Raw genomic sequence first — 184,152 nt, 5'->3', positions numbered from 1 at the left:
CTCTTTTGCCATTTTTTCAACTCCGAAAAGTAGTGGTCAACAACCAAGACAGAGGGCGCACAACTTGCATTGCGCGCCCCAAAACTGGTGCCCTTGGCGGGAATCGGACCCGCGACCTCTCCCTTACCAAGGGAGTGCTCTACCACTGAGCCACAAGGGCGAAAATCTTCAATAACCTCAATCGGATGATTGGAGCGGGAAACGGGAATCGAACCCGTGTCATTAGCTTGGAAGGCTAAGGTTCTACCATTGAACTACTCCCGCATCGAATGCCCTGCACGAGTGGATGCAAAGCCAATGCCTGGAAACCTTTTCCAAATGCTCAAAATCACCTGACTCAAGTCAGTTCGCTGGTGGAGGAGACTGGATTCGAACCAGTGTAGGCGTAAGCCAACAGATTTACAGTCTGCCCCCTTTAGCCACTCGGGCACCCCTCCGGAGCGAGCCTCAAATTATGCCACCTTTTCCGTGAATGTCGCAAGTCATGCGAAAAAGTTTTTACCAATCGATCGTTTTTAGGCCGCGCTGCATCAAAAAATCATTGGCCAGCGCGAAGTGACGACAGCCCAGGAAGGGCATCGGGGGCCGCATGGCCGACAAGGGTGAGGGATGGTTCGACTGTAAAACCAAGTGACGCGCATCGCCACTGACCGCATCGATCAGGCTTTTTTTGGCTTGGGCATGCGCGCCCCACAGCATGAACACCACGGGCTGCGCACTTTGCGCTACCGCCCGGATCAGCGCATCGGTCAAAACCTCCCAGCCCCAGCCGGCGTGGCTGGCCGCCTGCCCTTCTTCCACCGTCAAACACGCATTGAGGAGCAAAACGCCTTGCCGGGCCCAACGCACCAAGGAGCCTTGCTCAGGCACCGGCAAACCCAGGCTGTGGTGCAGTTCTTTGAAGATGTTGCGCAAACTGGGCGGCACGCGAACGCCATCGGGCACAGAAAAAGACAGGCCTTCGGCTTGTCCAGGCCCGTGGTAAGGGTCTTGACCCAGAATCACCACACGCACCTGACTGAGCGGCGTCAAGGTCAAAGCCCTCAATGGCTCCGGGGGGTACACCACAGCCCCCGAGGCCAATCTTTCGCTCAAGCGGGCCGACAAGCTTTGCCCCGCTGCCGAAGCCAGGAAATCCTGAACCAAGGCGGCCCATGCAGGGTCCAGCCCCGTCAGGTCTGGCGGCCAACGGTTCAAGCGCCTGGCAACAGGTGGCGCGTCAAAGAGCAGGCCCTGCTGCGTCACGCGATTCAGCCAAACAATTGGGCCAGCGCCTCGCCGGGCTCGGCGGCGCGCATGAAGGCCTCACCCACCAGGAAGGCATGGACATTCGCATCGCGCATGCGCTGCACATCCGCCGCATTCAAGATACCGCTTTCTGTCACCAGCAAGCGGTCTGCCGGCACGTCGGGCAGCATGTCCAAGGTGGTCTGCAAGCTCACTTCAAAAGTGCGCAAGTTCCGGTTGTTGATGCCCACCAAACGGGTCTTGAGCTTCAGGGCGCGCTCCAGCTCTGGGCGGTCATGCACTTCCACCAACACCGCCATGTCCAAGCCACGCGCCATCGCTTCCAGGTCGGCCATTTGCGCATCGTCCAGGCACGCAGCGATCAACAAGATCGCATCGGCCCCCATGGCACGCGCCTCATAGACCTGATAGGCGTCCACCATGAAATCCTTGCGCAGCACAGGCAGGTCGCAACTGGCCCGGGCTTGCTTGAGGTAGTCCACGCTGCCCTGGAAAAACTGTTTGTCGGTCAGCACCGACAAACACGCGGCACCATGCTCGGCATAGCTTTGCGCGATGTCTGCTGGAATGAAGTCAGCACGCAGCACGCCTTTGGAAGGGCTGGCTTTTTTGATCTCGGCGATCACGGCCGCTTGGCCTGCTGCCATCTTGGCGCGCATCGCGCCTTCGAAGTCACGGGTCAGCACACGGCTTTCCGCATCCGCGCGCATGGCGGCCAAGGATTTTTTGCCCAAGGCGGCGGCGACCTCTTCGCGTTTGACTGCGACGATTTTGTTGAGGATGTCACTCATGCTGATTTTCCCGATCGGACGCATCTGCGCCAGTTTTCAAAATACGAACAAAAACGCGGTGCATCACCACGCCGGCGATGGCGAACAAGGCCGATACACCCAAGGCGATCCAGGCGCCCTCATCTCGCCACATCAGGCGGCCTGACTGAAGGCCACAAACTGCGCCAGCTTGGCTTTGGCAGCACCGGACTCGATGGCCACTCGCGCACGTTCCACACCTTCGGCAATGCTGGCCGCCACATTGGCCGCATACAAAGCCGCACCGGCATTGAGGGTCACGATGTCACGCGCCGCGCCGGGCTGGTTGTCCAGAACGCCGCGCAACACGGCCAAAGACTGCTCCGGTGTATCGACCCGCAGCGCCCGGTTGCTGGCCATCGGCAAGCCAAAGTCTTCCGGGTGGAGTTCGTATTCGGTGATCTGGCCGTTCTTGAGTTCCCCGACCAAAGTGGAGGCCCCCAAACTGATCTCGTCCATGCCATCGCGGCCATACACCACCAACGCATGCTCGGCACCCAAACGCTGCAACGCCCGCACCTGAATGCCCACCAAATCAGAATGGAACACACCCATCAAAATGTTCGGCGCGCCGGCCGGGTTGGTCAGCGGCCCCAGGATGTTGAAGATGGTGCGAATGCCCAGCTCTTTGCGCACCGGCGCCACATTCTTCATGGCCGGGTGGTGGTTGGGCGCGAACATGAAGCCAATGCCCACCTCTTCAATCGAGCGGGCGATCTGCTCTGGCGTGAGGTTGAGGTTGGCCCCCAAGGCCTCGACCACATCGGCACTGCCCGATTTGCTGCTGACGCTGCGCCCGCCATGCTTGGCCGTTTTGGCCCCGGCCGCAGCGGCCACGAACATGGCGCACGTCGAGATGTTGAAGGTGTGCGCGCCATCGCCGCCTGTGCCGACGATGTCCACCAGGTTCGAGGGGTTGGCCACCTTCACCTTGGTGGAAAACTCACGCATCACCTGGGCCGCAGCCGTGATCTCGCCAATCGTTTCCTTCTTCACACGCAGACCGGTGATGAGGGCCGCCGTCATGACCGGCGACAACTCGCCATTCATGATCATGCGCATGATCTTGAGCATTTCATCGTGAAAAATTTCACGGTGCTCGATGGTGCGCTGGAGCGCTTCTTGAGGGGTGATGGGCATGGGCTTGTCCTGGCTGGAATGGCGTGATCGCGTAAGGCTCAGTCGCGCACGAGGAAGTTCTTCAACATGGCATGACCATGCTCGGTGAGGATCGATTCGGGGTGAAACTGCACGCCCTCGATGTCGAGTTGGGTGTGTCGCACGCCCATGATTTCGCCGTCATCGGTCCAGGCCGTGACTTTGAGGTCAGCGGGGCAAGACGCCCGCTCGATCGCGAGAGAGTGGTAACGGTTGACGGTGAATTTCTCAGGCAAGCCTGCAAACACCCCCTCTTGCGTGGTGGTGATGACGCTGGTCTTGCCATGCATCAACTCTTGCGCCCGCACGATCTTGCCGCCAAAGGCCGCGCCAATGCTCTGGTGCCCCAAGCACACGCCCAGAATCGGCAGCTTGCCCGCGAAATGCTGGATCGCCGCCACCGAGACGCCCGCCTCGGCAGGTGAGCAGGGCCCGGGCGAGATCACCAAACGGTCGGGCTTTCTTGCGGCGATGCCTTCGAGTGTGATTTCGTCGTTGCGAAAGACTTCGACCTCTGCGCCGAGTTCACCGAAATACTGAACAATGTTGAAGGTGAACGAGTCGTAGTTGTCCACCATGAGCAATTTGATTTTGTTTGTCATGGCGTTCACTCCAAACCTTCTTCGACCAACTCGCTCGCGCGCAGCAAGGCGCGCGCCTTGTGCTCGGTTTCGCGCCATTCCATCTCGGGTACCGAGTCGGCCACCACACCCGCAGCCGCCTGCACATACAGGGTCTGGTCCTTGATCACGGCAGTGCGGATCGCAATGGCCACATCCATATCGCCTGCATAGCTGATGTAGCCGCAGGCGCCGCCATACAGGCCGCGCTTGACGGGCTCCAGCTGGTCAATCAGTTCCATGGCATGCACCTTGGGCGCGCCCGTCAGGGTGCCCGCCGGGAAGGTGGCCTTGAGCACGTCCATATTGGTCATGCCCTCGTTCAAAATGCCTTCGACGTTGCTCACGATGTGCATCACATGGCTGTAACGCTCCACCACAAAGGCCTCGGTCACCTTGACCGAACCGATCTGTGCAATGCGACCGATGTCGTTGCGTGCCAGATCGATCAGCATCACGTGCTCGGCGCGCTCCTTCGGATCGTTGATTAACTCTTGCTCGGCGGCCTTGTCTTTTTCGGGGGTCGCACCCCGCGGGCGGGTCCCGGCCAGTGGCCGGATGATGACTTTGGCACCCTCTTCGGTTTGTTCCTGACGCACCAAAATCTCGGGGCTGGCGCCCACCACATGGAAATCGCCCAGGTTGTAGAAATACATGTACGGGCTCGGGTTGAGCGAGCGCAGCGCGCGGTACAGCGAGAGTGGGCTCTCGGTGTAGCGTTTCTTGATGCGTTGCCCAACCTGCACCTGCATGAAGTCACCTGCCGCGATCAACTCCTTGGCTTTTTCAACAGCAGCGATGTAATCGGCCTTGGCAAAGTCACGCTCAGCCGGATAAGACTGGCTGGCCTTGACCACTGGAGCGCTGACCGAGTACTTGAGCTGTTCTTTCAGGTCGCGCAAGCGTTTCTTGGCACCGGCATAGGCCTCAGGCTGAGCCGGGTCGGCATAGACAATCAGGTAGAGCTTGCCCGACAGGTTGTCGATCACCGCCAGCTCTTCGCATTGCAGCAGCATGATGTCGGGCGTGCCCAGCGTGTCGGGTGGGCATGATTTTTCGAGCTTCTTCTCAATGTAGCGCACCGCGTCATAACCGAAGTAGCCCGCCAAACCGCCGCAAAAACGCGGCAGTCCTGGGCGCAAAGCCACTTTGAACCGCGTTTGGTATTGCTCAATGAAGTCCAGCGGGTTGCCCTTGGCGGTCTCAATGACCACACCATCGCGCACGACTTCGGTTTGGGCATCGGCCCCAAAGCCACTGGCGCGCACCAGTGTGCGGGCAGGCAAGCCGATGAAGCTGTAGCGACCAAAGCGCTCTCCACCCACCACCGACTCCAGCAAGAAGCTGTACTTGCCGTTGTCCTTGGTGTGGGCCAGCTTCAGGTAAAGCGAGAGAGGGGTTTCCAGGTCCGCAAAGGCTTCCAGCATGAGAGGAATGCGGTTGTAGCCTTGGCTGGCCAGGCTTTTGAATTCAAGTTCGGTGATCACGGGCAAGAGCCTCCAACAGCTCGGCAACCTCAACGGAGGTGCATTCATTCATCCAAATGCCCAGCCAGTGCCGGGCGCGGGTGGCGGCACGGGCCGCACGGTTCAGGCGATGTCAGGCTGGCTGACGCCAGGGCCAGGCTCCCCGGCCTTCCACTGGGGAATGGCTCGGCAGGCAGGCTGCGCAGGAGTGGCTGAGGATGATGAACATGATGGACCTAGTGTAGCAAAGCCTGTTGGAAGTTTTCCTGACTTCTGTCATCGCCCAGCTTGCAGCCATGTCGGCAATTGGGCCAGCGAGTCCAGCCAGGCTGCCGCAGGGGTTTCCTGAATGGGGCGCCCATGGTTGTAGCCATAGGTCACCAACACCACCGGACAAGCCGCCGCATGGGCGGCCTGGGCATCGTTGCTGGAGTCGCCGACCATCAAGGTATTGCCCACGGCAGTGCCCAATGCTGCACAGGTCTTGAGGATGGGCAAAGGGTCTGGCTTCTTGCGCTCAAAGCTGTCGCCACCAAAGACATGGTCGAAAAAGCCTGCCAGGCCCTTGGCCTGGAGCAACGGCTGGGCAAAAGAAAGAGGTTTGTTGGTCAGGCAAGCCAGGCGGATGCCAGCGCCTTGCAAGGTCTGCAAGCCCTCGACAACGCCAGGGTAAACGTCCGAGTGCTGACCATTGCAACGCAGGTAGTGGTGTTGGTAACGCAGCCAGGCCGGCTCGTACAGCGTGTCTGCCGTCACGCAAGGGCTCACATTGGCCTCATGCTGTGCCAGCTGATGGGCCAGCACCGAACGGATCAGGTGCTCCGAACCTTTGCCCACCGTCCGCTCCACCAAGGCACGCGTGATCGGCGGCAAGTCCAAGTCGGCCATGGTGCGATTCAGGGCGATTTCAAAATCACCCAATGTGTCGACCATGGTGCCATCCAGATCCACGATGGCCGCTTGAATCACCAAGCCCATCAGCCCAGCGCTTGGCGCATTTGGTCAACCACTGCCTTGTAATCGGGCTTGCCGAAAATGGCACTGCCCGCCACAAAGGTATCCGCCCCCGCATCGGCCACGCGGCGGATGTTGTCGGCCTTGATGCCGCCATCCACTTCGAGACGAATGTCTTTGCCGCTGGCATCGATCAGCTTGCGGGCGTGCTCAATCTTGCGCAAGGACGAATCAATGAAGCCCTGCCCGCCAAAGCCGGGGTTGACGCTCATGATCAAGATCAGATCGATCTCGTCAATGGTCCACTCCAGCACATCCAGGGGCTCTGCGGGGTTGAACACCAAGCCGGCCTTCACGCCCTTGCTCTTGATGGCCTGGATGCTGCGGTGCACATGGGCACTGGCATCGGGGTGGAAGCTGATCAGATCCGCACCGGCGTCAGCAAACGATGCGGCCAGTGCATCCACAGGCGAGATCATCAGATGCACATCAATGGGCACAGCCACGCCCGATGCGGTTTTGGCATGGGGCTTCAAAGCCTGGCAGATCATGGGGCCGAAAGTCAGGTTCGGCACGTAATGGTTGTCCATCACATCGAAGTGGATCCAGTCGGCGCCGGCGTCGATGACGCTCTTGACTTCTTCGCCAAGGCGGGCGAAATCAGCCGAGAGGATGGAAGGGGCAATTCGGTATGTCGTCGTCATGCTTGAATTGTCGCAGTTAACATGGCCCCATGTCTGCCTACGCCATCCAAATTGACGTTCTGCCCCAATACGTGGCCGAGCAAAGCGATCCACTTCACAAGGTGTTTGCCTTCGCCTACACAATCACGGTGACCAATACGGGCACCTCGCCCGCGCAGTTGATTGCACGCCACTGGATCATCCAAGACGATCAAGGACACAGCGAAGAAGTCAAAGGTTTGGGGGTGGTCGGCCAGCAGCCACTGCTTGCGCCCGGCGAATCGTTTCAATACACCAGCGGCTGCCGCCTGCGCACCGCCAGTGGCACCATGCATGGCAGCTACTTTTTTGTGGCCGCAGATGGCCACCGTTTCGATGCACCCATCGACACCTTTGTGCTCGATGCCTCTGGCTCTGGTGTTTCCGGGCGCACCTTGCATTGAGGGTGCCAGCTTGCGGTTAAGCTCGGGCCATGGGTGAATTTGACCTGATTGAACGTTTTTTCAAGCGACCTGCGCGGCAAGCCGACGTGGGCATTGGCGATGACTGCGCCATTTGGACGCCACAGCCCGGCCATCAACTGGCCATCTCCGCCGACATGCTGGTGGAAGGGCGGCATTTTTTGTCTACGGTGGACCCGGTTCGGCTGGGCCACAAATCGCTGGCCGTTAACCTGAGTGATTTGGCCGCTTGCGGCGCCACGCCCCGTGTTTTCCTGCTGTCTTTGGCGCTGCCCCGTGCCGATGAAGAATGGTTGGCGGGCTTCTCCAAAGGCCTCTTCCAGCTGTCCGATGCGCACGGCTGCGAACTGATCGGTGGCGACACCACACAAGGCCCGCTCAACATCGCGATCACCGTCATGGGCGAAGTCCCCTTCGCGCAGGCTGTGCTGAGGTCCGGTGCACGCGCAGGAGATGATCTGTATGTCAGCGGCCACTTGGGCGATGCCCGCCTCGCCTTGGAAGCTTTTCGCGGCCACATCAGCTTGCCCCAATCCGTGTTCGATGCGGCGCGGCTTCGCATGGAAGTGCCTGAGCCACGCGTTGCGCTGGGCCAGTCCTTGCGCGGCGTGGCCACCGCCATGGCCGACATCAGCGATGGGCTGCTGGGCGATCTCGGACACATCCTCAAGGCCAGCCATGTTGGCGCAGAGATTGATCTGATGGCCACAGCAGATCTCATGGCCGCATCTGCTCATTGGACCTGCCCTGCGGACTTGGCTTCACACTGCGTGTTGTCTGGTGGGGATGACTATGAGTTGGTCTTCACCGCACCTGCAGAGGCCCGTTCATTGGTGCTTGCCGCGGCTGCGCATGCCCACACGCGTGTGACCCGCATCGGTCAGATCACCCCTGCACCCGGGCTTGTTCTGCACGATGCCCATGGCCTGCCCGTACAGCACCACCACCGCTCGTTTGACCATTTCGCCTGAAGATGAACGATTCACCGCAGCCCTCTCACGCGCCCGTGCGGCCCAATGCAAGATTCATGCTGTCACACCCTGCGCATGCCGTGGCCCTGGGCCTGGGCTCCGGCCTTGCCCCCAAGGCGCCCGGCACTGTTGGCAGTCTGTGGGGCTGGGCGTCCTGGTTGGTGATTCAAAACGACCTGTCGGCCTCTGCCCAAGGGCTTTTGATCGTGTGCGCAGTCTTGCTCGGCTGGTGGGCCTGCACCGTCACCGCCAGAAACATGGGCGTTTCAGATCCCGGCTCGATCGTTTGGGATGAAATCATCGCCATGTGGCTGATTTTCTGGCTCATCATGCCCACCGGATTTGTTGGACAAGTTTGCGCCTTTGCCTTGTTCCGCTTTTTTGATGCGGTCAAGCCCGGACCCGTGGCTTGGGCGGATCAACTTTTCAAGGGCTTCGGTTGGCGAGGCGGGTGGGGGATTATTTTTGACGACCTCGTTGCCGCCGGCTGCACATTGCTCGTGATCGCTCTGTGGAGTTGGTTGTGGTGAATCACATGACCACCACTTTGGCTGAGCGGCTGCTGCTCAAACAGTGGATGTTGGCCACCGCCGAAAGTTGCACCGGCGGCATGATTGCCGCCCACTGCACAGACTTGTCAGGCTCCAGCGCCTGGTTTGAACGGGGCTTTGTGACTTATTCCAACGAAGCAAAGACGGAGCTCTTGGGTGTTCCGTCTGACTTGATTTTGAAGGACGGTGCAGTCAGCGAATCGGTGGCGCGGGCCATGGCACTTGGGGCCTGCTACCGCTCCAACGCCAGAGTCAGCGTGGCGGTGACTGGCATCGCCGGGCCCGCCGGTGGCTCTGCTGATAAACCCGTAGGAACAGTGTGGCTCGCTTGGTGTGTCGATGGCATTGCCCAAGCTGAAAAGCGGCTGTTTTCAGGTGATCGCGGGCACATCAGACGGGCCACCGTCCAAGCAGCCATAGAAGGCTTGCTCAGTCGACTGCCTTAACAAGATACCGCAACAAAAAAGCCCTCCGAAGAGGGCTTTTTTGAAAATCAGCTTGCGCCGAAATTTGGTTGCGGGGGCCGGATTTGAACCAACGACCTTTGGGTTATGAGCCCAACGAGCTACCAGACTGCTCCACCCCGCGGTAAGAGGTTAATTATACCTTATTCTGCAGCTTGTTCTGCAGAAGATTCAGCGCGATCGACCAATTCGACCAAAGCCATCGGTGCGTTGTCGCCCACACGGAAACCCATTTTCAGGATACGTGTGTAGCCACCAGGGCGCGAAGCCGAACGAGGGCCCAACACATTGAACAATTTGGTGACGCTGTCGCGATCACGCAAACGGTTGAATGCCAAGCGACGGTTCGACAAGTTGTCAACTTTGGCCAAAGTGATCATGGGCTCGATCACACGGCGCAATTCTTTGGCCTTTGGCACAGTGGTTTTGATGACTTCGTGCTCAATGAGCGAGTTCATCATGTTCTGCAGCATCGCAAGGCGGTGCGAGCTGGTGCGGTTGAGTTTACGAAGTCCGTGTCCGTGACGCATGGTGCTTACCTTTCTTTATTAAACAAGCAGCCGTATCAGGTACTGCCCGTGCACACCCCGGAATTTTTCCGGGAATTGGAGATTATCGCTTTTCCAGACCAGCGGGTGGCCAAGCTTCGAGCTTCATGCCCAAAGTCAGACCGCGGGAAGCCAAAACTTCCTTGATTTCGTTGAGTGACTTGCGACCCAGGTTAGGGGTCTTGAGCAATTCATTCTCGGTGCGCTGGATCAGGTCGCCGATGTAGTAAATGTTTTCCGCTTTGAGGCAGTTGGCCGAACGAACAGTGAGTTCGAGCTCGTCCACAGGGCGCAGCAAGATCGGATCGAAACTGCCAGCACCACCGCGAGCGGCAGGCGCATCGAAAGCAGACAATTCACTGCCTTCGAGCTGTGCGAACACAGCCAGTTGTTCAACCAAAATCTTGGCCGAAGCACGCACAGCGTCTTCAGCAGTGATGGCGCCGTTGGTTTCGATTTCGATGACCAACTTGTCCAGATCGGTACGCTGCTCAACGCGAGCGCTTTCGACGGTGTAGCTCACGCGCTTGACGGGCGAGAACGAAGCGTCGAGAACGATGCGGCCCAAAGCCTTGGTTGGCTCATCGGCAAAACGGCGCATGGAACCTGGCACATAGCCACGGCCCTTTTCGACCTTGATCTGCATGTCCAGCTTGCCGCCTTGCGACAGGTTGGCGATGACATGCTCAGGGTTGATGATTTCAACGTCGTGAGGTGTCTGGATGTCAGCAGCAGTGACAGCGCCTTCGCCGTCTTTGCGCAAACTCAGGGTCACTTCATCACGGTTGTGCAACTTGAACACGACACCTTTGAGGTTCAACAAGATGTTGACCACATCTTCTTGAACGCCGTCGATGGACGAGTACTCATGCACCACGCCGGCAATGGTCACTTCGGTCGCCGAATAGCCGACCATGGAGGACAGCAAAACGCGACGCAGGGCATTGCCCAGCGTGTGACCGTAGCCACGCTCGAAAGGCTCCAACGTGACTTTGGCACGGTTGGCCGCCAATTGTTCGACTTGGATGGCTTTGGGTTTCAACAGATTGGTTTGCATTCAGACTTCCTCTCAATACCCCCGGTCCGTTACACCGGTAAGGCTGATGAAGCACCCGGCCCACAATGCCTTGTGCGCCGGGAACGATTGAAACGACGTATTAACGAGAATACAGTTCGACGATCAACGATTCGTTGATGTCAGCGCCGAATTCGTCGCGGTCAGGAACCTTCTTGAAGGTGCCTTCTGCCTTGTCGGCATTGACTTCGACCCAAGCAGGCATGCCCACTTGTGCGGCCAACTGCAGTGCTTCAACCACACGGTTTTGCTTCTTGGACTTCTCGCGCACAGCGATCACGTCACCGGCCTTGACCAGGTAAGAAGGGATGTTCACGGACTGACCGTTCACGGTGATCGCCTTGTGCGACACCATCTGACGTGCTTCAGCGCGTGTAGAGCCAAAGCCCATGCGGTACACCACGTTGTCCAGACGGCACTCGAGCAAAGCCAGCAAGTTGGAGCCGGTGTTGCCTTTGCGGCGATCGGCTTCAGCGAAGTAGCGACGGAATTGCTTCTCCAGCACGCCGTACATGCGCTTGACTTTTTGCTTTTCACGCAATTGCAGACCGTAGTCCGAAGTGCGCTGACCCGAAGTGCGACCGTGCTGGCCGGGCTTGGTGTCGAATTTGGACTTGTCAGCGATCGAGCGACGTGCGCTCTTCAGGAACAAGTCAGTGCCTTCGCGGCGGGAAAGTTTGGCCTTGGGGCCGAGGTAACGTGCCACTTGATTTTCCTTTTAGACAACTGCCGCATCAGAAATGCGGGAGCCAGGCGATGCAAGCAAGGCCTGGCGGTGGGCTTGGTTTGAAATTAGATACGACGACGCTTTTGAGGGCGGCAGCCGTTGTGCGGGACTGGCGTCACGTCCGAGATGGAAGTGATGCGGATACCCAATGCACCCAAGGCACGAACGGAAGACTCGCGACCAGGACCTGGGCCCTTGATTTCGACGTCGAGGTTCTTGATACCTTGTTCTTGTGCTGCACGGCCAGCCACTTCAGAAGCAACCTGAGCTGCAAAAGGTGTCGATTTACGCGAACCCTTGAAACCCTGGCCACCCGAAGAAGCCCAAGACAAGGCGTTGCCTTGGCGATCGGTGATCGTGATGATGGTGTTGTTGAACGAAGCGTGAACGTGTGCAATGCCGTCAGCAATGTTCTTGCGGACTTTTTTACGGACGCGTTGTGCTGCGCTGTTTGATTGTGCTTTAGCCATAGTGGTCTCTCAATCCTGCTTATTTCTTCAGAGCCGCTGCGCCTTTGCGCGGACCCTTGCGAGTACGTGCATTGGTACGTGTACGCTGGCCGCGCATGGGCAAACCGCGACGGTGGCGGAAACCACGGTAGCAACCGATGTCCATCAAGCGCTTGATGTTCATGGTGGTCTCACGGCGCAGGTCACCTTCGATGGTGAATGCTGCGATGTGATCGCGAATTTTTTCCAGGTCGCCGTCCGTCAGATCTTTGATCTTCTTGGAGTAAGCGATGCCACAGGCTTCGCAAATTTGTCGTGCGCGGGTGCGTCCGATACCGAAGATGGCGGTCAAGCCAATTTCAGCATGTTTGTGCGGCGGAATGTTGATGCCAGCGATACGTGCCATTTTCGTCCTCTAAAACTTGTTCAATCAGCCTTGACGCTGCTTGTGACGTGGATCTGTACAGATCACACGAACAACGCCTTTACGGCGAATGATCTTGCAGTTGCGGCAAATTTTTTTTACCGAAGCAGAAACTCTCATGGTTCTCTCCTAAAACTCTTTGTTCGGCCCGACCTTTCAGTCAGGCTTAAATGGTGGTCCCACCTTGCAGCAGGAATTCGTACGCAAGCCGGTCAGGACTTGAAACTCGCTTTCTTCAAAAGCGATTCGTACTGTTGAGACATCAAATAATTCTGTACCTGGGCCATGAAATCCATCGTGACCACCACAATGATCAGCAGGGATGTGCCGCCAAAGTAAAACGGAACATTGTATTTCAGAATCAGGAACTCAGGCAGCAGACAGACAAAGGTGATGTAAGCAGCACCGGCCAAAGTCAGGCGCAACAAAATCTTGTCGATGTAGCGAGCAGTTTGATCACCCGGGCGAATGCCTGGAATGAACGCACCACTTTTCTTCAGGTTATCTGCAGTTTCACGGCTGTTGAATACCAAAGCGGTGTAGAAAAAGCAGAAGAAGATGATGGCGGCCGCATACAACATGACATAGATCGGCTGACCTGGCGTCAAGGTACTGGCAACGTCTTTGAAAAAACGAACCACTGCACTGTTTGTCTCGCCTGAACTGAACCAGTTGATCACTGTTGCAGGCAACAAAATGATCGACGAGGCAAAGATCGGAGGAATGACGCCAGCCATGTTCAACTTGAGCGGCAGGTGCGACGATTGACCGCCATACACTTTATTGCCTACCTGACGGCGTGCGTAATTCACCAAAATCTTGCGCTGACCACGCTCAACAAACACCACGAAGTAAGTCACCAAGACCACGACCGCAATGATCATCATCGACACCAGAGGGTTCATTGCACCGGTACGCACCAATTCAAACAAACCACCCAGTGCGCTGGGCAAGCCAGCTGCAATACCTGCAAAAATCAGAATCGAAATACCATTGCCTAAGCCACGTTCAGTGATTTGCTCACCCAGCCACATCAGGAACATCGTGCCAGCAGTCAAACTGACCACAGCTGTCATGCGAAAGCCCATGCCTGGGTTGATCACAAGCCCTGCAGATGCTTCCAGCGCAATGGCGATACCCAAAGATTGGAAAACGGCCAAGCCGAGTGCACCAAAACGTGTGTATTGCGTGATCTTGCGACGACCTGCCTCGCCCTCTTTCTTCATCTGCTCAAAAGCAGGAAGAACGTAGGTCAACAACTGCATCACGATGGAAGCAGAGATGTAAGGCATGATGCCCAAGGCGAACACGGTGAACCGAGACAAAGCCCCACCCGAGAACATGTTGAACAAGCTCAGGATGCCACCTTGTTGACCGTTGAACAACTGCTTGAGCTGTTCAGGATCAATGCCCGGAACTGGAATGTGTGCGCCTGCGCGGTAGACGACCAACGCGAGCAACAAGAAGACCAGTCGGCGACGCAGGTCTCCGAACTTGCCTGTCTTGGCGATCTGATTAGCGTTGGTTGCCACGATGCGTCTCGACCATCAACATTCAGGCCACGGAGCCACCAGCAGCTTCAATCGCTGCCTTGGCACCTGCTGTCGCACCGATACCCGTCAACTTGACGGCTGCGGTGAGTTCACCAGTTTTGATCACTTTGACCACCTTGGCCAGCTCAGGCACGAGGCCAGCCTGCTTCAGGGTCAACAGATCCACTTCCGCCAAACCGAGCTCGCTCAGTGTGGTCAAGGTGATTTCTGCGTTGTATTTCAACAAGTGCGATTTGAAACCGCGCTTGGGCAGACGGCGCTGGAGAGGCATTTGACCGCCTTCGAAGCCCACTTTGTGGTAACCGCCAGAGCGGGATTTTTGACCCTTGTGACCACGGCCGGCGGTTTTACCCAGACCCGAACCGATACCACGGCCAACACGACGTGCGGCGTGCTTGGAGCCCTCTGCGGGCTTGATGCTATTGAGTTCCATCATCGGCCTCTTAGAGAACTTTGACCAGGTAGCTGATCTTGTTGATCATGCCGCGCACTGCGGGCGTGTCCTGCAATTCGCTGACGCTGTTGAGTTTGCGCAGACCCAAGCCACGAACGGTGTCGCGGTGGGATTGCTTGGTACCAATAGGGCTACGCACCAATTGGACTTTCACGGTAGTTTGGGTAGACATGTTCGATCTCCAGTTCAGACGAACAACTCTTCAACCGACTTGCCACGCTTGGCAGCCACGTTAGAGGCTGTTGTGCAATTGGCCAGGGCGTCCAGAGTGGCGCGAACCATGTTGTAGGGGTTCGAAGAACCATGGCTCTTGGCCACGATGTCGGTGATGCCGACCACTTCAAACACAGCACGCATAGGACCGCCAGCGATGATGCCGGTACCCTTGGGTGCTGGCGCCATCATGACGCGCGCTGCGCCGTGGTGACCCGTCACTGCGTGGTGAATCGTGCCGTTCTTCAAAGCAACTTTGTTCAGGTTGCGGCGGGCTTCTTCCATTGCCTTTTGCACAGCCACTGGCACTTCTTTCGATTTGCCTTTGCCCATGCCGACTTTGCCGTCGCCATCACCCACCACTGTCAACGCTGCGAAACCCAGGATACGGCCACCCTTGACCACCTTGGTGACGCGGTTGACCGCGATCATCTTCTCGCGCAGACCGTCTTCTGGACCGTCAGCTTGCGGTTTTGCTGTAAATTTAGCCATTTGTAATTCCGATCCGTTTAGAACTGCAGACCTGCTTCACGGGCTGCCTCGGCCAAAGCCTTGACACGACCGTGGTAAGCGAAACCTGCGCGGTCGAAGGCGACCTTCTCAACGCCAGCAGCTTTTGCTTTTTCAGCAATGCGCTTGCCAATGACGGCGGCGGCGGCGGCATTGCCACCTTTGCCCGCTGCACCCAGGGCCGTACGCACTTCGGCTTCGGCTGTGGAGGCGCTGGCCAACACTTTGGTGCCGCAGCCAGAGATAACGCTGGCGTAAATGTGCAGGTTGGTGCGGTTCACGGTCAAACGGGCCACGCCTTGCTGTGCAATGCGGATGCGTGTTTGACGTGCACGACGGAGACGCTGCTCTTTCTTGGTCATCATGATGCAGCTCCTTATTTCTTCTTAGTCTCTTTGATCGTGATCTTCTCATCCGAATAACGGATGCCTTTGCCTTTGTAAGGCTCGGGAGGACGAACAGCACGGATCTCAGCAGCAATTTGGCCAACACGTTGACGGTCAGCACCCTTGATCACGATTTCAGTCGCGGTCGGGGTGGCCACCGTGATGCCCGCAGGCATGTCGATGTTGACGGGATGGGAGTAACCCACGGCCAGGTTCAGTTTGGCACCAGAGGCTGCCGCTTTGTAACCCACGCCGACCAGGTTCAGCTTCTTCTCGAAGCCCTTGGTCACGCCTGTCACCATGTTGTTCACCAGCTGACGCATGGTGCCGCTCATGGCATTGGCTTCGCGTGAATCATTGGCGGGGGCAAAACTCAGCTTGCCGCCTTCGTTGTTCACTGTGACCAGCATGTTGGCAGAGATGGCCAATTGACCACCCGTACCTTTCACACTGATTTGTGTTGCATTGATGGACACATCCACACCAGCGGGGATGGTCACAGGCATTTTTCCTACTCGGGACATTCAGTCTCTCCTGCCTTTAAGCGACGTAGCACAGCACTTCGCCGCCGACACCGGCTGCGCGCGCTTTGCGGTCGGTCATCACACCTTTGGGCGTGGTGACGATGGCGACGCCCAGGCCGTTTTGGACCTGAGGAATTGCATCGCTGCCTTTGTACACGCGCAGGCCAGGACGGCTCACACGCTCAATGCGCTCGATCACAGGGCGACCGGCGTAGTACTTCAGGGCGATTTCGAGGGTGGCTTTGCCGCCTTCGGTTTTGATTTGGAAGCCGTCAATGTAGCCTTCATCTTTCAGCACTTGGGCAATGGCCACCTTCACTTTGGAAGAAGGAACCAACACCATGGCTTTGGAAACCATTTGTGCGTTGCGGATGCGGGTCAACAGATCGGCAATAGGATCACTCATGCTCATGTTGTATCTCTCCTGCCGATTACCAGCTGGCCTTGGTCACGCCCGGAATGTTGCCTTGGAAGGCAAGTTCACGGATCTTGGCGCGGCCCAGACCAAATTGACGGAATGTGCCACGTGGGCGACCGGTGATTTCGCAACGGTTGCGCTGGCGCGTGGGGTTGGCGTTGCGTGGGAGCTTTTGCAGACCCAGACGGGCAACTGCACGCTCTTCATCGCTGCGCTTGGCATCATTGGCGATGGCTTTCAGTTCCGCGTATTTTTTCGCGTACTTGGCCGCCAGTTTTTCACGCTTGAGCTCACGCTCGATCAAAGCTACTTTAGCCACGTGACACCTCAGTTCTTGAAGGGGAAGCGGAAAGCCGTCAAAAGTGCTTTGCACTCTTCGTCGGACTTGGCCGTTGTGGTGATGCTGATGTTGAGACCGCGCAAGGCATCGACCTTGTCGTACTCAATTTCAGGGAAAATGATCTGTTCTTTGACGCCGATGTTGTAGTTACCACGACCGTCAAATGCGCGACCAGAGATACCACGGAAGTCACGAACGCGTGGCAAAGCCACGGTCACGAAACGGTCCAGGAATTCATACATCTGAACGCCACGCAGAGTCACCATGCAACCGATAGGTTGTTGTTCACGGATCTTGAAACCGGCGATCGCTTTCTTGGCCTTGGTCACCACAGGCTTTTGGCCTGCAATCTTGGTCAAGTCGCTCACAGCGTGGTCCATGACTTTTTTGTCAGCCACAGCCTCAGACACACCCATGTTCAGAGTGATCTTGGTGATGCGAGGAACCTGCATGGGTGACGTGTAGCCAAATTTGGCCGTCAGTTCAGCAGCGATTTTCTCGCGGAAGATTTGTTGCAAACGTGCCATGCTCATGCCACCTTGATTTCTTCGCCGCTGGACTTGTAAACGCGAACGCGTTTGCCGTCAGCTTGCAGCTTGATGCCCACGCGATCAGCCTTGCCCGTTGCGGCGTTGAAAATCGCCACATTGGATTGGTGAATCGGCATGGCCTTTTCGATGATGCCGCCAGTTGTGCCCTTCATGGGGTTTGGCTTTGCGTGCTTTTTGACGAGGTTCACACCTTCAATCACGAGGTGCGAATCGCTGGCGCGCAGTGACACGGTGCCACGTTTGCCTTTGTCACGACCTGTGATGACGATGATTTCGTCGCCTTTGCGAATCTTGTTCATGGCGCGTCCTTACAGTACTTCAGGAGCCAAGGACACGATCTTCATGAACTTCTCGGTACGCAGTTCACGCGTCACGGGGCCGAAGATGCGGGTGCCGATAGGCTCCAACTTTGCGTTCAGCAACACTGCAGCGTTGCCATCAAACTTAACGAGCGAGCCATCGCCACGGCGGATGCCCTTGGCTGTACGAACCACCACTGCACTGTAAACCTCGCCTTTTTTGACGCGACCACGTGGAGCGGCTTCTTTGATGCTCACCTTGATGATGTCGCCAACACTTGCATAGCGACGCTTGGACCCGCCGAGCACCTTGATGCACAGCACGGACTTAGCGCCGGTGTTGTCGGCCACATCCAACCGAGTTTCTGTCTGGATCATTTCTTTATTCCCAACTTGTATCCCTCACTCAGCAGCCAAAGCCACCAAACAGGAATCAGTCTTGGACCCGTCATCCACACCGCAAACCACTCGCAGCACTTCAGATTGGGCAGATACTTACGCTTTTTGCAAAGCGAAGCCCACGATTCTGTCAGAAAAAAATCGGGGCGTCAACAACTTTCACAAAGAATTTTGGATTGAACCTCATTTAAGTGACTCATTGCGCCTGGAAAGAGCCCTACTTTATTGAATTGAGCGCCATGAATCACTCAAACCGCCCATTTTCTGGCGCGGTTCACCGCCTGACGCCATCGCGCCTGACGCTCACTGCGCTGCGAGGCCGTCCATTGCGGTTCAAACCGCCGCTCTTCTTGCCACTGCGCAGAAATTTCGTCGGCACCCGACCAAAAACCAGTGGCCAGTCCTGCCAAATAAGCAGCGCCCAAAGCCGTGGTTTCACTGACCTGGCTGCGCACCACCGACACACCCAGCACATCGGCCTGTATTTGCATCAACAAATTGTTCCTGCAAGCGCCACCATCTACCCGCAACTCCTGCAGCTGCAAGCCGCTGTCGGCACTCATGGCTTGAAATACATCGGCGGTCTGCAAGGCAATGGCCTCCAGCGCTGCGCGAGCAATGTGGGCACGGGTTGTGCCCCGCGTCATGCCCAACAAGGTGCCGCGCGCCTGGCCATCCCAATCAGGGGCACCCAAACCTGCAAAAGCAGGCACCAGGAAGACATCCCCCGTGTCCGCCACACTGGCCGCCAAGGCCTCGACCTCGGGCGCACTTTGGATCAGTTGCAAGCCATCGCGCAACCACTGCACCGTTGCGCCCGCCATGAACACCGATCCTTCCAGCGCATACGCTCTGGCATGTTCAGACGAAGCGGGCCCCTGCCAAGCCACCGTGCTGAGCAAGCGATGCCGGCTGACCACGGGCTTGCTGCCCGTGTTCATCAGCATGAAGCAGCCGGTGCCATAGGTGTTCTTGGCCATGCCCGGCGCAAAACAAGCTTGGCCAAACAATGCGGCCTGCTGATCGCCTGCCCACCCCGCAATCGGCACACTCACGCCCAGCAAAGCGGCCTCGGTTTCGGCCACCACGCCGCACGAGGGCAACACTTGAGGCAAGACCTCTTTCGGGATGCGGAGCATGACCAGCAACTCAGGATCCCAGGCGCCTTGTTTCAAATTGAACAACAAGGTCCGCGAAGCATTGCTGGGGTCCGTGGCATGGACGCGCCCCCCCGTGAGCTTCCACACCAACCAGCTGTCCACGGTGCCAAAAGCCAGCTCACCACGCTCAGCCCTTACCCGGGCGCCCGGCACATGGTCCAGCAGCCAGGCCAGCTTGGTGCCGGAAAAATACGCATCCAGCACCAAACCCGTCTTGCGGGCGATTTTGTCGGCCAGCCCGGCTGCACGCAGGGCCTCGCAATGCGCGACGGTTCGTCGGTCCTGCCAAACAATGGCGGGCGCGATGGGCTCTCCTGTCTTGCGGTCCCACAAGACGGTGGTTTCGCGCTGATTGGTCAAGCCAATCGCGCGCAACTGGCGCGCCGAGAGGCCTGCGCGCGCGAGCACCTCCTGCATCACGGCCAGCTGGGTTTGCCAGATCTCATGGGCATCGTGCTCCACCCAGCCGGGCTGCGGGAAATGCTGCGCAAACTCGCGCTGCGCGATCGCCACGGGCTGGCCAGCCCGGTCAAACACCACCGCGCGTGAGCTGGTGGTTCCTTGGTCAATTGAAAGGATGTAGTCCATGCCCGCAAGGCTAACGCAAACGCCTTGGCACAAACAGCGACAATTCCCGCATTGCGTTTTCCAAGCAAACACCCTAGGGACACACCGACATGAGCACACCTTCACAACACATCGCATTCATCGGCGGCGGCAACATGGCCAGCGCCATCATCGGCGGCCTGATCCGCCAGGGCATGAAGCCAGCGCAAATCACCGTGGTGGAGCCCTTTGCAGAGACCGCCGCCAATCTGCTCAAGGACTTTGGCATCAGCGCACTGCCCTCGGCCAGCCCGGCACTGGCGCAGGCCGACCTGGTGGTCTGGGCGGTCAAACCGCAGATGTTCAGCGAAGCCGCAGCACCCGTCATGCCCCACACCGGCAATGCCTTGCACCTGTCGGTGGCCGCCGGCATCCGCACCGACAGTATCAGCCGCTGGGTGGGCACCGAGCGCGTGGTGCGTTGCATGCCCAACACGCCAGCACTGGTCGGCCAAGGCATGACCGCGCTGTACCCTTGCCCCAGCGTCTCTGCCGCAGACAAGGCACTGGTCGAGCAGGTGATCGGCACCACTGGGCAATACCTGTGGGTCGCGCAAGAGTCGCAACTGGACGCCGTGACGGCCCTGTCGGGCTCAGGCCCGGCTTACGTGTTTTATTTCCTCGAAGCCATGACCGAAGCCGGTGTCGGCATGGGCCTGTCGGCCGAACAGGCCTACCAACTGGCTGTGGCCACGTTCTCGGGGGCGTCCTCTTTGGCGGCGGCATCGACCGAGTCGCCCGAAGTGCTGCGCCAGCGCGTCACATCCAAAGGCGGCACCACCTATGCGGCCCTGACCGCCATGGAGGCGGCAGGCATCAAACCCGCCTTTGTGAAAGCCATGCAAGCGGCCGAGCTGCGCGCCCGCGAGCTGGGCGACGAGTTCGGCAAAACCTGATCAAAGGTCGCGTAGAACCACGCCCACAAACACGCTGAAGCCCAGCCAGTGGTTCAGCCGAAAGGCCTGGAAACAGCCCTCGCGGCTGCGCTGGCGGATCAACAGGTAGTGCCAAACCACCTGAGCTGCTGACACGGCCCAAGCCAGCCAGAAGCCCACGCCTTGCTGCGGGGCATTGAGCAGCCATGCCCAGATCAACAGGTACGCCACATAAAAACCCATGATGGCGGGCACATCCTGGTCGCCCAAGGTGATGGCCGAGGTCTTCATGCCAATCTTCAAATCATCGTCCCGGTCCACCATGGCGTATTCGGTGTCGTAGGCCAGCACCCAAAACAGGTTGCCCAACAACAAAGCCCAGGCCAGCAGCGGCACCTGGCCCTGCACCGCAGCGAAAGCCATCGGAATGCCAAAACTGAACGCCACACCCAGCACCGCCTGCGGCATCGATACATAGCGCTTGGCATAGGGATACAGCAAGGTCACCGCCAAAGCGGCAAACGACCACTGGATGGTCGCTGCGTTGGTGGTCAGGACCAGCCCAAACGCGCACAACGCCAGCGCAGCGCCCACCAGCAAAGCTTCCTTTGTGCCGATGCGCCCACTCGTCACCGGGCGGTTGGCGGTGCGCTTGACGTGCTTGTCGAAGTCACGGTCGGCCACATCGTTGATGCAACACCCTGCGCTGCGCATGAGGATGGTGCCCAGGGTGAAGACCGCGATCAGGTGCCAACCCGGAAAGCCGCCCGCAGCCACCCACAAAGCCGCCAGCGAAGGCCAGAGCAACAGCAACCAGCCCGCAGGCCGGTTCCAGCGGATCAAATCGAGGTACAGCTTGAGTTTGTCGGTCATGGGGGAAATTATCTGTGTGAATGCCTTCAGACGGGGACTCACGCCTGGACGCCGCGCCCTTCTGAAACTCGGCAGACTCACACCACCAAAGGCGCTTCCTGCATCTGCTCGATCTGCTCTTGCAGCATGAGCACCTGGCCGCGCCAATAGTCGGGCGTGCCAAACCACGGGAAGTTGACCGGGAAAATCGGGTCTTCCCAACGCCTGGCCAACCAAGCGCTGTAATGGATCAAGCGCAAGGTGCGCAGGGGCTCGATCAGGTGCAGCTCCGCCCGGTCCAGGTCGCGCACCTGTTCGTAGCCCTCGACCAGCGCTGACAACTGTTCGGTGCGTTGGCGGCGGTCGCCCGACAAAAGCATCCACAGGTCCTGCACCGCCGGGCCCATGCGGGCATCGTCCAGATCCACAAAGTGCGGGCCGCCGCCAGGCATGTCGGTGGGCGTCCACAAGATGTTGCCAGGATGGCAATCGCCGTGCAGGCGCAACAGGCGGCGATCTGCCGCACCTTGCGCCATCTTGGTCTGGATGATGTCCACGGCCTGCGCCAGTGTGGTCTGCCATTCACGCTCTACCTCGAGCGGAATCATCTGATGGGTTTTCAGCCATTCGGCCGGCTCCAGCGCAAAGGTCTGCACGTCCAGCGTGGGCCGGTGCGCAAATGGCTGCGCTGCCCCCACGGTGTGGATGCGGGCCAGAAAACGGCCAATCCATTCCAGCACTTCAAAGTCGTCCAGCTCGGGCCTGCGCCCGCCGCGCAAAGGGCTGACTGAAAAATCAAAACCCGCGCTGTGGTGCAAGGTCTGACCACCCAAGGTCAAAGGCGCGACCACCGGCACCTCGCCCGCCACCAGCTCGGCCGCAAAGTCATGCTCTTCCTGAATCTGTTCGCGGCTCCAGCGTCCCGGGCGGTAGAACTTGAGCACCACCGCCTGGTGGCCTTGTTCGGGCTCGTCCAAGTGCACGCGGTAAACGCGGTTTTCGTAAGAGCTGAGCGCCAGCAAACGCCCGTCGGGCCACAAGCCGAGTTCAGACAGGGCGTCCATCACCCGGTCAGGGGTCAATTCGGCATAAGGGTGTTGCACAGCGGTCGTATCGGTCATGCGTCGATTGTGGCCCACAGGCAGCGCCTGTCCCTGGGCCACCACACCGAACGCTGACATGCGTCACAAGCGCTGCTCGCCAAATGGATGAAAATCAAGGCATGCGATCACATCCCCGGCGGTTCAGCCGCATCATTCATCAAGGCCTGATTTACTCACTGCTCTTGGCGGTGGCCATTTTGGGGCTGGGGGGTGTGGGCTTTTGGGTGATTGACCCCCACATCCACACCCTGTCTGATGGTCTGTGGCTGGCCTTCACCACAGCAGCCACGGTGGGTTTTGGCGATGTGGTGCCCTCCACCCATGCATCGCGTGCTTTCTCGGTGATTGTGGTGCTCTTGGGTCTGGCAGTGCTGTCGCTGGTCACCGCCTCCCTGTCGGCCATCTTTGTCGAAAAAGAAGTTGAAGACGAAGAGCGGCAAATTGAAAAAGACCTGATGCACGAAATCCGTCACCTTCGCCACGAGGTGGCGGATCTGCGACGCGATATTCAAGCGCTCTCGTCAAGCGACCCGCCCAGCGCTCACTGACCGGTAAAACGGGCCGGTCTTTTTTCAACAAACGAGCGCACGCCTTCTGCGGCGTCGTCGCTGTTGGATAGCGTTCTTTGCACCGACAGAAAATCGTGCATCGCCACCAGCGGGCCGTGCTCCACCGCCTTGAGCACGTTTTGCCGCGTGGCCACCACCGCCAGCGGCGCTTGCGCGGCGATCTGCCCGGCGATGCGCATGACCTCAGGCAAAAGGTCCGCCGCTGGCACCACCTTTTGCACAAAGTTCAGGCGCAGGGCTTCGGCGCTGTCGAACACATCGGCTGTGAGCAAATGCAAGAGCGCATTGCCCATGCCCGCCCGCTCGGCCATGCGCAGCGTGGCACCGCCCGTGGCCATGATGCCGCGCTGCACCTCCAGCTGCGAGAAGCGGCAGTCATCGGCCGCGACCACGATGTCGGCCGCCAACATCAGCTCGATGCCCAGCGTGTAGGTGATGCCCTGCACCGCCACCACCATGGGTTTGACGCGGCGGCGATAGCCCTCCATGCCCAGATTCAGCGGGTCCACCAGGCCCAGCGGCACCGACTTTTCACCACGCTTCATCAGCGGTGCAATGGTCGGCAAATCCAGCCCGGCAGTGAAATGGTCCCCCGCCGCGCACAGCACGCCCACGCGCAGCGCAGGGTCGTCGTCGAGCCGGGTGTAGGCCTCGCCCAACTCGCGGAACATCTTGGGCGTGAAGCCGTTGCGCTTGGCAGGGCGGTTGATGCAAATCTGAAGGACTGCACCGTGGACGGTGCAATCGATCTGGCCTTCGGGGTGGGGGGTGAGGTTCATGAATCAGATGCTAGAGCGTGGTGTCCCGCATGCCTTTCACCCGGGTGACAGGCTTGGGCGGCCACCACGTCTTCGCGCTCATGCCGTCCGCGATGGCGAATCCCTCATTTCGCCATCGCGGGCAAAAATTGGCGACACAGGAGCTCTTCAAGCGCCGCAGCTGGACTGCCGCGTCGCAGGCTCCTCGCAGTGACGGCCTGAGACGGCCTGAGACGGCCTGAGACGGCCTGAGACGGCATCCGGCGGCTGTCGCCGTCAGGCGCGGCCCGGAATCTCGGCCAGCAATTGCTCGACATGTGCCTTGGCTTTTTCAAGCGAGGCCATGCTGCCGGTCAGGTACATGCGGCCACTGGCACCGATCATGCTGCACTCGACCAGGGTCAGGTCGGGCGCGACTTTTTCGGCTTCGTTGGCCATGTGGGCACCAAACAGGGCCGGGGCCACTTCCATCAGCAGCATGTGGTCGCCGGGCAGCACCATGCTGGCTTGGCGCGTGCGGTTCATCAGCACGGCGTGCTGATCGGTCACGTTTTCCAGAATGTCGCTGTACAGCAGATGCGGGCGCAGTTGGTCTTCGGCCTTGGCCCCCATCCAGTCCAGGATGACCTGGCCTGCGCGCTGCAGGGCGGCGCTGTCGTTGCTGTGCAACTCCAACACGCCAAACTGCCGCTCGACGGCCAGGATGCCCGGCTCCAGCGTGGGCTCGGCTTTCAGGGCCAAGTCGATCACGCGCTGGATGGACAGCCCGGGGGCGATCTCCACCAGCAGCGCGTGGGTGCCTTGCATCGCCACGTAGCCGCGTGCGCCCAAAGGCGAACTCATCCACGAGGAGAACTGGGGCTGCAGGTCGGTGAGCGTCAGGTAAACCCGAAGCTCAGCGGCCGGCTTGGTGGGCGCTGCGGCTTTTTTGCTTGTGGCCATGCGGCCTCCTTATCTGGGGCAGCTGTCGATCACTTGCCGTCGAAGGCTTTGGACACGTCAGCGTGTGGACGCGGGATGACGTGGCAAGACACCACTTCACCGATCGCGCCTGCGGCTTCAGCACCGGCTTCTGTGGCGGCCTTGACGGCACCCACGTCGCCCGAAACGATGATGGCGACGAGACCGCCACCGACTTCTTTTTTGCCAACGATGTTGACGTTGGCGGCTTTGACCATGGCGTCAGCGGCAGCGAAAGCAGCAACATAACCTTTGGTTTCGATCATTCCGATGGCTTGTGACATGAGAGTCTCCTTGAGGGGTTAAAAAAGAAAGGGTTGAAGAAAAGGGTGAGGGGGAAAAGGTTCAACGCATCGGCGTTGGGGTGTCGTAGTTGTCGAGCGAGGCGATGATGAGCGCATCGGCCACCACACGCGGGTGGGCCGGGGCGAACCACCAGGCCGCAGGTGCGCCGATGGTGATCATCACGCGCTCGCCAATGCCGCAACCCATGGGGTCAAAGCAGACCACCACGTCTTTGGGGTAGTCCAGCTGCACCTCCAGCAATGCGCCGGGTGGCAACTCGGGCAAGCGTTTGCTGGCCACGATGCGGCCGATCACGGTTCCTGTTTTCATGGGGTAGTTCCTCGGTCAATGGTGATGCCGCGCTTGCGCAGGGCTTCTTTGCCCAAGGGGGTCATGACCGCCTTGGGATGCAGCCGAACGGTTTTCACGCTCGGCGGCAGGGTTTTGAGCAGCTTCTCGCCGATCACGCCCTTGAGTTCGGGCAAGTCCACTTGGTGATCGTGCAACTCGCAGGTGTCGCCCTTGCACTCGCAGGCCTTGCCGGCCTTGCACGAGGAACAGCAGGCGGCCGGGTCGGTGGCGGTGGTAGCCGCCATGGCCGACGTGGTTGGGGTAGCGGCAGCGGCTTGCGGGGCAGGCGCAGCAGCGGCCACCGCCTTGACGGCCGCTTCGTCCACGCGCATGTCAAAACGCAGCAGGCCCGATTGCGCGGCCTGCAGCAAAGCCGGGCTGGCGGCCAGGCGCTTGAACAAGTCGGTCAGCGCTTGTGCGTGGGCGGCCGTGCCCACACGCAAGGGCACCACCACACCCTGCGATGCAGTCGCTGGTGCAGTCGCTGGCGCAGCGGCCGGAGCTGCTGGTTTGGGCGCACCAATCTGCTTCCAATAAGCGTCTTTGCGGGCGATCAGGCCATCGCGGATTTGGTACACATCGGTGCCGTCCAGGGTGACCGATTGACCACCGGGCAAGGGCACGCCCACCTTGTAGTTTTGCACCACGGTTTGGCCCAGCACGTTCATGTGCGAGTCCGAGAACTTGGGGCCTGTGGGGCTGGCAAAGCGTTCTTTCAAAAACGCCGAGCATGCGGCGCGGCCATTCAGCACACGCGAGTCGGGCAAGGTCCAGACCACATCGGGGGCAAAGCAGGCCACGATCGCCTCGGCATTCGCAGCGGCGTAACCGGCTTCAAAGCGCTGCATCAAGGCGGCCACCGATGTGTCTGCACCCGTGGCTTTGGCACCCAGGGCCGTGCGCACCTGCGCCCGAATTTGTGCGCGCAAAGCGTCTGCGCTCATGCAGCACCTCCGGCGTCGCGAATCACCGCCTCGGCCACAGCGGCTGCGGCCCGCACGTCCGAGGCATTGCCCGACAGGTACAAGCGACCGGCCGGGCCCATGAAGCGACAGTCGATCAGCTTCACGTTGGCGGCTTTTTCGGCCTCGTTGGCCACCAGCAGCGCATACGAAGATGTGGTCATCTCCATGATGTAGAGCGACTCGCCGGGCAAAAGCATGCTGCCGGACTTGCTGCGGTTGATCAAAAACGCGTGGTAACCGTCGACCCGGTCAATGACCTTGGAGGCCAAAATTTCGGGCTTGAGCACGCTCTTCTCGCTCACGCCCATGGCTTCGAGCACCGCAGCACCGGCCGACTTGACCGACGAAGAAGACTGACCGTGGAACTCCAGATAGCCAAACTGACGCTCGACCACCAGGTTGCCGGGTTTGACGTCGTCGTGCTTGAGGGCGATGTCGGTCAGCCACTCGATGTCCATGCCGGGGGCCACTTCGATGAGCATGGCCGCGTCGTTGTGGCGCGGCAGGAAACCACGGGCGGTGGAACCCAGCAAACACATCAGTTGTGGCTGCAAGCGGTCCAGAAAAATATAGCTGCGCAAAGTGGACATGAAGGGCTTTCAGCGAAGGTGTTCGAGTTCTTCCTGCACGATGCGCAGGACCATGGCCTGGAGTTCAGGCGTGAGGGTGGACAGTTGAGACGGTGAGGCACCGGCCGAAGCAGCCGCAGAGGCCGCGCCCGAAGCCATGGCCCCGGCCCAGCCACCGGGCAGCGGAAAGGCCACGCGTTTCCAGTTGACCAGCAACTCGGGGCCGACGTTGCAGTCCACCGAGCTTTTGCCCGCGTAACCCGTGCCGATGGTGAAGGTGTAGGGCAAGCCGGTGTTGGCACCGGTGGTGTCGTGCACCGTGGAGCCGTTGACGACCACGCGGTAATAGTCAAGGGCCGCGCCCCAGACCACGGCCTGCTCGGCGCTGGCCGAATGGATGCCCGAGGTGTGGCCCGCGCCGCTGTGCTGCAGCATGAGGCGCGCCACGCCAATGGCTTGGTCGATGTCCTGCACCACCACGCAACCCAAAATCGGCGAGAGTTTTTCTTTCAGCAGCACATGGCCGGCTTGCGGCTGGGCGATGGGGCAGACCAACGCCAGGCAATCCACCGGCACCTGCACGCCTGCAGCTTGTGCAATTTCGTGCGCTGGGCGGCCGACCACCTTGCCGTTGAACTTGCCACCGGGAAAGGCGTGGTTTTGAATCTTCTGCGCCTCGTCTTCGGTGCACACATGCGCACCCTGGCGGGCCAGCGCTTGCTGCATCTGCACGGCGATGCTGGCGTGCAGCATCAGCACCGAAGGGGCCGAGCAAGGGCTGCCGTGGTCAAAGTTCTTGGCGGCCACAATGGTCTGCGCAGCCGCTTCGATGTCGGCGCTGGCGTCCACATAAATCGGCACATTGCCCGAGCCCACGCCAATGGCGGGGTTGCCCGAGCCGTAGGCGGCGCGCACCATGGGCGTGCCACCGGTAGCCAAAATCACGTCGGTGCGGCTGTCGCGCATCAGGGCACCCGTGGCTTCCACCGTGGGGCGCGTCAAAATTTGCACCGCGTGGGCAGGGCCGCCTGCGGCCTCAATGGCGGCTTGCAACTCGTTGGTCACGGCGGTGCAGCAGCCCAGCGCCACCGGGTGCGGCGAGATGACCAGCGCGTTGCGCGTCATCAGGCACATGATGGTTTTGAAGAGGATGGTGGCCACCGGCGAGGTGGAGTTGGACAAGCCCACCACCACCCCCGCAGGGCGACCGATCTCGACGATGCGCAGCGCATCGTTGCGGCGCACACCACCCAGCGCCACATTGTCCCAAGCGGTCGGCGTCAGCGTGCAGGCGATCTGGTTCTTGGCGATCTTGTCGGCGACTTTGCCGATGCGGCTTTCGCGCACGGCCCACTCGGCATAAAACTCGGCACGCGGCAGCAAAGCGGCGGCCACCTGCTTGGCCACTTGCTTGGCCTGCTCGGGGGTCCAGCGGGCCAGCTCAGCAGCCGCTTGCCGGGCACGGCCCAGCAAGTCGCGGGCCTCCTGCAAGGCAGCCAGGTCGTGGTCGGCCAGATCGATGGGGTTCATTGAACTCATGTAAGGGTGCGTCCCAGTTTCAACGTCGCTGAGCCGCGTTGGCCACCGCGTTCAGGTCCACGCTTTCGAGTGCGCTGAAGATGGCTTCCACCGCTTGCTGTTCACGCGGGCTGGCCGCTTGCATGCGGGTGGTGTCCAGCAGCTGGCGCATCACCGAAGGCTGACCGCCTGCCGCAGCACCGGCACCGGGGTTCAAGGTGGGCACAAAGCTGCCGCAAGTCATGCGCTGGCCTGCGCGGTAGTGCGGCGCGTAGTCGAACACGGCGTAGTGCTGCGTGGCGCAGTTGTCCCACATGGCCACCGAGTCTTTTTCCCAGCGAAAGCGCACCATGAATTCGGGCTTTTTCACCCATTCGTAGAGCATGTTGAGCACCGCCTCGGACAGGTCCATGTGCATGCCCAGCAGGCGCTTGGTCCAGATCGAGTTGACGAACAAAATCTTGCGGCCGTTGTAGGGGTGCGTGATCACGGCCGGGTGCGTCACCGTGGGCGTGTTCTCGATCATCTTGCACTCTTGCTGGCTGGCCTGCACCATCATGCCGCTCTTGGCCGAGGCCCGTTGCGCCAGGCGTTCGTTGGCATTGATGCGGCGAAAGTGCCAAGGCAAATCGTGATCGGCCTGCAGGCCCTCCAGCATTTGTTGCATGCCGGGGTTGAGCGCGTCATACGCAGCACCCGCGTGCATCCACATCGTGTCGCCGCCCGACGGGGGCAAGTCGGTGATGCGCAAGATCGAGACCATGTTGGGCTTCTTGCGGAAGGTCACGTCGGTGTGCCAGCGGTCGGTCTCGGGGGCTTCGTGGCCTTGGTTGGAGATCAGCTGGATTTGCGGATGGCCTTCGATGTGCGGAAAGAACTCGTGCTGCTCCATCTCACCGAAATTTGCACCCAGGCGGATGTAGGCCTCGGGCTTCAAGGCCTGCTTGCGGAAGAACACCACGCCGTATTGCCACAGCGCTTGCTTGATTTCTTCGTAAACGTCTTCCGAGCGGGTGTTATTCAGGTCAACGCCGCTGATCATGCCGCCGATGGTGGGCGTCATGGGGTCGACTTGGATGTGACGGAATTTCATTTTTTGTTCTCCTTGATGTGTCAAAACAGCCCGGCTCATTGCCAGTGCAGCAAACGTTTTTCGAGCCAGGTCATGGTGCGCACCACGGCAACGCCCAGCAGGGCCAGCACCAGCAGCAGCGCCATCACGCCATTGACTTCAAAGGTGGAGCCCAGGTAGGCCAGCGACTGGCCCAGGCCTTTTTCGGACGCGATGATCTCGGCACCGATCACGCCCAACATGGCGTAGATCAGACCCAGGCGCAGACCCGAGAAGATCACCGGCACAGCGCCTGGCAAGGTGACTTGGAAGAAAGTGGTCACGGCGCTGGCCCCCAGGGTTTTGCACAGCGTGACGTGGTCCTGGCTCACGCCGCGAATGCCGGCCACCGTGCTCGACAACACGATGAAAAACGTCAGGCTGCAACCCACGGCGATCTTGGAGCCCAGGCCCAAGCCAAACCACAAGATGAACAGCGGGGCCAAGGCGATGCGGGGCATCACGTTCATGGCGTTGAGGTAGGGGTCGAGGAATTTCTCGACCTTGGGGAAGGCCACAAACAGCAGGCCCACGGCCATGGCCGCCGAGCTGCCCAGGGCAAACGAAATCAGCGTGCCCGCCATGGTCCAGCCCAGGTCGGTCCAGAGCTTGCCGGTGGCGATGTTGTTCCAGAGAAATTGGATGACGCCGCTGGGCTGACCGACAAAGGTCGGGTCGAGCCAGCGGTTGACGGTGAGCCACTCGCCCAGCGCCAACAAGACGGCGATGAACACGATGTGGGCACCGCCCCAGCGCAGTGTGTCAGCCTTCATGTTTGCTCCAGCCAGATTCGAGGTGCGACCACAGCTGCGCATACAGCTCGTGGAAATGGGGGTCTTTTTGCAGCTCGCGAATGGAGCGCGGGCGGGGCAGATCGATGGTGATGTCGGCCACGATGCGACCGGGGCGCGAAGTCATGACGACCACACGGTCGGACACGGCCACCGCTTCGGACAGGTCGTGCGTGACGAACAACACCGACTGCTTGTGTTGCTGGCACAGGCGCAGCAACAGGTCTTCGAGTTGCAATTTGGTTTGCGCATCCAGCGCGCCAAAAGGCTCGTCCATCAACAAGAGCGGCGAGCCCATGGCAAAGGTGCGCGCCAGGGCCACGCGCTGGCGCATGCCGTGCGACAAGGCCTTGGGCAAGGCATTCTCAAAACCGGCCAGACCCACTTCTTGCAACATGGCTTGGGCACGTTCTTGCGCCTGGACACGCGGCACGCCGCGCACTTCCATGCCAAACATGGCGTTGCCCAAAGCGGTTTTCCAGGGCATCAGGCTGTCGCGGGCCAGCATGTAGCCGACTTGCGGGTTGCCCTGACGCGGCGCTTGGCCACCCACTTGCAAGCTGCCCTTGCCGGTGTGCGGCACCAGCCCGGCGGCCAGGTTCAGCAACGTGGTTTTGCCACAGCCGCTGGGGCCCACCAGGGAGACAAACTCGCCTTGCCGAACGTGCAGCGAGACATCGGACAACACCTGGTTGGTGCCGTCAAAGCTCAGGTGCACGCCATCGGCAGCGATGGCCAGGGACGTTGCGCTCAATTCAGGTGCTCCGCTCATGCAATCAGGGGGTCAGGTCGTGCAGCGATCAGCGCAGTTGCAAGATCTTGCTGGTGTCAAAGTTCTTGTCGATCTGCTTGGTGTTGAACAAGTAGTCGGCCGCGTGCTGCAAGGCTTTGGGGTCCAGTGAGAATTTGGAACCCCCAATCGAGTTGCGCAACGAGGCTTCGACCGCTGCTGCACCCGCAGGGCCATCGATCTTGAAGGTGTCGTTGATGACCTTGAGCACGGCCGCAAAGTTGGCGGGGTTCTGAATGAAGGCTTCGGACTCGCGCATGGCTTTGGCAAAAGCGTCCAGCGTGGCGCTGTTCTTTTGCGCAAAGTCACCCCGCACCGTCATCGGGCCAGAGGCACCGTTGAGCTGCGTGATCTCTTTGGGGCCTTCGCCTTTGCGGGGGTCCACAATCACGCGGCACACTTTCATGGCGGCGCAAAAACCGTCCATGGGGGCAAACAGCATCACGGCGTCAATTTGCTTGTTGGCAATGGCAGGCAAGGCGGTGTTGGGCGCGCCCACGGGCACGATGGTCACATCAGCGCCCGACAGGCCCGCGCCCTTGAGGAGGTCGAGCAACTGGAATTCAGCGCCGGAGCCGCGGGCCGTCACACCAATCTTCTTGCCCTTGAGGTCGGCCATCACGGCGGGGTAGCCTTTGGCGGCGTTGGGCGTCTCGGTGTGGGCACCAGCCATCAAAAAGAAGATGTTGTCGCGTGCGGCGTTGCCGATGATCTTGAGGTCAGCCCCTTTGTTGGCGGCCTGAATCACCACTTCCGAAGGGCCAAACGCGACGTCAATGTCGCCAGCCATCAGGGTCTGGATGCCCAAAGGACCCGCGGGGATGGTTTTGAGTTCGCACTTGAGACCGTTCTTTTCGCAATAGCCGTTGGCTGCAGCCACACGAACAATCATGTTGCCCAGACCCGGATAGTCCTGGATGCGCAGGGTCTGGGTTTGCGCCATGGCGTTGGCGCTCAGGGTCAGAGCGATGGCACCGAGTGTGGTGCGCAGAAATGCAGGGGCAGAAAATTTCATGTCGTCTCCGTTGTTGGGTCTGTGACTTGATCACCGTCAAGCTCGGCAGGGCCTATTTGATGGTGCAGGGCAACGGCAAATTGTTTCTGAGGTGACAATTTAGGGGAAAGCACTCAAAGAACAAGCCCTAACTCGACGGAAGACAACATGCCGCAGCTCCCTACGCCAAGCTACAAACACACACGCAAGGCCTTGCGCGCGCCGGTCTACAAATCGCTGGATGCGGATGTGTTCACCAAGGTGTGGGCCGAGAACTCTGCCCTCACGGCGCGCTCGGCCAAAGCGCTGCACAGCGTGGGCGTGCTGCGCCACTGGCAAGAAGGTCAGGTGGTGTTGTGCAGAGGTCAGGCCACATCGACCGCCTTGCTGCTGGTCAAAGGGCGCTTGCGTGTGAGCGTGACCACACCCGAAGGCGAAGAGCAATTGCTGCGCTGGATGCTGCCCGGCGAAATTTCAGGATTGAGTTCGGTGTTTGCCGAAACCACCTACCCCGCTGACTTGGTGGCTGTGGGCACCACCCAGGTGCTGCACATCGAACGGCCCCGTTTGATTGACTTGATCAACCGAGATCCGGCCGTGGCCGTGGACCTGCTGCGCATCTTGGGCTTGCGCATCAACCAACTCTTCGACACCCTGGCCGACCAAGGCATGCACAGCCTGGAGCAACGCGTGTGGGCCACTCTGGAGCGCATCGCCAAATTCAACAGCGTTGCCGTACCCGATGGCGTGATGCTGCGCGTGAGCCAGTCTGATCTGGCGCAAGCGGCGATGGCTTCGCGCCAAAGGGTCAACCAGCAGCTTCGGCAGTTCCAGGACCAAGGTCTGATTCGCCTGGGCTACCGAAACATCGTGCTGTTGCGCACCCCCAGCCGCGAAGACTGAGCTGCCGTGCAAGCCGCAAGGCTTACACGGTCACCTGATCAGTAGGTGTAAACGCCCTGACCGGTCTTGCGGCCCAAACGGCCTGCAGCGACCATTTCTTTGAGCAGCGGGCATGGGCGGTACTTGCTGTCGCCGAACTCCTTGAGGTAGACCTCCATCACGGCCAGGCACACGTCCAGACCGATCATGTCGGCCAGCGCCAGCGGGCCAATCGGTTGGTTGCAGCCGAGCTTCATGCCGGCATCGATGTCTTCGGCTGTGGCCAGCCCTTCGGACAGCACAAACAGCGCTTCGTTGATCATGGGCACCAAGATGCGATTGACGACAAAGCCGGGGGCGTTCTTGACGGTGATCGGGGTCTTGCCCAAAGCGGTGGCCAGGGCGTGCACGGCGTCGTGCGTGGCGTCGCTGGTCTGCAGGCCACGGATGATTTCCACCAGCGCCATCATGGGCACGGGGTTGAAGAAGTGCATGCCGATGAAGCGGTCAGCGCGCTGCGTGGCGGCGGCCAGTTGGGTGATCGAGATCGACGAGGTGTTGGATGCGATGATGACCTCGGCCGGCAGCATGCCGTCGAGTTGCTTCAAGATCTTGACCTTGAGGTCCTGGTTTTCGGTGGCGGCCTCGATGACCAGCTGCGTGGCCTTGAGGTCTTCATAAGAAGTGCTGCCCTTGATCAGCGCCAAAGCCTTGGCCTTGTCGGCTTCGCTGATTTTTTCTTTCTTGACCAGACGGTCCAGGCTGCCCGAGACGGTGGCAATGCCTTTGGCCACGGCCGCTTCAGAGATATCAACCATCACCACCGGGATGCCCGACACCGCGCACGCCTGTGCGATGCCATTGCCCATGGTGCCTGCGCCAATGATGCCTACGGTCTGGATGCTCATGCTCAATCCTTGAAAGTGTGTGATGGAAATAAAAGAACGATCTTAGCGGGTGGATGGGGGCGAATTGCTGACACATGCCCCCACTGTGAAGGATGAGGTTCAGCTCCTGAAGCGCTTGCGCGTCAACGCCAACGCGATCCAGAACGACACCACCGCAAACACGGCCAGCACCAGCACGTTGCGCATTGGATGCTCTGGCCAGCGGTCCATGAAGAGGGGCCGCACCAAATCAACGGCCACCGACAGCGGCAGCCAGTCGGCGATCACGCGCACAAACGCGGGCAGTTGTTCACGCGGAAAGAAGATGCCCGAGAGGAACATCATGGGCGTGAGGAACAGGGTGAAGTAGTAGGTGAAAAAGTCGTAGCCCTTGGCCAGTGCGTTGAAGATCAGCGCCATGCAGCTGAAGGTGATGCCCACGCCCAGCAGCACGGGCCAGGCGACCAAGAGCTTCCAGCTGTGGCTGATGCCCAAGGCCATCATCACACCCAGAATGGCCGTGACGGTGAACAGCGCTTTGAAGGCGGCCCACAGCATTTCGGCCAGCACCACATCGTCCAGCCGCACCGGGGCGTTCATGATACCGTCCCAGGTTTTTTGCACATGCATGCGCGAGAACGCCGAGTACAGTGCCTCAAAGGTCGCTGCGTTCATGGCACTCATGCAGATGCTGCCGCTGGCCAAGAACAGGATGTAGGGCACCTTCTCGCCGCCCAACTCAATCTGCCCGACGAGCGAACCCAAGCCGTAGCCAAAGGCCACCAGCCACATGAGGGGCTCGGCGATGTTGCCCACCAAACTGGGGATGGCCAGCTTTTTCCAGACCAGCCAGTTGCGCTGGAACACAGGCCACCAGCGCATGGACAGGCGGGGCGCGGCCCAGATGTTGTTTTGAATTTGACTCATGATCAACCTTCCTCGCGGATCTGGCGTCCGGTCAACTTCAGGAACAGGTCTTCCAGGTTGGAAGGGCGGTGCAAGGTGCGCAGCGCGGGCCAGGCCTCTAGCGCGTGCATCAACGCGCGGCTGTCTTGGGTGTAGAAGAAAACCGTTTCGCCGCTGACCTCGACACGCCCAGCCAGTGCCTTCAAGCTGGCTTCTTGCGCCAGCGCCACCGCGCCTTGGCCAAACACCTCAACCACTTCAGGCTCCAGGTGCTCGGCGATCAAATCGCGGGGTTTGCCTTCGGCGATCTTGCGGCCTTGGTCCAGCACCAGCAGGCGCGAGCACAGGCGCTCGGCTTCGTCCATGAAATGGGTGGTGAGCAAGATGGACTTGCCCTCTTGCAGCAGCACCTGCAGCCGCTCCCACATCAGGTGGCGCGCCTGTGGGTCCAGCCCCGTGGTGGGCTCGTCCAGCATCAAGAGTTGCGGGTGGTTGATGAGGGCGCGGGACAAGCTCAGGCGCCGCTTCATGCCCCCCGACAACTCGCCCGGCTTGGCTTTGGCTTTATGGCTCAGTGCACCAAACTCCAGAAGTTGGGGAATGCGCTCGCGGATCACGGCATCGGGCAATCCGAAGTAGCGGCCAAACACCAGCAGGTTTTCTTCTGCTGTGAAGTCCGGGTCCAGCGTGTCCATCTGCGCGACCACGCCCAAGCGGGCCTTGATGTCCAGCGCGTCACGCGGCATTTGCAAACCGTCGAAATAACGGATGGAGCCGCCATCGGGTTGCGACAAACCCAGGCACATGCGCAAGGTGGTGGTTTTGCCCGCACCGTTGGGGCCGATCACGCCCAGGCATTCGCCGGGTTCGATGTGGAAAGACAGGTCGTTGACCACCGTGGCATCGCCGTAGCGCTTGACTAGGTGATCGACCGAAAGCAAAGGGGTGTTCATGGCTGGATTGTGCCTGTGCCGAGAGCGTCGGGCTGCCCGATAAAATCAGTGCCTTCTTCTGAACCGCCCCCGGCGGCCACCACATGTCCCCTTCCATTTCTGACCGTCTGGCGGTTTTGCCGCAGTACCTGATTCCCAAACAAGCCCTGACCACCTTTGCGGGTTGGGTGGCGGGCAGCCAGTGGGGCGGTGTGACCACCGGCATCATCGATCGCTTTGTGCGTCGCTACAACGTCAATATGGCTGAAGCGGCCAACCCGGACACGGCCAGCTACAAGAGCTTCAACGAGTTTTTCACCCGCCCGCTCAAGGCCAGCGCACGGCCACTGGCCGATGCGGCTTATGTGAGCCCGGTGGACGGGGCCATCAGCCAGTGCGGCCCCATTTCTGGCGATCAGGTGTTTCAGGCCAAGGGCCACAGCTACAGCACACGCGCTTTGGTGGGCGGCGACGCGGCGCTGGCGGCACAGTTTCAGGACGGTGAATTTGCCACGCTCTACCTGAGTCCGCGCGACTACCACCGCATCCACATGCCTTGCGCGGGACGCCTGACGCGCATGATTTACGTGCCGGGGGATCTGTTCTCGGTCAACCCGACCACGGCACGCGGTGTGCCCGGCCTGTTTGCGCGCAACGAGCGGGTGGTCTGCGTGTTTGAAGGCGAGCACGGCCCCTTTGTGATGGTGCTGGTGGGCGCGACGATTGTGGGCAGCATGGCCACCGTGTGGCACGGCGTGGTCAACCCACCGCGCCCCGGCCAAGTGCGCGAATGGGCCTACGAGATGGGCAACATCAGCTTGGCACAGGGCGAAGAGATGGGCCGCTTTTTGCTCGGCTCCACCGTGGTGATGCTGTTCCCCCAAGGCGTGATTCAATTCAACGCCGACTGGACACCCACGCGGCCCATTTGCATGGGCGAGGGGATGGGAACGTTGAAATAATTGGAATCTGACCCCAATTGATTTGACCCCAATTGATTCACGTCACCCCGCACGCGATGCGGGGTCCATGCAGCTCAAGCACATGCATACCGGACCCAGTCCGGCATGGCACAGATCAGATCTCGATCTTCGAGCCCAGCTCGACCACCGCGTTGGTGGGCAGGTTCAGGAACTCGGCCGCTGCACTGGCGTTGTGGTGCATCTGGGCAAAGAGCTTTTCCCGCCAAGTGGCCATGCCGCCGCCAATCGTCGGGATCACGATGTCGCGTGACAGGAAGTAGCTGGTCATCATCGGATCGAGTTTGTAGCCATCGTCTTCAATGGTGGCCAGTGCCGATGGCAAGTCGGGGTTGTCCTTGAAGCCGTAGTTGACGATGACCTGCCAGCAGTCATGCCCCAAGGGCGTCACGTCCAGACGCTGACTCGCGTCCACGCGCGGCACCTCGTGGCTGCGCACGGTGACAAACAGATTGCGCTCGTGCAAAACCTTGTTGTGCTTGAGGTTGTGCAACAAGGCATTGGGCACGGCCCCTGTCTCGGCCGTCAGGAAGACGGCCGTGCCCTCCACCCGCGTGGGCGCAGAGATGAAAACCGCTTCCAGAAAATCCGTCAACTGCAGGGCATCTGTGCGCAAGGACTCGTTGAGCAGGCGTCGCCCATCGTGCCAGGTCAGCATGAGGGTGAACACGGCTGCGCCGATCATGAGCGGGAACCAGCCGCCGTCAAACAACTTGAGCAGGTTGGAGGCCCAGAACGCCAGATCGACCACAAAGAAGAAACCGGTGGCCCCAATGCACAGCGCCAGCGGCAGCTTCCAGGCGTAACGGATCACAAAGAAGGTGAGCACCGTGGTGATCAGCATGTCGGTGCACACCGCAATGCCATAAGCGGCGGCCAAGTTGCTCGACGACTTGAACATGACCACCGCCATCACGATGGCCACAAACAAACCCCAGTTCACAAAGGGCATGTAGATCTGACCAGTGTCGGTCTCACTGGTGTGCAGCACTTGCAGGCGCGGCAGGTAGCCCAGCTGGATCACCTGTTTGGTCACGCTGAAGGCCCCCGAAATCAGGGCCTGCGAAGCGATCACGGTGGCCATGGTGGCCAGGCCCACCAAGGGCAGCAAGGCCCAGTCGGGCGCCATCATGAAAAACGGATTTTTGACCGCTTCAGGCTCAGACAACAAGAGCGCGCCTTGGCCAAAATAGTTCAGCACCAAGCAAGGCATGACCACGCTGAACCAAGCCAGACGAATGGGCTTTTTGCCAAAGTGCCCCATGTCCGCATACAGCGCTTCACCGCCTGTGACGCACAACACGACCGCGCCCAAAATGATGAAGGTGGTGCCCGGCTCGTTCCACATGAAGCTCAATGCGTAATGCGGGCTGATGGCGAACAGGATTTCAGGGCGTTGAACGATGTGCGACACCCCCAGCACAGCGATGGCGGCAAACCAGACCAAGGTGATCGGGCCAAAGAACTTGCCGATGCCCGCCGTGCCGCGCTTTTGCACCCAAAACAAGCCAAACAAAATCACCAAGGTGAGCGGAATGACCGATTTCTTGAAGGTGGGCGAAATGACTTCAAGACCCTCGACGGCCGACAGCACCGAAATCGCGGGGGTGATGACGCCATCGCCATAAAAGAGGCAGGTGCCAAAGATGCCGACCACCAGCAAAACTTTGCGCAGTTGGGGTTTGTCTTTGACCGATTGCGAAGCGAGCGCCAACATGGCCACCAAACCACCTTCGCCGTGGTTGTCGGCACGCAACACCAGCACCACGTACTTGACCGACACGATGGTGGTCAAGGTCCAGAAGAAGATGGAAAGGATGCCGTAAACGTTCTCGGGCGTGAAAGGCACGTGGCCGGAGCCAAAGACCTCTTTCATGGCGTACAGCACGCTGGTGCCGATGTCGCCGTAAACCACGCCAATGGCGCCCAAGGTCAGGGCGGCGAGTGAGGATTTTGTAGAAGACACAAAAAATGGCCTGACCATGGGTCAGGCTTTGAAACTTGAAGTTCGCTATTTTGCGCCCGTTCAAGCGGGCATGTCACCGACTTTGGCGACAATTTGTTGCAGTGCAGCAACTTCAGTCGTACACCTCGGCCTCGGGGTCGGTGGCTTCCAGCTCGTAGCTGGCGGCCAACATGGCCAGGCGGCCAATCACGCCGTACATGTAAAAGCGGTTGGGCACGCTGGCACCGGGTTTGATGCCCGGCTGGGGCAGGTGCGGGGTGTCGGCAAAGGCCAAAGGCACAAAGCTGGCACCCGGTGCGTTCAGGTTCTCGTCCACACCGCGCTCGGCATGCACGCGGTAAAACCCGCCCACCACATAGCGGTCCATCATGTAGACGACAGGCTCGGCCACCGCGTCGTTGATGCGCTCGTTGGTCAGCACGCCTTCCTGGATGATCACGTCGTTGACGGTCTGGCCGTCCTTGATGACGTTCATCTTGTTGCGGGTCTTGCGGTTCAGCGCGTCGAGATCGGACACATCGCGCACGGTCATGATGCCCATGCCATAGGTGCCGTTGTCGGCCTTGACGACCACAAAGGGCTTTTCGTTGATGCCGTATTCCTTGTATTTGCGCTTGATCTTGGTCAGCAGCGCATCCACATTGCTGCGCAGGCACTCCATGCCCTTGCCTTCGGCAAAGTTGACATCGCCGCACTGGCTGAACATGGGGTTGATCAGCCAAGGGTCAATGCCCAGCAGCTTGCCGAAACGCTTGGCCACTTCTTCGTAGCTCTGAAAGTGCTTGGTCTTGCGGCGCACGCTCCAGCCGGCGTGCAAAGGCGGCAGCAAAAATTGCTCGTGCAGCTCTTCCAGAATGCCTGGGGCACCGGCCGACAGGTCGTTGTTGAGCAAAATGGTGCAGGGGTCGAAGTCTTTCAAGCCCAGGCGGTGCTTGCTGCGCACCACGGGCTCCAGCGTCACACTTTCGCCGTTGGGCAGCTCGATGGTGGTCGGCTCCTTGATGTCGGGGTTGATCGAGCCGATGCGCACGTTCAGGCCCGCCATGTGGAAAATGCGCTGCAACTGCAGTACGTTCGTCAAATAGAACGTGTTGCGGGTGTGGTTTTCCGGAATGATCAGCAGGTTTTTGGCCTCGGGGCAGATCTTCTCGATGGCTGCCTGCGCCGCTTGCACCGCCAAAGGCAACATCTCGGGCGTCAGGTTGTTCCAGCCGCCGGGGTAGAGGTTGGTGTCCACCGGGGCCAGCTTGAAGCCTGCATTGCGGATGTCGACCGAGGTGTAAAACGGCGGGGTGTGCTCCATCCACTCCAGACGGAACCAGCGCTCAATCGCCGGCATCGAGTCGAGGATGCGCTGCTCGAGCTCGTTGATGGGGCCATTGAGGGCTGTGACGAGATGGGGAACCATGGGTTGGCCTTCGGTAAACGGGAACTGAGAAATGATATGGGGCCGGAAGATGCCAACACAAGCACCTACCGGACATGGCCGCAAAATCTGCGTGCGCTCAGGTACGGACTTCGCCCTCGCCCAGCACCACGTATTTGAGCGAGGTCAGGCCTTCGATGCCCACCGGGCCACGCGCGTGGAATTTATCGGTGCTGATGCCGATCTCGGCACCCAGCCCGTACTCAAAACCGTCTGCAAAGCGGGTGCTGGCGTTGACCATGACGCTGGACGAGTCGACCTCGCGCAAAAAACGCTGGGCGTGCATGTGGTCACGCGTCAGGATGGCTTCGGTGTGGTGGCTGCTGTAGTGGTTGATGTGGGCAATCGCCTCGTCCAGCCCATCCACCACCTTGACGCTGATGATGGGTGACAGGTACTCCTCGAACCAGTCCTGCTCCGTGGCGTCTTGCAGCTTGGCCCCGCTGACCTGGCTCAAAATGGCCTTGGCCTTGGGGCAGCAGCGCATTTCCACGCCCTTGGCCGCATAAATGGCGCCAATCTTGGGCAGGAATTCGGCCGCCACGCCACGCGCCACCAACAAACTCTCACTGGCATTGCAGGGGCTGTACTTCTGCGTTTTGGCGTTGTCGGCCACCCGGACCGCCATGTCGATGTCGCACGGGTCGTCCACATAGGTGTGGCAATTGCCGTCCAGGTGCTTGATGACCGGCACCTTGGCCTCGGCGCTGATGCGTTCGATCAAGCCCTTGCCCCCGCGGGGGATGACCACGTCCACAAACTGCGGCATGGTGATCAGCTGGCCTACAGCGGCGCGGTCGGTGGTCTGCACCAATTGCACCGCATCGACCGGCAAACCGCTGTCGGTCAGCGCTTGCTGCACCAGCTTGGCCAAGGCCTTGTTGGAGTCGATCGCCTCGGAGCCACCGCGCAAGATGCAGGCATTGCCGCTTTTGATCGACAAGCTGGCCGCCTCAATGGTCACATTGGGGCGGCTCTCGAAAATCATGCCGAACACGCCAATGGGCACCCGCATCTGGCCCACGCGGATGCCGCTGGGTTGCTGCTTCATGCCCAAAATTTCGCCGATCACATCGGGCATGGCGGCCAATTGCTCGCAGCCTTGGGCACAGGTTTCCAGCACTTTGGGCGTGAGCTTGAGGCGGTCCACCATGGGCTCGGACAGGCCGTTGGCTTGGGCGCGGGCCAAATCCTTGGCATTGTCCAGTTGCAGGGCTTCGGTGTTTTCGCGCAGCAAAGCGGCCAATCGGCGCAGGGCCTGGTTCTTGACGGCGGCAGAGGCCTTGGCCATCAAGGCCGAGGCTTTTTTGGCCTGTTGCCCGAGGGTTTGGACGTGTTCAACGGTGTTCATGGGGCCCATTTTCGCAGATGCCAAGGGGATGGCGCAGCGCTGGAATCAACGCACCATGCACATGCGCGAAAACCGCATGGCCAAGCGCCCCAAGGCTTGCCAGGGGTCGGTCGGCCAATCGGGCACCTTCAGGCCTTTGACGATGCCGTCCACCTGGTGGGCCGATTGCAGCAAGCCGTTCAGGCGGGCTTCGGACAAGCGGGGCAAGACGCGCTCAAACAAACGCTCACGCGGGCCCCAGACACGCTGCTCCCGCAGGGCCATGGGCAAGGGCTTGCCTGCAGCCATGGCGTCTTTGACGCGCTTGAGGGCCCGGATGTCTTCGGCCAGGGTGTAGTGCACCAGCACAGCGGCTTCGCCCTCGGCCTGCAGGCCGTCCAGCATGCGCTGCACACGCGAGACCTGCCCGGACAAGACCGACTCGGACAGCTTGAACACGTCGTAACGCGCGACATTGAGCACCGCCGCTTCGACTTGGTCCTGGCTGAGTTCGCCCGCGGGGTGGAGCAAACCGAGTTTCTGGATCTCTTGGTGCGCTGCCAGCAAGTTGCCTTCCACGCGGTCGGCAAAAAACTGCAAGGTGCGCTGCCCTTCTTCGCCTGCGGCCACGCTTTGGCCCTGACGCTGCAAGCGCTGGGCGATCCACTGCGGCAAAGCGTTGCGGTCCACCGGGTCGATCTGAAGGGTCACGCCCGCGCCTTCCAACGCACCAAACCAGGCCCCTTTGCGGGTGGCCGCATCCAGTCGGGGCAACAAGAACAAGGTCAGCGTGCTGTCGTTGCCCTGCGCCGATTCGGCCAACTGCTGGATGGCCGGACTGCCCTCTTTGCCGGGCTTGCCCGAGGGGATGCGCACTTCCACAATTTGTTTGTCGGCAAACAGGCTCATGGAGCCGCCTGCGGCCAGCACTTCGCTCCAGTCAAAGTGTGCACCCGCCACGGTGTGCACCGTGCGTTCGGTGTAGCCCTGCGCTCGGGCCGCCGCTCGAATGGCATCGGCCGCCTCCTGGATGAGCAAGGCTTCGTCACCGTGCAAGGTGTAGAGGCTGCGCAAGCCTTTTTGCAGGTGCGCGCTCAGCTGAGGAAGGGCCAGTTGCATCGCTCAGGCGTCAGGGTTTGGCCGGCGCTGCAGGCATGATTTTTCGGGGCTTGACAAGTGACAAGCGGCGCATGATCTGCTGCACGATGTCCGTTTGCATGTCACGGTACATCATGCCCATCTCGATTTCCTTGGACAAGGCCGCCGTTTCTGTGAAGCTCAAATCGCGCTGTTGGTAGAGCTCCACCGGCTCGATCCACTCCTCGCCTTGCGGCGTGCGCAGCCGGAAGCTCACACGCAAGCGCAACTGCATCTCGCGCACCTGACCGGAGGCATTCATGCCCACCACCACCTGCTGGCGAACTTCGCTCAGGATGTCGAGGATGGCATCGGTGTCCGGCATTTTCTTGGGGTCGGTCACCAGGTCAATGCGGCCCGAGCCCAGCAAGTTGCGGCGCAGCTCCACGCCCAGCGGTGAGCTTTCCGAGAAGTTGCCGTACAGGGTCTTGAACGGGAAATCCTGCGTCTGGCGCAGCGCAAAGCCACAAGCCGTCAGGGCCACCGCCGGAGCGATGGCCAAAGCAGTCAAGATGCGGCGGCGCGAAGCGTTCATGCGGACTCTCAGACGACGATGTTGACCAAACGGCCCGGCACCACGATGACCTTCTTGGGCGCAGCGCCAGCGGCCTGCTTGACAAAGGCCTCGTTGGCCAAGGCAGCGGCCTCAATCTGCGCTTTGTCGGCTGACGCAGGCACCAGGATGGACCCGCGCAGCTTGCCGTTGATTTGCAGCATCAGCTCGATCTGGTCGCGCTCCAAAGCCGACTCGTCCACGGTGGGCCAAGGCGCATCGAGCAACTCGCCTGCAGCTTGGGCAAAACCCAGTTGCTGCCAAACTTCGTCGGTGATGTGCGGGCAGGCGGGGTAAAGCATGCGCATCAAGAGGGAGACGCCTTCGCACAGGGCGGCGGTATCGCCTGCACTGCCATCGGGCTTGAAATCTTCCAACGCGTTGAGCAGCTTCATGCAGCCGGACACCACGGTGTTGTACTGCATGCGCTCGTAGTCGTAACCGACTTGCTTGAGCACCAGGTGCATCTCGCGGCGCAAGGCTTTGGCCGCATCGCCCAAGGCGGCTTGGCTCAGGTCTTGGCTTGTGGCCGAACGCAGCAATTCGTGGTGCTTGAAAGCGAAGTTCCACACTCGGCGCAAGAAGCGGTAGCTGCCTTCCACGGCAGAGTCGTTCCACTCCAGCGTCACCTCAGGCGGTGCGGTGAACATGGTGTACAGGCGCGCCGTGTCGGCACCGTAGCGCTCGATCAGGTCTTGCGGGTCCACGCCGTTGTTCTTGGACTTGGACATGGTGCCCACGCCCTCATAGTCGATGGCGGTGCCCACGGGCAAGCGGCCATCGCCGCTGTCGGCTTCGTTCTTGAGCTTGGCGCCGATCACCTTGCCGGTCTCGTCGAGCACATGCTCCACGTCGTGCGGCCAGAAGTAGTCCTTGCCGCCCTTGGCGGTGCGGCGCGAATAGATGTGGTTGAGCACCATGCCCTGCGTGAGCAGCTTGCTGAAGGGCTCATCGACCTTGACCAGGCCCAAATCGCGCATGACCTTGGTCCAGAAGCGGGCGTAGAGCAAATGCAGGATGGCGTGCTCGATGCCGCCGATGTATTGGTCCATGCCGCTGCCGCCAGTGGCGTTGTTCTGGTCCCGCATCCAATAGTCCGCACCCTCTGCCACCATCTTCTCGGTGTTGGTCGGGTCGCAGTAGCGCATGAAGTACCAGGACGAATCCACAAAGGTGTCCATGGTGTCGGTCTCGCGGCGTGCGGACTTGCCGCACACGGGGCATGTCACGCCCGCGTGGAAGCCTTCGTGCTTGTGCAGCGGGTTGCCCGAGCCGTCCGGGATGCAGTCTTGCGGCAGCACCACGGGCAGGTCTTTTTCGGGCACGGGCACCGCGCCGTGCTCGTCGCAATGGATGATCGGGATCGGCGTGCCCCAGTAGCGCTGGCGGCTCACGCCCCAGTCGCGCAAACGCCAGGTGGTTTTCTTCTCGCCCAGGCCTTTGGCGGCGAGCAGTTCGGCCACTTGGGTCACGGCGGCTTTTTGGGTCAAACCATCGAGTTCACCCGAATTGATGCACACGCAAGTTTGCTTGTCACCGTACCAGTCCTGCCAGACGGTGGCGTCGAAGGCTTGGTCTTTGACGGATACGACCTGCTGGATTGGCAATGCGTATTTGAGTGCAAACGCGAAGTCACGCTCGTCGTGCGCGGGCACGCCCATGACGGCACCGTCGCCGTAACTCATGAGCACGTAGTTGCCCACCCACACTTCAACTTGCGCACCGGTCAATGGGTGCGTGACGAACAGGCCCGTGGGCATGCCCTTTTTCTCTTGAGTGGCCAGCTCGGCTTCGGTGGTGCCACCGGTTTTGCACTCTTCCAGGAACGCCGCCAAAGCAGCGTTGGACGAAGCAGCATGCAGTGCCAACGGGTGTTCAGCCGCCACGGCACAAAAGGTCACGCCCATGATGGTGTCGGCGCGGGTGGTGAAGACGTACATCTTGCCGTCGCCAATCAAAGCGCCGTCAGCGCCAGCGATGCTGTGCGGGAACGCAAAGCGCACGCCCTCAGATTTGCCGATCCAGTTTTCCTGCATCAGGCGCACTTTGTCGGGCCAGCCGTTCAGCGTGGCCTTGTCGTTGCCGATCTGCACATGGTCCAGCAGCTCTTGCGCATACTGGGTGATGTTCAGGTAATAGCCCGGGATCTCGCGCTTTTCGACCGGAGCGCCGGTGCGCCAGCCTTTGCCGTCGATGACCTGCTCGTTGGCCAGCACGGTCTGGTCCACCGGGTCCCAGTTGACGACTTGGGTCTTGCGGTAGGCGATGCCTTTTTCGAGCATCTTGAGGAACAACCACTGGTTCCACTTGTAATAAGTAGGGTCGCAGGTGGCAACTTCGCGAGACCAGTCGATGGCCAAGCCCATCGCCTGCATCTGCTTTTTCATGTACGCGATGTTCTCGTACGTCCATTTGGCCGGGGGCACGCCGTTTTTGAGGGCGGCGTTTTCAGCGGGCAGGCCAAAAGCGTCCCATCCCATGGGCATCAAGACGTTGAAGCCCTTCATGCGCAGGCTGCGCGTGAGCATGTCGTTGATGGTGTAGTTGCGCACGTGGCCCATGTGCAGCTTGCCGCTGGGGTAAGGCAGCATGGAGCAGGCGTAGAACTTCTTTTTGCTGGCGTCTTCGGTGACGCGGTAGGCATCGCGGGCCGTCCAGCGGGACTGCGCTGCGGGTTCGACTTCGAGGTGGTTGTACTTGTCTTGCATAGGGGTCGATTGTAGGCTGGCGCGGGTGCTGATCTTGGTGAGTTGACCGGCGTTGGGGCCCGCAGGACGGGTGGCCCGGGCGCCTCAGACGCAGGCTCAACATCGTTGCCCGGGCCACCCGTCCTGCGGGCTGGCGAGTGACCGCTGGTCATCCGACCTTGCGCCGGAACTGTGTGGTGGCTCAGCGCTTGGGGGCAGAGGGGGTCTGGGCGACGAAGCCGATGCGGGACAGGCCCGCTTTTTGGGCCAGGCCCATGGTTTCGACCACGCGGCCGTAGGGCACGGACTCGTCGGCACGCAGTTCCAGCTCGGTGTCGGGGTTGCGTTTGGCAGCATCGGCCAGGCGCAGGCGCAAAGCTTCGGGCGTGATGGGCTTGTCGTTCAGGTACACCGTGCCTTGGGCGTCCACCACCAAGGAGACCGCTTGGGGGGATGCACCGGCCTCGCCGCCCTCAGACTGGGGCAAGTCCAGGCGGATGGCGCTGGTCATCAGGGGGGCTGTGAGGATGAAGATCACCAGCAAGACCAGCATCACGTCCACCATGGGCGTGACGTTGATCTCGCTCATGGGCGCATCGGCTTTGGAGGACGCCAGGCGACCGAAGGCCATGGTTCAGTCCTGCGGATCGGCCAGCAAGCCGCGCACATCGTGGGCAAAGCCTTCGAGTTCGGCTTCGATCAATGCGATCCGGCGCCCCAGCAGGTTGTAGCCCAGCACGGCTGGAATGGCCACGGCCAGACCGGCGGCGGTCATGACCAGGGCTTCGCCCACGGGGCCTGCGACCTTGTCGATGGTCAGTTGCCCGGCCTCGGCCATGCCGGTCAGGGCATTGAAAATGCCCCAGACGGTGCCGAGCAAGCCCACAAAGGGCGAGATCGAACCAGCCGTGGCCAGCAGCAATTGGCCCCACTGCAAACGGCGCACCACCTGCTGCAAGGCGTCGCGCAAGACGCGGGTCAACTGGTTCTGGCGGTCACCGGACGAGGCCAAGGTGCCGCCCACAGGCAACAAAGTCGCTTCCAGCAAGGGCGCGACACAGGCATCGCGGTCAAACTGGGCCACGCCGTGTCGGGCAGCGTCAAATCCAGGGGCTTGCCAGAATGCGGCCACACTGCGGCGCACATCGAGTTGAACACGGGCCAGCAAACGCCATTTCCAGAGAATCACCACCCAGCTGCTGACCGACAAGGCCAACAGCAAGACCGCCAGCACACGGCTGACAAGATCGCTGTGGAGCAAAAAGTCGCTCAAACTCATGGTGACCGCTCAGGCTCAGCGCAAATTCAACACATCGAACATGTCGAACAAACCGCGCTGCTGGCCGGCCAGGTAGCGCACTGCACGCAGGCTGCCTTGTGCATAAGTCGAGCGGCTGGAGGACTTGTGGGTCACTTCGATGCGCTCACCAATGCCGGCAAACAAGACGGTGTGGTCGCCCACGATGTCGCCGCCGCGGATGGTCGAAAAACCGATGGTCGAGGGATCGCGTTCGCCGGTGTGCCCGTAACGTTCGTACACGGCGCACTCTTTCAAATCGCGGCCAATGGCGTCGGCGATCACTTCGCCCATCTTGAGCGCGGTGCCCGAGGGCGCATCCACCTTGTGGCGGTGATGGGCTTCGATGATTTCGATGTCGTAGCCGGTGGACAGGGCTTGCGCCGCCATTTGCAGCAATTTCAAAGTCACGTTCACGCCCACGCTCATGTTGGGGGCCATGACGATGGCGATGTCTTTGGCGATCTCGGCGATCTCGGCTTTTTGTTCTTCGGTGAAACCGGTCGTGCCGATCACGGCTTTGACGCCCAGCTCACGGCAAACCTTCAGATGGGCCAAAGTGCCTTCGGGACGGGTGAAGTCGATCAGGAAGCCCGAATCCTTCAAACCGGCTTTCACATCCGACTGCACCGAAACGCCGCTGGCCTTGCCCAAAAAGGCGGAGGCGTCATGGCCCAGTGCGGGACTGGAAGCGATGTCCAAAGCGCCGGACAAGCGGCAATCATCGGTAGCCAAAATGGCTTCAATCAGCATGTTTCCCATGCGGCCAGTGGCGCCGGCCACGGCAATGGGCAAAGTGTTCGAGGAGGTCATGGGGTTTTCAGGGCTGGTGAAAGGGGCACGGGGCACCTTTCTGGTTCAACGGACCGCAGGCTCCAGTGGAGGGTAGCTGCTGGGCAAAGGGGCCAAGGCCGGCCGAGGTGCTTCGGCCTCCTGCGGCTTGTTCGCAGTGAAACGTTTCAAGTCTTCCTCTGTGGCTTCCAGCTTCGGGGTCTGCCCTGTCGCACGCGGGCGCACCAAGCGGCCTGCAAACTCGGACTCGCTGGGCAAGAGGTCACTTTCGATTTGATCGAGCACATCCCCCTTGAAAACCACGGTCAGGCGGAAATTCTGGGCAGACACCCCTTGGCGCTTGATGCTGAAGACATAGTCCCACCGATCGGCATGGAACAAGCTGGAGACCAGGGGCGTGCCCAAGATGTCACGCACCTGCGCTTTGACCATGCCCGGACGAAGCGCTTGACGCTGCTCCTTGGAGACAAAGTTGCCCTGCACCACTTCAGGAACGTACGGCTTGAAAGTGTCCTGGTGGACACTGCCGCAGCCCGCCAGGCCAGCGCTCAAAACGAGGCCAACAAGCCAGGCGCTCGGGAAGCGGGAAATCAGGGAAGCTGTCATGTTTGAAGAGGGCCGATATGATCGGGGCATTGTAGCGGCTGTAAGAAATTTTGTTCCGTCTGCCTTACCTCTTAGCAAACCCCATGAGCCAAATCGACGAACTCAAAAACAACGGCCTTAAAGCCACCTTGCCCCGACTGAAAATCCTAGAGGTTTTTCAAAGCGGCGCGCAACGGCACATGACGGCCGAAGACGTTTTTCGTCACCTGCTGCTTGACAACACCGACATCGGTCTGGCCACGGTTTACCGGGTGTTGACCCAGTTCGAGCAAGCGGGGATTTTGAGCCGCAACCATTTTGAAAGCGGCAAAGCGGTTTACGAGCTCAATGAAGGCCAACACCACGACCATGTGGTGTGCCTGGACTGCGGTCGGGTGGAAGAGTTCTACGACCCTGAAATCGAGTCTCGGCAACAGGCCGTTGCACAGGCCAAGGGCTTTGTGATTGCAGACCATGCCCTGAGCTTGTACGCCCACTGCACGCGCACCCCCTGCCCTCACCGCCAGCGCTGAGCCGCGAAGCGGCCCTTATTCCATGGCGCGGCGCTGGCGCTCGATGAAGTCCTGGTAGGTGTCGATGCCCCGCATCTGCAAGATGGTGTTGCGCACAGCAGCCTCCACCAACACCGAGATGTTGCGCCCGGCCACCACCTGGATCACCACCTTGCGCACCGGGATGCCCAGCACGTCTTGCGTGAGCGGCTCCGAGGGCATGCGTTCGTAATCGCGGTCAAAAGTTTCACGGCGCACCAAGTGCACGATCAACTTCAGGCGCATTTTGCGGCGCACCGCTGTCTCGCCAAAAATGGCCCGGATATCGAGCAAGCCAATACCGCGCACTTCCAGCAGGTTCTGTAACAAATCGGGGCAACGCCCCTCGATGGTGGTCTGGTTGATGCGGTACAGGTCCACGGCATCGTCGGCCACCAGACCGTTGCCACGCGAAATCAGCTCCAGACCCAATTCACTCTTGCCCAAGCCCGATTCGCCGGTGATCAGCACACCCATGCCCAGGATGTCCATGAAGACACCGTGCATGGTGGTGCGGTCGGCAAAGTGTTTGGACAGGTAGGCCCGCAACACGTCGATCACGAAAGCCGAAGATTGCTCGGTGGCAAACATCGGGATTTGTGCCCGCTCGCACATGGACAGCAAGGCGTCCGGGGCAACCTGGCCATCGGCCAGCACCAGCACGGGCGGCTCCAAGGTCACGATGCGCGCGATACGACGGGCGCAGTCGTCTGGCGTGGAATTGGTCAGATAGGCCACTTCGCGTGGCCCCAAAATCTGAACCCGGTAGGGATGGATGTAGTTGAGGTAACCGACCAGATCGGCGCCTGAGCGGGCTTCACGCACAGCCACTTCATCGAAGCGGCGCTCAGAAGCTCCCAGCCCGGCCACCCACTGCCACTTGAGTTTGCCGCGGTGGTCCTCAAACAGGACGTCGGCACTGATGACGGAAGGCTTCATCGGAACTACTCAAGACGGGTCTGTGCTCAGACCGTTTGGGCGGACTGCCACTGGGCAATCAGTTGGTGGAGTCCATCTTGCGTGGCACTGCTCTTGATGTTTTCACGCAATTGGCTGTCACTCAGCAACTCCGCAATTTCGGACAAGATTTCCAGATGCTTCTGGGTCGCAGCTTCCGGCACCAGCAAGAAAATCAACAAATTGACCGGCTGCTCGTCAGGCGCATCAAAACCGATGGGCTGCGCCAACTGAAAGACGGCGGCCATTGGGGCTTTGAGGCCCTTGATGCGACCGTGCGGTATGGCCACACCGTGGCCCAAACCGGTCGAGCCCAAACGCTCGCGGGCAAACAGGCTGTCGGTCACCAGTGCACGCGACAAGCCATGCAGGTTCTCAAAGAGAAGACCCGCTTCTTCGAACGCACGCTTCTTGCTGGTGGCTTCCACCTCAACAAGAACTTGGGCAACAGGCAATATGGATGAGAGACGATTCATGTTCGAGGCGGATTATGCACCTGTCGCCGCCCAACCGCTTTGCAGCCGGTGTCGCGTCTGCAAACCATGACGTGGCATGCACAGCGTGCCATTGGCTCCAAAAATGAAAAAGGGCCGCAGATAGCGGCCCTGGTACACCGGGTCATCAACCCCCTCACATCATGCGTTTAGGCGCACTGTGGTGGTGGTCCGTGATGCGGTCCTTGTGCTTGACCACCTGACGGTCCAATTTGTCGACCAAGTCGTCCACAGCAGCATACAAGTCCTCGTGCGCGCTCTCGGCGAACATGTCGTTTCCTTTGACATGGATGTTGCATTCAGCACGTTGGCGTTTTTCCTTTTCCTTCTGCTTTTCCACGGTCAGCAGCACTTTCACATCGACCACCTGATCGAAATGTCGGGTAATGCGGTCCAGTTTGCCTGTCACATACTCGCGCAAGGCAGGGGTAACTTCCAGATGGTGTCCGCTGATTGTCAAATTCATAAGCTTGGCCTCCATAGATCCCGTGTAGGAAAAGCCCCTCCGAAAGGGGGGGCAACAAACCACTTTTTCAAGTGGTTCACCTCCACTATGCGCCCGCCTTTTGGGAAAAGCAATGCGCCCTATGGAATGCACTGAGGGGGCTGGGAAATTGAGCCCAAAGGGCCATTTCGATGTTATCGTGCTGGATGAGTTGATGTGGCTCAGCTGCGATTCACACCTGTGGTGCCCCATGCAAGCGCACCCGCCCAGCCAGCCAGACCGACACCAAGCTGGCCGCCACACCGATCACCCCTGCCACCCAGTAATTCGTCAATTGCCCATGGGCATCACGGCCAATGATGGCCCCTCCCACCATGGCTGCCAGCCCCATGGCTGCAGACTGCACGGCCGAATTGAGGGTCATGAAAGTACCGCGCAAACGCGGCTCCACCGCCGATGAAATCAGGGCCATGCCAGGAATCATGCGACCACTCATCATGGTGAAAAATGCCGTCGAGATCAGCAGCAAGCCCGCCAAAGGCAAGCCTGCCGACAAAGTGGTGGCCATCAAAGGCAGCGCGACAGCCACCGCCAGGCGCTTGAACATTTTGACTTTGCCTACACGGTCAGTCAGCCGACCAAACAAGCGCGCCGTCAGCAAGGTGGCCGTGCCGCCGAGCAAATACACCCAAGGGACCTGCTCGGGCAACATGCCCGCATTCGACTGCAAATAGATGGTGATGTAAGGGATGACCGTGAAGCCCGCAAACATCATCGCGGCCGACAAGGCAAAAGCTTTCAGATGGTTGGCCTCGATCAAGACTTGGCCAATGCTGCGCCAGACGCTGGCGCGATCGGGATGATGCAAATGGGCATCCAACTGCGGCAGGGTTTGCCAAGCGCCAACCACCAACAAGCCCACCATGGCGGCAATGGCCATGAAGGGCGCGTGCCAGCTCAAGTGCGCAGCCAAAAACAGGCCCAGCGGCACGCCCGCCACGGTGGAGACGGAAAACGAGGTCATGACCACCCCCATGGCCCTGCCGCGCCGCTCGAACGGAATCACATCGGCCACGATGGTCTGCGACAAAGCCGACAAGACACCACCAAACACACCGGCAGCCACTCGGGCGACCATCAACCAGCCATAGGTCGGCGCCAACCCGCACGCCAGCGTTGCCAAACCAAAGAGGGTGTACATGGTCAGCAGCAAGCGCTTGCGGCTGAACCGGTCCACATAGGTGGCCGCCAGCAAACCCGATGCACCGGCCGACAAGGTGTAGGCCGAGACCAGCACGCCGAATTCAGCGTTGCTGATGTCAAACAAGCGGGTGAACTGAGGCCCCAAGGGCATCATGATCATGAAGTCGAGAATATGGGTGAATTGGATGCCTGCAAGCGTCAGCAGCAGCCAGCGTTCTCTTCGAGGGGACAAGGAAGCGGTCATGAAGGAGTCAGAGTGAATCCATTGAATCTAACACCCCGGCCTCGGCCGCTTATTTCACAGCGCGGATTCACAGCAGTGACACACAAACGCTCAGGGCCAATGCGATAATCCTCCCATTCATTTTTTTGGAGTCACTGTCGTGGACGCTACCCCGAGTCGGTAGCTTTCGGACGCCTTGAGCATTGCGCCCATCGTTCGAAAGCTGCATCCCCCTTCGCCGCCCCTTTGAACTTTTGGCAACTGGCCTTTTTTTGGATTCGCCATGCTCAACATCTTCACCCTTGCCAACGGCCGTCTCTTTCAAGAAGAGATCGAGTCACTGGAAGAACTCTCTCGCTTTCAACCCATTTGGGTTGACCTGGAATCGCCCACGGTCGACGAAAAGCGCTGGATCAAACAGTATTACGGCCTGTCCATCCCTGAAGACGCGATGGACGAGGACATCGAGGAATCCGCCCGCTTCTACGAAGAAGACAATGGCGAGTTGCACATCCGCTCAGACTTTTTGATCGCCGACGAGGACGAGCCACGCACCGTGCGTTGCGCCTTCATCCTGAACCAGCACAATGCCGACCTGAAGAGCCGTGGCGTGCTGTTTTCAATCCACGACGAAGACGTACCGGTGTTTCGCTTGCTGCGCCTGCGTGCGCGCCGCGCACCGGGCCTGCTGGAAGATGCCAAGGAAGTGCTGCTCAAGCTGTTTGATGCCGACGCCGAATACTCCGCCGACACGCTGGAAGGCATTTACGACAAGCTCGAAACCGCTGGCAAGAAAGTTTTGTCAGGCGATGTGACCGACGCCATGGCCGGTGAAGTGCTGGGCGCCATTGCCCGCCAAGAAGACTTGAATGGACGCATCCGCCGCAACGTGATGGACACACGCCGCGCCGTGAGCTTCATGATGCGCTCCAAGATGCTCAACGCCGAGCAGTTTGAAGAGGCCCGCCAAATTCTGCGCGACATCGACTCACTGGACTCACACACGGCCTTTTTGTTCGACAAGATCAACTTCTTGATGGACGCCACCGTGGGTTTCATCAACATCAACCAGAACAAGATCATCAAGATTTTCTCGGTGGCCAGCGTCGCCTTGCTTCCCCCCACACTGATTGCCAGCCTGTACGGCATGAACTTTCAGTACATGCCCGAGCTGTCACAAAAGTGGGGCTACCCGTATGCACTGGCCTTGATGGCCGCCAGCGCCGTGGTGCCCATGTGGTACTTCCGTCGCCGGGGCTGGTTGAAGTAAGTCGCTTTCGGCGTGGGCGTTTGTTGCAGCGGACTGGGGCCAGGCGTCCTCAGACGCAGGCTCAACATCGTCGCCCAGCCCACCGAAAGAAACTTTGGGCAAATCTTGCCACTTTGAACAAGCACCCCAATTCAAGGCTTTACGGCATTACCGGTGCATCAACCACTGCGACAAAATGGCCAAGCTGTAGCGACTGGCCACGTCACGGATGAAACGGCTGAAATCGATGTGCGCATCGTCGTCTGCGCGGTCTGAAATGGTACGGACCGCTGAAAACGGCACCCCATAGTCCAGACACACCTGCGCCACTGCGGCCCCCTCCATCTCAACGGCCAAGGCATCCGACAAGCTTTGCTGCAAGGCTTGACGCTCAGCTGTGGTGGACACAAAGCGGTCACCGCTGACGATCAATCCCCGGTGCACACGTGGCGCGAGCAAATGGAAATCTGCAATGGCCTGTGGACCCAGATGCTGAGCCGGATCTGACAGCACCTGTCTTGCTGCGGCCGCCAAGCCCTGCGACAAAGCTGTATCGGTGTCAAAGCGCGCCCGACCATACAAAGGCACCTCGTGCTTGGGGAACAAGGGTGAAGCATCCATGTCGTGTTGCACAAAGCCACTGGCCACGACCACATCACCCACTTGTGCCTCAGCGGACAATCCGCCGGCGGCACCGGTGAACACCAGCGCATCAATCTTGAAGCGCTCCAGCAAGACCGTCGCCGTGGTGGCAGCCGCCACTTTGCCAATCCGTGACAACACCGCCACCACATCGTGACCCTGCCAGTGGCCCACCCAGAAATCGCGGCCTGCCACGCGCACGCATTGCTCATCAGGCATGACCGCCAACACAGCAGCCAACTCCTCGTGCATGGCGCTCATGATGCCGATCACTGCCATGGGTTCTCCATTGTCAAAATTCAAATCGCATGAAAAAAGCGGCCCATCTTGAGCCGCTTTCCAGTGTACCGGTGCTGACGCACCGCCCATTCAAGTTGACGGGCTGCGCAGCTCGCGGCGCAATATCTTGCCCACGGGTGTTTTGGGCAACTCGTCGCGGAACTCAACGATGCGAGGCTGCTTGTAGGCGGTCATGTTGGCTCGGCAATAAGCCAGAACCTGCGCCTCGGTCAACGAGGGGTCTTTGCGGACCACCACCAACTTGACAGCTTCGCCGGTTTTTTCGTCGGCCACACCAATGGCCGCGCACTCCAAAACGCCAGGGCAAGCCGATGCGACTTCCTCCACCTCGTTGGGATAAACGTTGAAGCCACTGACCAAAATCATGTCTTTTTTGCGGTCCACGATTTTGAAAAACCCCCGAGCATCCACGATGCCCACATCGCCCGATTTGAAATACCCATCGGCCATCATCACCTTGGCCGTCTCATCGGGCCGCTGCCAATAACCCGCCATGACTTGCGGGCCTTTGATCGCGATCTCGCCGGGCTTGCCCACCTCGGTCACATCTTGCCCCTCGTCATCAACGAGCTTCATCCAAGTGCTGGGAATCGGCACACCGATGGTGCCTGTGAATTCGGTGCTGGAAGGCGGATTGCAACTGGCCGATGGACTGGTTTCGGACAAGCCGTAGCCTTCGCAAATCGGGCAACCGGTTTTCTCCAGCCACAGTTTGGCCACATTGGGCGTCACCGCCATGCCCCCGCCCACCGAAACCTTGAGGTTCGACCAGTTGACTTTGTTGAAATCAGGATGGTTGGCCAAACCGTTGAACAAGGTGTTCACCGCTGGGAAACTGTGAAAGGTGTGCTTGGACAGCTCTTTGAGCACGGCAGGCAAATCGCGGGGATTGGGGATCAAAATGGTTTTGCCCCCGGTCCGCATGGACAACATCATGTTCACCGTGAACGCGAAGATGTGGTACAGCGGCAAAGCACACACCGAAGTGGGCTGCTCGCTCGCCGGTACACGTTTCATGACTGGGTCGTTCCAGGCCTCGGACTGCAAGACATTGGCGATCACATTGCGATGCAGAAGAACCGCACCTTTGGACACACCGGTGGTGCCGCCGGTGTACTGCAACACGGCAATGTCATCGGGCCCAATTTCGGGCTTGCGCCAAGGCATCTTGCGCCCCTGCGAGAGGGCCTGATTGAAAGCAACCGCTTGGGGCAAGGCGAACTCAGGCACCAGCTTTTTGACTTTGCGCACCACGTGGTTGACCAGCGCGCCTTTGATCAAACCCAGGCGATCCCCCATCGAGGCCAACACCACATGCTGCACAGGCGTTTGGGCAATGCACTTTTCAAGGGTCGACGCGAAATTTTCAATGATGAAGATCGCGCGTGCACCCGAGTCCTTCAGTTGATGCTCCAACTCCCGTGGGGTGTACAGCGGGTTGACGTTCACGACCACAAAACCAGCACGCAAAATCGCTGCAACTGCAACCGGATATTGCGGCACATTGGGCATCATGATGGCGACACGGTCACCTTTGTCCAGCCCCAGCGATTGCAGGTAAGCGGCCAGCGCCTGGCTTTCTGTATCGGTCTGGGCGTAGCCGATGCTCTTGCCCATGAAGCTGTAAGCCGTGCGATCGGCGTAGCGTGAAAAGCTCTCCTCCATCAGCCCCACCAGGGAGCTGTATTGGCTGGGTTCAATGTCTGAAGGAACGCCTTCGGGGTAACTGCTCAACCAAATGCGGTCAGTGGTCATTTTTGCTTCTCCTTGAAGGGTCAGTCTATCTCACAACTGACAGCAAACTGACTCACAAAACTACTGGATTTCCCGAAGGCTCAGGACTTCAAAGCCACCAAGACCTCGTCCAGCATTTTCTTGGCATCGCCAAACAACATGCGGTTGTTTTCTTTGTAGAAGAGCGGGTTGTCCACGCCGGCGTAGCCACTGGCCATGGAGCGCTTCATGACGATGCTGGTGCGGGCCTTCCAGACTTCGAGCACCGGCATGCCGGCGATCGGGCTGGTCGGGTCGTCTTGCGCAGCGGGGTTCACGATGTCGTTGGCACCGATCACGATGGCCACGTCGGTCTCAGGGAAGTCGTCGTTGAGCTCGTCCATCTCGAACACGATGTCGTAAGGCACTTTGGCCTCGGCCAACAAAACGTTCATGTGACCTGGCATGCGACCGGCCACCGGGTGGATACCAAAGCGCACGTTCACACCCTTGTCGCGCAATGTTTTGGTGATTTCAAACACCGTGTGCTGGGCCTGCGCCACGGCCATGCCGTAGCCGGGGACGATGATCACGTTTTTTGCGTCGCGCAGCAACTCAGCAGTCTCGGCCGCCAAGATGGGGCTGACTTCACCTTGCGGCTCGGCCGCTTCACCCGTCGGCTTGGGTGCTGCGGCCGTGGTGCCAAAGCCCCCGGCGATCACGCTGATGAAACTGCGGTTCATGGCGTTACACATGATGTACGACAAAATCGCGCCGCTGGAGCCGACCAAGGCACCGATCACGATAAGCAAGTCGTTGCTCAGCATGAAGCCGGTGGCCGCTGCGGCCCAGCCGGAGTAGCTGTTGAGCATGGACACCACCACGGGCATGTCAGCGCCGCCAATGGCCATGACCATGTGGATGCCGAACAGCAAGGCAATGGCGGTCATGATGAACAAAGGCACCATGCCGTCTTGCACCGTGTGGGCGTTCATGAACTCACGGCCAAAATAAATCACCGCGATCAAGCCGACCAGGTTGAGCCAGTGACGACCCGGCAGCAACAAAGGGCTGCCGCCAATGCGACCGGACAACTTGCCAAACGCCGCCACCGAACCGGAGAAGGTCACCGCGCCGATGAAGATGCCGATGTAGATTTCACCGGCGTGGATGGCGTGTGCTGCGCTGTCCAGATTCTTGGCAGCTTCGGGGTCCACATAAGTGGCATAACCCACCAGCGCAGCCGCCATGCCGACCATGCTGTGCATGAGCGCCACAAGTTCGGGCATTTGTGTCATCTGCACTTTGCGCGCGGCGTAAAGGCCAATGAGCGCACCCACCAGCACGGAGCCCACGATCATGGGGATGCCCTCGGCCGTGACTTGCGGGCCAAAGATGGTGGCCAGCACTGCCAGGCTCATGCCGATCATGCCGTAGAGGTTGCCGCGCCGTGCGGTTTCCTGGTTGGACAAACCGCCCAGGCTGAGGATGAAAAGAATGGTCGCGCCGATGTAGGCGACCGTGGCCAGGCTTGAGGTCATATGTGTCTCTTGAATTAATTAGTCGGGGACAGATCTGAAGATCTGTCCCCAAAGTCATTACTTACGGAACATGGCCAGCATGCGCTGGGTGACGGCAAAGCCGCCAAACATGTTGATGGCCGTCAGCACCAGCGCCAAAGCAGCCAAAATACCAATCAGCGTGTTGGGCCGCCCGGCCGCGGCCAAGGGCGAAATCTGCACCAAAGCGCCAATGGCGATGATGGAGCTGATCGCGTTGGTCACGCTCATGAGCGGGGTGTGCAGCGCGGGCTTGACGTTCCAGACCACCATGTAGCCCACAAAGCAGGCCAACACAAACACCGTGAAGTGCGACAGGAAAGCAGCGGGTGCATACGCACCCACCAGCACCAGCAACACAGCGGCCACCGCCGACACGATGAGCAACTGACCCACCGGCATGGGGCCCGATGGCTCGCCATGGCCGTGGCCTTTTTTGGCGGCAGGCGCTGCAGCGGGTTTGGGGGCGGGCTTGGGGGCCACCACCAATGGCGGCGCAGGCCAGGTGATTTCACCGTTCTTGATGACCGTCAGGCCACGAATGGCGTCGTCTTCCATGTTGACGTTGATCACGCCGTCTTTGGTCTTGCACAGCTCTTCCGTGAGGCGGAACAAGTTGGTGCCGTACAGCGTAGACGACTGGCGCGCCATGCGCGAAGCCAGATCGGTGTAACCCACAATCGTCACGCCGTGCTTGACCACGGCCTTGCCGGGTTCGGTCAGCTCGCAGTTACCGCCTTGCTCAGCGGCCATGTCCACGATCACGCTGCCGGGCTTCATGCTCTTGACCATCTCGGCGGTGATCAACTTGGGCGCGGGTTTGCCGGGGATCAACGCGGTGGTGATGATGATGTCGCACTCTTGGGCCTGCTTGGCGTACATCTCGCGCTGGGCGGCCTGGAAGCCATCGCTCATGACCTTGGCGTAACCGCCGCCGCCCGAGCCTTCTTCTTCGTAATCCACCTTGACGAACTCACCGCCCAGCGAGACGACTTGGTCGGCCACTTCGGCGCGGGTGTCGTTAGCGCGCACGATGGCGCCCAAGCTGGCGGCTGCGCCAATCGCGGCCAAACCTGCCACACCGGCACCGGCAATGAACACTTTGGCGGGGGGCACTTTGCCTGCGGCCGTGATCTGGCCGTTGAAGAAGCGGCCAAAGGCGTTGGCAGACTCCACCACAGCGCGGTAGCCACTGACGCCAGCCATGGAAGTCAACGCGTCCATTTTCTGTGCGCGGCTGAGGGTACGGGGCAGTGCATCGATCGACAGCGCGGTGACCTTTTTAGCCGCCAGCTGCTGCATCAAATCGGGGTTTTGAGCGGGCCACAAGAAGCCAATCAGCGTCTGGCCTTCGTGCATCAGGGCGACTTCGTCGGCCGTGGGGGCACGCACCTTGAAGACGATGTCACTGCCACTCCACAGCGCCGCGGCGTTGGGGGCAATGGTGGCACCGGCATCGACGTAGGCCGCATCCGACAGGTCTGCCAGCTCGCCCGCGCCCTGTTCCACAACCACGGCAAAGCCGAGTTTGACCAGTTTGGTCACGGCATCGGGGACCGTGGCCACCCGTTTTTCACCGGGATATATCTCTTTGGGCACGCCTATGCGCATGGTTGTTCTCCAAATAATTGTGAAATCGTGGGACTGGTGGCTTGCCGCGCCAATCGATGCTTGAATATAAACTGTAACTTACATACCCTTGATCGGGTTTATCCCCCCGTATGACGTGGCACGGCCCCGCCGATAATGAGCGCATGGATACACGCTGGAAACCCAATGTCACCGTGGCCGCCATCATCGAGAAAGATGGCCGCTACCTTTTGGTGGAAGAACAGACGCGCGATGGCTTGCGCTTGAACAACCCCGCCGGGCACCTCGACCCTTGCGAATCGCCTGCCGAGGGCTGCGCCCGAGAAGCGCTCGAAGAAACGGCCCACTCATTCAAACCCACCGCCTTGGTCGGCGTGTATTTGTCCCGGTTTCAGCGCCCCGCCACGCAAGAAGACATCACTTATTTGCGCATGGCGTTTTGCGGCGAGATCGGTGAGCGGCAAGCAGACCGGTCTTTGGACGAAGGGATTGTGCGCACGGTCTGGATGACGCTCGACGAAGTGCGCGCCAGCGCAGAGCGTCACCGCAGCCCACTGGTTCTGCGCTGCATCGAAGACCACCTGGCCGGGCAACGCTTTCCGCTGAACATGATTTACACCGACGCCGCGGTGGCCTCTTTACCCCCTCTCCCGGCGTGATGGACAGCGTGTGGCTTGTGACAGGCGCCGCCGCCTTTGGCGCGGGGGTCCTGAACGCCATTGCAGGGGGCGGCAGCTTTTTGACTTTTCCTGCGCTGGTTTTTGCAGGTGTGCCCCCCTTGGCGGCCAACGCCACCAGCGCTGCAGCCGTCAGCCCCGGCTATCTGGGCAGCACCTTGGGCTTCAAGGCCGAACTCCAAGCCATCCCGGGCACCACGCTGCAACGCGAGGTGATCATCGCGGCTGTCGGCGGTCTGATTGGCGCCACCTTGTTGCTGGTCACGCCTGCCCGCTTGTTTTCGGGGCTGGTGCCTTGGCTTTTGTTGCTGGCCACCGCGCTGTTTGCACTCGGGCCAATGATCGCATCGCGCGGTGCGGGCCTAGGCCATCCGCAGTGGCGTTTGCCAGGCCTCCTGCTGGTGTCCATTTACGGCGGGTACTTCAACGGCGGCCTGGGCATCTTGCTGATGGCGCTTTACACCTTGACGGGTGAGTCACGCCTGAACACGGTCAACGCCCTGAAGAACCTCAATTCATTTGTCTTGTCTTGGCTGTCGGTGGCCGCTTTCGCTTGGGCGGGTGCCATCGTCTGGGATCAAGCCTTGTGGATGATGGCCCTGGCCACCGCCGGGGGCTGGTCGGGTGCGCGACTGGCCAAACGCCTGCCTGCACGCTGGGTGCGCTGGCTGGTGATCACCACCGGACTGGTGATGAGTGCGGTGTTTTTCAGCCGTTTGGGCTGAGCTGACCCAACTTCATTGGAAAGGCACGCGCTCCCCAGCAGCCACCTGTTCGAGCCGAGCCTGCTCTGTACGGACTTTGGCGACGTACCCACCGTCTTCAAACACGGCATCACCACCCAGATAAAACTTCAAACCATCCTCGACCGAACCGCCCTTGAGCTTGATGGCGTCGGCCAAAACCGCCACGCCTACACGCATATTGGTGAGCGGATCAAACGCCGTCAAGTTGCCGCCATAGGCCTGGTATCGTTTGGTGTGGATGCCGGTCATGACCTGCATCAACCCCTGTGCGCCCACCTGGCTTTGGATATATGGGTGGAAGTTCGACTCGATGGCCATGACACCCAAAATCAGGTAAGGGGCCAGTTTGTACTGACGCCCCAGAACCTGCGCTTCCGCCACCAAGGCGGCCACAGGCTCTGGCGCGACTTTGTATTTACGGGACAACCAACTGGCCACCGCCGCTTGACTGGCCGGCAAATCCCGCAAGTTCATAGCGGTAGCGCGCTCTGCCGCGTTTTCGGGCAGCCAAGAGACCAGCACCTGCCTCTCCCGCAGCCAGTTGAACAGCTTTTCTTCCGATGCCTGGAGCCACTCGGTGTTCAGCCACAAAGCCACCACACATGCAGCCACGCCCAAACCCACCATGGCCAAACCACTGTGAGTGACAAGGAACAGCCCTTGGGCGATATCGCCCAGGACGGCTCGGAGGATGGCGCACCAGGCGCAGGGTTTGGACATCGGATAAATGAAGAAAAAGGATTATAAATTTGCCGTCACCGCAGGCGCGGGATAATCCAAGCATGTCACAACTTCCTCGTGTGGTCGTCGGTTTGTCCGGCGGCGTCGATTCAGCCGTCAGCGCCTACCTGCTCAAACAGCAGGGGTACGAAGTCATCGGTATCTTCATGAAAAATTGGGAAGATGACGATGACAGCGCGTATTGCTCATCCAACATCGACTTCGTCGATGCTGCCGCAGTGGCCGATGTGCTGGGCATCGAGATCGAGCACGTCAATTTTGCAGCCGAGTACAAAGACCGCGTGTTTTCCGAGTTTTTGCGCGAATACCAGGCCGGACGTACCCCCAACCCCGACATCCTGTGCAACGCCGAGATCAAGTTCAAGTCTTTCCTGGACCACGCCATGCGCCTGGGTGCCGAAAAGATCGCCACCGGCCACTACTGCCGCGTGCGCTTGAACGAACAAACCGGACGCCACGAACTGCTCAAAGGCCTGGACCCGTCCAAGGACCAAAGCTACTTCTTGCACCGCCTGAACCAGGCCCAGCTGTCCAAGACCTTGTTCCCGGTGGGCGAGCTGCACAAGACCGAAGTGCGCCGCATTGCGCAAGAGATCGGACTGCCCAATGCCAAGAAGAAAGACTCCACCGGCATCTGCTTCATCGGCGAGCGGCCTTTTCGCGACTTTCTCAACCGCTACATCTCCAAAGAGCCCGGCCCAATCAAAGACCCGACAGGCCGCACCATCGGCCAGCACGTGGGCCTGAGCTTTTACACCCTGGGCCAACGCCAAGGCCTGGGCATCGGCGGCATCAAGGCCAAAGGGGCACAAAAAGGCGGTGGCGAACACACGCCCTGGTTTGTGGCCCGCAAAGACCTCGACAAGAACATCCTCTGGGTGGTGCAAGGACACGACCACCCCTGGCTGCTGTCCGAAGGCCTGGCGGCCACAGACGCCAGCTGGTGCGCCGGTATCGAGCCCACGCCCGGCCTGTATGCCGCCAAAACCCGCTATCGCCAGGCCGATGCGCCTTGCGAACTGCGCGCAGCCGCCAACGGCGCCACAGCGCCGGCATTCGAGATGCATTTCCCGCAAGCCCAATGGGCCGTCACGCCCGGTCAAAGCGCTGTGTTGTACGACGGCGATGTCTGCCTGGGCGGCGGCGTGATCGATGCGGCAACAAGGGCCCGAGGCTGATCAACCCATCAAAGCGTGGCGTGTAATTTGGCATGGATGCGGCGCGTGACCGTCCAAACCAGCCAAAGCACCAAGGGGATCATCAAGCCTGCAGCCAACTCAGGCTGAATGGGCACACCCGCCAATTTGAGTGCCTTGGCAAGGTACAACAACAAACTCACCACGTAATACGAGATCGCAGCGATCGACAAGCCCTCAACCGTCGATTGCAGCTTCAGTTGCAAACCCTGCCCCCGGGTGAGTTTTTCAAGCAACTGTTGGTTTTGGGTCTCAGTGGCGATGTCAACCCGCGTGCGCAACAAGGCACTGGTGCGGGAAATCCGCTCTGACAAAGCTGCCAACCGTTGTGCCGTGGCCGCGACCGTGGCCATGGCTGGCGACAAACGCCGCTGCATGAACTCGCCCACGGTCTGTGTGCCGTGCAACGGTCGTTCGCGCAACTCGGCAATGCGCTCGCGCACCAGGACGTCATAAGCGCGGGTGGCCGAGAATCTGTACCCATGCTCAGCGGTCGCGCGCTCCACTTTGGCGGCCAAGCTCACCAACGCGTCCAGCAAATCCTGATCGGCAGTTTCCTTGCGCTCCAAACGGGCGGTGATGTCGGCCAATTGCGCTTCGGCTTGCGCCAGCACAGGCGACAGCTGTTTGGCCACCGGCAAACCACGCAGCGCCATCAGACGATAGGTTTCGAGCTCAAGCACACGCTGGGAAATTCGACCTGCACGGCCTTCAGGCGTGTCAGCGGGGGCCAGCACCAGCATGCGCTCAAAACCGTCGTGGCCAATGCGCCAATGTGTGAGCAAGCACGAATGCGATTGCCCATCCGAGGTATTGCCCATGCGCGAGCCAATGATGGTGCCTTCCCCCAACCAGGCTTGCGCCTTGGGCAGCCAATCGGCCGCATCCATGCCCTCGGGCAACATGGCCAAATGGATCGCCGCCACCGTGCGGCCCGGAATGCCGCGCAACCAATCCACACCGGTGGCCACATGGGGTGCCAAATCAGGCAAGGCATGCCCCCACGAGGCTTGCTCAGGCAACGGCTGCACGATCGAATAGCGGGTGAACTCGGTGTGCCGCTCCCACTTGACGGTGAAGCCGTCACAACGCAGGCGCAAAAAATTGCCGTTCAGCTGCTCGGGCTCCAGGTCCGCGTGCCCAGGCAAGCTGCGCAGGTGCGCCCATTCCTGCTCCCGGGTGATGCCTGCGTTGAGCACCGCCACATAAACGATCAGGGCCGGCAAGCGCACGCGAGCCGATGGGCGGGCATGGACCTCGTTGTGCAGCTGCCTGCGCTGCGCATCGTCCACAGGCAAATAACGCGAATTGATTTCGTTCATGGCCCTATTTTGATCTGCGGCAAAGATGGGCGGTCAATCCAGATCAAACGAAACAGTTTCAACCCACACCGACATAAACCAGCGCACGCTTGGGCACAGCCCGCGCATTCAAGCAGAGGGTGACGGTGCCGCGCCGGGCTCAGGCAGCAGCAAGCGGCCTTGCAGCAGCCCCCAAGCGGTGGCCAGCAACAAGCCTGCAATCACCGCCGTGGCCCCAGCCAACCAAGCGAGTGCCAACAGCTGCGCGACGCCATGCGCAGGCGCCAGGTGCAAAGACAAGGCAGCCGAAGCCGCCAAAGGAAAAGACATGCCCCAAAACGACATGCCAAAGGGCTGTGCCAGGCTGCGCTTGAACACCGTCATGGACACCCCCGTGAACAACAAGGCCACGCCCCAGAGCATGTGCACCAGCACATCGGGTGCTCCCAGCTGCACCCCGGACAAGGCCAGCACCGATGGCGGCGCGATGGTGATGAAGGTGGCGGGCAGCATGCGTTGCGGCCACAGCCCCACTTTGCCAATGCGCACCAGCACCAAAGTCAGCGCCACAGGCCAGAGCACGGCGGCAATGCCGTACTGCGCGGCCGCCCACACCGGGTGACCCAAGCCCACACCGGCCAAAGCGGGCAACACATTGCCCACCACCGGGATGAACAAGGCCGGCGTCATGGCGGGCCAAAACTGTGCGGCCACCAGGCCAGGCTGAAACCAGCGCTGCACCACGCCCGTGGTCACCAGCAACAAGGCGGCCGAGCCCAGCATCCACGCCGCGTCCGTCCAAAAGCCGTCAAACCCATGCACATAGGCCACCGTCGCGATCAAGACCAAGGACGATGGCAAGGCGGCCACAAACACCTGCCGCAGAGGATCACGCACATCGGCCAGCACCGCCGCCGGATGTCGAAGCACCCGCCACACCGTGGCCAACAGCAAGGCCAGCAACAACCAGGCCGCCACCACCCCCACGCCCATGGAAACCTGCGCTGCGCCCGCCCAATGGGGCACGGCCCGCATCCAGGCCAAGGACAGGCCACACAGGCCCATGACCATCGCAAACCAGGCGAAGTTCAGATGTTCGATCGATGAAACAGGGCGAATGTCAGTCATGGTCAGCGGCTGTTCTGATTGGGCATAAAAAAACCCGTGGGGCTGGCCACGGGTTTTCATCCACATCCACCCGATCAGAAGGGGATGTCGTCGTCCATGTCGTCGAAGCTGCTGGGCGCGGGCTTGGCTGCCGGTGCCGGGCGGGCTGCGGGCGCAGCCGCAGGGCGCGCCGCTGCCGGTGCCTGACGGGGGGCGTAGCCGCCGCCATCGTCCGATGGGCCGCCCATGCCTTGGCGACCACCCAGCATTTGCATGGTTTCACCACGGATTTCGGTGGCAAATTTCTCGATGCCATCTTTGTCGGTGTACTTGCGAGTCCGCAAGCTGCCTTCGACATAGACTTGCGAGCCTTTTTTCAGGTATTGACCAGCGATCTCGGCCAATTTGCCAAAAAAGCTGATGCGGTGCCACTCGGTGGCTTCCTTCATTTCGCCGGTCGCTTTGTCTTTGTAGCGGTCGGTGGTGGCCACGTTGATGTTGCTCACAGCGTCGCCAGAAGGCAGATAGCGGGTTTCGGGATCGCGGCCCAAATTGCCGACGATGATGACTTTGTTGACGGATGCCATGAAAAACTCCTCGAATAGGTGTGGATTATGCGGCTTTTAGGCCATCTGACGAACAGGCGCAGAACGCCCCGGCGCCTGCATGGGCAGCGCCACCAACCACCACACCAGCATGGCGGCCGCGCAGCTGAGGAACAAGGCCTGACTGCCCCAGGTCTTGACCAAGTAGCCGCCCAGCCAGCCGCCCACAAAAAAGCCCAGCGATTGCAAAGTGTTGTAAACCCCCATGGCCGTGCCGCGCACGGCGCTGGGCGCCAAGCGAGAAGCCAGGCTCGGCTGGGTGGCTTCCAACACGTTGAAACCGCAGAAAAACACGAACAACAAACCCGCCAATGCGCCCAAGCGGGGCGTGCCCGAAGCCTGCAGCAAAAAGCCCAGTTGCACCAGCGCGATCAAGGCGATGGCCACCAAAAACACTGTCTTGAGGTGCCCGCGACGCTCCATGGCAAACGTGCCGCCCATCACGACAAATGAGCCCAAAACAGCCGGCAGATACACCTGCCAATGGTGGTCCTTGCCGAGGCCCGCCTGCACCAGCAAGGCTGGCACGGCCACCCACATGGCCAGCTGCACCGCGTGCAAGACAAACACGCCCAAGTTCAGACGCAACAAACCGGCGTGACTCAAAACATCTTTCAAGCGGCCACGGGCAGGCCCGGCCACCATGGGTGGCGCAGCAGGCGCACCCCAGACCACCACCGTCACGCCCAACAAGGCCAAAACACCGGTCACCACAAACAGGCCGGACAAGCCAATGGCTGCGGCCATGAGCGGGGCCAAAACCAAAGACAAAGCGAACATCAGGCCGATGCTGGCGCCCACCAAAGCCATGGCCTTGGTGCGCACTTCGTCACGGGTCAAGTCGGCCAACAAAGCGGTGACCGCAGCCGACACCGCGCCTGCGCCCTGGACGCTGCGGCCAATCAACAAGCCCGTCAGGTCGGTGGCCCCCGCTGCCCAGAAACTGCCCAGCGCAAAAATCAGCAAGCCCAGCACGATCACGCGCTTGCGGCCAAAACGGTCCGACGCCATGCCAAAGGGCAGCTGCAAGAGGCCTTGGGTCAAGCCATAAATGCCCATGGCCAAGCCCAGCAAGGCCGGATCGTCCCCGCCGGGGTACTTGCGCGCCTCCAGCGCAAACACCGGGAGCACCAGAAACAAACCGAGCATGCGCAGGGCAAAGATCGAGGCCAGCGATGCGCTGGCGCGACGCTCCAAAGGCGTCATGGCGGTGGAAACCACCGGGGCGGCATCTGAAGCTGAATGGGGAGGGGTCACGCGAACAAGCCAAGCGGGTCGAAAAACGACATTGTCCCTGATTAGAGCGCCTGTGCCGCCCACACGCCATGGCGCAAGCGCCAATGGGGCAACAAAGGACCATTCGCAGAAGACCTAAAATACACATTTTAAAAATTCCGAGAATCTTCACGATGTCACGAATTGGGTCATACGCCATAACTGCCGTAACACTGCTCCTGGCGCTGTTGGGTTGCGGTGGCGGAGGCTGGAGCGGCGCAGATCCCATCACAGGCATCACCGCGACCAATTTCAAATACGGTCAATTGGCCACCCTGACCCTGACGGGCAATGCCTTGGACAACGTCATCAAACTGTCCAGCGACAAATGCCTCTCGGTCACCTTGGGCGCCATTGAGTCATCTTCCAGACGCCAAGCCACTTGCATCGTGGCCGCCACAGGCCCGATTGAATTCACCGTCAAAAGCAATGCGGATTACACGGTTTACAGCACATCGCTGACCGCCCCCGAGCCAGTCACGGGCATCAGCACCAGCAATTTGAAATACGGCAAAACAGCTGTTCTCACGCTGTCTGGCGACCCCCAAATCAGCGCCCTCAAAGTGTCTTCCGACAAATGCACAGGCATGACACTGGATGCGGTCAGCTCAGCGGCCACCCGCACTGCGCGTTGCACCGTGACAGGCACGGGCGACATGAAACTCACGGTCACCAACACCTCGGGGACCAGCACTTTTTACACACAAACCATCTCAGTGCCCGAACCCCAAGTGACTTTGGTCACGACACTGGGCACCGTGGTGATGGAGCTGAACCCGACGGCAGCACCGATCACGGTCAAGAACTTCTTGAGCTATGTGAATCAGAGTCCATCGTTTTACAAAGACACGCTGTTCCACCGGGTGATCTCCGGCTTCATGGCGCAGGGCGGGGGCTTCACGACAGGCATGACGCAAAAATCAGGCTTGTCATCGGCCATCACACTGGAGTCACAAAACGGCTTACTGAACGTCAGGGCATCTGTGGCCATGGCCCGCACTTCAGTTGCGGACTCGGCCACATCGCAATTCTTTGTGAATCTGGTCGACAACGCATTCCTGAATTACGCCAGCGCCAACAGTCCCGGTTACGCGGTCTTTGGCAAAGTCGTCTCAGGCATGGACGTGATCGATTTGATGGCCACCCAACCCACTCAGACCGTGGGCAGCAATCAAAACGTCCCTGTGACCGACATCACCATCACCTCCGCCACCCAAACCCAGTAAACACAAAGCCCATCGGACTTGTACAGTCGGAGCAAAACCCACCATCCTTGATAATGGTGGGTTTTGTTTTTGTGGCTCCACCTTGAACTCTGATCGCCAAGACACCTATCTGGCTGCGGCCTTGCGGCAAACCCACATCAGCGTGCGGGGTGCGCGCACGCACAACCTGAAGAACATCGACCTCGACATCCCCCGCAACCAGCTGGTGGTGATCACCGGCTTGTCGGGCTCGGGCAAGTCAAGCCTGGCCTTTGACACGCTGTACGCCGAAGGCCAGCGCCGCTACGTGGAAAGTCTGTCGGCCTATGCGCGGCAGTTTTTGCAGCTGATGGACAAGCCCGACGTGGACCTGATCGAGGGCCTTTCGCCTGCGATTTCCATCGAGCAAAAAGCCACCAGCCACAACCCGCGCTCGACCGTGGGCACCGTCACCGAGATCCACGACTACCTGCGCTTGCTCTATGCCCGCGCGGGCACGCCGTACTGCCCCGACCACAACCTGCCCCTGAAAGCGCAGACCGTGAGCCAGATGGTGGACGCCGTGCTGGCCCTGCCCGAAGACACCAAGCTGATGATCCTCGCGCCCATTGCCCGCGAGAAAAAAGGCGAGTTTGAAAAAGTCTTCGAACAGATGCAGGCGCTGGGCTATGTGCGCTTTCGCATCAATGGCCAGACGGTGGAAGTAGAAAACCTGCCCACCCTCAAGAAGACCGAGAAACACAATATTGATGTGGTCGTGGACCGCATCAAAGTTCGGTCGGAGGAGGATGCCAAAGCCCGCGACGCCCTGCGCCAGCGCTTGGCCGAAAGCTTTGAAGCCGCGCTGCAACTGGCCGAACACCGCGCCGTAGCCATCGAGATGGACACGGGCACCGAGCACCTGTTCAACGCCAAGTTCTCATGCCCGGTGTGCACTTACTCCATCAGCGAGCTGGAACCGCGCCTGTTCTCGTTCAACTCGCCCATGGGCGCCTGCCCGACTTGCGACGGCATTGGCTCCATGGCATTTTTCGATCCTGAGCGGGTCGTCGCCTTCCCCTCGCTCAGCTTGGCCAGTGGGGCCATCAAGGGCTGGGATCGGCGCAACGGCTTTTACTTCAGCATGCTCGAAAGCCTGGCCAAGCATTACCAGTTTGACATCGAAGCGCCGTTTGAAAAACTCGCACCGATTCACCAACAGGTGCTGCTGCACGGCTCGGGCGAGGAAGAGATCAAATTCAGCTACGTGATGGAATCCGGCGCATCGCAGGGCAAAAAGGTCAGCAAGAAGCATCCGTTTGAAGGGATCATCCCCAACATGACGCGCCGCTACCGCGAAACCGACTCGGCCGTGGTGCGCGAAGATCTGGCGCGCTACCGCAACATGCAAGCCTGCACCAGCTGCCACGGCACACGCTTGCGGCGCGAAGCGCGCCATGTGCGCATTGGCGAAGGCGCGCAAGCTCGCGCCATTTACGAGATCAGCCACATCACGCTGGGCGAGTCGCAGCAGTACTTTCAGGGCCTGACCATGCATGGGGCCAAGGCCGAAATTGCCGACAAGGTGGTGCGCGAAATCGCCTTGCGTCTGAAGTTTTTGAACGACGTGGGTCTGAATTATTTGAGCCTGGACCGCAGCGCCGACACCCTCTCGGGCGGCGAGTCGCAGCGCATCCGCCTGGCCAGCCAGATCGGCTCGGGCCTCACAGGCGTGATGTACGTGCTGGACGAGCCCAGCATCGGATTGCACCAGCGCGACAACGACCGCCTGATCAGCACCCTGCAACACCTGCGCGACATCGGCAACAGCGTGCTGGTGGTCGAGCACGACGAAGACATGATCCGCGTGGCCGACCATGTGATCGACATGGGCCCCGGCGCGGGCGTGCACGGCGGGCGCGTGATGGCGCAAGGCACTTGCGCTGACATCCTGGCCGCACCCGACTCGGTCACCGGCCAATACATGTCGGGCCGCAAAAAAATCGAAATCCCCAAACGCCACAAAGCGGGCAAGGACTTCATCGAGATCGTGGGCGCCAAAGGCAACAACCTGAAAAACGTGAACGTGAAGTTCCCCGTGGGCTTGCTGACTTGCGTGACGGGCGTATCGGGCTCGGGTAAATCGACGCTGGTCAACGACACGCTTTACACCGCCGCCGCCCACCAGATCCACCGCGCCCACGACGAAGCCGCTGCGCACGACGAGATCAAAGGCCTGGAGCACTTCGACAAGGTCATCAACGTCGACCAGTCGCCCATTGGCCGCACACCGCGCAGCAACCCGGCCACCTACACAGGCCTGTTCACCCACATCCGCGAGCTGATGGCCGAAGTGCCCGCGGCCCGAGAGCGCGGCTACGGCCCCGGGCGCTTCAGTTTCAACGTGACCGGTGGCCGCTGCGAAGCCTGCCAGGGCGATGGCATGGTGAAAGTGGAGATGCACTTTTTGCCCGATGTGTATGTGCCCTGCGACGTGTGCCACGGCATGCGCTACAACCGCGAAACACTCGAAGTGCAATACAAGGGCCAGAACATCGCGCAGATCTTGAACATGACGGTGGAAGCTGCGCACCAGTTCTTCAGCGCCGTGCCCAACATCGCACGCAAGCTGCAAACCTTGCTAGATGTCGGACTGACCTACATCCGTCTGGGCCAGAGTGCGACCACCCTCTCGGGCGGCGAAGCGCAACGCGTCAAGCTCGCGCTGGAGCTGTCCAAGCGCGACACCGGCCGCACGCTCTACATCTTGGACGAACCCACCACCGGCCTGCACTTTGCCGACATCGATTTGCTGCTCAAAGTGCTGCACCAGCTGCGCGACGCGGGCAACACCATCGTCATCATCGAACACAACCTCGACGTGATCAAAACCGCCGACTGGCTGATCGACATGGGGCCTGAGGGTGGTGCGGGCGGCGGCACGGTGCTGGGCGAAGGCACGCCGGAGCAACTGGCCAAAAACAAGGCGAGCTTCACGGGGCATTACTTGGCGCGTTTGCTTTGAGGGTGTTGGATTCACGGAAGCTGCAAAGCCCCCTCAACCCTGCCCCTTGCTCAGTTCACACCCCTCTGATGACCCACCCCTTTTGAACATTTGAATGCCATTATGAAAACCATCATCCGTGCTTTCTTCCGAACCCTGCGCACCGTGCTGGGCCCCGTCATGCTGATCAAGGAGCGCCTGACCCAGCCCACCGGCGTGGTGCGCGAAGCTGCGACACAAGCCCGCGTGGACCAGCAGTGCCAAAACCTGGCGCTGTACCAGTTCAGCACCTGCCCGTTTTGCATCAAGGTGCGCCAGGAAATGCGCCGCCTGTCGCTGCCGATTGAAAAGCGCGATGCACAACATGACACCACCCACCGCAATGCCTTGCTGCAAGGCACGGGCGCGACCCAAGTGCCCTGCCTGCAGATCACCGAAGCCGATGGTCAAACCCGTTGGCTGAAGGATTCGGGCGCGATCGTGGCTTATTTGCGCGAGCGCTTTGCCTGAGGGTCCCTCTTACAGAGAACCCCTCGTGGGTCGGCGGCTTCAGCCCCGACATGAGCGAGCTGAGCACTTGCAGCTCAGCGCCAGACCACCCACACCACAAGCAACACCATCACAGCCAACACCCACAGCAACAAACGCGTGCGCTGGCGCAACGTCTCCACTGCACTGACCAAGCGGGCATTTTGCTCGGCCAGTTCGGCCAAGGTTTGGGCCATCTCGGCTTGCGTCTGGGCCTGGCGGTCCAGTTGCACCTGCGTGGCGATCAATCGGTTTTTGAGTTCACCCAAACTGGGCAATGCCTCTCCGGCAACATCAAGGTCGGTGGTGCTTGACGGCGCAGGCTCGGCACCTTGGCGGTCCATCAGTTTGCGCGCCGCTTTGAGCACGCTGGGCGCGTGTTCCATCACATCCCCCCAGGGGATGGCCTTGAGCGCCAGCAGCCAGGGAATGGCCATGACATGTTCCTTTCAAATGGGCAAAGGACTGGCAACGGCCAAACCGCAACCGATCCCCAAAACCCAGTATGGCATGGGCCTCAAACCCTCAAAATGTGGCGGTTGTCGGCGCACAATCGTTGCGCCCAAGCCGAGAGCGCTGTTCATCCTTGCTGCATTTTTCGCCGGAAAATAGCGCCACATCCTTCGCCAAAACACCATGGAAACCGAACTCAAACTCAGCCTGAACGCAGCCGACTTACCACTGCTGCTGGCACACCCCCTGCTGGCCACAGGCGTGCACACACACCGCCTGCTCAACACCTATTTCGACACGCCTGAATTGACCCTGCAGCAAGCCCGCATGGCGGTGCGCGAGCGGCTGTCGGGTGATCAATGGCTGCTGACCATCAAGACCGCTGGCCAAAGCACAGGCGGCTTGTCACGCCGCCAGGAATGGGAAGGCCCGACCACCCCTGGCGCATTGCAGTTCGATCAGCTGGTGGATGACGCCGCGCTCAGTCAAACGCTGATGGCCTTGCGCCCCCGACTGCAAGCCATGTTCTGCACCGACTTTGAACGCCAGCGCTGGGTGATCGCCCACGGTGGTACGCAGATCGAAGTGGCGCTGGACCAAGGCCGCATCCATGTGCCCGGAACCGATCTGAGCGAACCCATTTTGGAGTTGGAGCTTGAACTGCTCAGCGGCCCGGAATCGGCGCTGATGGCCCTGGCCGATGTGCTGCGCCAAACCCCGCAAGGTCCGGTGATGCTTGTACCCAGCGATGCAAGCAAAGCGCAGCGGGGGCAGGCGCTTTGGGCGCGCGCTCACTGATAGGCCTTTGCCGCGCTGAACCGGTTACGCGGCGATCACCGTCAGCAAAGTCTGACCGTTGGCCACCAGCTTTTCGCCTTCGGCATCCACTGCAAACAAATCACAGCTGGTGAACACCTGTGCTTTGCCGGGTTTAACCACCCGCGCACGGGCAATGAACTTTTGACCCACGGCAGGACGCAGGCAGTTGACCGAAAAGTTGGCGGCCAACAAATTCGGCCCCGCCACGGTGCCAGCTGCAAATCCGCAGGCGGTGTCAATGAGTGTGCCGATCAAACCCGCATGCAAGTAGCCTGAATACTGCCCCACCTCTGGACGCCAGGGCATCTGGATTTCCACAAAGCCGGGTTCGGCCACCGTCACCTCAATGCCGCACCAGCGGTTGAACTCGGCCATGGCGTTGATTTTTTTGAGCATGTCCAGTGGGCTCATTTCGATTTCCTTTGCTTGGTTTCAAACCAGCCGATGTGGTCGATCAGCTTCTTGCGAAGTGCTTTGTGTTCAGCAATGACTTTGTCGATGTCGGCCACACGCTGGTGGATGGCTCCGATCATTTCCTGGGGCGACAACTTGCCCGTTTTGAAGCGCGGCAAATACTCGGCAATCAAGGGCAGCGAGAAACCCATCTCCCGCGACATGGCGATGAAGATGACGTGCTTGACGGTTTTCTCGTCGTACTCGCGGTAGCCGTTGGGCAATCGCTGGCTTTCTATGAGGCCGTCGGCCTCGTACCGCCGCAAGCGGTGTACCGACACACGGGTCTTGGCAGAGAGTTCTGAAATGCGCATAGATTCAGTCTAGCAACGCTCGCACTGCGCGAGGGTTATGGCCTTTGACGCATGGGCGACAAGCCAAAGCGACCGCTGCGCCGCAGGTGATACCCCATGCCCCAAGGCTGGTGTACAAAACACCCTTCAACCGGAGCCCCCCCGATGACTGCACACAAAGCTTTGTCCCATGCCCAACCCACCGATGTGGGCCTGTGCCCCGAGCGCACACAGCGCCTGATGGACGTGCTGCGCCGCGAAGTGGCCAGCGGCCGACTGCCGGGCGCGGTGGCCATGATTGCCCGGCGCGGCCAAATTGGCTTGTTTGAAGCCGTGGGCCAGCAAGACCCCGGCACGGGCGCGCCGATGAAAACCGACAGCATCTTCCGCATTTATTCGATGACCAAGCCGGTCGTGTCGGTGGCGGTGATGATGTTGGTCGAGCGCGGGCAGTTGCTCTTGAGCGACCCGGTCAGCCGCTGGTTGCCCGAGTACGCGAACCAGCAGGTGGCCACAGCCAATGGCCTGGAGCCGGTCCGGCAAGAAGCCACGGTGCAAGACCTGCTGCGCCACACGGCGGGGCTGACGTATGAATTCTTGGGCGACTCGGCCGTGCAGCGCCAATACGGCGCGGTGAAGATCGCCTCACGCGAACGCACCAATGCAGAGTTTTCGCAAACGCTGGCCGCTGTGCCGCTGCAGTTCCAGCCCGGCACCGTATGGGCCTACAGCCGCGCCACCGATGTGCTGGGGCGGCTGGTGGAGGTGGTCAGTGGGCAAAGCCTGGGCGCATTTTTGCAAGCCGAAATCTTTGGGCCACTGGGCATGGTGGACACGGGTTTTGCCGTGCCGCCCGAGCAGCAGCACCGCATTGCCGAGCCCTTTGCGCACGACCCCGATGGCGGTGTGCCGATGAAGGTGCTCGAACCTCGCCAGGTGCCCGCGATGGAGGGCGGTGGCGGTGGCTTGATGTCCACCGCCATGGACTACACCCGCTTTTTGCAGTGCCTGCGCAACCAAGGGGAATTGGATGGCGTGCGCCTGCTCGGCCCCCACACGGTGGACTTCATGACCGCCGACCACCTCGGCGGCATGCCGTCCGACGGCACCTTGCTGCCACCGGGCCACGGCTTCGGCCTCGGCTTTGCGGTGCGCACCCATTTGGGCTTGTCGCCTGTGCCCGGCTCGGTGGGGCTTTATTACTGGGGCGGGATTGCAGGCACCACATTTTTTGTGGACCCGGCGCTCGACATGTACGCCATGCTGATGGTCCAGGCACCCAACCAAAGGGACTACTATCGCCCCTTGTTCCGCGACCTGGTGTACGCGGCGCTGCTGTAAAAAATTCAAAACACTGGAGACTTTTGACATGTCCACATCCGGCCTCATGATGAACCGCCCACTGCTCATTTCGGGAATCCTCGAACACGGTGCTGCGCAGTTCGGCGACCAGGAAATCGTCTCGCGCGAGACGCACGGACCACTGCACCGCACCACCTATGCCGAGACCGCCAAACGCTCGCGCCAGCTGGCCAACGCGTTGGCACACATGGGCCTCAAGGTGGGCAGTGCGGTCGGCTCGATCGCCTGGAACAACCACCGCCACCTGGAAACGTATTACGCCGTCTCGGGCAGCGGCATGGTCATGCACACCTGCAACCCGCGCCTGCACCCACAGCAGCTGATCTATGTGATCAACCATGCCGAAGACGAAGTGGTGCTGTTTGACGCCACCTTTGCGCCGCTGGTCAAAGGCATTGCCGCGCATTGCCCCAAGGTGCGCGCCTGGGTGTGCCTGGCCGATGCGGCCAACACGCCCGCCATCGACGGTGTGAGCGTGATGAATTACGAAGGCCTGATCACTGCCCACAGCGACAGCTTTGACTGGCCCGAACTGGACGACCAAACAGGCGCTGCGCTGTGCTACACCTCGGGCACGACCGGCAACCCCAAGGGCGTGCTGTACACGCACCGCGCCATCGTGATGAATGCGACCATGGCCTGCCTGCCCGACGTGCTGGGCCTGTCCACGCAAGAGACCATCTTGCCCGTGGTGCCCATGTTCCACATCAACGCCTGGTGCATCCCCTATGCCGCGCTGGTGGCGGGCACCAAACTGGTCTTGCCCGGCCCCAAACTCGACGGCCCCAGCCTGTTTGAATTGATGGACACCGAGCAGGTCACCATCAGCGCGGGCGTGCCCACCATCTGGATGGGCCTGATCCAGCACGTCGAACAAAACAACTTGCGCTTTGCCCACATGAAGCGCACCTGCGTGGGTGGCTCGGCCATGCCCATGGCGCTGATCGCCAAGTTCATGGACAACTACGGCGTGGAAGTGCGCCATGGCTGGGGCATGACAGAGACCACCGCTGTGGCCACCATGAGCAACCTGAGCCGCGCCGACCGCCTGCGCCCCGCTGCCGAGCAACACGCCGTCGTGGCCAAGCAAGGCAAAACCGTCTCGGGCATCGAGATCAAGATCGTCGATGAAAACGGCGTCACCTTGCCACGCGACGGCACCTCACAAGGCGAGCTGATGGTGCGCGGCCAATGGATCGTGGAGCGCTACTACAAAGCCGAGAAGACCGCACTGGTCGACGGCTGGTTCCCCACAGGCGACATCGCCACCATCGACGCACACGGCACCATGCAGATCCGTGACCGCACCAAGGACGTGATCAAAACCGGCGGCGAATGGATCAGCTCGATCGATCTGGAAAACGCCGCCATCGGCCACCCCGCTGTGGCCATGGCCGCCGTCATTGGCGTCAAGCACCCCAAGTGGGACGAGCGTCCGCTGCTGTTCATCGTGCGCAAACCCGGCCAAACGCTTGAGAAGCAGGAGATCCTCGACTTCCTGGCCACCAAGGTCGCCAAGTGGTGGGTGCCCGACGATGTGGTCTTCCTCGAATCACTGCCCGTGGGCGGCACCGGCAAGGTTCAAAAGAACGACCTGCGCAAGGAATACGGCGGCGTGTTCAGCTGAACCTCCGCCTGCCGGAAACAGCGCCCAGCCTACCCACTTGTCATGCCGGGCCTGATCCGGTATCCATCGTTCACGAGACCTGCCCTTGGCTTTGTCATGCCGGACTTGATCCGGCATCCATGGTTGAACAGACATGGACCCCGGATCAAGTCCGGGGTGACAGATGGGGAACGCGGAGTGAGAGATAGGGAATGCTGGGTGACAAATGGGGACGTGCGGTGTGACGCATGACCTGCCCCTGGCTTTGTCATGCCGGGCCTGATCCGGTATCTATCGTTCACGAGACTTGCCCTTGGCTTTGTCATGCCGGACTTGATCCGGCATCCATGGTTGAGCAGGCATGGACCCCGGATCAAGTCCGGGGTGACAGATGGGGAACGCGGAGTGAGAGATTGGGAATGCTAGGTGACAAATGGGGACGTGCGGTGTGACGCATGACCTGCCCCTGGCTTTGTCATGCCGGACCTGATCCGGCATCCATCGTTCACGAGACTTGCCCTTGACTTTGTCATGCCGGACTTGATCCGGCATCCATGGTTGAGCAGGCATGGACCCCGGATCAAGTCCGGGGTGACAGATGGGGAACGCTGGGTGACAGATGAGGAACGCGAGGTGACAGATGGGGAATGCGGGGTGACATCATTGCCTCAAACCTTGGCGCTTGGCCGATCGTTCATGCGATCGCGCCAGGCCTGCAAGGCGTGCATGCCCTCGTCACCGGGCACGAACTTCATCAGGCCGCGTGCAAACTCCAGCGCGCAAAACGCGGTGATGTCGGTAATCGTGAAGCGCTCGCCCGCGATGAAAGCCTGGCTTTGCAGACGTTGGTCAAAACCCCGTGCTACGTCTCGCACCTTCTCGGCCTGTGAACGGCCGAACTCAGGGAACTGCGGCTTCTCTAAGGCCGCCAAGCCCGGGTGGCTGTGGCGGATCGCGTTGGCAATGCCGCCCAGCAAATACAACTCCACCTGCCGATCGGCCATCTCGATGAAGCCGCGCTCGTCGCCGTCAACACCCATCAGGTTGGGCTCAGGAAAGCGGCCTTCCAGCAAGGTGCAAATCGCCCGCGTCTCGGTGATCACACGGCCGTCGTCCAGCTCCAGCGCAGGCACTTTGGCCAGCGGGCTTTTGGCCAAATATTCAGGCTGGCGGTGCTCGCCACCGTTCAGGTCCATGTTGACCATCTCGATGCCGGTGATGTTCTTTTCGACCAAAAACATCAGCACCCGGCGGGGGCTGGGGGCGCGGTGGGCGGTGTAGAGCTTCATGGCTTGTCCTTGTTGGCTTGGCCCATCTCGACCATCTTGCGGGCCTCTTCAGAAAACTTCTTGGCGGCCTCGTCGCCGTCTTTGGTGAGGTTGATGCGCGACGGTGGCGCTTCGATACCGCGCAGCACCGCTGGGCGCTGACGGATCGCGTCAAGCCAGCGCTTGAGGTGCGGCAGGTCATCCACTTCAACACCCGACCAGCGGTGCGTGCGCACCCAAGCCCAGTTGGCGATGTCGGCAATCGAGTAATCGCCCGCCAGGTATTCGTGGTCTTTGAGGTGGCTGTCTAGCACCGTGAACAGGCGCTTGCTCTCGCCCTGGTAGCGGTCAATCGCGGGCTGGATTTTTTCTGGAAAGTAGCGAAAGAACACATTGGCCTGCCCCATCATCGGCCCGATGCCGCCCATCTGGAACATCAGCCACTGCAGCACGCGCGAGCGGCCCTTGGCATCCGTGGGCATGAGCTGGCCGGTTTTTTCTGCCAGGTAAATCAGGCAAGCGCCCGACTCGAACACCGCGAAGTCATCGGCACTGCGGTCCACGATGGCAGGGATGCGGCCATTGGGGCAGATCGCCAAAAAGTCTGGCTGCTTTTGCTCGCCCTTGGACAGGTCCAGCACCCTGAGCGTGTAGGGCAGCGCCAGTTCTTCGAGCGCGATGGAGACTTTGTGCCCGTTGGGCGTGGCGGCGGTGTAGAGGTCAATCATGGGCGCAGGCTATCAGCCGTGTGCAGGCGGCGCTGGCGCGCAGATGACAGGCAGTCACAGGGCGGACAGCGCGAGACTGTCACTGCCTTTCCAATAGAGACATGACAGACTGCTGCACCATTTTTCAAAGACACTCAGCCCATGAACTTTGACATCCCCCCAGAGATCGCGGCGCTGCGTGAGCGCACCCGCCGATTTATTGCCGAGCAAGTGATCCCACTCGAAGGCGACCCGCGCCATGGCGCGCACGGCCCCTCAGAGGACTTGCGCCAAGAGCTGATCGGCCGGGCACGCGCTGCGGGCTTGCTCACGCCCCACGCCTCGGTCGAGATGGGCGGGCTGGGTCTGAGCCACATCGCCAAAGCGGTGGTGTTTGAAGAAGCCGGTTACTCCAACCTCGGCCCCACCGCGCTCAACATCCACGCGCCCGACGAAGGCAACATCCACCTCATGGAAGAAGTGGCCACCCCGGCCCAAAAAGAGCGCTGGCTGCGCCCTCAAGTGGCGGGCCTGACCCGCTCGTGCTTTGCCATGACCGAACCCGCGCCCGGCGCAGGGGCCGATCCGTCCATGCTGATGACCACCGCCGTGCGCGATGGGGACGATTACCTGATCAACGGCGTGAAGTGGTTCATCACCGGGGCCGAGGGGGCCCATTACGCCATCGTCATGGCACGCATGGAAGATGGCACGGCTACCATGTTTTTGACCGACATGGAGAAGCCCGGCATACAGCTTGAGCGCAGCATGGACGCGATGGACAACTGCTTCACCGGTGGCCACGGCGTTCTGCGTTTTGAGAACTTGCGCGTGCCCGCCACCGATGTGCTGGGCGAAGCGGGCCAAGGCTTTCGCTATGCACAGGTGCGCTTGGCGCCTGCGAGGCTGACCCACTGCATGCGCTGGCTGGGCCAAGCACGCCGGGCACATGACATTGCCCTGGACTACGCCAGCCGCCGCCAGGCCTTTGGCAAACCACTGGCCGAACACGAAGGCGTGGGCTTCATGCTGGCCGACAACGACATCGACCTGCACACCGCCCGCCTGCACATCTGGCACACCGCCTGGCTGCTGGACCAAGGCCAAAAAGGCGGCTACGAATCGAGCCGCGCCAAAGTGGCCTGCTCGGAAGCCGAGTGGCGCGTGGTGGACCGCTGCGTGCAAATTCTGGGCGGCCAGGGCATGACGGCAGAAACCCCGGTCATGCGCATCTTCATGGACATGCGCGCCTTCAGGGTGTACGACGGCCCCAGCGAAGTGCACCGCTGGAGCATGGCGCGCAAGCTGGTTTACAAGGCACAGAAGGGGCAGCAGGCAGCGCAGGGGTGATGCGCTGGGTCAAGGCGGCAGACTGCGAAAGATCACCCTAGCACCCCAAAGCGACGGGCGCTGAAAGCCTTCAGCGCTTGGCCGCTTCCAGCGTGTCACGTGTTTGCATGGCCACCTTGCGGGCAGCAGCAGCAAAGTCATCACCACTCGATGCGTAGAGCACCGCACGCGATGAGTTGACGATGATGGGGCCAGCGCTGGAGCCATCGGGGTTGGCGCGCCAGCCGGCCTTGACGGTGGCGACCGCGTCGCCGCCTTGTGCGCCCACACCGGGGATCAACAGGGGCACGGTGGGTGCCAATGCGCGCACGCGCTCGATCTCGGCCGGGTAGGTCGCACCGACCACCAGACCGAGTTGGCCGTTCAGGTTCCAAGGGCCTTGGGCCAATTGGGCGACGTGTTCGTACAACAATGGCTGGCCTTCCACAGACGCGAGGCGCTGGTTTTGCAGGTCGTCACCGCCGGGGTTGGAAGTGCGGCACAACAAGAACGCGCCTTTGCCGTGGTACTTCAAGTACGGGGCCACCGAGTCCCAACCCATGAAGGGTGACAGGGTCACGGCATCGGCGCCGTAGCGCTCGAACGCTTCGATGGCGTATTGCTCGGCGGTCGAGCCAATGTCACCGCGCTTGGCGTCCAGGATGATCGGCACATGGGGTGCCACGCGGCGCATGTGCTCCATCAAACGCTCCAGCTGGCCTTCGGCGCGGTGCGCGGCAAAGTAGGCAATTTGGGGCTTGAAGCTGTTCACCAGATCGGCGGTGGCATCGACGATGGATGCGCAAAAATCGTAAATCTTGTTCGAGTCGCCCTTGATGCGGTCCGGGAACTTGGTGGGCTCAGGGTCCAGGCCCACACAAAGCATGGAGCCGTTTTGGCGCTCGGCGGTGCGCAACATGTCGAGGAAGGTCATGGGCCCATTTTAAAGACGGGGGCGATGGATCCGGCCCGGTGGGGTGAAATTTCAGCACAGCCCCTGTTTGTGTCGTCCCGGGCGAAGAAGAGGTATCCATTGCGCAGTGCGGCCCTTTGTTTTGTCATCCCGGGCGGAGACCCGGGATCCAGTGTGCAGCGCTGACCTTTACAAATGCTGGTTGCGTGCAGTGGATCCCGGATCGAGTCCGGGATGACAAACTGAAAGTCCAGGACAAACTAAAAGTTCGGGACAAACTAAAAGTTCGGGACAAACTGAAAGTTCGGGATAACAGATTAAAGGCCCGGGATGACGGATGGGATCTGACATTTGCAGACTTCACGGGGTGTGATCTATAAGATGCCGGTCATGCACAAACTCTCCCCCCGCCAATGGACCGTTCTGGTCCTGCTCACCCTCGTTTGGGGCTTCAACTGGCCGATCATGAAAATCGGCGTCACCGGCTTTCCGCCATTGACCTTTCGCACCATCTGCATGCTGTTGGGCACGCCGGTGCTGGGCTTGGTGCTGTTGGCCCAAGGCGTGTCGTTTCGCATCGAGCGCAAACATTGGCGCGAACTGCTGACGCTGGCCACCTTCAACATGGTTTTCTGGCACAGCCTGATCATCGTGGCCGTGCAGTCGCTGTCCAGCGGACGGGCTGCGATTTTGAGCTACACCATGCCCATGTTTTCGGCCGCACTGGGGGCCCTGGTGTTCGGGGACCGGCTGGCCAAGCGGGCTTGGGGCGGTGTGGCGGCGGCATCGGTGGGCGTGGTCCTGCTGCTGTGGCACGAGATCTCCAACCTGAGCGGCAAGCCGGTCGGCGTGTTCCTGGCTTTGGGGGCGGCCAGCACCTGGGCGCTGGGCACACAGCTGCTGCGCCGCACCAAGATGCCGGTGTCCACGCTGACGATTGCTTTCTGGATGGCGACCCTGACCACGGTGGTGATGAGCGTGCTGGCCGTGCTGCTGGAGCGCGATCAGTGGCATGCGCCATCTGAGGCCACCTGGGGGGCGATCGTCTTCAATGCCTTGCTGGTGTTTGGCTTTGCGCAAGCGGCCTGGTTTTATTTGGCGCGCAGCCTGCCGCCCGTCGCCTCAACACTCAGCGTGATGATGATCCCGGTGCTGGGTGTTTTCAGTGGCGCCGTGTGGCTGGGCGAAGTGCTGCACTGGCAAGACTGGGCCGCCGTGGGTTTGATGATGGTGTCGATCGCGGCAGTGCTCTGGCCCCAACGACCAGCCGCATCCAGCTAAAACCCAATGCTATAGTTTTCTCAAACATTTCAACAAACGGGGGATCACCATGTTTCAAACTTCTTTGCGTCGCCTGCTGGGCGGCATGGCGCTGGTCAGCACACTGAGCCTGACGGGCTGCGGCTACAACGACTTCCAGCGCCTGGATGAGCAGTCGCTATCGGGCTGGTCGGAGGTGCTCAACCAGTACCAACGCCGGGCGGACCTGATCCCCAACATCGTGGCCACCGTCAAGGGCGAGGCCAACTTCGAGCAGGAAACACTGACCAAGGTGGTCGAGGCGCGTGCCAAGGCCACCAGCTTTCAGATCACGCCAGAGACCCTGAAAGACCCCGAGGCGATGAAGAACTTCCAGGCCGCACAAGGGGCTTTGAGTGGTGCCTTGTCGCGCTTGATGGCAGTTTCTGAAAACTACCCCAACCTCAAGGCCAACCAGGGCTTTGCCGATCTGCGCGTGCAGCTGGAAGGCACGGAAAACCGCATCACCGTGGCGCGCAACCGCTACATCAAGACCGTGCAGGACTACAACGTGCTGGCGCGCAGCTTCCCGACCAACCTGACCGCCATGGTCATGGGCTACAAACCGAAAGCGAACTTCTCGGTGGCCAACGAGGCGGCCATCTCGGCACCGCCCAAAGTGGACTTCGGCAAGTGATGCCCCGGCGCCTTGGGCGCTGGCTGAGCGCCGCACTGGCCTGCTGCTGGCTGGTGTTGCCGTGCTGGGCTGCCGACACTGCAGGCCTGCAAACGGTGCCCGCCTTGCGGGCTCACGTGATGGACGAAACGGGCACGCTGACCGCATCCGATGCGGCTGCGCTCGAGCAGCAACTCACCGCTTTTGAACGCGAGCGCGGCGCGCAAATCGTGGTCTTGCTGGTGAGCACCACGGCGCCTGAAGACATTGCCGATTACAGCCAGCGTGTGGCCGAAGCCTGGAAGCTGGGCCGCGCAGGTGTGGGCGACGGCTTGTTGCTGGTCGCTGCGCTGCAAGACCGCCGCGTGCGGATCGCGCCCTACAAAACCCTGGAAGGGGCCATCCCCGATGTGGTGGCCAAACGCATCATTGACCAGCAGATCGTGCCGGCCTTTCGGCGCGGTGACTATGCCGGTGGCCTGCGCGATGCGCTGACGCAGCTGCAAGCCCGCATCACGGGCGAGGCGCTGCCTGACCCCACCGCACCGCCCCCTCGCCCGCAGATCGACGAGTTCGACATCGTGGAGGCAGCCATGCTGCTCTTGGTGGTGGCGCCGCTCATCACCGGTGTGCTGCGCCGAATGTTGGGGCAACGCATCGGCGCCTTGGTCGGGGCTGCTGCGGCGAGCTTTCTGGTCTGGCAAATCACACAACGCGCCTGGATGGCGGTGCTGGCCGGGTTGATCGGCTTTTTTGGCGGCCTGCTCAGCCGGGGCCTGCCGGTCACGGGCGCACGCCATGGCGGCGGCTGGGGCGGCCACTCAGGCGGTGCTTGGGGTGATAGAGGCGGCTTCGGTGGCGGTGGCTTCGGTAGTGGCGGCAGTGGCGGTTTCGGCGGTGGCGGCATGTCATCGGGGGGTGGCGGAGACGGTGGCGGCGGTGGCGCCTCGGGAGGCTGGTGATGACTGAACGTGAATCCCTGTGGCCATGGCTGCTGCGGCTTTGGCGCCACCTGTGGCAAAGCGAACGTGCCGCCTGGCAAGCCGTGCCCGACGACATGGTCGATCGCCTGACCCGGCGTGTGCGGGCCAGCGAGCAAAGGCATGCCGGTCAGCTGGTGGTGTGCATTGAAGGCGCATGGCCGCTGAGCTATGCGTGGCGCGCCGGTCGGCAGGCGCCCTTGTCTGCGGTCATGCGCCAACGCGCCATGGCCTGGTTTGGGCGGCTGCAGGTCTGGGACACCGAGCACAACAACGGCGTGCTGATTTACCTCTTGCTGGCCGAGCGCCGCATCGAAATCGTGGCCGACAGGGGCCTGATGCGGCACACCAGCGAAGCCCATTGGCAAGCGGTGTTGCAGGCTTTGCGCCAGCCCTTGCAGCAAGGTGATTTCGAAGACGGCCTGACGCAAGCCCTGGCAGCCGCGTCAGCGCTGTTGGTGGCGCATTGCCCGGTGGCGGACGGTGCCCATAGCCCCAATGAATTGCCGGACCTCATCGTGAGGGCCTGAACACAGGCACTCGAATGAGGCGCGGGCTTCAGCCCTGCGCCGTCTTGAGCGCCAGCACCAGATCGGCCCAGGCCTTGGCCTTGTCGGCGGGGTTGCGCAGCAAATAGGCGGGGTGATAAGTCACCACCACCGGCACGCCCTGGTGGCTGTGCACCTGGCCGCGCAGCTTGCCGATGGGCTCGGTCGTTTGCAGCACCGATTGCACGGCAAAACGGCCCATGAGCAAGATGATTTTGGGCTGCACCAAAGCGACTTGCCGCGCCAGATAAGGCGCACAGGTGGCCAGCTCTTGCGGCGTGGGGTTGTGGTTGCCCGGGGGGCGACACTTAATGGCGTTGGCAATGTAAACACCGCCTTCGCCCTGCGCCTTGCGGCTCAAGCCCACCGCCTTGAGCATGTTGTCGAGCAGTTGGCCCGACTGGCCCACAAAAGGTTCGCCCGCTTGGTCTTCTTCCTCGCCTGGCGCTTCGCCAATGACCATCCATGGGGCCTGTGGGTCGCCTACGCCAAAGACAGATTTTTTGCGCTGCGCACACAGATCGCAGGCTTGGCACGCCGCCGCGGTTTCTTGCAGCGCGGCCCAATCCATGCGGTCCACGCCTTCGGCCAGAGGCTTGATGGGCACCGCGGGCACCGGTGTTGCAAGCGCCGGGCGGGCAACAGATGCGGGAGAAACAGGCGCTGGGGCCACAGGCTGCGCAGCACGCGCAACAGCGCCCGCTGCATCACCCGACACGCCTGCCGCTGCAGGCGCTTGCACCGCAGACGCCGAAGTGGCCACAGCGGCCACGGGCTCAGGCTGTGCCACAGGCTCGGCCTCGGTCGTCGCAGGGCTTTGCGGCCACCACACGCGCACGCCCATCTCGGCCAGCATGGCGCGTTGGCGGTCGTCCAGGTCAAATCGGGTGGGGTCGCTCATCACAAATCCGTTCACAGCTTCAAACTCATCACCACCGCGTGTTCACGCTGCTGGCGGTCTGCAGGATAGTAATCCTTGCGCAGGCCCACACGCACAAAACCGTAGCGCTCGTAAACCTGCAAGGCGCGGGCGTTGCTCTGGCGCACCTCCAGCCACAGCGTTTGCGCGCCCACGTTGCGCGAGATCAGCGACAAGGCCTCCAGCATCATGTGGCCCCAGCCCTCGCCCTGGCGGGCAGGCGCCACGGTGATGTTGAGCAAATGCATTTCTTCGACGCCATGCATGCCCAAAAAATAGCCCAGCAGTTCATCGCCCAGCCACAGGCATTGGGCATCGAACAGCGGGTTCAATGAATCCCGGAAATTGCCGCGTGACCAAGGGTGGCTGTAGGCGGCCTGCTCGATGGCCATGACCGCATCGAGGTTCTCGGGCGTCATGGTCCGCAAGGTCACCGCGTTGCGGATGGCTTCAGTGGGTTGCTGACGGGCGGAAGGCATCGCAGCACTCATGGGTTTGAAGCCGCCTTGGCCGCAGCAGCCTGGGCTTTCATGGCTTCGCGCTCGGCGGTGGTGTTGGCCACTTTGTCGCGGATGTACAAGGGCATGGCTTGCTCGGCCGGCACAGCCAGGCCTTGCGCCCAGAGGGCAGGGGCCAGGCGCAGCAAGGCCGCCGCTGTGGGCAAAGCCACGCAGCGCTCGCCTGGCATGTTCAAACGCGGGCCATAAGCTTCAAACACATTGCCCGCCAACACAGAGGCGCTGGACTGCACATTTTCAGGCGCACTGACCTGCAGGGCCGATACGCCTTGCCAGGACTGTCCGGCTGCAGACCATTGGTAAGCCGCGCTGTAAACCTCGTCCATGCGGGCGTCCAGCAGGGCCAGCACCGACAGATCGGCATCGGCTGCACCGCCTTGCACACGCTGCCAACGCGCCTCTTCTGCCACGGCCAGCAAAGTATCGACCGGCAGCACAGGAACGTCGGCGCCAAACGCCAAGCCTTGCGCCACAGCGCAGGCTGTGCGCAAACCAGTGAAAGACCCTGGCCCACGGCCAAACACGATGGCGGTGACCGAGGCCAAAGGCATGTCCGCCTCGGCCAGCATGCTCAGCACGGCGGGGATGAGCCCACTCGACGACTGCGCGCCACCGGGCAAGGTTTGGATCCACACACGGTCGCCCCGGGCCACGGCCAAAGACAAGACATCGGTGCTGGTGTCAAACGCCAGCCAGCGCAACTCGGGCGTGGTCGGGCTCATGCCTTGGCTCCCGCTGCGGGCACAGGCTTGGCCTGTCGCACCCCAAACAAAATACCGCCGGTGACCAGCGCCAGCCCGGCCAGCAAGTTCCAGTGCATGGGCTCACCCAAAAACCAGACGGCACCCAAAGCCGACAAGCCCGGCACCAAGGCCGTGATCATGGTCGAGCGCACGGGGCCAAAGTGACGCACCATCTGCGTGAAGGTGATGCCCGAAATCACCACCGAGCCGCCGCCCTGAAAGGCGGTCTGAAACAGAATCTCGGACCATGGCGCTTGCGGCAAATGCGTGGGCAAGGCACCCGTGATCGTCAACAGCGCATAGGTGGGCACAAAAAACACAAAAGCAAAAGCGGTGATGGCCATGGTGGCACGCACCGCGTCCAGCCCATAACGGCGCACCGTGACGCTGTAAGCCGCCCAGCAGCAGGCCGCGCTCATGAACAGCACATCGCCCTTCCAGACATCACCGCCATCGAAGGCGCGCAGCAAGCTCACGCCGCCGACCAACAAGTCACCCAACACAATGAAGCCCAGGCCCAGCACTCGGCTGTTGGGAATTTTTTCGCGCAAGACCAACCAGGCCAGCAAGGTGGTCCACAAAGGCAAGCTGCCCGGCATCAGGACCGAGGCATGCGCTGCGGGCGCAAAAAAGAAGCCGCTGTAGGCCAACACGGCGTAGAGCAAGCCGCCAAAGAAACCGGCACGCACCGTCTGCCCCCAAGGCAGTGGCGACAAGCCAAACAATGAGCCCACCGGCTCGCCGCGTTGGCGGGCCGGACGCATGAGCCACCAGGCCCAGGGCAACAGCACCGCACTGGCGCCCAAAATGCGGGCCAGCGCAATGTCCAGCGGCAACAAACCGCGCGAGGCCGAAGCCCGCGCAATGACGATGAAACCGGTCCAGATGAGCACCGTGATGACTGCCGAGGCCAAGCCCACGGTTCGTGAAGAAAATCGCATGGCGTCGATCATACGGCCCACTCGAAGCGAAACTGACCGTTAGACTCCACTGGATTGGCCCAGTGCAGTTTGAAACTGTCGAGGCAAATCTGTGGTTTTTTGTCATCCCGGACTTGATCCGGGATCCCCTGCGAGCCACCGACGATGGCGATTGGCAGTGGTGCACACTGGATCCCGGGTCTTCGCCCGGGATGACAAAACAGAGACTGTGCTGACATTTCAACACCATCGGGCCATATCAATTTATGAAGCCTGATCAATCCATGAAGAATAAATCCCCGGGTTTACACCCTTTCTTGCGCGGCTGGATGGGCCTTGGTTTGGCCATCAACGCCACCTTTGGCATGGCCGCCGACTTGCCGCCCGCCGCCCTGCAAGCGCTGCGCCAGGCCAACGTGCCGCCCTCGGCCATCAGTGTGCAAGTCACGCCCCTGAACAGCGCCACCCCACGCCTGGCACACCGGGCGCACGTCGCCACCAACCCGGCCTCGGTGATGAAGCTGATCACCACCTATGCGGGCTTGTCCTTGCTGGGGCCGGACTTCACCTGGCGCAACCGAGTCTATGCCGATGGGCCGATCAAGGACGGTGTGCTGCAAGGCAACCTGATCCTGCGCGGCAGCGGCGACCCCAAGCTGGTGATCGAGCGGCTGCAAGACCTGATGGCCCAGCTGAGCGCCTTGGGCCTGCGCGACATCCGGGGCGACATCGTGCTCGACCGCAGCGTGTTCGAGATCACGCCGCGCACCGAAGCGTTTGACGACGAGCCCCTGCGCCCCTACAACGTGAGCCCCGATGGGCTACTGCTCAACTTCAAGGCGCTGATCTACACCTTCACACCCGATGCTGCCACGGGCCAAGTGAGCGTGCGGGTGGAGCCGCCTTTGGCCGGGTTCGATGCGCCTCGTACCGTGCCCATGGGCAACGGCCCTTGCCAGGACTGGCGCAGCCAGCTGCGCGCCGACTTCAGCCAAGCCCATCAGGTGCGCTTTGCAGGCACTTACCCGGCCAGCTGTGGCGAGCGGCCATGGCCAGTGGCTTACCCCGCACCCGAGGTGTATGGCGCCAAACTCATCCAGGCCGTGTGGCTGGCCACCGGCAACCGGCTGGGTGGCCAGGTGCGCTACGGCAGTCTGCCTGCCAAAGCGCGCCTGCTGCTCGAAGCCCCCTCGCTGCCATTGGGCGAGGTGATCGCCGACATCAACAAGTTTTCCAACAACGTGATGGCGCAACAATTGTTTTTGACGCTGTCGAGCGACATGGGTGCGCCTGGGCGCTTTGAGGCCTCACGCCTGCGGGTGCTGCAGTGGTGGCGCCAGCAATTTCCGGGGCAAGCCGAGCCCGTGCTGGACAACGGCTCGGGCCTGTCGCGCACAGAGCGCAGCAACGCGCAGGCCCTGACGGCCTTGCTGCAAGCGGCCAGCAGCGGACCTCATGCGGCGGCGTTTCAAAATTCCTTGTCCTTGGCGGGGGTGGACGGCACCGCCGCGAGACTGCGCGATCGCAACCCCAACTCACCCGTGATCGGACAGGCCTGGCTCAAGACCGGCTCTTTGCGCGATGTGGCCTCGGTGGCCGGTTATGTGCAAGGCCAAAGCGGCCAGCGTTACGCGGTGGTGGCCATCATCAACCACCCCAACGCCAACCAAGCCCGGCCCGCGCTGGACCAGTTGCTGGAATGGACGGTCCGAGACACGAACAACACCGACAGCCCCCGCACCGTGGCCAAACGCCAGCGACAATGAAGCCATGAATTTGATCGACTGGGTCGGCACCGCAGCCGCCATCCTGACCACCGCCAGCTTTGTGCCACAAGCCTGGCACACCTTCCGCACACGCGATGTGAGCGGCATCTCTTTGGGCATGTACAGCCTGTTCACCGTGGGCGTGGCGCTGTGGCTGGTCTATGGCGTGCTGATGGCCGCCTGGCCCATCATCATCGCCAACACCATCACCACCAGCCTGGCGCTGATGATTTTGGTGATGAAGCTGCGTTACCGCTGAAGCGGCATCATGCTGCGGCCCGCTGCAAGCGGTCGCGCACGCCTTCCCACTCGGGCGTATCGGGTGGCAGCTGCACCCAAATCTGCTGCACGCCACGCGCGTCCAGATCGCGCAGCACGCTGAACAAATCGTGCGCGGCTTGCTCGGCACTCTGCGCTTGGGCGCGCCACACCACACCAGCACCAGCATCGGGCTGCAGCGCTGACCACACGCCCAGGTTGTTGGCGTGCGGGCCCAGGGCTTGCAGCTTGGCGTAGATGTCTTGCGCCGCCATCAAGCGCACCTTGGCGCGGGGCGCGTAGTGCGATTCGAGCGTGCCCGAGGCGCGGGGTGCGGCTTGTGCGATCGCGTCCTTGTCCAGCACGGCGCGGCCGCAAGCGGCTTCGATTTGCACGCGGGTGATGTGTCCGGGACGCAGCAAGACCGGCTCACCGCGCGTGCAGTCGATGATGGTGGACTCGATGCCCACCGGGCATTCGCCACCGTCCAAGATCAGCAGTCCCTGGCCCAACTCGGACTGCACATGCGCAGCCGTCGTCGGGCTCACGCGGCCAAAACGGTTGGCGCTGGGGGCCGATACACCGTGCACCCCCAAAGCCACGCACGCTTGCAGGAGCTGTTGGGCCACCGGGTGCGATGGGCAACGCAAACCAATCGAGTCTTGCCCACCGGCCGAGGCGGTGGCCACACCGGGTTGACGCGACAAGATCAAGGTCAAGGGGCCGGGCCAAAAGGCGTCGATCAAGGCTTGGGCAAAGTCGGGCACCTGCGCGGCAAACAGCGGCACTTGCGCGGCGCTGGCCACGTGAACGATCAGCGGGTGGTCGGCCGGGCGGCCTTTGGCCTCAAAGATTTTCGCCACGGCCGCATCGTCGGTCGCGTTGGCGGCCAGGCCATACACCGTCTCGGTGGGCAGGCCCACCAGCTGGCCGGCACGCAAGGCCTGCGCGGCTTGCGCGATGGCGCTGTCATCTGCCGTCAAGATCATGCGGACCTCAGAACACTTCGATGCCGAGCAAGGCGGCTGCCTGCAAGGCCGTGGCGCGCACCGCTTCGGGTGTGTTGCCCGTGATGTTCAGGTGGCCCATCTTGCGACCGGGCCGCGCCGACAGCTTGCCGTACAGGTGCAGATGCGTGCCGGGCAAGGCCAGCACTTGGTCCCACGCCGGTGCGCCACCTTCGGGCCACAGATCGCCCAGCAGGTTGAGCATGATGGCCGGAGAGTGCTGACGCGGCTGCGTGAGCGGCAAACCCGCCAGCGTGCGCACCTGCAGCTCGAACTGTGACTGGTCGCAAGCGTTCATCGTGTAGTGACCGCTGTTGTGCGGGCGCGGCGCCATCTCGTTGACGACCAGTTGGCCGCCTTCGAGGATGAAAAACTCCACGCACAGCACGCCCACGTAGTGGATGCCTTCGGCAATGGCGCGCGTCGCCGCCACGGCTTGCGCGGCCAGATCGGAGGGCACCGCGCCTTCGTACACGCTGGTCACGGCCAGAATGCCTTCGCGGTGCAGATTCGATTGCACCGGGAAATTCACCATCTGCCCATCGGCGCCACGCGCCACAATGACCGAGCACTCGGCCTTCAGGGGCAGCATTTTTTCGAGCACGCAGGGGACGTTCTTGAGTTGGTCCCAAGCGGCGGTCAATTCCTCGCGGGACTTGACGCGGATCTGGCCTTTGCCGTCGTAGCCCATGCGGGCGGTCTTGAGGATGCCGGGCAAGAGGTCATCGTTCACGGCCGCCAGTTGCTCGGGCTTGGCGATGACGGCATGCGGCGCCACCGGCACGCCGCAGTGGACAAAGTGGGCTTTTTCGGCAGCGCGGTCTTGCGCAATCGCCACCGCATCGGCGCTGGGGGCCACCGGGCGGTGCGCGCCCAGGGTCACCAGCGCGGGCGCGGGCACGTTTTCAAATTCGGTGGTGATGGCGGCGCAGCGCTGCATCAGCTGGGCCAGGCCCTGCTCGTCCAGGTAGTCGGTCTGGATGTGGTGGTGGCTCACCAGCCCGGCGGGGCTGGCCGCGTCAGGGTCGAGCACGGCGGTGAAGTAGCCCATGGCCTGCGCCGCGTGCACGAACATGCGCCCCAGTTGGCCGCCGCCCATGACGCCCAGGGTGGCGGGCTGGCCGTTGACGATGGCGCCGGGCAAGATGGCTTTGTGCAAGGGCTTGCTCATGCTGCACCGACCGGAGGCAAGGTCATGGCGCGGGCTGCAGCGGTCTGCTCAGCACGGAAGGCTTCGAGCTTTTGGCGCAGGACCGGATCGTTGTTGGCCAGCATGGCCACGGCAAACAGGGCGGCGTTGGCCGCACCGGCCGCGCCAATGGCAAAGGTGGCCACCGGCACGCCCTTGGGCATTTGCACGATGGAGTGCAGCGAATCCACGCCCGACAGGGCCTTGGTCTGCACCGGCACGCCCAACACCGGCACCACGGTCTTGGCCGCGATCATGCCGGGCAAATGCGCCGCACCGCCTGCGCCCGCGATGATGGCCTGCAGGCCACGTTCGGCCGCGCTTTGTGCATAGGCAAACATATCGTCGGGCATGCGGTGGGCCGAAACGACGCGCGCGTCGTGGGGGATACCAAACTGTTGGAGAATCTGGACTGCGTGCTGCATGGTGTCCCAGTCGGAGCTGGAACCCATGACGACGCCGATGAGCGCTTGAGTCATTGGGTGCTTTTCGTGATCAATCTCGAATTTTAAGGTTTCGCTCCACCTTGAGCCGAAACACAACCCGGAATACTGCCCACCATGATGGACGTCACGATACAAAACTTTGAAGCCGAGGTGATTGAAGCCTCCATGACCACGCCCGTGCTGGTGGACTTTTGGGCCCCATGGTGCGGCCCCTGCAAGTCGCTGGGCCCCGTCCTCGAAAAGGTGGAGCTCGCCTACGAGGGCCGCTTCAAACTGGTCAAGATCAACTCCGACGAAGAGCAGCAACTGGCCTCGGCCTTTGGCATCAAAAGCATCCCGACTTGCGTTTTGTTGATGAACGGCCAGCCAGTCGATGGCTTCATGGGCGCTTTGCCCGAGGGCCAGGTCAAGCAATTCCTGGACAAACACCTGCCTGCGGCCGGCACACTGCAAGCGCCCGCCTTGGCCGAAGAAACGCCTGGCGAGCATGAAGCCGTTGAGCCGCCCAGCCCCCGCGCCGCACTGGAACAGGCCTTGGCCACTGACCCGGGCAACGACGATGCCCGCTTTGACCTGGTCAAGCTGCTGATCGGTCAGGGCGAGCTGGCCGAAGCCGCCGCCTTGCTGGCCCCGGCCATGAGCCGCATTCCAGTGCCTTTGCGTTTTGAAGCCCAAACCCAATGGCTCAACGCCTTGGAATTCGTCACCACCGACCCACGCGGTCAATGGGCGCTGGACAAGTTCGATGCGCTGATCGGCCAGAACAAGCGCGACTTTGAAGCCCGCTTTGCCAAAAGCCGCCTGCTGATCGCCGTGGGCGAATGGGAAGCGGCGATGGAAGAGCTGCTGGAAATCATCATGCGCGACAAAAAATGGGACGACGAAGCCCCACGCAAAACCTTTGTCGCCCTGCTGGAGTTGATGACCCCGCAAAAATCCCAGGCCCAAGACGCCACCGGCAAATCTGCGGGCGGCATCGAGCTGATGGGCAAATCAGCGGTCGAAGAAGACCCCCTGCTGGCCATGATCTCGAGTTACCGGCGCAAGCTGAGCATGGCGCTGAACTGAAGCGGTCATGCAAGACGGCTCGCGCCGTCATGGCGAGGAGCGCAGCGACGTGGCCATCCATTAGCGCGCCCTGCATCAAAAGGACCGTTATGCCAACACTGGATTGCCGCGCTTCGCTCGCAATGACGCAATAGGACACCCAAAAGGTGTGATGGCCTCAGATGCGAAGAGCGAAACAGGGCCGCATGAGACATCAAAGGCCTCAGCGCGAGGGCCCTGCCTGCCGCTCGATGGCCATGCGCAGTTGGCCCAGCAGGCCCATGGCCATGAGGACTTCCCCCACCACAAACATGGGGCCGACCAGCAGGCCCACGATGTCGTCCACAAAGGCGGGTTTGCGGCCTTCGTAGTAGTGGCCGACAAACTGGATGACCCAGCCGACCACGAAAATGGCCAGACCCAGCTGCCAGACCTGCAAGCCGAGGGGCGCAGCCATCGGCGCCAGTTCGTGGGCCAGGGCGATCAGCAAGCCGTTGACCACCACGGTGACCAAGCCCAGCAAGAAGTTGCCGCGTGACAGGTACCACAGACTGGTCAACCCCCAGACCAGCCAGGCGGGTGTCAGCAGCACGCTGCCCACCGCCCATTGGGGCTGGGTCAGCATCATGCCAATGGCCATGAAGATCAGGGGTACGCCCACCAAATGGGTGGCGATGTTGCGGCGGTCGCGGTGGTAATGGGCGTACTGAACCATCAGTGCGTTGGCGGGTCGGAGAAAACTCATCGTGTGTCTCTTTCTGGTTGCCCTACAGTCCGTGTCGGCCACGGACATGCCCATTCAAACGACCGCCGACTGGCTTGTCAAGCCATCAGGCGCTGCAAGGCTTCCTGGTATTTGGCGGCGGTTTTTTCAATCACCTCGCGGGGCAAGCGTGGCGCAGGCGCCGTCTTGTCCCACAATTGCCCGTTGACCTGAGCCGTCTCCAGCCAGTCGCGCAAGAACTGCTTGTCGTAGCTGGGGGGGTTGGCGCCTTCCACATAGCTGTCGGCGGGCCAGTAGCGCGATGAATCGGGCGTCAACACCTCGTCCATCAACACCAGCGTGCCATCGGTGTCCAGACCAAATTCAAATTTGGTGTCAGCAATGATGATGCCCTTGGTCGCGGCGATGTCGCGCGCCGCCTTGTACAGCGCAATGCTGATGTCGCGGATGCGGCCGGCCAAGTCGGCGCCGATCATGGCCACGGTCTGCTCAAACGTGATGTTCTCGTCGTGCTCACCCACGGCGGCTTTGGCTGCGGGCGTGTAGATGGGCTCGGGCAGCAGACTGGCATTTTTCAGGCCCTCGGGCAGGGGCACACCGCACACCGATCGGCTTTCCTGGTATTCCTTCCAGCCGCTGCCGGCCAGATAGCCGCGCACCACAGCCTCCACCGGGATGGGCTTCAAGCGCTTGACCAGCATGGAGCGGCCCTTGACTTGCGGCACTTCAGCGGCAGAGACCACGCTCTCGGGCGCGTCACCGGTCAGGTGGATCGGGCAAATGTTCAAGCCTTTGGGGCCGAGCTTGTCGAACCAGAACAAAGCCATTTGCGTGAGCAACTCGCCTTTGCCGGGAATGGGCTCGCCCATGATCACATCGAACGCGCTGATGCGGTCAGACGCCACCATCAAGATGCGGTCATCGCCCACGGCGTAGTTGTCGCGCACCTTGCCGCGTGCGAGCAAAGGCAGGGAAGTCAGGGCCGAGGTGTGAAGCGCAGAGGTCATGGCAAAACAGTCAAAGCAAAAAAGAAAAAGGCCCGTTGAACAGTCAACGGGCCATTCGGATCAATTATCGCAGGGTCCGGGGGCTTGGGCCGCCTCTGGTGCATGCGTCGCAGCTGGACTGCCGCGTCGCAAGCTCCTCGCAGTGACGGCCAGCGTCATGGCGAGCGCAGCGTGCGCCATCCAGAGCTCAGTTGACCACTTGAGCCAGCTCGCCCTTGGCGTAACGGGCAGCGACCACTTGCAGGGTTTCGCCTTTGATCTTGGGGGCCTGGCCTTCGCAGCCGAACTCCAGGTAACGCTGCTTGCACAGCTGTTTGGCGGCTTCGCGGGCGGGCTTGAGCCATTCGCGGGCGTCGAACTTGTCAGGGTTCTCAAACAAGAACTTGCGGCAAGCGGCGGTCATGGCCAGGCGGATGTCGGTGTCGATGTTGATCTTGCGCACGCCGTGCTTGATGGCCTCCTGGATTTCCTCGACGGGCACGCCGTAGGTTTCCTTCATCTTGCCGCCGTATTGGTTGATCAGCGCCAGCAACTCTTGGGGCACGCTGGAAGAACCGTGCATCACCAAGTGGGTGTTGGGGATGCGGGCGTGAATTTCTTTGACGCGGTAAATCGCCAAAATGTCGCCCGTGGGCTTGCGGCTGAACTTGTAGGCGCCGTGGCTGGTGCCGATCGCAATGGCCAGCGCATCCAGACCGGTGGCCTTGACGAACTGGGCGGCCTCTTCGGGGTCGGTCAGCATTTGGCTGTGGTCCAGCTTGCCTTCGGCGCCAATGCCGTCTTCTTCACCGGCTTCGCCCGTCTCCAGATTGCCCAGGCAACCCAGCTCACCTTCAACCGACACGCCGGCCAAGTGGGCCATGTCCACCACGCGGCGGGTCACGTCGACGTTGTACTCGAAGCTGGCGGGGGTCTTGCCGTCTTCCATCAGCGAGCCGTCCATCATCACCGACGAGAAACCCAGATCGATCGCGCCTTGGCAGATGGATGGGCTTTGGCCGTGGTCCTGGTGCATGACCAGCGGGATGTGGGGCCACTGCTCGGTGGCGGCCTGGATCAAATGCTTGATGAAAGGCTCACCGGCGTATTTGCGGGCGCCTGCGCTGGCTTGCAAGATGACCGGCGCACCGACTTCGTCGGCGGCGGTCATGACGGCCTGGACTTGTTCCAGGTTGTTGACGTTGAAAGCTGGAATGCCGTAGCCGTTGACGGCCGCATGGTCCAGCAGCTCGCGCATTGAAACGAGTGCCATGGTGGTGATTTCCCAGAGAGTTTAAAAATCGGGCAAAGCCGGGCGTGTACCCGGCTTGTAACTGAGCTGAATTTTATAGGTTCTGGTCTGACAGCGGACTGAATACCCCAGACTGCCTGGCTGCGGCCTGTGTGGGCCGCAGCAGGATCGGGCTCAACCCACCCGGCAGATCTTGAGCATGTTGGTGCCGCCGGGCGAGCCCATGGGCTCGCCACAGGTGATGGCGTACACATCGCCGGTGCTCACGATGTTGCGCTTTTTGAGGTAGCCCTCGGTTTGCATCAAGGCCGTATCGCGGTCGGCGCTGGTGTCCATCAACAAGGGGCGCACGTTGCGAAACAAAGCCATCTTGCGCTGCGAGGACAGCTTGGTGGTGACCGCATAGATCGGGATGTGCACCCGGCGGCGGCTCATCCACAAAGCGGTAGAGCCCGACTCGGTCAGGGCCACAATGGCCTTGGCGCCCAAGTGGCTGGCGGTGAACAGCGCGCCCATGGCGATCGACTGGTCGATGCGGCTGAAGGTCTGGCCCCTGAAGTCGGCGTCGATCTCCACGTCTTCAGCGCCTTCGGCGGCCAGGCAGATCTTGGCCATTTCTTCCACAGTTTCCAGCGGGTATTTGCCGGCAGCGGTTTCGGCGCTCAGCATCACGGCATCGGTGCCATCCAGCACGGCGTTGGCCACGTCCGACACCTCGGCACGGGTGGGCACGGGGTTGGTGATCATGCTTTCCATCATCTGGGTAGCGGTGATGACGACTTTGTCATGCACCTTGGCCAGCTTGATCATGCGTTTTTGCAAGGCGGGCACGGCGGCGTTGCCCACTTCGACGGCCAAGTCACCCCGGGCGACCATGATGCCGTCGCTGGCCATCAGGATGGCTTCCAGGTGCGGAATGGCTTCGGCACGCTCGATTTTGGCGATCAGGCCGGGCTTGTGACCGTATTCGGCACCCGCCACATTGCACAGTTGGCGGGCCATTTCCATGTCGGTAGCGTTTTTCGGGAAGCTCACCGCAACGTAGTCGGCCTGCAGGCTCATGGCGGTCTTGATGTCGTCCATGTCCTTGGCGGTCAAGGCCGGTGCCGTCAGGCCGCCGCCTTGCTTGTTGATGCCTTTGTTGTTGGACAGCTCGCCGCCGAGTTTGACGGTGGTGTGCACCTGCTCGCCTTTGACGGCAACCACATTGAGCACGATCAGGCCGTCGTTGAGCAAGAGCACGTCACCGGCTTTCACATCGCGGGGCAACTCTTTGTAGTCCAGGCCCACGCCGTGGATATCACCCGGCTCGGTGCGCGAGGCGTCCAGCACAAAGGCGGCGCCTGGCTCGAGCATGACCTTGCCCTCGGCAAACTTGCCCACGCGGATCTTGGGGCCCTGCAGGTCGGCCATGATGGCCACTTCGCGGCCAGCCCGTTGCGAGGCTTCGCGCACCAAGCGGGCGCGGTCCACATGGTCTTGCGCCTTGCCGTGGCTGAAATTGAGCCGGACCACATTCACGCCGGCGCGGATCATGGCTTCGAGCAGGGCGGGATCGCTGGAAGCAGGGCCTAAGGTGGCAACGATTTTGGTGGCGCGACGCGACATGCAGGGGTCTCCTTGTAACTTGGTTTCAATTTTCACATGGAATCGGTTACATGCCCGGTTCTTTCGGCACGGCCCACAGGGACGCGCACTGACAGGTCTTGAAAATGAGCTCTGAAATATTCAAATTTCGCAAATTCAGGCTTTTAGCTTTGATCCTTGTCAGCCCAAGGAAAACCCCTAACGACTAAACTCGGGGGTAGCGAAATACCCTGATCGAGCGTCATGACCGCAAGCAACACACAGCACTCCTCCCAACCGATCCCCTTGGATCAGCCCCTGCCACACCGCAAAATCATCCGCGAGTGGCTGATTCCCCTGTCCGAGCGCACCACGTTTCTGGCCTTCGTTCTGTTGATCGTGGACTACGCCGTTTTCTTTGCCCTGATCGCCGGCACCATCGCCTTTGACGCCGTCTGGGCCAAGCTGCTGTGCGGTCTGGCCGCTGGTTTCGTGATCGGGCGCCTGTTCATCATTGGCCACGACGCTTGCCACCAAAGCCTGACGCCGCACCGCGAGCTCAACAAGGTGCTGGGCCGCATCGCGTTCTTGCCATCGCTCACGCCCTACAGCCTGTGGGACACCGGCCACAACGTGGTGCACCACGGTTACACCAACCTCAAGGGCGTGGACTTTGTCTGGACGCCCCTGACGGCCACCGAGTTTGAAGCACTGAACCCCCTGCAAAAGCTGCTGGAGCGCGCTTACCGCAGCGGCTGGGCACCTGGCCTGTATTACATGATCGAGATCTGGTGGAAACGCGAGTTCTTCCCCAACAAAACGCACATGCCCACACGCCGTCCGATCTTCTTCAAGGACAGCATGCTGGTCACCGTGTTTGCCGCCCTCTGGATCGCCGTGATCGCCGGCGCAGCCATCGGCACAGGCCAGTCGGTGTGGTTGTCCCTGCTGCTGGGTTTTGCCGTGCCCTTTTTCTTTTGGAACAGCATGATCGGCTTCGTGGTCTATGTGCACCACACCCACGTCAAGGTCTCCTGGCATGACAACAAGGCCGCCTGGACCAAGGCCGCGCCCTTTGTGTCGACCACGGTGCACCTGACCTTCCCCTTCAACATCGGCGCGCTGATGCACCACATCATGGAGCACACCGCCCACCACGTGGACATGAGCGTGCCCCTGTACCGCCTGAAGAAAGCCCAGGCCAAGCTCGAAGAAATGCTGCCCGGCCGCATCATCGTGCAGCCCTTCTCGTGGAAGTGGTACTTCGAGACTGCCAAAAACTGCAAGATGTACGACTTCACCCGCGAGTGCTGGACAGACTTCAAGGGCAATATGACCAGCCCGGTGCGCGGCAACTTGCCACCTGCGGCGCAGGCCTGATCAGGGCTTCGGCTCCGACAATAAAAACCCCGCAATGCGGGGTTTTTTTATTGGGGCAAGACCTACAAGGTGGGGGCAACTGGCATGGACCCCGGGTCTTCGCCCGGGGTGACAAAGCGCTGGGATCGCCCCGATCTTGCCTCTGTCATCCCGACCTTGCCTCTGTCATCCCGACCTCGCCTCTATCGTCCTAGCCTGGCGTCTGTCGTCCCAGTCTCGCCCTCTTTCATCCCTTCCACGCATCTGTCATCCCGGCCTCCGAGCCGGGATCCATGCCTGCCAAGGCCGCTGATCAAGCAGCTGCGCGCTTCATCAGGATTTCAAACGCAGGCAAAGTCTTGCCTTCCAGGATTTCGAGGAATGCGCCGCCGCCCGTCGAGATGTAGCCCACTTGATCTTCGATGCCGTACTTGGCAATCGCAGCCAGTGTGTCGCCGCCACCCGCAATGCTGAAGGCGCTGGACTCGGCGATCGCCTGAGCGATGACTTTGGTGCCGTTGGCAAACTGGTCGAACTCGAACACGCCCACCGGGCCGTTCCAGACGATGGTGCCGGCTTGCTTGAGCTGGGCGGCCAGCTTGGCGGCGGTCTCGGGGCCGATGTCCAGGATCATGTCGTCATCGGCCACGTCCGTGGCTTTTTTCACGGTAGCCACCGCGTCGGCCGCGAAGGTCTTGGCCGTCACCACATCGGTCGGGATCGGCACTTCGGCGCCACGGGCCTTCATGGCCTCGATCACGGCTTGGGCTTCGCCCACCAAGTCGGCTTCGGCCAGGCTTTTGCCGATCTTCAGGCCTGCGGCCAGCATGAAGGTGTTGGCAATGCCGCCGCCCACGATGAGCTGGTCCACGTTCTGGGCCAGGCTCTTCAAGATGGTCAGTTTGGTCGAGACCTTGGAGCCCGCCACGATGGCCGCCAAAGGGCGCTTCGGCGCGGCCAAGGCCTTGCTGATCGCGTCGATCTCGGCGGCCAGCAAGGGGCCAGCGCAGGCGATGGGCGCAAACTGGGCGATGCCATACGTCGTGCCCTCGGCGCGGTGAGCGGTGCCAAAGGCGTCGTTCACGTAGATGTCGCACAGCTGGGCCATCTTGCGGGCCAGCTCTTCGTTGTTCTTTTTCTCGCCTTTGTTGACGCGGCAGTTCTCCAGCAAGACCACCTGACCGGGAGCCACCGTCACACCTTCCACCCAATTGGCGACCAGCGGCACATCGCGACCGAGCAACTCGCCCAAGCGCTTGGCCACGGGGGCCAGCGAGTCTTCGGGCTTGAACTCACCTTCGGTAGGGCGACCCAAATGGCTGGTCACCATGACGGCGGCACCGGCGGCCAAGGCCATCTGGATGCAGGGCACGCTGGCGCGCACGCGGGTGTCTTCGGTGATGCTGCCGTCGTCGGCTTGCGGCACGTTGAGGTCGGCACGGATGAAAACACGTTGGCCTGCAGCTTGGCCGCTGGCGCACAGATCAGAGAAACGGATGACGTTCATAGGAAGACAGGTCCTGTATCGAGAAAACTGTTCTCATTTTAAAAGGCACATCTGACGCCGGCTGACAAAGCCATCAGAACGTCACCGAAACAATCCGTGCTACCAGCCCAGGCCCAGATGCAAAGGCAGATAGACGGCCATGCCCGCCACAATGGTCAGCAGCACATCACGCCGCCAGAAGTACACGCCAGCGCCCATGGCGGCAGCAAACAGGCGGGCGTCTTGCCAAGTGCTGATGAGCGTGCCCTGCACGGTGATGATTTCGGGCACCACCACGGCCGACAAGGCCGCTATGGGCGCGTATTGCAGGCCGCGCTGCGCCCAATGGGGCAACTGCCAGCTTTTGCTGGAGATGAAAAAGAAACTGCGCGTGAGCACCGTCACCAGGGCCAGCCCCACGATGACCGCCAGAGTCCAGAGATCGGTACCGTTCATGCAGCAGCTCCTGAAGCAGGACGGATTTTCTCAACCGTCAGGCACAAAATCACCGCCACAGCGATCGCCACCACGATGTTGAGCTTGAGCGGCAGGCTGTAGGCCACCACCGCAGCAGCCCCGGCCACAGCCGCCGAGAGCATGCGCATGCGCGAGCTGGCCAGCGAGCACTGGATGCCCAGCAAACACAAAATGCCTGCAAAACCCAAGCCCCAAGCCGTTGGAATCAGGTTGGCCAGCGCCACACCCGCAAAACTGGCCACGATCCAGGACAGCCAATTGAGGAAATCATTGCCCGCCAAATACGCCTCTTGCTCCAAACGCCCCTCGGCGGTCTCGGCCGGGTGGGCGTATTTGCGGGCGAACAGCACATAGCTGATGTCGGCGGTCAGGTAGCCATGCAGCATCCGCTGCCAACGCGGCAAATGGATCAGGAAAGCCCGCAAGTGCAGGCTGAACACCACAAAGCGCAGGTTCACGCAAAAGCCGGTGGCCAAGATCACCCAAGCGGGCGCACCCGCCACGATGAGCGGGATCGCCGCCAGCTGCGAGCTGCCCGCAAACACCAGCAGCGTCATGGCGCTGGCCTCGAACACGCTCATGCCCGACTTGACCATGGCCACGCCGGTCATCAGGCCCCAGGCGGCAATGCCGGGCGACTGCGGCGACACCTCGCGCATGCCCTGCACAAAAGCCGGATGCCGGTTCAAGCGCGAGATGAAAAACATCAGGCCACCACCAGACGCTGACCCACTTGCAGCGGGCAACCGCGCAAAAAGTCGGCCGCGCTCAGGCGCTTGCCACCCGGGCGCTGCAACTGCGTGAGGCACAACTGGCCTTGGCCACAGGCCACACGTACGCCCTGCGCATCGGCTTGCACCACGGTGCCGGGCTCGGCCGCCGTCTGCAAAGGCTCGGCCACGGCCTGCCAAAGCTTGAGGGTTTCGGTGCCGCCAGCGGTCGTCAAAGGCACGGTCATGCCGGGGAAGGGGTCAAACGCCCGAATGCGGCGCGCCAGCACCTCGGCGGGCAAAGCCCAATCCAGCGCGGCTTCGGCTTTCTCGATCTTGTGCGCGTAGTTCACGCCCTCGGCAGGCTGCGGCACGCGTGGCAGCTGGTCGATGTCGGCCAGCGCCTGCACGATGGCCTGCCCGCCCAAATTGGCCAAGCGGTCGTGCAGCACGGCGGTGGTGTCGGTAGGCAAGATGGCCTCCTTGCGCACCAGCAGCATGTCGCCGGTGTCCAGGCCCGCGTCCATCTGCATGATGGTGATGCCGGTCTGCGCATCACCGGCTTCGATGGCGCGGTGGATGGGCGCCGCACCGCGCCAGCGCGGCAAAAGCGAGGCATGGATGTTCAAACAACCACGCGGGGGCAAATCCAAGGTCCACTGCGGCAGGATCAAGCCATAAGCGGCCACGATCATGGCGTCGGCTTGGGCGTCCAGCAGGGTCTGACGGGCCGCAGCCGCGTCTTCGGGGTATTTGCCGTCGAGGCGCAAACTGCGCGGCTGGGCCACCGGCACGGCGTGGTCCAAAGCCCATTGCTTGACGGGCGAGGGCTGCAGCTTCATGCCACGCCCGGCAGGCCGGTCAGGCTGGGTCAGCACCAACACGATATCGTGGCCTGCCGCGTGCAGGGCCGCCATGGCCACTTGGGCAAATTCGGGCGTGCCCGCAAAAATCAAACGCATACCGGGTCAGCGCTCGGCTTTTTGAGCTTTGACCATCTTGGTCTTGATGCGGCCTTGCTTGAGGGGCGAGAGGTATTCCACAAACACCTTGCCCTTGAGGTGGTCCAGCTCGTGCTGGATGCAGATGGCCAAGAGGCCCTCGGCTTCGATGTTTTGCGTTTGGCCATCGCGGTCCAAGGCGGTGACCTTGACGGCGGTGGCGCGTTCCACGCCGTCGTAAATGCCGGGCACCGACAGGCAGCCTTCGTCGCCCTTGACGCGCTCGTCGCTCATCCAGGTGATCTCGGGGTTGATCAGCACCAGAGGCTGGTTGCGCTCTTCCGAGGTGTCGATCACCACCAAGCGCTGGTGCACATCGATTTGCGTGGCGGCCAGACCGATGCCATTGGCGTCGTACATGGTCTCCAGCATGTCGTCGATCAAGGCGCGCAGACGGTCGTCCACCGCAGCCACGGGCTGGGCCACCTTGTGCAGGCGGGGGTCGGGATAGCAAAGGATGGGGAGCAGGGCCATGGGTCAAATAGGGCAAGGGGTAAACCAATCCCCTATTGTCCCTAATTTCGGATGGGCTTGCCGCTCAACGGGCAGCCGCGCAGGCGGCGAAGATGTTCAGCTCGGGTTTGGCCAGGTTGGTGCCCACTTGGCTCAGGTCCAGCATCGAGTGAAACAGGTTGTCGTGCGACCAGGGCTTGTCCGCCTGGGCCTGCAAACAGGCCATGCGCCAGCCGCGCTGCTGCTGCATGGGTTTGGACACCCAGGCCAGCATGGGCACATGAGTCTGCTCTCGCGGGGCCATGCGGTAAGGCATGCCGTGCAGGTACAGGCCCTTCTCGCCCAGCGACTCGCCATGGTCCGACAAATACATCAAGGCCGTAGGGCGGGGCTGGGCCTGCAGCCATTTGACGGTTTGCGAAACGAAATGGTCGGCATACAGCACCGAGTTGTCGTAGCCATTGACGATCTGATCGACCGGGCAGTTTTGCAGCGCACTGCTCTTGCATTCGGGCTTGAACTGCTTGAGGGCTTCGGGCGAGCGCTTGTAATAAGCCGGGCCGTGGCTGCCCATCTGGTGCAAGACCACCACCGTGCCCTTGGCGCGCTTGACCGGGTCGAGCAAGGCCAGCTGCTTGGGCAGCTCTTGCAGCATGACTTCATCAAAGCATTCGCCGTCCTGGCACAGATGGGGCACCTTCAGGGCCTGCGTCTCGAACCGGGCAATGCGGCTGCAGACCCCCTTGCAACCGGACTGGTTGTCGATCCACAACACCGCCAGGCCAGCCCGCTGCAAGACATCGAGCAAACCCTCGTAAGGCTGGTCGCTGTTTTCATACGCGGTCTTGCCCAAGTGCGAAAACATGCAGGGCAGCGAAGTTTGGGTGCTGGTGCCGCAAGAGCTGACGTCCGAAAAATACACCAGATCGCCCTGCGCCTTGAGCTGGTTCAACTGCGGCGTGGTCTGGCGTGCATACCCGGACAAACCGAAATTGGCGGCGCGCACGGTCTCACCCACCACCAGCACGATCAAGGGGGCTTCTTTCTCTGAAGCGGGCGCTGACAGGAGCTTGGCGTCTTCACCGATCGGCAGCAGCGGCTTGGCCGCTTGCGACGCCTGGCCCACCGACAAACGCACCACCGCGTACAGGCTGTTGAAAGGGTTGGCCATGTAACGCAAGGTGGTGTGGTTGCGCATCAGCGAGGCCAAGTCTTGGAACGATGCCCACACAAAAACAAACATCATGAGCCAAGCCAGCACAAACAGCCCCAACTGGCGCAACAACAAAGGCTTGGCTTTGACCTGCCGCACGGGCTGGCGCCACCACCAGATGCCGGGCAAGACCACGCCCAAAAGCAAAGCGGCCAGCATGCGCCAGGACAACAAATCACGCACTTCCCGCACATCGGTTTGGACCACGTTGGCGATCATGCTGGGGTCGATCACCACGTTGTAGGTCAGCATGAAATAGCTGCTCGAAGTCACCACCGCCATGAACACCAGGCCCGCCGGCTTGAGCCACTTGGGCCAAACCAAAAACAACAACAGCCAGCTGACCATGCTCAGCAAAATCAACATCAAGCTGCCCACCGTGGTCAGCGCCTTGAAGCCCTGGGTTTCGGGCAACTGCCACACCTTCAGCCACAAGGGCAAATTGCCCGCTGTGGTCAGCCAGACGGCCAGCACCATCAACAAGGCGGTAGGGTGCCAAGGCTGTTTTTGAGAAAGGCTTTTCATGCGGTACTTTGGTGGGTGATAGCGGGCTGATTTTAGTCGCCCATGGTCTAATCCGGCCTCAGCTTTCGCCTATCCCTGACCCCATGGCCATGAATCCCTCTACCGCTGCGCGTGAACACACCCCCTTGCGCGACCTGACGCTCTACAGCCTGCTGGCCTTGCTGTGCGTGATGGCCTGGGATTTCTCGGGCCTGGACTATCCGGTCATGCAGGCTATGGGCGATGCCCAAGGCTTCAGCTGGAAGGACAACTGGTGGCTCGAAGCCGTGCTCCACACCAAAGCACGCCAACTCGCCGGGGTGGTCCTGCTGGGCCTGGTGCTCATGGTCTGGTGGCCACGCGGCTGGTTTCGCCACTTGAGCCGGCTGCAGCGCATCGAAATTGTCATGGGCGTTTTGTGGTGCCTGCTGTGCATCAGCAGCCTCAAACGCATCAGCCTGACCAGCTGCCCCTGGGACCTGCAGGACTTTGGCGGGCCTGCCGTTTATGTCTCGCATTGGCGCTGGGGGGTGGCCGATGGCGGCGCAGGTCATTGTTTCCCTGGCGGCCACGCCTCGTCGGCCCTGGCCTTTTTGGCACTGTGCCTGCCTTGGCTGACCAACGCCACCGTGGCTGACCGACGCCGCGGCCGCGCGCTGTTGATCGGCGTGCTGGTGCTGGGCTTCATTTTGGGCATGACCCAAACCGTGCGCGGCGCGCATTACCCCAGCCACACCTTGTGGACCGGACTGATTTGCTGGGCGGTGTCGGTGCTCAACCACTGGGCCTTTGACACGTTCTCGCGCCGCCGACAAGCGCTCGCCCAACCCTGAAACAGCCGACCAAGGGCCGCTTGACGCCCGCCCAATGCGGCCACCACAATGACCCCACAGACAGCCGACCAGGCTGCACAGGGAGACATGGATGGTGAACACCCCCGAAGAATTGGGCTCGTGGCTGCGGCTGTCGCTCACGCGTGGCGTGGGCAACGAAAGCGCACGCAAGCTGCTCGCTGCTTTCGGCGAGCCCGCGCAGATCTTTGCGCAAAGCGAATCCACCTTGCGCCAAGTGGTCTCGGCCACGCAAGCGCGGCACCTGGTGAGCCCACCCGAGGGCTGGGCCGAGCTGACACAAGACACCTGGGCTTGGCTCCAAAGCCATGACAACGTCGATGTGTCATGTGCCGTGCTCACGCTCAGCGATACCGACTACCCCGCCCCGCTCTTGCTCATCCCCGATCCGCCCTTGATGCTGTATGCCCTGGGCCAAACCGCCGCACTGCCAAGCCTGAACGCAGAGCAATGCCTGGCCGTGGTCGGCAGCCGCAACCCCACCCCTCAGGGCCAAGCCAATGCGCGTGAATTTGCCCGCGCCCTGGCAGGCAGCGGGCTGACCATCGTCTCAGGCATGGCGCTGGGCGTCGATGGGGCGGCGCACGACGGCGCCATGCTGGGCGCTGGGCCCCAGGCGCTGGCCACCATCGCCGTGGTCGGCACCGGGCTGGACCGGGTCTATCCGCGCCAGCACCGCGAACTGGCCCACCGCATTGCGCAGCGCGGCCTGATCCTCAGTGAATACCACCTGGGCACGCCGCCGCTGAATGCCAACTTCCCCAAACGCAACCGCCTGATCGCGGGGCTGTCGCAAGCCACCTTGGTGGTGGAAGCGGCCCTGCAATCGGGCTCGCTCATCACCGCCAAGCAAGCACTGGAGCAAGGCCGCGATGTGCTGGCCATTCCGGGCTCCATCCATTCGGCGCAGGCCAAGGGTTGCCACGCCTTGATCAAGCAAGGCGCCAAACTGGTGGAGTCGGCGCAAGACGTGCTCGAAGAGCTGCGCATGCCCGACCCGTTTGCAAACGTGCCGCTGGCCTTGGATGCAGCGACAGCACACACGGAAACCGAAGATGAACTGCTCAGCCTGCTGGGCCACGACCCGGTGGGGCTGGACGCCTTGCAAGCACGCTGCGGCTGGCCCACGGCCCAGCTGCAGGCGCAACTGCTGGAGCTGGAGTTGATGGGGCAAGTCGGCCGCTTGCCCGGCGGGCTGTTTCAGCGCATTGGCGTGGGCTAGGCCCCAAAAACAAAGAGCACCCGAAGGTGCCCTTGCTTGGATGTGAAAGCCTCAGACCACCGCGCCCGAGTTTTCGTCGCTCGGGTCGTTGTCTTTCTTGATCGGCTTGATCAAGTCTTCGCGCTGCAAGCCCAGCCACATGGCAATCGCAGCGGCCACAAACACCGACGAGTAAATGCCAAAGCAAATGCCAATCGTCAGCGCCATGGCGAAGTAGTGCAGCGTCTCGCCGCCGAACAGCAGCATGGACAAGACCATGATCTGGGTCGAGCCGTGGGTGATGATGGTGCGGCTGATGGTGGAGGTGATCGCGTTGTCGATGATCTCGACCGTGTTCATCTTGCGGTAACGGCGGAAGTTCTCGCGAATCCGGTCAAAAATCACGACCGACTCGTTGACCGAGTAACCCAACACCGCCAGCACCGCCGCCAACACCGCCAGTGAAAATTCCCACTGGAAGTAAGCGAAAAAGCCCAGGATGATGATCACGTCGTGCAAGTTGGCGATGATGGCCGAGACCGCGAACTTCCACTCGAAGCGGATCGCCAAATAGATCATGATGCCGACCACCACAAAGGCCAGCGCCTTCAGGCCGTCTTCGGCCAGCTCGTCACCCACTTGCGGGCCGACAAACTCGGTGCGACGCAAAGTCACGTCAGCGTTGTCGGCCTTCAGGGCGCTCAACACTTTTTCGCTCTGCTGCGCCGAGCTCACGCCTTTTTGCGCAGGCAAACGGATCATCACATCACGGGCCGTGCCGAAGTTCTGCACCTGCACTTCACTGAACCCCAAAGTGCCCACCGTGGCGCGCACCTTGTTCAGGTCAGCGGGCTGGCTGTAGCTGACTTCCATCAGCGTGCCGCCCGTGAATTCCACCGACAGGTGCAGGCCCTTGGTGAACAAAAAGAACACGGCCAGCGCGAAGGTCACAAAGGAAATCGCGTTGAAGACCAACGCGTTCTTCATGAACGGGATGTCTTTTTTGATTTTGAACAATTCCATGGTCTTTTCCCCTTAGTCGGCTTTCACCGCGGTGCCAGCCTCAGGCCGCCACACGGTACCGATCGACACCGATTTGAGTTTTTTCTTGCTGCCGTACCAGAGGTTCACCAGGCCGCGCGAGAAGAACACAGCCGAGAACATGCTGGTCAAGATGCCGATGCAGTGCACCACCGCAAAACCACGCACCGGGCCAGAGCCAAAGGCCAGCAAGGCCACACCCGCGATCAGCGTGGTGATGTTGGAGTCAAAAATCGTGGCCCAAGCGCGGTCATAACCGGCATGGATGGCCGCTTGCGGGCTGGCGCCATTGCGCAACTCTTCACGCACGCGCTCGTTGATCAGCACGTTCGAGTCAATGGCCATGCCCAGAGCGAGCGCCATCGCGGCCATGCCGGGCAACGTCAATGTGGCTTGCAACATGGACAAGATCGCCACCAGGAACAACAAGTTCACCGCCAGCGCGATGCCAGAGAACAAACCGAACATGGCGTAATAAATCACCATGAAGGCCACGATCACCAGGAAACCCCAGGTCACGCTGTTGAAGCCCTTGGCGATGTTTTCGGCACCCAGGCTCGGGCCAATGGTGCGCTCTTCGATGATCTCCATCGGCGCGGCCAAAGAGCCTGCACGCAACAGCAGCGCGGTGTCGTTGGCTTCTGCGGTGGTCATGCGGCCCGAAATCTGCACGCGACCACCACCGATTTCGGAGCGGATCACCGGCGCGGTCACAACCTCGCCCTTGCCTTTTTCAAACAGCAAAATGGCCATGCGCTTGCCGATGTTCTCGCGGGTCACATCCTTGAAGATGCGGGCGCCCTTGGCGTCCAGCGTCAGGTTGACCACGGGTTCTTGCGTCTGGTTGTCAAAGCCGGGTTGCGCGTCGGTCAGGTTGTCACCCGTGAGCACCACTTGTTTTTTGACGATCAGCGGACGGCCTTCGCGCTCCAGATAACGCTCAGCGCCAAAGGGCACGATGCCGCCTTGTTCGGCCGCACGCGCTTCGGTGCTTTCGTCCACCATGCGCACTTCCAGCGTGGCGGTGCGGCCCAGAATGTCCTTGGCCTTGGCCGTGTCCTGCACGCCGGGCAACTGCACCACGATGCGGTCCAGGCCTTGCTGCTGGATCACGGGCTCGGCCACGCCCAGCTCGTTGATCCGGTTGTGCAAGGTGGTGATGTTTTGCTTCAAAGCCTGCTCTTGCACCCGGCGGGCGGCTTCGGGCTTGTTGCTGGCGATCAGGCGGAACTCGGCGCCATCGGCCACGTCCTGCGTTTGCAGGTCAGGGAACTGGGCCGACAACAGGCGCTTGGCCGCTTCGAGCTGCTGCGCGTCGCGCAAGCGGATCTCGACGTTTTGGCCGTTGCGCGTGATGCCGCCGTGGCGCACGTCTTTCTCGCGCAGCAAGCTGCGCAGGTCGCCCGTGAGCGATTCCACGCGCTGCGTCAGGGCCGCCTGCATGTCCACCTGCAGCATGAAGTGCACGCCACCGCGCAAGTCCAGGCCCAGGTACATGGGCGCGGCGTGCAAGGCACCGAGCCACTCGGGCGAGCGCGACACCAAATTGAGCGCCACCACAAACTGTGGATCGGCCGCATCAGGGATCAGGGCTTTTTGAACCGCGTCCTTGGCCTTGAGTTGGTTGTCGGTGCTGTCAAAGCGGGCCCGGATGGAGCCGCCTTCGAGCGCCACGCTTTGGGCGGTGACGCCCGCGGCCTTGAGCGCGTCTTCGACTTTTTGCAGCGTGCCGGTGTCCACCTTGATGGTGGCCTTGCCCGAAGACACCTGCACAGCAGGCGCCTCACCAAAGAAGTTGGGCAGGGTGTAGACCACCCCCAGCAACAATGCGATCACGATGATCGCGTATTTCCAGACCGGGTAACGGTTCATAAGGACTCGCGTACAGGATGAAAAACCGGGGCGTCATGCGCCCCGCTGAAAAAGCCGAAAACGGACCTGAATTACTTCAGTGTGCCTTTGGGCAAGACCTGCACCACAGCGCTGCGCTGCATTTGCACTTCCACGCCCGAAGCGATTTCCACGCCGATGTTGCTGTCACCGATTTTGCTGACCTTGCCCAGCAAGCCGCCAGCGGTCACGACTTCGTCGCCCTTGGCCAACGCGTCGATCATGGCGCGGTGCTCTTTTTGCTTTTTCATCTGGGGGCGGATCATCACGAAATACAGCACCGCGAACATCAGCAGCAAAGGCAGCATGCTCATCAAGGTGGACTGCATGTCGCTGCCAGCAGCGGCAGCAGGAGCGGTTTGGGCAAAAGCGGAAGAAATGAACATGGGGTAACTCCACAAAAACGGGCTGTCTGTCTTCTGCCCAGCTGTCACGCGGACAGCTGGGCAGACCAACGGGGGATTGTATGCGGGGCTATGATGCCCCCGAATGCACCTGGCCCCGGCGGGTTTTGTCCACCCCAAGCCACCAGCCACCCCGAAAGTCCGAATTTGTCCTTCCCCATCTGGCCCGTGGGCGCCTTGCTCGGCTCCCTCATTTCGCTGTCGATCGGCACCTCGTTTGCCAAAAGCCTGTTCCCGGCGGTGGGCGCCGGTGGCACCACGCTTTACCGGCTGGTGTTTGCCACGCTGATGTTGATGGCCTTTTGGCGCCCCTGGCGGCGCCGCTGGACTTGGGCAGACGCCCTGCCGCTGGGCCTGTACGGCGTCACGCTGGGGGTGATGAACCTGCTGTTTTACAGCGCCATCAAGACGATTCCCTTTGGTTTGGCGATCGCCATCGAGTTCACCGGGCCACTGGCCGTGGCGTTGTGGCACTCGCGCAAAGCCAGCGATTGGCTCTGGGTGGCCCTGGCCGTGCTGGGCTTGGGCCTGATCTTGCCCTTGCCCGGCGCACACGATGCGCTGGACCCGCTGGGCATCGGCTTTGCGCTGGCCGCGGGGGCTTGTTGGGCGATGTACATCGTGTTCGGGCAGCGCGTGGCCCAACGTTATGGCGCCATGGCCACGCCCATGGGCATGCTGGCTGCGGCCTTGGTGGTCACGCCCTTTGGCCTGTACGAAGCGGGCAGCGCCCTGCTGGACACGCAATGGCTGGCCGCCGGTCTGGCCGTGGCCCTGCTGTCGAGCGCCGTGCCCTACACGCTGGAGATGGTCGCCCTCAAGCACCTGCCCCAACACACCTTCAGCATCTTGCTGAGCCTGGAGCCCGCCGTGGGCGCGATGGCCGGCTGGATCGTGCTGAGCGAGCACCTGAGCCCCGGCCAATGGGCGGCCATGGGCTTCATCATCTGCGCCTCGATGGGCAGCGCCTGGTCAGCCGGGCGCAGCAGCGCATGAAACTCATTCAAACCGGTGGCGCCAGCTCAGGCGCAGCATGCGGGGCTCGACCGGGTGCACATGGTGGTCCCACACCGGGGTCAGCTCGCCTTTGAGCCTGGACTCGTAGAAATAGTCGATGTCGTTGCGCTGGGTGTTGAACACATTGAACACGTCCAGACTCAGCTGGTTGCGAAGGTCCACACGGTAGGCCACACGCAAGTTGCCGATCAGGGACGAGGCCGACTGAACGCTGCTGTCTTCGATCAAAGGGCGCGGCCCAAAGTAGCGCAGCCTGAAAGAGGCCGACCATGGCCCCCAGGCATCCAGCGTCACGCCCAGATTGGCCGTGGTCGTGACCGCGCCCGGCACGAAGGGGCCAGCCGCATCGCCATCGGTGAAGCGCGCACGCGACCACGACAAGTCCGCATCCAGCGCCACATGCTCACCCACCCGCGCAAAATGACCCCACTCGAGCCCGGTGCGGCGCGATGGCCGCGAGGGCTCGGTGGTGCCCGCATCGCCCACAAACAGCAGCTCCGACGCGGTCTTGAGCTGCCACAGCGACAAGGTCGATTTCCAGTCGGGCATCACGCTCCAGCGCACACCCACTTCCGAGGCCCGGGTGCGCACCAAAGGGCTGACCGCGTCCACCGGCTGGGTGGTGCCCCGCGCATCGTTGGAATGGAAGCCATAACCGTGGTTGAGGTAGACCTCGGTCTTGTCCCATGGCCCCAGCACCAGGCCCAACTTGGGCGAGACCATCTGGGCGCTGGTCTGCCCCGAATGGGCGGGCAAGCTCGACTGCACATCGAACTGGTACGCATCGCCGCGCAGGCCCGCAATGCTTCTGAGCCAAGGCAGCCAACGCACTTCGCTCTGAAACCACAGCGCCGTGCTGCGCTGCCAGACCTGGTCTTGCCGCACGGTGCTCAGCACCACGCGTTCGCGGGTGGCGTACAGGCCTATCGGCGCGATGTTGTCCTGCCGCGCCTGCAGGCCGTAACTGTTCTCCACCGCCTTGTCGCCCCATTGCGCGGGCACCGATTGCGACAGCGACAAGCCCACGGCCTGGCGCTGCTCGCGCTGCATGAACTGGTCACCAGTGGGGCAAGCGGTCACGGGGTCGCTCAGGCAATACTGGAAGTTGGACCACAAATCGAGCGATGACTTCAGCCACCAGGCATTGGCGCGGGTGCGCGTGTCGCCTTGCAGCCAGGCCCATTCGCCCGACAGGCTGTAGCGCTGCGTTTGGCCACCGCTCGTGCTGTCCAAGCTGCCAAAGCGCGAGATCAAGCCTTGGTCGATGGCGCGTTGCGGCACCTGATCGGTCGAGGTCCATTGCCCCTTGTAGGCCATGGCGGTGAGGGCATAACCACTGACGGTGCTGCCCTCGCTGTAGCGCAAGACCCCGTTGCGCTTGCGGTAATCCTCGGGCGTTTGCCAAGGGCCATCGTTGCGAAAGACCTCCAAGGCATACAAGAGCTTGCCGCTGCCCTGCGTGGGCGAGCCCGCCAGCAGCGTGCGCTGAAATCCGCCTTGCCCCAGCGTGATTTGCGCCAAAGGGCTGTCGAGCTTGCGCAAGTAGTCGATGTGGGCCGTGCCCGCCGAAGCGAAGTCTCCGTCTTGCGCGTCGTAGGGGCCCTTGCGGTACTGCACCTTCTGGACCAGCTCCGGGATCAGAAAATTCAGATCGGTGTAACCCTGCCCGTGCGCATGGCTGGGCATGTTGACCGGCATGCCGCCCACAAAAGTGGCGAAGTCGGTGCCGTGGTCCAGGTTGAAGCCGCGCAAGAAATATTGGTTGGCCTTGCCGTCGCCCGCGTGCTGGGTGACCATCAGGCCGGGCACCATCTCCATGATCTCGCCGGGGCGCAGCAGGGGCAGGGCACGCAAGCGCTCCCCCGACACAATGCCCTCGCTGGCCGAACGGGCCAGGCCCTCCATGTTTTCCAGCTCGGCGCGGATCACCACCGTGTCCAGCGTCTGCGCTTGCACGCTGGCGCACAGGCACGCGCCACACGCGGTGGCGGCCAGCAAAAGTCTGCCAATGGGGTGGGCCATGGGTCGGTCAACGGCCCACAAATGTCGGCTTGCGGCGCTCGGCAAAGGCTGCGCGGCCTTCGGCAAAGTCGGCGCTGTCGCTGGTCATGTGCTCGCGTGCGCGCAGGCGATCGGTGTCCATCTGGCCCACCGCGATTTCGTTGATCGACTTTTTGGTCTCTTGCACCGCCAAAGGTGCCAGCGCCAGGATGTCGCCAACCAGCGCGTCCAAGGTCGCAGCCCAATCGGCGTCCGTCACCAAGGCCTCGAACAAGCCCATGGCGTTGAGCTGCTCGGCCGAGAAAGGGCGCGCCGTCAAAAACGCACGCTTGGCACCCGCCACGCCAAAACGGCTGACGTAGCGCTGCAGACCGCTGGGGTAGTAATGCAAGCCCAGCGCGGTGGCGGGCATGCGCCACTCGATGCCTTGCAGGCCAATGCGCAAGTCGCAGGCCAGCACCACATCGGTGGCACCGCCGTACACGCTGCCATTCAAAGCGCAAATCGTCACTGGCCGCAGCTTGGCCAGTGCGTCAGGGATTTCCTCAAAGAACGTCGAGCCATGGCCGGGCTCGTTGAAACCGCTGATGTCATAGCCCGCGCAAAACACCGGCTTGGGCTGGCCTTCGGTGTTGGCCGTCAGCACCAGCACGCGCACATCGGCGTTTTGATGGACTTGTTCAAACTGCGCCAGCAAGGTCTTCAGGTCGCCGTTTTCCAGCCGGTTGCGCTGGGCTGGGCGGTTCAGGGTGATCGTGGCCACACCGCCTTCGATGTGCAAAACAGGGGCAGAGGGGTGGGCAAACGCAGGGGGCATGAAGGGCATCCAGAAACAAAAAAGGCGTCCGAAGACGCCTTGATTGTAGAAAGCACTGCGAGAGTGCTTTGGGAATTAAGCCTTGGCTTTGGCTTTGCTCAGAGCGGCTTTGACCGAAGCTTCTGCTTGGGCGGTGGCGGTCTTGAGGTTGGTCTCAGCGGTGTCAGCGGCTTGCTTGACCACTTTTTTCAGGGTTTCAGTGGCGTTTTGACCGGCTTCGATGGCGGTTTTGATGGCGGCCACAGCGGCGTCAGAGCCAGCAGGTGCGTTCTTCAGGCTGTTCTCGACCAAGCTTTTGACCGCTTGCTCGGTCTCGGCGAACTTGCCTTCGACAGCCTTGGTGAACTCAGCGCCGGTGCTGTTGGCGATGTCGGTCAGGTGACGGCCATAAGACACGGCCTTTTCGAAAGCAGGCTGCACCAAAGCGGCTTGAGCGGCCAACATGTCTTGGGGGTTCTTGGCAGCGAACAGGGCTTGTGCGTTGGCGAAAGACTCACCCACAGCGGCTTTGCCAGCGGCCATGTTCAGCTCGACCAGGCGCTCGAAACCAGCGAAAGCGGTTTGCGACAGGCCGGAAGCGGCCTTCAGGTTGGCTTGTTGAGCGGCGACGAGTTGGTCAGCATTGAAGTTCATGGTGTGTTCCTTGAAAGGGTTGTTTGTTGCAATGCAGCAATTTGAACACCGCCAGCGGGGTGGCACAAGGGAAAACCCGCACTTTAGAGGCGGCACTCCAAATCAAGGGGTGGGCCCGCGCACAGATACCCGGCCAGGCCCAGCTCTTTACACTTGGGGCACCGGGCCATCAGGCCCATGAAGCGGACAGGTATGGAACTTCTGAGTCTTTTGTTTTTGTTGGGCGTGGGCATCCACTGGCTGAACGGCCAGGGACAACGCCAACGCACCGCCTTGCTGGCCGAGCAATTGCGGCCCTACCAGATCGAAAAGCACATGGCCCAATTGACCGAGGCCTACATGCGCGCGCTGGCCGAGCCCGAGGCCGCACGCCAACAACAGATCTTGCAACTGCAAGAACTGGCCGAGCAACAGCTGGCCGAAGAATTCAAAGCCCTGGCCACCGCATTCGGCCGACTGGCTGCGCCGGTGACACGCGGCTTCAAGATCGCGCTGCCCTTCATCGACCAGCTCTCGCCCAAAGCCACGTTTGACATGCGCCGCCTGCTGGTCGTGCACGCGCAAGGCATCGAGCGCGCCATGGCACACACGCCAACGCCCAGCAAAGAGCGGGCATTTCGCATCATGGCCGAGATGTTCTTGATGCAACACAGCTGCCACTGGTTTTGCAAATCCAAAACCATCGCCTCGGCCCGCATGATCAAACAGCACCAAACGCGCTACGAACAAGCGCTGGAAGCGGTCAGCCCCGAAACGCGCGAGGCGTATCTGGCTGTAGTTCAAGGCTGAGCCTGGGCAGAGCGCTCAAGCCCCTTGCGCAGTTGGCGTCAGAACTTCCTGGACACTGATCACCGCCGGGCCCAACAAAACCGTGAGCAAGGCCGGGAACACACAAAACACCAAAGGGATCAACAACTTGACGGGCAGCTTGGCCGCCGTTTCTTCGGCCAACAGCCGCCGCTTGGTGCGCAGCGATTCCGAGTGAACTTGAAGTGACTCGTGCACGCTGGTGCCCAGCATGTCCGCCTGGATGAGCATCACCACCAAGGCCTCCACATCTTCCAGGCCAATGCGTGCGGACAAATGGCGCAGCGCATCGGCTCGGCTGGCACCCGCACGCAACTCGAGCCCGGTCAGCTCGAATTCACTGGACAGTTCGGCGCAGCTCAAACGCATTTCATGCCCGACACGGTCAATGGCCGCGTCCAGCCCCAAACCCGCCTGCACACACACGCGCATCAAATCGAGCGCATCCGGAAAAGCATTGAACAAGGCTTGCTGGTAACGCGCCACAAGATGCGCCAAGATGGCATTGGGCAAGTAGTAGCCCAATATGGCACACACCAGCACAAGCCCCATGTCCATGGCTTGCGGCAAGTTCACTTGGCTGTACCACAGCACCCCCATCGCGATGCCAGGCAATGCAAAAGTCAGCACCGTCTTGCTGGCCAGATACACCAACGGCGCCAGACGCGAATGGATGCCCGCGTTGTAAAAGCGCAGCCGTAAACGAAAGGTTTGTGCCGGGTCTTCGGGCTCTGAAACCGATGACAAAGGCCCCAGCCAAGCCATGGCCTGCTGCACCTTGTCGAGCCACTTTTGCCAGCTTGCAGGCCGCTCAGGCGGGGCCGTGTCTTGCAAGCTGGCCAGCCGCTGCGTCATGCCGCTGGGCATCAAACTGCTCAGGGCCCAATAACTGAAACCACACACCAGCGCAAACACGCAGGCATAAATCAAAATGAGCATCCAGGACATAGGCGCCTTTCCTTCAAACACGGACACTGACGAGGCGCTGCATCCAGATGACACCCACCACCACCAAGACCAAAGAACCCATCAGCAGCTTCAATCCCAAAGGGTCGGTCCACAGCTTGCCAATGAACGCAGGGTTGACCCAACTGAGCACGGCGGCAATGGCAAACGGCAACACCGACAAAATCACCGCCGACAAACGCCCTTCAGCCGACAACACTTTCACGGTGGCCATGAGCTTGTGCCGCTCGCGGATCAATGAGGCGGTGTTCCTCAAAATATCGGCCAAATTACCGCCCGTTTCGCTCTGGACCATGGCCGCCACAACAAAGTAACGCACGCTGTCGCTGGCGATGCGCTCGGCCAGATGAGGCAAGGCCACCTGCAAAGAAATGCCGAAGTTCATTTCATCAAACACCGTTTGCAGCTCACTGGCAATCGGCTCGCGGGACTCTTTGGCCGCGATCAACAAGGCCCCACTCAAGGCATGCCCCACTTGCAAGGCCCGAGCCATCATCTCCAGTGCTGCGGGCAACTGCAGGTCAATCTGCAACAGGCGCCGGCGTTTTCGGTACAACACATACCAAGCCAGCAAGACCCACACCACAGGCATGAGCAAGAGTGAGGCCCAAACAGGTGCGCCGCCAAAAAAAGCCACCGCAACACCCGACACCGTGAAGACCAAAAACAAGCCAAAAGCCTGCGCCAAACTGATCTGCAAACCCGCCTGAACCAGCACGCGATCCAGCGCCCGGATGAAAGAACTCTGCTGCAACCAGGCCTGCACAGCGGCGTTTTCACTCAAATGGCGCTTTTGCGACAAGCGGACAGCCGCCTCCGCGCCATCGTCTTTGGACACCACCCGCCAGCGCTCGTTCAAGCGTTTGCGCCCGGGGCCCATGGTGGCATCCCACGTCATGATCAAAGCCGCCACCAACAAAGCCACAGCCACGCCGACGACGCACAGGATCAGTGCATAAAAAAAACCACTCATGGGGCCACTCCTTCGATCGTGAACATCGCGGGGTCCAGTTCAATGCCGCGTGTGTGCAGCCGCTGGAAAAACCTTGGCCGGATACCCGTGGCCACAAAACGCCCTTGCACTTGTGCATCGCTCGACAGGCCCATTTGTTCGTACCTGAAAATTTCCTGCATGGTGATGACATCCCCCTCCATGCCCGTGATCTCCTGCATGCTGGTGATTTTTCGTTTGCCGTCGGACAAGCGGGAGACCTGAATCACCACCGTCAGCGCGGCCGCAATTTGCTGGCGCAGGCTGCGCGTGTCGGTCTGCATGCCCGCCATGCCCAACATGTGCTCCAGCCGGGTCATGGCGTGGCGCGGCGTATTGGCATGGATGGTGCTCATGGAGCCCTCATGGCCGGTGTTCATGGCCTGCAGCATGTCCATCACTTCCACGCCCCGCACCTCTCCCAAAATGATGCGGTCCGGTCGCATGCGCAAACTGTTGCGCAGCAATGCGCGTTGCGACACCTCGCCCACGCCCTCCATATTGGGCGGCCGGGTTTCCATGCGCACCACATGCGGTTGTTGCAACTGCAATTCGGCCGCATCCTCGATCGTCACGATCCGCTCGTCCGGCGGAATGCTGGCGGAAACCACATTCAACAACGTCGTCTTGCCACTGCCCGTGCCGCCCGATATCAACACATTGAGCTTGGCCTTGATCACGCCGTCCATCAAACACGCCATGTCGGGGGTCATCGTGCCAAAGTCCAACAAATCCTTCATGGTGTAAGGCACCACGGAAAACCGTCGAATCGACAGCAAGGGCCCATCAATGGCCAGCGGCGGGATCACCGCGTTGACCCGCGACCCATCGGCCAGGCGCGCATCCACCATGGGGCTCATCTCGTCGATGCGTCGCCCCATCCTCGACACGATCCGATCAATCACGCGCAAAAGGTGACCATCGTTTTCAAAACGAATGGGCGTCAACTCGATCTTGCCGCGCCGCTCGACATACACCTTGAAAGGCCCGTTCACCAAAATGTCAGAGACCGTCCCATCGCCCAGCAAGGACTCGATCGGCCCCAAGCCCAGCATTTCATCCTGAATGCCCTGGCCAATTTGTTTGCGCTCCACTTCATTCAAGGCAAAGTGGTTTTGCCCGATCAAACTCTCGGTCAGGTTTTGGAGCTCTGCGCGCAAGCGCTCAGGAGGCAGCTTCTCCAAGCGGCGCAAGTCCATCTCTTCGAGGATCTGCCGGTGAATCTGCGACTTGATCTGATCAAAGCGCGCATGCGACAACTTGCTGGCACCCGCAGAATGCGAGCCCGGAAAATCCACCGTTCGGTTTTCAAACTGGTGGCGAATGCTGGACGGCGCCACACTTTGCACAGCGCTGGTTTCGGCTAGATTTTCAAGCATGTGCGCCCACCCAACGTGACAGCCACGTCTTGTTTTTAGGTGGCTCTGTTTGCAGGAAATTCGCCGCCACCAAACGCAAAGCATCGACCACCGGATTTTTGGGGTGCATCTTCACCAAAGGCTGCCCCAAGTTGATGGACTCACTCACCTCATCGAAATGCTCAGGCAATGTCTGGGTTACCCGCAAACCGATCGCCGCCTCAATGCTCTTGATGTCGACAAACCCTTTGCTGTTATAGCGGTTGACCAACACACGCAATTTTTCATCGCTGTAGGCCAGGGTTCTGAACAACTTGACCAGCCGTTTCGCATCGCGCACCGAAGGCATGGTGTTGTCCATCACCAGGTACACCACGTCGGCCATGTCCAGCGACTGGATCGCCAGCCCGTCCATTGCACGGTGGATGTCCAGCAAGACCACCTCGTACCTTTGCCTGGCCAATTGCAAGACTTTTTCAAGCTGCTTGGCGGTCACCGACAAAGCCGTTTCAATGTCATGTGGTGCTGCCAACAACACCAAGCCCGGGGCCACCTGGTGCATGCAACTGAACAACAACTGACCATCGAGCCGCTCGATCTGTTGCGTCAAATCGCTGATGTTGTTTTTAACGCTGCCGCCACCCAAGTAAAAAGAAGCGTCGCCATACTGCAAGTCCAGATCCAGAAAAGCACAGGATTTGGAGAACTCGCTGGCCATCAGGTAGGCCATGTTCGTGGCGACAAAACTGGCACCATTTCCCCCTTTGCACGAGACAAACGCCGCCATCTTGCCCCTGGATCTGACATTGTCAGGCGACTCCTGAAGCTTGATTTGGTGAGAAGCACAGCGTTTGAAGGCTTCGCTGAGCGCGTCATCGGCCAATGGCAAATTCAACACCTCGCGAACCCCAGCGCGCATCGCGCCAAACAGCAAAGTCTTGTCGGCGTTGTCCGTGATCAAAATCACATACAACTGGGGACGGTTGAACGTCAAGGCTTCGAGCGCCTTGAGATCCGCCATCTCATGGAACTTCGAACTCTCCACAATCAGCACATCACCGACCAAATCGGCCAAATCGAGGGCATGCACCGGCTGCCTCAAACTTTGGGTGTGCACCTCAATGCCTGCGGCAGCCAAGCTCACCGCCACCGCTTTGGCCAAAGCGGCATTGGACAAAATCAAATCGGCATTCATGGTGTTCCTCAACGCGCGCCCATAGCGCCAACACCGGTGCCCACACCAATGTTCAACACATTGACGGGCAGTGGCAGCACTTCAAAAGATTTTTGATACCGGTCCACCGCCGACTTGGCGATCACGGCATCGGTGCCCGAAACCCCAGGCGCACTCGCGGGCGCAGCCGGGTCCAGCACCTGGGTGTGCTTCGCTTGCCGCACAGCCTCGCCAAACGTGGCATCGGGCGTCCAAAGCGACGAGGCACAAGCGCCCAGCATCAGCGGTGCGCACAACAACATGCCTTTGCATGCGCCCATCAAGCGCCGTGTTTGTGAATTTTTCATGGCTTGTCCTTTCCTTCCAGCTGTCCGTCAATGAACAATTCGGTGCGTGTGGGTTGCCGGAAGTTGTCGGTGGGCAGAGCCGTCCGCGCTGTTGTCGGCTTGACCAAACGAGGCGTCACCACAAACAACAACTCCGACTGCTCTTTTTGAAACGCCGTGCTGCGAAACAAAGCGCCCAAGACCGGCAACTCGCCCAGCAGCGGCAAAGCCTTGATCGACTCCGTCACATTGCTTTTGATCAGCCCGCCAATGGCGAAGCTCTCACCATCGCGCAACTGCACCGTGGTCGATGCGCGCCGTGTCGTGATGGACGGCAGCAAACTGATTTGCCCGCCGGGGCTTTGGATCGTGGTGCCATATTGAGACAACTCGGAAACTTCGGGCGTGACACGCAAATTGATCAAGCCATCCTCGAGCACCGTGGGCAAAAACTTCAGGCCCACGCCAAACTCTTTTTCCTCCAGAACGATCGAAGCCCCCCCAAACCGTTCGATTGCGGCACGGGAATGTAAATCCGCCCGCCCGCCAAGAACGCGCCTTCCTGACCATTGACCGCAGTGATGGTCGGCTCGGCCAAGACTTTGACCAGCCCTTTTTTCATCTCGGCCGTCAAAGCAACGTTGTTGCCCGTCCGGGTGCTGGTGATGGTGGTCGAGCCACTGGTCAACAACTGCGACAACAAATTCACCGAGGCCCCGCCCATGCTGCGCGTGATGTTCAGGTCCACGCCCAAGTCTTCCAGCAAGGTCTTGGACACCTCGGCCACCTTGACCTCCAGCATCACCTGTTGCCCACCTTCCACACGCAACATGTTGATGGCCTTTTTGCCCCCCGAAAACGCATCGGCCAAGCCCATGATGCGCTGCGCCTTCAGGGCATCGCTCACCTGTCCTCGCACCACCAAAGTGTCGGCCACCGAATCCACACTCACGCCACCGGCCGTGGGCACCCATTCGCGCAGCTTCAACTGCAAAGCAGCCGTGTCCACATTCACCATCACATCGCGCAAACTGGTGGCACCCCCCGCAGACCAGACAAACAAGTTGGTCGTGCCCGTTTTCTTGCCCAACAAATACACCTCTTTAGGATTCACCAACATGACGTCGGCCACATCGGGGTTGGCAATCGAGATGCGAACCGCCTTCTCGGACAAGCCCATGACCATCGATTTGCCGGCGGTCAGACGCACAGGCGCTTCAACCTGCACGGGGCCATGACCGCTGGAGGCCACCACGGTGGCTTTGTTGCCAAGCAAAGCTGCTTTGCCTGTGGTGTTTGCCCCGGAAGGCTCTGCGGCACAGACCATGCCAGCCCAAAGACAGGCCAGCGCCACAGGCCCTTGACCCCAGAAGGGTCTGCTAACCGTTTGCGTTTGATTGCGGGTTTGAGGGAACTTCATCTTTTACTCCGTGGTTTTTTTCAGTCCGCGAATGACTTCTGTCGTGTCTGTCATGGGGGCGGTTTTTTGTCTGGCTTGGCTTGTTGCCAGTGCAGGCTGAGTGCTCAGCTTGGCCACCTGGGTCTTGATGTTGGACACCGCACTGCTCAATGGCCCCATCAAAAGCGCCGATGGGCTTTCGCTGCCTTGGAGCAAATCGTTCTTGCGCGCCCCAAGGGTCGAGACGCTTTGCATGTCCACCTGGCTGCGCAACACCAAAGACAAAGAACCCACGCTGCGCGCCAAGTCGATTTTTTCGGCCTGCGCGGGCGTCACTTCCAGCGTGACGGCATTGACGATTTTGGGCTTGGTCTCCAAATTGGAAACGTCTTGCGCCACCGCCAGCACCTTGATGCGCTCAATGACGATCTTGGAGACCGCGCTGTTTTGCGTGTCCACGGTGTTGACCATCACATCCACAAAAGTTCCGGGCAAGGCAAACCCGGCGACGCCCACAATTTCGTTGACCTTCACCGTCACGGCACGACGGCCCTCATGCAGCACCGCCGACAAGCCACCGGTCTCGCCAACGGCTGCCAACTTGGACATCAAGATCGGCTCGCCTTTGAAGACAGGCACATTGACCACGCGGTCTGAGGCCTGCTGCACCGAGGTCATGGGGTTCTTGATCGGACTGGTGCTGGGCCAATCCACCACCTCCACCATGTTCGGCTGCAATCGTGTGCCGATTTGCAAATCCTCTTTGCTCACCACCACATGGCTGGTCAACACAGAGGACTTGCTGTTGAGCCAAATGGCGGCCATGACCACAGCTGCAAGCCCTAAGCCAACGGCCAGGAGCAGCATCACCACGACGCGTATGTTTCTCATTTTTTTATCTTTCTCTAGGGCGTTACCAAGTTGGCCCATACAGGTGCACGAACGTCCCCGCACCGATGGCCAAGGCATAAGGCATGGAACCGTGCACGGTGGGCATGTCCTGGCGGTTGGGCACATCGCCGCAGGCCAGTGAAAACATGCCGTTGCACAAGGTCTGCCAAGTGCTGCGCAAAACTTCCTGCAGGCGCGCCTTCCACAAGGCCCAGATGAGTGACTGCACCCCACCGGCAATCAGCACGGTGATGCACAGGCCCATCACATCGGCGCGCCCCAGGAACAAGCCCACGGTGGCCATGAGCTTGACGTCACCGGCGCCCATGGCCCCGATGGCGTAGAACACCACAAACACCAACAGCGCCACCACACCCCCCACCAGCGCAGACGTCAGGCCCACACCGCCTGCGGTCGTGGACCACAGCAAGGCATAGGCGGTGGCGACGACCAGCAAGGCATTGGGGATCTTGCGTTGCGTCATGTCTTTCCACATGGCGATCAGCAAGACCAAGCCCAATACCCAAAGGCCTTGTGTCTGCGTATGGAGGGTTGGCATGGTGCGCTCTCGGTGTTTCACACACGCATCAAGCTGCGGGTGCGGGAGTCAGCTTGGTGGCGATCGTTTCAAAGATGGTGACCAACTTGGTACCAATGCCCGTGACCGCTACGGCGATGACCACCGAAATCAAGCCCGCGATCAAGCCATATTCAATGGCTGTCGCGCCAGACTCGTCGTTCAAAAATTGCGTTACAGCTGTTGTCCAGTTTTTCATGATGGAACTCCAAATCAAAAGTGATGAAACGTGATGGATCACGCCGGTCCTGAATGAATTTCCAGACACCGTGGAGCAACTTTAAAAATCGAAATGGCTTGGGTCTGTGCTCCATCACACCAAGACCATGCATCTGTGCAGCAGGCCTTCAAGCCGCTGTTGGCGGTTTGTTTTTTTGTGATGCTGTGTGTGCGTGCACACCGAATGGCGGGCGCAGGTGGCCTAAGGTGCCTGATCCACGCATGGCCACAGGGGCCTTGCACGCACACGGAGAAGACACATGCACCCACGTCATATGCTCATCCGGCGGCAGGCACAGCAAGGCGCTGCCGCCGTCGAATTCGCCCTCATCCTGCCGATCTTGCTGCTGGTGTTTTTCGGCATGATCGAACTGAGCCTGGCGCTGTACGACAAAGCCATCCTCACCAACGCCAGCCGCGAAGGCGCACGGGCTGGCATCGTGCTGAGTTCCCCCAAGATGACGGACGCCCAAATCCGTGCGGTGGTGTTGAACTACACCAATGGCAGCTTGATCTCTTTGGGCACCGCGACAGTGCCCACCGTCACCGTCGTCCAATCCAACCCCGCCAGTTTTCCGAACGCCTTGCGCGTGACGGTGAGCTACACCTTCAAAGGCTTGGGCGTGGGCACCATGCTGGGCGCATTGGGCTCGCCCATTGTTTTGACCAGCAGCACATCGATGGTGAACGAATGAGCACTCGCCCACACACCCAATCGCAACGCGGCTCGGTGAGCCTGATGGTGGCCTTCTTGCTGCCCATCTTCTTGGGACTGGCCGCCTTGGCCATTGACCTGGTGTATTTGCAAATCGTGCGCAACGAAATGCAAAACGACGCCGACTCGGCCGCACTGGCGGGCGCAAACTATTTTTTTGACGGCACCAACGCCACGCCCAACTGGAGCCTGGCCACCCAAAAGGCGCAAACAGCCATCACCCGCAACACCGCCTCGGGCACCGCCCTGAAAACCGGCACCGTGGCCACCGGCTACTGGAGCTTGGTGGACACACCTAAAGTGCTGCAAGCGCTGCCCATGGTGCCAAAGGCCTACGATGCCCCCGCCATTCAAGTCACCGTGGCCAAAGCGGTCAACACCAATGACGGCGAAGTGCCCACTTTTTTTGCGCGGTATTGGGGCATCTTGTCGCGCCCCATGCAGGCCACCGCCGTGGCGGGCTTGTCCAGCCCCAGCACCATCTTGCCCGGCGGCGTGTTCCCCATGGTGATCGCGCAATGCCTGTACGACACCTACTGGAATTTCAACGCCACACCTGCGGGCCCCAAAATTGACCCAACGACAGGCAAGCCCTATGTTTTCAGGATCGGCAGCGACTACCACTACGCCACCTGCGCATCGGGTCAGTGGACCTCTTTGCTGGACGACTCCAACAGCACGTCGGACATCAAAGAGCTGATCGAAGACGGCAACCCCGTGGACCTGAGCATTGGGCAATCCATCTGGATCCAGACCGGTGCCAAAGCTGCGCTGTTCGGCACCGTTAAACAATGCAGCAAACAAGGCGACAAGAGCTGCGAGTACGTGGTGATCCCCACAGTGGACACTGTCACCGCACATGCACGCGCACCGATCATGGCCTTTGCGTGCCTGCATGTTCTGGACGCCAACCAGGGCAGCAAATACATCCAGGTCGAAATGAGCACCAAGTGCAAAGCCCCTTGGGGCACAGGCATCGGCCCCAACTACGGCGTGGTCTCGCCGCCGAGTTTGTTCAAGTGAGTCAAGCCTCTGCCAGCCGCTTGAGGTAAGGGCCCACCATCTGGCGGCTGGTGCGCTGAAGGCCCATCAGCAAAGCATGGTCCGGCTGGGTGCAGCCATGGCGGGTTTTCAGGTCGTGCTGCATCTGCGCCAGCAAATGCGCGGCCATCTCGGCATCGGCCAAGGCCCGGTGCGCACGGCCTGACGAAGGCAAGTGGTGCATAGCCGCCAGCGTGCCCAGCTTGTGGTTGAGCGCTTGCGGATACAAACGCCGCGACAGCAGCAAAGTGCAAGCAAACGCGTGCGAACCGTCTTGCCCGCAGCGGGCCAGCTCGGCCTGCCAAAACTTTTTGTCAAAGGCAGCGTTGTGCGCCACCATGGGCCGCCCGCCCACAAAACTGGCCGCCTCGCGCATGACCTGCTCGGCCGGCGGCGCGGCTTGCACCATCTCGTTGGTGATGCCGGTCAACTGGGTGATGAAACTGTTGACCCGCACCCCCGCATTCATCAGGCTCTGGTAACGGTCCACCACCTGGCCGTTTTCCAGCAACACCACCGCTACCTCGGTGGCGCGGTCGCCCATATTGGGCGAGATGCCCGTGGTTTCAAAGTCGATGACGGCGATGGAAGACATGGCAATGGAAGTGAGCACAATCGCGAAGCGTCCAAGGGTAACCGAACAACGGTGGTACAACACAGCACCCATTCTTCCATCCAAGCCCATGCACCCCGGCCCCATCCTCTTCTGTGGCGACCCCCACGGCCAATGGCAGCACATCATCGATGCGGCCGAGCAAACGCAGGCCCGCGCCGTCATCTTGCTGGGCGACCTGGAGCCTGCGCGGCCGCTGCACATGGAGCTGGAGGCCATTTGGGAGCGCGTCTGGTTCATCCACGGCAACCACGACACGGACAGCGAAGACACCTTTGTCAACGTGTGGCACCCCGAGCTGGCCGAGCGGCACATCCATGGCCGCGTGGTCACACTGCCATGCGGCACACGCATAGCTGGGCTGGGCGGCGTGTTTCGCGGGGCGGTGTGGTACCCCAAAAACACGCGCCCTGCCCAATACCGCAACCGCGACGAGCACACCCGCAAAACCCCGCGCCAAGACCGCTGGCAAGGCAGCGCACACCTCAAACACTGGTCCAGCATCTACCCCGACGAAGTGGAACAACTGGCCGCACAGCAAGCCGACATCCTGATCACCCACGAAGCCCCCGGCTACCACGCCTATGGCTTTGAAGTGCTGGACACACTGGCCCGCCGCATGGGCGTGCACACCACGGTGCACGGCCACCAACACGACTGCATCGACAGCAGCGCACGCTGGGATGCGCAAGGCTTCAAGAGCTTTGGGGTGGGGCTGCGGGGGGTGATGGTGGTGGAGAAGGTGGGTTGATTGATATCAAATTTTGATTTTGATATCATTGACACCTATCCCAAGGAGACCACGCCATGTCGTCCATCACCATCCGCAATTTGCCCGAAGAAACCCACAGAGCTCTGAGACAGCGTGCCGCATTGGCGGGACGCAGCACAGAAGCCGAAGTGCGCGCCATTCTGGAGCAAGCTGCCCGCCCGCAAGGGCGCATCCAACTGGGATCGCTGCTGGCCGAAATTGGCCGACAAGCTGGCGGCTTTGACTTGGCCATTGAGCGCGACAAAACACCTGCAAAACCCATGGTGTTTGAATGATCCTGCTCGACACCAACGTCATCTCTGAACCGCTGAAGCTGTCAGCGGATGCCGGCGTTTTGGCGTGGATCGACGCGCAATCCATCGACACCCTTTACCTGTCCGCCATCAGCCTGGCCGAATTGCGTTTTGGCATCGCTGCCCTGCCAGCGGGCAAACGCAAAGAGACCCTGCAGCTGGGCCTGGAGCAACGCATACTGCCGTTGTTCGCTGATCGAATCCTGCCCTTTGACGCAGCCGCATCGCAAACTTATGCGAACATCCTGTCGATGGCACGCACGCAAGGCAAGGCCATCTCGACAGCGGACGGCTACATCGCCGCCACCGCAAAGCGCCATGGCTTCATCGTGGCCACCCGCGATGCCAGTCCCTTTGAAGCGGCGGGGCTGACCGCGATCAATCCTTGGACGGTCAGGCATTGACGAAGCCTATCTCTGGCTTTTGATTTCTGCGAGGTAACCCAGGCAAAGCCCTGGTACACAAACACACGACTCGTCTTTAATCTGACAGCCTCATTCAAAGTGAGGCCCTATGCACACGCAGACCAGCAAAGACCAAGCACCCGTTTACGGCACTCGGCCCCAAAAACCCGGCATGTATTTGGGCTTGTTCCATGGCCGCGATACGCCTCATGAAGCGATGAACGGCTGGGGTTTTGATGGCCCCGCGCTTGGCCCGCTCAAACACGTTCACACCACCTACGCTTGCAGCATGAACGTCGAGTTCACCAGCCTGAGCGACGCCCACTTGCTCACTGGCAGCAACGACACGTTTTTGGAACTGCAACTCGACGGCGACCTCTTGTGCTTTGACGGCAAGCTGTACGGCGATTGGACGGTCTACATGGTGAAGCCCGAAGAATGCTTCCGGCCGCCCGACACCTTCAGGCAAAACACCCGCCCCAACGATTTGCGCAGACAAGCCAAGCCGATCCCTTGGGAAGAGGACAAGTAAAAGAAATACAAAAAAGATGGTCTGCAAGCAGCACATCAATTCAACGGGTCAGATCAGATGGCTTGGATACCAATCGAAGTCAAATAACCATATATTGGGTCGTAGAAAGACGGGTCTCTGGTGGGGTCTTCTGGATCGCCGGGTGGGATAACGATGACCATGCCTTGGCGAGCGCGGGTAAGCAAAACCCGATAAGCATTTTTCAAATACATCTGGCGATGTGCCAGGTGTATTTTTTGCCATTTGTTGCCCACAAACGAACGGTATTCCCAGTCGGCTTCGCCAAAGCGCAAGTCGGCATCCCAAACCACACAAGCCCAATCCAGTTCGAGCCCTTGAACGTGAAACTCGGTTGCAACGTCTTCTAAATAAAAAGACGAACGCACGTCATCGCGGTCGTCCAAAAACCAATGGATGGGGTCCATGGGTGAACGAACGTCGATGGCGTGTGGGCGCAGGCGAACGGCTTGCGAAGAAACCACCATGCCGAAGCGCTCGCTGCCGCGAGCTTTGTCGCGCAGCCAGCGCTTGGCCTTGTCTAAATCGCGGGTCACCACGATCGGGTAGCGCGCCTGAACGTCTTGGAACATGGCTTGGGCCAAATCGGTACGACGGTCCAACAAGTGCTTTACGAAGGTGGACACATGCTCTGCGCGGAAGGAGCGCATGGACACCGACAAATGCAGATCGTCGTTGTGGTGAACGTTGGCCCGTGATTTCAGTTGCGACAGTGCTGAATCCGCACCGTATTCGGAGTCTTGCAGGTGAGGCGAAATGTGCACCGCCCAATCTGGGTAATGCTCGTGAATGGCCTTGAGCCACTCACCAATACCGGCTTCACCCGTGTTAATTTCTTGACCACCGCCCACCAAACATACGACCACAGCCCAGTCGGGGTGACGGTCAAGGCAAGAAATCAAGAAGTCAGGCTCGGAGCGGTTGAAGTCTGGGTAGCCCTTTTTGCGGGCCATGAATTGGGTGGTTTGTTCTAGCGTCCAAGCGCGTTGTGCTTCGTCAAAGATCACCACGTGATCCACAGGCGGCCGCTCGTCCGACAAATACGCATCGCGGAAATGGTGGACGTTTTGAATGAAGGCTTCAACGGCTTTTCTGGCTTCGCCCTTGCGCAACTTTTGGCCGATGGCTTTTTTACGCGCCACCTCATCGCGCACTAAGGCTTCACGCAGGATGGCAACTAAAGGGCCATTGCCCGACAGGTACACGCTGTGCAAATCGCTCTCGGCGTCCATGTGCTTGGTGGCGATGTCCAATCCCACCAAGGTTTTGCCCGCACCTGGTACACCCGTCACAAAACAGATGGCCTTTTGCTTACGCTGCTTTGAATCTTGGATCAGCTGCGCAATCGCAACCGAGGTTTGTGCCAAGTTCTTTTCACCCGCATCGTTGCGTGAGAGTTCGGCCACCGAGTGATTACCGTAAAGCGCTGATGCGGCTTCGATGATGGTGGGGGTGGGACGGTAACGCCCGTTGGCCCAATCGACGGCATCGAGTTGTTCGCCACAAGAAAAGGCTAACACATCTTCGATGGTTGTAGCCAACAACGCTGGCGAGGTGTTGATGGGGAAAAGCACACCATCGTTGTGATGGCTGGTGACGATCTGACCGCTGATACCCTGTGTTTGAGTGGCGATCAAGATGGGTGCGATCACACAGTGATGGCTCGTTTCGTGGAAGTTTTTGAGGTCGAGTGCGTAGTCCCAAACCTGATCGACCGCAGCACGGTTAAAAAGCGATTCACCGACCTTGAACTCGATGACAAAAATGGCGTGGTCGATCAAAATCAACACGTCGATGCGTTTGCCCAAACGGGGCACGATGAACTCAAAGAAAACTGTGCCGCGACCTGTGAACGATTTAAGTTCTTTCTGAAGAATTTGAATCTGTGAACGCCATGCATCTCGCTGGGTCGTCTCGATGGAAAAACCACTGTTCTCAGTCAAGACGCCCAGCACCAAGTTGGGGTCTGATGTCACAAATTGCTTGATGTGTGCCGAATAGAAGGAACGATTGGAATATTGCACGCGTTATCTAAAGTACTTATTTTTGAATTGAGATGATCTTAAACGGATTGATGATGATTTAGTGATGCCAGCTTGATGCTCAATCACCTGATTTAGCAACACAATGTTCTCAGTCGGCCATGTGGTGCTGGCCCCCAAAAAGGCGCACATCCTGCTGGTCACGATCAACAAGCAGGGCCGGGCCGACGAGCACAAATACATGGATCACTGGATCGATGACAGCCACTTTCATTGGCAAAGCCAAAACGCCACCGACCCAAGCAGCAAGCGCGGCCAAGAGATCATCCGCCACGCCGCTTTGGGCATCGACATCCATTTGTTTGTGCGCGAAAACAAACTGGCCGCAGGCAAAGCGGCCCCCTTCACCTACCACGGCCGCGTGGTCTACCAATCACACCAGGGCAGCCAGCCTATGAGTGTGGTGTTTGGGTTGCAAAGTGGGGCGGGTTGATGGGCTGAGCGCTCAACTGCGGACAAACGCAAGCAAAAGCTGATAGTCACCTTGGTCTGCAGCTCGCAGGGCGGCCAAGTACCGTGCCCGAACCTCGTTGGCTGCAACCAGACTGCCGCCACTTCCCCATGTGAACGCAGCTTGGCCACGGCTTCGCAGCAAGGCGTCGGCCATCATGCGTGAATGTCGGCCATTGCCATTGGGGAAGGGGTGAATCCAGACCAGGTCGCGGTGAAAGCGTGCTGCGATTTCGTCAGGGGGAAACGTGGCGTTGTCGATCCACCAACGCGTGTTGTCGAACAGGTTCTTGAGCCGCACCGCGACCTGCGTCCAATCGCAGCCGATGTTCTTGTCGGACTTGCGAAACGTGCCCGCCCACGCCCAAGTTTTCCCAAACATCTGCTCATGCAGCTCTCGGCAGAACCCTTCGCTCAGCACTTGCGGTGCTTTGACCCGCTTGAGCCAGCGCACGGCGCGCAAGATGTTCTCTTGCTCCCAGTCGTTCAGGTCACCCTGGGTGGCCAGGTGCCCCGGGATGAGCCCGGCCTTCTCGTCGGGGTCCAGGGGTGTCTGGCCGTCTTGTTCGTCCAGGTCTATCGCCATAGGTCTGACCAGCGGCCGCGCAGCAATTCTTCGGTCCTGCGGTCCACCTGTTTGCGAAGCCGTTCTGCGCCAGGGCGCTGGTCTTCAAGTCCCATGGTGTGGGCCACGCTGCCAACCTCTTCCATCGCGATGGCGCGAGCGCGTTCCTGAACCACGTCGGTGAGCGGGCGTCTGGGAACCAGTGCATAAACCAGTTCGCAATCCAGTCCATCAGCGAGTTTGCGCAGTTGTCCGAGCGAGATGCGATCCTCCGCTTCGGATTGTTCGGACTTGTGCAGCGTCGCCCCCGAGATGCCCAGCCGCTGAGCCTGCTGACGTTCCGTCCGGCCCAGGGCCTCTCGGATGAGCTTCAGCCATCCCCGTGACGGTGGCTGCCGCTTCACCAATTCCGCGTAGCCGGAAAGGGTGGACTGCACTTGTTCGAGTCGAAGCTGGTTCAGTTCAGAAGACATTGCTAGCCTATAGGCTGGTTAATTTCATTGAAATGATAGTCTAATTAGAAGCACGATGCAAAAATTTGCTTCTTTATAGACAAGCAGGAAATGTCAATATGCTGCACTGATGGGAAGCTTTTATTGATCCGGCCAGCCCATGAGCATTGTGTTTGGACTTGATACGGCGGCGGGGTAATTTGCAGGGCGAGATTTGCCATGTCTGCGGCCCACTCGTCCCAATGGTCTTTTAAAATTTCTTCAAAATAGACAATTATTTTATTTTTTGTCCATAATGGCAAAATGTCTAGCAAGCCGCCCATTGTTTTCCCTCAAGAGCAAACGCTGCTCACCGCCTTGGGCGAGCGCCTGCGGCTGGCGCGTTTGCGCCGCAAACTGAGCACGGCCGTGGTGGCGCAGCGGGCAGGCATGTCGCGCACTTCGGTCTACAAGGTCGAGGCCGGCGATGCGGGTGCCACTTTGGGCACTTATCTGCGTGTGCTGGCGGTGCTCGGGCTGCAGGCAGATTTCAATGCCTTGGCCGCCGACGACAAAGTGGGGCGCAAGCTGCAGGATTTGGCTTTGGCCCCATCGCCCGCAGCGCGACGCCAGCGCCGTGCCAGCGTGCTGTCCACCGACGCTGCCAACAGCACTTCTGAGGGGCAGCTATGACGGGGCAACTCGATGAGCTAGAGGTCTGGTTAGATTGCGATTTGGGGCCAGCTTGTCTGGTTGGCAACTTGGCACATGACCGAGGGCAGATTCGCTTTCATTACGACAAAGATTGGCTGAGCGATCCGAGAGCTTTTGCGCTGGACCCTGATTTGTCTTTGGACGCGCATCCGTTTTTCCCCAAGCCGGAGCTGGGCAACTTTGGCGTCTTTCTCGACTCATCACCCGACCGCTGGGGACAAACGCTGATGAAACGGCGCGAAGCCTTGCTGGCCAAAGATCAAAAGCGTCCGGCCAGAACACTTTATGCATGGGATTTCCTGATCGGCGTGCAGGACATTACCCGACAGGGGGCGTTGCGGTTTCGCCCATCTGGCACGCAAGCGTTTTTGGGCAACGATGCTTTTGCAGCGCCACCCGTGACCACGCTGCGCGAACTGGAGCAGGTGGCTTGGCAGCTGACCCACAAGCGCATTGACGATCTCGATGCTTTGCGCAAATGGTTAACAGTGCTTGTGGTACCGGGTTCTTCGCTGGGAGGCGCCCGTCCCAAGGCCAACTTCACAGAGCTGGACGGTTCTCTTTGGATTGGCAAATTTCCGGCGCGTGACGATGACCGTGATGTCGGGGCTTGGGAGTTCGCCACACATCAAATGGCCCAACGTGCAGGCATCGATGTCCCTGCTGCAAAGCTGTTGCGCCTGGGTGGTGAGTTTCATACTTTTTGTGTGCAGCGCTTCGACCGTGTCGGTGGTCAGCGGCGGTTTTATGCATCGGCCATGACGCTGCTGCGCAAGGAGCAAAGCGAGGGCTGTAGTTATCTGGAATTGGCGCAATTTCTGCGGGCCAGTGGCGATGCAGCGACGGTTCAATCTGATCTGTCTCAGCTGTTCAGGCGCGTGGTGTTCAATGTGGCGGTGGGCAATCGGGACGACCATTTGCGCAATCACGGCTTTGTGTTGAGCTCAACGGGCTGGCGTTTGGCACCCGCGTTTGATGTGAACCCGAACATCGACAAAGCAGAGCATGTGCTGAACATTGACGACATGGACAACCGTCCTGACTTGCGCACCGCGTTGAGCACGGCCTCGTTTTACGGCCTGACGGCAGCGCAAGGGCGGCACATCGTGGAAGAGGTGATGGGTGTCGTGGACACTTGGCGCAATGTAGCCAGCCAAGTCCGCATTTCTCGGGCAGATATCGAACTAACGGCCTCTGCGTTCAGTACACATGAGGCTTGGCCAAAAGACTGAAGCCCACCCGGCTCTGTGGCCGTTGTTGGTGTCGCTTCAGCAGTTCACCCCATCAAATATCGATATTCCCCGCCCGCAGCGCGTTGCTCTCGATGAAGTTGCGGCGTGGTTCGACCTCGTCGCCCATGAGCATGGTGAACACGCGGTCGGCTTCGATGGCATCGTCGATCTGCACGCGCAGCAGGCGGCGCACGGTGGGGTCCATGGTGGTTTCCCACAGTTGGGCGGGGTTCATCTCGCCCAGACCTTTGTAGCGCTGGCGGCTGGTCGTGCGTTCGGCTTCGCTGATGAGCCATTGCATGGCCTGGCGGAAGTCGCTGACTTTTTCTTCCTTCTGGCGCTCGCCTTCGCCGCGTGAGACTTTGGAGCCTTCGGTCAGCAGGCCACGGAAGGTGTCTGCCGCTTCGGCCAAGGCCGCGTAGTCGGCGCCGCGCACAAAGTCTTGCGTGAGCACGCTGCTCTTGATGTTGCCGTGGTGGCGGCGGCTGATGCGCAAGATGGGTTTGTCGGTGCGTGCGTCAAATTCAGCACTCACTTCGGCAGGGATGCCGGTGGTGTTGAGTTCGCGCAGTTTGGCTTGCAGTGCGGGCGCGCTTTCGGCGGCGGTTTCCAGCGAGTCCATGTTGAGCGACACGCCGTCGGCAATGGCGCGCAGGGCCTCGGCGTCCATGAAGTTGGACAGGCGGGCAATCACCGATTCGGCCACTTGGTGCTTTTGCGCCAGGGCTTCGAGGGTTTCGCCGGTCAGCACTTGCTGTGTGGCAGTGGTGATGCTGGCGTCTTTCAAGGCGATGCGCAGCAAGAAGCCGTCGAGCGCTGGGCCGTCTTTGAGGTACAGCTCTTCTTTGCCTGCCTTGACTTTGTAGAGCGGTGGCTGAGCAATGTAGATGTGGCCGCGCTCGACCAGCTCGGGCATCTGGCGATAAAAGAAGGTCAGCAGCAGGGTGCGGATGTGGGCGCCGTCAACGTCCGCGTCGGTCATGATGATGATGCGGTGGTAGCGGAGTTTGTCGGGGTTGAAGTCGTCGGTCGCGCTCTTGCCGGATTCGGCGCTGGCCTTGCCGATGCCGGTGCCCAAGGCGGTGATGAGCGTGATGATTTCGTTGCTGGTCAGCAGCTTTTCGTAGCGGGCTTTTTCGACGTTCAGGATCTTGCCGCGCAGGGGCAAGATGGCCTGGAATTTGCGGTCGCGGCCTTGCTTGGCAGAGCCACCGGCGGAGTCGCCCTCGACGATGTAGATTTCGCAGAGTGCTGGGTCTTTTTCCTGGCAGTCGGCCAGTTTGCCGGGCAGGCCCATGCCGTCGAGCACGCCTTTGCGGCGCGTCATTTCGCGGGCTTTGCGGGCGGCTTCGCGGGCGCGGGCGGCTTCCACGATCTTGCCGCAGATGATCTTGGCGTCGTTGGGGCGCTCTTCCAGGTAGTCGTTCAGGGCTTTGGCCACGATGTCTTCCACCGGGGCGCGCACTTCACTGGACACCAGCTTGTCTTTGGTCTGACTGGAGAACTTGGGCTCGGGCACTTTGACGGACAGCACGCAGCACAGGCCTTCGCGCATGTCGTCGCCGCTGACTTCGACTTTTTGCTTTTTGGCGATCTCGTTTTTCTCGATGTACTTCGCAATCACGCGGGTCATCGCAGCGCGCAGGCCGGTCAGGTGGGTGCCACCGTCACGCTGGGGGATGTTGTTGGTGAAGCACAGGACAGATTCGTTGTAGCCGTCGTTCCATTGCATGGCCACTTCGACACCGATGCTGGTGCCGGGGATGCCGCCGTAGCTGTCGGCAGGGCGCTCGCCCATGGCGTGAAAGGCGTTGGGGTGCAGCACCTTTTTGTTGGCGTTGATGAAGTCCACAAAGCCCTTGACGCCACCGGCGCCCGAGAAGTCGTCTTCTTTGCCGCTGCGCTCGTCCTTCAGGCGAATGCGCACGCCGTTGTTGAGGAAGGACAGCTCGCGCAGGCGCTTGGCCAAAATTTCGTAATGGAAGTCGTTGTTCTGCGTGAAGATTTCAACGTCGGGCAGGAAGTGCACTTCGGTGCCGCGCTTGTCGGTCGCGCCGGTCACGCGCATGGGCGAGACTTCCACGCCGTTGACTGTTTCGAGCAGGCGGTTTTGCACAAAGCCGCGTGCGAATTCGATCTCGTGCACTTTGCCTTCGCGGCGCACCGTGAGGCGCAAGAATTTGCTCAAGGCGTTCACGCACGACACACCCACACCGTGCAAGCCGCCAGAGACTTTGTAGCTGTTCTGGTTGAACTTGCCGCCAGCGTGCAGTTCGGTCAGCGCGATCTCGGAGGCACTGCGCTTGGGCTCGTGCTTGTCGTCCATCTTCACGCCGGTGGGGATGCCGCGGCCGTTGTCGGTGACGCTGATGGAGTTGTCCGAGTGGATGGTGACGACGATGTCGTCGCAGTGGCCCGCCAATGCTTCGTCGATCGAGTTGTCCACGACTTCGAACACCAGGTGGTGCAAGCCGGTGCCATCCGATGTGTCACCGATGTACATGCCGGGGCGCTTGCGCACCGCTTCCAGACCTTCGAGGATCTGGATGGAGCCTTCGCCGTAGCCTTCGGATGCGCCCGCCTGGTGGGCGTCGATCTTGGGTTGCACGGTGGTGAAGGACTCTTCGATGGGCTGGTTTTCTTCGGTCATGGTCTGTTTTCTCTGTCGCTTGAATGGCCGAAACCCGCGAGAGGTCGCGGGTTTCGATATGGGGCCTTAAGTGGGCATCAAGGGCTTTGGCCTTAAATGCGCATCGGCATCACCACATATTTGAAGTTGTCGTTCTCGGGGATCGTGATCAGCGCCGAGCTGTTGCCGTCGGCCAGATCGATGCGGACCATGTCTTGGCCCATGTTGCTGAGCACGTCGATGATGTAGGTCACGTTGAAGCCGATCTCGATGGCGTCACCGCCGTAGTCGATGTCGAGTTCGTCCACGGCTTCTTCTTGTTCGGCGTTGGTGGAGGCCACACGCAGCGTGCCTGGCTCCAGGTTCAGGCGCACGCCTTTGAATTTGTCGCTGGTCAAAATCGCGGTGCGCTGCAGGCACGACAGCAAAGCCTGGCGGCCCAGCGTCAGGTTGTTGCGGTGGCCTTTGGGGATCACGCGGTTGTAGTCAGGGAACTTGCCCTCGACCAGCTTGGTCACAAACTCCATGCCGTCAAAGCTGAACTTGGCTTGGTTGTTGGCGAACTGCATCTCGATCGCGCCATCGGCATCAGACAGCAGGCGCTGCATTTCGAGCACGGTCTTGCGCGGCAAGATGACTTCTTGTTTGACGGGCACTTCGACGTCGAGCGTGGCCGAGGTGTAGGCCAGGCGGTGACCGTCGGTGGCGACCAGGCTGAGCTTGTTGCCTTCGGCCACAAACAAGATGCCGTTGAGGTAGTAACGGATGTCGTGCACGGCCATGGCAAACGAGACCTGACCGAGCAAGGTCTTGAGGGTCTTTTGCGGCACGCTGAACACGGGGCCAAAGCTGGCCGCTTCTTGCACCAGCGGGAAGTCTTCTGCGGGCAAGGTCTGCAAGGTGAACTTGGATTTGCCGCCCTTCAAGATCAACTTGGCTTGCGACGATTCGAGGCTGACGGTTTGGTCAGAAGGCATGGTGCGCAAGATGTCGATCAGCTTGCGTGCGCCCACGGTGGTGGTGAAGTCGCCAGGGTCGCCGTCCATCTCGGTGGTGGTGCGGATCTGGATTTCGAGGTCGCTGGTGGTCAGCTGCACGGCATGACCGGTTTTGCGGATCAGCACGTTGGCCAGCACCGGCAAGGTGTGACGGCGTTCCACAATGCCCGACACGGATTGCAGTACCGACAGCAATTTGTCTTGGGTGGCCTTCAGGACGATCATGGGTCTACCTTTGGTGGTTTTTCAAGCTTCAGCCCTGGGGGCTGGGGTTAGAGGGTCAACAGACGACATTTTCGCCTGTTTTTGGGTGCTTTTGAGGGGCATCGGCGCGATTGCTTCATCAGCCCTTGAGGGTCTGCTCCAGCACGTGCAGTTGTTGGTTCAGCTCGGTCAGCTGCTGGCGTTCGGCGTTGATCTTGCGCACGGCGTGCAAAACCGTGGTGTGGTCGCGGCCGCCAAACAGCTCGCCGATCTCGGGCAGGCTCTTTTGGGTCAGCTCTTTGGCCAGGTACATGGCGATCTGGCGCGGGCGGGCAATGCTGGCCGGGCGCTTCTTGCTGTACATGTCGGCGACCTTGATCTTGTAGTAGTCGGCCACGGTCTTCTGGATGTTTTCCACACTGATCTGGCGGTTCTGGATCGACAGCAAATCGCGCAGCGCGTCGCGGGCCAGCTGGATGGAGATTTCCTTCTGGTTGAAGCGCGAATACGCCAAAATTTTGCGCAGCGCACCTTCGAGCTCGCGCACGTTGGAGCGCACGTTCTTGGCCACGAAGAAGGCGACTTCTTCCGGCATCTCGCTGCCTTCGCTGATAGCTTTGTTGATCAAAATGGCCACGCGCATTTCGAGCTCGGGCGGCTCGATCGCCACCGTCAAACCAGAGTCAAAGCGCGAAACCAGTCGCTCGTGGATGTCGGCCAGGCCCTTGGGGTAGGTGTCGCTGGTCATCACGATGTGCGACTTTTTGGCCAGCAAGGCTTCAAAGGCGTTGAAGAATTCTTCTTGCGTGCGGTCTTTGTTGGCAAAGAACTGGACATCGTCGATCAGCAGCAAATCGAGCGAGTGGTAGTGGTGCTTGAACTCGTCAAAAGTCTTGCGTTGGTAGGCTTTAACCACATCCGACACAAACTGTTCAGCGTGGATGTACAAAACTTTGGCTTCGGGGCGGTCGGCCAGCAGTTTGTTGCCGATCGCGTGCATCAGGTGGGTCTTGCCCAGACCGACGCCGCCGTAGATGAACAAGGGGTTGTACAGGTGCCCGGGCTGGCCCGCCACGTGCATGGCCGCAGCACGCGCCATGCGGTTGGCTGTGCCTTCGACCAGGGTGTCAAAAGTCAGGGCCGAATTGAGGCGGCTGCGGAAGGTGTTGACCACCGGCTCGTCGGCCGCTTCCAACACCTCGGGGGCGTTCTCCATCGAGGAGGGCGTGGACTGCCGCACTGTCTTGACGCCAGCTTCACGCGGAGTGATCGCTAACTCAATTTGAACTGGATGGCCTTGCAGGTTCTCTAAAATGGCCGACAGGCGGCCTGCGTATTGGGCGCGGATCCAGTCCAGCTTGAAGCGGTTGGCAACGTACAAAGTCACGCGCTGCTGGTCTTCGGAGACTTGAACGGTGAGTGGTTTGATCCAGGTGTTGAGCTGCTGCTCGGGCAGCTCACGGGACAGCTCGTCCACGCAAGCGAGCCACAGCGCTTGGCCTGCATCCATCGGAATTTCTGGGGGGAGTCCCTCGGACATGTTGTATTTATTTTTGTGGATAGAGAAGAAGAAAAACGGCAGGACAGCTGACTTTATCAAGAGCTTATCCACAATCGCAAAAGCAACTGGAAGGTGATCATAAACCACATCAACTGGATTTGGATGAGGGTGTTCCCGAAAGCTTAAATGAAGGGAAATTTGCCGAGAGCCCGAAAGTTTGCGATAATCTTGGGTTTCGCCCAACGCAGCTTATGGCTTTGGGCACAAAGGAAGAGTTATGAAACGCACCTACCAACCATCCAAAACACGTCGCGCCCGTACCCACGGCTTTCTGGTCCGCATGAAAACCCGTGGCGGCCGTGCTGTGATCAACGCACGCCGCGCCAAGGGCCGCAAGCGTCTGGCTGTCTAATGTCCATCCGGCCGTCCGGCTGTGGCCCTGTGTCACTGCTGACGGTTCATGCCGGGGCCTGGTCATCGTGCAGCGTTTAAAAACACGCCCACAATTTCAGGCCGCCCTGGCTGGTGGCACGGTCTCGCGTACAGCGCATTTTGCGTTGCACCGCCTGAGCTTGACTGCACCGACAACCTCTTTGGCACAAGCCGATTCCATCGGGCCTGCACCCTCACCGGAGCAGGCCCTTTTTGACTTGCCTGACGTCTGGCTGGGGGCCATGGTGCCCAAACGCTGGGCGCGCCGTGCCGTGACGCGCAACACCATCAAACGCCAGATCTACACCGTGAGCCAACGCTTTGGCGACCGGTTGCCACTGGCAGCGCATGTGGTGCGCCTGCGCACGGGGTTTGACCGCAAGCAATTCATCAGCGCGACATCTGAACAGCTCAAACTGGCCGTTCGGCTGGAGCTGGAACAGTTGTTTGAACGCGCCAGCCGCAAGGAAGAAATGGCATGATCAAGCGCTTGCTGATGGGCATGGTTCGGGGCTACCGCCTGGTGCTGAGCCCTTGGCTGGGATCGGCTTGCCGGTTTGAGCCCACTTGCTCGGCGTATGCCTTGCAGGCGCTGGATCGGCATGGTGCAGCTGCTGGCAGCTACCTGACCGTTCACCGCCTGATGCGTTGCCATCCGTGGTGCGCTGGTGGCAGCGACCCCATTCCCGAACAGGCGCCTCGCCTGTTCACGGCTTTGTTTTCCCCTACTTCGTCAAAGAAGACTTCATGAACGATATCCGTCGCACCATCCTCTGGGTGATTTTTGGCTTCTCCATGGTCCTGCTTTGGGACGCGTGGCAGGTCCACAACGGCCAGAAAGCCACCTTCTTCCCCAAACCCGGCGCAGCCCAGGTCGCGGCGGCCCCTTCTGGCACAGCCAGCACCGCCAATGGTGTGCCTACGGCGTCTGCGCCTGTGGCCACTGCGACCGCAGCCACGCCAGGCCAGGTGCCTGCAGGCCCGGCCACCGCCAGCCCCAGCGAGCAAATCGAAGTCAGCACCGATGTGCTGAAACTGCGTTTTGACACCGAAGGCGGCACGCTCACACGCAGCGTGTTCACACAACACAACGACATGGTCGATGCGAAGAAGCCTTTTGTCTTGCTCGATCAAAGCAGCGAGCGGGTTTACACCGCCCAAACCGGCCTGATCGGTGGCAACTTCCCAACCCACAAGAGCGCCATGCGCTTTTCGGGTGAGAAAAGCCTGAAAGACGGCCAGAACGAATTGACCCTGCGCTTCGAGTCCGATGTGCAAAACGGCGTGAAGCTGGTCAAGACCTACACCCTGCAACGCGGCAGCTACGCCATCGGCGTGAAGCACGAAGTGATCAACACCGGCACCGCCGCTGTGTCGCCCCAGCTTTACCTGCAGTTGGTGCGCGATGGCAACAAGCCCGCTGGCGAGTCTTCTTTCTATTCCACCTTCACCGGTCCTGCGGTTTACACCGAAGCCAAGAAGTACAACAAGGTGGAATTCAGCGACATCGAAAAGAACAAGGCAGAGATCGACAAGACTTCGCCTAACGGTTACGTGGCCATGGTGCAGCACTACTTTGCTTCGGCTTGGTTGCTGGGCGAGGGCATCAACCGCGAAAACTTCGTGCGCAAGGTCGACAACAACCTGTATGCCGTCGGCATGATCACCCCCGTGGCCGATGTGGCCCCCGGTCAGTCCAAAAGCGTGAGCTCGCAATTGTTTGTGGGCCCTCAAGAAGAAAAGGTCCTCGAAGCTTTGGCTCCTGGCCTGGACCTCTTGAAGGATTACGGCTGGTTGGCCATGTTGTCCAAGCCTTTGTACTGGTTGCTGGACAAGCTGTTTGGCTTCATCCAGAACTGGGGCTGGGCGATTGTGGCGCTGGTGTTGCTGCTCAAGATTGCCTTCTACTGGCTCAACGCCAAGGCCTATTCCAGCATGGCCAAGATGAAAGCCATCAACCCCAAGATCATGGAAATGCGCGAACGCCTCAAAGGCGATCCGCAAAAGATGCAACAGGAGATGATGAAGATCTACCGCGAAGAAAAGGTCAACCCCATGGGTGGCTGCTTCCCGATCATGATCCAGATTCCCGTGTTCATCGCGCTGTACTGGGTGCTCTTGTCCACCGTCGAGATGCGCAATGCGCCTTGGATTCTCTGGATCCACGACTTGTCAGCACCTGATCCGTTCTTCATCTTGCCCGTGGTGATGACCCTGACCACCTTGCTGCAAACGGCGCTCAACCCCGCGCCACCAGATCCGATGCAAGCGAAGATGATGTGGATCATGCCGCTGGTGTTCAGCGTGATGTTCTTCTTCTTCCCTGCAGGCCTGGTGCTGTACTGGATCACCAACAACGTGCTCTCGATTGCACAGCAGTGGATCATCAACACCCGCATGGGCGTGCCACCGCAGTTCAATCTGCCCAAGTTCAAGTAACACCCACTGAGGTCATGCCGGACTAGCCAGATCTGTCATGCCGGACTAGCCAGATCTGTCATGCCGGACTTGATCCGGCATCCATGCCTGATTCACCATGGACCCCGGGTCAAGCCCGGGGTGACAAAAACTAGCCCGGGGTGACAATTTCAGCGGCTTTGCCCTAAGCCCCATCGCACCATGCTCGCCCGCCATCAAGAACCCATCGTGGCCATTGCCACCGCCCCCGGCAGAGGGGCCGTGGGCATCGTGCGCGTGTCGGGTCGGCAGCTGTCCTCACTGATTCAGGCGCTGTGCGGGCGCAGCCTCAAACCACGCGAAGCGACTTACTTGCCCTTTGCCGATGCCGATGGCAGCCCGATCGATCACGGCCTGGCGCTGCACTTTGTGGCGCCGCATTCCTTCACCGGCGAAGACGTGCTGGAACTGCAAGCACACGGTGGGCCGGTGGTGCTTCAGCTGCTGGTGGCGCGTTGCCTGCAGGCCGCAGCCGAAACCGACCCCGCCACCGGCCAGCCGCGTCTGGCGGGTTTGCGCGTGGCGCAGCCGGGTGAATTTTCTGAGCGGGCTTTTTTGAACGACAAGATCGATCTGGCGCAAGCCGAAGCCATTGCCGACCTGATCGACGCCAGCACCGAAGCCGCAGCGCGCAGCGCCAGCCGGTCTTTGGCAGGTGACTTTTCCAAAGAGATTCACCTGCTGCGCGATGCGCTGATCCACCTGCGCATGCTGGTGGAGGCCACGCTGGATTTCCCGGAAGAAGAAATCGACTTCCTGCAAAAAGCCGATGCCCAGGGGCAGCTGAACCGCCTGCAAACCGCGCTGCAAACGGTGCTGGGCAAAGCCAAGCAAGGCGCCTTGCTGCGTGAAGGCATCAAGGTGGTGATTGCCGGTCAGCCCAATGCGGGCAAGAGTTCGCTGCTCAACGCGCTGGCCGGGGCCGAGCTGGCCATCGTCACGCCCATTGCGGGCACCACGCGTGATGTGGTGCAGCAAACCATCCAGATCGAGGGCGTGCCCCTGCATGTGATCGACACCGCCGGCCTGCGTGAAGGCGAGGGCGTGGACGAGGTCGAGCAAATCGGCATTGCCCGCGCCTGGGGTCAAATTGAAGCCGCCGACGCGGTGCTGTTCTTGCACGACCTGACCCGCGTGGGCCAGGCCGACTACGACCGCGCCGATGCCGACATCGCCAGCGCGCTGCAAAGCCGCTTGCCTGCGGGCGTGACGGTGATTGACGTGTGGAACAAAGCCGATGCAGCTCAGTCATGGGGTGAACGCACAGGCCTGACCTTGTCGGCCCGCACCGGCGAAGGCCTGCAGGCCCTGCGCCAGCAACTCTTGCAACAAGCGGGCTGGCAACAAGCCAGCGAAGGCCTGTTCATCGCCCGCGAACGTCATGTGCAAGCGCTGCACCGCGTGCGCGAGCATCTGGACATCGCCAATGCCCATCTGGCCGCGCAGGCCCAAAACCTGGACCTGCTGGCCGAAGAGCTGCGCCTGGGCCAAAACGCCCTCAACGAGATCACCGGCGAATTCAGCGCCGACGATTTGCTGGGTGTGATCTTCTCGAGTTTCTGCATCGGCAAATGAAGCGATCCGCGCTTGTCGCAAGGCTCAAGGCTCTATGGCTCAAGGCTCAAGGCTCAAGGCTCAAGGCTCAAGGCTCAAGGCTCTATGGCTCATGGCTCATGGCTCATGGCTCATGGCTCATGGCTCATGGCTCATGGCTCATGGCTCATGGCTCATGGCTCATGGCTCATGGCTCATGGCTCATGGCGTCGGCCAGATGATGGCGAAATCTCAGCGCACCCCCCTGTTTCGTCATCCCGGGCGAAGACCCGGGATCCAGTCGTCAGCCTGACCTTTACAAACGCCTTCTGCGCGCATTGGATCCCGGATCGAGTCCGGGATGACCGTTTTTAAGTTTGTGACGGCGGCTAGAAAGCCAGTCCCCGATGGCATCAATGACAGATGCAACCCAACATCTGCTGACTTAACAAGCCGGAATCCGCGACACCAGTTTGAAAAACGCTGACCCCGACGCCGCATCATCAGGGTTTGCGTGAATGCGCACAATTTCTTTTTTATGCACAATTTTCCAATCATGCAAAATTCAGCAGCCACCTCCACCTTGTCCGAGCAGGCCTTTCAGGTCTTGCGTGGCGATGTCTTGTCGGGTCGCCATGCGCCTGAAAGCAAGCTCAAGGTCGACGCTTTGCAGCAGATGTATGGCTTCTCCAGCAGCCCCCTGCGCGAGGCCTTGAACCGTCTGGTGCAGGAGGGCCTGGTCAAAGCAGACGAGCGCCGGGGCTTTCGGGTCACGCCGATCTCGCCGTCTGATCTGGCCGACATCACCCGAATGCGTTTGATGCTGGACATCCCGGCCTTGACGGAATCCATCCAGGCCGGCGACGACGCATGGGAAGCACAGATCGTGGCCGCCTTCCACCGCCTCGAAAAAATCGAATCCCGTCTGCCGCAAGGCCCCGTTGTGCTGGATGCCGAATGGAGCCAACGCCACCGCGACTTTCACATGGCCATGATTGCGGCTTGCCCATCTGATCGCCAACTGTCGTGGAGCATGAGCCTGTTCGACCAAGCCGAGCGCTACCGGCACTTTGCGGCACGCCACCGCACGGTCTCGAAAAAGAAAGACGAAGAGCACCGCACTTTGATGAAGGCCGTGCTTCGGCGCGACAGCGAGACCGCTGCCGTGATGCTGTCCGAGCACATTCGCAGCACACAAACCAATGTGATGGCGGCCTTTGCGGTGCAACAAAAACAAGGCGCCTGAGCCCTCACTTCACCCTCTGCAGGAGACACCCATGCTGAAAGTCAGTCAACCCACCCCCTCACATTTCGGCATCTACGTGACCGATGTCGAGAAGATGGTGCATTTCTACAAAACCGTTTTCGGACTGGTCGAAACGGACCGGGGCGTGGGCAAGACCTTCAAGGCGCCCTTGGTGTTTTTGAGCGCCAGTCCGCACCAGCACCACCAGCTGGTCATCGCGGGCGGACGCCCAGCAGAGGCCACGTTCAGCACCGTGATGCAAATGTCTTTTGCGGTGCCCTCGATCCAGTCATTGCGCGAGCTGAAAGACAAAGCAGTGGCTCTGGGCGCCAGCAGAGTGCTGCCCTTGAACCACGGCAACGCCTTGTCGGTTTATTTCGCAGACCCGGAAGGCAACACCGTCGAGATTTACATCGACATGCCTTTCTACATTTCGCAGCCGCACGGCGACCCACTGGATTTGAGCCAGGACGACGCCACCATCTTGCGCGAGACCGAGGCCATCTGCAGACAAGACCCGAGCTTCATGCCCATCGAGCAATGGCAAGCCAAATTCGCCAAGGCCCACTGAACACCTTCATTGAATCAACCTACAAGGACTCCCCATGAAACTGCTTTCCTTCATCCACCAAGGCCGTGAAACCTGGGGCGCGCTCGTCGGCCCGGACGCCATCGTTGACCTGGGCAAAACGCTGCCGCAGTACGCCACGCTGACCGACTACATTGCCTCGGGCGCTTACCTGAACGCCAAGCAAGATGTGGTCGGCAAAAGCGCCGACGTCAAACTGGCCGACATCACCTTCTTGCCGGTGATCCCCAAGCCCGAAAAAATCGTCTGCGCCGTGCGCAACTACATGGACCACCACCAGGAAGTGCTGGCCGCTGGCATGCACCGGGAGCTGTCCGAAGAGCCGCCCATCTTCTTGCGCGTTTGGCGCTCACAAGTGGCGCACGGCCAGCCCATCATTTGCCCCAAGGTCTCGGGCTCGCTCGACTGGGAAGGCGAGCTGGCCGTGATCATCGGCAAAGAGGGTCGCAACATCGCCGAGGCCAATGCCTTTGACCATGTGGCGGGCTACTCTTGCTACAACGATGGCAGCATCCGCGAATGGCAATTCCACGCCAAGCAAATCGCTTCGGGCAAGAACTTTGAATCCACCGGTGGCTTTGGCCCCTGGATGGTCACGGCAGACGAAATCGCACCCAACCAAGAACTCAAGCTGATCACACGCCTGAACGGCGAAGTGGTGCAGTCAAGCCACACCGGCCACATGATTTTCTCGATCGCCAAACTGATCAGCTACGCCTCCACCATCTTCACCCTGGTGCCCGGCGATGTGATCGCCACCGGCACGCCTGCGGGTGTGGGCTGGAGCCGCAAGCCCGCCTGGTTCATGAAGCCGGGCGATGTGTGCGAAGTCGAGATCGAAGGCATCGGTACCTTGGTGAACCCCATCGCCGCACAGGCCTGAGCATGAAAGCCATCCAAGTCCAGGTGCCCGGCGGGCCGGAAAGCTTGCTGCTGGTGGATCTGCCCGATCCGCTGCCCGGCCCTGGACAGGTGCGCGTGAAAGCCCGGGCGATCGGCGTGGGGCGCCCCGATGTCTTGATCCGCAAAGGCACTTACAAATGGATGCCGCCGCTGCCCGCCATCCCCGGCGCAGAGCTGGCCGGTGTGGTCGACGCCGTGGGCGAAGGTGTGACGCAATGGCAACTGGGCGACCGGGTGCTGGTGAGTGCCCGCGAGCTGGAACAAAGGGGGGGCTGCTATGCCGAGGCCATCGTGGTGGGGCAAGACGCGCCTTACCGCTTGCCCCCTGCCGTGGCCTTTGAAGACGCCGTCAGCCTGCCCAATTTGCAACTGGCCTTGGCCCTCATGCGCGTGGCAGGTCAGCCCCACACCCCAAAGCCGCATGTGCTGATCACGGGCGCTTCTGGCGGCGTGGCGGGCATGCTGTGCCAAGTGGCCAAACACCGGGGCTTCACCACCATCGGCACCAGCCGAAGCGCGGACAAAAGCAGCTATGCACTTGGCCATGGTTTCGACCATGTGGTCTGCACCGGACAAGGCGATCTGAAGGCCCGAATTCAGGACATCACGCACGGCCGTGGCGTGGACCTGGTGTTGGACCACCTGGGTGGCCAAAGCCTGATCGATGGCCTGCACAGCCTGGCACCGCTGGGCACCGTGGTGTCTTACAACATCGTTCAGGGCATGCCCACCGAAGACGTGTTTCAGGTGCTGCGCGATTTGCTGGGCAAAAGCCTGGCCGTGCGGTGTTTCTCGATGCACACCTTTGACAAAGACCCCGAGGCCCGACGCGCACTGATGCACGAAGCCATTGAGCTGATGGCGAATGCGCAGGTCAAGGCACCGGGACACCAACTTTTCAAACTCAGCGAGGTTCACCGAACCCATGAGTTGCTCGATCAGGGCATGGTCAGCGGCAAGCTGGTGATGCAGCCTTGAAGTTCGTGCATGCAAGCGTCCATAGAGAAGCTGCATGTTTTATCCATCAGGAGACAAAAATGCTTCGTCGAAATTTACTCATCGCTTTGAGCGCAAGCGCGCTGGTTCTGCCTTTCCAGGCTTTCGCTCAAACCTATCCTGAGCGCCCCATCAAGGTGCTGCAAGGCTTCGCTCCAGGCGGCAACGCCGATGCGATCGCCAGGGCCGTCAGCCAAGAGATGAGCAAAGGCCTGGCGCAGTCCATGGTGGTGGAAGCGCAGGCTGGGGCCGGTGGCACGATTGCGGCCACCACCGTGTCCAAAGCCAGAGCGGATGGCTACACCTTGCTCTTGGCCACAGGTGGCCATGCCGTTGCGGGCGCGCTTTACAACAACCTGGCTTACCGCACGGTGCAAGATTTTGAAATGGTCAGCACCATCACCTATTTCCCGTTTTTGGTGGTGGTTCCGGCCAACAGCAAATTCCAGAATCTGACGGCCTTGCTGGCCACCGCCAAAGCCAATCCAACAGAAATCAGTTACGGCACTGCGGGCATCGGCTCGACCCATCACTTGGCAGGCGAGCTGTTGGCCAGCATGTCGAAAAACCAGCTGCTGCATGTGCCCTTCAGGGGCGACTCGGCCTCACTGACCGCCTTGCTCAGTGGCGAAATTCCGATGATCATTGCGCCACCCACCGCGGTGATGGCCAACATCAAATCCGGCAAACTGCGTGCGATTGCGACCACCGGACCGCAAAGGTGGCAAGGACTGCCGGATGTGCCCACGGTCGCAGAGCAAGGCGTGGCGGGCTATGACGTGCAGTCGTGGGCGGGCTTGATGGCCCCTGCAGGTACGCCGCGCGCCGTGATCGATCGTCTGAATGCCGAAGTGCAAAAAGCGATTGTGGTGCCTGCTGTCAAGACCCGACTGGAAGACATGGGTGGTGAAGTCCGTGGCAGCACACCCGAAGAAATGCGCACCCTGGTGGCAGGGCAAACCCAAAAATGGATCCAGGTTGTCAACGAAGCCAAAATTCCAAAGCAATAAATTCACCTGAACCAAGGACCCCGCATGTCATTGATTAAAATACGCAAACGCAGCCTGACGATCGAAACCACTTACCACGAAGGGGGACCGGTCGCAGACACCCCGCTGAAGTTGGCCGCCGCCTGTGCGGTGATCAAGAACCCATACGCCGGACGTTACGAGCCTGACCTCATGCCCTTCATGGCCGAGCTGCGCTCACTGGGCACTTTGCTGGCGCAAGAGCTGGTGGACACGCTGGGCAAAGACAACGTCGAGGTCTACAGCAAAGCGGCCATCGTGGGCGTCAACGGCGAAATGGAGCACGGCGCCGTCTGGCACGAAGCGGGCGGTTGGGCCATGCGGGCGGTGCTGGGCGAACCCAAAGCGATGGTGCCGGCCAGCAAAGCGGTGGCCAGTGCGGGCTACCGCTTGATGGTGCCTTTGCATTACATCCACGCCAGCTACCTGCGCAGCCACTACAACAGCATGGAAGTGGGCATCCAGGATGCGCCTCGTCCCAACGAAATCTTGTTTGCTTTGGTCATGGGCACAGGTGGCCGTATCCACTCGCGACTGGGTGGTTTGACCAAGGACAAGGTCTCGGTTCACGACGGCCAACGTTGAGGCGAGCAGGGTCAACCACCCTGACAGCGCCTGCGATCACAGGTCACTTCAGTGACTGATCAGGCAAAGGTTTCATCTCAAGATGATTCCTTTGCCTTCTTCATTGCAGCCCATGGTCACAAACGCACAGCCTGTGCTCAGCCCCGAACAAGACGCCTACCTGCGCGGCCGATCCGACTGGATGGGTGCCTATCTGGTCCTGCACGCTTGGGGCATGATCGCGCTGGCCATGGCGTTTTTCATCGCCTGGCCCAACCCTTTGAGCTTCCTCGTGGCCGTGGTGTTGATTGGCGGCAGGCAGCTGGGCCTGGCCATCTTGATGCACGATGCGGCGCACCGCGCCTTGTTCAAGACCACTTGGCTCAACGACACCCTGGGCGCCTTTTTGTGCGGCTGGCCCGTGGGCGCGAGCCTCACGTTGTACCGCCCTTACCACCTGAGCCACCACCGCCACACGCAGCAAAAGGAAGACCCCGACCTGATCTTGTCGGCCCCGTTTCCGATCAGCCAAGCGAGCTTCTGGCGCAAGATGCGGCGCGACATTCTGGGCGTGACGGGTTACCAGCGGCGCATGGAATTTTTCCGCATGGAGATGGGCGATGACCCCAGCCGTTTGCAACGCTGGCTGAACCTTTGGCGCGCTGAAAAGCATTTCGCCCTGAGCAACCTGGCCATCTTCGCTGTCTGCGCCACTGCCGGCGTGTGGTGGGCTTACTTTGCGCTGTGGTTGCTGCCCTTGCTGACTTGGTACCAAGTGATCAGCCGCATCCGCAACATCGCCGAGCATGCGGTGGTGGGCGACAACAACGACCGCCTGCGCAACACCCGCACCACGCTCACCAACTGGGGCATGCGCATGGTGCTGGCGCCGTATTGGGTCAACTACCACCTGGAACACCACCTGTTTGTTTTCACGCCTTGCTGGAAGTTGCCTGCCGCGCACCGCATGCTGATTGAACAAGGCTTTGGCCCGCGCATGGAGTTGACGCAGGGCTATCGGCAAGTGCTGCGCAAAGCGATCTCGAATCCGCACGACGACCCTGAGCACGGCACACCGGCCGATCAGCGCAAACGTGCAGCACTCATCTGACTTTCACATTTCAAGGATTGACCATGGCACACCGACTCGACCAACAAGTGGCCATCATCACCGGCGCCAGCCGGGGCATCGGCCGCGCCATTGCCGAGGCCTATGCCGCCGAAGGCGCCAGCCTGTGCCTGGTGGCCACCGACGTAGCGCGCTTGAGCGAAGTCAAAGACGCCTTGGGCCTGCCGGCCGATCGCATCATGACCGTGGGCCTGAACGTGACCGACCGCGACGCCTGCTTTGCGGCGGTAGAACAGGTCGAACAGCGTTTTGGCCGTGTGGATGTGTTGGTCAACAACGCGGGGGTGTACCGCGCCAAACCCTTCATGGACTATGTGCCGCAAGACTTTCAGGACATGCTGGATGTGAACCTGTTTGGCGTGCTGCACTTCACGCAGGCGTGCTTGCCGGGCATGCAGGCTCGTCAGCATGGCCGCATCGTCAACATGGCGTCCACCGCTGGCAAATGGGGCTCGCGCAACCAAAGCGCCTACAACGTGAGCAAACACGCGGTGGTGGGGCTGACGCGGTGCCTGGCGCTCGAAGCGAGCCCCTACAAGGTCACCGTCAACGCGATTTGTCCCGGTTTCATCCAGACCGACATGGTCGAAGAGCTCAAAGCGCAGGTGGCACACAGCTCAGGTATCAGTGGCGATGACATGGTCAAGGCCGTGCTGACACGCGTGCCACTGGGCCGCGTGCTGGACCCGTCCGAGATCGCCAGTCTGGCCGTGTACCTGGGCTCGGCTGAATCCCGAGGCATGACCGGGCAGTCCATTCACTTGGATGGCGGCATGGTCTTGAGTTGAGCTTTTTTCAATGAATTTGTGAAGCACGTTGAACCTTCAGACACGTGAGAGACATGCGTTCGGGATAACCACTACAGCGGTCTGGCTGCGATGAACCCAGAATCAGACAACCTTGCAGCAACCTTGCATGCACAGGCCTTCACAGGAACCTTGTTCACAAGTCATGTCCAAAGATTTCATTCTCGAGACCCGGGAACTCGTCAAAGAGTTCAAGGGCTTTGTCGCCGTCAACGGCGTCAATCTGGGCGTCCAGCGCGGGCAAATCCACGCCCTGATCGGACCCAATGGCGCTGGCAAAACCACGGTCTTCAACCTGCTGACCAAGTTCCTGATCCCCACACGTGGGCAGATTTTGTTCAACGGCCAAGACATCACCGCTGAAAAGCCTGCCCAAGTGGCACGCCGTGGCTTGGTGCGCTCGTTCCAGATTTCGGCCACTTTCCCCAACCTCACGGTGATGGAAAACGTGCGCATCGCTTTGCAGCGCAGCACCGGCATGTCCATGCATTTCTGGCGCTCCGAGCGCGTGCTGGACCAACTCAACGACAAGGCCATGGCCTTGCTCGACGAAGTGGACTTGGGCGACATGGCCGATCTGACCGCCGTTGAGCTGCCTTACGGCCGCAAGCGCGCCCTGGAAATCGCCACCACACTGGCCATGAACCCCGAGCTGATGCTGTTGGACGAGCCCACACAGGGCATGGGCCACGAAGACGTGGACCGCGTGACGCAGCTGATCAAGAAGGTTGGCGCCAACCGCACCATCTTGATGGTGGAACACAACATGAACGTGGTATCGCGCATTGCCGACACCATCAGCGTGCTGCAACGCGGCCAAGTGATTGCCGAAGGACCTTACGAAGTGGTGTCTCAAAACCCCCAAGTGCTGGAAGCCTACATGGGCACGGTCGCGACCGAGTTGGAGGGCGCCCATGGCTGATTCCAACGAATTCCTGCGCATCAGCAATCTGCACGCCTGGTACGGCGAGTCGCACATCCTGCACGGCGTGGACCTCACGGTCCACAAAGGCGAGGTGGTCACGCTGCTGGGCCGCAACGGTGCAGGCCGCACCACCACCGTCAAGTCCATCGTGGGTTTGGTGGGCAAGCGCACAGGCTCCATCACCATCAATGGCCGCGAGTCGATCGACATGGCGCCGCACAACATCGCCAAGCTCGGCATTGGTTACTGCCCTGAAGAGCGCGGCATTTTTGCCTCGCTCAGCTGCGAAGAGAACCTGTTGCTGCCACCGGTGATTGCAGGCGGCGGCATGCCCATCGATGAAATCTACGAGATGTTCCCCAACTTGCTGGAGCGCAAAAACAGCCCCGGCACCCGCCTGTCGGGCGGTGAGCAGCAGATGCTGGCCGTGGGCCGCATCCTGCGCACGGGCGCCAAGCTCTTGCTGCTGGACGAAATCTCCGAAGGTCTGGCCCCTGTGATCGTGCAGGCGCTGGCCCGCATGATCCTCTCGCTCAAGGCCAAGGGCTTCACCATCATCATGGTTGAGCAGAACTTCCGTTTTGCCGCACCCCTGGCCGACCGCTTCTACGTCATGGAGCACGGTCGCATCATCGAAGGTTTTGCCGCCAGCGAGCTGCAGGCCAAGATGCCCATGCTGCACGAATACCTCGGCGTCTGATCCATTTTCTTTTTCCACTGACATTCCACAGGAGACATCACCATGAAACGCAAACTTCTCGCAACAGCCGCACTGGCCGCATGCGCATTGGCAGGTACCGCACAAGCCCAGGTCTCTGACGGCATCGTCAAGATCGGTGTGCTCAACGACATGTCCGGCCCTTACGCCGACATCGGTGGCCCCGGCTCCGTGGTCGCTGCCAAGATGGCCGTAGAGGACTACATCAAGGCCACCAAGAGCACGCTCAAAGTGGAAGTCGTCAGCGCCGACCACCAGAACAAACCGGACATCGGCTCCAACATCGCCCGCCAGTGGTACGACACCGACAAGGTCGACATGATCACCGACGTGCCCACATCATCGGTCGGTCTGGCCATTGCCCAGATCACCAAGGACAAGAACAAGGCCCACGTGAACACCGGCTCGGCCACCGCCGATTTGTCCGGCAAGGCCTGCAATGCGAACGTGGTGCACTTCCTGTACGACACATGGATGCTGGCCAACGGCACAGGCAAAGCCATTGTGAAGAACGGCGGCACCAGCTGGTACTTCCTGACGGCCGACTACGCCTTCGGTCACGCCCTGGAGCGCGATACAGAAGCCGTGGTTCTGAAAAACGGCGGCAAGGTGGTTGGCAAAGTCCGCACACCTTTCCCCACACAAGACTTCTCGTCTTTCCTGCTGCAAGCCCAGGCTTCCAAAGCCAAGATCATCGGTCTGGCCAACGCGGGTGGCGACACCATCAACTCCATCAAGCAAGCGGCTGAATTCGGCATCGTCAAAGGCGGTCAGAACCTGGCCGGCATGTTGGTCTTCCTGCCCGACGTGCACGCACTGGGTCTGGACAAAGCCCAGGGCCTGCTGCTGACCGAGACCTTCTACTGGGACCTGAACGACCAGACACGCGCCTGGTCCAAGCGTTTCGCAGCACTGCACGGCGGCAAGATGCCTTCGTCTGACCATGCGGGTGTCTACGCCGGTGTGATCCACTACCTGAAGTCCGTCGATGCCGCCAAGACCGATGACGGTGGCAAAGTGGTGGCCAAGATGAAGGAACTGCCAACCGACGACATCCTGTTCGGCAAAGGCTCCATCCGCGCTGACGGCCGCAAGATCCACCCCGCCTACCTGTTTGAAGTCAAGAAGCCTTCCGAGTCCAAAGGCCCTTACGACTACTACAAGGTCGCTGCCACGATTCCTGCGAACGAAGCTTTCCGCCCTCTGAACGAAGGCGACTGCCCTCTGGTCAAGAAGTAATCCAACCCCTGTTCACGCAAGCCTGAAATCACCATGGAAATCTTTGGCATTCCCTCTCAAGCGCTGTTCGGGCAGTTGCTGATCGGACTCATCAACGGGTCCTTTTACGCGCTGCTCTCCTTGGGCCTGGCCGTGATTTTCGGCTTGCTGAACATCATCAACTTCTCACACGGCGCCCAGTACATGCTGGGCGCCTTCGTGGCCTACCTGGGCCTGAACAAACTGGGCGTCAACTACTGGGTGGCGCTGGTGCTGACACCCTTCATCGTGGGCGCCAGCGGTGTGCTGATCGAGCGCACCATGCTCAAACAACTCTACAAGCTCGACCACCTCTATGGTCTGCTGCTCACTTTCGGTCTGGCGCTGATCATTCAGGGTCTGTTCCGCAACGAATTTGGCTCTTCAGGCATGCCTTACCCGGTGCCTGAAGTCTTCCAGGGTGCGTTCAACACCGGCTTCATGTTCCTGCCCAAATACAGGGCCTGGGTCATCGTGGCGTCTTTGGTGGTGTGCCTGTCCACCTGGTACGTGATTGAGCGCACCAAACTCGGCGGCTACCTGCGCGCCGCCACCGAAAACCCCAGCCTGGTGCAGGCCTTTGGCATCAACGTGCCCCGCATGATCACGCTGACCTATGGCTTTGGCGTGGGCCTGGCCGCACTGGCTGGTGTGATGGCAGCCCCCATCTACCAGGTGAACCCCACCATGGGCGCCGACCTGATCATTGTGGTGTTTGCCGTGGTGGTGGTGGGTGGCATGGGCTCCATCATGGGCGCCATCCTGACGGGCTTTGGCCTGGGCCTGATCGAAGGCCTGACCAAGGTGTTCTACCCCGAAGCGTCCAACGTGGTCATTTTCGTGATCATGACCATCGTCCTGCTCATCAAGCCCGCCGGTCTGTTCGGCACTCAGAAGTAACACCATGTCCAACGCGATTTCTGCCTCTGTATCGGCCAAATCCTCCAAGCACCTGTGGGTGGCGTTCGCCATCATGACCGTCATTTTGGCCGTGGCCCCCATGTGGGTCTATCCGGTCTTCTTGATGAAGGTGATGTGCTTTGCCTTGTTCGCTTCGGCTTTCAACCTGCTCTTGGGCTTTGGCGGCTTGTTGTCTTTCGGGCACGCCATGTTCATGGGGTCTGCCGGTTATGTCGCGGCCCACTCGGCCAAGGTTTGGGGTTTATCACCCGAAATTTGTGTGCTGCTGGGCACCATGACATCGGCCGTGCTGGCACTGGTGGTGGGCCTTCTGGCCATTCGACGCCAGGGCATTTACTTTGCCATGATCACCTTGGCGCTGGCCCAGATGGTGTTCTTTTTCTGTCTGCAAGTGCCTTTCACCGGCGGTGAAGACGGCATCCAGGCTGTGCCTCGCGGCAAGTTGTTTGGTTTGATCGACCTTGAAGACAACTTCAACATGTACATCTTCGTGCTGACCATCTTCCTGATGGGCTTCTTGCTGATCTGGCGTGTGATCCACTCACCCTTCGGTCAAATCCTCAAAGCCATCCGCGAGCATCCCGACCGCGCCACCTCTTTGGGCTACGACACCGACACCTTCAAGCTGCTGGCGTTTGTGATCTCGGGCGCACTGGCCGGCACAGCGGGTGCGACGAAATCGCTGGTCTTCCAGTTGGCTTCACTGACCGATGTGCACTGGTCCATGTCGGGCGAAGTGGTGCTGATGACCCTGGTGGGTGGCATGGGCACCTTGTTTGGCCCCTTGATCGGCGCCGCCGTGATCATCAGCATGGAAAACTACTTGGCCCATTTGGGTGCCTGGGTCACCATCATCCAAGGCGTCATCTTCGTCATCTGTGTGCTGGCTTTCCGCCGAGGCATCATTGGCGAGATCGCCAACTGGATCAAGAAGCCGCTGTGATTTTGGACGCCTATGTCCTCCCGATGCGGCATTGGGGGACATGGATGCCGGGGCAAGCCCGGCATGACATAACCACAGCGCCAGCTGAATCGTTTCAGCGCATGAAGTTCTTCACATAGTCCGCACCCAGACCGACGTTTTCAAAGTGGGCGCGGTATTTCTCGATGCGCGTGAACACATCGTCGTAGCCGGTCGCATTGCCCTGCGTGTCCACATACATCAGTGCACCGTGCACGGTGAACATGGTGACCATGTCCTGGCAATCGTCAGGCACCACCAGCGTGTGCGTCTCGCCCGGCGGCTCGTAAACATAGCCGCCTTCTGTTGCCACCCAGTCGTGCTCCAGATACAACCATTTGCCGCGCAACACATAGGCGTGCACCATGCCCGAGTGGCGGTGGCGTTGCAGCAAGCCCGAGCGCTTGACCTTGAGCAGGTGGATGTAAAAACCACCGGTCACATTCAAATGCAAAGGCCGTGACCAGATGCCCGGCGCAACGGGCGCCCACAGGCGTTCGTCGTCGGTGTCCACATCGGGGATGACCATGTCAGGCGACATGCCCCAAGGTTGCGGTTTGGCGTAGGGTACGCGGTCGTCCGCAGCAGCTGGCGGGGTGGCAGAGGTGGTCATGGCGGTCCTGTGCAAACAAAAAGGACAGCGTAAAAGCAGCGGGCTTGGTTGTCAGCACTGTGCGCGACAGCGCGTCGCGCAGGTGTCCAGTCAACCCGCGATCAGTGGCCTTCGAAGGACACCAAAGTGAACAGCTTCAAACCCGAAGCCTGGATGCGTTCAGAGCCACCCAGCTCGGGCAGGTCGACGATGGCGGCACCTTCGAGCACCGTCGCGCCCAGTTTCTCCAGCAGCTTCTTGCCCGCCATCATGGTGCCGCCGGTGGCGATCAGGTCATCGATCAACAACACACGCTGACCGGGTTTGACGGCATCGGTGTGCAGCTCCACCGTGGCGCTGCCGTATTCGAGTTCGTAGGTTTCTTCCACCGTGGTGAAGGGCAGCTTGCCCTTCTTGCGGATCGGCACAAAACCCAAGCCCAGCTCGTAGGCCACCACCGAGCCCAGAATGAAGCCACGTGCATCCAGTCCGGCCACCACATCGGGCCGCAAGGCCGGGTCCATGTAGCGGTGCACAAAGGCATCGATCAGCACACGAAAGACACGGGGGTCTTGCAAGAGCGGCGTGATGTCGCGGAACTGCACACCCGGCGCTGGCCAATCGGGCACGGTGCGGATGTGGCTTTTGAGGTAGTCGTTGACGTTCAAATCGTGCATGGCTTCAGCCTCTTAATAATTTTTCTTCGGCCACGGCCAAGGTTTGCGATTTGCCTGACAAGACCAGGGTGTCGCCGTTTTGCAATTCGCTCTCATCTGTCACGGTTTCGGTATGGCCGTTGGCCCTGCGCAAGCTCACTACCCGCACGCCCATGGCATGAAAGGCCAGGTCCTTGACCTGCTTGCCCAGCCAGGGCGAGGCCATGGGCAAGCCCACCGTGGTCAGGCGCTCGTGGTCGATTTCGTCCAGCGTGTCGTCATCGGCGCCGTGAAAGTAACCGCGCAAAAGGTTGTAGCGGGCATCGCGCTGGTCTTGCACCAAACGGATCACGCGCCGCATGGGCACACCCACCAGTGCCAGCGCATGGCTGGCCAGCATGAGCGAGCCCTCCAGGGCTTCGGGCACCACTTCGGTGGCCCCGGCCAGCTGCAGTTTTTCCAGGTCCAGATCGTCTTGCGTGCGCACGATCACCGGCACCTGCGGCGCATGGCTGTGGGCGTGGTCCAGCACCTTCATGGCGGCAGGCACATCCAGGTAAGTGATGACCACGGCGCTGGCGCGGGCCAGACCAGCGGCCATGAGCGACTGCAGTCGGCCTGCGTCGCCAAACACCACCGAGTCGCCCGCAGCGGCCGCCTGGCGGACACGGTCCGGGTCCAGGTCCAGGGCCATGTAGGGGATGTTTTCTTTTTCGAGCATGCGGGCCAGGTTCTGGCCGCAGCGGCCATAGCCGCAAATGATCACATGCTTGCTGGTGTTGATCGACTTGCGGGCGATGGTGGTCATCTGCAAGGACTGCTGGAGCCATTCGCTGGCCACCAACTTCATGACGATGGTGTTGCTGTGCAGGATGATGAAGGGCGTGGCCAACATCGACAACACCATGCTGGCCAACACCGGATTGAGCAAGGCGGGTGGAATCAACTGGTGCTGCGAGCCCAGGGTGAGCAGCACAAAACCGAACTCACCCGCTTGCGCCAAATACAAACCTGTGCGCAGGGCTACCCCTTGCGTGGCCCCGGTCAGCTTGGCCAACGCGGTCACCAACACCAGCTTGAAGAGCACCGGCAAAACGGTGAGCACCGCCACCAAGGGCCAACGCTCGATCACGATGTGCCAGTCCAACAGCATGCCAATGGTGATGAAGAAAAGCCCCAACAACACGTCGTGGAACGGCCGGATGTCCAACTCCACCTGGTGTTTGTATTCGGTCTCGGAGATCAGCATGCCGGCAATGAAAGCACCCAGCGCCAAGCTCAAACCGGCCAGCTCTGTGATCCAGGCCAGCCCCAACGTGACCAGCAAAAGGTTCAGCACAAACAGCTCTTCGCTTTTGCGCCTGGCCACCAAGGTGAGCCACCAGCGCATCACGCGTTGGCCGCCCGTCATCAGCAAGGTGATCAGGACCGCGGCCTTGGCGCCTGCCGCGAGCAAAGCACTGAACATCTCTTCAGCCGGTGCACCCAGCGCGGGAATCATCACAATCAGCGGCACCACCGCCAAATCTTGAAAGAGCAAAACGCCCATCACGCGTTTGCCATGCTCGGATTCAAGCTCCAGCCGATCAGCGATCAACTTGACCACAATGGCCGTGCTGCTCATGGCCATGGCGCTGGACAGGGCCAGCGCGGTATGCCATTCCATTTTCCAAAGGGTTGGCGCCAGGGTTGCGACGAACAAGGAGGCCAAGGTCACGATCACCAAGGTCAAAACCACCTGCAGCAGACCCAGCCCGAACACATGTTTGCGCATCGAGCGCAGCTTGGGCAAGTTGAACTCCAGGCCAATGACGAACATCAGGAACACCACGCCGAACTCGGCCAAGTGCTTCACGCCTTCGGAGTTTTGCGCCAATGCCAGCGCATTCGGGCCAATCACCACACCCACGGCCAGATAACCCAACATGGGGGGCAACTTGAGCATGCGGCATGCCACCACGCCCAAAACGGCGGCCAGCAAATACAGCAGTGTCAATTCAAGAGCGCTCATGCTTGGATGGTACCAAGCCCGCGTGAAAAATCCATGAGTCGGCGCTCGGCGCGCAAGGTCTTTCAGCCCGGCGAAACGCAGCGACAACGCCCCGCCACGTCGACCGATAAAATGGCCCCATGCCCGCTCACAATGCACAAACCCTTCAGCTCGCCCGCGAGACCCTCGACATCGAAGCCGCAGCGCTGCTGACCCTCAAAGACCGGCTCGATGAACGCTTCCTTCAAGCCGTGGACATGATGCTCGGCGTGCAGGGCCGCGTGGTGGTCACCGGCATGGGCAAGAGCGGACACATCGGCCGCAAGATCGCGGCCACACTCGCCTCCACCGGCACGCCCGCCATGTTTGTCCACCCGGGCGAAGCGAGCCACGGCGACCTGGGCATGATCAAAGCGGTGGATCTGGTGCTGGGCATCTCCAACAGTGGCGAAAGCGACGAGCTGGTCGCCATCTTGCCTGTGCTCAAGCGCCAAGGCGTGCCCTTGATCGCCATGACCGGTGGCCTGAGCTCGTCACTGGCACGCCATGCCGACGTGGTGTTGGACACCTCGGTCGAAAAAGAAGCTTGCCCTCTGAACCTGGCCCCCACCGCCAGCACCACAGCGCAGCTGGCCATGGGCGATGCCCTGGCCGTGGCCCTGCTCGATGCACGCGGCTTCAAGCCCGAAGACTTTGCCCGCTCGCACCCCGGCGGCTCCTTGGGCCGCAAGCTGCTGACCCATGTGAGCGATGTGATGCGCCAAGGTGATGAAGTGCCCCGCGTGGGCCCGCAGGCCAGTTTCTCGGACCTGATGCGCGAGATGAGCCGCAAAGGCTTGGGCGCCTCATCGGTGGTCGATGCCGATGGCCGCGTGCTGGGCGTGTTCACCGACGGTGACTTGCGTCGCTTGATCGAAAAGGGAGACGACCTGCGCAGCCTCAAAGCCAGCGATGTCATGCACGCGCAGCCCCGCACGATCGCCGCCGAAGCGCTGGCCGTGGAAGCAGCCGAGATGATGGAGCTGCACCGCATCACCAGCATCCTGGTGGTGGACGATGCAGGCCGCCTGTGCGGTGCCATCAACACCAACGACCTGATGCGTGCGAAGGTGATCTGACATGCAGGCCTTGATCCCAGCCCTGAACTACGCACCCGAATTGCTGCTGCAGGCGCAGGGCATCCGTGTGGTTTTCTTCGACGTCGATGGCGTGCTGACCGACGGCGGTCTGTACTTTTCAGAATCTGGCGAAACGCTCAAACGCTTCAGCACCCTGGATGGCCAAGGCCTCAAGCTCTTGCAGCAAGCGGGCATCACGCCAGTGGTCATCACCGGTCGCGACTCGGCGCCGCTGCGCCTGCGCCTCAAAGCCCTGGGCATCACGCACGCCCGTTTTGGCACCGAAGACAAACGCCCTGCCGCCGAAGACTTCTTGAAAGATTTAGGACTGAGCTGGTCACAAGCCGCCGCCATGGGCGATGACTGGCCCGACTTGCCCGTCATGCAGCGCGTGGCTTTTGCTTGCTCGCCCGCCAACGGTCACGCACAAGCCAAGGCCATTGCCCACCACATCACCACCGAACGGGGTGGCGAAGGCGCAGCCCGTGCCTTGTGTGACCTGCTGCTGGTGGCCGGTGGCCACTACGCGAACTTGCTCGCGCAGGTGGGCGTGAACGCGCACAAAGGGGCCTCGGCATGAGGGCAATCGGCCTGTTTCGCCGAATGCTGGATCGGCTGTCCTTGTACCTGCCTCTGATCTTGATGGGATTTTTGGCGCTGGGCAGCTGGTGGCTGGTGCGCAGCATGCCGGCCATGGTCTATGCCGATGAAAACAAGCCCGCGCGCCAAGAGCCGGACTACCGACTGGAAAACTTCTCGGTCAAATCCTTTGACACCACGGGTCGCATGACACGCGAGGTGCTGGGTGACAAAGGCCGTCACTTTCCCAATGTGGACGAGATGCACATCGACCATGTACGCGTCTACTCCGAGAGCGAAACAGGTGTGAAAGTCCACGCCAAAGCCCAAGCGGGCATCGCCACGGGCGATGGTGAGCGCGTGACTTTGGTGGGCAATGCACAAGCCATTCGCTTGGCCGACGCCCAATCACCACGCACCGAATTGCGTGGCGAGCGCTTGGTGGCGCTGGCCAAACAAGATCGACTGCTGTCATCTGACCCGGTGGAAATCACCCGCGACAAAGACGTCTTCACCGCACTCACGCTGAACTTCGACAGCAGGAGCGGCATTTATCTGCTGGAAGGCCGCGTGCGCGGCGTGCTGGCGCCCAAACCCTGAAAGCACACATGAAACTGGTCTTCATCACTGGAGGGTCCAGTGGCATCGGCCAAGCGATGGCCACCGCTTATTTGCAGCAAGGCTGGCGCGTGGCGCTGGTGGCCAGGCGGCTCGGTGCCCTGGAAACTTGGGCCACAGACATGTCTGCGCAACTGCGCTTGAGCCCGGATCGCATCCACGTCTATGGCGCCGATGTGCAAAATCCGGACAGCATCATTTTGGCGGCCGAGCAATGCATGGCGCAAATGGGTGTGCCCGATGTGGTGATCGCCAATGCAGGCATCAGCCAAGGTGTGGACACCGCCGAGCGCGAAGATCTGGCCGTGATGCGCCAGGTGATGGACACCAATGTGCTGGGCATGGCAGCCACCTTTCACCCCTTCATTCGCGGTATGCAAGCGCGCGGCTCGGGCACCTTGGTCGGTATCGCCAGCGTGGCGGGCATTCGCGGTTTGCCAGGTCATGCGGCTTACTGCGCCAGCAAAGCCGCTGTGATCAGTTATTGCGAGAGTTTGCGCGGCGAGTTGCGCGCCAGCGGCGTTCAAGTCACCACCATCGCACCGGGTTATGTGGCGACACCGTTGACCGCGCGCAACCGCTACCCCATGCCTTTTTTGATGACCGCCCAAGACTTCGCCAGACAGGCTTTGCGCTGCATTGCACGCGGCACGAGCTACCAAGTCATCCCTCGGCCCATGGGTGTGGTGGCCAAGTTGCTGCGCCTTTTGCCCAATGCGGTGTTTGATCGCGTGCTCAAGGGCCAGCCCCGAAAACACAGGCACTCAGACAAGTGAGACTGGCCCAAGTGTCTGGGCATGCATCGGGCCCAGAAACAACAAAGCCCTGCAGTGCAGGGCCTTGTCAAGATTCAGCAGCTGAGTGTTCTCAGCCGCGGGCGTGAATCAGTAACCGCCGCCGTAGCCGCCGCCGCCTTCGCGACGACCACCACCATTGCCGCCGCCGTTACCGCCACGTGGGCCAGCACCGTAGGGGCTGCGGAAACCGCCGCCGCCACCTTCACGGCCACCGCCGTAACCGCCGCCGCCTTCGCGACCGCCGCCGTAGCCACCGCTGCCGCCTTCACGACCGCCACCGTAGCCACCGCCGCCGCCTTCACGACCACCGCCGTAACCGCCGCCGCCGCCTTCACGACGACCGCCGCCAAAGCCGCCACCGCCACCGAAACCACCGGTGCGGGGAGGACGTGCTTCCATTGGGCGGGCTTCGTTGACCACCACATTGCGGCCACCCAAAGGCTGACCGTTCATGCCGTTGATCGCAGCTTGCGCTTCGTCATCGCTGCCCATTTCCACAAAGCCGAAGCCTTTGGAGCGGCCCGTGTCACGTTCCATCATGACTTTGGCGCTGGTGACAACACCGAATTCACCGAAAGCTTGTTCCAAATCGCCGTCACGAACCGAGTAAGGCAGGTTGCCGACGTAAAGTTTGTTGCCCATGAAAGGGACTCCTCAAAACACAGAGATAAAAGCGATGGAGCTCTGAAAGCGCATTCAACAAACCTTGAAACATCGGAAGGAAGGCGAAACTGATCTGGTCACCGCAAACAATGCGTTGCTGTTTTTCTACAGCAACGCTCGTCCATTATGCGCCATAAAACAAAAAAAGATGCAAGGGGTATCCCCGCAAAGCGCGCCCTGACGGGCTTTCAGACCCAGCCCAATGGTTTTACCAACTCACTTCGCGGTCGGGTGTGGCACTGATTTTGTGCACACTCAGGTCGGCGCCTTCGTACTCTTCTTCAGGGCTGAGTTTCAGACCCAAAATGGCTTTGAGCAGGCCATAAACCACAAAACCACACAACAAGGCCCAGGCCACGCCCATCACGGTACCGATCAATTGGGCCGTGAAGTTCACCCCGCCCAATCCGCCAAAACTCTGCATGCCAAAGATGCCAGCAGCGATACCACCCCAGGCACCACACACCCCGTGCAAAGGCCAGACACCGAGCACGTCATCGATTTTCCATTTGTTTTGGGTCAGGGTGAACATCACCACGAACAGCGCACCGGCCACAGCACCGACCGCAAGCGCACCAAATGGGTGCATCAAATCAGAGCCAGCGCAGACAGCGACCAAACCCGCCAAAGGACCGTTGTGCACAAAGCCAGGGTCGTTTTTTCCCAACAGCAGGGCGGCCAAAGTGCCTCCGACCATGGCCATCAAGGAATTGACAGCCACCAAACCTGAGATCTTGTCCAAAGTCTGCGCGCTCATCACGTTGAAACCAAACCAACCCACGATCAAGATCCAGGCACCCAGCGCCAAGAAAGGAATGCTCGATGGCGGATGGGCCGAGACCTGACCGTCCTTGCGGTAACGGTTGTAACGTGCGCCCAGCAAAATCACGGCAGGCAAGGCGATCCAGCCGCCCATGGCATGCACGACCACGGAACCTGCAAAGTCGTGGAACTCGTCGCCGGTAAAGGCTTTGATCCAAGCCTGCACGCCAAAATGCTGGTTCCAGGCAATGCCTTCAAAGAAGGGGTAGACAAAGCCGACGATCACGGCTGTCGCAATCAATTGGGGCCAGAACTTGGCCCGCTCAGCGATGCCGCCCGAGATGATGGCCGGGATGGCCGCAGCAAAGGTCAGCAGAAAAAAGAACTTGACCAGTTCATAACCATTCTTGGCCGCGAGCACTTCCGCGCTCACAAAGAAACTGGTGCCATAAGCCACGCCGTAGCCGACCACAAAATACACCACGGTGGACACCGAGAAGTCCACCAGGATCTTCACCAGCGCATTGACCTGGTTCTTTTTGCGAACTGTGCCCAGCTCCAGAAAGGCAAAACCGGCATGCATGGCCAAGACCATGATCCCGCCGAGCAAAATAAAGAGCGCGTCTGCGCCCTGTTTCAGTGCATCCATCACTGTCCTCTTTGATTTTTGATTTAACTTGGTGCGGAAAAAGCCATCTCTGGCGTTTCGCACCATTTGCAAGCACAAACCATGCCCAATTTGATGCAAACGCGCATTTTGAGGCCACCTTTAGTGCACACGCCACCGATCGCCCCGCTCACAACAGCGGCCTCTGCGTCTCGTAAGATCGGGTTTTTACCGCCGACGCACAGGCCAAGACCTGCGCCTGAAAATCACATGGAAGCCTTCCTCGTCTCTACCGGCATCGTGGCCTTGGCCGAAATGGGTGACAAAACCCAGTTGCTGTCACTGGTGCTGGCGGCCCGTTTTCGCAAGCCCTGGCCCATCGTGCTGGGCATTCTCGTGGCCACGCTGGCCAACCATGGGCTGGCCGGTGCCGTGGGCAGCTGGGTCACCACCGTGCTGGGCCCCGATGTGCTGCGCTGGGTGCTGGGCGGCTCGTTCATCGCCATGGCCGTGTGGATGCTGATCCCCGACACGCTGGACGACGAAGAGGGCGACGCCGCGCCGCGCATGGGCGTCTTCCTGACCACCGTGGTGGCCTTCTTTCTGGCCGAGATGGGCGACAAAACCCAGATCGCCACCGTGATGCTGGCCGCGCAGTACCAAGCCTGGTTCACCGTGGTGGCCGGGACCACGCTGGGCATGATGCTGGCCAACGCGCCAGTGGTTTGGCTGGGCGATGCCATCACCAAACGTGTGCCGCTGCGCATGGTCCACATCGTGTCGGCGGTCATTTTTGCCGTGCTGGGTGCTGCGGCACTGCTGGGCTGGGGCTGATTTATACTTGCAGAGCGCCGATTTGCTCCAGCTTGCGGGCGCAGGAATCTAGAGGATTCCAAAATGCAGCTAAAGAGGTCGAGCCCAACCCGGTATCGCTTCTTCAGCGTTATCGGGTTTTTTTATTTTCGCCATGCGCTTGATTGCCACACCACAGTCGATGACCTTTGAAGCCGCTTTGCCTTTGCAAAGCGGTGCGTCCATCCGTGGCTATTCGCTCAGTTACGAAACCTACGGCACGCTCAATGCCGACAAGTCCAACGCGGTGCTGATCTGCCACGCGCTCAACGCCTCGCACCATGTGGCCGGCGTCTATGCCGAGCAACCCAACAACACCGGCTGGTGGGACAACATGATCGGCCCAGGCAAGCCCCTGGACACCGACCGCTTTTTTGTCATTGGCGTGAACAACCTGGGCTCGTGCTTTGGCTCCACGGGCCCCATGCACGTGAACCCCGACACGGGCCGTGTGTACGGCGCCGACTTCCCGGTCGTCACCGTGGAAGACTGGGTCAATGCCCAAGCCCGGCTGCTGGACGCGTTGGGCATTGAACAACTGGCTGCGGTCATGGGCGGAAGCCTGGGCGGCATGCAGGCCCTGAGCTGGACGCTGCAATACCCCGAGCGCATGAAGCACGCGGTGGTGGTGGCCAGCGCCCCCAACCTGAACGCCGAGAACATCGCCTTCAACGAAGTGGCGCGCCGCGCCATCGTGACCGACCCGGACTTCCACAACGGCCACTTCTACGCGCATGGCGTGGTGCCCAAGCGCGGCCTGCGCATCGCCCGCATGATCGGCCACATCACGTACCTGAGTGACGACGTGATGAACGAGAAGTTCGGCCGCGAATTGCGCAACGCCGTCAACAGCGAAACGGGCTACAAATACTCCACGCAAGAAGTGGAGTTCCAGATCGAGAGCTACCTGCGCTACCAGGGCGACAAGTTCAGCGAGTACTTCGACGCGAACACCTATTTGCTGATCACACGGGCACTCGACTACTTCGACCCGGCCCGCGCTTTTGGCGGCGACCTGTCCAAGGCGCTGGAGCGCGCAGTTTGCAAATTTTTGCTGGTGAGCTTCACCACCGACTGGCGCTTCTCGCCGGCACGCAGCCGCGAAATGGTCAAGGGCCTGATCGACAACCGCCGTGATGTGAGCTACGCCGAGATCGACGCGCCGCACGGGCACGACGCCTTTTTGCTGGACGATGAACGCTACATGAACCTGGTGCGCGCCTACTTCGAGCAGATCGCCCAAAGCCTCACACCTGCCATCGGAGGTGCCGCATGAGCGACCCCTTGATCATGCAAGCCATTGCCCGCCTGGTGCCGCGTGGCGCACGCGTGCTGGACCTGGGCTGCGGCGACGGCGCCCTGTTGGCCTATCTGCAAAAGCACAACGGGTGCACCGGCTACGGTGTGGAGCTGGACGACGCCAACGTGCTGGCATGTGCCCAGCGCGGCGTGAACGTGCTGCAACTCAACCTGGACCAAGGCCTGAAGGTCTTTGCCGACCAGTCGTTTGACGTGGTGCTGCAGATCGACACGCTGCAACACCTGCGCAACGCCGAAGTCATGCTGCGCGAAACCGCCCGCGTGGGCAAGATCGGCATCGTGGCCTTTCCCAACTTCGGGCACTGGTTCAACCGCCTGAGCGTGTTGCGCGGCCGCATGCCCGTGACCAAGCGCCTGCCTTACCAGTGGTACGACACGCCCAACATCCGTGTGGGCACCTATGCCGACTTTGCCGATCTGGCCCGCAAAAACCAGCTGCAAGTGCTCGATTCATTCGGCCTGCAACATGGCCAGGAAGTGCGCGTCTTGCCCAACCTGATGGCGGGCACGGCGGTCTTCAAATTGCAGCGCAGCTGAAATGCGGCGGGCGCAAGCCGCACCCGCCACCGAACTCAAGCGGTGAATTCCTGATCGTGCATCCAAGCCGCGTGCTTGGGCGCGCGTTTGGTTTTTGCCCATTCTTCCAGCATGTCCCATTTGCAAGCGTCGAGCTTTTGGTACATCTCGGGCGTGCCCACATCGGCCGCCAACTCCAGGCGGTGGCCATTGGGGTCAAAAAAGTAAATGCTCTTGAAAATGGTGTGGTTGGTCGGGCCCAGCACCTCCACGCCATTGGCTTGCAGCTGCGCCTTGGCTTCTTCAAGCGCCTGCAGGCTGTCGACCTGGAAGGCGATGTGCTGCACCCACTCGGGTGTGTTGGTGTCGCGGCCCATATCGGGGGAATTGGGCAACTCGAAAAAAGCCAGCACGTTGCCGCCACCGGCATCCAGAAAAACGTGCATGTACGGATCGGGCGCCTTGGTCGACGGCACCAGGTCTTCGGCGATCGCCAGCACAAAGTCCATGTTCAGGTTTTTGACATACCAGTCGACCGTGGTCTTGGCGTCTTTGCAGCGGTAAGCCACGTGGTGAATGCGGTTGATTTTCATGGGGGTCTCCTTGCGCAGGGTTTCAGCCAGCCACGCGGGCTTGTTGCAAAGCCTCGCGCAAAACTTTCAAATCGCCAATGTGATTGGCCAACAACAGGATCAAGCGCGCATTGAGCGCTTCGCTTTGCTCGTCGCTCAAGCCGTTGTGGGCGTCGATCAGGTGTTCGTAAAACTCGTCACCCGGCGAAAAGTCACGAAAGAAGCGGCGACCCGCCTCGTGAAAGTGGGGGTCGGTTTTCAGTGCAGACGTGTTCATGTCCATCCTCCTCAAGCTTGGCAAATGGCGCGCGCCACAGCGGCTTGCACCGCCGCTGGCTGCAGTTGGCGCCAGCGGGCGAGCACATGCTGATCCGGGCGCAGCAAATAGACCGTTTCGGCTTGGGCGTCGTAGCGTTTGGCCATCCAGCCTTGCGCATCGACCACCACCGTCCAGCCCGGCACACTCAGCGCGACAGGTGACACGATCAGCGTGTCCACCGACACGGCGCCTTGCCGGAAAGCTTGCAAGGTGGCCAAGGTCTCGGCGCTGGGAGCCGCATCGACAAACAACAGACACTGGAATCCCTTGCCCACCTGGTCGAGCAGCCAGGCGTCTTGCCCGTTCACTTGCACCGGCGCATCGTCCATCGGCGCACCGGGCACCATCTGCCCGGCAAACACCTCGGTGTCCTGTGTGTTGAGCACCGACTCGGTCAGGAAAGACGGCATCGACAGGCGCCCCGAGTTGACCAGTTTGCGCGCAAACGGGTGGTGCTTGGCCAGCGCCAGCACCTGGTTTCGGAAGGTCTTGCTGGTGCGGCTCTTGGGCGTGATGAAGTCGGTCGAGCGCGTCGAATTCTTGATGTTCTCGTCGGCCGCAAACTGGCGGTCGTGCGCGTAGGTGTCGAGCAACTTGTCGCTGGCCTGGCCCTTCATGACCAGCGCCAGTTTCCACATCAGGTCGTCCACATCTTGAAAGCCCGAGTTGGCACCGCGTGCGCCAAAGGGCGAGACCTGGTGCGCCGCATCGCCCACAAACAACACGCGGCCATGGCGAAAGTCGGTCATGCGGCGGCACTGGAAGGTGTAGATGCTGACCCACTCCAGCTCGAATGGGCGCTCGTCGCCCAGCATCGCTTTCAAACGCGGAATGACTTTTTCGGGTTTCTTTTCTTCTTCCGGGTCGGCGTCCCAACCCAGCTGAAAGTCGATGCGCCAAACGTTGTTGCTTTGCTTGTGCAGCAACACGCTTTGGTTGGGGTGAAAAGGCGGATCGAACCAGAACCAGCGCTCGGCGGGGTAATCGGCCTTCATGATCACATCGGCGATCAAGAAGCGGTCCTGGAACACACGGCCTTCGATGTCCAAACCCAAGTGGCGGCGGATCGGGCTGCGTGCGCCGTCAGCCACGACCAGCCAGTCGGCCTCGATGTCAAATGCGCCGTCGGGTGTCTCGACGCTCAGGGTGGCGTGGTCGTCGTGGCCTTCGTCGTGGCGGGTGACGGCAGTGACCTTGTGCTGCCAGCGGATGTCGGCACCCAGCGCCAGTGCGCGGGCAATCAGCATTTCCTCGACGTGGTACTGCTGCAGGTTGATCATGCCGGGGCGCTTGTGGCCCGCATCGGGCACCAGGTTGAACTGGTAGACCTCGTCTTCTTCCAAAAAAGTGCGGCCGATGTTCCAGCTCACGCCCAAGCCGCAAGCCTCGTCGGCAATGCCCAGGCGGTCCAAAATTTCGAGCGAACGCTTGGCGTAGCACACGGCACGGGAGCCGACCGAGACGGTCTTGTCATCGTCAAAGACCACCACCTCCAGCCCCTGCAAGCGGGCATCGATGGCCGCAGCCAAACCGACCGGGCCCGCACCAATGACGATCAAAGGCTTGCGCTGCGGTGGCGTCGTCATCCATGCGGTGGACGCTTTGTACGGATAAATCGGGTTGACGTAAGCACCCATGCGTGGTCTCCGGCCATGTGAAAAAGCACCCCTGGGTGCGACACCCGTAATTTACTATAGATAAATCAGTTTACCTATCCGTAATTTTAAAAACACAGGCCAATGCCCTGGTTTCAGCGCTGTCACCAGGCTTTCAGCAAAGAAAAACCACTGCGGCTATCCTTTCACTTGTTTCTTTGTATGACAACTCCATGAGTCAACACTTCACCCCCGTCTCCAGCGGTGCGCGTCTGTCCGATCAGGTGGCCGAGCAATTGGCCGCCGAGATCAAGCAAGGCCGCCTGCAGCCCGGCGACAAGCTGCCGACCGAGGCACGCCTGGTCGAGCAATTTCAGGTCAGTCGCACCGTGGTGCGCGAAGCGGTCTCCCGCCTGAAATCGCTGGGCCTGGTGGACTCGCGTCAAGGCAGCGGCGTGTTTGTGAACAACCAGCTGCCGTTTGCCCCTTTGAACTTTGAAGCCCAGTTGGCCGCCTCTGAAGAAGCGGTGATCCAGATGGTCGAAGTGCGCCGCGCGCTGGAAGCCGAAGTGGCCGGCCTGGCCGCACAGCGGCGCAATGCTGCCGACATCCGCGCCATCACACAAGCCGTCAAGGCGCTGGATGCGGCCGTGCAAGCCGGCCACAACGGTGTGGACGAAGACATGAAATTCCACCGCGCCATTGCCGACGCGGCGCGCAACCCTTTCCTGATTCAAACGCTGGAGTATCTCGGCCAATTCTTGCGTGGCGTGACTCAGGTCACGCGGGCCAACGAGGCACGGCGGGTTGACTTTGCCAAGCAAGTGCAGAGCGAACATCAGGCCATCCTCGAAGCTGTTCAGGCGGGCGATGCGCAGCTGGCACGCCAAGCCGCCGCCACCCACATGGGCAATGCGATCGTGCGCATTCGATGCGCCGACCCGGTGTTCTGGCAACAAGAGGGCGAGCGCCTGGCTCAGCCTCTGGTCAAAGGCGTCAAACGCCACAACAGCTGAAACCCTCTCTTTTCTTTCTCCTGCATCACAAGGCACCTTCATGGATTTGCAACTTCAAAACCAACACGTTCTGATCACTGGCGGCAGCAAAGGCATCGGCCTGGCCTGTGCGCAGGCCTTCTTGCAAGAGGGCGCGAAGGTGTCGCTCGTCTCGCGTGATACCGCCAACCTGGACAAGGCCCGCCAAAGCCTGCAAACCCAATTTGCGGCCGAGCGCATCCACACCGTGGCCGCCGATTTGCGCGACCCGCAAGCGGCCCTGACGGCGCTCAACTCGGCCGAGGCTGCCTTCGGCCCGGTCGATGTGCTGGTCAATTCGGCCGGCGCCGCCAAACGCACGCCCGCACCCGAGCTGACGCCCGAGGCCTGGCAAGACGCGATGCAGGCCAAGTACTTCACCTACATCCACATGATCAACCCCAGCATCCAGCGCATGGCCGCTCGTGGCCAAGGTGCCGTGGTCAACGTGGTGGGCAACGGCGGCAAAGTGGCCAGCCCCATCCACCTGCCCGGTGGCGCGGCCAATGCGGCCCTGATGCTGGCCAGCGCCGGACTGGCTGCGGCTTATGGCCCGCAGGGCATCCGCGTGAACGCGATCAACCCCGGCCTGACGCGCACCGACCGCCTGCAAGAAGGCATGGTGGCCGATGCCCGCAACCAAGGCATCAGCACCGAGCAAGCGATGGCCCAGGCCGTGGCGCGCATCCCCCTGGGCCGCATGGCGGAGCCCGAGGAGATCGCCAACGCGGTGGTCTTTCTGGCTTCGGCCAAGGCCAGCTACATCACCGGCATTTGCATGAGCATGGACGGGGCCCTCAACCCGATCGTGGTGTGATGCGCCCCGCCACACTGCTGGCCGCGCTGTGCCTGGGCCTGTGTGCGCTGACGGCTTCGGCCCAGACGCCTGCACCCCTGAGCACCGTGGCGTCCGTGGACGTGCCGCGCTACATGGGCACTTGGTACGAGATCGCCAAGTACCCCAACTGGTTCCAGAAAAAATGCGCCAGCAGCACCAGCGCCCACTACAGCCTGCAAGCCGATGGCCAGGTGCAGGTGCTCAACCGCTGCAAAACCGCCAGCGGAGAGTGGAGCGAAGCCCTGGGCCAGGCGCGCCAGATTGGCCGCGCCAACTCGCCCCGCCTGCAAGTGCGCTTTGCACCGGCCTGGTTGTCGTTCATCCCCTTGGTTTGGGGCAACTACTGGATCATCGACCTCGACCCGCAATACCAATGGGTGGTGGTGAGCGAACCCAGCCGGGAGTATTTGTGGATCCTGTCACGCACACCGGAATTGCCTGCGGCCACTTACCAGAGCTTGCTCGACAAATTGGCCGCCAACGGCTTTGACCTGCAGCGCATCCAGCTCAGCGCGCCCTGAAGTCCCGGTCAGCTCATTTGACCTGGATGTCTTCCAGGTACTTGAGCAAGGAGATGATGCGGTCCTGCGCTGACCACTCTGCGGTGCCCGCCGAGTCACCCGGACGGGTCATGGCGCGCTTTTTGAAAACCTGGCCCCAGACCGGCATTTCACGCGAGCCGTGCGGCCCTGCATCGCCCGACCAACGGCCATCGATCACCTCGGCCATCAAATCCTGTGGAAACGCGCCCGCATTGCGCTGAGCGATCGTCGTCAAATCTGCAGGCGACTTGACCAGCGAGGACCGCATCGGGCCATCGCCCTTGCCCGTCATGCCATGGCAACTGGCGCAGTTGTCGCGAAAGTCCGCTCGCCCCAAAGCGACGGAAGTCTGCGCCCAGCAAGCGCCCGACATGAGCAAGAAGCTGACCGGCAAAAAGCTGACCCACCAGGCCAATTGGGAACGTGTGTGTTTCATGAGACCGGGCCTCCAAAGCGATGGACTCATGCTATTGAAACCGACACCGCGTTTTCTTGATCTGGCGCACAGGAAACTGTCAAGCACCTGGCTTTCACACCTGTGTCATCGCAGCGGGTTATCTTTCGTGACTTGGCTGAATCCTCCGGCCGCTGACCTGAACTTGTGGAGAGCACGCATGCCCAAAGACTTTTCGACCATGGAAGACAGCAACCGCTCTGGCAACCCCTCGATCCATGAACTGATCGCCCGCCTGCCGCTGGACCGCCGCACGGTCTTGCGCGGTGCAGGGCTGGCCAGCTTGCTGGGCGTGTTGCACCCTTTGTCGGGCTGCGCCAGTTTGGCCACAGACAAAGCGCGCTTGGGCTTCACCGCCATCCCGCCCGGCCAGACCGATGCCCTGGTGGTGCCGCCCGGCTACGTGGCGCAAGTGATCGCCCGCTGGGGGGAGCCTGTGGGCATCGCGGGCAACATGCCGGCGTTTCGCACGGACGCCAGCAACAGCGCCGAGGACCAGGCCGCACAACTGGGCATGCACCACGACGGCCTGGCTTTTTTCCCGCTGAACGGCTCATCCACCCACGGCCTGATCGCCCTCAACCACGAGTACACCGACGACGGCTTGCTGCACCCCGATGGCTTTGCGCCCATGAACGCGGCCAAAGTGAAGAAGTCGCAAAACGCCCACGGCCTGTCGGTCTACGAGGTCAAGTTCAACGGCACGCAGTGGGAGATGGTGCGCCCCTCAGCCTATGCGCGCCGCTTCACCATGGACACGCCGTTTGCCATGTCGGGCCCGGCCGCAGGCCACGCCCTGCTGCGCACCGCCGCCGACCCGCAAGGCCGCACCACGTTGGGCACACTGAACAACTGCGCCAGCAGCGCCACGCCCTGGGGCACTTATCTGTCGGGCGAAGAGAACTGGATGTTCTATTTCGGTGGCGGCAAAGACATCAGCGCCCACCACAAACGCTGGGGCATGAACGAAAAAGGGCTGTACGCCTGGGAGCGTTTTGACGAGCGCTTTGACGCCACCAAAACACCCAATGAAGCCAACCGCTTTGGCTGGGTGGTCGAAGTCGATCCCATGGACCCGAGCAGCACCCCCATCAAACGCACGGCTCTGGGCCGCGCCGCGCACGAGGGCGCTTGGGTGGCGCTCACGCAAGACCAACGCGCCGTGGTCTATTCGGGCGAAGACGCCCGCTTTGAATACATCTACAAATTCGTCAGCACTGGCCGCATGCAGCCCGGCGGGGCCAAAGCCAACCGCCACCTGCTGGACGAGGGCACGCTGCATGTGGCCCGCTTCGATGCCAACGGCCAAGGCCAGTGGCTGCCGCTGGTGCATGGCCAAGGGCCACTCACAGCGGCCAACGGTTTTGCCGACCAGGGCGAGGTGCTCATCAAAGCGCGGCAGGCCAGCGATTTGCTGGGCGCGACCAAGATGGACCGCCCCGAATGGCTGGCCATCGACAAGGCTTCGCGCTGGGTCTATTGCACGCTGACCAACAACAGCCAACGCGGCACACCGGGCAAGCCCGGCGTTGACGCGGCCAACCCGAGGGCCAACAACAGCATGGGCCAAATCATCCGCTGGCGCGAGGCGGGTGACTTTGACGGCATGACCTTTGAATGGAACCACCTGGTGCTGGCCGGTGACCCGGCCAACGAACGGGCCGAGGCCAAGGGCAACGTGAAGGGCGACATCTTTGGCTGCCCGGACGGTTTGGGCTTCAGCCCCAATGGCTTGCTGTGGATCCAGACCGATGCCCACGCCACGCAGATGTACAAAGGCGAATTCGCCCGCATCGGCAACAACCAGATGCTGGCTTGCGACACGGCCACGGGCGAGATTCGCCGCTTCTTGACCGGGCCCACCAACTGCGAGATCACCGGCGTGAGCTTCACGCCCGATGGCCGCAACCTGTTCATCAGCGTGCAGCACCCGGGTGAAACGCCCACCGACCGAAGCGACCCCCAGCAGCCGCAAAAGTATTCGAGCTGGCCCGACTACCAGCCCGATGGCCGCCCCCGCTCTGCGAACGTGGTGATCCGCAAAATCGACGGCGGCGTGATCGGCTCTTGAAGACCTGTGGGTAGCTTGGCGCTTCCGCGCCGACGCTGATTCAACACAAGCCTGATGTCAGGACTGAAGCCCCGACCTGCAGATCGAATCGGTCTTAAGCGTTGAAGATCGAGACCGTCTTGGTGTTGAGGTAAGCGTCCAGCGCCTCGGGGCCGCCTTCGGAGCCGTAGCCCGAATCCTTGATGCCGCCAAAAGGCAGCTCAGGCCAAGGGGCTGCAGGCTGGTTGACCCAAAGCATGCCCACCTCCAGGCGCTGGCTCAACAGGTGCGAGGTCTTGAGGGAGTTGGTGAAGGCGTAACCCGACAAGCCGAAAGGCAGGCGGTTGGCTTCCGCGATCGCGTCTTCGATCTTCTCGAAAGTGCGGATCGCGGCAATCGGACCGAAGGGCTCGTTGTTGACCACATCGGCGTCCAGCGGCACATGCGACAAGACCGTGGGCGCAAAGAACAGGCCTTCGGTCCCGATGCGCTCGCCACCGGCCAGCACCTTGGCGCCTTTGGCGCGGGCGTCTTGCACGATCGCTTGCATGGCCACCAGGCGGCGCTCATTGGCCAAGGGGCCCATTTGCGTGCCCGCCACCAAGCCATCACCCACCTTGAGCGACTGGGCGTGCGCGGCCATCAACTGCGAAAACTCTTCGGCGACTTTGTGGTGCACCAAAAAGCGGGTGGGCGAGATGCACACCTGACCGGCATTGCGGAACTTGGCCGCGCCAGCCGTCTTCACCGCCAGGGCGATGTCGCCGTCTTCGGCCACGATCACCGGGGCGTGACCGCCCAGCTCCATGGTGGCGCGCTTCATGTGCTGACCGGCCAAGGCCGCCAGCTGCTTGCCCACCGGCGTGGAGCCCGTGAAGGTGATTTTGCGGATCACGGGGTGCGCGATCAGGTAGTTGGAGATCTCAGACGGTGTGCCGTAAACCAGGCCAATCACGCCTTCGGGCACGCCTGCGTCCTGAAAGGCGCGGATCAACTCGGCGGGCGATGCCGGTGTTTCTTCGGGCGCTTTGACGATGATCGAGCAACCGGTGGCCAGGGCCGCCGACATCTTGCGCACCACCTGGTTGACCGGGAAGTTCCAGGGGGTGAATGCCGCCACAGGGCCCACGGGCTGCTTGAGCACCTGCTGCTGCACATTGATGTTGCGCGGCGGCACGATGCGGCCATACACGCGGCGGCCTTCTTCGGCGAACCACTCGATGATGTCGGCAGCCGACATGGCTTCGACCTTGGCTTCGCCCAGCGGCTTGCCTTGCTCTTGCGTGAGCAGCTCGGCAATTTGGGGGGCGCGCTCGCGCATCAGGGCGGCGGCTTTGCGCATGATGGCGCTGCGCTCGTTGGCGGGCGTGTCGCGCCAGATCTCAAAACCCTTTTGCGCGGCCTGCGCAGCACGCTCCAAGTCGGCCACACCGGCATGGGCCAGGCGACCAATCTCGGCGCCGGTGGCGGGGTTGAACACGGGCATCGTGCGGCCGCTTTCGGCATCACACCATTGGCCATTGATGAAGAGCTGGGTGTTGGGGTAAGTCATGGTCTCGTCCTGTGAACGCGTTGATCGGCAGTGGGCGCATTGTGTCCGAAATGGGTCTGGCGTGCGTCAAGCACGGGACACGCTCAAGCCGATCGCAAGGCTTTGGCCAGGTGCTCGATCAACACGTTCACCCGATGCGGGATGTAGCGGTTGCTGGGCAGCACCGCGTAAATGCCCAAGGCCGGTGGCGCAAAGTCCTGCAAAAGCTCGACCACCTCGCCCCGCGCCAAAAAGGGCTCGGCAATGAAGTCCGGCTGGCGCGTGATGCCCAGACCCTGTGCGGCCGCTTGCGTGAGCGCGACACCGTTGTTGGACCGGATGCGGCCGCGCACCGCAAAAGCGCTGACCTGCCCCGCGTCGGCATAAGCCCAAGTGGCCGCGTTCATGGTCATGGAATAGATCAGGCATTCGTGGTGCCGCAATTGCTCGGGGTGCAGCGGCTGGCCATGCTCTGACAAATAGCCGGGCGAGGCCAGGGTGAGCAAGTGGCATTCGCCCAGGTGCCGCACGATGTCGCCCGGCTGCAAATCGGCGGTGATGCGGATCGACAAGTCGATGCCTTCTTCAACCAGGTTGGAACGCTGGTCCGAGAAATCCATCATCAGCTCGATGTGCGGCTGCGCCTTGGCGAACGCCAGCAGGGCGGGCATGAGCCGCTGCAAGCCAAAGCTCAGCGGCAAGCCCAAGCGGATGCGACCTCGCGGCACGGCTTTTTCTTCGTCCAAGCTCGATTCGGCCGCGTCCACCATGTTCAGGATGACGCGGCACTTTTCCAGATAAGCGGCCCCAGCGGCAGTCAAGGTCAGGCTGCGCGTGCTGCGGGTGATGAGCTTGACGCGCAGGTGCTTTTCCAGCCCGGCGATTTGGCGCGTGACGGCCGAGCGCGCCACCTGCAGCTGGTCGGCCACGGCGGTGAAGCTGCCTGCTTCGGCCACGCGCACAAAGGTTTGCATCGCATCGAGTTTGTCCATTGTTGCCAATTTTGCAACAAGTATTTGCACATTGGCTACTTTTTCTAATCACGGGCAAGACCTACAGTCACCCATCGAAAGTGAAAGCCCCCATGTCCACCCCCCGATCTGTCCTGTTTGTGCCCCACGGCTCCCCGATGTTTGCCCTGCGCCCCGGCGCTGCAGGCGCCGCCATGAGCCAGCTGGTGCCGAGCTTGGGCACGCCCCGCGCCATCGTGGTGGTCAGCCCCCACTGGGAGACGGCTGCGCCCACCGTGGGTTTTGCCACCCGGCCCGAGACCCTCCACGACTTTGGTGGTTTTGATCCCCGTCTGTACGAGATGCAATACCCTGCCACCGGCTGCCCCGAAGCCGCTGAGCAGGTGGTCGCCGCCTTGCAGGCCGCAGGCTTGCCTGCCCTGAAAGACGCCCACCGCGGCCTGGACCACGGCGCCTGGACACCCTTGCGCCAAATGTTCCCGGATGCCGACATCCCGATCGTCCCGCTGTCGGTTCAAAGCCATCTGGGCCCGGCACACGCCTTGCGCTTGGGCCAGGCGCTGGCACCGCTGACCGAGCAGAACATCCTGATCGTGGCCTCGGGCAATGTGACGCACAACCTGCGCGACTTCATGACGGTGAGCATGCAAGGCGGCGCTGCGCCCGCTTATGTGCAAGCGTTTGCCGACTGGATCCACACCCACATGGTGCAGCGCGATGTGGCTGCTTTGCTGGACTACCGCCAGCAAGCGTCTGGCCAACGTGCTCACCCGACCGACGAACATTTGCTGCCCTTGTTCACCGCACTGGGCGCTGCGGGCGCTGACGCACAGCCAGAAGCTTTTTTCCGAGGTATCAGTGACCATGTGATTGCCATGGATGGCTACACTTTCCACTGAACAGGACACACGATGAGCACCCACTACACCCCCCTTGCCAAAAGCCTGCACTGGCTGATGGCGCTCATGGTCTTCGGCCTGCTGGCCCTGGGTTTTTACATGAGCGACTTGCCCTTGTCGCCCGACAAGCTGCAGCTGTACTCTTGGCACAAATGGGCTGGCGTGACGGTCTTCGTGCTGGTTTGGTTGCGCCTGGCCTGGCGCATCTCGCACCGCCCTCCCGCGATGTCAGCGAGCATGTACGGCGCCGTGAAACTGGCGGCTCATGCCGGGCACTGGCTGCTGTACGTCTTCATGGTCATCATCCCCTTGAGCGGCTGGCTGATGAGCTCGGCCAAGGGCTTTCAAACGGTCTGGTTCGGCGTGCTGCCCATCCCGGACCTGATTGGCAAAGACAAAGCGCTGGGCCGCTCGCTGACCGAACTGCACGAAGCGTTGAACATCGCCTTCCTCTTGCTGATCGTGGTGCACGCGCTGGCGGCTTTCATGCACCACTTTGTGCACAAAGACGACACCCTGCGCCGCATGCTGCCTGGCACATCCAAACCCTGAGAACCCCATGAACCTTCTGAACAAAACCCTGGCCCTAGCCATCACCGCCTTGGCTTTACAAGCGCACGCTGCGCCGTACCAAGCCATCGTGCCTGCCAAAAGCAGCGTCACCTTCAGCTACAAGCAAATGGGCGTGGCCGTTGACGGCCGCTTCAAAAAGTTTGCCGCACAGCTGAACTTTGACCCGGCCAAAGCCGATGCCGCCAAAGCCAGCTTCGATGTGGAACTGGCCAGCGTGGACGCTGGATCGAGCGAGGCCGATGACGAAGTCGTGACCAAGTCCTGGTTCAACGCGGCGGCCTTTCCTAAGGCCACATTCGTGGCCAAGCAGTTCAAGCAAACTGCGCCCAACCAATACGAAGTCAGCGGCACGCTCACCATCAAGGGCCAGACCCGCGAGGTGAAGTTCCCGATGAAGCACTCCGCGCAAGGCAAAGACGGCGTGCTGACCGGTGGCTTCACGCTCAAGCGCGGCGACTTCAACATCGGCGAAGGCATGTGGACCAAGTTCGATGTGGTGGCCAACGACATCCAGGTCAACTTTTCCCTCACCGCTACACAAGGCAAATGAACTTGCCCCAGACATGGACCCCCGATCGAGTCGGGGGTGACAAGCAATCGTTTTGCACGCGCACACGGTCAACAAGGAATTGTCTGCCCGGGCACACGGTGAACAAGAAATTGTCGCCCCGGGCACGCGCACAACAAAAAATTGTCATACCCGCGCACGCGGGTATCCATCCCCTTTTTCTCGCCTCACTTTTTTTTACAGGAGCTTTCCCATGACATCTTTGAAAAAACTCAGCGCCGCGTTGGCCTTTGCATCCCTGGCCGCTGGCTCGGCCCTGGCCGCACCCGTGACCTACAACGTGGACGCGAACCACACCTACCCGCGTTTCTCGTACTCGCACTTTGGCTACTCGACCCAGTTGAGCAGCTTCAGCAAAACCAGTGGCAAAGTGGTGTTTGACGCCGAAGCCAAAACCGGCTCGGTGGACATCGAAATCGACATGACCTCGGTCAACACCGGCTCGGTGGACTTCAACGGTCACATCCAGGGCGAAGACTTCCTTCATACAGCCAAATTCCCCAAGGCCACCTTCAAGTCCACCAAAGTGGTGTTTGAAGGCGACAAGCCCAAGGCCATCGAGGGCAACTTGACCATCAAAGGCGTGACCAAGCCTGTGACCCTGACAGTCACAGGCTTCCAAGCCATGCCCCACCCCATGATGAAAAAGCCTGCTCTGGGCGCCAACGCTTTCACCACCATCAAGCGCACCGAATTCAATGCAGGCAAGTACGCCCCTTACGTGGGTGACGACGTGCGCATCGACATCGCCATCGAAGCCGTAGCACCCTGATGCACTGAGCGCTTGGCCCGTCTTGCCGGGTCATGAACAAGCCCCCCGGTATGCCTCATGCCGGGGGGTTTTTTTTTGGGTGTCTATCGGATCCATGCCGTTTGATCAATGGTCTGCTCACGCTGGCGGACCTAGCATGCTTGCTCACTTTTCATCAACCCAAGCGGGAGTTGTGCATGCGACCCGAAATGCTCGCCCAGATGCAAGCGGCCCCGATTGCCCAAGTGGAGACGGTCATGTCCTTGTTCAAAAAAATCCTGGTGCCGATCGACGGCAGCAAAACCTCAGACAAAGCCCTGGACTACGCCTTGCGCCTGGCCAAAGATGGCAAAGGTCAGGTCCGGCTGGTGCATTGCATCGACGAGATGTCTTTTCTGGGCAGCCAAGAATACTCGGGAGAACTGATGCAAATCGCCCGTGAAAACGGCAACCGCATTTTGCAAGCCGGCACCGCCACCGCCAAAGCCATGGGCGTGGCGACAGACCACGTGCTGATCGACCGCGTCGCGCAGCGCCTGGGTGATGCGGTGGCCGATGCAGCAGGCGATTGGGGCGCCGACCTGATCGTGATCGGCACGCACGGGCGGCGCGGCATCGGGCGCGTGCTGCTGGGCAGCGGCTCCGAGCAAATCATGCGCCTGTCCCCGGTCCCGGTGCTGATGATCCGGGGCTTTGATTGACCCACGCCTGCGCCCGGTTTCAGGCCTCGGGCTGTGCGTCGGTCACCAAGTCGGCTTGAACGGCGCGAACGCGGTCATCGATGTAATACCCGCCGTACTCGGTGTACTTGAGCAGCACGCGATCGCACTGGCTGCATGTGAAGACATCGCAACGGTTGTAGGGAAAGAACGCCGGTGCGATCGGCGCATCGGGTGAGTCGTAACGCGTTTTGTGGGGATGAAACTCTTCGTACGTCGGCTCGGGGCCAAAGCCGTCGGACGCGCGCAAGCTGCCCACACGCGAGACCTGCGCGGCAGGCCAGCGCTCGCCGGGCACACTCTCCCAACCGGTGCATGCGCCCATGGCGCAGGTGCATGAACGCGACAACTGCGCTTGAGCCAAAGCCTTCAGTTGTGCAGGCAGGATGAGCGGGATTTCAAAGTCAGACATGGTGAGAAGAACAGATCACGGCCCCCATTGTGATCGTGTTCTTCGAGCGCCATCCCAGGGGCACTTCAAGGCTGAACTTTTTTGATCCAGGGCTTGTTGTATGCCAAATCAGACCAGCGACTTTCGGCTTCATAGCTCACACGGTCACCCACTTTGAAAAGGCCATTCTTGCGCGCATCGTTGGTGAGCTCGGACACTTGTCCACTGCTGTCACGCACCATGAGGATCTGACCTGGGCGCTTGGAAGTTTCACAGCCGATTTTCATGCCGATGTAATAGCCCAACAAACTGCCCACGATACCGCCCGTGTCTTTGTCGAACGACTTGCCTGCCGCTTGCCCCACGGCACCGCCGATGAAACCCGCCGTGCCATCGGTCTCATCGCAAATCTCCACCTCTCGCACATCTTGAACTTCGACACCTGCCAAATTGCTGGGGCGTGTGGCACAGCCCACCAGGGTCAAGATCAAGGCGATAGTGGCAAGGAGCCGGGACACATGCATGCTGTTCTTCCTGGATAAAACGCTACAAAGGCCGCGCATCTTAATGAAAAGATTCCTGGTGTATTCAGTCATTTTGTTAGCAGTTGTAGACCCCATCCACGGGGATCCGATGCGCTTTCACACCCGGTATTGAGTCAAGGTCAGTGGCTACCCTGAGCTGGCCGAGGGCAACACCCGTGCCCAAAGGGGTCGGAAAGGGTTTGTCCCAAGCCGCATTTCATGAAAATTTGTCTACAAACAAAGGCTTTGACCCACTCTTGTAGAAAGCCCCTATGGCCATTTATGAACTGCGCACCTACTCGGCCATCGTCGGCAAGATGGGCGAGCTGACCGCCCTCTACACCCACGAAGGATGGCCAGCCCTGGCCAAGCACCCGCAAAAACTGGTGGGCTATTTCACAGGCGACATCGGCGCCCTCAACGAGCTGATCCACATCTGGAAATTCGACGACGATGCCGACCGCCGTGCCTTCTGGGCCGGTGTGTTCAGCGACCCCGAGTTCATGGCCTTTGCCGCCAAAATCCGCCCCCTGATCCGCGAACAAAACAACAAGCTGATGTTGTCTGCGCCCTGGGGCCCGAAGCCCTGATGGGCCGCTGAAGGCGCCAGCACGCGTGGACGAAGGCGGCCATGTGCCCCAAGCAAAGGACTTCCGATTCTGGTCGCAAGTGCTGACGACCAGCGCCATGCAAAACGCCCCACCAGCGCTGGGCTGATGGGGCGTTTGACTTACCGGTCAGGCTTTATTTTTTGGCTTTGGCGGCCTTGGGTGCGCGGCCACCGGACTTGATGCACTCGTCCATGCTGGCGAATGGTTTGAAGTTTTTCGTGGACTTGTAGCCAGCGCTGGTTTCGTCGTGGCAAATGTTGCTGCCGGACTTCTTGACAGCTGGCAGGGCCGCTGCGGCAGGCGCTTTAGCAGGTGCGGGTGCAACAGCGGCTGGCGCTGCAGGTGCAGCGGCAGGGGCTGCAGCAGGTGCTGGTGCGGCAACGGCTGGCTTCAACGCGGCGGGCATGGCGCCTTGCACAGCTTGTGTGGCCGCTTGCGTTGCAGCTTGCTTGGCGCCTTGGACGGCGGTCTGTGTCACGGATGGCGTGGCAGTGGCTGCGGCGGGTGCAACAGCGGTTTGCGCGAAAGTCGCCAGGGAAGCAGCCATCAGAGCAGCAGCGATCAGGGTATTTTTGAACATGTTTTTTCCTTCGAATGCGAGGCAACAGTGCCACACTGGTTCAACGTGGCGACGAATCCATAAGTTGACGCTTGTTTTTTCAAACGTAACCTGATGTAGCTCATTTGCGGGCATAACCGCGGCATGCAAATGCTTGATTGACTTGGGCATCGTGCCACCAAATACTGTACAAAACACCAGTATACTGACACCCCCATCCACATTTCAGGGCGTGACTATGAAAACCAAATACGCGGTCAACTGGACTCAGGTGATTGACGCTTTCCGTTCTGCCGGTGCCTTGATGTTCCTGCAGGGTCTTGTGTTTTGGCCCATCGTTGAATCACCTGTGCTGATCTCTTGTGCCAGAGGCTCCGCACTGGTTGGATTGCTGATGTGGGCGGCTTCCAGCCTGGCGAAGCAGCGCGATTTTTAATCACGAGGCTGGGTTTTAGTCTGTGCATCAGTCCAACGGACCTTTGACCTCTTGCACCACCTCACCGTCATTCACCCATCGGACCAGTGCATCGGCCACTTGTGAACGTCGTCCAAGATAGCCGTGAAAGCTGCCCGCGCCGCAAGATGGCCCGGATCTGCCACCACCGATGACTGTCACCAGTCGATTGCTTCGAGCGGTCGCTTTGACATAGCTGTAAGGCGTCAACCCGCTTCAGCACTTGCGTCACCTGAGCGTTCTCCCTATGGCTTCTTGGGGCGATAATTTGTATGATGACCTGATAAATATCCATCTGGAGACCCCATGCAACGCCGACTTGTGCTTACCCTTGCCGCATTGACCTGCTTGCCCTTTGTGGCGAGCACCGCGTCCGCCCAAACTTGGCCTGCACGGCCCATCAAGCTGGTGGTGCCCTTTCCGCCCGGCGGCCTGATCGACAACATGGCGCGTTTGGTGGCGCCCAAGCTCGGACAAGAGCTGGGCCAAGCCATCGTGATTGACAACAAGCCCGGCGCAGGTGGCAATCTGGGCGCGACAGAGGCCGCACGGGCGACGCCCGATGGCTACACCTTGCTGATGGCATCGCCCCCGTTGACCATCAACCCTGCGCTTTACACCAAGCTGCCCTACAAGCCCGAAAGCATCGTGCCGCTGGGCTTGCTGGGGCGGGTGCCCAATGTGCTGGTGGTCAATCCCGCATCGGGCATCCAGTCGGTCGCCGACCTGAGCGCACGCATCAAGGCCAAGCCCGGTCAGCTCAATTACGCGTCCAACGGACAAGGCACCTCTTTGCACCTGAGCGCCGAACTGTACAAAAGCCAAGCGGGTTTGTTTGTGACACACATCCCCTACCGGGGTGCGGCCGCAGGCCTGACGGCGGTGATGGCCGACGAGGTGAGCCTGATGTTTGACAACCTGCCTTCGGCGCTGGGCCTGATCAATGGCGGCAAGCTCAAGGCCTTGGCCGTGACGACGCCGCAACGCAGCAACGCCTTGCCCAATGTGCCCACCATGCAAGAGGCGGGCCTCAAGGGCTACCAAGTCTTTGCCTGGTTTGGCTTGGCCGCACCCGCAGGTCTGCCTGCAGCGGTGCAGCAAAAAATTGAACAGGCATTGGAGCGCGTCGCGCAACAGGCCGAAGTGAAAGCCGCCATTCAAAAAGCGGGCGCTGAACCCACATGGGTAAACGCCCAAGGCATGGCCAGCTTCATGCAAGCCGACACCGCGCAATGGAAAACCGTGGCGGCTTACGCCAAGATCGCATTGGATTGACAACCGCAGCCCACGCAGACTTGGCGCTGCACCGCTGCACCCTGGAGAAATGACATGACGACAGTGGGATTGATTGGTTTGGGGGCCATGGGCTCGGGCATGGCGGCATCGCTGCGCCGTGCGGGGCACAGCGTGCAGGTGTTTGACGTGCGCCGCGAAGTGGCGGCGGCCTTTGCCCAAGACGGCGGCACAGCGCACGACACCTTGGCCTCTTTGGGCGCGGCGTGCGACGTGATCGTGTCGGTGGTGGTGAATGCCGCGCAGACTGAGAGCGTGCTGTTTGGCGACGGCACCACCCCAGGATGCGCCGCCAGCATG

At 60.8% G+C, this 184,152-nt stretch carries 204 protein-coding genes and 4 tRNA genes (1 of these 208 running past the window's edge); 80 read left to right on the top strand and 128 right to left on the bottom strand.

All coding sequences use genetic code 11. The annotated features are described in order from the left end of the window. Positions 1 to 85: 85 nt before the first annotated feature. The 5 genes from B9Z43_RS07175 to trpC all read right to left on the bottom strand — a co-directional run bounded on the left by B9Z43_RS07175 (position 86) and on the right by trpC (position 2,039). Positions 86 to 160, bottom strand: a tRNA-Thr gene (locus B9Z43_RS07175). Positions 161 to 190: 30 nt separating this feature from the next. Then, positions 191 to 264, bottom strand: a tRNA-Gly gene (locus B9Z43_RS07170). Positions 265 to 351: 87 nt separating this feature from the next. Continuing rightward, a tRNA-Tyr gene (locus B9Z43_RS07165) sits at positions 352 to 437 on the bottom strand. Between the two features lie 61 nt (positions 438 to 498). After that, the gene (locus B9Z43_RS07160; protein WP_233250021.1) at positions 499 to 1,197 is read right to left on the bottom strand and encodes a uracil-DNA glycosylase; all 699 of its coding nucleotides are present in this window, start codon (positions 1,195 to 1,197) and stop codon (positions 499 to 501) included. Positions 1,198 to 1,250: 53 nt separating this feature from the next. Next, entirely contained in the window at positions 1,251 to 2,039 is a 789-nt protein-coding gene (trpC, locus tag B9Z43_RS07155) for an indole-3-glycerol phosphate synthase TrpC (protein ID WP_108324168.1), read from the bottom strand. Here trpC and B9Z43_RS17135 point away from each other — a divergent pair. Further along, positions 2,038 to 2,184 (top strand): hypothetical protein, encoded by a 147-nt coding sequence (locus B9Z43_RS17135; RefSeq protein WP_158270081.1) that lies wholly within the window; start codon positions 2,038 to 2,040, stop codon positions 2,182 to 2,184. The two genes, trpC and B9Z43_RS17135, sit on opposite strands and share 2 nt — an antisense overlap. Here B9Z43_RS17135 and trpD read toward each other — a convergent pair. The 5 genes from trpD to rpe form a co-directional block, all read right to left on the bottom strand. Further along, positions 2,172 to 3,197 (bottom strand): anthranilate phosphoribosyltransferase, encoded by a 1,026-nt coding sequence (trpD, locus tag B9Z43_RS07150; RefSeq protein ID WP_108324106.1) that lies wholly within the window; start codon positions 3,195 to 3,197, stop codon positions 2,172 to 2,174. The genes B9Z43_RS17135 and trpD overlap by 13 nt on opposite strands. Positions 3,198 to 3,235: 38 nt before the next feature. Continuing rightward, entirely contained in the window at positions 3,236 to 3,817 is a 582-nt protein-coding gene (locus tag B9Z43_RS07145) for an aminodeoxychorismate/anthranilate synthase component II (RefSeq protein WP_108324167.1), read from the bottom strand. Positions 3,818 to 3,822: 5 nt separating this feature from the next. Beyond that, positions 3,823 to 5,322: an anthranilate synthase component I gene (gene trpE, locus B9Z43_RS07140; protein ID WP_108324166.1), complete on the bottom strand. Its 1,500-nt coding sequence runs from the start codon at positions 5,320 to 5,322 to the stop codon at positions 3,823 to 3,825. Between the two features lie 255 nt (positions 5,323 to 5,577). Continuing rightward, positions 5,578 to 6,279: a phosphoglycolate phosphatase gene (gene gph / locus B9Z43_RS07135; protein WP_108324105.1), complete on the bottom strand. Its 702-nt coding sequence runs from the start codon at positions 6,277 to 6,279 to the stop codon at positions 5,578 to 5,580. Continuing rightward, entirely contained in the window at positions 6,279 to 6,959 is a 681-nt protein-coding gene (gene rpe, locus B9Z43_RS07130) for a ribulose-phosphate 3-epimerase (RefSeq protein ID WP_108324104.1), read from the bottom strand. Before rpe ends, gph begins: the two co-directional genes overlap by 1 nt. A 29-nt stretch (positions 6,960 to 6,988) precedes the next feature. Here rpe and apaG point away from each other — a divergent pair, with 29 nt between their 5' ends. The 4 genes from apaG to B9Z43_RS07110 are packed head-to-tail and all read left to right on the top strand — an operon-like array spanning position 6,989 to position 9,367. Then, complete coding sequence (apaG, locus tag B9Z43_RS07125; RefSeq protein ID WP_108324103.1) at positions 6,989 to 7,381, top strand: Co2+/Mg2+ efflux protein ApaG; 393 nt, start codon at positions 6,989 to 6,991, stop codon at positions 7,379 to 7,381. Positions 7,382 to 7,410: 29 nt separating this feature from the next. Continuing rightward, entirely contained in the window at positions 7,411 to 8,370 is a 960-nt protein-coding gene (gene thiL, locus B9Z43_RS07120) for a thiamine-phosphate kinase (protein ID WP_108324102.1), read from the top strand. A 2-nt stretch (positions 8,371 to 8,372) separates the two neighbouring features. Continuing rightward, the gene (locus B9Z43_RS07115) at positions 8,373 to 8,900 is read left to right on the top strand and encodes a phosphatidylglycerophosphatase A (RefSeq protein ID WP_108324101.1); all 528 of its coding nucleotides are present in this window, start codon (positions 8,373 to 8,375) and stop codon (positions 8,898 to 8,900) included. Positions 8,901 to 8,905: 5 nt separating this feature from the next. Further along, entirely contained in the window at positions 8,906 to 9,367 is a 462-nt protein-coding gene (locus tag B9Z43_RS07110; RefSeq protein WP_108324165.1) for a CinA family protein, read from the top strand. Between the two features lie 65 nt (positions 9,368 to 9,432). On the opposite strand, the gene B9Z43_RS07105 is transcribed toward B9Z43_RS07110, so the two are convergent. The 19 genes from B9Z43_RS07105 to glpK all read right to left on the bottom strand — a co-directional run bounded on the left by B9Z43_RS07105 (position 9,433) and on the right by glpK (position 20,003). Continuing rightward, a tRNA-Met gene (locus tag B9Z43_RS07105) sits at positions 9,433 to 9,509 on the bottom strand. A 19-nt stretch (positions 9,510 to 9,528) separates the two neighbouring features. After that, positions 9,529 to 9,915, bottom strand: a complete 387-nt coding sequence (gene rplQ / locus B9Z43_RS07100) for a 50S ribosomal protein L17 (RefSeq protein WP_108324100.1) — start codon at positions 9,913 to 9,915, stop codon at positions 9,529 to 9,531. Between the two features lie 82 nt (positions 9,916 to 9,997). After that, a complete protein-coding gene (rpoA, locus tag B9Z43_RS07095) occupies positions 9,998 to 10,990 on the bottom strand; it encodes a DNA-directed RNA polymerase subunit alpha (RefSeq protein WP_108324099.1) in 993 nt (330 codons plus the stop codon). Positions 10,991 to 11,090: 100 nt separating this feature from the next. After that, the gene (gene rpsD, locus B9Z43_RS07090; RefSeq protein ID WP_108324098.1) at positions 11,091 to 11,714 is read right to left on the bottom strand and encodes a 30S ribosomal protein S4; all 624 of its coding nucleotides are present in this window, start codon (positions 11,712 to 11,714) and stop codon (positions 11,091 to 11,093) included. An 86-nt stretch (positions 11,715 to 11,800) separates the two neighbouring features. Beyond that, the gene (rpsK, locus tag B9Z43_RS07085; protein WP_108324097.1) at positions 11,801 to 12,205 is read right to left on the bottom strand and encodes a 30S ribosomal protein S11; all 405 of its coding nucleotides are present in this window, start codon (positions 12,203 to 12,205) and stop codon (positions 11,801 to 11,803) included. A gap of 19 nt (positions 12,206 to 12,224) precedes the next feature. After that, positions 12,225 to 12,590: a 30S ribosomal protein S13 gene (rpsM, locus tag B9Z43_RS07080; protein ID WP_108324096.1), complete on the bottom strand. Its 366-nt coding sequence runs from the start codon at positions 12,588 to 12,590 to the stop codon at positions 12,225 to 12,227. Positions 12,591 to 12,614: 24 nt separating this feature from the next. Then, complete coding sequence (rpmJ, locus tag B9Z43_RS07075; RefSeq protein WP_011481465.1) at positions 12,615 to 12,728, bottom strand: 50S ribosomal protein L36; 114 nt, start codon at positions 12,726 to 12,728, stop codon at positions 12,615 to 12,617. Positions 12,729 to 12,820: 92 nt separating this feature from the next. Beyond that, positions 12,821 to 14,140: a preprotein translocase subunit SecY gene (secY, locus tag B9Z43_RS07070; protein WP_108324095.1), complete on the bottom strand. Its 1,320-nt coding sequence runs from the start codon at positions 14,138 to 14,140 to the stop codon at positions 12,821 to 12,823. A 22-nt stretch (positions 14,141 to 14,162) separates the two neighbouring features. Then, complete coding sequence (gene rplO / locus B9Z43_RS07065) at positions 14,163 to 14,594, bottom strand: 50S ribosomal protein L15 (RefSeq protein WP_108324164.1); 432 nt, start codon at positions 14,592 to 14,594, stop codon at positions 14,163 to 14,165. A 10-nt stretch (positions 14,595 to 14,604) separates the two neighbouring features. Next, positions 14,605 to 14,787, bottom strand: a complete 183-nt coding sequence (gene rpmD / locus B9Z43_RS07060) for a 50S ribosomal protein L30 (protein ID WP_108324094.1) — start codon at positions 14,785 to 14,787, stop codon at positions 14,605 to 14,607. Positions 14,788 to 14,801: 14 nt separating this feature from the next. Further along, positions 14,802 to 15,320: a 30S ribosomal protein S5 gene (gene rpsE, locus B9Z43_RS07055; RefSeq protein WP_108324093.1), complete on the bottom strand. Its 519-nt coding sequence runs from the start codon at positions 15,318 to 15,320 to the stop codon at positions 14,802 to 14,804. Between the two features lie 17 nt (positions 15,321 to 15,337). Beyond that, positions 15,338 to 15,703, bottom strand: a complete 366-nt coding sequence (gene rplR, locus B9Z43_RS07050; RefSeq protein WP_108324092.1) for a 50S ribosomal protein L18 — start codon at positions 15,701 to 15,703, stop codon at positions 15,338 to 15,340. Between the two features lie 11 nt (positions 15,704 to 15,714). Next, positions 15,715 to 16,248 (bottom strand): 50S ribosomal protein L6, encoded by a 534-nt coding sequence (rplF, locus tag B9Z43_RS07045; RefSeq protein WP_108324091.1) that lies wholly within the window; start codon positions 16,246 to 16,248, stop codon positions 15,715 to 15,717. Positions 16,249 to 16,264: 16 nt separating this feature from the next. Then, positions 16,265 to 16,660, bottom strand: coding sequence for a 30S ribosomal protein S8 (gene rpsH / locus B9Z43_RS07040; protein ID WP_108324090.1), 396 nt, complete (start codon positions 16,658 to 16,660; stop codon positions 16,265 to 16,267). A gap of 19 nt (positions 16,661 to 16,679) precedes the next feature. Then, positions 16,680 to 16,985 carry a 30S ribosomal protein S14 gene (gene rpsN, locus B9Z43_RS07035; RefSeq protein ID WP_108324089.1) on the bottom strand — a complete coding sequence of 102 codons (306 nt, stop codon included), beginning with the start codon at positions 16,983 to 16,985 and terminating at the stop codon, positions 16,680 to 16,682. Positions 16,986 to 16,993: 8 nt separating this feature from the next. After that, the gene (gene rplE, locus B9Z43_RS07030; protein WP_108324163.1) at positions 16,994 to 17,533 is read right to left on the bottom strand and encodes a 50S ribosomal protein L5; all 540 of its coding nucleotides are present in this window, start codon (positions 17,531 to 17,533) and stop codon (positions 16,994 to 16,996) included. A gap of 2 nt (positions 17,534 to 17,535) precedes the next feature. Beyond that, entirely contained in the window at positions 17,536 to 17,856 is a 321-nt protein-coding gene (gene rplX, locus B9Z43_RS07025) for a 50S ribosomal protein L24 (protein WP_108324088.1), read from the bottom strand. 9 nt (positions 17,857 to 17,865) lie between these two features. Further along, positions 17,866 to 18,234, bottom strand: coding sequence for a 50S ribosomal protein L14 (rplN, locus tag B9Z43_RS07020; RefSeq protein WP_053172537.1), 369 nt, complete (start codon positions 18,232 to 18,234; stop codon positions 17,866 to 17,868). Between the two features lie 269 nt (positions 18,235 to 18,503). After that, entirely contained in the window at positions 18,504 to 20,003 is a 1,500-nt protein-coding gene (gene glpK / locus B9Z43_RS07015) for a glycerol kinase GlpK (RefSeq protein WP_108324087.1), read from the bottom strand. Between the two features lie 89 nt (positions 20,004 to 20,092). On the opposite strand from glpK, the gene proC reads away from it, so the two are divergent. Continuing rightward, on the top strand, positions 20,093 to 20,917 hold the full coding sequence (gene proC / locus B9Z43_RS07010; RefSeq protein WP_108324086.1) for a pyrroline-5-carboxylate reductase: 825 nt from the start codon (positions 20,093 to 20,095) through the stop codon (positions 20,915 to 20,917). On the opposite strand, the gene ubiA is transcribed toward proC, so the two are convergent. Together ubiA and B9Z43_RS07000 are read right to left on the bottom strand one after the other, a co-directional pair. Further along, complete coding sequence (ubiA, locus tag B9Z43_RS07005; protein ID WP_108324085.1) at positions 20,918 to 21,769, bottom strand: 4-hydroxybenzoate octaprenyltransferase; 852 nt, start codon at positions 21,767 to 21,769, stop codon at positions 20,918 to 20,920. A gap of 77 nt (positions 21,770 to 21,846) precedes the next feature. After that, positions 21,847 to 22,869 (bottom strand): serine/threonine protein kinase, encoded by a 1,023-nt coding sequence (locus B9Z43_RS07000; protein ID WP_108324162.1) that lies wholly within the window; start codon positions 22,867 to 22,869, stop codon positions 21,847 to 21,849. A 101-nt stretch (positions 22,870 to 22,970) separates the two neighbouring features. On the opposite strand from B9Z43_RS07000, the gene B9Z43_RS06995 reads away from it, so the two are divergent. Next, entirely contained in the window at positions 22,971 to 23,399 is a 429-nt protein-coding gene (locus B9Z43_RS06995) for a potassium channel family protein (protein ID WP_108324161.1), read from the top strand. Here the strand turns inward: B9Z43_RS06995 and B9Z43_RS06990 are convergent. From B9Z43_RS06990 to B9Z43_RS06940, 11 genes are all read right to left on the bottom strand, one after another. Next, the gene (locus tag B9Z43_RS06990) at positions 23,393 to 24,199 is read right to left on the bottom strand and encodes a crotonase/enoyl-CoA hydratase family protein (protein ID WP_108324084.1); all 807 of its coding nucleotides are present in this window, start codon (positions 24,197 to 24,199) and stop codon (positions 23,393 to 23,395) included. The two genes, B9Z43_RS06995 and B9Z43_RS06990, sit on opposite strands and share 7 nt — an antisense overlap. A 255-nt stretch (positions 24,200 to 24,454) precedes the next feature. After that, entirely contained in the window at positions 24,455 to 25,120 is a 666-nt protein-coding gene (locus B9Z43_RS06985) for a microcompartment protein (RefSeq protein WP_108324083.1), read from the bottom strand. 29 nt (positions 25,121 to 25,149) lie between these two features. Next, on the bottom strand, positions 25,150 to 25,422 hold the full coding sequence (locus B9Z43_RS06980) for a BMC domain-containing protein (protein ID WP_019427480.1): 273 nt from the start codon (positions 25,420 to 25,422) through the stop codon (positions 25,150 to 25,152). A 61-nt stretch (positions 25,423 to 25,483) separates the two neighbouring features. Beyond that, on the bottom strand, positions 25,484 to 25,753 hold the full coding sequence (locus tag B9Z43_RS06975; protein ID WP_108324082.1) for a EutN/CcmL family microcompartment protein: 270 nt from the start codon (positions 25,751 to 25,753) through the stop codon (positions 25,484 to 25,486). Further along, positions 25,750 to 26,718 (bottom strand): nuclear transport factor 2 family protein, encoded by a 969-nt coding sequence (locus tag B9Z43_RS06970; RefSeq protein ID WP_108324081.1) that lies wholly within the window; start codon positions 26,716 to 26,718, stop codon positions 25,750 to 25,752. Before B9Z43_RS06970 ends, B9Z43_RS06975 begins: the two co-directional genes overlap by 4 nt. Continuing rightward, positions 26,715 to 27,329 (bottom strand): BMC domain-containing protein, encoded by a 615-nt coding sequence (locus tag B9Z43_RS06965; RefSeq protein ID WP_108324080.1) that lies wholly within the window; start codon positions 27,327 to 27,329, stop codon positions 26,715 to 26,717. The genes B9Z43_RS06970 and B9Z43_RS06965 overlap by 4 nt, the downstream gene beginning before the upstream one ends. A 9-nt stretch (positions 27,330 to 27,338) precedes the next feature. After that, positions 27,339 to 28,838 (bottom strand): aldehyde dehydrogenase family protein, encoded by a 1,500-nt coding sequence (locus tag B9Z43_RS06960; RefSeq protein WP_158270080.1) that lies wholly within the window; start codon positions 28,836 to 28,838, stop codon positions 27,339 to 27,341. 28 nt (positions 28,839 to 28,866) lie between these two features. Beyond that, positions 28,867 to 29,919 carry a TauD/TfdA family dioxygenase gene (locus B9Z43_RS06955; RefSeq protein WP_158270079.1) on the bottom strand — a complete coding sequence of 351 codons (1,053 nt, stop codon included), beginning with the start codon at positions 29,917 to 29,919 and terminating at the stop codon, positions 28,867 to 28,869. A 35-nt stretch (positions 29,920 to 29,954) separates the two neighbouring features. After that, on the bottom strand, positions 29,955 to 30,710 hold the full coding sequence (locus tag B9Z43_RS06950) for an ABC transporter permease (RefSeq protein WP_108324077.1): 756 nt from the start codon (positions 30,708 to 30,710) through the stop codon (positions 29,955 to 29,957). After that, a complete protein-coding gene (locus tag B9Z43_RS06945; RefSeq protein WP_108324076.1) occupies positions 30,700 to 31,500 on the bottom strand; it encodes an ABC transporter ATP-binding protein in 801 nt (266 codons plus the stop codon). Before B9Z43_RS06945 ends, B9Z43_RS06950 begins: the two co-directional genes overlap by 11 nt. A 28-nt stretch (positions 31,501 to 31,528) precedes the next feature. After that, positions 31,529 to 32,533 (bottom strand): ABC transporter substrate-binding protein, encoded by a 1,005-nt coding sequence (locus tag B9Z43_RS06940; RefSeq protein WP_108324075.1) that lies wholly within the window; start codon positions 32,531 to 32,533, stop codon positions 31,529 to 31,531. Between the two features lie 147 nt (positions 32,534 to 32,680). Here B9Z43_RS06940 and B9Z43_RS06935 point away from each other — a divergent pair, with 147 nt between their 5' ends. After that, complete coding sequence (locus B9Z43_RS06935; protein ID WP_108324074.1) at positions 32,681 to 33,415, top strand: Crp/Fnr family transcriptional regulator; 735 nt, start codon at positions 32,681 to 32,683, stop codon at positions 33,413 to 33,415. 38 nt (positions 33,416 to 33,453) lie between these two features. On the opposite strand, the gene B9Z43_RS06930 is transcribed toward B9Z43_RS06935, so the two are convergent. The 3 genes from B9Z43_RS06930 to B9Z43_RS06920 all read right to left on the bottom strand — a co-directional run bounded on the left by B9Z43_RS06930 (position 33,454) and on the right by B9Z43_RS06920 (position 36,140). Next, positions 33,454 to 34,302 (bottom strand): 3-hydroxybutyryl-CoA dehydrogenase, encoded by an 849-nt coding sequence (locus B9Z43_RS06930; protein ID WP_108324073.1) that lies wholly within the window; start codon positions 34,300 to 34,302, stop codon positions 33,454 to 33,456. A gap of 99 nt (positions 34,303 to 34,401) precedes the next feature. Continuing rightward, positions 34,402 to 35,208 carry an ABC transporter permease gene (locus B9Z43_RS06925; protein WP_108324072.1) on the bottom strand — a complete coding sequence of 269 codons (807 nt, stop codon included), beginning with the start codon at positions 35,206 to 35,208 and terminating at the stop codon, positions 34,402 to 34,404. A gap of 2 nt (positions 35,209 to 35,210) precedes the next feature. Then, complete coding sequence (locus tag B9Z43_RS06920; RefSeq protein WP_108324071.1) at positions 35,211 to 36,140, bottom strand: ATP-binding cassette domain-containing protein; 930 nt, start codon at positions 36,138 to 36,140, stop codon at positions 35,211 to 35,213. Between the two features lie 95 nt (positions 36,141 to 36,235). Here B9Z43_RS06920 and asd point away from each other — a divergent pair, with 95 nt between their 5' ends. Next, the gene (gene asd / locus B9Z43_RS06915; RefSeq protein WP_108324160.1) at positions 36,236 to 37,081 is read left to right on the top strand and encodes an archaetidylserine decarboxylase; all 846 of its coding nucleotides are present in this window, start codon (positions 36,236 to 36,238) and stop codon (positions 37,079 to 37,081) included. A 115-nt stretch (positions 37,082 to 37,196) separates the two neighbouring features. Here asd and B9Z43_RS06910 read toward each other — a convergent pair whose 3' ends face one another. The 10 genes from B9Z43_RS06910 to B9Z43_RS06865 all read right to left on the bottom strand — a co-directional run bounded on the left by B9Z43_RS06910 (position 37,197) and on the right by B9Z43_RS06865 (position 48,893). Beyond that, the gene (locus B9Z43_RS06910) at positions 37,197 to 39,065 is read right to left on the bottom strand and encodes a potassium transporter Kup (protein ID WP_199222271.1); all 1,869 of its coding nucleotides are present in this window, start codon (positions 39,063 to 39,065) and stop codon (positions 37,197 to 37,199) included. A 112-nt stretch (positions 39,066 to 39,177) separates the two neighbouring features. After that, complete coding sequence (gene gshA, locus B9Z43_RS06905; RefSeq protein ID WP_108324070.1) at positions 39,178 to 40,473, bottom strand: glutamate--cysteine ligase; 1,296 nt, start codon at positions 40,471 to 40,473, stop codon at positions 39,178 to 39,180. 97 nt (positions 40,474 to 40,570) lie between these two features. Beyond that, entirely contained in the window at positions 40,571 to 41,851 is a 1,281-nt protein-coding gene (locus B9Z43_RS06900) for a glutamate-5-semialdehyde dehydrogenase (RefSeq protein WP_108324069.1), read from the bottom strand. A gap of 36 nt (positions 41,852 to 41,887) precedes the next feature. After that, positions 41,888 to 42,940 (bottom strand): DNA polymerase III subunit delta, encoded by a 1,053-nt coding sequence (gene holA / locus B9Z43_RS06895; protein WP_108324068.1) that lies wholly within the window; start codon positions 42,938 to 42,940, stop codon positions 41,888 to 41,890. Between the two features lie 10 nt (positions 42,941 to 42,950). Next, positions 42,951 to 43,493: an LPS assembly lipoprotein LptE gene (gene lptE, locus B9Z43_RS06890; protein ID WP_108324067.1), complete on the bottom strand. Its 543-nt coding sequence runs from the start codon at positions 43,491 to 43,493 to the stop codon at positions 42,951 to 42,953. An 8-nt stretch (positions 43,494 to 43,501) separates the two neighbouring features. Beyond that, on the bottom strand, positions 43,502 to 46,219 hold the full coding sequence (gene leuS / locus B9Z43_RS06885; protein ID WP_108324066.1) for a leucine--tRNA ligase: 2,718 nt from the start codon (positions 46,217 to 46,219) through the stop codon (positions 43,502 to 43,504). 181 nt (positions 46,220 to 46,400) lie between these two features. Continuing rightward, the gene (locus B9Z43_RS06880; RefSeq protein ID WP_108324065.1) at positions 46,401 to 46,829 is read right to left on the bottom strand and encodes a biopolymer transporter ExbD; all 429 of its coding nucleotides are present in this window, start codon (positions 46,827 to 46,829) and stop codon (positions 46,401 to 46,403) included. Positions 46,830 to 46,832: 3 nt separating this feature from the next. Next, a complete protein-coding gene (locus B9Z43_RS06875) occupies positions 46,833 to 47,477 on the bottom strand; it encodes a MotA/TolQ/ExbB proton channel family protein (protein WP_108324064.1) in 645 nt (214 codons plus the stop codon). Between the two features lie 15 nt (positions 47,478 to 47,492). Further along, the gene (gene dapB, locus B9Z43_RS06870; protein WP_108324063.1) at positions 47,493 to 48,308 is read right to left on the bottom strand and encodes a 4-hydroxy-tetrahydrodipicolinate reductase; all 816 of its coding nucleotides are present in this window, start codon (positions 48,306 to 48,308) and stop codon (positions 47,493 to 47,495) included. A 45-nt stretch (positions 48,309 to 48,353) separates the two neighbouring features. Then, complete coding sequence (locus B9Z43_RS06865; RefSeq protein WP_108324062.1) at positions 48,354 to 48,893, bottom strand: outer membrane protein assembly factor BamE; 540 nt, start codon at positions 48,891 to 48,893, stop codon at positions 48,354 to 48,356. A gap of 83 nt (positions 48,894 to 48,976) precedes the next feature. Between B9Z43_RS06865 and fur the strand changes: the two genes are divergently transcribed. Further along, a complete protein-coding gene (gene fur / locus B9Z43_RS06860; RefSeq protein WP_108324061.1) occupies positions 48,977 to 49,405 on the top strand; it encodes a ferric iron uptake transcriptional regulator in 429 nt (142 codons plus the stop codon). 15 nt (positions 49,406 to 49,420) lie between these two features. Here the strand turns inward: fur and hprK are convergent, their stop codons facing one another. The 4 genes from hprK to B9Z43_RS06840 all read right to left on the bottom strand — a co-directional run bounded on the left by hprK (position 49,421) and on the right by B9Z43_RS06840 (position 52,766). Then, complete coding sequence (gene hprK / locus B9Z43_RS06855; RefSeq protein WP_108324060.1) at positions 49,421 to 50,362, bottom strand: HPr(Ser) kinase/phosphatase; 942 nt, start codon at positions 50,360 to 50,362, stop codon at positions 49,421 to 49,423. A gap of 26 nt (positions 50,363 to 50,388) precedes the next feature. Then, entirely contained in the window at positions 50,389 to 50,856 is a 468-nt protein-coding gene (locus B9Z43_RS06850) for a PTS sugar transporter subunit IIA (RefSeq protein ID WP_108324059.1), read from the bottom strand. A 154-nt stretch (positions 50,857 to 51,010) separates the two neighbouring features. Continuing rightward, a complete protein-coding gene (hpf, locus tag B9Z43_RS06845; protein ID WP_108324058.1) occupies positions 51,011 to 51,340 on the bottom strand; it encodes a ribosome hibernation-promoting factor, HPF/YfiA family in 330 nt (109 codons plus the stop codon). Positions 51,341 to 51,551: 211 nt separating this feature from the next. Then, a complete protein-coding gene (locus B9Z43_RS06840; RefSeq protein WP_108324057.1) occupies positions 51,552 to 52,766 on the bottom strand; it encodes an MFS transporter in 1,215 nt (404 codons plus the stop codon). A gap of 262 nt (positions 52,767 to 53,028) precedes the next feature. Between B9Z43_RS06840 and corA the strand changes: the two genes are divergently transcribed. Then, complete coding sequence (corA, locus tag B9Z43_RS06835; protein ID WP_108324056.1) at positions 53,029 to 54,015, top strand: magnesium/cobalt transporter CorA; 987 nt, start codon at positions 53,029 to 53,031, stop codon at positions 54,013 to 54,015. 147 nt (positions 54,016 to 54,162) lie between these two features. Here corA and B9Z43_RS06830 read toward each other — a convergent pair whose 3' ends face one another. From B9Z43_RS06830 to B9Z43_RS06815, 4 genes are all read right to left on the bottom strand, one after another. Further along, entirely contained in the window at positions 54,163 to 54,915 is a 753-nt protein-coding gene (locus B9Z43_RS06830; protein WP_108324055.1) for a 5'-methylthioadenosine/adenosylhomocysteine nucleosidase, read from the bottom strand. 90 nt (positions 54,916 to 55,005) lie between these two features. After that, positions 55,006 to 56,691, bottom strand: coding sequence for a long-chain-fatty-acid--CoA ligase (locus tag B9Z43_RS06825; RefSeq protein ID WP_108324054.1), 1,686 nt, complete (start codon positions 56,689 to 56,691; stop codon positions 55,006 to 55,008). Between the two features lie 80 nt (positions 56,692 to 56,771). Then, positions 56,772 to 58,190, bottom strand: a complete 1,419-nt coding sequence (gene pntB / locus B9Z43_RS06820) for a Re/Si-specific NAD(P)(+) transhydrogenase subunit beta (RefSeq protein WP_108324053.1) — start codon at positions 58,188 to 58,190, stop codon at positions 56,772 to 56,774. Positions 58,191 to 58,247: 57 nt separating this feature from the next. After that, positions 58,248 to 59,819, bottom strand: a complete 1,572-nt coding sequence (locus B9Z43_RS06815; protein WP_108324052.1) for a Re/Si-specific NAD(P)(+) transhydrogenase subunit alpha — start codon at positions 59,817 to 59,819, stop codon at positions 58,248 to 58,250. Positions 59,820 to 59,962: 143 nt separating this feature from the next. Between B9Z43_RS06815 and B9Z43_RS06810 the strand changes: the two genes are divergently transcribed. Beyond that, positions 59,963 to 60,457, top strand: a complete 495-nt coding sequence (locus B9Z43_RS06810; RefSeq protein ID WP_108324158.1) for an NUDIX hydrolase — start codon at positions 59,963 to 59,965, stop codon at positions 60,455 to 60,457. Then, positions 60,457 to 61,200 (top strand): sulfite exporter TauE/SafE family protein, encoded by a 744-nt coding sequence (locus tag B9Z43_RS06805; protein WP_108324051.1) that lies wholly within the window; start codon positions 60,457 to 60,459, stop codon positions 61,198 to 61,200. Before B9Z43_RS06810 ends, B9Z43_RS06805 begins: the two co-directional genes overlap by 1 nt. Before the next feature lie 12 nt (positions 61,201 to 61,212). Here the strand turns inward: B9Z43_RS06805 and B9Z43_RS06800 are convergent, their stop codons facing one another. Beyond that, positions 61,213 to 61,941 carry a lytic transglycosylase domain-containing protein gene (locus B9Z43_RS06800; protein WP_108324050.1) on the bottom strand — a complete coding sequence of 243 codons (729 nt, stop codon included), beginning with the start codon at positions 61,939 to 61,941 and terminating at the stop codon, positions 61,213 to 61,215. A 62-nt stretch (positions 61,942 to 62,003) separates the two neighbouring features. On the opposite strand from B9Z43_RS06800, the gene mnmA reads away from it, so the two are divergent. Beyond that, complete coding sequence (mnmA, locus tag B9Z43_RS06795; protein ID WP_108324049.1) at positions 62,004 to 63,140, top strand: tRNA 2-thiouridine(34) synthase MnmA; 1,137 nt, start codon at positions 62,004 to 62,006, stop codon at positions 63,138 to 63,140. An 8-nt stretch (positions 63,141 to 63,148) separates the two neighbouring features. Here the strand turns inward: mnmA and B9Z43_RS06790 are convergent, their stop codons facing one another. From B9Z43_RS06790 to B9Z43_RS06775, 4 genes are all read right to left on the bottom strand, one after another. Beyond that, entirely contained in the window at positions 63,149 to 64,480 is a 1,332-nt protein-coding gene (locus B9Z43_RS06790; RefSeq protein ID WP_108324048.1) for a DUF3422 family protein, read from the bottom strand. A gap of 108 nt (positions 64,481 to 64,588) precedes the next feature. Next, on the bottom strand, positions 64,589 to 65,587 hold the full coding sequence (locus B9Z43_RS06785) for a C4-dicarboxylate ABC transporter (protein ID WP_108324157.1): 999 nt from the start codon (positions 65,585 to 65,587) through the stop codon (positions 64,589 to 64,591). Between the two features lie 74 nt (positions 65,588 to 65,661). Further along, complete coding sequence (gene ssb, locus B9Z43_RS06780; RefSeq protein WP_108324047.1) at positions 65,662 to 66,153, bottom strand: single-stranded DNA-binding protein; 492 nt, start codon at positions 66,151 to 66,153, stop codon at positions 65,662 to 65,664. A 36-nt stretch (positions 66,154 to 66,189) separates the two neighbouring features. After that, entirely contained in the window at positions 66,190 to 67,377 is a 1,188-nt protein-coding gene (locus tag B9Z43_RS06775; protein ID WP_108324046.1) for an MFS transporter, read from the bottom strand. 203 nt (positions 67,378 to 67,580) lie between these two features. Between B9Z43_RS06775 and B9Z43_RS17265 the strand changes: the two genes are divergently transcribed. From B9Z43_RS17265 to B9Z43_RS06760, 3 genes are all read left to right on the top strand, one after another. After that, entirely contained in the window at positions 67,581 to 68,672 is a 1,092-nt protein-coding gene (locus tag B9Z43_RS17265; protein ID WP_199222263.1) for a peptidylprolyl isomerase, read from the top strand. Between the two features lie 82 nt (positions 68,673 to 68,754). Beyond that, entirely contained in the window at positions 68,755 to 71,655 is a 2,901-nt protein-coding gene (gene uvrA, locus B9Z43_RS06765) for an excinuclease ABC subunit UvrA (RefSeq protein WP_199222262.1), read from the top strand. Between the two features lie 102 nt (positions 71,656 to 71,757). Beyond that, on the top strand, positions 71,758 to 72,144 hold the full coding sequence (locus B9Z43_RS06760) for a glutathione S-transferase N-terminal domain-containing protein (protein ID WP_108324045.1): 387 nt from the start codon (positions 71,758 to 71,760) through the stop codon (positions 72,142 to 72,144). 74 nt (positions 72,145 to 72,218) lie between these two features. On the opposite strand, the gene B9Z43_RS06755 is transcribed toward B9Z43_RS06760, so the two are convergent. After that, positions 72,219 to 72,599 carry a hypothetical protein gene (locus B9Z43_RS06755; protein WP_108324044.1) on the bottom strand — a complete coding sequence of 127 codons (381 nt, stop codon included), beginning with the start codon at positions 72,597 to 72,599 and terminating at the stop codon, positions 72,219 to 72,221. 199 nt (positions 72,600 to 72,798) lie between these two features. Here B9Z43_RS06755 and B9Z43_RS06750 point away from each other — a divergent pair, with 199 nt between their 5' ends. Continuing rightward, positions 72,799 to 73,413: a CYTH domain-containing protein gene (locus B9Z43_RS06750; RefSeq protein ID WP_108324043.1), complete on the top strand. Its 615-nt coding sequence runs from the start codon at positions 72,799 to 72,801 to the stop codon at positions 73,411 to 73,413. Between the two features lie 24 nt (positions 73,414 to 73,437). On the opposite strand, the gene B9Z43_RS06745 is transcribed toward B9Z43_RS06750, so the two are convergent. Together B9Z43_RS06745 and B9Z43_RS06740 are read right to left on the bottom strand one after the other, a co-directional pair. Next, positions 73,438 to 73,845: a PaaI family thioesterase gene (locus B9Z43_RS06745; protein WP_108324042.1), complete on the bottom strand. Its 408-nt coding sequence runs from the start codon at positions 73,843 to 73,845 to the stop codon at positions 73,438 to 73,440. Then, on the bottom strand, positions 73,842 to 74,201 hold the full coding sequence (locus B9Z43_RS06740) for a MerR family transcriptional regulator (protein ID WP_108324041.1): 360 nt from the start codon (positions 74,199 to 74,201) through the stop codon (positions 73,842 to 73,844). The genes B9Z43_RS06745 and B9Z43_RS06740 overlap by 4 nt, the downstream gene beginning before the upstream one ends. Positions 74,202 to 74,345: 144 nt before the next feature. On the opposite strand from B9Z43_RS06740, the gene B9Z43_RS06735 reads away from it, so the two are divergent. Both B9Z43_RS06735 and B9Z43_RS06730 read left to right on the top strand, forming a co-directional pair. Further along, positions 74,346 to 75,521, top strand: a complete 1,176-nt coding sequence (locus tag B9Z43_RS06735; RefSeq protein WP_108324040.1) for a serine hydrolase — start codon at positions 74,346 to 74,348, stop codon at positions 75,519 to 75,521. A gap of 28 nt (positions 75,522 to 75,549) precedes the next feature. Continuing rightward, entirely contained in the window at positions 75,550 to 77,169 is a 1,620-nt protein-coding gene (locus B9Z43_RS06730) for a long-chain-fatty-acid--CoA ligase (RefSeq protein ID WP_108324039.1), read from the top strand. A 647-nt stretch (positions 77,170 to 77,816) separates the two neighbouring features. Here B9Z43_RS06730 and B9Z43_RS06725 read toward each other — a convergent pair. Both B9Z43_RS06725 and B9Z43_RS06720 read right to left on the bottom strand, forming a co-directional pair. Then, positions 77,817 to 78,437 carry a glutathione S-transferase family protein gene (locus tag B9Z43_RS06725; RefSeq protein ID WP_108324038.1) on the bottom strand — a complete coding sequence of 207 codons (621 nt, stop codon included), beginning with the start codon at positions 78,435 to 78,437 and terminating at the stop codon, positions 77,817 to 77,819. Then, positions 78,434 to 79,144 (bottom strand): glutathione S-transferase family protein, encoded by a 711-nt coding sequence (locus B9Z43_RS06720; protein WP_108324037.1) that lies wholly within the window; start codon positions 79,142 to 79,144, stop codon positions 78,434 to 78,436. The genes B9Z43_RS06725 and B9Z43_RS06720 overlap by 4 nt, the downstream gene beginning before the upstream one ends. A gap of 141 nt (positions 79,145 to 79,285) precedes the next feature. Between B9Z43_RS06720 and B9Z43_RS06715 the strand changes: the two genes are divergently transcribed. Beyond that, positions 79,286 to 80,473: an acyl-CoA dehydrogenase family protein gene (locus B9Z43_RS06715; RefSeq protein ID WP_108324036.1), complete on the top strand. Its 1,188-nt coding sequence runs from the start codon at positions 79,286 to 79,288 to the stop codon at positions 80,471 to 80,473. Between the two features lie 70 nt (positions 80,474 to 80,543). On the opposite strand, the gene pyrF is transcribed toward B9Z43_RS06715, so the two are convergent. Further along, positions 80,544 to 81,386 carry an orotidine-5'-phosphate decarboxylase gene (gene pyrF / locus B9Z43_RS06710; RefSeq protein ID WP_199222261.1) on the bottom strand — a complete coding sequence of 281 codons (843 nt, stop codon included), beginning with the start codon at positions 81,384 to 81,386 and terminating at the stop codon, positions 80,544 to 80,546. Between the two features lie 369 nt (positions 81,387 to 81,755). On the opposite strand from pyrF, the gene B9Z43_RS06705 reads away from it, so the two are divergent. From B9Z43_RS06705 to B9Z43_RS06690, 4 genes are read left to right on the top strand one after another with little or no spacing between them, the layout of a single operon-like run. After that, positions 81,756 to 82,646 carry a DMT family transporter gene (locus tag B9Z43_RS06705; RefSeq protein ID WP_108324153.1) on the top strand — a complete coding sequence of 297 codons (891 nt, stop codon included), beginning with the start codon at positions 81,756 to 81,758 and terminating at the stop codon, positions 82,644 to 82,646. Between the two features lie 49 nt (positions 82,647 to 82,695). After that, positions 82,696 to 83,301 carry a LemA family protein gene (locus B9Z43_RS06700; protein ID WP_108324035.1) on the top strand — a complete coding sequence of 202 codons (606 nt, stop codon included), beginning with the start codon at positions 82,696 to 82,698 and terminating at the stop codon, positions 83,299 to 83,301. After that, positions 83,301 to 84,242: a YgcG family protein gene (locus B9Z43_RS06695; protein WP_108324034.1), complete on the top strand. Its 942-nt coding sequence runs from the start codon at positions 83,301 to 83,303 to the stop codon at positions 84,240 to 84,242. Before B9Z43_RS06700 ends, B9Z43_RS06695 begins: the two co-directional genes overlap by 1 nt. Continuing rightward, complete coding sequence (locus B9Z43_RS06690) at positions 84,242 to 84,790, top strand: TPM domain-containing protein (RefSeq protein WP_108324033.1); 549 nt, start codon at positions 84,242 to 84,244, stop codon at positions 84,788 to 84,790. The genes B9Z43_RS06695 and B9Z43_RS06690 overlap by 1 nt, the downstream gene beginning before the upstream one ends. A gap of 28 nt (positions 84,791 to 84,818) precedes the next feature. On the opposite strand, the gene B9Z43_RS06685 is transcribed toward B9Z43_RS06690, so the two are convergent. The 4 genes from B9Z43_RS06685 to B9Z43_RS06670 are packed head-to-tail and all read right to left on the bottom strand — an operon-like array spanning position 84,819 to position 87,929. Further along, complete coding sequence (locus tag B9Z43_RS06685) at positions 84,819 to 85,709, bottom strand: uracil-DNA glycosylase (protein WP_108324032.1); 891 nt, start codon at positions 85,707 to 85,709, stop codon at positions 84,819 to 84,821. Between the two features lie 11 nt (positions 85,710 to 85,720). Beyond that, the gene (rimI, locus tag B9Z43_RS06680; protein ID WP_108324152.1) at positions 85,721 to 86,206 is read right to left on the bottom strand and encodes a ribosomal protein S18-alanine N-acetyltransferase; all 486 of its coding nucleotides are present in this window, start codon (positions 86,204 to 86,206) and stop codon (positions 85,721 to 85,723) included. Between the two features lie 8 nt (positions 86,207 to 86,214). Beyond that, complete coding sequence (gene tsaB / locus B9Z43_RS06675) at positions 86,215 to 86,967, bottom strand: tRNA (adenosine(37)-N6)-threonylcarbamoyltransferase complex dimerization subunit type 1 TsaB (RefSeq protein WP_199222260.1); 753 nt, start codon at positions 86,965 to 86,967, stop codon at positions 86,215 to 86,217. Continuing rightward, complete coding sequence (locus tag B9Z43_RS06670; protein ID WP_108324150.1) at positions 86,964 to 87,929, bottom strand: DMT family transporter; 966 nt, start codon at positions 87,927 to 87,929, stop codon at positions 86,964 to 86,966. The genes tsaB and B9Z43_RS06670 overlap by 4 nt, the downstream gene beginning before the upstream one ends. 263 nt (positions 87,930 to 88,192) lie before the next feature. Here B9Z43_RS06670 and dacB point away from each other — a divergent pair, with 263 nt between their 5' ends. Next, positions 88,193 to 89,674 carry a D-alanyl-D-alanine carboxypeptidase/D-alanyl-D-alanine-endopeptidase gene (dacB, locus tag B9Z43_RS06665; RefSeq protein WP_233250023.1) on the top strand — a complete coding sequence of 494 codons (1,482 nt, stop codon included), beginning with the start codon at positions 88,193 to 88,195 and terminating at the stop codon, positions 89,672 to 89,674. Between the two features lie 4 nt (positions 89,675 to 89,678). Beyond that, positions 89,679 to 89,933, top strand: a complete 255-nt coding sequence (locus B9Z43_RS06660; RefSeq protein ID WP_108324030.1) for a SemiSWEET family sugar transporter — start codon at positions 89,679 to 89,681, stop codon at positions 89,931 to 89,933. Between the two features lie 7 nt (positions 89,934 to 89,940). Here the strand turns inward: B9Z43_RS06660 and B9Z43_RS06655 are convergent, their stop codons facing one another. Genes B9Z43_RS06655 through purE form a run of 3 tightly spaced genes read right to left on the bottom strand, consistent with a single transcriptional unit; the run spans position 89,941 to position 92,607 of the window. Further along, positions 89,941 to 90,921: an L-threonylcarbamoyladenylate synthase gene (locus tag B9Z43_RS06655; protein WP_108324029.1), complete on the bottom strand. Its 981-nt coding sequence runs from the start codon at positions 90,919 to 90,921 to the stop codon at positions 89,941 to 89,943. Between the two features lie 7 nt (positions 90,922 to 90,928). After that, complete coding sequence (locus B9Z43_RS06650; protein ID WP_108324028.1) at positions 90,929 to 92,110, bottom strand: 5-(carboxyamino)imidazole ribonucleotide synthase; 1,182 nt, start codon at positions 92,108 to 92,110, stop codon at positions 90,929 to 90,931. Then, positions 92,107 to 92,607, bottom strand: coding sequence for a 5-(carboxyamino)imidazole ribonucleotide mutase (gene purE / locus B9Z43_RS06645; protein WP_108324027.1), 501 nt, complete (start codon positions 92,605 to 92,607; stop codon positions 92,107 to 92,109). The genes B9Z43_RS06650 and purE overlap by 4 nt, the downstream gene beginning before the upstream one ends. An 81-nt stretch (positions 92,608 to 92,688) precedes the next feature. On the opposite strand from purE, the gene trxA reads away from it, so the two are divergent. Further along, the gene (gene trxA, locus B9Z43_RS06640) at positions 92,689 to 93,642 is read left to right on the top strand and encodes a thioredoxin (protein ID WP_108324026.1); all 954 of its coding nucleotides are present in this window, start codon (positions 92,689 to 92,691) and stop codon (positions 93,640 to 93,642) included. A 202-nt stretch (positions 93,643 to 93,844) separates the two neighbouring features. On the opposite strand, the gene B9Z43_RS06635 is transcribed toward trxA, so the two are convergent. The 4 genes from B9Z43_RS06635 to pyk form a co-directional block, all read right to left on the bottom strand. Next, complete coding sequence (locus tag B9Z43_RS06635; RefSeq protein WP_108324025.1) at positions 93,845 to 94,366, bottom strand: DUF962 domain-containing protein; 522 nt, start codon at positions 94,364 to 94,366, stop codon at positions 93,845 to 93,847. A gap of 77 nt (positions 94,367 to 94,443) precedes the next feature. Further along, the gene (locus B9Z43_RS06630) at positions 94,444 to 95,352 is read right to left on the bottom strand and encodes a phosphoribosylaminoimidazolesuccinocarboxamide synthase (RefSeq protein ID WP_108324024.1); all 909 of its coding nucleotides are present in this window, start codon (positions 95,350 to 95,352) and stop codon (positions 94,444 to 94,446) included. 187 nt (positions 95,353 to 95,539) lie between these two features. Continuing rightward, complete coding sequence (fba, locus tag B9Z43_RS06625; protein ID WP_108324023.1) at positions 95,540 to 96,604, bottom strand: class II fructose-bisphosphate aldolase; 1,065 nt, start codon at positions 96,602 to 96,604, stop codon at positions 95,540 to 95,542. A gap of 153 nt (positions 96,605 to 96,757) precedes the next feature. Continuing rightward, positions 96,758 to 98,191 carry a pyruvate kinase gene (pyk, locus tag B9Z43_RS06620; protein WP_108324022.1) on the bottom strand — a complete coding sequence of 478 codons (1,434 nt, stop codon included), beginning with the start codon at positions 98,189 to 98,191 and terminating at the stop codon, positions 96,758 to 96,760. 222 nt (positions 98,192 to 98,413) lie between these two features. Here pyk and B9Z43_RS06615 point away from each other — a divergent pair, with 222 nt between their 5' ends. Further along, positions 98,414 to 99,529 (top strand): fatty acid desaturase, encoded by a 1,116-nt coding sequence (locus B9Z43_RS06615; RefSeq protein ID WP_108324021.1) that lies wholly within the window; start codon positions 98,414 to 98,416, stop codon positions 99,527 to 99,529. 292 nt (positions 99,530 to 99,821) lie between these two features. Here the strand turns inward: B9Z43_RS06615 and B9Z43_RS06610 are convergent, their stop codons facing one another. From B9Z43_RS06610 to B9Z43_RS06585, 6 genes are all read right to left on the bottom strand, one after another. Further along, positions 99,822 to 101,015, bottom strand: a complete 1,194-nt coding sequence (locus B9Z43_RS06610) for a phosphoglycerate kinase (RefSeq protein ID WP_108324020.1) — start codon at positions 101,013 to 101,015, stop codon at positions 99,822 to 99,824. 99 nt (positions 101,016 to 101,114) lie between these two features. Next, positions 101,115 to 101,450, bottom strand: a complete 336-nt coding sequence (locus B9Z43_RS06605) for an AzlD domain-containing protein (RefSeq protein WP_108324019.1) — start codon at positions 101,448 to 101,450, stop codon at positions 101,115 to 101,117. Beyond that, positions 101,447 to 102,178, bottom strand: coding sequence for an AzlC family ABC transporter permease (locus B9Z43_RS06600; protein WP_108324018.1), 732 nt, complete (start codon positions 102,176 to 102,178; stop codon positions 101,447 to 101,449). The genes B9Z43_RS06605 and B9Z43_RS06600 overlap by 4 nt, the downstream gene beginning before the upstream one ends. Then, on the bottom strand, positions 102,178 to 103,143 hold the full coding sequence (gene fmt / locus B9Z43_RS06595; protein WP_108324017.1) for a methionyl-tRNA formyltransferase: 966 nt from the start codon (positions 103,141 to 103,143) through the stop codon (positions 102,178 to 102,180). Before fmt ends, B9Z43_RS06600 begins: the two co-directional genes overlap by 1 nt. A gap of 6 nt (positions 103,144 to 103,149) precedes the next feature. Beyond that, complete coding sequence (gene def, locus B9Z43_RS06590; RefSeq protein WP_108324016.1) at positions 103,150 to 103,656, bottom strand: peptide deformylase; 507 nt, start codon at positions 103,654 to 103,656, stop codon at positions 103,150 to 103,152. 64 nt (positions 103,657 to 103,720) lie between these two features. Next, the gene (locus tag B9Z43_RS06585) at positions 103,721 to 105,373 is read right to left on the bottom strand and encodes a phosphoethanolamine transferase (protein WP_233250024.1); all 1,653 of its coding nucleotides are present in this window, start codon (positions 105,371 to 105,373) and stop codon (positions 103,721 to 103,723) included. 89 nt (positions 105,374 to 105,462) lie between these two features. Between B9Z43_RS06585 and B9Z43_RS06580 the strand changes: the two genes are divergently transcribed. Further along, positions 105,463 to 106,185 carry a phosphatase PAP2 family protein gene (locus B9Z43_RS06580; RefSeq protein ID WP_108324149.1) on the top strand — a complete coding sequence of 241 codons (723 nt, stop codon included), beginning with the start codon at positions 105,463 to 105,465 and terminating at the stop codon, positions 106,183 to 106,185. Between the two features lie 91 nt (positions 106,186 to 106,276). Then, positions 106,277 to 107,425 carry a DNA-processing protein DprA gene (gene dprA, locus B9Z43_RS06575; protein ID WP_108324014.1) on the top strand — a complete coding sequence of 383 codons (1,149 nt, stop codon included), beginning with the start codon at positions 106,277 to 106,279 and terminating at the stop codon, positions 107,423 to 107,425. Between the two features lie 51 nt (positions 107,426 to 107,476). Here the strand turns inward: dprA and secF are convergent, their stop codons facing one another. The 3 genes from secF to yajC all read right to left on the bottom strand — a co-directional run bounded on the left by secF (position 107,477) and on the right by yajC (position 110,721). Next, entirely contained in the window at positions 107,477 to 108,427 is a 951-nt protein-coding gene (gene secF, locus B9Z43_RS06570) for a protein translocase subunit SecF (protein WP_108324013.1), read from the bottom strand. Positions 108,428 to 108,439: 12 nt separating this feature from the next. Further along, positions 108,440 to 110,317 carry a protein translocase subunit SecD gene (secD, locus tag B9Z43_RS06565; RefSeq protein WP_108324012.1) on the bottom strand — a complete coding sequence of 626 codons (1,878 nt, stop codon included), beginning with the start codon at positions 110,315 to 110,317 and terminating at the stop codon, positions 108,440 to 108,442. 71 nt (positions 110,318 to 110,388) lie between these two features. Next, entirely contained in the window at positions 110,389 to 110,721 is a 333-nt protein-coding gene (gene yajC, locus B9Z43_RS06560) for a preprotein translocase subunit YajC (protein WP_108323911.1), read from the bottom strand. A gap of 165 nt (positions 110,722 to 110,886) precedes the next feature. Between yajC and B9Z43_RS06555 the strand changes: the two genes are divergently transcribed. Continuing rightward, on the top strand, positions 110,887 to 111,735 hold the full coding sequence (locus tag B9Z43_RS06555; protein WP_233250026.1) for a DMT family transporter: 849 nt from the start codon (positions 110,887 to 110,889) through the stop codon (positions 111,733 to 111,735). A 3-nt stretch (positions 111,736 to 111,738) separates the two neighbouring features. Here B9Z43_RS06555 and B9Z43_RS06550 read toward each other — a convergent pair whose 3' ends face one another. The 3 genes from B9Z43_RS06550 to phaP form a co-directional block, all read right to left on the bottom strand. Beyond that, on the bottom strand, positions 111,739 to 113,778 hold the full coding sequence (locus B9Z43_RS06550) for a TonB-dependent receptor (RefSeq protein ID WP_108323909.1): 2,040 nt from the start codon (positions 113,776 to 113,778) through the stop codon (positions 111,739 to 111,741). A 7-nt stretch (positions 113,779 to 113,785) separates the two neighbouring features. After that, entirely contained in the window at positions 113,786 to 114,574 is a 789-nt protein-coding gene (locus B9Z43_RS06545; protein ID WP_108324147.1) for an enoyl-CoA hydratase/isomerase family protein, read from the bottom strand. Between the two features lie 75 nt (positions 114,575 to 114,649). Continuing rightward, positions 114,650 to 115,207: a TIGR01841 family phasin gene (phaP, locus tag B9Z43_RS06540; RefSeq protein WP_108323907.1), complete on the bottom strand. Its 558-nt coding sequence runs from the start codon at positions 115,205 to 115,207 to the stop codon at positions 114,650 to 114,652. 177 nt (positions 115,208 to 115,384) lie between these two features. On the opposite strand from phaP, the gene B9Z43_RS06535 reads away from it, so the two are divergent. Continuing rightward, the gene (locus tag B9Z43_RS06535; RefSeq protein ID WP_233253950.1) at positions 115,385 to 115,996 is read left to right on the top strand and encodes a hypothetical protein; all 612 of its coding nucleotides are present in this window, start codon (positions 115,385 to 115,387) and stop codon (positions 115,994 to 115,996) included. Positions 115,997 to 116,011: 15 nt separating this feature from the next. On the opposite strand, the gene B9Z43_RS06530 is transcribed toward B9Z43_RS06535, so the two are convergent. Genes B9Z43_RS06530 through B9Z43_RS06490 form a run of 10 tightly spaced genes read right to left on the bottom strand, consistent with a single transcriptional unit; the run spans position 116,012 to position 123,895 of the window. After that, entirely contained in the window at positions 116,012 to 116,962 is a 951-nt protein-coding gene (locus B9Z43_RS06530; RefSeq protein ID WP_108323903.1) for a type II secretion system F family protein, read from the bottom strand. Between the two features lie 13 nt (positions 116,963 to 116,975). Next, positions 116,976 to 117,953 (bottom strand): type II secretion system F family protein, encoded by a 978-nt coding sequence (locus B9Z43_RS06525; RefSeq protein ID WP_108323901.1) that lies wholly within the window; start codon positions 117,951 to 117,953, stop codon positions 116,976 to 116,978. Then, positions 117,950 to 119,350 (bottom strand): CpaF family protein, encoded by a 1,401-nt coding sequence (locus B9Z43_RS06520; protein ID WP_108323899.1) that lies wholly within the window; start codon positions 119,348 to 119,350, stop codon positions 117,950 to 117,952. Before B9Z43_RS06520 ends, B9Z43_RS06525 begins: the two co-directional genes overlap by 4 nt. Next, the gene (locus B9Z43_RS06515) at positions 119,343 to 120,524 is read right to left on the bottom strand and encodes an AAA family ATPase (protein WP_108323897.1); all 1,182 of its coding nucleotides are present in this window, start codon (positions 120,522 to 120,524) and stop codon (positions 119,343 to 119,345) included. The genes B9Z43_RS06520 and B9Z43_RS06515 overlap by 8 nt, the downstream gene beginning before the upstream one ends. An 8-nt stretch (positions 120,525 to 120,532) precedes the next feature. Continuing rightward, positions 120,533 to 120,850, bottom strand: a complete 318-nt coding sequence (locus tag B9Z43_RS06510) for a hypothetical protein (RefSeq protein WP_108323895.1) — start codon at positions 120,848 to 120,850, stop codon at positions 120,533 to 120,535. Next, on the bottom strand, positions 120,847 to 121,293 hold the full coding sequence (locus tag B9Z43_RS17360) for a hypothetical protein (RefSeq protein WP_233250027.1): 447 nt from the start codon (positions 121,291 to 121,293) through the stop codon (positions 120,847 to 120,849). The genes B9Z43_RS06510 and B9Z43_RS17360 overlap by 4 nt, the downstream gene beginning before the upstream one ends. Beyond that, entirely contained in the window at positions 121,284 to 122,249 is a 966-nt protein-coding gene (locus B9Z43_RS06505; RefSeq protein ID WP_233250028.1) for a type II and III secretion system protein family protein, read from the bottom strand. The genes B9Z43_RS17360 and B9Z43_RS06505 overlap by 10 nt, the downstream gene beginning before the upstream one ends. A gap of 3 nt (positions 122,250 to 122,252) precedes the next feature. Next, positions 122,253 to 123,119 carry a Flp pilus assembly protein CpaB gene (gene cpaB / locus B9Z43_RS06500; RefSeq protein WP_199222259.1) on the bottom strand — a complete coding sequence of 289 codons (867 nt, stop codon included), beginning with the start codon at positions 123,117 to 123,119 and terminating at the stop codon, positions 122,253 to 122,255. 22 nt (positions 123,120 to 123,141) lie between these two features. Beyond that, positions 123,142 to 123,678 (bottom strand): prepilin peptidase, encoded by a 537-nt coding sequence (locus tag B9Z43_RS06495; protein WP_108323893.1) that lies wholly within the window; start codon positions 123,676 to 123,678, stop codon positions 123,142 to 123,144. Between the two features lie 28 nt (positions 123,679 to 123,706). Further along, positions 123,707 to 123,895 carry a Flp family type IVb pilin gene (locus B9Z43_RS06490; protein WP_108323891.1) on the bottom strand — a complete coding sequence of 63 codons (189 nt, stop codon included), beginning with the start codon at positions 123,893 to 123,895 and terminating at the stop codon, positions 123,707 to 123,709. 280 nt (positions 123,896 to 124,175) lie between these two features. Here B9Z43_RS06490 and B9Z43_RS06485 point away from each other — a divergent pair, with 280 nt between their 5' ends. Both B9Z43_RS06485 and B9Z43_RS06480 read left to right on the top strand, forming a co-directional pair. Next, positions 124,176 to 124,610: a TadE/TadG family type IV pilus assembly protein gene (locus B9Z43_RS06485; RefSeq protein WP_233250029.1), complete on the top strand. Its 435-nt coding sequence runs from the start codon at positions 124,176 to 124,178 to the stop codon at positions 124,608 to 124,610. Then, positions 124,607 to 125,653, top strand: coding sequence for a TadG family pilus assembly protein (locus B9Z43_RS06480; protein WP_108323887.1), 1,047 nt, complete (start codon positions 124,607 to 124,609; stop codon positions 125,651 to 125,653). Before B9Z43_RS06485 ends, B9Z43_RS06480 begins: the two co-directional genes overlap by 4 nt. A gap of 1 nt (position 125,654) precedes the next feature. Here the strand turns inward: B9Z43_RS06480 and B9Z43_RS06475 are convergent, their stop codons facing one another. Continuing rightward, positions 125,655 to 126,266 carry a PolC-type DNA polymerase III gene (locus tag B9Z43_RS06475; RefSeq protein WP_108323885.1) on the bottom strand — a complete coding sequence of 204 codons (612 nt, stop codon included), beginning with the start codon at positions 126,264 to 126,266 and terminating at the stop codon, positions 125,655 to 125,657. A gap of 88 nt (positions 126,267 to 126,354) precedes the next feature. On the opposite strand from B9Z43_RS06475, the gene B9Z43_RS06470 reads away from it, so the two are divergent. The 4 genes from B9Z43_RS06470 to B9Z43_RS06455 all read left to right on the top strand — a co-directional run bounded on the left by B9Z43_RS06470 (position 126,355) and on the right by B9Z43_RS06455 (position 128,285). Continuing rightward, on the top strand, positions 126,355 to 127,035 hold the full coding sequence (locus B9Z43_RS06470; RefSeq protein WP_108323883.1) for a metallophosphoesterase: 681 nt from the start codon (positions 126,355 to 126,357) through the stop codon (positions 127,033 to 127,035). Between the two features lie 56 nt (positions 127,036 to 127,091). Further along, the gene (locus B9Z43_RS06465; protein ID WP_108323881.1) at positions 127,092 to 127,331 is read left to right on the top strand and encodes a plasmid stability protein; all 240 of its coding nucleotides are present in this window, start codon (positions 127,092 to 127,094) and stop codon (positions 127,329 to 127,331) included. After that, entirely contained in the window at positions 127,328 to 127,753 is a 426-nt protein-coding gene (locus tag B9Z43_RS06460; RefSeq protein WP_108323879.1) for a type II toxin-antitoxin system VapC family toxin, read from the top strand. The genes B9Z43_RS06465 and B9Z43_RS06460 overlap by 4 nt, the downstream gene beginning before the upstream one ends. A gap of 109 nt (positions 127,754 to 127,862) precedes the next feature. After that, on the top strand, positions 127,863 to 128,285 hold the full coding sequence (locus B9Z43_RS06455) for a hypothetical protein (RefSeq protein ID WP_108323877.1): 423 nt from the start codon (positions 127,863 to 127,865) through the stop codon (positions 128,283 to 128,285). A gap of 53 nt (positions 128,286 to 128,338) precedes the next feature. Here the strand turns inward: B9Z43_RS06455 and B9Z43_RS06450 are convergent, their stop codons facing one another. Next, entirely contained in the window at positions 128,339 to 130,327 is a 1,989-nt protein-coding gene (locus tag B9Z43_RS06450; RefSeq protein WP_108323875.1) for a DUF2075 domain-containing protein, read from the bottom strand. Between the two features lie 103 nt (positions 130,328 to 130,430). Between B9Z43_RS06450 and B9Z43_RS06445 the strand changes: the two genes are divergently transcribed. Then, on the top strand, positions 130,431 to 130,778 hold the full coding sequence (locus B9Z43_RS06445; protein WP_108323873.1) for a DUF3427 domain-containing protein: 348 nt from the start codon (positions 130,431 to 130,433) through the stop codon (positions 130,776 to 130,778). A gap of 12 nt (positions 130,779 to 130,790) precedes the next feature. On the opposite strand, the gene B9Z43_RS06440 is transcribed toward B9Z43_RS06445, so the two are convergent. Beyond that, complete coding sequence (locus tag B9Z43_RS06440; protein WP_108323871.1) at positions 130,791 to 131,381, bottom strand: mobile mystery protein B; 591 nt, start codon at positions 131,379 to 131,381, stop codon at positions 130,791 to 130,793. Continuing rightward, a complete protein-coding gene (locus B9Z43_RS06435; protein WP_108323869.1) occupies positions 131,372 to 131,833 on the bottom strand; it encodes a mobile mystery protein A in 462 nt (153 codons plus the stop codon). Before B9Z43_RS06435 ends, B9Z43_RS06440 begins: the two co-directional genes overlap by 10 nt. Before the next feature lie 282 nt (positions 131,834 to 132,115). Between B9Z43_RS06435 and B9Z43_RS06430 the strand changes: the two genes are divergently transcribed. Both B9Z43_RS06430 and B9Z43_RS06425 read left to right on the top strand, forming a co-directional pair. After that, positions 132,116 to 132,484, top strand: coding sequence for a helix-turn-helix domain-containing protein (locus B9Z43_RS06430; protein ID WP_108323867.1), 369 nt, complete (start codon positions 132,116 to 132,118; stop codon positions 132,482 to 132,484). Between the two features lie 68 nt (positions 132,485 to 132,552). Beyond that, entirely contained in the window at positions 132,553 to 133,737 is a 1,185-nt protein-coding gene (locus B9Z43_RS06425) for a type II toxin-antitoxin system HipA family toxin (RefSeq protein WP_233250030.1), read from the top strand. A gap of 52 nt (positions 133,738 to 133,789) precedes the next feature. Here the strand turns inward: B9Z43_RS06425 and gyrB are convergent, their stop codons facing one another. From gyrB to dnaA, 3 genes are all read right to left on the bottom strand, one after another. Continuing rightward, positions 133,790 to 136,387 (bottom strand): DNA topoisomerase (ATP-hydrolyzing) subunit B, encoded by a 2,598-nt coding sequence (gene gyrB / locus B9Z43_RS06420; RefSeq protein WP_108323863.1) that lies wholly within the window; start codon positions 136,385 to 136,387, stop codon positions 133,790 to 133,792. A gap of 92 nt (positions 136,388 to 136,479) precedes the next feature. Continuing rightward, the gene (gene dnaN / locus B9Z43_RS06415; RefSeq protein WP_108323861.1) at positions 136,480 to 137,589 is read right to left on the bottom strand and encodes a DNA polymerase III subunit beta; all 1,110 of its coding nucleotides are present in this window, start codon (positions 137,587 to 137,589) and stop codon (positions 136,480 to 136,482) included. Between the two features lie 118 nt (positions 137,590 to 137,707). Then, positions 137,708 to 139,108, bottom strand: coding sequence for a chromosomal replication initiator protein DnaA (dnaA, locus tag B9Z43_RS06410; RefSeq protein WP_233250031.1), 1,401 nt, complete (start codon positions 139,106 to 139,108; stop codon positions 137,708 to 137,710). A 238-nt stretch (positions 139,109 to 139,346) separates the two neighbouring features. Here dnaA and rpmH point away from each other — a divergent pair, with 238 nt between their 5' ends. The 18 genes from rpmH (at position 139,347) to B9Z43_RS06315 (ending at position 155,516) form a co-directional block, all read left to right on the top strand. Beyond that, positions 139,347 to 139,481: a 50S ribosomal protein L34 gene (gene rpmH / locus B9Z43_RS06405; RefSeq protein WP_005798102.1), complete on the top strand. Its 135-nt coding sequence runs from the start codon at positions 139,347 to 139,349 to the stop codon at positions 139,479 to 139,481. A gap of 67 nt (positions 139,482 to 139,548) precedes the next feature. Further along, complete coding sequence (locus tag B9Z43_RS06400) at positions 139,549 to 139,983, top strand: ribonuclease P protein component (RefSeq protein ID WP_108323857.1); 435 nt, start codon at positions 139,549 to 139,551, stop codon at positions 139,981 to 139,983. Continuing rightward, positions 139,980 to 140,252 (top strand): membrane protein insertion efficiency factor YidD, encoded by a 273-nt coding sequence (gene yidD / locus B9Z43_RS06395; protein WP_108323855.1) that lies wholly within the window; start codon positions 139,980 to 139,982, stop codon positions 140,250 to 140,252. The genes B9Z43_RS06400 and yidD overlap by 4 nt, the downstream gene beginning before the upstream one ends. Continuing rightward, positions 140,249 to 141,940: a membrane protein insertase YidC gene (gene yidC, locus B9Z43_RS06390; protein ID WP_108323853.1), complete on the top strand. Its 1,692-nt coding sequence runs from the start codon at positions 140,249 to 140,251 to the stop codon at positions 141,938 to 141,940. Before yidD ends, yidC begins: the two co-directional genes overlap by 4 nt. A 180-nt stretch (positions 141,941 to 142,120) precedes the next feature. Further along, positions 142,121 to 143,533, top strand: a complete 1,413-nt coding sequence (mnmE, locus tag B9Z43_RS06385) for a tRNA uridine-5-carboxymethylaminomethyl(34) synthesis GTPase MnmE (RefSeq protein ID WP_108323851.1) — start codon at positions 142,121 to 142,123, stop codon at positions 143,531 to 143,533. 514 nt (positions 143,534 to 144,047) lie between these two features. Next, entirely contained in the window at positions 144,048 to 144,737 is a 690-nt protein-coding gene (locus B9Z43_RS06375; protein WP_233250032.1) for a GntR family transcriptional regulator, read from the top strand. Positions 144,738 to 144,768: 31 nt separating this feature from the next. After that, positions 144,769 to 145,308 carry a VOC family protein gene (locus B9Z43_RS06370; protein WP_108323846.1) on the top strand — a complete coding sequence of 180 codons (540 nt, stop codon included), beginning with the start codon at positions 144,769 to 144,771 and terminating at the stop codon, positions 145,306 to 145,308. A gap of 34 nt (positions 145,309 to 145,342) precedes the next feature. Next, entirely contained in the window at positions 145,343 to 146,209 is an 867-nt protein-coding gene (locus tag B9Z43_RS06365) for a fumarylacetoacetate hydrolase family protein (RefSeq protein WP_108323844.1), read from the top strand. A 2-nt stretch (positions 146,210 to 146,211) separates the two neighbouring features. Further along, a complete protein-coding gene (locus B9Z43_RS06360; protein ID WP_108323842.1) occupies positions 146,212 to 147,207 on the top strand; it encodes a zinc-binding dehydrogenase in 996 nt (331 codons plus the stop codon). Positions 147,208 to 147,266: 59 nt separating this feature from the next. Further along, positions 147,267 to 148,235, top strand: coding sequence for a tripartite tricarboxylate transporter substrate binding protein (locus B9Z43_RS06355; RefSeq protein ID WP_108323840.1), 969 nt, complete (start codon positions 147,267 to 147,269; stop codon positions 148,233 to 148,235). 24 nt (positions 148,236 to 148,259) lie between these two features. Further along, on the top strand, positions 148,260 to 148,838 hold the full coding sequence (locus tag B9Z43_RS06350; protein WP_108323838.1) for an amino acid synthesis family protein: 579 nt from the start codon (positions 148,260 to 148,262) through the stop codon (positions 148,836 to 148,838). A gap of 112 nt (positions 148,839 to 148,950) precedes the next feature. Continuing rightward, the gene (locus tag B9Z43_RS06345; RefSeq protein WP_108324145.1) at positions 148,951 to 149,928 is read left to right on the top strand and encodes a fatty acid desaturase family protein; all 978 of its coding nucleotides are present in this window, start codon (positions 148,951 to 148,953) and stop codon (positions 149,926 to 149,928) included. 23 nt (positions 149,929 to 149,951) lie between these two features. Beyond that, positions 149,952 to 150,734: an SDR family NAD(P)-dependent oxidoreductase gene (locus tag B9Z43_RS06340; protein WP_108323836.1), complete on the top strand. Its 783-nt coding sequence runs from the start codon at positions 149,952 to 149,954 to the stop codon at positions 150,732 to 150,734. A gap of 163 nt (positions 150,735 to 150,897) precedes the next feature. Continuing rightward, complete coding sequence (locus B9Z43_RS06335) at positions 150,898 to 151,674, top strand: ABC transporter ATP-binding protein (protein ID WP_108323834.1); 777 nt, start codon at positions 150,898 to 150,900, stop codon at positions 151,672 to 151,674. Then, positions 151,667 to 152,377: an ABC transporter ATP-binding protein gene (locus B9Z43_RS06330; protein ID WP_108323832.1), complete on the top strand. Its 711-nt coding sequence runs from the start codon at positions 151,667 to 151,669 to the stop codon at positions 152,375 to 152,377. Before B9Z43_RS06335 ends, B9Z43_RS06330 begins: the two co-directional genes overlap by 8 nt. Positions 152,378 to 152,419: 42 nt before the next feature. Next, positions 152,420 to 153,634 carry an ABC transporter substrate-binding protein gene (locus B9Z43_RS06325; RefSeq protein ID WP_108323830.1) on the top strand — a complete coding sequence of 405 codons (1,215 nt, stop codon included), beginning with the start codon at positions 152,420 to 152,422 and terminating at the stop codon, positions 153,632 to 153,634. Between the two features lie 33 nt (positions 153,635 to 153,667). Continuing rightward, positions 153,668 to 154,552, top strand: coding sequence for a branched-chain amino acid ABC transporter permease (locus B9Z43_RS06320; protein WP_108285445.1), 885 nt, complete (start codon positions 153,668 to 153,670; stop codon positions 154,550 to 154,552). 4 nt (positions 154,553 to 154,556) lie between these two features. Further along, positions 154,557 to 155,516 carry a branched-chain amino acid ABC transporter permease gene (locus B9Z43_RS06315; RefSeq protein ID WP_108323828.1) on the top strand — a complete coding sequence of 320 codons (960 nt, stop codon included), beginning with the start codon at positions 154,557 to 154,559 and terminating at the stop codon, positions 155,514 to 155,516. Between the two features lie 94 nt (positions 155,517 to 155,610). Here B9Z43_RS06315 and B9Z43_RS06310 read toward each other — a convergent pair whose 3' ends face one another. The 3 genes from B9Z43_RS06310 to B9Z43_RS06300 all read right to left on the bottom strand — a co-directional run bounded on the left by B9Z43_RS06310 (position 155,611) and on the right by B9Z43_RS06300 (position 158,793). Next, positions 155,611 to 156,147: a 2,4'-dihydroxyacetophenone dioxygenase family protein gene (locus B9Z43_RS06310; RefSeq protein WP_108323826.1), complete on the bottom strand. Its 537-nt coding sequence runs from the start codon at positions 156,145 to 156,147 to the stop codon at positions 155,611 to 155,613. A 101-nt stretch (positions 156,148 to 156,248) separates the two neighbouring features. Continuing rightward, a complete protein-coding gene (locus B9Z43_RS06305; protein WP_108323824.1) occupies positions 156,249 to 156,803 on the bottom strand; it encodes an adenine phosphoribosyltransferase in 555 nt (184 codons plus the stop codon). A 4-nt stretch (positions 156,804 to 156,807) separates the two neighbouring features. Next, entirely contained in the window at positions 156,808 to 158,793 is a 1,986-nt protein-coding gene (locus B9Z43_RS06300; protein WP_108323822.1) for a monovalent cation:proton antiporter family protein, read from the bottom strand. A gap of 119 nt (positions 158,794 to 158,912) precedes the next feature. Here B9Z43_RS06300 and B9Z43_RS06295 point away from each other — a divergent pair, with 119 nt between their 5' ends. Genes B9Z43_RS06295 through B9Z43_RS06280 form a run of 4 tightly spaced genes read left to right on the top strand, consistent with a single transcriptional unit; the run spans position 158,913 to position 161,863 of the window. Then, complete coding sequence (locus B9Z43_RS06295) at positions 158,913 to 159,890, top strand: SIS domain-containing protein (RefSeq protein WP_108323820.1); 978 nt, start codon at positions 158,913 to 158,915, stop codon at positions 159,888 to 159,890. Between the two features lies 1 nt (position 159,891). Further along, positions 159,892 to 160,470: an HAD family hydrolase gene (locus B9Z43_RS06290; RefSeq protein ID WP_108323818.1), complete on the top strand. Its 579-nt coding sequence runs from the start codon at positions 159,892 to 159,894 to the stop codon at positions 160,468 to 160,470. Then, the gene (lptC, locus tag B9Z43_RS06285; RefSeq protein ID WP_233250033.1) at positions 160,467 to 161,069 is read left to right on the top strand and encodes an LPS export ABC transporter periplasmic protein LptC; all 603 of its coding nucleotides are present in this window, start codon (positions 160,467 to 160,469) and stop codon (positions 161,067 to 161,069) included. Before B9Z43_RS06290 ends, lptC begins: the two co-directional genes overlap by 4 nt. A gap of 8 nt (positions 161,070 to 161,077) precedes the next feature. After that, positions 161,078 to 161,863, top strand: coding sequence for an SDR family oxidoreductase (locus B9Z43_RS06280; protein WP_108323816.1), 786 nt, complete (start codon positions 161,078 to 161,080; stop codon positions 161,861 to 161,863). A 108-nt stretch (positions 161,864 to 161,971) separates the two neighbouring features. Here the strand turns inward: B9Z43_RS06280 and B9Z43_RS06275 are convergent, their stop codons facing one another. Further along, on the bottom strand, positions 161,972 to 162,526 hold the full coding sequence (locus B9Z43_RS06275) for an RNA-binding protein (RefSeq protein ID WP_108323814.1): 555 nt from the start codon (positions 162,524 to 162,526) through the stop codon (positions 161,972 to 161,974). A gap of 229 nt (positions 162,527 to 162,755) precedes the next feature. After that, the gene (locus tag B9Z43_RS06270; RefSeq protein WP_108324143.1) at positions 162,756 to 163,958 is read right to left on the bottom strand and encodes an ammonium transporter; all 1,203 of its coding nucleotides are present in this window, start codon (positions 163,956 to 163,958) and stop codon (positions 162,756 to 162,758) included. A gap of 228 nt (positions 163,959 to 164,186) precedes the next feature. Between B9Z43_RS06270 and B9Z43_RS06265 the strand changes: the two genes are divergently transcribed. From B9Z43_RS06265 to metW, 3 genes are all read left to right on the top strand, one after another. After that, a complete protein-coding gene (locus B9Z43_RS06265) occupies positions 164,187 to 164,750 on the top strand; it encodes a TMEM165/GDT1 family protein (RefSeq protein WP_108323812.1) in 564 nt (187 codons plus the stop codon). Between the two features lie 133 nt (positions 164,751 to 164,883). Continuing rightward, the gene (locus B9Z43_RS06260; protein WP_108323810.1) at positions 164,884 to 166,044 is read left to right on the top strand and encodes a homoserine O-acetyltransferase; all 1,161 of its coding nucleotides are present in this window, start codon (positions 164,884 to 164,886) and stop codon (positions 166,042 to 166,044) included. Further along, the gene (gene metW, locus B9Z43_RS06255; protein WP_108323808.1) at positions 166,041 to 166,625 is read left to right on the top strand and encodes a methionine biosynthesis protein MetW; all 585 of its coding nucleotides are present in this window, start codon (positions 166,041 to 166,043) and stop codon (positions 166,623 to 166,625) included. The genes B9Z43_RS06260 and metW overlap by 4 nt, the downstream gene beginning before the upstream one ends. Positions 166,626 to 166,660: 35 nt before the next feature. Here the strand turns inward: metW and B9Z43_RS06250 are convergent, their stop codons facing one another. Genes B9Z43_RS06250 through B9Z43_RS06240 form a run of 3 tightly spaced genes read right to left on the bottom strand, consistent with a single transcriptional unit; the run spans position 166,661 to position 169,132 of the window. Then, positions 166,661 to 167,197: a VOC family protein gene (locus tag B9Z43_RS06250; protein ID WP_108323806.1), complete on the bottom strand. Its 537-nt coding sequence runs from the start codon at positions 167,195 to 167,197 to the stop codon at positions 166,661 to 166,663. A 22-nt stretch (positions 167,198 to 167,219) separates the two neighbouring features. Beyond that, positions 167,220 to 167,453, bottom strand: a complete 234-nt coding sequence (locus tag B9Z43_RS06245) for a DUF2783 domain-containing protein (RefSeq protein ID WP_108324142.1) — start codon at positions 167,451 to 167,453, stop codon at positions 167,220 to 167,222. A gap of 11 nt (positions 167,454 to 167,464) precedes the next feature. After that, positions 167,465 to 169,132, bottom strand: a complete 1,668-nt coding sequence (locus B9Z43_RS06240) for an FAD-dependent oxidoreductase (RefSeq protein WP_108323804.1) — start codon at positions 169,130 to 169,132, stop codon at positions 167,465 to 167,467. 191 nt (positions 169,133 to 169,323) lie between these two features. Here B9Z43_RS06240 and B9Z43_RS06235 point away from each other — a divergent pair, with 191 nt between their 5' ends. Genes B9Z43_RS06235 through B9Z43_RS06225 form a run of 3 tightly spaced genes read left to right on the top strand, consistent with a single transcriptional unit; the run spans position 169,324 to position 171,483 of the window. Continuing rightward, positions 169,324 to 170,106, top strand: a complete 783-nt coding sequence (locus B9Z43_RS06235) for a FadR/GntR family transcriptional regulator (RefSeq protein WP_108323803.1) — start codon at positions 169,324 to 169,326, stop codon at positions 170,104 to 170,106. 40 nt (positions 170,107 to 170,146) lie between these two features. After that, positions 170,147 to 170,941, top strand: coding sequence for an SDR family oxidoreductase (locus tag B9Z43_RS06230; protein ID WP_108323801.1), 795 nt, complete (start codon positions 170,147 to 170,149; stop codon positions 170,939 to 170,941). After that, entirely contained in the window at positions 170,941 to 171,483 is a 543-nt protein-coding gene (locus B9Z43_RS06225) for a lipocalin family protein (RefSeq protein WP_108323799.1), read from the top strand. Before B9Z43_RS06230 ends, B9Z43_RS06225 begins: the two co-directional genes overlap by 1 nt. Before the next feature lie 13 nt (positions 171,484 to 171,496). Here B9Z43_RS06225 and B9Z43_RS06220 read toward each other — a convergent pair whose 3' ends face one another. Then, on the bottom strand, positions 171,497 to 171,940 hold the full coding sequence (locus tag B9Z43_RS06220; RefSeq protein WP_233250034.1) for a c-type cytochrome: 444 nt from the start codon (positions 171,938 to 171,940) through the stop codon (positions 171,497 to 171,499). Between the two features lie 178 nt (positions 171,941 to 172,118). Here B9Z43_RS06220 and B9Z43_RS06215 point away from each other — a divergent pair, with 178 nt between their 5' ends. Next, the gene (locus B9Z43_RS06215; RefSeq protein ID WP_108323797.1) at positions 172,119 to 174,029 is read left to right on the top strand and encodes a PhoX family phosphatase; all 1,911 of its coding nucleotides are present in this window, start codon (positions 172,119 to 172,121) and stop codon (positions 174,027 to 174,029) included. 94 nt (positions 174,030 to 174,123) lie between these two features. Here B9Z43_RS06215 and B9Z43_RS06210 read toward each other — a convergent pair whose 3' ends face one another. Together B9Z43_RS06210 and B9Z43_RS06205 are read right to left on the bottom strand one after the other, a co-directional pair. Next, entirely contained in the window at positions 174,124 to 175,560 is a 1,437-nt protein-coding gene (locus B9Z43_RS06210; protein ID WP_108323795.1) for an NAD-dependent succinate-semialdehyde dehydrogenase, read from the bottom strand. An 83-nt stretch (positions 175,561 to 175,643) separates the two neighbouring features. Next, complete coding sequence (locus B9Z43_RS06205; protein ID WP_108323793.1) at positions 175,644 to 176,531, bottom strand: LysR family transcriptional regulator; 888 nt, start codon at positions 176,529 to 176,531, stop codon at positions 175,644 to 175,646. Between the two features lie 92 nt (positions 176,532 to 176,623). Here B9Z43_RS06205 and B9Z43_RS06200 point away from each other — a divergent pair, with 92 nt between their 5' ends. From B9Z43_RS06200 to B9Z43_RS06180, 5 genes are all read left to right on the top strand, one after another. After that, positions 176,624 to 177,409 (top strand): dioxygenase, encoded by a 786-nt coding sequence (locus B9Z43_RS06200; RefSeq protein ID WP_108324140.1) that lies wholly within the window; start codon positions 176,624 to 176,626, stop codon positions 177,407 to 177,409. A gap of 12 nt (positions 177,410 to 177,421) precedes the next feature. Then, entirely contained in the window at positions 177,422 to 177,961 is a 540-nt protein-coding gene (locus B9Z43_RS06195; RefSeq protein WP_108323791.1) for a cytochrome b, read from the top strand. 7 nt (positions 177,962 to 177,968) lie between these two features. Beyond that, a complete protein-coding gene (locus tag B9Z43_RS06190) occupies positions 177,969 to 178,532 on the top strand; it encodes a YceI family protein (RefSeq protein WP_108323789.1) in 564 nt (187 codons plus the stop codon). A gap of 220 nt (positions 178,533 to 178,752) precedes the next feature. Continuing rightward, entirely contained in the window at positions 178,753 to 179,322 is a 570-nt protein-coding gene (locus tag B9Z43_RS06185; RefSeq protein WP_199222270.1) for a YceI family protein, read from the top strand. Between the two features lie 176 nt (positions 179,323 to 179,498). Continuing rightward, positions 179,499 to 180,002 carry a universal stress protein gene (locus tag B9Z43_RS06180; RefSeq protein WP_233250035.1) on the top strand — a complete coding sequence of 168 codons (504 nt, stop codon included), beginning with the start codon at positions 179,499 to 179,501 and terminating at the stop codon, positions 180,000 to 180,002. A 19-nt stretch (positions 180,003 to 180,021) separates the two neighbouring features. Here the strand turns inward: B9Z43_RS06180 and B9Z43_RS06175 are convergent, their stop codons facing one another. After that, positions 180,022 to 180,432 carry a hypothetical protein gene (locus B9Z43_RS06175; protein ID WP_108323785.1) on the bottom strand — a complete coding sequence of 137 codons (411 nt, stop codon included), beginning with the start codon at positions 180,430 to 180,432 and terminating at the stop codon, positions 180,022 to 180,024. A 65-nt stretch (positions 180,433 to 180,497) separates the two neighbouring features. Then, entirely contained in the window at positions 180,498 to 180,935 is a 438-nt protein-coding gene (locus B9Z43_RS06170; RefSeq protein WP_108323783.1) for a hypothetical protein, read from the bottom strand. 272 nt (positions 180,936 to 181,207) lie between these two features. On the opposite strand from B9Z43_RS06170, the gene B9Z43_RS06165 reads away from it, so the two are divergent. Beyond that, entirely contained in the window at positions 181,208 to 181,525 is a 318-nt protein-coding gene (locus B9Z43_RS06165; protein WP_108323781.1) for an NIPSNAP family protein, read from the top strand. 154 nt (positions 181,526 to 181,679) lie between these two features. Here the strand turns inward: B9Z43_RS06165 and B9Z43_RS17260 are convergent, their stop codons facing one another. Next, positions 181,680 to 182,126: a hypothetical protein gene (locus B9Z43_RS17260; protein WP_199222258.1), complete on the bottom strand. Its 447-nt coding sequence runs from the start codon at positions 182,124 to 182,126 to the stop codon at positions 181,680 to 181,682. 217 nt (positions 182,127 to 182,343) lie between these two features. Between B9Z43_RS17260 and B9Z43_RS06155 the strand changes: the two genes are divergently transcribed. The 3 genes from B9Z43_RS06155 to ltnD all read left to right on the top strand — a co-directional run. After that, a complete protein-coding gene (locus B9Z43_RS06155; RefSeq protein WP_108323779.1) occupies positions 182,344 to 182,541 on the top strand; it encodes a hypothetical protein in 198 nt (65 codons plus the stop codon). 324 nt (positions 182,542 to 182,865) lie between these two features. Continuing rightward, complete coding sequence (locus B9Z43_RS06150) at positions 182,866 to 183,834, top strand: tripartite tricarboxylate transporter substrate binding protein (RefSeq protein ID WP_108323777.1); 969 nt, start codon at positions 182,866 to 182,868, stop codon at positions 183,832 to 183,834. A 54-nt stretch (positions 183,835 to 183,888) separates the two neighbouring features. Continuing rightward, positions 183,889 to 184,152: the 5' end (the start) of an L-threonate dehydrogenase gene (gene ltnD, locus B9Z43_RS06145; protein ID WP_108323775.1), read on the top strand. The gene runs 636 nt beyond the window's last position; only the first 264 of its 900 coding nucleotides appear in the window; it begins with the start codon at positions 183,889 to 183,891; its stop codon lies off the right edge, out of view.

It is taken from the genome of Limnohabitans sp. MMS-10A-192 (assembly GCF_003063335.1).
Taxonomy (GTDB): Bacteria; Pseudomonadota; Gammaproteobacteria; order Burkholderiales; family Burkholderiaceae_C; genus Limnohabitans_A.
The sequence above is the reverse complement of the archived record's forward strand: the minus strand, read 5'-3'. Positions and strand labels throughout refer to the sequence as shown.

Coding starts and splice junctions, on each gene's coding strand:
- secF (WP_108324013.1), bottom strand. CDS start 108,427: ATGGAATTGTTCAAAATCAAAAAAGACATCCCGTTCATGAAGAACGCG.
- B9Z43_RS06515 (WP_108323897.1), bottom strand. CDS start 120,524: ATGAATGCCGATTTGATTTTGTCCAATGCCGCTTTGGCCAAAGCGGTG.
- rpoA (WP_108324099.1), bottom strand. CDS start 10,990: ATGCAAACCAATCTGTTGAAACCCAAAGCCATCCAAGTCGAACAATTG.
- rpsH (WP_108324090.1), bottom strand. CDS start 16,660: ATGAGCATGAGTGATCCTATTGCCGATCTGTTGACCCGCATCCGCAAC.
- B9Z43_RS06840 (WP_108324057.1), bottom strand. CDS start 52,766: ATGACCGCTTCCTTGTCCCCTCGAAGAGAACGCTGGCTGCTGCTGACG.
- B9Z43_RS06440 (WP_108323871.1), bottom strand. CDS start 131,381: ATGGCGATAGACCTGGACGAACAAGACGGCCAGACACCCCTGGACCCC.
- B9Z43_RS06330 (WP_108323832.1), top strand. CDS start 151,667: ATGGCTGATTCCAACGAATTCCTGCGCATCAGCAATCTGCACGCCTGG.
- B9Z43_RS06935 (WP_108324074.1), top strand. CDS start 32,681: ATGCCGCAGCTCCCTACGCCAAGCTACAAACACACACGCAAGGCCTTG.
- B9Z43_RS06745 (WP_108324042.1), bottom strand. CDS start 73,845: ATGAGCCCACTGGACATGCTCAAAAAAATCAACGCCATGGCCGAGTTC.
- B9Z43_RS06250 (WP_108323806.1), bottom strand. CDS start 167,197: ATGAAAATCAACCGCATTCACCACGTGGCTTACCGCTGCAAAGACGCC.
- B9Z43_RS06815 (WP_108324052.1), bottom strand. CDS start 59,819: ATGCGCATAGGCGTGCCCAAAGAGATATATCCCGGTGAAAAACGGGTG.
- phaP (WP_108323907.1), bottom strand. CDS start 115,207: ATGAACTTCAATGCTGACCAACTCGTCGCCGCTCAACAAGCCAACCTG.
- B9Z43_RS06510 (WP_108323895.1), bottom strand. CDS start 120,850: ATGAAAAATTCACAAACACGGCGCTTGATGGGCGCATGCAAAGGCATG.
- B9Z43_RS06325 (WP_108323830.1), top strand. CDS start 152,420: ATGAAACGCAAACTTCTCGCAACAGCCGCACTGGCCGCATGCGCATTG.
- B9Z43_RS06925 (WP_108324072.1), bottom strand. CDS start 35,208: ATGAGTCAAATTCAAAACAACATCTGGGCCGCGCCCCGCCTGTCCATG.
- B9Z43_RS06310 (WP_108323826.1), bottom strand. CDS start 156,147: ATGACCACCTCTGCCACCCCGCCAGCTGCTGCGGACGACCGCGTACCC.
- rplE (WP_108324163.1), bottom strand. CDS start 17,533: ATGGCACGTTTGCAACAAATCTTCCGCGAGAAAATCGCTGCTGAACTG.
- B9Z43_RS17265 (WP_199222263.1), top strand. CDS start 67,581: ATGTCACGAATTGGGTCATACGCCATAACTGCCGTAACACTGCTCCTG.
- rpsE (WP_108324093.1), bottom strand. CDS start 15,320: ATGGCTAAATTTACAGCAAAACCGCAAGCTGACGGTCCAGAAGACGGT.
- fmt (WP_108324017.1), bottom strand. CDS start 103,143: ATGCGTTTGATTTTTGCGGGCACGCCCGAATTTGCCCAAGTGGCCATG.
- B9Z43_RS06650 (WP_108324028.1), bottom strand. CDS start 92,110: ATGAGCAAGCCCTTGCACAAAGCCATCTTGCCCGGCGCCATCGTCAAC.
- B9Z43_RS06275 (WP_108323814.1), bottom strand. CDS start 162,526: ATGGGCAACAAACTTTACGTCGGCAACCTGCCTTACTCGGTTCGTGAC.
- B9Z43_RS06245 (WP_108324142.1), bottom strand. CDS start 167,453: ATGAACACGTCTGCACTGAAAACCGACCCCCACTTTCACGAGGCGGGT.
- B9Z43_RS06830 (WP_108324055.1), bottom strand. CDS start 54,915: ATGGCAGTGATCGGCATCATGAGCGCCATGCACGAGGAGTTGGCTGCT.
- B9Z43_RS06585 (WP_233250024.1), bottom strand. CDS start 105,373: ATGAAAAGCCTTTCTCAAAAACAGCCTTGGCACCCTACCGCCTTGTTG.
- dprA (WP_108324014.1), top strand. CDS start 106,277: ATGGTGAACACCCCCGAAGAATTGGGCTCGTGGCTGCGGCTGTCGCTC.
- B9Z43_RS06170 (WP_108323783.1), bottom strand. CDS start 180,935: ATGCATGTGTCCCGGCTCCTTGCCACTATCGCCTTGATCTTGACCCTG.
- B9Z43_RS06580 (WP_108324149.1), top strand. CDS start 105,463: ATGAATCCCTCTACCGCTGCGCGTGAACACACCCCCTTGCGCGACCTG.
- rpsK (WP_108324097.1), bottom strand. CDS start 12,205: ATGGCTAAAGCACAATCAAACAGCGCAGCACAACGCGTCCGTAAAAAA.
- B9Z43_RS06240 (WP_108323804.1), bottom strand. CDS start 169,132: ATGGGTGCTTACGTCAACCCGATTTATCCGTACAAAGCGTCCACCGCA.
- B9Z43_RS06790 (WP_108324048.1), bottom strand. CDS start 64,480: ATGAACGAAATCAATTCGCGTTATTTGCCTGTGGACGATGCGCAGCGC.
- B9Z43_RS06685 (WP_108324032.1), bottom strand. CDS start 85,709: ATGAGCGACCCCACCCGATTTGACCTGGACGACCGCCAACGCGCCATG.
- rplQ (WP_108324100.1), bottom strand. CDS start 9,915: ATGCGTCACGGACACGGACTTCGTAAACTCAACCGCACCAGCTCGCAC.
- B9Z43_RS06345 (WP_108324145.1), top strand. CDS start 148,951: ATGGTCACAAACGCACAGCCTGTGCTCAGCCCCGAACAAGACGCCTAC.
- gyrB (WP_108323863.1), bottom strand. CDS start 136,387: ATGACCGAAGAAAACCAGCCCATCGAAGAGTCCTTCACCACCGTGCAA.
- B9Z43_RS06715 (WP_108324036.1), top strand. CDS start 79,286: ATGAACTTTGACATCCCCCCAGAGATCGCGGCGCTGCGTGAGCGCACC.
- B9Z43_RS06320 (WP_108285445.1), top strand. CDS start 153,668: ATGGAAATCTTTGGCATTCCCTCTCAAGCGCTGTTCGGGCAGTTGCTG.
- gshA (WP_108324070.1), bottom strand. CDS start 40,473: ATGGTTCCCCATCTCGTCACAGCCCTCAATGGCCCCATCAACGAGCTC.
- B9Z43_RS06750 (WP_108324043.1), top strand. CDS start 72,799: ATGGAAACCGAACTCAAACTCAGCCTGAACGCAGCCGACTTACCACTG.
- B9Z43_RS06980 (WP_019427480.1), bottom strand. CDS start 25,422: ATGTCACAAGCCATCGGAATGATCGAAACCAAAGGTTATGTTGCTGCT.
- B9Z43_RS06875 (WP_108324064.1), bottom strand. CDS start 47,477: ATGAGTTTGAGCGACTTTTTGCTCCACAGCGATCTTGTCAGCCGTGTG.
- B9Z43_RS06725 (WP_108324038.1), bottom strand. CDS start 78,437: ATGAAGCTCTACACCGCCCACCGCGCCCCCAGCCCCCGCCGGGTGCTG.
- rpsM (WP_108324096.1), bottom strand. CDS start 12,590: ATGGCACGTATCGCTGGCATCAACATTCCGCCGCACAAACATGCTGAA.
- B9Z43_RS06930 (WP_108324073.1), bottom strand. CDS start 34,302: ATGAGCATCCAGACCGTAGGCATCATTGGCGCAGGCACCATGGGCAAT.
- B9Z43_RS06720 (WP_108324037.1), bottom strand. CDS start 79,144: ATGATTGACCTCTACACCGCCGCCACGCCCAACGGGCACAAAGTCTCC.
- pntB (WP_108324053.1), bottom strand. CDS start 58,190: ATGACCTCAAGCCTGGCCACGGTCGCCTACATCGGCGCGACCATTCTT.
- rplX (WP_108324088.1), bottom strand. CDS start 17,856: ATGAACAAGATTCGCAAAGGCGACGAAATCATCGTCATCACAGGTCGT.
- B9Z43_RS06350 (WP_108323838.1), top strand. CDS start 148,260: ATGTCATTGATTAAAATACGCAAACGCAGCCTGACGATCGAAACCACT.
- B9Z43_RS06290 (WP_108323818.1), top strand. CDS start 159,892: ATGCAGGCCTTGATCCCAGCCCTGAACTACGCACCCGAATTGCTGCTG.
- B9Z43_RS06340 (WP_108323836.1), top strand. CDS start 149,952: ATGGCACACCGACTCGACCAACAAGTGGCCATCATCACCGGCGCCAGC.
- B9Z43_RS06465 (WP_108323881.1), top strand. CDS start 127,092: ATGTCGTCCATCACCATCCGCAATTTGCCCGAAGAAACCCACAGAGCT.
- rpe (WP_108324104.1), bottom strand. CDS start 6,959: ATGACGACGACATACCGAATTGCCCCTTCCATCCTCTCGGCTGATTTC.
- B9Z43_RS06430 (WP_108323867.1), top strand. CDS start 132,116: ATGTCTAGCAAGCCGCCCATTGTTTTCCCTCAAGAGCAAACGCTGCTC.
- B9Z43_RS06370 (WP_108323846.1), top strand. CDS start 144,769: ATGCTGAAAGTCAGTCAACCCACCCCCTCACATTTCGGCATCTACGTG.
- B9Z43_RS06615 (WP_108324021.1), top strand. CDS start 98,414: ATGACCGCAAGCAACACACAGCACTCCTCCCAACCGATCCCCTTGGAT.
- B9Z43_RS06800 (WP_108324050.1), bottom strand. CDS start 61,941: ATGTCCAAACCCTGCGCCTGGTGCGCCATCCTCCGAGCCGTCCTGGGC.
- B9Z43_RS06990 (WP_108324084.1), bottom strand. CDS start 24,199: ATGAACCTCACCCCCCACCCCGAAGGCCAGATCGATTGCACCGTCCAC.
- B9Z43_RS07115 (WP_108324101.1), top strand. CDS start 8,373: ATGAACGATTCACCGCAGCCCTCTCACGCGCCCGTGCGGCCCAATGCA.
- B9Z43_RS06495 (WP_108323893.1), bottom strand. CDS start 123,678: ATGCCAACCCTCCATACGCAGACACAAGGCCTTTGGGTATTGGGCTTG.
- B9Z43_RS06375 (WP_233250032.1), top strand. CDS start 144,048: ATGCAAAATTCAGCAGCCACCTCCACCTTGTCCGAGCAGGCCTTTCAG.
- B9Z43_RS06195 (WP_108323791.1), top strand. CDS start 177,422: ATGAGCACCCACTACACCCCCCTTGCCAAAAGCCTGCACTGGCTGATG.
- B9Z43_RS06335 (WP_108323834.1), top strand. CDS start 150,898: ATGTCCAAAGATTTCATTCTCGAGACCCGGGAACTCGTCAAAGAGTTC.
- B9Z43_RS06975 (WP_108324082.1), bottom strand. CDS start 25,753: ATGAAAACAGGAACCGTGATCGGCCGCATCGTGGCCAGCAAACGCTTG.
- B9Z43_RS06490 (WP_108323891.1), bottom strand. CDS start 123,895: ATGAAAAACTGGACAACAGCTGTAACGCAATTTTTGAACGACGAGTCT.
- B9Z43_RS06155 (WP_108323779.1), top strand. CDS start 182,344: ATGAAAACCAAATACGCGGTCAACTGGACTCAGGTGATTGACGCTTTC.
- yidD (WP_108323855.1), top strand. CDS start 139,980: ATGATCAAGCGCTTGCTGATGGGCATGGTTCGGGGCTACCGCCTGGTG.
- B9Z43_RS06520 (WP_108323899.1), bottom strand. CDS start 119,350: ATGCTTGAAAATCTAGCCGAAACCAGCGCTGTGCAAAGTGTGGCGCCG.
- B9Z43_RS06960 (WP_158270080.1), bottom strand. CDS start 28,838: ATGAACCCCATCGATCTGGCCGACCACGACCTGGCTGCCTTGCAGGAG.
- B9Z43_RS06355 (WP_108323840.1), top strand. CDS start 147,267: ATGCTTCGTCGAAATTTACTCATCGCTTTGAGCGCAAGCGCGCTGGTT.
- pyrF (WP_199222261.1), bottom strand. CDS start 81,386: ATGACCTTCCTCGACATGTTGCGCACCGCCGAGCGCCAAAACGGCTCC.
- B9Z43_RS06175 (WP_108323785.1), bottom strand. CDS start 180,432: ATGTCTGACTTTGAAATCCCGCTCATCCTGCCTGCACAACTGAAGGCT.
- cpaB (WP_199222259.1), bottom strand. CDS start 123,119: ATGAGAAACATACGCGTCGTGGTGATGCTGCTCCTGGCCGTTGGCTTA.
- B9Z43_RS06470 (WP_108323883.1), top strand. CDS start 126,355: ATGCACCCCGGCCCCATCCTCTTCTGTGGCGACCCCCACGGCCAATGG.
- B9Z43_RS06315 (WP_108323828.1), top strand. CDS start 154,557: ATGTCCAACGCGATTTCTGCCTCTGTATCGGCCAAATCCTCCAAGCAC.
- B9Z43_RS06785 (WP_108324157.1), bottom strand. CDS start 65,587: ATGACTGACATTCGCCCTGTTTCATCGATCGAACATCTGAACTTCGCC.
- rpmH (WP_005798102.1), top strand. CDS start 139,347: ATGAAACGCACCTACCAACCATCCAAAACACGTCGCGCCCGTACCCAC.
- rplF (WP_108324091.1), bottom strand. CDS start 16,248: ATGTCCCGAGTAGGAAAAATGCCTGTGACCATCCCCGCTGGTGTGGAT.
- B9Z43_RS06270 (WP_108324143.1), bottom strand. CDS start 163,958: ATGGATGCACTGAAACAGGGCGCAGACGCGCTCTTTATTTTGCTCGGC.
- tsaB (WP_199222260.1), bottom strand. CDS start 86,967: ATGAGCCCGACCACGCCCGAGTTGCGCTGGCTGGCGTTTGACACCAGC.
- B9Z43_RS06235 (WP_108323803.1), top strand. CDS start 169,324: ATGAGTCAACACTTCACCCCCGTCTCCAGCGGTGCGCGTCTGTCCGAT.
- apaG (WP_108324103.1), top strand. CDS start 6,989: ATGTCTGCCTACGCCATCCAAATTGACGTTCTGCCCCAATACGTGGCC.
- trxA (WP_108324026.1), top strand. CDS start 92,689: ATGATGGACGTCACGATACAAAACTTTGAAGCCGAGGTGATTGAAGCC.
- B9Z43_RS06705 (WP_108324153.1), top strand. CDS start 81,756: ATGCACAAACTCTCCCCCCGCCAATGGACCGTTCTGGTCCTGCTCACC.
- B9Z43_RS06985 (WP_108324083.1), bottom strand. CDS start 25,120: ATGGCCACAAGCAAAAAAGCCGCAGCGCCCACCAAGCCGGCCGCTGAG.
- dnaA (WP_233250031.1), bottom strand. CDS start 139,108: ATGTCCGAGGGACTCCCCCCAGAAATTCCGATGGATGCAGGCCAAGCG.
- B9Z43_RS06700 (WP_108324035.1), top strand. CDS start 82,696: ATGTTTCAAACTTCTTTGCGTCGCCTGCTGGGCGGCATGGCGCTGGTC.
- B9Z43_RS06670 (WP_108324150.1), bottom strand. CDS start 87,929: ATGCGATTTTCTTCACGAACCGTGGGCTTGGCCTCGGCAGTCATCACG.
- B9Z43_RS06775 (WP_108324046.1), bottom strand. CDS start 67,377: ATGACGCCTTTGGAGCGTCGCGCCAGCGCATCGCTGGCCTCGATCTTT.
- B9Z43_RS06295 (WP_108323820.1), top strand. CDS start 158,913: ATGCCCGCTCACAATGCACAAACCCTTCAGCTCGCCCGCGAGACCCTC.
- holA (WP_108324068.1), bottom strand. CDS start 42,940: ATGCAACTGGCCCTTCCTCAGCTGAGCGCGCACCTGCAAAAAGGCTTG.
- B9Z43_RS06995 (WP_108324161.1), top strand. CDS start 22,971: ATGCGATCACATCCCCGGCGGTTCAGCCGCATCATTCATCAAGGCCTG.
- rpmJ (WP_011481465.1), bottom strand. CDS start 12,728: ATGAGAGTTTCTGCTTCGGTAAAAAAAATTTGCCGCAACTGCAAGATC.
- B9Z43_RS06610 (WP_108324020.1), bottom strand. CDS start 101,015: ATGAACGTCATCCGTTTCTCTGATCTGTGCGCCAGCGGCCAAGCTGCA.
- secD (WP_108324012.1), bottom strand. CDS start 110,317: ATGAACCGTTACCCGGTCTGGAAATACGCGATCATCGTGATCGCATTG.
- trpD (WP_108324106.1), bottom strand. CDS start 3,197: ATGCCCATCACCCCTCAAGAAGCGCTCCAGCGCACCATCGAGCACCGT.
- B9Z43_RS06455 (WP_108323877.1), top strand. CDS start 127,863: ATGCACACGCAGACCAGCAAAGACCAAGCACCCGTTTACGGCACTCGG.
- B9Z43_RS06850 (WP_108324059.1), bottom strand. CDS start 50,856: ATGAATCGTCTCTCATCCATATTGCCTGTTGCCCAAGTTCTTGTTGAG.
- fba (WP_108324023.1), bottom strand. CDS start 96,604: ATGGCACTCGTTTCAATGCGCGAGCTGCTGGACCATGCGGCCGTCAAC.
- B9Z43_RS06280 (WP_108323816.1), top strand. CDS start 161,078: ATGAAACTGGTCTTCATCACTGGAGGGTCCAGTGGCATCGGCCAAGCG.
- B9Z43_RS06740 (WP_108324041.1), bottom strand. CDS start 74,201: ATGCGCATTTCAGAACTCTCTGCCAAGACCCGTGTGTCGGTACACCGC.
- def (WP_108324016.1), bottom strand. CDS start 103,656: ATGGCCCTGCTCCCCATCCTTTGCTATCCCGACCCCCGCCTGCACAAG.
- B9Z43_RS06545 (WP_108324147.1), bottom strand. CDS start 114,574: ATGCCCCCTGCGTTTGCCCACCCCTCTGCCCCTGTTTTGCACATCGAA.
- B9Z43_RS06150 (WP_108323777.1), top strand. CDS start 182,866: ATGCAACGCCGACTTGTGCTTACCCTTGCCGCATTGACCTGCTTGCCC.
- B9Z43_RS06265 (WP_108323812.1), top strand. CDS start 164,187: ATGGAAGCCTTCCTCGTCTCTACCGGCATCGTGGCCTTGGCCGAAATG.
- rpmD (WP_108324094.1), bottom strand. CDS start 14,787: ATGTCTACCCAAACTACCGTGAAAGTCCAATTGGTGCGTAGCCCTATT.
- B9Z43_RS06305 (WP_108323824.1), bottom strand. CDS start 156,803: ATGCACGATTTGAACGTCAACGACTACCTCAAAAGCCACATCCGCACC.
- B9Z43_RS06190 (WP_108323789.1), top strand. CDS start 177,969: ATGAACCTTCTGAACAAAACCCTGGCCCTAGCCATCACCGCCTTGGCT.
- glpK (WP_108324087.1), bottom strand. CDS start 20,003: ATGGACTACATCCTTTCAATTGACCAAGGAACCACCAGCTCACGCGCG.
- B9Z43_RS06950 (WP_108324077.1), bottom strand. CDS start 30,710: ATGAAGGCTGACACACTGCGCTGGGGCGGTGCCCACATCGTGTTCATC.
- B9Z43_RS06535 (WP_233253950.1), top strand. CDS start 115,385: ATGAAGCGGACAGGTATGGAACTTCTGAGTCTTTTGTTTTTGTTGGGC.
- B9Z43_RS06695 (WP_108324034.1), top strand. CDS start 83,301: ATGCCCCGGCGCCTTGGGCGCTGGCTGAGCGCCGCACTGGCCTGCTGC.
- B9Z43_RS06805 (WP_108324051.1), top strand. CDS start 60,457: ATGGACAGCGTGTGGCTTGTGACAGGCGCCGCCGCCTTTGGCGCGGGG.
- ubiA (WP_108324085.1), bottom strand. CDS start 21,769: ATGACCGACAAACTCAAGCTGTACCTCGATTTGATCCGCTGGAACCGG.
- B9Z43_RS06485 (WP_233250029.1), top strand. CDS start 124,176: ATGCACCCACGTCATATGCTCATCCGGCGGCAGGCACAGCAAGGCGCT.
- B9Z43_RS17260 (WP_199222258.1), bottom strand. CDS start 182,126: ATGTTCAAAAATACCCTGATCGCTGCTGCTCTGATGGCTGCTTCCCTG.
- dnaN (WP_108323861.1), bottom strand. CDS start 137,589: ATGATCGTCCTGAAGGCCACCCAAGACAAATTGCTGTCGGTACTGCAA.
- B9Z43_RS06230 (WP_108323801.1), top strand. CDS start 170,147: ATGGATTTGCAACTTCAAAACCAACACGTTCTGATCACTGGCGGCAGC.
- B9Z43_RS06260 (WP_108323810.1), top strand. CDS start 164,884: ATGCGCTTGATTGCCACACCACAGTCGATGACCTTTGAAGCCGCTTTG.
- dacB (WP_233250023.1), top strand. CDS start 88,193: ATGAAGAATAAATCCCCGGGTTTACACCCTTTCTTGCGCGGCTGGATG.
- yajC (WP_108323911.1), bottom strand. CDS start 110,721: ATGTTCATTTCTTCCGCTTTTGCCCAAACCGCTCCTGCTGCCGCTGCT.
- B9Z43_RS06810 (WP_108324158.1), top strand. CDS start 59,963: ATGGATACACGCTGGAAACCCAATGTCACCGTGGCCGCCATCATCGAG.
- lptC (WP_233250033.1), top strand. CDS start 160,467: ATGAGGGCAATCGGCCTGTTTCGCCGAATGCTGGATCGGCTGTCCTTG.
- B9Z43_RS06200 (WP_108324140.1), top strand. CDS start 176,624: ATGTCCACCCCCCGATCTGTCCTGTTTGTGCCCCACGGCTCCCCGATG.
- B9Z43_RS06550 (WP_108323909.1), bottom strand. CDS start 113,778: ATGGCCCACCCCATTGGCAGACTTTTGCTGGCCGCCACCGCGTGTGGC.
- B9Z43_RS06435 (WP_108323869.1), bottom strand. CDS start 131,833: ATGTCTTCTGAACTGAACCAGCTTCGACTCGAACAAGTGCAGTCCACC.
- rplR (WP_108324092.1), bottom strand. CDS start 15,703: ATGATGACCAAGAAAGAGCAGCGTCTCCGTCGTGCACGTCAAACACGC.
- B9Z43_RS06605 (WP_108324019.1), bottom strand. CDS start 101,450: ATGAACGGTACCGATCTCTGGACTCTGGCGGTCATCGTGGGGCTGGCC.
- metW (WP_108323808.1), top strand. CDS start 166,041: ATGAGCGACCCCTTGATCATGCAAGCCATTGCCCGCCTGGTGCCGCGT.
- B9Z43_RS06880 (WP_108324065.1), bottom strand. CDS start 46,829: ATGGCCTTCGGTCGCCTGGCGTCCTCCAAAGCCGATGCGCCCATGAGC.
- B9Z43_RS06460 (WP_108323879.1), top strand. CDS start 127,328: ATGATCCTGCTCGACACCAACGTCATCTCTGAACCGCTGAAGCTGTCA.
- B9Z43_RS06505 (WP_233250028.1), bottom strand. CDS start 122,249: ATGAAGTTCCCTCAAACCCGCAATCAAACGCAAACGGTTAGCAGACCC.
- B9Z43_RS07110 (WP_108324165.1), top strand. CDS start 8,906: ATGACCACCACTTTGGCTGAGCGGCTGCTGCTCAAACAGTGGATGTTG.
- B9Z43_RS06965 (WP_108324080.1), bottom strand. CDS start 27,329: ATGTCCACTTTGCGCAGCTATATTTTTCTGGACCGCTTGCAGCCACAA.
- B9Z43_RS06630 (WP_108324024.1), bottom strand. CDS start 95,352: ATGACCTCTGCGCTTCACACCTCGGCCCTGACTTCCCTGCCTTTGCTC.
- B9Z43_RS06730 (WP_108324039.1), top strand. CDS start 75,550: ATGTCCACATCCGGCCTCATGATGAACCGCCCACTGCTCATTTCGGGA.
- B9Z43_RS06660 (WP_108324030.1), top strand. CDS start 89,679: ATGAATTTGATCGACTGGGTCGGCACCGCAGCCGCCATCCTGACCACC.
- B9Z43_RS06600 (WP_108324018.1), bottom strand. CDS start 102,178: ATGTTTTTCATCTCGCGCTTGAACCGGCATCCGGCTTTTGTGCAGGGC.
- B9Z43_RS06865 (WP_108324062.1), bottom strand. CDS start 48,893: ATGACAGCTTCCCTGATTTCCCGCTTCCCGAGCGCCTGGCTTGTTGGC.
- B9Z43_RS06360 (WP_108323842.1), top strand. CDS start 146,212: ATGAAAGCCATCCAAGTCCAGGTGCCCGGCGGGCCGGAAAGCTTGCTG.
- lptE (WP_108324067.1), bottom strand. CDS start 43,493: ATGAACGCTTCGCGCCGCCGCATCTTGACTGCTTTGGCCATCGCTCCG.
- B9Z43_RS06940 (WP_108324075.1), bottom strand. CDS start 32,533: ATGAAATTTTCTGCCCCTGCATTTCTGCGCACCACACTCGGTGCCATC.
- fur (WP_108324061.1), top strand. CDS start 48,977: ATGAGCCAAATCGACGAACTCAAAAACAACGGCCTTAAAGCCACCTTG.
- B9Z43_RS06445 (WP_108323873.1), top strand. CDS start 130,431: ATGTTCTCAGTCGGCCATGTGGTGCTGGCCCCCAAAAAGGCGCACATC.
- trpC (WP_108324168.1), bottom strand. CDS start 2,039: ATGAGTGACATCCTCAACAAAATCGTCGCAGTCAAACGCGAAGAGGTC.
- B9Z43_RS17135 (WP_158270081.1), top strand. CDS start 2,038: ATGCTGATTTTCCCGATCGGACGCATCTGCGCCAGTTTTCAAAATACG.
- B9Z43_RS06205 (WP_108323793.1), bottom strand. CDS start 176,531: ATGGACAAACTCGATGCGATGCAAACCTTTGTGCGCGTGGCCGAAGCA.
- mnmE (WP_108323851.1), top strand. CDS start 142,121: ATGCTCGCCCGCCATCAAGAACCCATCGTGGCCATTGCCACCGCCCCC.
- B9Z43_RS06525 (WP_108323901.1), bottom strand. CDS start 117,953: ATGAGTGGTTTTTTTTATGCACTGATCCTGTGCGTCGTCGGCGTGGCT.
- rimI (WP_108324152.1), bottom strand. CDS start 86,206: ATGCCTTCCGCCCGTCAGCAACCCACTGAAGCCATCCGCAACGCGGTG.
- corA (WP_108324056.1), top strand. CDS start 53,029: ATGCTCAACATCTTCACCCTTGCCAACGGCCGTCTCTTTCAAGAAGAG.
- B9Z43_RS06825 (WP_108324054.1), bottom strand. CDS start 56,691: ATGACCACTGACCGCATTTGGTTGAGCAGTTACCCCGAAGGCGTTCCT.
- B9Z43_RS07000 (WP_108324162.1), bottom strand. CDS start 22,869: ATGACCGATACGACCGCTGTGCAACACCCTTATGCCGAATTGACCCCT.
- mnmA (WP_108324049.1), top strand. CDS start 62,004: ATGTCACAACTTCCTCGTGTGGTCGTCGGTTTGTCCGGCGGCGTCGAT.
- rplO (WP_108324164.1), bottom strand. CDS start 14,594: ATGGAACTCAATAGCATCAAGCCCGCAGAGGGCTCCAAGCACGCCGCA.
- ssb (WP_108324047.1), bottom strand. CDS start 66,153: ATGGCATCCGTCAACAAAGTCATCATCGTCGGCAATTTGGGCCGCGAT.
- B9Z43_RS06220 (WP_233250034.1), bottom strand. CDS start 171,940: ATGAAACACACACGTTCCCAATTGGCCTGGTGGGTCAGCTTTTTGCCG.
- B9Z43_RS06955 (WP_158270079.1), bottom strand. CDS start 29,919: ATGAAATTCCGTCACATCCAAGTCGACCCCATGACGCCCACCATCGGC.
- B9Z43_RS06635 (WP_108324025.1), bottom strand. CDS start 94,366: ATGAGTTTTCTCCGACCCGCCAACGCACTGATGGTTCAGTACGCCCAT.
- B9Z43_RS06690 (WP_108324033.1), top strand. CDS start 84,242: ATGACTGAACGTGAATCCCTGTGGCCATGGCTGCTGCGGCTTTGGCGC.
- B9Z43_RS06900 (WP_108324069.1), bottom strand. CDS start 41,851: ATGGGCCCCATGAACACCGTTGAACACGTCCAAACCCTCGGGCAACAG.
- B9Z43_RS06475 (WP_108323885.1), bottom strand. CDS start 126,266: ATGTCTTCCATCGCCGTCATCGACTTTGAAACCACGGGCATCTCGCCC.
- dapB (WP_108324063.1), bottom strand. CDS start 48,308: ATGACCTCCTCGAACACTTTGCCCATTGCCGTGGCCGGCGCCACTGGC.
- thiL (WP_108324102.1), top strand. CDS start 7,411: ATGGGTGAATTTGACCTGATTGAACGTTTTTTCAAGCGACCTGCGCGG.
- B9Z43_RS06945 (WP_108324076.1), bottom strand. CDS start 31,500: ATGAGCGGAGCACCTGAATTGAGCGCAACGTCCCTGGCCATCGCTGCC.
- proC (WP_108324086.1), top strand. CDS start 20,093: ATGAGCACACCTTCACAACACATCGCATTCATCGGCGGCGGCAACATG.
- leuS (WP_108324066.1), bottom strand. CDS start 46,219: ATGCAAGACAAGTACAACCACCTCGAAGTCGAACCCGCAGCGCAGTCC.
- B9Z43_RS06480 (WP_108323887.1), top strand. CDS start 124,607: ATGAGCACTCGCCCACACACCCAATCGCAACGCGGCTCGGTGAGCCTG.
- B9Z43_RS06970 (WP_108324081.1), bottom strand. CDS start 26,718: ATGAGCGCAGACGCTTTGCGCGCACAAATTCGGGCGCAGGTGCGCACG.
- B9Z43_RS06365 (WP_108323844.1), top strand. CDS start 145,343: ATGAAACTGCTTTCCTTCATCCACCAAGGCCGTGAAACCTGGGGCGCG.
- B9Z43_RS06735 (WP_108324040.1), top strand. CDS start 74,346: ATGACTGCACACAAAGCTTTGTCCCATGCCCAACCCACCGATGTGGGC.
- B9Z43_RS06530 (WP_108323903.1), bottom strand. CDS start 116,962: ATGTCCTGGATGCTCATTTTGATTTATGCCTGCGTGTTTGCGCTGGTG.
- rplN (WP_053172537.1), bottom strand. CDS start 18,234: ATGATCCAGACAGAAACTCGGTTGGATGTGGCCGACAACACCGGCGCT.
- B9Z43_RS06300 (WP_108323822.1), bottom strand. CDS start 158,793: ATGAGCGCTCTTGAATTGACACTGCTGTATTTGCTGGCCGCCGTTTTG.
- hprK (WP_108324060.1), bottom strand. CDS start 50,362: ATGAAGCCTTCCGTCATCAGTGCCGACGTCCTGTTTGAGGACCACCGC.
- B9Z43_RS06210 (WP_108323795.1), bottom strand. CDS start 175,560: ATGACTTACCCCAACACCCAGCTCTTCATCAATGGCCAATGGTGTGAT.
- B9Z43_RS06215 (WP_108323797.1), top strand. CDS start 172,119: ATGCCCAAAGACTTTTCGACCATGGAAGACAGCAACCGCTCTGGCAAC.
- B9Z43_RS06165 (WP_108323781.1), top strand. CDS start 181,208: ATGGCCATTTATGAACTGCGCACCTACTCGGCCATCGTCGGCAAGATG.
- B9Z43_RS06655 (WP_108324029.1), bottom strand. CDS start 90,921: ATGATCTTGACGGCAGATGACAGCGCCATCGCGCAAGCCGCGCAGGCC.
- B9Z43_RS06755 (WP_108324044.1), bottom strand. CDS start 72,599: ATGGCCATTCCCTGGCTGCTGGCGCTCAAGGCCATCCCCTGGGGGGAT.
- hpf (WP_108324058.1), bottom strand. CDS start 51,340: ATGAATTTGACAATCAGCGGACACCATCTGGAAGTTACCCCTGCCTTG.
- gph (WP_108324105.1), bottom strand. CDS start 6,279: ATGGGCTTGGTGATTCAAGCGGCCATCGTGGATCTGGATGGCACCATG.
- B9Z43_RS06180 (WP_233250035.1), top strand. CDS start 179,499: ATGCGACCCGAAATGCTCGCCCAGATGCAAGCGGCCCCGATTGCCCAA.
- purE (WP_108324027.1), bottom strand. CDS start 92,607: ATGACTCAAGCGCTCATCGGCGTCGTCATGGGTTCCAGCTCCGACTGG.
- yidC (WP_108323853.1), top strand. CDS start 140,249: ATGAACGATATCCGTCGCACCATCCTCTGGGTGATTTTTGGCTTCTCC.
- B9Z43_RS06225 (WP_108323799.1), top strand. CDS start 170,941: ATGCGCCCCGCCACACTGCTGGCCGCGCTGTGCCTGGGCCTGTGTGCG.
- B9Z43_RS06920 (WP_108324071.1), bottom strand. CDS start 36,140: ATGAACACCCCTTTGCTTTCGGTCGATCACCTAGTCAAGCGCTACGGC.
- B9Z43_RS06760 (WP_108324045.1), top strand. CDS start 71,758: ATGAAAACCATCATCCGTGCTTTCTTCCGAACCCTGCGCACCGTGCTG.
- pyk (WP_108324022.1), bottom strand. CDS start 98,191: ATGTCGCGTCGCGCCACCAAAATCGTTGCCACCTTAGGCCCTGCTTCC.
- B9Z43_RS07145 (WP_108324167.1), bottom strand. CDS start 3,817: ATGACAAACAAAATCAAATTGCTCATGGTGGACAACTACGACTCGTTC.